This window comes from Glaciihabitans sp. GrIS 2.15 (genome assembly GCF_035984695.1).
GTDB lineage: Bacteria > Actinomycetota > Actinomycetes > Actinomycetales > Microbacteriaceae > Lacisediminihabitans.
This window is the reverse complement of sequence record NZ_JAXCHU010000001.1, coordinates 115,344-340,922: the sequence shown is the minus strand read 5'-3', so window position 1 is coordinate 340,922 and position 225,579 is coordinate 115,344. Positions and strand designations below refer to the sequence as shown.

The 225,579-nt window shown below is 63.9% G+C and carries 219 protein-coding genes, 5 tRNA genes, 2 pseudogenes and 2 riboswitches (2 of these 228 running past the window's edge); of the genes and pseudogenes, 92 read left to right on the top strand and 134 right to left on the bottom strand.

The window, feature by feature from the left end; translation table 11 throughout:
* Both RCH11_RS01655 and RCH11_RS01650 read right to left on the bottom strand, forming a co-directional pair.
* Positions 1-447 carry the 5' portion of a hypothetical protein gene (locus RCH11_RS01655; RefSeq protein ID WP_327055238.1) on the bottom strand. Its footprint begins 39 nt before the window's first position, so the window shows 447 of its 486 coding nt (coding positions 1-447); it begins with the start codon at positions 445-447; the stop codon falls past the left edge of the window.
* Between the two features lie 436 nt (positions 448-883).
* Entirely contained in the window at positions 884-1,390 is a 507-nt protein-coding gene (locus RCH11_RS01650) for a COG4315 family predicted lipoprotein (protein WP_327055237.1), read from the bottom strand.
* Positions 1,391-1,621: 231 nt separating this feature from the next.
* Between RCH11_RS01650 and RCH11_RS01645 the strand changes: the two genes are divergently transcribed.
* The 3 genes from RCH11_RS01645 to RCH11_RS01635 all read left to right on the top strand — a co-directional run bounded on the left by RCH11_RS01645 (position 1,622) and on the right by RCH11_RS01635 (position 3,115).
* Entirely contained in the window at positions 1,622-1,810 is a 189-nt protein-coding gene (locus tag RCH11_RS01645; RefSeq protein ID WP_327055236.1) for a hypothetical protein, read from the top strand.
* 67 nt (positions 1,811-1,877) lie between these two features.
* Positions 1,878-2,384, top strand: coding sequence for a sigma-70 family RNA polymerase sigma factor (locus RCH11_RS01640; RefSeq protein ID WP_327055235.1), 507 nt, complete (start codon positions 1,878-1,880; stop codon positions 2,382-2,384).
* Positions 2,381-3,115, top strand: a complete 735-nt coding sequence (locus RCH11_RS01635) for an anti-sigma factor family protein (protein ID WP_327055234.1) — start codon at positions 2,381-2,383, stop codon at positions 3,113-3,115. The genes RCH11_RS01640 and RCH11_RS01635 overlap by 4 nt, the downstream gene beginning before the upstream one ends.
* 1,294 nt (positions 3,116-4,409) lie before the next feature.
* Here the strand turns inward: RCH11_RS01635 and RCH11_RS01630 are convergent.
* A complete protein-coding gene (locus RCH11_RS01630; protein ID WP_327055233.1) occupies positions 4,410-4,931 on the bottom strand; it encodes a GNAT family N-acetyltransferase in 522 nt (173 codons plus the stop codon).
* A 224-nt stretch (positions 4,932-5,155) separates the two neighbouring features.
* Complete coding sequence (locus tag RCH11_RS01625) at positions 5,156-5,527, bottom strand: VOC family protein (RefSeq protein ID WP_327055232.1); 372 nt, start codon at positions 5,525-5,527, stop codon at positions 5,156-5,158.
* A 136-nt stretch (positions 5,528-5,663) separates the two neighbouring features.
* Between RCH11_RS01625 and RCH11_RS01620 the strand changes: the two genes are divergently transcribed.
* The 4 genes from RCH11_RS01620 (at position 5,664) to RCH11_RS01605 (ending at position 9,190) form a co-directional block, all read left to right on the top strand.
* The gene (locus RCH11_RS01620) at positions 5,664-6,056 is read left to right on the top strand and encodes a pyridoxamine 5'-phosphate oxidase family protein (RefSeq protein WP_327055231.1); all 393 of its coding nucleotides are present in this window, start codon (positions 5,664-5,666) and stop codon (positions 6,054-6,056) included.
* A gap of 166 nt (positions 6,057-6,222) precedes the next feature.
* A complete protein-coding gene (locus RCH11_RS01615) occupies positions 6,223-6,687 on the top strand; it encodes a GNAT family N-acetyltransferase (protein ID WP_327055230.1) in 465 nt (154 codons plus the stop codon).
* Between the two features lie 243 nt (positions 6,688-6,930).
* Complete coding sequence (locus RCH11_RS01610) at positions 6,931-7,614, top strand: dienelactone hydrolase family protein (protein ID WP_327055229.1); 684 nt, start codon at positions 6,931-6,933, stop codon at positions 7,612-7,614.
* Between the two features lie 277 nt (positions 7,615-7,891).
* Positions 7,892-9,190 (top strand): MinD/ParA family ATP-binding protein, encoded by a 1,299-nt coding sequence (locus RCH11_RS01605; RefSeq protein WP_327055228.1) that lies wholly within the window; start codon positions 7,892-7,894, stop codon positions 9,188-9,190.
* Positions 9,191-9,398: 208 nt separating this feature from the next.
* Here RCH11_RS01605 and RCH11_RS01600 read toward each other — a convergent pair whose 3' ends face one another.
* Genes RCH11_RS01600 through RCH11_RS01590 form a run of 3 tightly spaced genes read right to left on the bottom strand, consistent with a single transcriptional unit; the run spans position 9,399 to position 11,507 of the window.
* A complete protein-coding gene (locus tag RCH11_RS01600; protein WP_327055227.1) occupies positions 9,399-10,133 on the bottom strand; it encodes a glucose 1-dehydrogenase in 735 nt (244 codons plus the stop codon).
* 13 nt (positions 10,134-10,146) lie between these two features.
* On the bottom strand, positions 10,147-10,761 hold the full coding sequence (locus RCH11_RS01595; protein WP_327055226.1) for a TetR/AcrR family transcriptional regulator: 615 nt from the start codon (positions 10,759-10,761) through the stop codon (positions 10,147-10,149).
* On the bottom strand, positions 10,761-11,507 hold the full coding sequence (locus tag RCH11_RS01590; protein WP_327055225.1) for an SDR family oxidoreductase: 747 nt from the start codon (positions 11,505-11,507) through the stop codon (positions 10,761-10,763). Before RCH11_RS01590 ends, RCH11_RS01595 begins: the two co-directional genes overlap by 1 nt.
* A gap of 113 nt (positions 11,508-11,620) precedes the next feature.
* On the opposite strand from RCH11_RS01590, the gene RCH11_RS01585 reads away from it, so the two are divergent.
* On the top strand, positions 11,621-12,688 hold the full coding sequence (locus RCH11_RS01585) for an NADP-dependent oxidoreductase (RefSeq protein WP_327055224.1): 1,068 nt from the start codon (positions 11,621-11,623) through the stop codon (positions 12,686-12,688).
* Positions 12,689-12,809: 121 nt separating this feature from the next.
* Here the strand turns inward: RCH11_RS01585 and RCH11_RS01580 are convergent, their stop codons facing one another.
* Positions 12,810-12,935: a hypothetical protein gene (locus RCH11_RS01580; RefSeq protein WP_327055223.1), complete on the bottom strand. Its 126-nt coding sequence runs from the start codon at positions 12,933-12,935 to the stop codon at positions 12,810-12,812.
* Positions 12,936-13,445: 510 nt separating this feature from the next.
* Here RCH11_RS01580 and RCH11_RS01575 point away from each other — a divergent pair.
* The gene (locus RCH11_RS01575; RefSeq protein WP_327055222.1) at positions 13,446-14,204 is read left to right on the top strand and encodes a putative protein N(5)-glutamine methyltransferase; all 759 of its coding nucleotides are present in this window, start codon (positions 13,446-13,448) and stop codon (positions 14,202-14,204) included.
* Here the strand turns inward: RCH11_RS01575 and RCH11_RS01570 are convergent.
* Complete coding sequence (locus RCH11_RS01570) at positions 14,171-15,004, bottom strand: alpha/beta fold hydrolase (RefSeq protein WP_327055221.1); 834 nt, start codon at positions 15,002-15,004, stop codon at positions 14,171-14,173. The two genes, RCH11_RS01575 and RCH11_RS01570, sit on opposite strands and share 34 nt — an antisense overlap.
* Positions 15,005-15,040: 36 nt before the next feature.
* The gene (locus RCH11_RS01565; protein ID WP_327055220.1) at positions 15,041-16,516 is read right to left on the bottom strand and encodes a flavin-containing monooxygenase; all 1,476 of its coding nucleotides are present in this window, start codon (positions 16,514-16,516) and stop codon (positions 15,041-15,043) included.
* A 148-nt stretch (positions 16,517-16,664) separates the two neighbouring features.
* On the opposite strand from RCH11_RS01565, the gene RCH11_RS01560 reads away from it, so the two are divergent.
* Positions 16,665-17,933, top strand: a complete 1,269-nt coding sequence (locus RCH11_RS01560) for an LCP family protein (protein ID WP_327055219.1) — start codon at positions 16,665-16,667, stop codon at positions 17,931-17,933.
* Positions 17,934-17,949: 16 nt separating this feature from the next.
* On the opposite strand, the gene RCH11_RS01555 is transcribed toward RCH11_RS01560, so the two are convergent.
* From RCH11_RS01555 to RCH11_RS01545, 3 genes are read right to left on the bottom strand one after another with little or no spacing between them, the layout of a single operon-like run.
* Positions 17,950-18,858, bottom strand: coding sequence for a 2-deoxy-5-keto-D-gluconate 6-phosphate aldolase domain-containing protein (locus tag RCH11_RS01555; protein ID WP_327055218.1), 909 nt, complete (start codon positions 18,856-18,858; stop codon positions 17,950-17,952).
* 37 nt (positions 18,859-18,895) lie between these two features.
* Positions 18,896-19,423, bottom strand: a complete 528-nt coding sequence (locus RCH11_RS01550; protein WP_327055217.1) for a universal stress protein — start codon at positions 19,421-19,423, stop codon at positions 18,896-18,898.
* Positions 19,416-21,344, bottom strand: coding sequence for a heavy metal translocating P-type ATPase (locus RCH11_RS01545; protein ID WP_327055216.1), 1,929 nt, complete (start codon positions 21,342-21,344; stop codon positions 19,416-19,418). Before RCH11_RS01545 ends, RCH11_RS01550 begins: the two co-directional genes overlap by 8 nt.
* 167 nt (positions 21,345-21,511) lie before the next feature.
* On the opposite strand from RCH11_RS01545, the gene RCH11_RS01540 reads away from it, so the two are divergent.
* On the top strand, positions 21,512-22,933 hold the full coding sequence (locus RCH11_RS01540; protein WP_327055215.1) for a GAF domain-containing serine/threonine-protein kinase: 1,422 nt from the start codon (positions 21,512-21,514) through the stop codon (positions 22,931-22,933).
* 64 nt (positions 22,934-22,997) lie between these two features.
* On the opposite strand, the gene RCH11_RS01535 is transcribed toward RCH11_RS01540, so the two are convergent.
* From RCH11_RS01535 to RCH11_RS01515, 6 genes and pseudogenes are all read right to left on the bottom strand, one after another.
* Complete coding sequence (locus tag RCH11_RS01535; RefSeq protein WP_327055214.1) at positions 22,998-23,291, bottom strand: metal-sensitive transcriptional regulator; 294 nt, start codon at positions 23,289-23,291, stop codon at positions 22,998-23,000.
* Positions 23,288-24,958, bottom strand: coding sequence for an FAD-dependent oxidoreductase (locus RCH11_RS01530; protein WP_327055392.1), 1,671 nt, complete (start codon positions 24,956-24,958; stop codon positions 23,288-23,290). The genes RCH11_RS01535 and RCH11_RS01530 overlap by 4 nt, the downstream gene beginning before the upstream one ends.
* Positions 24,959-25,254: 296 nt before the next feature.
* Positions 25,255-26,358, bottom strand: a complete 1,104-nt coding sequence (locus RCH11_RS01525; protein WP_327055213.1) for a Zn-dependent alcohol dehydrogenase — start codon at positions 26,356-26,358, stop codon at positions 25,255-25,257.
* Positions 26,359-26,605: 247 nt separating this feature from the next.
* Positions 26,606-26,989, bottom strand: coding sequence for an acyltransferase family protein (locus RCH11_RS01520; protein ID WP_327055391.1), 384 nt, complete (start codon positions 26,987-26,989; stop codon positions 26,606-26,608).
* 49 nt (positions 26,990-27,038) lie between these two features.
* Positions 27,039-27,809 (bottom strand): annotated as a pseudogene (locus RCH11_RS18120) (acyltransferase family protein); the annotation flags it as partial.
* Positions 27,810-28,678: 869 nt separating this feature from the next.
* Positions 28,679-29,719, bottom strand: a complete 1,041-nt coding sequence (locus tag RCH11_RS01515; protein WP_327055390.1) for an ROK family protein — start codon at positions 29,717-29,719, stop codon at positions 28,679-28,681.
* Between the two features lie 458 nt (positions 29,720-30,177).
* Here RCH11_RS01515 and RCH11_RS01510 point away from each other — a divergent pair, with 458 nt between their 5' ends.
* A complete protein-coding gene (locus tag RCH11_RS01510) occupies positions 30,178-32,964 on the top strand; it encodes a glycoside hydrolase family 3 protein (protein WP_327055212.1) in 2,787 nt (928 codons plus the stop codon).
* A 1,118-nt stretch (positions 32,965-34,082) separates the two neighbouring features.
* Positions 34,083-35,036, top strand: coding sequence for a prolipoprotein diacylglyceryl transferase (gene lgt / locus RCH11_RS01505; protein WP_327055211.1), 954 nt, complete (start codon positions 34,083-34,085; stop codon positions 35,034-35,036).
* 3 nt (positions 35,037-35,039) lie between these two features.
* Here lgt and RCH11_RS01500 read toward each other — a convergent pair whose 3' ends face one another.
* Positions 35,040-36,287, bottom strand: coding sequence for a chloride channel protein (locus RCH11_RS01500; protein ID WP_327055389.1), 1,248 nt, complete (start codon positions 36,285-36,287; stop codon positions 35,040-35,042).
* 163 nt (positions 36,288-36,450) lie between these two features.
* Here RCH11_RS01500 and RCH11_RS01495 point away from each other — a divergent pair, with 163 nt between their 5' ends.
* Positions 36,451-36,735: a hypothetical protein gene (locus RCH11_RS01495; RefSeq protein WP_327055210.1), complete on the top strand. Its 285-nt coding sequence runs from the start codon at positions 36,451-36,453 to the stop codon at positions 36,733-36,735.
* 379 nt (positions 36,736-37,114) lie between these two features.
* Here RCH11_RS01495 and RCH11_RS01490 read toward each other — a convergent pair whose 3' ends face one another.
* A complete protein-coding gene (locus RCH11_RS01490) occupies positions 37,115-38,950 on the bottom strand; it encodes a transglycosylase domain-containing protein (protein ID WP_327055209.1) in 1,836 nt (611 codons plus the stop codon).
* 1,012 nt (positions 38,951-39,962) lie between these two features.
* On the opposite strand from RCH11_RS01490, the gene RCH11_RS01485 reads away from it, so the two are divergent.
* Positions 39,963-40,526: a hypothetical protein gene (locus RCH11_RS01485; RefSeq protein WP_327055208.1), complete on the top strand. Its 564-nt coding sequence runs from the start codon at positions 39,963-39,965 to the stop codon at positions 40,524-40,526.
* Between the two features lie 36 nt (positions 40,527-40,562).
* Positions 40,563-40,727: a DUF3761 domain-containing protein gene (locus tag RCH11_RS01480; RefSeq protein ID WP_327055207.1), complete on the top strand. Its 165-nt coding sequence runs from the start codon at positions 40,563-40,565 to the stop codon at positions 40,725-40,727.
* On the opposite strand, the gene RCH11_RS01475 is transcribed toward RCH11_RS01480, so the two are convergent.
* Complete coding sequence (locus RCH11_RS01475; protein ID WP_327055206.1) at positions 40,724-40,867, bottom strand: hypothetical protein; 144 nt, start codon at positions 40,865-40,867, stop codon at positions 40,724-40,726. The genes RCH11_RS01480 and RCH11_RS01475 overlap by 4 nt on opposite strands.
* A gap of 78 nt (positions 40,868-40,945) precedes the next feature.
* Between RCH11_RS01475 and RCH11_RS18115 the strand changes: the two genes are divergently transcribed.
* The 7 genes from RCH11_RS18115 to RCH11_RS01455 all read left to right on the top strand — a co-directional run bounded on the left by RCH11_RS18115 (position 40,946) and on the right by RCH11_RS01455 (position 43,709).
* Positions 40,946-41,242 carry an ATP-binding cassette domain-containing protein gene (locus tag RCH11_RS18115; protein WP_442788983.1) on the top strand — a complete coding sequence of 99 codons (297 nt, stop codon included), beginning with the start codon at positions 40,946-40,948 and terminating at the stop codon, positions 41,240-41,242.
* Complete coding sequence (locus RCH11_RS18110; protein ID WP_442788982.1) at positions 41,242-41,394, top strand: hypothetical protein; 153 nt, start codon at positions 41,242-41,244, stop codon at positions 41,392-41,394. The genes RCH11_RS18115 and RCH11_RS18110 overlap by 1 nt, the downstream gene beginning before the upstream one ends.
* Before the next feature lie 5 nt (positions 41,395-41,399).
* Positions 41,400-41,606: an AAA family ATPase gene (locus RCH11_RS18105; RefSeq protein ID WP_442788988.1), complete on the top strand. Its 207-nt coding sequence runs from the start codon at positions 41,400-41,402 to the stop codon at positions 41,604-41,606.
* 22 nt (positions 41,607-41,628) lie between these two features.
* On the top strand, positions 41,629-41,886 hold the full coding sequence (locus tag RCH11_RS18100) for an ATP-binding protein DrrA1-3 family domain-containing protein (RefSeq protein WP_442788981.1): 258 nt from the start codon (positions 41,629-41,631) through the stop codon (positions 41,884-41,886).
* A gap of 2 nt (positions 41,887-41,888) precedes the next feature.
* Complete coding sequence (locus RCH11_RS01465) at positions 41,889-42,338, top strand: hypothetical protein (protein WP_327055205.1); 450 nt, start codon at positions 41,889-41,891, stop codon at positions 42,336-42,338.
* 5 nt (positions 42,339-42,343) lie between these two features.
* Positions 42,344-43,108 carry an ABC transporter permease gene (locus tag RCH11_RS01460; protein ID WP_327055204.1) on the top strand — a complete coding sequence of 255 codons (765 nt, stop codon included), beginning with the start codon at positions 42,344-42,346 and terminating at the stop codon, positions 43,106-43,108.
* 205 nt (positions 43,109-43,313) lie between these two features.
* Positions 43,314-43,709, top strand: a complete 396-nt coding sequence (locus RCH11_RS01455) for a hypothetical protein (protein WP_327055203.1) — start codon at positions 43,314-43,316, stop codon at positions 43,707-43,709.
* A gap of 184 nt (positions 43,710-43,893) precedes the next feature.
* Here RCH11_RS01455 and RCH11_RS01450 read toward each other — a convergent pair whose 3' ends face one another.
* The 16 genes from RCH11_RS01450 to RCH11_RS01375 form a co-directional block, all read right to left on the bottom strand.
* A complete protein-coding gene (locus RCH11_RS01450; protein WP_327055202.1) occupies positions 43,894-44,772 on the bottom strand; it encodes a slipin family protein in 879 nt (292 codons plus the stop codon).
* 847 nt (positions 44,773-45,619) lie between these two features.
* Positions 45,620-46,390, bottom strand: coding sequence for a dienelactone hydrolase family protein (locus RCH11_RS01445; protein WP_327055201.1), 771 nt, complete (start codon positions 46,388-46,390; stop codon positions 45,620-45,622).
* A gap of 459 nt (positions 46,391-46,849) precedes the next feature.
* Positions 46,850-47,116, bottom strand: coding sequence for a hypothetical protein (locus RCH11_RS01440; protein ID WP_327055200.1), 267 nt, complete (start codon positions 47,114-47,116; stop codon positions 46,850-46,852).
* A gap of 1,247 nt (positions 47,117-48,363) precedes the next feature.
* Positions 48,364-48,437: transfer RNA gene (locus RCH11_RS01435), tRNA-Ala, on the bottom strand.
* 69 nt (positions 48,438-48,506) lie between these two features.
* Positions 48,507-49,490, bottom strand: a complete 984-nt coding sequence (locus tag RCH11_RS01430; RefSeq protein ID WP_327055199.1) for a hypothetical protein — start codon at positions 49,488-49,490, stop codon at positions 48,507-48,509.
* 18 nt (positions 49,491-49,508) lie between these two features.
* The gene (rsfS, locus tag RCH11_RS01425) at positions 49,509-49,886 is read right to left on the bottom strand and encodes a ribosome silencing factor (RefSeq protein WP_327055198.1); all 378 of its coding nucleotides are present in this window, start codon (positions 49,884-49,886) and stop codon (positions 49,509-49,511) included.
* 45 nt (positions 49,887-49,931) lie between these two features.
* On the bottom strand, positions 49,932-51,872 hold the full coding sequence (locus tag RCH11_RS01420; protein WP_327055197.1) for a hypothetical protein: 1,941 nt from the start codon (positions 51,870-51,872) through the stop codon (positions 49,932-49,934).
* Positions 51,869-52,471 carry a nicotinate-nucleotide adenylyltransferase gene (gene nadD, locus RCH11_RS01415; protein WP_327055388.1) on the bottom strand — a complete coding sequence of 201 codons (603 nt, stop codon included), beginning with the start codon at positions 52,469-52,471 and terminating at the stop codon, positions 51,869-51,871. The genes RCH11_RS01420 and nadD overlap by 4 nt, the downstream gene beginning before the upstream one ends.
* Before the next feature lie 13 nt (positions 52,472-52,484).
* Positions 52,485-52,685: a hypothetical protein gene (locus RCH11_RS01410; RefSeq protein ID WP_327055196.1), complete on the bottom strand. Its 201-nt coding sequence runs from the start codon at positions 52,683-52,685 to the stop codon at positions 52,485-52,487.
* A gap of 58 nt (positions 52,686-52,743) precedes the next feature.
* Entirely contained in the window at positions 52,744-54,009 is a 1,266-nt protein-coding gene (locus tag RCH11_RS01405) for a glutamate-5-semialdehyde dehydrogenase (RefSeq protein ID WP_327055195.1), read from the bottom strand.
* A gap of 152 nt (positions 54,010-54,161) precedes the next feature.
* On the bottom strand, positions 54,162-54,407 hold the full coding sequence (locus tag RCH11_RS01400; protein ID WP_327055194.1) for a hypothetical protein: 246 nt from the start codon (positions 54,405-54,407) through the stop codon (positions 54,162-54,164).
* Between the two features lie 134 nt (positions 54,408-54,541).
* A complete protein-coding gene (gene proB / locus RCH11_RS01395) occupies positions 54,542-55,333 on the bottom strand; it encodes a glutamate 5-kinase (protein ID WP_327055193.1) in 792 nt (263 codons plus the stop codon).
* Positions 55,326-56,897: a GTPase ObgE gene (obgE, locus tag RCH11_RS01390; protein WP_327055192.1), complete on the bottom strand. Its 1,572-nt coding sequence runs from the start codon at positions 56,895-56,897 to the stop codon at positions 55,326-55,328. Before obgE ends, proB begins: the two co-directional genes overlap by 8 nt.
* 130 nt (positions 56,898-57,027) lie before the next feature.
* Entirely contained in the window at positions 57,028-57,282 is a 255-nt protein-coding gene (rpmA, locus tag RCH11_RS01385; RefSeq protein ID WP_196827501.1) for a 50S ribosomal protein L27, read from the bottom strand.
* 15 nt (positions 57,283-57,297) lie between these two features.
* On the bottom strand, positions 57,298-57,606 hold the full coding sequence (gene rplU / locus RCH11_RS01380; RefSeq protein WP_185200925.1) for a 50S ribosomal protein L21: 309 nt from the start codon (positions 57,604-57,606) through the stop codon (positions 57,298-57,300).
* 143 nt (positions 57,607-57,749) lie between these two features.
* Positions 57,750-58,313: a hypothetical protein gene (locus tag RCH11_RS01375; RefSeq protein ID WP_327055191.1), complete on the bottom strand. Its 564-nt coding sequence runs from the start codon at positions 58,311-58,313 to the stop codon at positions 57,750-57,752.
* A 30-nt stretch (positions 58,314-58,343) separates the two neighbouring features.
* On the opposite strand from RCH11_RS01375, the gene RCH11_RS01370 reads away from it, so the two are divergent.
* Entirely contained in the window at positions 58,344-58,613 is a 270-nt protein-coding gene (locus RCH11_RS01370) for a DUF4031 domain-containing protein (RefSeq protein WP_327055190.1), read from the top strand.
* A gap of 186 nt (positions 58,614-58,799) precedes the next feature.
* Here the strand turns inward: RCH11_RS01370 and RCH11_RS01365 are convergent, their stop codons facing one another.
* The 4 genes from RCH11_RS01365 to RCH11_RS01350 form a co-directional block, all read right to left on the bottom strand.
* Complete coding sequence (locus RCH11_RS01365; RefSeq protein WP_327055189.1) at positions 58,800-60,224, bottom strand: Ig-like domain-containing protein; 1,425 nt, start codon at positions 60,222-60,224, stop codon at positions 58,800-58,802.
* Entirely contained in the window at positions 60,205-60,963 is a 759-nt protein-coding gene (locus RCH11_RS01360; protein WP_327055188.1) for a TIGR03943 family putative permease subunit, read from the bottom strand. The genes RCH11_RS01365 and RCH11_RS01360 overlap by 20 nt, the downstream gene beginning before the upstream one ends.
* Positions 60,956-61,939 carry a permease gene (locus tag RCH11_RS01355; protein ID WP_442788987.1) on the bottom strand — a complete coding sequence of 328 codons (984 nt, stop codon included), beginning with the start codon at positions 61,937-61,939 and terminating at the stop codon, positions 60,956-60,958. Before RCH11_RS01355 ends, RCH11_RS01360 begins: the two co-directional genes overlap by 8 nt.
* An 87-nt stretch (positions 61,940-62,026) precedes the next feature.
* Positions 62,027-64,708 carry an Rne/Rng family ribonuclease gene (locus RCH11_RS01350; RefSeq protein WP_327055186.1) on the bottom strand — a complete coding sequence of 894 codons (2,682 nt, stop codon included), beginning with the start codon at positions 64,706-64,708 and terminating at the stop codon, positions 62,027-62,029.
* Positions 64,709-65,127: 419 nt separating this feature from the next.
* Between RCH11_RS01350 and RCH11_RS01345 the strand changes: the two genes are divergently transcribed.
* Positions 65,128-66,111, top strand: coding sequence for a vitamin K epoxide reductase family protein (locus RCH11_RS01345; protein WP_327055185.1), 984 nt, complete (start codon positions 65,128-65,130; stop codon positions 66,109-66,111).
* Positions 66,112-66,184: 73 nt separating this feature from the next.
* Positions 66,185-67,102, top strand: coding sequence for a DsbA family protein (locus tag RCH11_RS01340; RefSeq protein WP_327055184.1), 918 nt, complete (start codon positions 66,185-66,187; stop codon positions 67,100-67,102).
* 55 nt (positions 67,103-67,157) lie between these two features.
* Here the strand turns inward: RCH11_RS01340 and ndk are convergent, their stop codons facing one another.
* Genes ndk through ileS form a run of 4 tightly spaced genes read right to left on the bottom strand, consistent with a single transcriptional unit; the run spans position 67,158 to position 72,714 of the window.
* Complete coding sequence (gene ndk / locus RCH11_RS01335) at positions 67,158-67,574, bottom strand: nucleoside-diphosphate kinase (protein ID WP_327055183.1); 417 nt, start codon at positions 67,572-67,574, stop codon at positions 67,158-67,160.
* 7 nt (positions 67,575-67,581) lie between these two features.
* A complete protein-coding gene (locus RCH11_RS01330; protein WP_327055182.1) occupies positions 67,582-68,013 on the bottom strand; it encodes a DUF4233 domain-containing protein in 432 nt (143 codons plus the stop codon).
* A complete protein-coding gene (locus RCH11_RS01325; RefSeq protein ID WP_327055181.1) occupies positions 68,010-69,422 on the bottom strand; it encodes a bifunctional folylpolyglutamate synthase/dihydrofolate synthase in 1,413 nt (470 codons plus the stop codon). The genes RCH11_RS01330 and RCH11_RS01325 overlap by 4 nt, the downstream gene beginning before the upstream one ends.
* A complete protein-coding gene (gene ileS / locus RCH11_RS01320) occupies positions 69,415-72,714 on the bottom strand; it encodes an isoleucine--tRNA ligase (RefSeq protein ID WP_327055180.1) in 3,300 nt (1,099 codons plus the stop codon). Before ileS ends, RCH11_RS01325 begins: the two co-directional genes overlap by 8 nt.
* A 248-nt stretch (positions 72,715-72,962) precedes the next feature.
* On the opposite strand from ileS, the gene RCH11_RS01315 reads away from it, so the two are divergent.
* Complete coding sequence (locus tag RCH11_RS01315; RefSeq protein WP_327055179.1) at positions 72,963-73,913, top strand: cation diffusion facilitator family transporter; 951 nt, start codon at positions 72,963-72,965, stop codon at positions 73,911-73,913.
* 164 nt (positions 73,914-74,077) lie between these two features.
* Here the strand turns inward: RCH11_RS01315 and RCH11_RS01310 are convergent, their stop codons facing one another.
* Both RCH11_RS01310 and RCH11_RS01305 read right to left on the bottom strand, forming a co-directional pair.
* Positions 74,078-74,353: a DUF5652 family protein gene (locus tag RCH11_RS01310; RefSeq protein ID WP_327055178.1), complete on the bottom strand. Its 276-nt coding sequence runs from the start codon at positions 74,351-74,353 to the stop codon at positions 74,078-74,080.
* 95 nt (positions 74,354-74,448) lie between these two features.
* Complete coding sequence (locus RCH11_RS01305) at positions 74,449-75,072, bottom strand: TetR/AcrR family transcriptional regulator (protein ID WP_327055177.1); 624 nt, start codon at positions 75,070-75,072, stop codon at positions 74,449-74,451.
* A 65-nt stretch (positions 75,073-75,137) separates the two neighbouring features.
* On the opposite strand from RCH11_RS01305, the gene RCH11_RS01300 reads away from it, so the two are divergent.
* The 9 genes from RCH11_RS01300 (at position 75,138) to RCH11_RS01260 (ending at position 88,686) form a co-directional block, all read left to right on the top strand.
* Positions 75,138-76,766, top strand: a complete 1,629-nt coding sequence (locus RCH11_RS01300; RefSeq protein WP_327055176.1) for an ABC transporter substrate-binding protein — start codon at positions 75,138-75,140, stop codon at positions 76,764-76,766.
* Positions 76,751-77,725, top strand: a complete 975-nt coding sequence (locus RCH11_RS01295) for an ABC transporter permease (RefSeq protein WP_327055175.1) — start codon at positions 76,751-76,753, stop codon at positions 77,723-77,725. Before RCH11_RS01300 ends, RCH11_RS01295 begins: the two co-directional genes overlap by 16 nt.
* Positions 77,722-78,519 (top strand): ABC transporter permease, encoded by a 798-nt coding sequence (locus RCH11_RS01290; protein ID WP_442788980.1) that lies wholly within the window; start codon positions 77,722-77,724, stop codon positions 78,517-78,519. Before RCH11_RS01295 ends, RCH11_RS01290 begins: the two co-directional genes overlap by 4 nt.
* Positions 78,516-80,093, top strand: a complete 1,578-nt coding sequence (locus RCH11_RS01285) for an ABC transporter ATP-binding protein (protein ID WP_327055173.1) — start codon at positions 78,516-78,518, stop codon at positions 80,091-80,093. Before RCH11_RS01290 ends, RCH11_RS01285 begins: the two co-directional genes overlap by 4 nt.
* Positions 80,094-80,106: 13 nt before the next feature.
* Entirely contained in the window at positions 80,107-81,795 is a 1,689-nt protein-coding gene (locus tag RCH11_RS01280; protein WP_327055172.1) for a glycoside hydrolase family 13 protein, read from the top strand.
* Positions 81,796-81,971: 176 nt separating this feature from the next.
* A complete protein-coding gene (locus tag RCH11_RS01275) occupies positions 81,972-82,913 on the top strand; it encodes a DNA-methyltransferase (protein WP_327055171.1) in 942 nt (313 codons plus the stop codon).
* A 786-nt stretch (positions 82,914-83,699) separates the two neighbouring features.
* Positions 83,700-86,333, top strand: coding sequence for a valine--tRNA ligase (gene valS, locus RCH11_RS01270; protein WP_327055170.1), 2,634 nt, complete (start codon positions 83,700-83,702; stop codon positions 86,331-86,333).
* Positions 86,334-86,335: 2 nt separating this feature from the next.
* On the top strand, positions 86,336-86,563 hold the full coding sequence (locus RCH11_RS01265; protein WP_327055169.1) for a hypothetical protein: 228 nt from the start codon (positions 86,336-86,338) through the stop codon (positions 86,561-86,563).
* An 83-nt stretch (positions 86,564-86,646) separates the two neighbouring features.
* Entirely contained in the window at positions 86,647-88,686 is a 2,040-nt protein-coding gene (locus RCH11_RS01260; RefSeq protein ID WP_327055168.1) for a M3 family metallopeptidase, read from the top strand.
* Positions 88,687-88,904: 218 nt separating this feature from the next.
* Here RCH11_RS01260 and RCH11_RS01255 read toward each other — a convergent pair whose 3' ends face one another.
* Together RCH11_RS01255 and clpX are read right to left on the bottom strand one after the other, a co-directional pair.
* Complete coding sequence (locus RCH11_RS01255) at positions 88,905-90,011, bottom strand: benzoate/H(+) symporter BenE family transporter (RefSeq protein ID WP_327055387.1); 1,107 nt, start codon at positions 90,009-90,011, stop codon at positions 88,905-88,907.
* 477 nt (positions 90,012-90,488) lie between these two features.
* Positions 90,489-91,766: an ATP-dependent Clp protease ATP-binding subunit ClpX gene (gene clpX / locus RCH11_RS01250; protein ID WP_327055167.1), complete on the bottom strand. Its 1,278-nt coding sequence runs from the start codon at positions 91,764-91,766 to the stop codon at positions 90,489-90,491.
* A gap of 237 nt (positions 91,767-92,003) precedes the next feature.
* Between clpX and RCH11_RS01245 the strand changes: the two genes are divergently transcribed.
* The 3 genes from RCH11_RS01245 (at position 92,004) to RCH11_RS01235 (ending at position 94,065) form a co-directional block, all read left to right on the top strand.
* Positions 92,004-92,621 carry a hypothetical protein gene (locus tag RCH11_RS01245; protein ID WP_327055166.1) on the top strand — a complete coding sequence of 206 codons (618 nt, stop codon included), beginning with the start codon at positions 92,004-92,006 and terminating at the stop codon, positions 92,619-92,621.
* 121 nt (positions 92,622-92,742) lie between these two features.
* A complete protein-coding gene (locus tag RCH11_RS01240; RefSeq protein WP_327055165.1) occupies positions 92,743-93,435 on the top strand; it encodes a YcnI family copper-binding membrane protein in 693 nt (230 codons plus the stop codon).
* A 3-nt stretch (positions 93,436-93,438) separates the two neighbouring features.
* Positions 93,439-94,065, top strand: a complete 627-nt coding sequence (locus RCH11_RS01235) for a copper resistance CopC family protein (RefSeq protein ID WP_327055164.1) — start codon at positions 93,439-93,441, stop codon at positions 94,063-94,065.
* Between the two features lie 66 nt (positions 94,066-94,131).
* Here the strand turns inward: RCH11_RS01235 and RCH11_RS01230 are convergent, their stop codons facing one another.
* From RCH11_RS01230 to RCH11_RS01195, 8 genes are all read right to left on the bottom strand, one after another.
* Complete coding sequence (locus RCH11_RS01230; protein WP_327055386.1) at positions 94,132-94,779, bottom strand: ATP-dependent Clp protease proteolytic subunit; 648 nt, start codon at positions 94,777-94,779, stop codon at positions 94,132-94,134.
* Positions 94,780-94,824: 45 nt separating this feature from the next.
* Positions 94,825-95,424, bottom strand: a complete 600-nt coding sequence (locus RCH11_RS01225) for an ATP-dependent Clp protease proteolytic subunit (protein ID WP_327055163.1) — start codon at positions 95,422-95,424, stop codon at positions 94,825-94,827.
* Positions 95,425-95,673: 249 nt separating this feature from the next.
* A complete protein-coding gene (locus tag RCH11_RS01220; protein WP_327055162.1) occupies positions 95,674-96,534 on the bottom strand; it encodes a MurR/RpiR family transcriptional regulator in 861 nt (286 codons plus the stop codon).
* On the bottom strand, positions 96,518-97,339 hold the full coding sequence (gene phnE, locus RCH11_RS01215) for a phosphonate ABC transporter, permease protein PhnE (protein ID WP_327055161.1): 822 nt from the start codon (positions 97,337-97,339) through the stop codon (positions 96,518-96,520). Before phnE (RCH11_RS01215) ends, RCH11_RS01220 begins: the two co-directional genes overlap by 17 nt.
* Complete coding sequence (phnE, locus tag RCH11_RS01210) at positions 97,336-98,130, bottom strand: phosphonate ABC transporter, permease protein PhnE (RefSeq protein ID WP_327055160.1); 795 nt, start codon at positions 98,128-98,130, stop codon at positions 97,336-97,338. The genes phnE (RCH11_RS01215) and phnE (RCH11_RS01210) overlap by 4 nt, the downstream gene beginning before the upstream one ends.
* Positions 98,127-98,909 carry a phosphonate ABC transporter ATP-binding protein gene (gene phnC, locus RCH11_RS01205; RefSeq protein ID WP_442788979.1) on the bottom strand — a complete coding sequence of 261 codons (783 nt, stop codon included), beginning with the start codon at positions 98,907-98,909 and terminating at the stop codon, positions 98,127-98,129. Before phnC ends, phnE (RCH11_RS01210) begins: the two co-directional genes overlap by 4 nt.
* Positions 98,910-98,911: 2 nt before the next feature.
* Positions 98,912-99,898 carry a phosphate/phosphite/phosphonate ABC transporter substrate-binding protein gene (locus RCH11_RS01200; RefSeq protein ID WP_327055158.1) on the bottom strand — a complete coding sequence of 329 codons (987 nt, stop codon included), beginning with the start codon at positions 99,896-99,898 and terminating at the stop codon, positions 98,912-98,914.
* The gene (locus RCH11_RS01195) at positions 99,895-100,668 is read right to left on the bottom strand and encodes an HAD family hydrolase (protein ID WP_327055157.1); all 774 of its coding nucleotides are present in this window, start codon (positions 100,666-100,668) and stop codon (positions 99,895-99,897) included. The genes RCH11_RS01200 and RCH11_RS01195 overlap by 4 nt, the downstream gene beginning before the upstream one ends.
* Before the next feature lie 110 nt (positions 100,669-100,778).
* Between RCH11_RS01195 and RCH11_RS01190 the strand changes: the two genes are divergently transcribed.
* Positions 100,779-101,420 carry an amino acid deaminase gene (locus RCH11_RS01190; RefSeq protein WP_327055156.1) on the top strand — a complete coding sequence of 214 codons (642 nt, stop codon included), beginning with the start codon at positions 100,779-100,781 and terminating at the stop codon, positions 101,418-101,420.
* Here the strand turns inward: RCH11_RS01190 and RCH11_RS01185 are convergent.
* From RCH11_RS01185 to RCH11_RS01175, 3 genes are all read right to left on the bottom strand, one after another.
* A complete protein-coding gene (locus RCH11_RS01185) occupies positions 101,354-102,268 on the bottom strand; it encodes a hypothetical protein (RefSeq protein WP_327055155.1) in 915 nt (304 codons plus the stop codon). The two genes, RCH11_RS01190 and RCH11_RS01185, sit on opposite strands and share 67 nt — an antisense overlap.
* 65 nt (positions 102,269-102,333) lie before the next feature.
* Entirely contained in the window at positions 102,334-103,749 is a 1,416-nt protein-coding gene (gene tig / locus RCH11_RS01180) for a trigger factor (RefSeq protein WP_327055154.1), read from the bottom strand.
* A 56-nt stretch (positions 103,750-103,805) separates the two neighbouring features.
* A tRNA-Pro gene (locus tag RCH11_RS01175) sits at positions 103,806-103,879 on the bottom strand.
* 159 nt (positions 103,880-104,038) lie between these two features.
* Here RCH11_RS01175 and RCH11_RS01170 point away from each other — a divergent pair.
* Positions 104,039-104,109, top strand: a tRNA-Gly gene (locus RCH11_RS01170).
* A gap of 16 nt (positions 104,110-104,125) precedes the next feature.
* Entirely contained in the window at positions 104,126-104,986 is an 861-nt protein-coding gene (locus RCH11_RS01165; protein WP_327055153.1) for an aminoglycoside phosphotransferase family protein, read from the top strand.
* An 83-nt stretch (positions 104,987-105,069) separates the two neighbouring features.
* On the opposite strand, the gene RCH11_RS01160 is transcribed toward RCH11_RS01165, so the two are convergent.
* The gene (locus RCH11_RS01160; RefSeq protein WP_327055152.1) at positions 105,070-106,533 is read right to left on the bottom strand and encodes an HNH endonuclease signature motif containing protein; all 1,464 of its coding nucleotides are present in this window, start codon (positions 106,531-106,533) and stop codon (positions 105,070-105,072) included.
* A 623-nt stretch (positions 106,534-107,156) separates the two neighbouring features.
* Between RCH11_RS01160 and RCH11_RS01155 the strand changes: the two genes are divergently transcribed.
* The 4 genes from RCH11_RS01155 (at position 107,157) to RCH11_RS01140 (ending at position 112,917) form a co-directional block, all read left to right on the top strand.
* Positions 107,157-107,609, top strand: a complete 453-nt coding sequence (locus tag RCH11_RS01155) for a hypothetical protein (RefSeq protein ID WP_327055151.1) — start codon at positions 107,157-107,159, stop codon at positions 107,607-107,609.
* 279 nt (positions 107,610-107,888) lie between these two features.
* Positions 107,889-109,538, top strand: coding sequence for an amidohydrolase (locus tag RCH11_RS01150; protein WP_327055150.1), 1,650 nt, complete (start codon positions 107,889-107,891; stop codon positions 109,536-109,538).
* A 40-nt stretch (positions 109,539-109,578) separates the two neighbouring features.
* Positions 109,579-110,985: an APC family permease gene (locus tag RCH11_RS01145; RefSeq protein WP_327055149.1), complete on the top strand. Its 1,407-nt coding sequence runs from the start codon at positions 109,579-109,581 to the stop codon at positions 110,983-110,985.
* Positions 110,986-111,123: 138 nt separating this feature from the next.
* A complete protein-coding gene (locus RCH11_RS01140; RefSeq protein WP_327055148.1) occupies positions 111,124-112,917 on the top strand; it encodes a DEAD/DEAH box helicase in 1,794 nt (597 codons plus the stop codon).
* Positions 112,918-113,240: 323 nt separating this feature from the next.
* Here RCH11_RS01140 and RCH11_RS01135 read toward each other — a convergent pair whose 3' ends face one another.
* From RCH11_RS01135 to RCH11_RS01125, 3 genes are all read right to left on the bottom strand, one after another.
* A complete protein-coding gene (locus RCH11_RS01135; protein WP_327055147.1) occupies positions 113,241-113,882 on the bottom strand; it encodes a DedA family protein in 642 nt (213 codons plus the stop codon).
* Positions 113,883-113,899: 17 nt separating this feature from the next.
* On the bottom strand, positions 113,900-114,418 hold the full coding sequence (locus RCH11_RS01130) for a glycosyltransferase (protein ID WP_327055385.1): 519 nt from the start codon (positions 114,416-114,418) through the stop codon (positions 113,900-113,902).
* Between the two features lie 663 nt (positions 114,419-115,081).
* The gene (locus RCH11_RS01125; RefSeq protein ID WP_327055146.1) at positions 115,082-115,288 is read right to left on the bottom strand and encodes a hypothetical protein; all 207 of its coding nucleotides are present in this window, start codon (positions 115,286-115,288) and stop codon (positions 115,082-115,084) included.
* Between the two features lie 148 nt (positions 115,289-115,436).
* Here RCH11_RS01125 and RCH11_RS01120 point away from each other — a divergent pair, with 148 nt between their 5' ends.
* On the top strand, positions 115,437-116,099 hold the full coding sequence (locus tag RCH11_RS01120; RefSeq protein ID WP_327055145.1) for a DedA family protein: 663 nt from the start codon (positions 115,437-115,439) through the stop codon (positions 116,097-116,099).
* A gap of 39 nt (positions 116,100-116,138) precedes the next feature.
* Here RCH11_RS01120 and RCH11_RS01115 read toward each other — a convergent pair whose 3' ends face one another.
* Entirely contained in the window at positions 116,139-118,667 is a 2,529-nt protein-coding gene (locus tag RCH11_RS01115; protein ID WP_327055144.1) for a glycosyltransferase, read from the bottom strand.
* 287 nt (positions 118,668-118,954) lie between these two features.
* Here RCH11_RS01115 and RCH11_RS01110 point away from each other — a divergent pair, with 287 nt between their 5' ends.
* Positions 118,955-120,535: a glycosyltransferase family 39 protein gene (locus RCH11_RS01110; RefSeq protein ID WP_327055143.1), complete on the top strand. Its 1,581-nt coding sequence runs from the start codon at positions 118,955-118,957 to the stop codon at positions 120,533-120,535.
* Here the strand turns inward: RCH11_RS01110 and RCH11_RS01105 are convergent.
* The 6 genes from RCH11_RS01105 to RCH11_RS01080 form a co-directional block, all read right to left on the bottom strand.
* Entirely contained in the window at positions 120,522-122,987 is a 2,466-nt protein-coding gene (locus tag RCH11_RS01105) for a CDP-glycerol glycerophosphotransferase family protein (protein ID WP_327055384.1), read from the bottom strand. The two genes, RCH11_RS01110 and RCH11_RS01105, sit on opposite strands and share 14 nt — an antisense overlap.
* 5 nt (positions 122,988-122,992) lie before the next feature.
* Complete coding sequence (locus tag RCH11_RS01100; RefSeq protein ID WP_327055142.1) at positions 122,993-123,589, bottom strand: cation transporter; 597 nt, start codon at positions 123,587-123,589, stop codon at positions 122,993-122,995.
* Positions 123,576-124,397, bottom strand: a complete 822-nt coding sequence (gene heR, locus RCH11_RS01095) for a heliorhodopsin HeR (RefSeq protein WP_327055141.1) — start codon at positions 124,395-124,397, stop codon at positions 123,576-123,578. Before heR ends, RCH11_RS01100 begins: the two co-directional genes overlap by 14 nt.
* Positions 124,398-124,497: 100 nt before the next feature.
* Positions 124,498-125,364 carry an ABC transporter permease gene (locus tag RCH11_RS01090; RefSeq protein ID WP_327055140.1) on the bottom strand — a complete coding sequence of 289 codons (867 nt, stop codon included), beginning with the start codon at positions 125,362-125,364 and terminating at the stop codon, positions 124,498-124,500.
* Positions 125,351-126,313: an ABC transporter ATP-binding protein gene (locus RCH11_RS01085; RefSeq protein WP_327055139.1), complete on the bottom strand. Its 963-nt coding sequence runs from the start codon at positions 126,311-126,313 to the stop codon at positions 125,351-125,353. The genes RCH11_RS01090 and RCH11_RS01085 overlap by 14 nt, the downstream gene beginning before the upstream one ends.
* Positions 126,310-127,488: a LolA family protein gene (locus RCH11_RS01080; protein WP_327055138.1), complete on the bottom strand. Its 1,179-nt coding sequence runs from the start codon at positions 127,486-127,488 to the stop codon at positions 126,310-126,312. Before RCH11_RS01080 ends, RCH11_RS01085 begins: the two co-directional genes overlap by 4 nt.
* A 278-nt stretch (positions 127,489-127,766) precedes the next feature.
* Here RCH11_RS01080 and RCH11_RS01075 point away from each other — a divergent pair, with 278 nt between their 5' ends.
* Positions 127,767-128,312: a MarR family winged helix-turn-helix transcriptional regulator gene (locus RCH11_RS01075; RefSeq protein ID WP_327055137.1), complete on the top strand. Its 546-nt coding sequence runs from the start codon at positions 127,767-127,769 to the stop codon at positions 128,310-128,312.
* On the opposite strand, the gene RCH11_RS01070 is transcribed toward RCH11_RS01075, so the two are convergent.
* From RCH11_RS01070 to RCH11_RS01040, 7 genes are all read right to left on the bottom strand, one after another.
* Positions 128,283-129,080, bottom strand: a complete 798-nt coding sequence (locus tag RCH11_RS01070) for an enoyl-CoA hydratase/isomerase family protein (RefSeq protein ID WP_327055136.1) — start codon at positions 129,078-129,080, stop codon at positions 128,283-128,285. The genes RCH11_RS01075 and RCH11_RS01070 overlap by 30 nt on opposite strands.
* Before the next feature lie 2 nt (positions 129,081-129,082).
* On the bottom strand, positions 129,083-130,333 hold the full coding sequence (locus tag RCH11_RS01065) for a CaiB/BaiF CoA transferase family protein (protein ID WP_327055135.1): 1,251 nt from the start codon (positions 130,331-130,333) through the stop codon (positions 129,083-129,085).
* Positions 130,330-131,838: an aldehyde dehydrogenase family protein gene (locus RCH11_RS01060; protein WP_327055134.1), complete on the bottom strand. Its 1,509-nt coding sequence runs from the start codon at positions 131,836-131,838 to the stop codon at positions 130,330-130,332. The genes RCH11_RS01065 and RCH11_RS01060 overlap by 4 nt, the downstream gene beginning before the upstream one ends.
* A 62-nt stretch (positions 131,839-131,900) precedes the next feature.
* Positions 131,901-132,677, bottom strand: a complete 777-nt coding sequence (locus RCH11_RS01055; protein WP_327055133.1) for an enoyl-CoA hydratase — start codon at positions 132,675-132,677, stop codon at positions 131,901-131,903.
* Complete coding sequence (mmsB, locus tag RCH11_RS01050) at positions 132,674-133,573, bottom strand: 3-hydroxyisobutyrate dehydrogenase (RefSeq protein ID WP_327055132.1); 900 nt, start codon at positions 133,571-133,573, stop codon at positions 132,674-132,676. The genes RCH11_RS01055 and mmsB overlap by 4 nt, the downstream gene beginning before the upstream one ends.
* Positions 133,570-134,688, bottom strand: a complete 1,119-nt coding sequence (locus RCH11_RS01045; protein WP_327055131.1) for an enoyl-CoA hydratase/isomerase family protein — start codon at positions 134,686-134,688, stop codon at positions 133,570-133,572. Before RCH11_RS01045 ends, mmsB begins: the two co-directional genes overlap by 4 nt.
* Positions 134,688-135,824, bottom strand: coding sequence for an acyl-CoA dehydrogenase family protein (locus RCH11_RS01040; protein WP_327055130.1), 1,137 nt, complete (start codon positions 135,822-135,824; stop codon positions 134,688-134,690). Before RCH11_RS01040 ends, RCH11_RS01045 begins: the two co-directional genes overlap by 1 nt.
* Before the next feature lie 184 nt (positions 135,825-136,008).
* Here RCH11_RS01040 and RCH11_RS01035 point away from each other — a divergent pair, with 184 nt between their 5' ends.
* The 3 genes from RCH11_RS01035 to RCH11_RS01025 are packed head-to-tail and all read left to right on the top strand — an operon-like array spanning position 136,009 to position 138,720.
* The gene (locus RCH11_RS01035; RefSeq protein ID WP_442788986.1) at positions 136,009-136,803 is read left to right on the top strand and encodes an electron transfer flavoprotein subunit beta/FixA family protein; all 795 of its coding nucleotides are present in this window, start codon (positions 136,009-136,011) and stop codon (positions 136,801-136,803) included.
* 30 nt (positions 136,804-136,833) lie between these two features.
* Positions 136,834-137,805: an electron transfer flavoprotein subunit alpha/FixB family protein gene (locus tag RCH11_RS01030; protein ID WP_327055128.1), complete on the top strand. Its 972-nt coding sequence runs from the start codon at positions 136,834-136,836 to the stop codon at positions 137,803-137,805.
* The gene (locus RCH11_RS01025) at positions 137,806-138,720 is read left to right on the top strand and encodes a cytochrome b/b6 domain-containing protein (protein WP_327055127.1); all 915 of its coding nucleotides are present in this window, start codon (positions 137,806-137,808) and stop codon (positions 138,718-138,720) included. It begins immediately after the preceding gene.
* A gap of 54 nt (positions 138,721-138,774) precedes the next feature.
* On the opposite strand, the gene RCH11_RS01020 is transcribed toward RCH11_RS01025, so the two are convergent.
* Positions 138,775-139,428: a pentapeptide repeat-containing protein gene (locus RCH11_RS01020; protein WP_327055126.1), complete on the bottom strand. Its 654-nt coding sequence runs from the start codon at positions 139,426-139,428 to the stop codon at positions 138,775-138,777.
* Positions 139,429-139,548: 120 nt separating this feature from the next.
* On the opposite strand from RCH11_RS01020, the gene RCH11_RS01015 reads away from it, so the two are divergent.
* Positions 139,549-143,514 carry an SCO7613 C-terminal domain-containing membrane protein gene (locus RCH11_RS01015; protein WP_327055125.1) on the top strand — a complete coding sequence of 1,322 codons (3,966 nt, stop codon included), beginning with the start codon at positions 139,549-139,551 and terminating at the stop codon, positions 143,512-143,514.
* Between the two features lie 143 nt (positions 143,515-143,657).
* Entirely contained in the window at positions 143,658-143,837 is a 180-nt protein-coding gene (locus RCH11_RS01010) for a DUF2510 domain-containing protein (RefSeq protein WP_327055124.1), read from the top strand.
* 26 nt (positions 143,838-143,863) lie between these two features.
* Here RCH11_RS01010 and RCH11_RS01005 read toward each other — a convergent pair whose 3' ends face one another.
* From RCH11_RS01005 to RCH11_RS00960, 10 genes are all read right to left on the bottom strand, one after another.
* Complete coding sequence (locus RCH11_RS01005) at positions 143,864-144,355, bottom strand: hypothetical protein (protein ID WP_327055123.1); 492 nt, start codon at positions 144,353-144,355, stop codon at positions 143,864-143,866.
* 130 nt (positions 144,356-144,485) lie between these two features.
* A complete protein-coding gene (locus RCH11_RS01000; protein WP_327055122.1) occupies positions 144,486-145,952 on the bottom strand; it encodes an amidohydrolase in 1,467 nt (488 codons plus the stop codon).
* Positions 145,949-146,167: a hypothetical protein gene (locus tag RCH11_RS00995; RefSeq protein ID WP_327055121.1), complete on the bottom strand. Its 219-nt coding sequence runs from the start codon at positions 146,165-146,167 to the stop codon at positions 145,949-145,951. Before RCH11_RS00995 ends, RCH11_RS01000 begins: the two co-directional genes overlap by 4 nt.
* A 266-nt stretch (positions 146,168-146,433) precedes the next feature.
* Complete coding sequence (locus tag RCH11_RS00990) at positions 146,434-146,838, bottom strand: VOC family protein (protein ID WP_327055120.1); 405 nt, start codon at positions 146,836-146,838, stop codon at positions 146,434-146,436.
* Between the two features lie 19 nt (positions 146,839-146,857).
* Positions 146,858-147,835 carry an Fpg/Nei family DNA glycosylase gene (locus tag RCH11_RS00985; protein WP_327055119.1) on the bottom strand — a complete coding sequence of 326 codons (978 nt, stop codon included), beginning with the start codon at positions 147,833-147,835 and terminating at the stop codon, positions 146,858-146,860.
* A 2-nt stretch (positions 147,836-147,837) separates the two neighbouring features.
* The gene (locus tag RCH11_RS00980) at positions 147,838-148,323 is read right to left on the bottom strand and encodes a ribose-5-phosphate isomerase (protein ID WP_327055118.1); all 486 of its coding nucleotides are present in this window, start codon (positions 148,321-148,323) and stop codon (positions 147,838-147,840) included.
* Positions 148,324-148,348: 25 nt separating this feature from the next.
* Positions 148,349-148,720, bottom strand: coding sequence for a cupin domain-containing protein (locus tag RCH11_RS00975; RefSeq protein ID WP_327055117.1), 372 nt, complete (start codon positions 148,718-148,720; stop codon positions 148,349-148,351).
* A complete protein-coding gene (locus RCH11_RS00970; protein WP_327055116.1) occupies positions 148,717-149,298 on the bottom strand; it encodes a hypothetical protein in 582 nt (193 codons plus the stop codon). The genes RCH11_RS00975 and RCH11_RS00970 overlap by 4 nt, the downstream gene beginning before the upstream one ends.
* 62 nt (positions 149,299-149,360) lie before the next feature.
* Complete coding sequence (locus tag RCH11_RS00965) at positions 149,361-150,785, bottom strand: NAD(P)/FAD-dependent oxidoreductase (RefSeq protein WP_327055115.1); 1,425 nt, start codon at positions 150,783-150,785, stop codon at positions 149,361-149,363.
* Between the two features lie 127 nt (positions 150,786-150,912).
* Entirely contained in the window at positions 150,913-151,536 is a 624-nt protein-coding gene (locus tag RCH11_RS00960; protein ID WP_327055114.1) for a mycothiol-dependent nitroreductase Rv2466c family protein, read from the bottom strand.
* A gap of 124 nt (positions 151,537-151,660) precedes the next feature.
* Between RCH11_RS00960 and RCH11_RS00955 the strand changes: the two genes are divergently transcribed.
* From RCH11_RS00955 to RCH11_RS00925, 7 genes are all read left to right on the top strand, one after another.
* Positions 151,661-152,317 carry a hypothetical protein gene (locus RCH11_RS00955; protein WP_327055113.1) on the top strand — a complete coding sequence of 219 codons (657 nt, stop codon included), beginning with the start codon at positions 151,661-151,663 and terminating at the stop codon, positions 152,315-152,317.
* A gap of 55 nt (positions 152,318-152,372) precedes the next feature.
* The gene (gene pepN / locus RCH11_RS00950; RefSeq protein WP_327055112.1) at positions 152,373-154,910 is read left to right on the top strand and encodes an aminopeptidase N; all 2,538 of its coding nucleotides are present in this window, start codon (positions 152,373-152,375) and stop codon (positions 154,908-154,910) included.
* A 162-nt stretch (positions 154,911-155,072) separates the two neighbouring features.
* Positions 155,073-155,987, top strand: coding sequence for an ABC transporter ATP-binding protein (locus RCH11_RS00945; RefSeq protein ID WP_327055111.1), 915 nt, complete (start codon positions 155,073-155,075; stop codon positions 155,985-155,987).
* Complete coding sequence (locus RCH11_RS00940; protein WP_327055110.1) at positions 155,984-156,823, top strand: ABC transporter permease subunit; 840 nt, start codon at positions 155,984-155,986, stop codon at positions 156,821-156,823. The genes RCH11_RS00945 and RCH11_RS00940 overlap by 4 nt, the downstream gene beginning before the upstream one ends.
* 47 nt (positions 156,824-156,870) lie before the next feature.
* The gene (locus RCH11_RS00935) at positions 156,871-157,884 is read left to right on the top strand and encodes a mechanosensitive ion channel family protein (protein WP_442788978.1); all 1,014 of its coding nucleotides are present in this window, start codon (positions 156,871-156,873) and stop codon (positions 157,882-157,884) included.
* 44 nt (positions 157,885-157,928) lie between these two features.
* Entirely contained in the window at positions 157,929-158,333 is a 405-nt protein-coding gene (locus RCH11_RS00930; protein WP_327055382.1) for a globin, read from the top strand.
* Positions 158,334-158,477: 144 nt separating this feature from the next.
* Positions 158,478-159,575 (top strand): fatty acid desaturase family protein, encoded by a 1,098-nt coding sequence (locus RCH11_RS00925; protein ID WP_327055109.1) that lies wholly within the window; start codon positions 158,478-158,480, stop codon positions 159,573-159,575.
* 79 nt (positions 159,576-159,654) lie between these two features.
* Here RCH11_RS00925 and RCH11_RS00920 read toward each other — a convergent pair whose 3' ends face one another.
* A complete protein-coding gene (locus RCH11_RS00920; protein WP_327055108.1) occupies positions 159,655-160,464 on the bottom strand; it encodes an HpcH/HpaI aldolase/citrate lyase family protein in 810 nt (269 codons plus the stop codon).
* Entirely contained in the window at positions 160,461-160,961 is a 501-nt protein-coding gene (locus RCH11_RS00915; protein WP_327055107.1) for a MaoC family dehydratase, read from the bottom strand. Before RCH11_RS00915 ends, RCH11_RS00920 begins: the two co-directional genes overlap by 4 nt.
* Before the next feature lie 197 nt (positions 160,962-161,158).
* On the opposite strand from RCH11_RS00915, the gene RCH11_RS00910 reads away from it, so the two are divergent.
* Together RCH11_RS00910 and RCH11_RS00905 are read left to right on the top strand one after the other, a co-directional pair.
* Complete coding sequence (locus RCH11_RS00910; RefSeq protein WP_327055106.1) at positions 161,159-161,746, top strand: TetR/AcrR family transcriptional regulator; 588 nt, start codon at positions 161,159-161,161, stop codon at positions 161,744-161,746.
* Between the two features lie 298 nt (positions 161,747-162,044).
* Positions 162,045-163,703 (top strand): FAD-binding dehydrogenase, encoded by a 1,659-nt coding sequence (locus RCH11_RS00905; protein WP_327055105.1) that lies wholly within the window; start codon positions 162,045-162,047, stop codon positions 163,701-163,703.
* A 161-nt stretch (positions 163,704-163,864) separates the two neighbouring features.
* Here the strand turns inward: RCH11_RS00905 and RCH11_RS00900 are convergent, their stop codons facing one another.
* The gene (locus RCH11_RS00900; protein ID WP_327055104.1) at positions 163,865-164,542 is read right to left on the bottom strand and encodes a hypothetical protein; all 678 of its coding nucleotides are present in this window, start codon (positions 164,540-164,542) and stop codon (positions 163,865-163,867) included.
* A gap of 69 nt (positions 164,543-164,611) precedes the next feature.
* Here RCH11_RS00900 and RCH11_RS00895 point away from each other — a divergent pair, with 69 nt between their 5' ends.
* Complete coding sequence (locus RCH11_RS00895; RefSeq protein ID WP_327055103.1) at positions 164,612-165,484, top strand: acyl-CoA thioesterase; 873 nt, start codon at positions 164,612-164,614, stop codon at positions 165,482-165,484.
* A 732-nt stretch (positions 165,485-166,216) separates the two neighbouring features.
* Here the strand turns inward: RCH11_RS00895 and RCH11_RS00890 are convergent.
* Positions 166,217-166,735 carry a hypothetical protein gene (locus RCH11_RS00890; protein ID WP_327055102.1) on the bottom strand — a complete coding sequence of 173 codons (519 nt, stop codon included), beginning with the start codon at positions 166,733-166,735 and terminating at the stop codon, positions 166,217-166,219.
* A gap of 412 nt (positions 166,736-167,147) precedes the next feature.
* Here RCH11_RS00890 and RCH11_RS00885 point away from each other — a divergent pair, with 412 nt between their 5' ends.
* Entirely contained in the window at positions 167,148-167,600 is a 453-nt protein-coding gene (locus RCH11_RS00885; protein ID WP_327055101.1) for a QcrA and Rieske domain-containing protein, read from the top strand.
* Positions 167,600-168,106, top strand: a complete 507-nt coding sequence (locus RCH11_RS00880; RefSeq protein WP_327055100.1) for a hypothetical protein — start codon at positions 167,600-167,602, stop codon at positions 168,104-168,106. Before RCH11_RS00885 ends, RCH11_RS00880 begins: the two co-directional genes overlap by 1 nt.
* A 37-nt stretch (positions 168,107-168,143) precedes the next feature.
* Here the strand turns inward: RCH11_RS00880 and RCH11_RS00875 are convergent, their stop codons facing one another.
* The 6 genes from RCH11_RS00875 to RCH11_RS00850 form a co-directional block, all read right to left on the bottom strand.
* On the bottom strand, positions 168,144-168,623 hold the full coding sequence (locus RCH11_RS00875) for an acyl-CoA thioesterase (protein WP_327055099.1): 480 nt from the start codon (positions 168,621-168,623) through the stop codon (positions 168,144-168,146).
* Between the two features lie 5 nt (positions 168,624-168,628).
* Positions 168,629-170,311, bottom strand: a complete 1,683-nt coding sequence (ettA, locus tag RCH11_RS00870) for an energy-dependent translational throttle protein EttA (RefSeq protein ID WP_327055098.1) — start codon at positions 170,309-170,311, stop codon at positions 168,629-168,631.
* 49 nt (positions 170,312-170,360) lie between these two features.
* The gene (locus RCH11_RS00865; RefSeq protein ID WP_327055097.1) at positions 170,361-170,852 is read right to left on the bottom strand and encodes a DUF6993 domain-containing protein; all 492 of its coding nucleotides are present in this window, start codon (positions 170,850-170,852) and stop codon (positions 170,361-170,363) included.
* Positions 170,853-171,263: 411 nt separating this feature from the next.
* Positions 171,264-171,821 carry a single-stranded DNA-binding protein gene (locus RCH11_RS00860; RefSeq protein WP_327055096.1) on the bottom strand — a complete coding sequence of 186 codons (558 nt, stop codon included), beginning with the start codon at positions 171,819-171,821 and terminating at the stop codon, positions 171,264-171,266.
* 67 nt (positions 171,822-171,888) lie between these two features.
* On the bottom strand, positions 171,889-172,149 hold the full coding sequence (locus RCH11_RS00855; protein ID WP_327055095.1) for a hypothetical protein: 261 nt from the start codon (positions 172,147-172,149) through the stop codon (positions 171,889-171,891).
* A gap of 88 nt (positions 172,150-172,237) precedes the next feature.
* On the bottom strand, positions 172,238-172,468 hold the full coding sequence (locus RCH11_RS00850; protein WP_327055094.1) for a methyltransferase: 231 nt from the start codon (positions 172,466-172,468) through the stop codon (positions 172,238-172,240).
* Between the two features lie 137 nt (positions 172,469-172,605).
* On the opposite strand from RCH11_RS00850, the gene RCH11_RS00845 reads away from it, so the two are divergent.
* Positions 172,606-173,658 (top strand): LLM class F420-dependent oxidoreductase, encoded by a 1,053-nt coding sequence (locus RCH11_RS00845; protein WP_327055093.1) that lies wholly within the window; start codon positions 172,606-172,608, stop codon positions 173,656-173,658.
* Positions 173,659-173,793: 135 nt separating this feature from the next.
* On the opposite strand, the gene msrA is transcribed toward RCH11_RS00845, so the two are convergent.
* Positions 173,794-174,321 carry a peptide-methionine (S)-S-oxide reductase MsrA gene (msrA, locus tag RCH11_RS00840; RefSeq protein ID WP_327055092.1) on the bottom strand — a complete coding sequence of 176 codons (528 nt, stop codon included), beginning with the start codon at positions 174,319-174,321 and terminating at the stop codon, positions 173,794-173,796.
* Positions 174,322-174,430: 109 nt separating this feature from the next.
* Here msrA and mgrA point away from each other — a divergent pair, with 109 nt between their 5' ends.
* From mgrA to RCH11_RS00825, 3 genes are all read left to right on the top strand, one after another.
* Positions 174,431-175,438 carry an L-glyceraldehyde 3-phosphate reductase gene (mgrA, locus tag RCH11_RS00835; protein ID WP_327055091.1) on the top strand — a complete coding sequence of 336 codons (1,008 nt, stop codon included), beginning with the start codon at positions 174,431-174,433 and terminating at the stop codon, positions 175,436-175,438.
* A 75-nt stretch (positions 175,439-175,513) separates the two neighbouring features.
* Positions 175,514-175,759, top strand: a complete 246-nt coding sequence (locus RCH11_RS00830) for a hypothetical protein (protein WP_327055090.1) — start codon at positions 175,514-175,516, stop codon at positions 175,757-175,759.
* Positions 175,760-175,866: 107 nt separating this feature from the next.
* A complete protein-coding gene (locus RCH11_RS00825; RefSeq protein ID WP_327055089.1) occupies positions 175,867-177,036 on the top strand; it encodes a hypothetical protein in 1,170 nt (389 codons plus the stop codon).
* Positions 177,037-177,128: 92 nt separating this feature from the next.
* Here the strand turns inward: RCH11_RS00825 and RCH11_RS00820 are convergent.
* Positions 177,129-177,200, bottom strand: a tRNA-Arg gene (locus RCH11_RS00820).
* A gap of 356 nt (positions 177,201-177,556) precedes the next feature.
* On the opposite strand from RCH11_RS00820, the gene RCH11_RS00815 reads away from it, so the two are divergent.
* Positions 177,557-179,983, top strand: a complete 2,427-nt coding sequence (locus RCH11_RS00815; protein ID WP_327055088.1) for an HAD-IC family P-type ATPase — start codon at positions 177,557-177,559, stop codon at positions 179,981-179,983.
* On the opposite strand, the gene RCH11_RS00810 is transcribed toward RCH11_RS00815, so the two are convergent.
* A complete protein-coding gene (locus tag RCH11_RS00810) occupies positions 179,958-182,072 on the bottom strand; it encodes an MMPL family transporter (RefSeq protein WP_327055087.1) in 2,115 nt (704 codons plus the stop codon). The two genes, RCH11_RS00815 and RCH11_RS00810, sit on opposite strands and share 26 nt — an antisense overlap.
* 62 nt (positions 182,073-182,134) lie before the next feature.
* On the opposite strand from RCH11_RS00810, the gene RCH11_RS00805 reads away from it, so the two are divergent.
* Positions 182,135-182,602 (top strand): MarR family winged helix-turn-helix transcriptional regulator, encoded by a 468-nt coding sequence (locus tag RCH11_RS00805; protein ID WP_327055086.1) that lies wholly within the window; start codon positions 182,135-182,137, stop codon positions 182,600-182,602.
* A 15-nt stretch (positions 182,603-182,617) separates the two neighbouring features.
* On the opposite strand, the gene RCH11_RS00800 is transcribed toward RCH11_RS00805, so the two are convergent.
* From RCH11_RS00800 to RCH11_RS00790, 3 genes are read right to left on the bottom strand one after another with little or no spacing between them, the layout of a single operon-like run.
* Positions 182,618-182,878, bottom strand: coding sequence for a thioredoxin family protein (locus RCH11_RS00800; protein WP_327055085.1), 261 nt, complete (start codon positions 182,876-182,878; stop codon positions 182,618-182,620).
* 18 nt (positions 182,879-182,896) lie between these two features.
* The gene (locus RCH11_RS00795) at positions 182,897-183,175 is read right to left on the bottom strand and encodes an oligoribonuclease (RefSeq protein WP_327055084.1); all 279 of its coding nucleotides are present in this window, start codon (positions 183,173-183,175) and stop codon (positions 182,897-182,899) included.
* 32 nt (positions 183,176-183,207) lie between these two features.
* Positions 183,208-183,420 (bottom strand): SCO4848 family membrane protein, encoded by a 213-nt coding sequence (locus RCH11_RS00790; protein WP_327055083.1) that lies wholly within the window; start codon positions 183,418-183,420, stop codon positions 183,208-183,210.
* A 177-nt stretch (positions 183,421-183,597) separates the two neighbouring features.
* On the opposite strand from RCH11_RS00790, the gene RCH11_RS00785 reads away from it, so the two are divergent.
* From RCH11_RS00785 to RCH11_RS00755, 7 genes are all read left to right on the top strand, one after another.
* Complete coding sequence (locus RCH11_RS00785; protein ID WP_327055082.1) at positions 183,598-184,035, top strand: MarR family winged helix-turn-helix transcriptional regulator; 438 nt, start codon at positions 183,598-183,600, stop codon at positions 184,033-184,035.
* Between the two features lies 1 nt (position 184,036).
* Positions 184,037-185,284, top strand: coding sequence for an MFS transporter (locus RCH11_RS00780; RefSeq protein WP_327055081.1), 1,248 nt, complete (start codon positions 184,037-184,039; stop codon positions 185,282-185,284).
* 70 nt (positions 185,285-185,354) lie between these two features.
* Positions 185,355-186,011, top strand: a complete 657-nt coding sequence (gene orn / locus RCH11_RS00775; protein WP_327055080.1) for an oligoribonuclease — start codon at positions 185,355-185,357, stop codon at positions 186,009-186,011.
* Positions 186,012-186,061: 50 nt separating this feature from the next.
* Positions 186,062-186,134 (top strand) — tRNA-His (locus RCH11_RS00770).
* Positions 186,135-186,227: 93 nt separating this feature from the next.
* Entirely contained in the window at positions 186,228-186,512 is a 285-nt protein-coding gene (gene clpS / locus RCH11_RS00765) for an ATP-dependent Clp protease adapter ClpS (protein ID WP_327055079.1), read from the top strand.
* Positions 186,509-186,988 (top strand): DUF2017 domain-containing protein, encoded by a 480-nt coding sequence (locus RCH11_RS00760; protein ID WP_327055078.1) that lies wholly within the window; start codon positions 186,509-186,511, stop codon positions 186,986-186,988. The genes clpS and RCH11_RS00760 overlap by 4 nt, the downstream gene beginning before the upstream one ends.
* Positions 186,988-187,338, top strand: coding sequence for a metallopeptidase family protein (locus RCH11_RS00755; RefSeq protein ID WP_327055077.1), 351 nt, complete (start codon positions 186,988-186,990; stop codon positions 187,336-187,338). Before RCH11_RS00760 ends, RCH11_RS00755 begins: the two co-directional genes overlap by 1 nt.
* Before the next feature lie 4 nt (positions 187,339-187,342).
* Here RCH11_RS00755 and RCH11_RS00750 read toward each other — a convergent pair whose 3' ends face one another.
* Genes RCH11_RS00750 through RCH11_RS00740 form a run of 3 tightly spaced genes read right to left on the bottom strand, consistent with a single transcriptional unit; the run spans position 187,343 to position 190,691 of the window.
* Positions 187,343-188,263: an acetamidase/formamidase family protein gene (locus RCH11_RS00750; RefSeq protein ID WP_327055076.1), complete on the bottom strand. Its 921-nt coding sequence runs from the start codon at positions 188,261-188,263 to the stop codon at positions 187,343-187,345.
* 3 nt (positions 188,264-188,266) lie between these two features.
* Positions 188,267-189,706, bottom strand: coding sequence for an APC family permease (locus tag RCH11_RS00745; RefSeq protein WP_327055075.1), 1,440 nt, complete (start codon positions 189,704-189,706; stop codon positions 188,267-188,269).
* Positions 189,707-189,761: 55 nt separating this feature from the next.
* On the bottom strand, positions 189,762-190,691 hold the full coding sequence (locus RCH11_RS00740) for a proline iminopeptidase-family hydrolase (protein ID WP_327055074.1): 930 nt from the start codon (positions 190,689-190,691) through the stop codon (positions 189,762-189,764).
* 186 nt (positions 190,692-190,877) lie between these two features.
* Between RCH11_RS00740 and RCH11_RS00735 the strand changes: the two genes are divergently transcribed.
* Positions 190,878-191,624, top strand: coding sequence for a FadR/GntR family transcriptional regulator (locus tag RCH11_RS00735; RefSeq protein ID WP_327055073.1), 747 nt, complete (start codon positions 190,878-190,880; stop codon positions 191,622-191,624).
* Positions 191,625-191,786: 162 nt separating this feature from the next.
* On the opposite strand, the gene RCH11_RS00730 is transcribed toward RCH11_RS00735, so the two are convergent.
* The 5 genes from RCH11_RS00730 to RCH11_RS00710 are packed head-to-tail and all read right to left on the bottom strand — an operon-like array spanning position 191,787 to position 196,095.
* Complete coding sequence (locus RCH11_RS00730) at positions 191,787-192,650, bottom strand: sulfurtransferase (RefSeq protein WP_327055072.1); 864 nt, start codon at positions 192,648-192,650, stop codon at positions 191,787-191,789.
* Between the two features lie 2 nt (positions 192,651-192,652).
* Positions 192,653-193,204, bottom strand: a complete 552-nt coding sequence (locus RCH11_RS00725) for an ATP-binding protein (protein WP_327055071.1) — start codon at positions 193,202-193,204, stop codon at positions 192,653-192,655.
* Positions 193,191-193,985, bottom strand: a complete 795-nt coding sequence (locus tag RCH11_RS00720; RefSeq protein WP_327055070.1) for an energy-coupling factor transporter transmembrane component T family protein — start codon at positions 193,983-193,985, stop codon at positions 193,191-193,193. Before RCH11_RS00720 ends, RCH11_RS00725 begins: the two co-directional genes overlap by 14 nt.
* Positions 193,985-195,466 carry an ABC transporter ATP-binding protein gene (locus tag RCH11_RS00715; protein WP_327055069.1) on the bottom strand — a complete coding sequence of 494 codons (1,482 nt, stop codon included), beginning with the start codon at positions 195,464-195,466 and terminating at the stop codon, positions 193,985-193,987. Before RCH11_RS00715 ends, RCH11_RS00720 begins: the two co-directional genes overlap by 1 nt.
* Before the next feature lie 8 nt (positions 195,467-195,474).
* Positions 195,475-196,095 carry an ECF transporter S component gene (locus RCH11_RS00710; RefSeq protein ID WP_327055068.1) on the bottom strand — a complete coding sequence of 207 codons (621 nt, stop codon included), beginning with the start codon at positions 196,093-196,095 and terminating at the stop codon, positions 195,475-195,477.
* Between the two features lie 59 nt (positions 196,096-196,154).
* Positions 196,155-196,266: riboswitch (TPP riboswitch) on the bottom strand.
* 407 nt (positions 196,267-196,673) lie between these two features.
* On the opposite strand from RCH11_RS00710, the gene glgX reads away from it, so the two are divergent.
* The 4 genes from glgX to RCH11_RS00690 all read left to right on the top strand — a co-directional run bounded on the left by glgX (position 196,674) and on the right by RCH11_RS00690 (position 203,503).
* Positions 196,674-198,872: a glycogen debranching protein GlgX gene (gene glgX / locus RCH11_RS00705; protein ID WP_327055067.1), complete on the top strand. Its 2,199-nt coding sequence runs from the start codon at positions 196,674-196,676 to the stop codon at positions 198,870-198,872.
* Positions 198,872-201,214, top strand: a complete 2,343-nt coding sequence (gene treY / locus RCH11_RS00700; RefSeq protein WP_327055066.1) for a malto-oligosyltrehalose synthase — start codon at positions 198,872-198,874, stop codon at positions 201,212-201,214. The genes glgX and treY overlap by 1 nt, the downstream gene beginning before the upstream one ends.
* Before the next feature lie 7 nt (positions 201,215-201,221).
* Positions 201,222-202,970, top strand: coding sequence for a malto-oligosyltrehalose trehalohydrolase (gene treZ, locus RCH11_RS00695; RefSeq protein ID WP_327055065.1), 1,749 nt, complete (start codon positions 201,222-201,224; stop codon positions 202,968-202,970).
* A 236-nt stretch (positions 202,971-203,206) separates the two neighbouring features.
* Positions 203,207-203,503 carry a hypothetical protein gene (locus tag RCH11_RS00690; protein ID WP_327055064.1) on the top strand — a complete coding sequence of 99 codons (297 nt, stop codon included), beginning with the start codon at positions 203,207-203,209 and terminating at the stop codon, positions 203,501-203,503.
* 43 nt (positions 203,504-203,546) lie between these two features.
* Here RCH11_RS00690 and RCH11_RS00685 read toward each other — a convergent pair whose 3' ends face one another.
* A complete protein-coding gene (locus RCH11_RS00685; RefSeq protein ID WP_327055063.1) occupies positions 203,547-203,855 on the bottom strand; it encodes a hypothetical protein in 309 nt (102 codons plus the stop codon).
* Between the two features lie 974 nt (positions 203,856-204,829).
* Here RCH11_RS00685 and RCH11_RS00680 point away from each other — a divergent pair.
* Positions 204,830-205,195, top strand: a complete 366-nt coding sequence (locus RCH11_RS00680) for a hypothetical protein (protein WP_327055062.1) — start codon at positions 204,830-204,832, stop codon at positions 205,193-205,195.
* A gap of 379 nt (positions 205,196-205,574) precedes the next feature.
* Positions 205,575-205,639, top strand: a riboswitch (guanidine-III (ykkC-III) riboswitch).
* Positions 205,640-205,651: 12 nt separating this feature from the next.
* Positions 205,652-205,974, top strand: a pseudogene (locus RCH11_RS00675) (DMT family transporter).
* Positions 205,975-206,035: 61 nt separating this feature from the next.
* Here RCH11_RS00675 and dinB read toward each other — a convergent pair.
* The 4 genes from dinB to RCH11_RS00655 all read right to left on the bottom strand — a co-directional run bounded on the left by dinB (position 206,036) and on the right by RCH11_RS00655 (position 209,879).
* Positions 206,036-207,301 carry a DNA polymerase IV gene (gene dinB, locus RCH11_RS00670; protein ID WP_327055061.1) on the bottom strand — a complete coding sequence of 422 codons (1,266 nt, stop codon included), beginning with the start codon at positions 207,299-207,301 and terminating at the stop codon, positions 206,036-206,038.
* Positions 207,302-207,358: 57 nt separating this feature from the next.
* Positions 207,359-208,252 (bottom strand): oxygenase MpaB family protein, encoded by an 894-nt coding sequence (locus RCH11_RS00665; protein ID WP_327055060.1) that lies wholly within the window; start codon positions 208,250-208,252, stop codon positions 207,359-207,361.
* An 85-nt stretch (positions 208,253-208,337) separates the two neighbouring features.
* Positions 208,338-209,012 carry a M23 family metallopeptidase gene (locus RCH11_RS00660; protein ID WP_327055059.1) on the bottom strand — a complete coding sequence of 225 codons (675 nt, stop codon included), beginning with the start codon at positions 209,010-209,012 and terminating at the stop codon, positions 208,338-208,340.
* Between the two features lie 336 nt (positions 209,013-209,348).
* The gene (locus RCH11_RS00655) at positions 209,349-209,879 is read right to left on the bottom strand and encodes a DUF1697 domain-containing protein (RefSeq protein WP_327055058.1); all 531 of its coding nucleotides are present in this window, start codon (positions 209,877-209,879) and stop codon (positions 209,349-209,351) included.
* 126 nt (positions 209,880-210,005) lie between these two features.
* On the opposite strand from RCH11_RS00655, the gene RCH11_RS00650 reads away from it, so the two are divergent.
* Positions 210,006-210,566 (top strand): YceI family protein, encoded by a 561-nt coding sequence (locus RCH11_RS00650; protein WP_327055057.1) that lies wholly within the window; start codon positions 210,006-210,008, stop codon positions 210,564-210,566.
* Positions 210,567-211,029: 463 nt separating this feature from the next.
* Here RCH11_RS00650 and RCH11_RS00645 read toward each other — a convergent pair whose 3' ends face one another.
* Complete coding sequence (locus RCH11_RS00645; protein WP_327055056.1) at positions 211,030-211,968, bottom strand: cation diffusion facilitator family transporter; 939 nt, start codon at positions 211,966-211,968, stop codon at positions 211,030-211,032.
* Positions 211,969-212,011: 43 nt separating this feature from the next.
* Positions 212,012-212,524, bottom strand: a complete 513-nt coding sequence (locus RCH11_RS00640) for a PaaI family thioesterase (protein ID WP_327055055.1) — start codon at positions 212,522-212,524, stop codon at positions 212,012-212,014.
* A gap of 86 nt (positions 212,525-212,610) precedes the next feature.
* Between RCH11_RS00640 and RCH11_RS00635 the strand changes: the two genes are divergently transcribed.
* Positions 212,611-213,198, top strand: coding sequence for a TIGR03086 family metal-binding protein (locus RCH11_RS00635; protein WP_327055054.1), 588 nt, complete (start codon positions 212,611-212,613; stop codon positions 213,196-213,198).
* On the opposite strand, the gene RCH11_RS00630 is transcribed toward RCH11_RS00635, so the two are convergent.
* Together RCH11_RS00630 and RCH11_RS00625 are read right to left on the bottom strand one after the other, a co-directional pair.
* The gene (locus RCH11_RS00630; RefSeq protein WP_327055053.1) at positions 213,195-214,172 is read right to left on the bottom strand and encodes an aldo/keto reductase; all 978 of its coding nucleotides are present in this window, start codon (positions 214,170-214,172) and stop codon (positions 213,195-213,197) included. The two genes, RCH11_RS00635 and RCH11_RS00630, sit on opposite strands and share 4 nt — an antisense overlap.
* Positions 214,173-214,261: 89 nt before the next feature.
* Positions 214,262-215,446 carry an MFS transporter gene (locus RCH11_RS00625; protein ID WP_327055052.1) on the bottom strand — a complete coding sequence of 395 codons (1,185 nt, stop codon included), beginning with the start codon at positions 215,444-215,446 and terminating at the stop codon, positions 214,262-214,264.
* 105 nt (positions 215,447-215,551) lie between these two features.
* Here RCH11_RS00625 and RCH11_RS00620 point away from each other — a divergent pair, with 105 nt between their 5' ends.
* A complete protein-coding gene (locus RCH11_RS00620) occupies positions 215,552-216,028 on the top strand; it encodes a Dps family protein (RefSeq protein ID WP_327055051.1) in 477 nt (158 codons plus the stop codon).
* A 6-nt stretch (positions 216,029-216,034) separates the two neighbouring features.
* Here the strand turns inward: RCH11_RS00620 and RCH11_RS00615 are convergent, their stop codons facing one another.
* Positions 216,035-216,535, bottom strand: coding sequence for a GNAT family N-acetyltransferase (locus RCH11_RS00615; RefSeq protein WP_327055050.1), 501 nt, complete (start codon positions 216,533-216,535; stop codon positions 216,035-216,037).
* A 24-nt stretch (positions 216,536-216,559) separates the two neighbouring features.
* Positions 216,560-216,742 (bottom strand): PspC domain-containing protein, encoded by a 183-nt coding sequence (locus RCH11_RS00610; protein ID WP_327055049.1) that lies wholly within the window; start codon positions 216,740-216,742, stop codon positions 216,560-216,562.
* 81 nt (positions 216,743-216,823) lie between these two features.
* Between RCH11_RS00610 and RCH11_RS00605 the strand changes: the two genes are divergently transcribed.
* A complete protein-coding gene (locus RCH11_RS00605) occupies positions 216,824-217,453 on the top strand; it encodes a DUF1345 domain-containing protein (protein WP_327055048.1) in 630 nt (209 codons plus the stop codon).
* Between the two features lie 2 nt (positions 217,454-217,455).
* On the opposite strand, the gene RCH11_RS00600 is transcribed toward RCH11_RS00605, so the two are convergent.
* From RCH11_RS00600 to RCH11_RS00570, 7 genes are all read right to left on the bottom strand, one after another.
* Positions 217,456-218,289, bottom strand: a complete 834-nt coding sequence (locus RCH11_RS00600) for a DUF3097 domain-containing protein (protein ID WP_327055047.1) — start codon at positions 218,287-218,289, stop codon at positions 217,456-217,458.
* Entirely contained in the window at positions 218,286-218,558 is a 273-nt protein-coding gene (locus RCH11_RS00595) for a hypothetical protein (RefSeq protein WP_327055046.1), read from the bottom strand. Before RCH11_RS00595 ends, RCH11_RS00600 begins: the two co-directional genes overlap by 4 nt.
* 13 nt (positions 218,559-218,571) lie before the next feature.
* A complete protein-coding gene (locus RCH11_RS00590) occupies positions 218,572-218,745 on the bottom strand; it encodes a hypothetical protein (protein WP_327055045.1) in 174 nt (57 codons plus the stop codon).
* A gap of 104 nt (positions 218,746-218,849) precedes the next feature.
* A complete protein-coding gene (locus RCH11_RS00585; RefSeq protein WP_327055044.1) occupies positions 218,850-219,683 on the bottom strand; it encodes an SDR family oxidoreductase in 834 nt (277 codons plus the stop codon).
* A 57-nt stretch (positions 219,684-219,740) separates the two neighbouring features.
* Entirely contained in the window at positions 219,741-219,893 is a 153-nt protein-coding gene (locus tag RCH11_RS00580) for a hypothetical protein (RefSeq protein ID WP_327055043.1), read from the bottom strand.
* 91 nt (positions 219,894-219,984) lie between these two features.
* Positions 219,985-220,365, bottom strand: a complete 381-nt coding sequence (locus RCH11_RS00575) for a VOC family protein (protein WP_327055042.1) — start codon at positions 220,363-220,365, stop codon at positions 219,985-219,987.
* 426 nt (positions 220,366-220,791) lie between these two features.
* Positions 220,792-222,318, bottom strand: coding sequence for a DUF7059 domain-containing protein (locus tag RCH11_RS00570; RefSeq protein WP_327055041.1), 1,527 nt, complete (start codon positions 222,316-222,318; stop codon positions 220,792-220,794).
* A 559-nt stretch (positions 222,319-222,877) separates the two neighbouring features.
* On the opposite strand from RCH11_RS00570, the gene RCH11_RS00560 reads away from it, so the two are divergent.
* Both RCH11_RS00560 and RCH11_RS00555 read left to right on the top strand, forming a co-directional pair.
* Complete coding sequence (locus RCH11_RS00560; RefSeq protein ID WP_327055040.1) at positions 222,878-223,372, top strand: FBP domain-containing protein; 495 nt, start codon at positions 222,878-222,880, stop codon at positions 223,370-223,372.
* Positions 223,373-223,756: 384 nt separating this feature from the next.
* Positions 223,757-223,963 carry a VOC family protein gene (locus tag RCH11_RS00555; protein ID WP_327055039.1) on the top strand — a complete coding sequence of 69 codons (207 nt, stop codon included), beginning with the start codon at positions 223,757-223,759 and terminating at the stop codon, positions 223,961-223,963.
* 245 nt (positions 223,964-224,208) lie between these two features.
* Here RCH11_RS00555 and RCH11_RS00550 read toward each other — a convergent pair whose 3' ends face one another.
* A complete protein-coding gene (locus tag RCH11_RS00550) occupies positions 224,209-224,586 on the bottom strand; it encodes a DUF3054 domain-containing protein (protein ID WP_327055038.1) in 378 nt (125 codons plus the stop codon).
* A 90-nt stretch (positions 224,587-224,676) separates the two neighbouring features.
* Positions 224,677-225,579, bottom strand: the 3' portion of a protein-coding gene (locus RCH11_RS00545; RefSeq protein WP_327055037.1) for an APC family permease. 840 nt of this gene lie beyond the right edge of the window; only the last 903 of its 1,743 coding nucleotides appear in the window; its start codon lies off the right edge, out of view — the gene reads right to left on this strand; it ends in the stop codon at positions 224,677-224,679.

Sequence of the window (225,579 nt, the reverse complement as noted above, 5' to 3'; positions counted from 1 at the left end):
GAAGGTCTTGAAGGTAAGCGTGCTGCCGTCGCTGCTGCTCGGCAGCAACTTAGGGTAGGCGGAGGCGCTGGTGCTGTTGTTCGCGTTGTAGACATAAACGCTGTCGGCGGTGGTATTCGTGGTGATGGTGACCAGCTTGTTCTGGGCTGTGCCGAAGGTCGTGTTCCCGTCAGCGTTTGGGGTGGGGTAGACCAGCTTCTGGAAGCCGCTGTACGGAACAACCTGTCCGCGGATTTTTTCACTGCCAGCCGGGCTGTTGGCATAGTTCCCGAACACGCTGGTGCAGCCGGTGAAGTTGACATTGCATTCTTGGATACCAAAGGTCTTCACAGCGGTTCCAGTGAGTGGGGTGACATCCTGCCCGTTCGGCCAGTTACCGAGCACGATCAGTCGATCGGTGGCGACTGCACCCGGTGCGAAGGTCGCGGTGATTCCGAATCCAGTCACGGATCCGCCCTCGGGAGTGATGACGACGCTTTGGTACGCGGTAGCTGCGGCCGGGGGGGGGGGGGGGGCAGCGGCAAACGAGGTGGCCGGGGTCAGTGCTATGGCAGCCAAAACAGCAGCAGAAACAGCGAGGACGGCACTTTTACGACGGAAGGAAATAATTAATCTTCTCTCAAGTTACTGGTTAGGGGAGATAGCGAACTTGCTTCTTGATAACGGAGCTGAGCTGCAAACGGTTCAATCCAGGTCGTAATTCGTTAGTAGGTGTCTTATATGTTGGGCTGGCGCTGGTTGGCTGGGACGATGCAGGTCCTTCTGGGCGGGCGTGACTCATCAGCCCTTTGGCCCTCGCAAGGTGTCCTCCCCGTGACCTATCCGCTCAGTCGGCAGTCCCGAACACCACCAGGTACCCGGTTGGCATCCGGTTGATGGCTACTTACTTGGGGTTTGGGGTTGTGATTTTCTCACCGGCCGGAGACAGAACGTGCCAGATGTTGAGGACACCTTGACCGTTCGTGTCGCCAGGCTTGGTGTCTTTGGAGAAGGCGTAAATCGGCAGTCCGTTGATGGTGATCTGCTTGCCACCGTTGACTCCGGTGATTGTGGCGACCGTTCCAGTTATTCCCATGACCGTCGGGGACGCTGAGGTGGTGGTGATGGCGGGCCACAGGGTTGCGCAGGGGCCAGTGCAAGCGCTCACGCCGGAGTTAGCGGTGTCTTTGTCCCACGCGTAAGCGGTCATGCCTTTGCCATCGACGATGATTTGTCCCAGCTTTCCACTGGCGGTCGCCGCATCAGGGTTCATCACGGGCGCCTTCGACGCCGACATCGATGGCGACGCTGATGCAGCGGTGGTGGGTGCGCCGGTGGTGCTGGAACAGCCGGCTAAGGCGACAACCGCCAGTGCGGATCCTGCCAGAGTGAGGAGGAGTTTGGTATTCATGATGGGTTCCTTCTGTGTGAATTGCAGTGTCTGAATTGCAGTCTGTGGTGCAGCTGCGGGATTGAGAGATTTGCTCTCCCCCTGAACAACGGGCCACATCCAACCTTCGTTCACGCGTTCAGCAAATTTTCAGCAGACCAGTTCGGATTCGGGGCGGCTGAACGAAATGGGTGAGTGTTCATGTCGGCGGTATTGAGTCGACTGAACCGGGCTGAGCTCATGCTGCACGGCGTGACCGAGACCGTCACTGTCACGGAATTTGTCATGCTGAATCCGGTTCTGACCGGTCGTGGAGGTCAGGTGACGGGGAGCATCCCCATCACATCGAGCGACTGTGGTGGGCCTGCGCCGGGCGTGGGATTCGTTACCGTCGAAAGTGCTGGTTCTATCGAATTTCTTCTGAATCTGACTCAAGAGTGAACGATTAAACTCAGCACTTCGTTGTACGAGAGAGAGAAAGAGTACGACGGAGAGAGGGAGGTGGTCTGTGACATCCGATCAGAGCGAACTTTTGCATGCATTGCACGATGTGCAGGGGCCGGCGTTGTTTCGTTACGTCCTGCGAATCACCGGTGACCACTCCTTCGCGGAAGATGTCGTGCAGGAGTCGTTGCTGCGGGCGTGGAGGAACCGCGCGATTCTTGAGCAGAGCGACGAAGCGGCTCGCGCGTGGCTTTTCACCGTTGCCCGGAACCTCGTGATCGACGATCGACGCAGCGCCCGCCACAACCGCGAGATCATCACTGATGCGCCTCCTGATGTTCCGAGTCCGGACAAGACAGAGTCGGTGCTTGATACCTGGCTGTTGTCTGACGCGCTCCTGACACTCTCACTCCAACACCGCGCCGTGGTCGTGAGCGCGTACTACCTGGGTCACACAGTGGCTCACATTGCACAACAGCAGGGCATCCCCGAGGGGACCGTCAAGTCACGACTTCACTATGCGCTGCGCGCGCTGCGTCTCGCCCTGCAAGAAAGAGGGATCACCCAATGAACGACAGTCCAGACGAATTCCGTGACTGGGATGCCGCGTATGTACTCGGCGCGCTGAGCGCCGAAGACCGGCGCGAGTATGAGCAACACCTCACCAACTGCCCCGCCTGCACCAGCGCGGTCGCCGAACTGGCAGGTATGCCTGGACTTCTTCGAAAGCTCCGCCCAGAAGACGCCGAAGCCCTCATGACCGTCCCCGACGACGGGCACCTGCGTGGGCAGCAACACGAACCCGGTCTCGTGCACAGGCTCGCTACAACCGCCAACAAACGACGTCGACGTGTTCGCGCTGCCGCCCTCGCCCTCATGGCCGGTGTCGCTGCCACACTCGCATTTGGTGGCATCTTTATTGGTGCCTCACTACCACCCTCTGCACATGTTGCCCGACTACCGGCGACCAGCGCACCAACGGGGACGGCTGTGATGATGACTCCGGTGCAGCCGGGAACCATGTCTGCGATCTTGACGGTCTCCTCCAAGGCGTGGGGTACCCGTTTCGATTGGACCTGCGACTACGTGAATATCGACGGAAAAATGAATGCTGCGAAGTCATACTCCATGGTGATGACCAATACATCAGGTGTCGAGACGGTAATTGCAACCTGGAGCGCAACCCAAAAGCCTCGTGCGACCGAACTGGCAACATCGTCGAGCACAGCAACATCGAAGATTCGCCGTATCGAAATCCGCGTAGTGGAAACGAACACCCCCCTGGTAGGAGTGAACCTGTAAGGACTACGAAGACGCGAGTTCGGCCGGGGTGGCCACCACGCACAACGACTCAAGCTCGGAGCGGGCCCCGTTCGGTGCGAACCCTCGAGGATTGGGTGGGATCACCCTCGACGGCGAAGTGATCGCGATCAAATTCCTCGATGTTGAGGGTAGACACAACGATGTCGACGGCACAGCGGACGAGGACGACTTTTCGGTCGTCGCTTAAGAATGGCGCAGGCGTCGGATGGCAACTCTGCGAGTTTGACTGCCAACACCCGGGTCAGCCAAACGGTAGATGAGCAGATGCTCTCATTAGCGTCACCCGCACCGTAGCGGTTCCCAAGTGACACAAGATCGATACTCTCGGAACGAGTCGGTCCGCCCACCGGCAGGGGATGATCTGACGGTGATCTGTCTGAGTTCGCGCGAAGCAATGAGGGCAAGGTAGACGACGCTCGCGACCCCACCAACGGCAAATAGACCGACGCCCAAGTTCGCATCGAATTGGTTCGAGGACCCAAGGGAAATCAAGCCCGAGATGACCCCGACCACAGCGATTACAGGGGGGAGAACGCGTGCCTGGCCGGTTTTCATGACCAAAGCTTATGACTCAGGATCATGCGGGTCTGATCACTGCGAAGGGTGGGTCATCGGCAAACGAGCACGCGCGATAGTTGTTGCGGAGCGGGTCGCGCATGCGGAACACAGACGATCGCCGTTACCGCTTCACGGCCGGGGTCGCGTGTTCGGGCGCGCAAATCTCGGAGCTTCTTCAGGCCGATGACCGAGGCGACAGGTTTGATGAAGATGATCTCGCCGAATCGATACTCTCGTGCCGGCGCGAGTGGCTGTGCCAGCTCCGGACGCAGCTTCCACAGGGACGCGCGGCCTTTCTCGGCATGCAGCGAGCCATTAGCTCGGCTTCGGCGATTTCCCCGGATACGCACCCTCCACATAGACCGAGAATGCTCTCCCTGCTCGAAGGATCTTGGGAACGGATTGCCTCGCGGACACGGTAGCGATTGATGTAGTTCGCTCGGGTGCCGCGGTTCTGGTACCCGAGCACCACCGTTGCCTCACGCCCGCCGAGGCACGGAGATAATCCCATACGTCGCGTTGTCGATCTCCAATAAACGCCTTCAGCCCAGAGAAGGATTCCGGCAAGGCCGCCAAGTGGGACCACTAGCCGCAGAACTTTACTCGGCAGCATGACCTCACTGTACGGACTACCCAGTGCCACGGACCATCACGCGACCACCGTTCCCCGCCAAACCACTGGCTCGTGCGCAGATAGCGGTCCAGCTGGCGAAAACTATCTGATGGCAATCCAGTAGCGTCGCAGCGGCCCTTCTGGGTCTTCGATGCTCTCAGGTACGCCGCCGTTGCGTTGGATTGTCGTGGCTGATGCTCCGTTGTCTGCCTCACAGACGAGAAGCACGCGATCGATGCAGAGCTCCTGAGCAATGTCGAGGATCTGGCTCAGCGCCCACGTCGCAAGACCTCGACCGCGGGCGGACGGGCGGATACCGTAACCGATGTGTCCAGCTTTTTGAATGAGTTGGCGATCCCCGGTTCTCAGCGCGATGCCTCCGACCACAGCGTCTTGGTCGACGATCCAACGATAGATGCAGCGGTATCCCGTCTCATGGTGCGTTGCGGTAGAACCGGATTCGGAAAGGAGACGTGTTACCCATGTTGAGAAGCCAGCAGGAGAGGTCACAACGTCGGATGGGAGGAGGCCGAAGCCGTCTTCGTGTAAGCCGGGGCCCCATTCGAGGTGAGCATCGAGCCACGCGGAGTACAAAGCGGTGGTTGGCTCGATCAACGTGGGCATCAGGTTTTCCTTAGGCCATACTGCCATCTCTTCCTCCGCCAAGCCGCGAGCTTTCCTCCGCTATACCGAGAGCGCATCGCACGGTCCCTTCCCCAGTGATACCGCGTCGGCACAGTCGATGGTTGGGTCATGCTTGCGGTCCGCTACCGGTAGGCATGGCGCTTTTTACGGAACGAGCCTGACCTGCTGCACGCTCCAGGTCACCGCTCGTCTAATGTGAGCGGTCAATTCGACAGGGGCGCAGCCCAGCCGGGGCGCTTGATGAGGCAGAACGGGTGTCCGGCGGGATCGGCGAACACGTCCTCGCCGTCGAGCTTTCTGGCGCCGAGCGCAAGGATACGCGCCGTCGCCACGGCGACGCTCTCCACCATGATGTCGAGGTGCATCTGTTGCGGGATGGCCGGGTTTGGCCAGGTGGGTGGGCGATGGTTGGGGGCGAGTTGAAATGCCAGTCCGGATGTCGTGTCATTCTCGGCGACCACGACGAAGTCTTCGCTGTCATAGGTGACGGGCTGGCCCAACAGTTCCGAATAGAACCGGCCGAGAGATCGAGGATCTGGACAATCGAGGATGAGGTGGTGAATTCGCCCGAACATGCTCCTATGGTCTCGCTTGTGGCGGAATGCCGCCAGGCCTTCTCACATCAGCGACGATGACGAGGGTCCCGAAGGCCGTTCCTATCCGACCTGGTGCTGTTCGTGTTCTCTCCGCACAGTGTGAAAGGCTCACCGGGTGACGACCCTGCTATCTGAAGCGGCCACCCGATCTTTGGAAGAGCGACTTATTGCGTGGTTCACCACCCTTCGATCTGACGGCTCTCCACACACCACACCTGCATGGTTCATCTTCGACGAGAACTTTATATGGATCGCGTCCGGCCAACGGAACCGAAAGGTTGCCAATATCTTGGTGGATCCTCGCGTGAGCATCGCGATTGACGGATCCGCCTCCAGCCCGTTGGTCGCCCAGGGCCGCGCCGCGATTATCAGCATGGCCAACGTGCCGCAGATGGTACTCGACGGTTTAGCGCGCAAGTACAACGGCTGGGACCCTCGTGACAACTCGATCGATGGAGAAAGGGTGCTTCTCAAAATATCAATCGATCGGTGGCTGCTCGCAGCGTGAGCACGCCGCTGACGGTTCCACTGAGACACAGCATCGGCAGTCTCGGTCCTTGAGCTCGTCGATCCTAGATCTACTGCGGTGGAGGTCCGCCGTGTGGTCAGGATCGAGATGCAGAGGGTTCTCGCGCGGAGTCGCCGAAGTCCGAGGGATGTGTTCGACTACTGCAATGGCGCGACACGACGATGGCGGATGGGTGTTCGCGAGAGCCCGTCCCGTGGACAGCGGTGCTATGCGTCAGCTCGCTCGCCGCGCCTACGAGATTTACGTTGATCGCGTCGGGCAAGAACCTGCTCCGATGGCCTCCGACTACGAGACGATCGCGGCCTCGGGCCGGGCTCTGCTCGTGTGGCACGAGAGGAACCTCGTGGGGATGCTTGTGACTCGTCTCGAAGAGAACACGCTTCTGGTCGAGAACATCGTGGTCAGCCCTGATGTGCAAGGTTCAGGCCTCGGGACGGCGTTGCTTGTGAAAGCCGAGCGCATTGCACACAGCGCCGAAAAAGCAGCGGTGCGGTTGTACACCAATGAGGCAATGGTGGAAAACTTGGCCTTTGAATTGAATGGCTTCAGATTCGTCGTGCGTGAGGTTCCTCGATCGGTTGGGCGGGTGGCGTCAATGTCATCGAAATAACTGATGCGATGATCGCAACATGGCACTCAACGATGGTTGGAACGTTGGTGCGTTGCTCGGCCTCGACGAGCCGCGTCTGCTCAGAGCAGTAGCCTTCGAACGCCACACAGCCTGAACCCGATTGGCGGGGTGGGCCTGGAATCAGTCACTCTGGCCGCCAGTGACGGCGATGAGATCCCATGCCTCTTCCTCACGCCTCCGACACCGACACCGACACCGACACCGAAACCCTGGCACCGTGCGGTGAGCGCCGTTCATCAGCATGCCGGCCGATTCGACCTGGGCAAAAGCGAGCTCGCGGGCCTTCGCGGTGATCCCTCGATGGCGTTCGGATTGCGGTTGGCGCAATCCGGTTTCCCGACGCTCATCCCGGATTTGGTTGGATTCGAGGAGCGGCAGCGACCCGGTGATGATCCGGCCTCGGCCGAAAAGTTCGATGCCTTTATCCGAATCGCCGAGGGCTCGAGTCTCCAGGCCAAGCACACGAGCGACGTAGCCGTGGCCACGTCCTGGCTTGCCGAGAATGAAGACATCTCCGGGCCGATCGGGATCATGGGCCACTCGCTCGGCGGCCAGATCACCCTGTTCAATCTGGCATTCGACAATCGTCTGAAGGCAGGAGTAATCAACTGCGGGATCGGGACGCTCACGTCCATCAGGGAACGGCGCATCCCTCACAACCCGGCATGGTTCGTCCCTGGTCTGATCGAGCGAGGAGACGTGCAATCCATCGCCGCCAACATCACCGATCCACAGGTCTTGGTGGTTGCGGGTACCGTCGATCCGTGGTTCCCGGCATCTGGCGTCCGTGAGGTTGTAGACGCCTTCCCGCCAGGCGCCTGTGACTTCCGCGAGGAGCGCACGGCCCACGAACTGTCCGAGAGGACTCTTTCCGCAGCGGTTATCTGGCTCCAACGAAACCTCTAGCGCCCCAAGGGGTTCCCACGTGACACGGCGTCGGCACGCTCGGCGAAGAGCTGGACTGGCCGAGGATCTGTCGCATTGATCATCCCTTGTCTGGTGCTTTCTTGGCGAGGGCTTAGCAGCCACAGGACAGTTGCGCTCGGACACGCGGCTGGAGGTCGCAGTTCGGTATTGACCCGATTGAGCCCCCAGGGAACGAAAATGGGCCTGAAGTAGAATGCACTTTTGAGAATACAAGCGCGTCACCGACGTCGGGGCGCGAGAGGATTGCGAGATTGAAGTGACCCTTGAAATCCCCGCCCTGCCACGTATCACTGCTCGTTTCAACGGTGACTACACTGGCGAGCTGAGCATCGACGACGTCAGCGAGTCATTCGCCGCCGAGAGCGACGAGCAACTGCGCGAAGTGATCCTCTCCCGAGTCAGCAGGGTCGCCGTTGAACTGGGCCGGCCTGTGAAGGTAACCACCACGGACAATGAGGGCGCATGGTCACTGGTGGTGCATCCCAGTGGCGAGATCGGTGGGGAGGAGCGTGTCCCCGATGAGCCGGCGATCGAGGAAAAGCCCCTCGCTTCGCTGATCTCACTGCCGTCGCATCCGGCAACCATGCCGACTCCGTCGATGCAGATCGAGGCCGAGCCCGAACCTGCACCCCTGGCCGGCCGCAGGTCGTTCCTCACGGAAGAGCGCAGAAAGGCCGATCGCGCCAAGAAGGGCTGGCGAGGGGTCATCGCCATGACCGGGCTGCCCATCACCGCGTCCACCAAGGAGCGCATAGAACGCGACGAGGCTCACACCGTCAGCCAGCACTGGCCCGGACCGCGGACAATCGCTATCGTGAACGGCAAGGGCGGCGCGAACAAGACACCGACCACCGCGATTCTGGCAGCGGTATTCGCGCGCAATGGCGGCTCCGGGGTGCTCGCCTGGGACAACAACGAGACGCGAGGGACGCTGGGCTGGCGAACAGAGCAGGGGCTGCACGACGCCACTGTCCAGACGCTGCTGCCGAACACGGAGCATCTGCTCTCCCCCGCCGCCCAGTCATCCGACCTGTCGCACTTCGTTCACCACCAGACGGGCGACAAGTACGATGTGCTCCGCTCGAATCCCACAATGCTTGCGACCCAGCAGCGAATCTCCTCGGACGACTTTGACAACTTGCATTCGATAGCGGCGAAGTACTTCCGCTTGATCTTCATTGATAGTGGCAACGACGAGTCGGCTGAACGCTGGCTGCGGATGATCGACCACACCGACCAGCTGGTGATCGCGACCACTGCTCTCGGCGAGCACGCGGAAGCTGGTGCGCTACTCCTCGAAGCGCTGTCGCAGCGCGACCAGGCATCCGCCCGCCTGGCATCCCAAGCGGTCGTCATCGTCTCGCAATCCGAGAAGACGGGTTCCGCCGCCGACGCACGAAAGGTCGCGGACGGCTTTGAGTCGTTGGCGCGGCAGGCCGTATCGGTGCCGTTCGATCCGGCGATTCACGGTGGGCGACTCGAGTACACCGCTCTCTCCTCGGCCTCACGGCGCGCGTGGCTTCACGCCGCTGCGGTCGTTGCGAAAGGGTTATGAACGTCAGAAACGTCTACCGATAATGCCAGCCATACCCCGGAGGGCGTGCCCGGTCCGCAGCCTCGACGTTTCGCGAAACATGTATTCATCGTGGAGCGCGCTAGGCAAGTACCCAACGGCATTCCGCCGTCACGCTGCTGACCCCACGGAACCGGCCATGACGACCATCGGCAGCCGACAGCGATAACCGACAGCGACAGCCGGCCGCTCAGGAGTGCGGAATCGCCGCGGTCATTCCACCGTCGACCACGAACTCGGCTCCCGTCGAATAGGCCGACTCCTCGCTGGCGAGGAACACGACAAGCGAGGAGACCTCCTCGGGCTGCGCCGGGCGTCCGAGGGGCACCTGCTGGCTCGCGAAATCGAGTTGTTCGGTCATTGGGGTCACGATGAAGCCCGGATGCACGGAGTTGACCCGCACGTTGTGACGCCCCAGCTCCACCGCCACGGACTTTGTGAGGCCACGCACCGCGAACTTGGAGGCGACGTAGCCGTGCAGTCCCGCGCTACCGCGCAGCCCCTCGACCGAGGAGATGTTGATGATCGACCCGTGCTTCGCCGCCTTCATCACCGGAACGACAGCCTTCATTCCGAGGAAGGTGCCGGTGAGGTTTACCGCGAGCACAGCGTTCCACATCTCGAGGGTGTACTTGTCAATGGCGGCCATGTTGCCGATTCCAGCGTTATTCACAAGAACGTCGACAGTGCCGAAAGCCTCGACAGTGGCGACGACGACATCCTGCCACTCGCTCTCCGATGTCACATCGAGGTGCTCGTAACGCACGGCCTCGCCGAGCTCAGCGGCGAGGGCGTGCCCCTCATCGTCCAGCACGTCGGCGATCACGACGCGTGCGCCTTCCCGCACGAAAGCTCGAGCGTGAGCTGCCCCCATTCCCCGGGCACCACCGGTGATGATCGCGACGGTGTTCTCAAGTCGTGCCATGATGACTCCTTCGTCAGGGTGTTGACAGTGCCGATTTCGACAGAACAGGTGCCGTCGAGATACCGGCGAGAAACAGGTCGGTGAGCTGGGCTGCGATGAGACTGCCGTCTTCCGGTCCATCCGCCGAATACCACTGCGGCAGGTAATGCAGGTCGCTGAAGAAGTTGGCCACCAAAACCGCTCGGGGGATATCGATGCGATAGCTGCCTTCGCGCTGGCCAGCCTCCACCAGCGCCGCGAACTGGTCGTTGTAAACACGACGACGGTGCTTCACCTCGAGTTGTTTCTCGACCGGCAACAGGTGTGCGGAGTGGAAAAACACGGTGCCCTCATCGATAAATTCGATCGAGGTCTCGATCACGTCGATGCACGCCGCCCGCAGCTTCTGCGCCGTCGAATCGCCGGTTGCGACAATCGCCGCCAAATGCTCGCCCTGCAGCGTGAGCAGATGCTCGTAGATGCCGAACAGCAGGTCGTCCTTTGAGCGAAAATAGTGGTACATCGCGCCCTTGGTGACTCCGGCCGCCTCGACGATCTGCTGCACAGAGGTGTTGGTGAAGCCGTGGCGGGCAAACAGGTCGACGGCCGCGGTGCGCACGGCATCCTTGACGCTCGTGATCGGCGACATCAGGTCACCGGACGGATGGATCCGCCCCCGTCGATCACGATGGTCTGGCCGGTGATCCAGGCCGCATCCGCGGAGAGCAGAAAGGCGACGACACCGGAGACGTCCTCCGGCACTCCCAAGCGGGCCAGCGGATAGATCGCGGCGGCCTCTGCCTCACGTCCGTTGTAGAGCGCCTCGGCGAACCGGGTCTTGATCACGGCGGGAGCCACCGCATTGACCCGGATATCCGGCGCCAACTCGAAGGCGAGTTGCGTCGTGAGCGAGATCAGGGCGGCCTTCGACACACCGTAAAATCCGATGCCCGGCGCCGCGGAGATCCCCGCAATCGAAGCGATGTTCACGATCGAGCCGTTGCGGGCGCCGATGCCTGCGGCCACGGCATCCCGAGACCAGTCGAGGGCCGCCATCACGTTGATCTCGAGGATCTTCGCCATGGCGGAGTGCTCGGTCGCCAGCGTCGGTCCGAAACTGGGGTTCACTCCCGCATTGCTCACGAAATGGTCGAGGAGCCCGAATTCACGGCCGACGAGGTCGAAGACCTCCGCCCGGTGGTCTGCGTCGTCGGCTTTGCCCGCGACCCAGAGGGCGGATGCGCCGAGTTCTGCCGCCGCCTCCCGCAGGGCATCCTCGCGGCGCGCGGTGATGAGCACGCGGGCGCCCTCGTCCACGAGCCGCTTGGCGATGGCGAACCCGATGCCGCGGCTCGCTCCGGTGATGAGGGCAGTGCGACCGTCGAAGCGATTCACGGGGGTCCTAACGGGGAATGCGGCGCAAACCGACTGTTCGGTATGCCCACCCTAGCGCTGTTGGGTACGCTGAAGGAGCCGACGACAATCGTCGGCTATCGACGGAGACGCTCATGACCCCCCTTGCTTCCAGCCGCCAATGGCATCTCGCAAATCGGCCAACTGGCGAACCGACCAGCAGCGATGTGCGATTCGTCACCGTTGACCTTGTGCCTCTCGCTGAAAACGAAGTGCGGGTACAGAACCTCTTCATCTCGGTCGACCCGTATATGCGCGGGCGCATGAACGACGTGAAGTCCTATGTACCGCCCTTCGCGCTCGACCAAGTGATGGACGCGGATGCCGTGGGCCGGGTGATCGAGTCCCGGTCCCCCGATCTCGCGGTGGGACAGCTTGTGCAGCACTTCCAGGGCTGGCGGGATGTCGCGCAGGGCGACGCGAGTCGGTTCACCGCGCGCGAGGAAGTGCCGGGCGTCACGCCATCCGTCTATCTGAGTGCGCTCGGCCTCACCGCGCTCACGGCCTGGGTGGGTCTTCTCGTGATCGCCGAGATGAAGCCGGGCGACACGGTCTTCGTGTCGGGAGCAGCCGGGGCGGTCGGATCCGCGGTGGGTCAGATCGCACGGCTTCGCGGTGCGGCCCGGGTGATCGGAAGCGCGGGCACCGACGAGAAGGTCGCGCTGCTCACCAGCCGCTACGGCTTCGACGCGGCCTTCAACTACAAGAACGGCACGGTGTCGCGGATGCTGCGCGAGGCCGCTCCCGACGGAATCGACGTGTACTTCGACAACGTGGGCGGCGACCATCTCGAAGCAGCCATCTTCGCGTTCAACGATGGCGGCCGCGCCGCGATCTGCGGAGCCATCAGCGCCTACAACTCCGAGCGCGCTGAGCCCGGCCCGCGCAATCTCGCCATGCTGATCTCTAAGGGCCTCACCCTGAAGGGCTTCACGATCCCGAGCTACCAGCAGTATGCTCCGGAGTTCTTTCGCGAGATCACCCCTTTGGTCACCTCGGGGGCATTCGTATTCGATGAGACAGTGATCGACGGTGTCGAGAACGCTTTCGACGCCTGGCAACGGCTCATGCACGGAGGCAACATCGGCAAGATGCTCGTGCGCGTCACCGAGGACAGATCTGCCGCTCATACTGAACGGGCAGGCAGTCCTGCGCGTTCCTGAGCAATTCTCGCGGCACCCGAGGTGAGAAACACACCCCTGTCGAGTATGGCCCTCATTTCGCGCCCCGACGGGTTGATCCGAGACAGGTCGATCCGAGACGGGTCGATCTGAGACTGGTCGATCAGATCGCGGTCGCAGTCGCGGTCCCAGTCCGGATCGCCCAGATGACAACAGCATTCGCGACCAGCGGTGCGGCAACCGGAAGAATTGTCGCCGTGAGGAGTCCGATGCCCACCGCAACAGCCATGCTGCTCCCCACCATGGCAATCAAACGGACCGCCCGGCGGAGGAAGCCGTGAGGGGTGCACTGAGAGCCAATGTTGGCGTTCAGAACCGTGCACCACGACGACGAGTCACCGCGATACCGCCGGCTAGAGCAACGCGATACCGCCGGCTAGAGCAACAGGAATTGCGGCAAGTGACCTTGCGGCAAGACCGAGGTTCATTGCCTGGGTGCCATCGAGAACAATCGTGCTCCAGAAGCTCCCGGTGAGAGTGAACGAGACGCACAGTCAACCGACCGATCCGCTCACGATGGCCAGACCCGCGATTCTCCGGCGAATCATGCGTGTCAGTTGGAGCGGTGTCCCTAAGGGCCTGACGGCCGTCGGGCATGAGTTCGGAACACCGCCTTGCCCGGCCGTCCATAACGTCTGCACTCGACAGGTGTAAGAGACCGGAGTGCTCGAGACGATCCAGCTCCGTAAACAGCTTCGTGACGCGCGACGACCGAAAACACGATAAGTACGATGAGGGGATGCTGGCTTCCGTGATCGCCGAGCTCCGCGCAGCGGGCTGCGTCTTCGCCGAAGAGGAGGCTGCACTCCTGATCGAAGCGGCATCGTCCCCGGCCGATTTACGGCAGTTGGTCGAGCGGCGGGTCTCCGGCATTCCGCTCGAGCACCTCCTCGGCTGGGTGAAGTTCAGCGGCCTGCGCATCTCCGTGGATGCCGGAGTGTTCGTTCCACGCCAGCGGACCGCCTTCCTGGTGGAGTGGGCCGTGGCGATGGCAGCTCCGGATGCTGTCGTGCTCGACCTCTGCTGCGGAGCTGGCGCGATCGGGGCGGCCATCGCCTCCCGGCTGCCGGGTATCGACCTGTACGCCGCCGATATCGACCCGGCGGCGGTTGCCAGTGCCCGCCGAAACCTCCGCCCCTCCCGTGTTTTCGAGGGTGACCTGTTTGATCCGTTGCCTCCCGCGCTCCGGGGCCGCATCGACATCCTGGTCGCCAATACCCCCTATGTGCCGACGGATGCCTTGGCCCTCATGCCCCCGGAGGCGCGGCTCTACGAGGCGCGGGTCGCGCTCGACGGCGGGTTAGACGGCCTTGACGTGCAGCGGAGCGTGGCGGAAGCCGCGCCGCACTGGCTTGCCCGCGGTGGGCACCTGTTCGTGGAGTCGAGCGAGGAGCAGGCCGCGCTGACCGCACAAGTCTTCGAAGCGAACGGGCTCATCCCTGAGATCGCGCAGTCTGGCGAGTTCTACTCCACCGTGGTGATCGGCACACTGCCCTGATCCGGTGAGGTATCGACCGACGCAAGGAACGGGATGACTGCCGCCAGCACCTCATCGGCTGGCCGAAGCGTATTACCGTGACCCCGGCCCGCCAAGGCCCGGAAGCTGGCGTGTGGCATGAGGGTGGCTGCTCGCTCGGAGTCGAGGTAGCGGGCGTGGTCCCGGGTGCCGGCGAGGAGAAGGGTCGGCGTTTCGAGCTGCGTGAGCCGGGCATCCGCTATCCCCGGTTCGAGCTCAACCTGGCGGAAGTACGCACGCAGGGCCAGTGGATCGTTGGCGAGGAAGGCCGCCGCTGTCTGCGGATCGATTGGGGTGCCGGAGTGCCTGGCCCAGCCCTCGAGAAACCCCGGCATGCCATTCGTACTAAGGGAGGCGTCGTAGTCGGGAAAAAACACTTCGGAGACGCTTCCACCGGGAGCCCGGTAGGTGCCTCCCGCTGAAATGAACGAGAGCATCCGTTCGGGCCGGGTGTCGGCGAGAGAGAATCCCGCGCGCGCTCCGAAGGAATAGCCGAAGACATGGGCGGCCGAAGCCTCCACGGCATCGAGCACGGCGAGAATGTCCGCGAGCACGAGCGGCATGCGATAGGCCGACTGCTCGTGCGGCTTGCCGCTTCGACCGTGTCCACGCAGGTCGAGTGAGATCACGCGGTAGTGATCCTGCAGTGCGGCGAGATAGCCGAATCCACGCCAGATCGATCGCGAAAGGGCCGATCCGTGTACCAGCAGGAGCGGGGGGCCTTCGCCACGTTCGTCAAATGAGATTCGTGTGCCGTCGATCGGATTCACGGTTTCGCTCACGGTTCCATCATCTCCCGCGACACTGTTCTGGGGCGTTCAGCCCTCCGCCGGGGCCGACGCGGGTTCGAGGAGGTACTCTTTCGCGTCGAAGCGGCGCACGGACCGGCGAAATAGCGCCGCGCGATGCGGCCACAGCGTGGTGTTACGGCCACCAGTGTCGAGATAGTAGCTCGAGCATCCGCCACTCACCCACACCGATTCCGCGAGATCGGCCTGCACCCGTTGGTTGTATCGGCGTTGCGCCTCAGCGGTCGGAACCACGAATGCAGCGCCACTCGCCGACATCGCATCGAGGGCCTTGAGCACGTAGTCGACCTGAGCTTCGATGATGTAGATGATGCTGTTGTGGCCGAGGGCCGAGTTCGGTCCGACGAGCAGGAACAGGTTCGGAAACCCGGCCACGGTCGTGCCATGCAGCGCCTCCATGTGGGGAGCCCACGCCTCGGAGAGGGTGACTCCGCCGACTCCGCGCACGAGCCGGGCAATCGGAGGCTCGGTCGCGTTGAACCCGGTACCGCCGATGAGCACATCGAATTCCCGCCGAGCGCCCCCGGCGGTGACGACCTCGCGACCATCGATCGAAGTGATGGACTCGGTGACGAGCTCGACGTTCGATCTGGTCACCGCTCGGTAGAAGTCGCTCGAGATGAGGATGCGCTTACAGCCGATGCGATAGTCGGGCGTGAGCTTGGCGCGTAACTGCGGGTCGGCCACCTGGCGTCGAAGGTACCCACGCGCGAAGGACTGCATCAGGCCTCCGATCGCCCTGCTTCGAAATCCCGCAAACCGGGTTTCGGCGAGCCGAAAGCTCCAGGCGCGGGAGGCACGCTGCAGCACCGGGAACCGCTGGAACAGTCGGACCCGCCGCTCCGTGGTTGGCGCATCCCCTCGCGGCACGATCCACGCGGGAGTCCGCTGGAACACGGTGAGCGAACCGACTGTCTTCTGCAGCTCAGGTACGAACTGGATCGCGGATGCCCCGGTGCCGATCACCGCGACGCGAAGGCCGGCGAGGTCGAGGTCATGGCGCCACCGGGAGGAATGAAACCGCACTCCCTCGAACTGCTCGAGGCCCGGAATCTGCGGCCAGACCGGATCGATGAGAGGACCAGCTGCGGAGACGAGCACCGAGGCGGTCAACTCCCCCGTGCTGGTGTGCAGCCGCCAGAACGCGGCGACAGCGTCCCAGGTCGCCTCCAGCAGCTCGGTGTCGAAGCGAATGCGGGGCCGGATGCCGAACCTGTCCGCGGTGGAGCGAAGATAGTCGAGGATCTCGGCTTGCCTGCCGTAGCGGTGTTTCCAGTCGTGCCTTGGCGCGAAAGAGAACGAATACAGGTCGCTGCGGATGTCGCAGGCGGCTCCCGGATAGGTGTTGTCGCGCCAGGTGCCCCCCACTTCGCTTCCACGCTCGACGATCACGAAGTCGTCGATCCCGTGACGCGCAAGCTGGATCGCCATACCGAGTCCGGCGAATCCCGAGCCGATTATCGCGACCCTCACATGAGTTGGCATGGGTCGAACTCCTCTGTGACGGTGGAGGGAGAATGCCACCACTTTACGCTCGGGATTAAGGACGGCCAGCCCTGCTCAGCGTCTGTTGAGGCGAGTTGGGTTATATTTCTTAGGATGTCACGCGTGCTGCGTGCGAAGGAAAGGTCTCATGGGTCGTCGAAGTTCAGGGTCAGGCGATCCGTCCTCGCGTTCCGTTGCGCCAATCCGCCACGGCCGACTCCACTCCTCGCATCCGGTGGCGGCGATCGCCAAGGTGCTCGCTGCTGCGGTTGCCGTCGTCGCGGTGAGCAGCGCTGCCGTAGGGGCCTTCGCCGTCTACGACGCGGTCTCGGCCAGCGGGCCGGGCATTCATCTCGCTCACCTGGCCGGAGCCCCCAGCGTGAAGGCCGCGCCGGCGGTTGGCCCGATCGATGGCGAGGTCAATCTGCTTTTGGCTGGCTCCGACACTCGCACGGCGCAAGTTGGTTACCAGACCAAGGCCGAGCTCGCCGGAAGCTCGGGCGCCGGCAATAACGACGTCACGATGCTTCTGCACGTTTCCGCCGACCATTCGAGCGCCACCGTGGTGAGCTTTCCCCGCGACCTTGTCTCGATCCCGCTCTGCGGCAAGGGCATCTCGTCGGCAATGTTCAATTCGACTCTCGCCCGCGGCCTCTCGTGCACGGTGCAGACGGTCGAGAAAATGACCGGCCTGTCGATCCCCTACGCCGCCATCATCACTTTCAATGGTGTCACTGGCATGTCAAACGCTGTGGGGGGCGTAACGGTGTGTCTGGCGACCCCGGTCAAGGATGACTACACCGACCCGCAACTCAATCTCCCCGCGGGCCAGCAGACCCTCGTGGGTGACACCGCGCTCTCATTCCTGCGCAGCCGCCACGGTGTGGGCGACGGAAGCGACCTCGGCAGAATCAGTAACCAGCAAGTTTTCCTCTCCGCCCTGACCCGCAAAATCACCGGCGAAGGTGTCCTTGGTAACCCGATCACACTCTACAAACTCGCGAATTCCGCGCTGTCGAATATGCATTTTTCGGACACCCTCAACCCAACCACCCTGGTCTCGATTGCTCTTGCGCTCAAGGGAATCGACCTTCACAAGATCGTGTTCCTGCAGTACCCCACCGTCGCCGACACGGCCGACCCCAACCGGGTTGTACCCTCGACAGGTCCGGCTGCGGCGCTCGTCGCCGCGCTTAAGGCCGACCAACCAATCTCGCTCACCGGCAAGCTCGGTCGCGCCGCGGTAGCCGATCCAACCGTCGCGTCCCCGGCCCCGGCACCAGCGGCCCCTGCACCAACGGCCTCAGGATCTGCCGCGCCATCGGTTGCCGCCACACCGGCTCCGACCTCGATCGCGCTTCCGTCCGCGATCACCGGCCAGAGCGCCGATCAGAATACCTGCACATCGAATAAGTAGCGCCCACCGTCGCGTGTCAGCGCTCCCAGGTCTGCACGAAGTGCGTGTAGCTCGCAGCGACACGTCGCACCAGTTCCTCATCGCTCGCCGTTCCGGCGAGGTGATCGGTGAGCGGCTTCTCCCAGATGCTGCGCCCGATCGCGAAGCCGCGAAAGCCATCGACAGCGGATGCCACCTCTAGCCAATGGTCCAGCCGCTGCTGTGTCGAATCCCGCCCAAGCACAATGCAACTCACCTTCGACCGTCCGCCGCGCTGGGCCGCGGACACAATGGTGCGAGCATCCTGCTCCGTCTCGAGACCCTCGACCTTCCAGATGTCGGGTTCTATTCCCTCGTCCTGCATTTCCTCGATGACCTGCGCCGTGAGCCCGGCACGCAATTCGGTGTCATAGCGCAGCGCATCGGATCCCACTGATTCGAGCTGGGACGGCGTGGCCGGCACCAAGAGCTCGACCAGGAACTTGCGCCCCGATGCCCGAATGGCATTCGACACCGTGACAAGTCGATCGAACTGCAGCAGCCGATTGAAGGACCCGTTCGGGTTGTCGCGCACAAGCACCTTCACCTGGTCGGGGCCAAATGCCTCGACATGACGCATCCACTCCCCGTCACCGAAAGTGCCGTATTCGAGCAGAAACAGCGGCTCACCACTGCGTTCGATCGGCATCGCAAGGTCGATACCAGCCTCCCGTGCCCGCACCGCGACGTCGGCACCGTAACGCTCGTCCACAAGCACAGCCACCCGGGAGATATCCACCCCGCCCTCGATGGCCCGAAGCAAGCCGTCGAATACGAGCCCCTTATGGGCGGAGACACGGGCAATCTGCTCCCCGGTCGGGTCGCCGTCGATTCCGTAGAGATCTCGAAGAAGGGAGTCACGATGATCCATCGCGAGGATAAACAGGTCGGAGTTCGAAGTCACCATCCTGACGGTACTCTGCTCCGCATCCGGTTTCGCTTCGCTACGGGTGATCTGCGTGCGGGTGATCCGCGTGCGGGTGATCTTTGGGGGTGGGTACGACCAGAACCGGGCAGGTAGCGAGCTGCACGCACTGACTACTGACCGATCCGAGAAGAAGGCCAGCGAACCCCCCGAGCCCGCGCGGTCCAACCACGAGCATGAGCGCAGGGGCAGCGAGCTGGGTGAGCAGCTGCGCCGGCTGAGCAAGGGCGGCACGATGGTGAAGGGCGACCTCAGGATGCCGCGAGCCGATCTCCGCCGTGTCGGCAATAAGCATCTTTCGCACCGTTTCGGTGACCTCGTCAAACGAGGAGACATAGCCATGGTTGTAGAGCGCACCGTGCGGGGCGGTATCGATGCTCCACGATCGCACCACCACGATGTCGACCCCGAGCTTCCCGGCGAAGTCAAAGGCGACTGCGAGAGCGGTATCGGAATCACCGGATCCGTCATGGCCGACGACGATACTGCCCTCCGGCACCGTGAACACCGGTGATGTGGTGGTGACAGCGGTGGTTGTGTCATTCATGGGTGAATTCCTTTGCGGGTGTGGGGATGAGGGCGGTGGTTCCGGGCACGTCAATGCGCTCGTGCGGACGAATCGCCCGGAGCGCATTCAGAATGGTCGCAAGGTCCACAATCTCCTGGATTCCCGCACCGAGAGTGGCGGGAATCACGCCGAACGTGGCGATGAGCATGAGACCGATGCTGAGCGCGATTCCCAGCCAGATGCTCTGCAGCGCGATCCGCACGGTGTCCTTCCCGATGCGGATTGCGAGAGCGACGAGGGAGATATCATCGAGCAGGATGACGGCACCGGCAGACTCGCTCGCGGCGGTCGCTCCGCGCGCGCCCATCGCGACGCCGACATCCGCTGCGGCCAGCACAGGAGCGTCGTTGACGCCGTCCCCGACCATGAGCACCGGCCGTGCGCTGATCGCCCTCACCGCGTCGACTTTGTCACCGGGCAGGCAGTCGGCGATGAAGCGCGAGATACCCACCGTCGACGCGACGTGCGACGCGGTTGCGCGAGCGTCGCCGGTGAGCATCACGGTCTCACGCACTCCGAGTGCGCCGAGTTGCGCGATCGTCGCCCGCGCATTCTCGCGCACCGGGTCGCTCGCGACGATCGTACCGGCGAAGCGGTAGTCGATTACCACGTAGATCGCCAGCTCACCCGAATTCAGCACAACGGCTTCGATACCCGGAGCCACCCCGGCCGCGAATGCGAGAGTTCCGATTGCAATGTGATGGCCATCGACGATCGCCGTGACACCCTGCGCCGCTACTTCTGTGGCCGCCTCCGTCGCGAGGAGTGAAAGGCCACGATCCTCGGCAGCCTGAACGAGGGAGGCAGCGAGCACGTGGGAGGAGAATCGCTCTGCGGACGCCACCCGAGCGAGAAGCCCGGCTTCCTCCCAGGGCTCGCAGGGCACTATCCGGGTGATGGTCGGTGCACCGACGGTGAGGGTGCCTGTCTTATCGAAGACGGCCGTGCGCACCCGAGCGAGCGTTTCGAGTACCCCGCCGCCCTTCACGATAATTCCGCGATGGGCTGCCCGGCTCATTCCCCCCAGAAAAGCGACCGGCGCGGCCAGCACGAGTGGGCACGGCGTGGCGAGCACGAGTACCTCGGCGAAACGAACCGGGTCTCCGGAGACGATCCACGCCACCGCAGCGATCAGCAACGAGACAACTGTGAAGGGGATTGCATAACGGTCGGCGAGGCGCACCACCGGGGCACGATTGCTCGAAGCCGACTCCACCAGCGCCACGATGGCCTGGAACTGGCTGTCCTTGGCCAGCGCCGAGGCCGAGATGGTGCTGGTCGTGACACCGTTGACGGATCCGCTGAGCACCGTTTCTCCGGCGAGTCTCGTCACCGGCATACTCTCGCCGGTGAGGGATGATTCGTCGAAAGCCGCACTCGCCGAAACCAGGCGCCCGTCGACCGGCACGACCTCCCCCGACCGCACGAGGATCGTGTCTCCGATGAGCACTTCCGCTGCGGCGATGTCTTCAATCTGATCGGAGCCCGGATGCGTGCGGTGGGCAACCTGCGGCTCGCGCGCGAGCAGCGCGTCCAGTTCGCGCCGCGCCCGACCCTGGGCAAAGTCCTCGAGGGCCTTACCCCCCGAGACCATGAGCACAATAATGATGCTTGCGAAGAACTCGCCGACCAGCACCGTCGAGACGATTGCCACAATGGCAAGGACGTCGATTCCGAAGATCTTCTTGCGCAGTTGGTTGATCATCTGCAGCGCTTCGATCGCCGCCACGAGGATCGCGAACACGCTGAACAACCAACGCGTGACCTCCCCGGCACCCACGAGCCAGAAGATCATTCCGACCAGACCCACGACAACGGTGGTCGTGACGATCGGGTAGCGGCGGCCAAACGTGAGAGCGCCTCGAAGGAGATTTACCAGTCGGTTCGACTCGCGGTGCATCGCCGGTCCTCTCGTCGTATTCCAGCTTCGAGCCCGTAGGAGACCGTGAGAGGGTCAAAGGTCCTGCACACTCAGTACCCACCGAAATCCTCCTTCCTGTCAACCCCTTCGCACAAACTGTCGCGGGCAGGCCGGCGTAAATACACTGAGCGGAGAGAGAGGGTGTCATGAGCGGTCCAGCATCAGAAAACATGGCCGGCCGGCTGCTCGGGGAGCGTTATCGCATCGAAACCGCCATCGGATTCGGCGGAATGGCGACGGTGTACCGAGCGACGGACGAAGCACTCGGGCGCGCCGTCGCCGTGAAGCTCTTCGATTCGATTTCCCACGATCCCGCCCGGCAGGAGAGCGAACTCGCCGTACTGGCGAGCCTCGACCATCACGGCGTCGTCAACCTCTACGACGCGGGTGTCGATCGCGATGATTTCGGGCGCAGCCGACGTTACCTCGTGATGGCTCTCGTCACCGGGCAGAACCTCCACGAGCGCATCCTGGTCTCTCCCATCGCTTCGCGCCACATCGCCGAGATCGGGTACGACATGGCGGAGGCCCTTGAATATATCCACGCACGAAACGTGCTTCATCGCGATATCAAGCCGGCCAACATCCTTCTGGTGGACTACGGCAGCGATGCACCGCGCGCACGGGCTAAACTCACCGACTTCGGCATCGCGTTATCTGACGACATCGAGCGGATGACGGCCGAGGGCGTGACCACCGGAACCGCCGCATACCTCAGCCCCGAGCAGGTTGCCGGTGCGCCGCTCACCCCCTCCAGCGACGTCTATTCACTCGGCCTCGTGCTTCTGCAGAGCTTCACGCGCGCGATTGAATTTCCGGGCTCGATGGTGGAGTCGGCGATGGCGCGACTGTCGCGTGGCCCGGTGATCCCGGATTTTCTGCCGCCGCATTGGCACGCCCTGCTCTCGGCAATGACCGCGCGCGACCCCGAGCAACGGCCGGTCGGCCTGGAACTCGTGTCGATGCTCCAGCAGGTGGTAATCGCCGACAGCGCCCGCCAGGAGGACACCGAAGCCGACACTTTCTACCCTTCTGACCCCGACCCCTCGAGCGATCGCTCCGCGATCCTCGACACGATCCCGGATGAGGCCCTTCACCGCGTCACGGCGATGGCGGCCCGCCTGTTCTCCGCGCCGATATCGATAGTGAGCGTCGTCGACCACGACCGCACGTGGTTCCGATCGCACTATGGCCCGGAAGTCGGGCAGATCGCACGCGAAGTCGACCTCAGGACGGCGACAATTCCGCGCGCCGAGCCGGTGATCATCGAAGACGGCCAGACCGACCCGCGCTCGCAGGACAACCATCTGTTCACCGGGCCGCTCGGCCTACGGTTCTACGTTGGAGTGCCATTAAAACGAAACGACGGACAGACGATCGGTACTCTCTCGGTGCTTGACTTCACCCCGCGCACGACAACGGCGACCGAGGTCGCAAATCTTCAGGACCTCGCCGCCCTCGTGGTTGCCCAATTGGAGGCGCGTCACGAAGGCTTACGCACGGTGGAGATGGCCGACCCGAGGCCGGCCTTCCCGCCACAGTCGGACCTGCTGCCGTCGGGCGCTTGATTCCGGGCCCCCGAAGTTTGGCCTGACTCATCCATCCCGGTCTGGTGGGGTTTGGGCCGCGCACTCACGCGAGCGTGAGGAAAAGTTTCTCCAGCTCGTCCACGGTCAGCGTGTTCTCACCGTCGTCACCGCTGATGCACTGGCGCATCGCGCTCGACACGATGGTGAACCCCGCTCGGTCGAGCGCGCTGGAGACTGCGGCGAGTTGGGTGACGACCTCCGTGCAGCTTCCTCCGCCCTCGACGGCGGCGATCACCGCAGCGAGCTGGCCCTGGGCGCGCTTCAGCCGGTTGAGGATTTTCTTCTGCTCCGTGGCGCGGCCGGCCGAAGCGTCGGGTGTTTGCACGGTGTCCGTCATGGCGTGATTCTTTCGTGTTGGAGGGCGGATTCGGTGGCGGTGCGGCCATCAGCCCAAGTGAGGTAGCCGCCGTCGAGGTTCCGCACGACGAACCCGTACTGGTTGAGTAGCCGCGCGGCAGTGTGACCGCGCTGACCGACCTTGCAGTGCACAACCAGGGGGCTGTCCGGCAGTTCGTCCAGCCGCATCCGCAGTTCGTCCAGCGGAATGTTGAGGGCACCCGGGATGCTTTCCACTGCGAATTCCGCGGCGGACCGCACATCGACCAGGGTCTCGCCGCGCTCCACCGCGGCGTCGAGTTCGTGCCACTGCACACTCGTCACGCTCCCGTGAGCGAGGTTGTCGGCCACGTACCCGAGCTGGTTGATCGGGTCCTTCGCCGAACCGTACTGTGGCGCATATGCGAGCTCAAGGCGGCTAAGGCCGGATGCCGTGATCCCACCGGCCATGGCGGTTGCAAGTATGTCGATGCGCTTGTCCACACCGGCTCCCCCGATAATCTGCGCGCCGAGAATGGCATCGGTGGCAGGGTCGACGAGCAGCTTGATATGCATCTGGTCCGCACCCGGATAGTAGGTTGCGTGCGAATCCGGGTGGGTGTGGATGACACGTGCCGGTCGCCCTGCGGCGACGAGGCGATGCTCGCTCCAACCGAGCATCCCGATGGTGAGGTCGAACAGGCCGACGATCGAGGTCCCCAGGGACGGTGCTGCGTCCGTCGGCACGCCCGCGATCGTATCCGCGGCCGCGCGCCCGTGTCGATTAGCGAGCCCCGCCATCGCCACGAGCGTGCCACGACCATCCACGGCATCGGTCTTTTCGGTTCCATCCCCGACCGCGAAGACATGCTCGTCGCTCGTCCGCTGGTGCGCGTCAACCCAGATACCGCCACTCTCTCCAATGCGGAGACCCGCATCCCGTGCCAACGAGGTGTCGGGATACACCCCGCTGGCAGAAATCACGAGGTCGGCGGTCAGTGTGGTTCCATCGCTGAGTGTGAGGAGGCCATCGCTCTCGGAGAGCACCGTCGTCGAGAGGCGCACATCCACTTCCGCAGCCTTCAGACGCTGCAAGACCAGGGCGGCCATCTCCGGATCGAGCGGAGACATGACCCGGCTGTTCCGCTGCACGAGCACCACCGACAGTCCCCGGTGCACGAGGTTCTCCACGGCCTCGAGCCCGATGAATCCTGCACCGATCACGACTGCGGTCCCCGTCACGAGATCCGACCGCGCATCGAGGGTCGCGGTGATGTGGTCAACGTCGTCGATCGTGCGCAGAGTGAATGTCGGGATGCTGTCATCCACCCGCCCAAGGGCGGTCATCGCGCCTCCGGCGAGCACAAGGTTGTCGTACCGTTCCGCGCGCCGAACGCCGGTGTGCACGTCCCGCACCGTCACGATCCGGGAAGTGCGGTCGATAGTCACCACCTCCTGCCCCGTATGCACTTCGATACGGAACCGCGCGGCGAGCGACTGCGGCGTTTGCAGTAAGAGAGCGGAACGATCAGCGATGATTCCTCCGACGAAATATGGCAGCCCGCAGTTCGCGAATGAGACGTAGTCGCCGCGCTCGAAGACCACAATCTCGGCGTGCTCATCGAGGCGACGCAGACGGGTGGCCGCCGACATCCCCCCGGCCACGCCGCCGACGATGACCGTGCGCATCGGTGTCATAGAAACCATTGCGCCCTCTATCGCTTGAACAGACGAGAGAGGAAGGATGCCGGTGCCGGTTCTGTCGCGTGACCGGGGCAGCGGTCGGCAGCAGGTACCTTCTTCATGACCTGGTCGACGTGCTCTCCACATCCCGCCCAGGTGGTCTTTCCGCAGGTCTTGCAGGTTACTGCTCTTCACATCGGGTTCTCCTCTGGCTCATTTGGCGCTGAGACAAGTATACCCCCCAGGGTATCAAGATCGACCTAGTACAACTCGTCGGCACATGTACCGGCGCCCTCCGCACCTCAGATCGAGGGGACGAGCAGATGGCGAAGAGCGTGTCCCGCGGCGAGATCCACGAGGGCTGCTGGTGCTTCCGACAACGGCCGGCGCGCAGAGACCAGGGAGTCGAGATCGAGGTCGCCGCTCAGATAGAGGTCGACGAGCCAGGGGATGTCTCTCTGAGGAACGACGGATCCGTAGTTGGAGCCGAGGATGCGCTGGTCGGCCTCGGCGAGAGCTAATGGGTCGAATCGCGCGTGCTGGCCGGTGGGTGGTAAGCCGACGATCACCGCGGACCCTCCGAGGCCGAGCGCGGCGATCGCCTGCTCCGTAGTGGAGATCTTGCCGATGGCGTCGAACACATAGTCGAGACCTTCCGGAACCATTTCCGTCAGCGCGGCCACGGCATCCGTGCTGCTGCTGTCGATCGCGTCGGTGGCCCCGAGGCGAAGGGCGAGTTCGAGCTTCTCCGGCATGATGTCGACCGCGATAATCCGGGACACCCCGGCCAGACGAGCACCCTGCACGCAGGAGAGTCCGACCCCGCCGCACCCGATGACCGCGACGGTGGAGCCCGGTTGTACGTTCGCGGTTTTCGTGACGGCGCCGACGCCGGTAGCGACAGCGCAGCCGACCAGGGCGAGCACGTCGAGCGGGGCATCCATCCGTACCCGGATCGCCCCGGACACTGGCACCACCACGCGCTCGGCAAAGGATGAGACGCCGAGGTAGTGATGAAGCGTGCGACCGTCCTTCGAGAGCCTGCTGGTGCCATCGTGCAGCACACCGAGGGGCGCCACCACCGAGGCGACCAGAGAGCACTGTGCTGGTCGGCCGGCCAGGCAGTAGCGGCAGGTGCCGCAACTTGGCACCCAGGAAAGCACGACATGGTCGCCAATGCTCAGGTCGGTTACCCCGGGGCCGAGAGCGCTGACGATTCCCGACCCTTCGTGGCCGAGCACCACAGGAGTCGCGATGTCCCAGTCGCCCGAGACGACATGTAGGTCGGAATGGCACACTCCTGCCGCTGTGATGGTCACTTCCACTTCGCTGGACTGCGGCTTTGCGAGTTCGACGTCGGTGAAGATGGGATCCGATCCGGGTGCCTCGAACAGGATCGCCTTCATCGACGGGTTCCGAGGCGATGTGGGGCAGATCGGGTGGCGGATGACAGGATGGCAGCGCGGGGCATACGGGACTCAGCTTTCGACATCGGCGGTGGGTTCTGCACCACTGAACTTCGTTGCAGAGTGCCAGACAGAACAGATCTCGTCAACAGTCGGTTCGAAATGATTGAAGAAGCCCGGATGCCCGCCCGCGTCGTGCTGACGCCCGCTCTTCGCGACTGATCCGCAAGGCGGACCGACCCGGTGACTATCCCGCCCGGCGGGCATCAAGGCGTCTTGACACCGAGCCGCTGATGTGCGGCGCCAATCGTTGGGACGGACCCTCGATCACCCGATTGAATCCCCAGGCCGCAAGCACGGCCAGCGGAACCGTGATCAGCGCCACGAGCCACCAGCGATCGTCCCCAAACATGAAGGTGAGGGTGGCAAGGAGAGGCATATGGATGAGATAGAGGCTGAACGAGACTCTGCCGAGCCACTGGGGTGCCCTGGCCTCCAGCGCGGCACGCACAGGGGGCACACCGATGGCGGCCAGCACCACACCGGCGGCACCGAGCACCGAGAGCTGGGCCAGAAGCGCACCCGCGACGGAGCCAGCCGGTACCGGTGGTCGCAGGAGCCATTGGCAGATAAGCAGCAGAAGCGCGCCCCCCAGCCAGTGCCACGCCCCACAGGGTGGAACGCCGTCTGAGCAGGCGGCGCCTCATCCACTCCCGAATCGCTTCCAACCGCACCGCCATCAAAGTGCCGATGAAAAATACCGGAAGGTACCGGAGCCCATCGATACCGCTAAGAACGCCGATCGTGCTGAGGGCGACAGCCGCGGTGAGGGCGATCACCCAGTACCGGGCGGTCACGACAGCCAGTGCCAAAAAGAGGGGAAGCAGAACGGAGAACAGCAGCTCCCACCGCAACGACCAGAGCACATTGTTCAGGTCGTAGGAGAAGCGGATGAGACTGGCCTCTGTGAGAAAAGTGCTCCAGTTCGTCGATGTCGCCTGGGAAGTGTCCATCCACGTCCCTTGGCCCACCGTTGAATCATCTCGCGGGATCAGCCAGATGAGTAGCGTTCCAATGACGATTGACACCCACACCGGCAAATAGAGTCTCGCCAGCCGGCCACTCAGGAAACCTGACCACGAAAAGCTGCCGGGTTTCAACGCCGGCAGGGCGACCACCAGCCCGCTCAAGACGAAGAACACGAGCACCGCTTCCGATCCGGCTGTCATGAGTTTAAGCGGTGTTTGCGACATGAACCATAACGGGCTACCGACTCCGGACCCTCCCTGCCGGCGCAACACTGACTCCGCTACGAGGAAGAGATGGTAGAGCACTACGACTATCGCAGCCACTCCTCTCAGTCCATCTAGAGCGGTGAGACGGGTCCCGGGTCCCCCGGCTTTTGTATGGGCGTTGACTGACGTGCGCTCGGCCGTGAGGGAAGAACTCATCCAACGAAGGCTCGGAAGTATTTCTGTGCATCGCGTCTACATCCGGCGTAGTTTTTCTCTACACCGGAGTGCAGGCACACAAACGCCCACGCAATCTCAATGATTACGGGGGCTGTTCGTGCATCCAAGATGCATTCTCGGCTCGTCTAGGTCAGTCTCGCCGGGCCTGAACTGTCGAATAAGTGTCCACTGATCGATCAATGCGCAAGTATTCGAATGGCTAACGGGGCGAACTCCAGCACCCTCCAAATCCGTCTTGGCGATCGAGGCGCGGGCCGGACAGTTAAGGCACCTCTGCGTCGTCTTGGCGCCATCCGGTTGGTCGCCGAAGGGGTGGCGTACCCTCACGTCAAACGATCAGTGCGACACCGCGTTTACGAAGCACTCGATAGATCACGGATCCGTTCAGCTGGTCTGTGCCCATCGAGTGTCTTTCGCGGTCGCGAGCTGAGCTGCTGAGCTGCCGCGCTGCCGCGCTGCGATGAGCTTACTTGCTCGCAGAAGAACACATCCATGCTGCTGGCGACTCGGAATGCGTCGTGTTCGGCCATCTTGGTTCCGTGATCCCAGATGGGCGAACCGCGGAGGTGTGCCGGAAGCGTACTGATCGTTTTGATGAGACTATCGCGAACCGTTTGGCAGTGCGGTCGTTCTGGACGTGCACGAGCAAGATGTCGTGGCTGCTGCGCTCCACCAGCGTCCCGATGGCGGATTGGCTGAGGGTTCCTGTGATGAGGTCGCCGCGATGGAGGCCACCGGGGCGCGCGGGCTGACCTGGGAGACTGAATGGCGATCGTCCGTGCCGACCTTCATCTACCTTTCGGTGCGAGTACAGCGGCAACGACCTGCAGCGTCGGCGTATCCGGCGGTCAAAACGTTGCACGGGCGGCGAGACAAAGCGCCCCAACGAGTTCGGCCCGGCTTCCGTGTTCTGCCGCTGCAACGGTCATTCCTTGAGCTGCTGCAGGTTGCGCATACTGATCGATACCCAGTCTGATGCCGGTGAGGAGCGCAGGATTGGCCGTTCCGAGTGCGCCGCCGACCACTAACAGACTGGGGTTGAGCAGGTTGCACAGCGACGACAAGGCTTGACCAACAGTGCGACCGGCGTCGCTGAAGATGCGATCCGTGATTTCGTCTGCAAAGGGGAGGCTGTCGATTCGGTCGATGGTGACGCCTTCGTGACTGTGGGCTAGCTGCGCGACGACTCTGTCGACTGAAACCACTGCCTCAAGACACCCTCGGCTACCGCAGCGACACAGCTCTGCGTTGTTTTCGAGACGATTGTGCCCTATCTCACCAGCTAATCCTGCTGAGCCTTTGTAGATTCGGCCTCCCAGAATGAGTGCCGCTCCGATGCCGTCGGAAATTTTCACGTAAAGAACGTCATCATGCCCGGCTGCCACACCGCGACGATGTTCCCCGATCGCGCCGAGGACAGCATCATTTTCGACCAGCACGCCGTGCCCCAAGCGCCGCTCCAGCTCCGCAGCCGGATCAAGCCCGACCCAGCCCGATAAAATAGTGGGGGATCGGACCACTCCGCGTTGCGCGTCCACGGGGCCAGGGATACCCGCCACAATCGTGACAAGATCGCCGACTTCGTATTTTGTACACAACCCGTCGAGAAGGTCGCAGGCCGCATTCATTGCCTCCTGCGCGTTCAAGTCGACGTTCAGCAACGTCATCGCGCTCGCAATCTCCGCGCCAGAACCATCAGCCAGGGCCACGGAAATGTGCTTGTGGCCAAAATCGATGCCCGCTACCCATCCCGACAATGGAGTCGGGCGCAGACGTAGAGCCGGTCGACCGCTCCCCGATCCCTTGCCTCGAAGGAGAGGGTCGACCTCCACCACACGGCCCTCGCGTAAAAGCCTTCGCACCAGGAACGTGACACCGCTTGGCGACATCGACGCCGATGAGGCCAGTTCTGAACGAGAAAGTCCCTCAGGGGCACGCCGAATACGGTCGTAAAGGTCTTCAAGGGCCCTCTCTCGCGGGGCGACAGCTCTGACATCGATCACCATGTCAGCATAAGCAGTATGTCGGAGCCAATATATTTTTTTTTGCGATGAATGGCCAAAAAAAAGTACAAAATGCAGTCTTTCAGGCATTGACTGACAGGAAGTTTCGAGGTTGACTTGCGTCAACTTCGGTGTCCGCAACTCTTCCGCGCATAGCAGTAGAGACGCCGAGGATGCTTGCTTCCGGGTCGAAGATGACTCTGAAGAGTTGGATCAATCCGGTAATGGTGTCAGAGAGGACAACCGTGAATCAGATCAGCAATCAAGGGCGACGTGACAGAAGGGTCGCAAAGACCGCGCTGTCCATGTGCGCAGGGGGTGTCGGAATTGCACTCGTGTTGAGCATGACCTCGGGAACACTGGCGGCGGCCGCCGCACAGCCAACCCCGGCGCCCACCCCCCGGGTCTCACCGGCTACCGCCTCGGACGCCCCATTCACGAAGACCGTCAAATATCTTCTTTCCCAGATGACCCCGGGCGAAGAGGTTACCGTTATCGAGCACGGCATCGATCCAGATAAACACGGCCAAGCTGGCTACCTGGCCGGGGTTCCTCGACTTGGCATCCCCGCAATCCGGCACGCTGACGCCTTGGGCATCAACGTGTACGCCGACGGAACAGCGTTCCCGACCCGACTTGGTCTCGCCTCTTCCTTCGACCGCAATGCGTACAACGTGCTCGGTGAAGAGGTCGGAAAACAAGGGAGGGCTCTGGGCGTAGATCTCGTTTACGGTCCCCAGGTCGATATGGCGCGCTACCCTTCCTGGTCAAGGAATTTGACGACGAATGGTGAAGACGCGTATGTCTCCTCTCAGTTCTCCGCGGCCGAGATCAACGGCATTCAGAGCACCGGTCTCATGTCACAGGTCAAACACGTGTCGTTCTACAACGGCCAAGATCGAGACACACCGTCGCTGATCGGATCACAGGCGGCCCACGAAATCTATCTCGCACCAGCGCAGTCCGCGATCCAGCAGGGCGGCGTCAGCTCAGTAATGTGCTCCTACGCGATCTTCCAGATTGTCGGCGAGCAAAGCGCATCACAGTACGCCTGCTCGAACTCCAATCTCCTCACTAACATCGTCAAAAACCAGTTCCAACTCAAGGGTTTCATCACGTCTGACTACACCGCCAGCAAGGCTACGTCGGACGTTTTGGCTGGGATGGACAATGAGTTCGCCTCTAGCAACCTGTCGGCGTCCACGCTGGTCCCGCTCATCGACTTGACTTCATCATCCTTCAGTGCCCCTTATGCCGCTGCGACGGCCAATGCGGTCGCGCGCATGCTGTACGAGTACGAGCGCTTCGGCCTGCTTGACAACAGCAAGATTCCCGCTGCCTCCGAGTCTGGAGTACCACAGCACGGTGACGTCACATCCACCTACAACGGCACGAGCGTTGACAAGCAGAGTGGCGATAATGTCGCTCTGGCGCTAGCCGAGGAAAGCGGTGTTCTCCTGAAGAATGACAGGGATGCGCTTCCCCTATCAACGAACAAAACAGTGGCGGTCGTCGGCCCCACCTCGACGCTCCTACCCGCAAGCCCGGGCGGCGAACGAGCTCGCGGCTTTGGCGATCAGGTCCAATACAGCCCGCTCATGGCCATCACGGCGCAGGTGGGTTCGGCGAACGTCACATCCGCACCGGGCGTGGATTGGATCGGGGAGACCGTCCCCACCGCCAACCTGAGAGTGTCGAAGGACATAAACGCCCTGCCCGGCCTCACCCGCACGAGCACCGACGGCTCCACGACCGTGGATAGCACCATTGACGGCCAGCAGACGACCCTTGCCAAGGGCGGCCAGTACACCTGGACCGGTTACCTGAACGTCACCACAGCCGACACCTATGGGCTGCTTCTCCAGCGGCCATACGGTATCGACACAGGCAACAAGTCGGCGTACAACGGCGGCATCCAGCAGGAGGCCAGCCGCAATGCTCCGCCGGAGCCGCTCAGCCTCAGCGTTGATGATGCTGCGCAGACGATCGTGAACCCCGGAGGGAACATCCTTCAGAACGCATTCCCTGGCGGGGTGCGAGCGTCCAATGGCCAGTATCTCGGCAAGCAGAACCTGGGCGTGAGCCTGGAACTGTCGGTCGGACCGCACAAGATCAGCTTCACCTACAAACCGACCATGACAACAGCCACGGCACCAACGGTCCGCTTCGCCTGGGCCCCCCTGGCACAGAACACAGCCGAAGCGGTCGCGGCGGCGAAGGCGAACGATGAGACTGTCATTTTCGTGGATGATTCCACCCCAGGGATCACTCAGGGTGCCGGACCGAACTCGTCTACGTCGGCCGCCCTTCGGATCCTCAACGCGACGCAGGTAGACCTCATCAACACCGTGAGTGCCGCAGCCCATGCGGCCGGCCACAAAGCCGTTGTCGTCCTCAACTCCGGAACCGCTGTAGCGATGCTGCCCTGGGTCAACAACGTCGATTCCGTCCTCGAGATGTGGTACCCGGGCGAACGGGGCGGCGAGGCAACCTCCAACCTGCTCTACGGTCTGGTGAACCCATCCGGCAAACTCCCGATGACGTTCCCCAAGAACGACGAAGCCACGCCCTTTTCCGGCAATCTCGAGCGCACCACAGGAACGCAGACCGGAACGGAGACCACACCGTCAATCAAATGGACAGACGGAGTCGATGTGGGCTACCGCTGGTACACCGACCCGAGCGCGAACGTAAATGGCTATAAGCCGCTTTACCCGTTCGGTTTCGGGCTCTCCTACACGACGTTTCGGTACTCTGGTCTTCACGTGAAGAACGCGAAGGACGGCGGGCTTGACATCAGATTCACCGTCAAGAACACGGGCAAGAAAGACGGCGCAGACTCACCTCAGGTGTACATCGGAGCTTCCCCCGATCTTGCCGTACCGACTTATGACGCCAATGGCATCGTGACTGGCGGATTCCAACAGTCCGCACAGAAGTTGGTGCAGTTCGATCACATCCAACTGGCCGCCGGTCAGTCGGAGACGCAAACCCTCCACGTCGACCGGCAGCAGGTATCCGCCTGGGACACAGTCGGTCAGAAGTGGGTAATTGGATCGGGTGACCGAACGATCAGCCTTGGCGCCTCATCCGAAGAACTTGTTTTATCTGTCACCCGGAAAGTACGGTAATCCGTATTTGCTCCCTCGGTGGGGCGGCGGGAGGACAAGGGCTCGTATTCGACAACGTCTTACTGATCCCCGCGTAACCCTATGGCTGGGCGGCCAACGCAAAGGTCGCCCAGCCGGATCACTACCTTGGGTCGCAAGCCCTTTACAGTTGGCACGCCTGATCGGCACTTTCCTCGCCGTCAACACGACGGATCCCGCCGCTATCTCGGCCACGGAGCCCCTACCCACTCTCAATCCGCCGGCGCCAACCAACCCAAGAAGGCGACCACACACCTCCAAAACCTCAGCGCCCAACAAACCGAAGGATCAGACCGACTCAGAGACACCACCCACCGGGACGTCACCCGAGCGGTTCGCCTGGTGTTGGATGCGAATACCGATCACGCAGTGCAGTTGGTCTGGTTGGGGCGAGAGCGCCACGAGTAACGGCGAAAAAACGTGATCTTGAAAAACACGTCGGCTTGCCTATCGCGGCGAAGTTCGGCCGCCCTGGTAGCCCGACCCGTTTGTCAACACTCGAACGTAGCAAGCGCAAGCTGTTGTGGTGAGGACTACAGAAGTTGGTCCGTCACGAAGCAATCGCCTCGAACCGACCCGCCAAGGTCACGCTGGGCGCCACCGACCCCACCATCTGCAGCTTCGAACTGCGCCAGGGCAAATGCCGCCGTTGTGGTTGTGGGGCCTTCGGCTGTTACACCAAACTTGGATGCACTCCAGCACGGCGGTCCGTGCCGTGAAGTCTTTAGAGAAGCTTGGCAGTGCGCGGAACGCCGCTGTCGAACTCGGACCAGACACCGCCATCCACGCGGTCGTGCAGGGACCCGCCGTTCGGTCGCACGCCGGGACGGCACCTTTTCCGATGAGCTTAACGACACCATCCTCGACCCGTGCGTGATCATCCTGGTCTGCCAGAACAGCCTCCGCTCGATGAGCCCGGCCTCGTCGGATCTGCGCGCGCACGTTCAATCTGTCCCCCGCCGCGCAAAACCATAATCGGTTGGCGAGGCTTACGTGCGTGTCTTGTCAGCAACTTGTCAGGTCGGCTACCTGGGGAAGTGGGCGATGATGGAGCCGGGGAGTAGGGGAGACAGAGCTCTGCATTTTTTGAAAGGCGACCGATGATTGTGCTGACGAGTATCCCCAGCCCCCCGTCCGAGTGGTCCCAGTTCCACCTGGGTCCACTGACGATTCACACCTATGCCATTTGCATTCTGACCGGGATCATCGCGGCCGTGATCATCACCCAGCGGCGCCTGTCGCGCCGCGGCGCGCCGAACGGCGTGGTGCTCGACATCATCCTCTGGGCTGTACCGATCGGTATCGTTGGCGCCCGGTTCTATCACGTGTTCACCCACGTCGGAGATTACTTCTTCTCGGGCGCCAATCTCTGGAATGTCTTCGCGATTTGGGACGGCGGCAACGCCCTCTACGGCTCACTGCTCGGCGGTGCCATCGGCGCCTACATCGGCTGCCGTCGACACGGTATCCGGTTCTGGTCCTTCGCCGACGCACTCGCCCCGGCGATGCTCGTCGCACAGTCCCTCGGTCGGTTCGGGAACTACTTCAACCACGAACTCTTCGGATTACCGACCACCCTTCCTTGGGGCCTGCAGATCGAAGCCACCAACGCCAAGTTCCCGCCCGGACTTGCCGCTGGCACTCTGTTCCACCCGCTGTTCCTGTACGAGATCATCTGGAACCTGATCGGTGTCGCCATCATCCTGCTCCTGGAGCGCAAGCTGCATCTGCGCTGGGGTCGGTCCTTTGCCGTGTATCTCATCTGGTACGGGCTCGGCCGCAGTTGGCTTGAGGCGATCCGCATCGACCCGACGAGCGACGGCTTCCTCGGCATCCCCGCCAACGTGTGGGCATCATTCGTCGCGATCGCCCTCGGCATCACCCTCTTCGTCGTCCAGACCCGACGGCACCCCGAGGACGAGCTCTCGGTCTTGCGGGACGGATGGGTGCCCCGGGAGCATCGAGGTGCGCCGCCTGCCGGGAACACTGGACTGAGCGCGGCCGTGGGTTCGAGCGCAGCCGAGGAAACGGTGCAGCCCGCGCCTCGGCGCTGAGGTTCAGGCGACTCCTGTGACCCGCCACCGCGTCAGCAGGTAGCTCACTGTCACCGCCCCGGCCACACACAGCATCGTCGGCACCAATAGTGCGGGTCCCTGGTTCGTGAACTCAACTACGAGCACGATCGCCGTGAACGGGGCGCGCATGGTCGATGCGAGAAACGCCGCTGCCGCGACAAAGGCGAATGCCGCCACCGGTCCCCCCGGCCAGGCCAGCTCCCACACGCCGCCGAGGGCCGCGCCCAAGCACGCTCCGATCGCCAGAGACGGTGTCAGCGTGCCGCCCGCTGCGCCACTGCCGATCGTGGCTGTGGTGGTGAGGACCTTTATCACGGCAAGAACGGCAATCATACCGATCGGCATCAGTGCCGAAAAGGCAGTCTGTCCCAATGCTCTTCCGTTGCCCAGAACGGCCGGGAATGGAATAGCGATCAGCCCGACTGCGGTGAAGACGAGGGGCATCACGACGACGATCCTCCACGATCGTGGCCGAATGCCTTCCATGAGTCTCACGAGGCGAACGAAACCGAGTGCGGTGAACCCGAACACCGGGCTGGCCAGCACGGCCCAGACGAACAGTGACGGGGACAGGTCGAAGCGCGGCATTGTGTACAGCGGTGTCGAGGCAACGTCGATCCGAGCCACGATGGTTGCAATGGCTGCGGTGGCCAGGGCGGGAAGGGCCGTGGCGAAGCTGATCTCCGCCAGCAGTATTTCGACCGCAAAGAGCGCACCCCCGAGGGGAACGTTGTACACCGCGGCGAGGCCCGCACCGGCCCCGCAAGCGACCAGGATCCGCCGCTCGCGGGACGTGACCCCGGCCTTGTCGCTCAGCCATCCGGCGATTGCCGCTCCCAGCTCCCGCGGGGCCACCTCTCGACCGATGGATGCGCCGAGGCCCACGATGATCACCTGAAGCCCGGTATTGATAACCGTCGACAGCGGAGGCATCCGCCGGCCGGCGATGCTCTGCTCGACCGGCACGATCGGGGCGCCCCAGCGGCGTAGTGCCCACCACCCCACGCCCCCGATGACGCCCGCAATGGCGAGCACTGCGACCCTCCGCTGGGGTGGCGCCTGGCTAATGCCGTCGAGAAACGTGCCGACCGAATAGCCGTAGGCGAGGTGCTCGATGCCGTGGAGCGCGGCACTCACGACCAAGCCACCAATCCCCGCTCCGATCCCCACCAACGCCGTCACGACGACCATCCGAATCAACCACGAGGGGGCCGGTTGGGGCGGGAGCATCACCTACCGAGCATAGCCACCGGCGATCGATGGGTCCGCGGGATCACGAACGGGTTCCAGACGGCGAGCAGGAGGGTGCACTCCCCCAAGTCGATAACCGCGACGGCCACCAGGATCGTGCCGGCAACTCGACAGGCGACCACAATGGTTCGCCAGGCGCGCTGTGGCGGGTGTGGAACGCGAGGGCCATCGCGATCCACGCGACGAATACGACGTGACCGCTCGGCAACGACGCATCCGGTGGCGTGGGGAAGAAGGAGTGGGCAAGCGCAGCGGCGGGTGGACGCGGGCGATTAACCAGCATTTTCGCAGCGTCGCTGCGCAGTCAGTACGGGCGGCCACGACCCCGAAGGTCAGTGCCGAGCGCCCGTTGCGGGCCGCCACCCAGGTGATCAACGCGACCACGACGGTGAGACCGATCTCCCCGGGACGGGGGCAGAGTTTGTAGATGACGAGCGTGACATCCGTAGCCGCAATCGGGTGAACCAGGCTCAGCGCACGATCAACACTCAGAGCTAAGGCGGTGACCGCGCATGACTTGGAGAGGAACAGTCCGAACAAACGCACGGTGAGCAGTGGGATTGTCCCACCTGCAACGGTCCGCCGCAGTTGCCTCAGCGGTTGCCTTGGGCCCGGCACGGTTCGGGAATGCGAGGTCTGCCCGGCGGGGGACGATTCTGTTATCAATCTTACACGGTTCCTGCTCGAGGATCGCTGGGTCGCACGGCCCGAAGCCTTGGAGCGTCTAGCGGATGCCGCCGAGCGGCCCTTTCTCGCGAGTGTGCCGCGGCTCGGTGTTTGCCGATGATTATGAGCGCCGGAATTTTTCAGCCGGTGAGGAGGGACTGGTCTGGCACCGGAAATTCTGTTTCCCGGTAGAGCGGGTCCCTATCGAGCGATTTCATCGTCGTTTTGAAGATGTTGAACTTGGTGTTGTAGCCGTTTGTTCCGGCGAGCGTGATCTTGCGAAGGTTCTGATGTCCCTGGGTGTTTCCCACCCAGACGGCGAGGGACACTTTCGTTGTCGTCGCGATGAGCCAGTTCTGATCCGCTACGTCCGTGGTGCCGGTCTTGCCCACGAGCGGAACACCATCGTGGGGGTTACCGGCGGTTCCGGTACCCCGTTGCATGACGGTGGCCAGCGTGTAGGCAACAGCGTTGTCCATGCGCGGCGTGAGGGCGCGAGTACAGTGCGGCCTCTGGCCGGCAAGAGAGGCTCCGACCGGGTCGACGATCCGGTCGACGATGACTGGCGCACAGTATGTTCCCCCGGAGCCGATGGTCGCAATCGCGCCGGCCATCGTGAGAGGCGCAATTTCGTTCACTCCGAGGACGGAAGAGGGTGTCACGACAAGGGGGCTTCCATCGGCGCGGTGGACACCCATTGACTGGGCGACGTCTCGAATGTTGCAGAGGTCCAGTTGCTGGGCCATGGTCACGAAGGCGGCGTTGACCGAGTTCTGTGTTGCCGTGATGACGCTCATCGGTCCGCCCTCACCCGTGGCGTCGTTCTTCGGCGAGTACGCCCCAACAAACGGTGCAGAACAGGAGGCTTTGAAGCTCGACTGCGGAAATGTCCGGGATGTTCCGTTGACGACCTTGTTCAGGCTATGCCCATTCTGCAACCAGTCGGCGAGAGTGAAGATCTTGTAGGTGGATCCGGTTTGGGATCCCGAGGATCCGCCGAGGCTCCGATCCGTGTTGAATTTGATCGCCGTTGTCGTTGGACCGCCGTCGGGCCCTGAGTTGTCGAACGCCTTGTTCTGCGTCATGACCAAGATGCGGCCGGTGCCGGGCTGGATGGAGACAGCCGAAGCGCCCAACGCAAAGCGTGATTCGCTCGCGGGCGCATCGGCCCGGACCGCGGCTCGCGCCACATCCTGCTGGGCCAGGTCGATGCTGGTGCAGATCTGGTAACCGCCTCGCGCCCATCGGCGCGTGCGGTCGGCGGCAGACGTTCCGAGCGAACTGAGGGTGGGAACGAGTCGCTGAAGGTAGTCACAGGCCCACTTGGCATCCGACGCGTAGAGGCATCCGCTGTTCACTGTGCTGAGTTTGACTTTTGCCGCAATCGGCGTCGAGAGCGCAACAGCGAGCTGTGCTTTGGAGATGAACTTCTGGCTGTACATGTCCTTGAGGATCTGGTTACGGCGCACCTTGTTGGCTGCGTAGTCCTTCGAAGTTGCCAGATTCTGGTAGGACGGCTGCTGCACGATGCCAATCAAACTCGCCGCCTGAGCGATCGTGACTTGACTTGCGTCCACGCTGAAGTATTGACGCGACGCCGCCTGCACACCGTAGGTGTTGCCTCCAAACCCGGTGATGTTCAAATAACCCAGCAGGATCTCCTGCTTGCTGTACTTTTTATCGAGCCCAATCGCTAGCTTCATCTCTCTGACTTTGCGAGAAAGGGTGTCGGCAATAGCCGCCTGATAGTCGACCTTCCGAAGGGTCGCGTTCGAGATCTGCAATGACTGCTGCACAAGAATGTTCTTGACGAGTTGCATATCGAGAGTGGAGCTTCCGCTGGTTATCGCGCCGTGCACCACGTTGCCGATCGCCGCTCGAGCGACGGACGGCACATCGACTCCGCCGTGCTGATAGAGGCGTCGATCCTCACCAGCGACCGCGGCGTCTTTCGAGTAAGGCGAAACGCCCCCCACGCAACGTCCTCTCGGTTCTGGTCGTAGATTGTCGCGATCAACGATGGCGACCCACCACGTGTTGCGTAAATCGTGTTCGCTTGCGAGAGTTTGCCCAACTGGATATAGGACGGCAGGTCGTTGAAAAAGCTAAACCCTGTCTTAGCAACATTGCTCGTCACGCCCAGGACAGGGATCACCATCATCACGATGAGAACGGCCGCGAAGACGCTGAACAAGGTCATTCCGGCGAGTCCTGAGGGGACATCGGATGCGGATGGTTTGTGGGGATTCACCTTCACCACCGGTTCGCAATAATCCGGTTGCAGGAGCGGCTGGGTCGCACGGATTTGGGTAACCCCTGTATGGTTCTCGAGCAGATCAAACTATTTCCCGTGGATGTATCCTCCATCGTGGAATCTGAAAGTCGACGCGGCTCGCATTGATAGCCAACCCCGAGAGGGTACTGCCGGTTCAGGTGCCTCCGACGCGCTGCTGTGTTGCTGCAAAGTGGGCGCTACCGAGAATCTGGCATCAGACAATTCCGAGGGGCCAAACACGTCAGCCTTGCGGGGACCGATCGAGCGATACTCACTCAGCCGGATGGTCGAAAGCTTTCGGCCGCGCCACGCGATGTCCACAGCGGGGTAGGTCTGGTCTCTCCATTAATTGCTCTTCCGCCACACCGTCTCAGCGTGCACGACCTGCACGCCACTGAAATGGCGGCTGCCGGAAACACAACGACGCGAAGGCTCTAGTAGTCGAGCTGATGGTGCTTGAACGTGGTAAGGCTACGAAGACGCCGACGTTTGGGTGCGATCGAAGTGGTTGAAGTGACACACTCCGTCCTCCGATAGGGGAACGGCAATCGGTCGAGGCACGGTAGGGAGCTTGCCACGTCGGACGGGGTGAGGCATGCTTCGATTGGGCAGCTGCAAAACAGGGATCGAGGCGAATGTTGAACGGTTGGCGTGGTGCCATCGGTCTGTGTGTCGCAGTGACCCTGACTTTGACCGGGTGCTCCACAGGCGCGGTGACTGCGACCGATGCGAGTTCGACGACGACGCCCATTGCAGCACCCGGCACCTTATCGACTATGGCGTCCGGCTCCTCTTCGCCGGCCCCAAGCGCGAAAGAGGTCGGGGTTGGGGCTGAAATCGTCGACCCGTTGTCGGGTGCAGTATTGCCGAACCCAGTTCGAACACCCGGTGCCACGAACACGAATGTCACGCAGGCTGATATCGACTCGACGATTTGTGTGAAGGGGTGGACGGCAACGATCAGGCCGCCCGCCACCTATACGACTGGGTTGAAGAAACAGCAGCTGGCCACCGGGTACTCGCGCGGCGGCGACACGGCGACGGGCGACTATGAAGAGGACCACCTCATTAGCCTGGAACTGGGCGGGTCTCCGACGTCGCCATTGAACTTATGGCCGGAGCCTTATAGCTCTCCTGATGGGGCGCGGGTGAAAGATCAGCTCGAGAACAAGTTGCGCGCACTTGTATGCGCGGGAACTATTCAGCTGGCCACCGCACAAAGCGCGATCGCCACCAACTGGTGGATTGCTTACGAAACCTATATCGTCGGGCAATAGCCACCAGCTGTCGTACCGGCTGCACCGGCCGCGCCTATGCCCGCCCCAACTTCTGCTCCCGCACCGGCGCCTGCAGCGCCTGCTGCGCCTGCGGTCCCGGGTGGTGCGACCGCGATGTGCAACGACGGCACCTACTCATTCGCCACCCACCATCAAGGGGCATGCTCCCAGCATGGCGGGGTGACCGTCTTTTACACCTAACGTCCGGTCGGGTTGCTCAAGTTTTCCAGCAGCCCGGTGAGGTGATCGATTTTCCGATTCATTTCCGCCAGCTCGGCCCGCATCGGCTCTTCGTTTAGCTCGGCTTCAACGGCGGCGCGTTGTCCAACCTGCTCGATCAAGCAAGAGGAGGGTTGTTCTCGGACTAATGAGCTTTGTTGTCGCGGTCTGAGAGATGGTCAGGTCGGTGAGTTGGGTACATGGATCGCACCCACTCGGAACCCCTCGTCCACATCGATAGTTTCCGAAAGGATTTCGGTGCCACGACCGTTATCCGGGATCTGTCCTTCGACATCCACCAGGGGGAAACGTTCGGCTTCCTGGGTTCGAACGGATCGGGGAAGACAACCACGATCCGGGCGTTGCTCGGGATTTACATTCCCCCGCTGGGACCCTCCACATCGGTGGGAGACCGTTCTCCCCCGAAAACGGTGATCGCCTTGGCTACCTGCCCGAAGAACGCGGACTGTACAAGAAAGAGTCCGTCATCGACGTGATGACCTACTTCGGCCGGCTGAAGGGCCTCGGCAAACGAGACGCCACAGCCTGGTCGTTGGACTTTTTGGACCCGGTGGCGTTGGGCAGCAAGGCGAAGCTCCGCCTCGACAAACTTTCTGGTGGGGAGCAGCAGAAGATCCAACTGGGGTGACGATCATGAACAACCCGGAGTTGTTGATTTTGGATGAGCCGACGAAGGGGTTCGACCCGGTAAATCGACGGTTACTGATGGAAATCATCGACGACCAGAAAAAGCACGGCGCCACCGTGCTGATGGTCACCCATCAGATGGAAGAAGTCGAACGCCTCTGCGACCGGGTGATCCTGCTCAAAGACGGTCGGGCTGAAAGACGGTCGGGCTGAAGCGTATGGGACGATCCCTGAGGTGCAAAACAAGTACGGCGGGACGATGATCCGGATGACCTACAGCGGAACTATCCCTACTTCCCCGCACTACGACATCACCACTCAGGAGCGGAACTACGCCGAACTGACCGTTGCCGACAACGCCGACGAAGCAGTGATTCTGAAGGATTTGGTCGACGCCGGGGTGTTGGTTCGCAACTTCGCCACCAGCAAACTCAGCCTGGATGACATTTTCGTTCAGGTCTACGGCGACGAGAACGAACTGGTGGGAGTCTGATCATGGTCCAACACAACCTCAGCACCGTCATCAGCTTCGAAGTTGTCCGTACTCTCACCAAGCGCAGGTTTTGGATCTCGACCCTGATCGTCCCCATCATTGGGGCGATCGTTATCGTGCTGGTGGTGTTGTCCAATACGTCCACCGATAACAGCGTCACCGCGCAGAAGGACGCGAAACTGACCTTCACCTACAGTGATATGTCCGGGTTGGTGAACCCGTCGATCGCATCTGGCTTCGGTGGGACGGTGGCGAGCGATCAGGCGGCGGCGATTGCTGCGGTGAAGGCCGGAACCCTCGATGCGTACTTCGTCTATTCGACTGACCCGACCAAACAACACACCAAGGTTTATGGCACCGACGAAGGGATTTTCAAAATGGGAAGTACTCCGCTCTCGCCACCCAACTGTTGGTCGCCAGCGCCCAGGGGAAGATTGGGGACCCGACCCTGACCACCTTGGTTCAAGGCAGGCTCCCGGTCGATGCAACCACCTATAAGAACGGAAAAATATCCGGAGACATCGGCGGGGTCATCCCTCCCCTGTTGTTCCTCGTCGTCTTCTACCTGGTGATCTTGTTGCTGGGAAACCAGATGCTGAACTCCACCTTGGAGGAAAAGGAGAACAGGGTCACGGAAATGATCCTTACCACCTTGAACCCGACCACCTTGATTGTCGGGAAGGTGATCGCCCTCTTTATCATCGGCGTCGTACAAATGCTGACCTTCGCCGTGCCCGTGATCATTGGATACCTGTTCTTCCGCACCCAGCTGAACCTGCCCTCGTTGGACCTGGCTTCCCTGAACATTAACCCGGGACAGATGATCGTCGGTGCGCTGCTTCTCATTGGGGGCTTCACCCTGTTCACCGGCACCCTTGTGGCCGTTGGGGCGATCATGCCGACAGCGAAAGAGGCTGGCCAGATCTTCGGCATCATGATGGCCCTGATCTTCGTCCCGTTCTACGCCGTCACCCTCGTCGTCTCCGACCCGCACTTCTTCATCGTGAAACTGTTCACCTACTTCCCCTACTCAGCCCCGGTCACGGCGATGCTCCGCAACGGGTTCGGGTCCCTCAGCCCACTGGAATCAACCATCGTCATCGTCGAACTCTTCGGCCTCGGGATCATCGTCCTCCGCATAGCGGTCCAACTATTCCGCTACGGATCGATCGAGTACTCAAAAAAAGTGTCACTGAAGACGGTCTTCGCCCGGCAACGCTGACCTGAACTGCCTGTCTACCTGCCTGCCTGATGGACAGGCGCTGCCATGCGCGGGACTATCTCCTAGTGTCTCGCGGCTGATCAGTTTCTTTCTTGGCTATCTGATGATGAGCGTCCCGGTCGTGCCGGAGAATCAAAATATGTGTTGGTATTCGCCTCGCGCAGGTTCCCGCTTGCGAGCAGTGAAAGCGCTCCACCCGACGGAGATGGCTTACAGCGTCACCGTACCCATGCCAACTTCGGCAACGATGAAGGGTGTTGGGTTACCCGTCTACTGGGTACTCGCCTTCAACGGATTCTTCGCAACGCTCGCCACCGATGGCGCTGACATCGTCCTCTACCGTGGAGGTTCATCTCCTTATTGCTATGTGCGCATAGAGAAAGTGTCACGCGTGGAAGCGGAACTTCTCGACAATGGAAACGGGTATTTTATCCCCGCCGTGGTCGTTACGAGTAGTTTCTTTCCGGACCAGCCGCTGGGATTCTTCACCAAGGATGCAGAAAAACACCTACCACCACTGACAACTGTCAGAACTATCGCCGAGGAAATTCGACGGAAGCTCGACCTTGATCAAGCGCAGTTAATCGATTCACTGGAGTAAGGATCGAAATCATCCTTATCCATTGAGAATCTCGCCACCCTGTCTCCTGTAGGACATTACGCTGATTATCTTCTGGGCTGTATCGACCGCGCACGGCACGGCTGCGCGAAGCTGTGGTCCTCTCGGGGTGCTGCTAGCGTGACAGCCGTGCCGATCGCAATTGCCTAGAGTTCGACTATCGTGTTCACCTTTCGGGGACCACTCCAGTCTCGGGTGGTATCTGTTTCTCGGGTGGTATCTGTTTCTCGTGTGGCGGGGGTGGCGGCGCGACCTTTGCGGCGATTTCGGCTGCTGTGTTGGTTTCCCGGGCGAGGAACGCGCCCAACTCGCTGATGGTGGACATCAGCGGGGCGGGGAAGACAACAGTGGTGTTCTTATCGACACCTAACTCGATCAGGGTTTGTAGGTTGCGCAACTGGAGAGCGAGGGGGTGTGCCATCATCGTGTCGGAGGCATCCCCGAGCGCGGCAGCGGCAAGAGACTCGCCCTCCGCTGCGATGATCTTCGCCCGTTTTTCCCGCTCGGCTTCGGCCTGTTTGGCCATCGCCCGTTTCATGGTTTCCGGGAGTTGGATGTCCTTCAGCTCAACCAGGGTGACTTCTACCCCCCAGTCGATAGTGGTGACATCCAGGATCTTACGAATATCGGCGTTGATGACGTCGGTTTCGGCGAGGATCTCGTCCAGGGTGTGCTTGCCTACAACTTTGCGGAGGGTAGTTTGTGCGATCTGGTCGATCGCTGAGTACACGTTTTCGATCGCAACCACTGACTTGACCGCGTCGACGACCCGGAAGTAGGCGACTGCGGAGATATTGACGCTGACGTTGTCCTTCGTGATGATGCCCTGCGACTGGATCGGCATAGTGATGATCCGCATCGTGACCTTAATCAGGCGATCTGCGAATGGAATGATGACCGCAAGACCCGGTTTCTTCGTTCCGATAAACCGGCCGAACCTCAACTGCACACCCATCTCGTACTGGGTCACGATACGTAAAGCCAGCGGCGCCACGATGAGGGCGACCACCACCACCACTATGACGATGACGAGGAGCGCGCTCATGATTCCCGGGCCGCCTCAGGGACCGCCGGAACGGTACAGAGCCCGCTGATATCGATCGGCTGGGTGACCGGCAGGTCACCCGATGCGGTCGCCTCTACGGTCCGGACGGGCGGGGCTCCGTGGCTTAGGGGCGTGGTGGCGGATTTCATCGGTGCTCCTGGGTGGTTCGGGAATAGGCGGCTGCCGTGGGCTGGAGCAACACGTAAAGCTAAGCGACTACGCGCAGGTGTCACAGGGTCTTTGGTCCTATCGGGGCCGCATTGGAACTCCTTGAAGGTGGGCACGTATGCCCTCCAAATCGCACGCCGTGCACGGGTGGCCACACTCAACTGCGCAATCGATCGGGAGCGCTGACGCTTTGGTTGACCCATTGATGGGACGACCACCGGACGCGATTTCGAGCCCTCGCGAAAGCACTCCCAAGAGCACTTTTCGACCGATTCGACCGCCCGTAAGCGGACGGCGGGTTCAGCCGGACGCCTACGGACACTCCCCCGCGACGACCGAGGTCCGTGTCGCGCGACTGTCCGCAAGTTTGGAATGGTCTGCATCACGGCTTTCCCATCAGCTGTCGCGAATGGAGAGGAGGAGACAGATCACCCGAGACACCGAAGGTCCCGGTCACGTGGTTGAGATCGCTCTCATACCTCGGGGCCAGGAGCTTGTCCTGTCTGCCCTTCACGTTTACGCCCGCGCGGTCGGACGTTCCTTCCTGACGGCGTTGGCCGCGGGCAGCGAAAAGCTCTTCTTGAGCTGGTAGCCCGTACCGACTGAGGCTGACACCAGGCGGTGCAAAGCGTGCACCGTCCAACTTTCATCGGAGAGTGCACGTCGTTATCTTGCTGGTTTAGGCGAAGATCTCTTCGAAGAAGTTTTCCATGGCCTGCCAGGAGCGGCGGTTGGCGGTCTCCTGGAACTGGGCACCCATCTCGGGAAAGTTGGTGTCCGGCACAGCGAAGGCATGCATGGCGCCGCTGTAGTTGACGACCTGCCAGTCCGCGACGCCGGCGTTTCGCAGCTCGTCCTCGAACGTGTCGACAGCCTGGCTTGGAACGACGGGGTCTTCTGCTCCCGTCAACACGAGGACGGAAGCGGTGACACTGCCAGGCTCAGCCGGCTTGCTCGTCCCCAGGCCGCCGTGGAACGCGACGACCCCCTTCACGTCAGCTCCCGCACGGGCAGCCTCCAGCGCCCCGGAACCACCAAAGCAATAACCCATGACGGCGATCCGGGAGGGGTCAACCCCGGGGTGGGCACGGAGCGCTTCAAGATTCGCGAGAACCCGTGCGCGGAACAGGTCGACGTCACCGTAGTACTTGCCAGCCAAGGCAGCAGCTTCGTCGTTGGAGGCCGGGCGGGTATCAGCACCGTACACGTCGCCGGCGAGGGCAACATAGCCGAGGCGGGCCAGCATTTGCGCGCGCACCTTCGCGTGGTCCACAAGGCCGAACCAGTCGTGCAGAACGAGCACGCCGGGACGTTTTTCGTCTGACTCGGCGGGGGCGGCGAAGAAGCCTTCGAGTTCGGTATCGCCAGCGTCGTAGCGGAAAGTGTTGGTGCTGACCGGAGAGTCGGACTCTGGTACCGAGTCGAGAAGCTCTTGAAGGGCGGAAGTCAAAGAGGATTCGTTAGTCACGTTTTGTGATGGTACTCCATCCAAACTCGCCCGGACTGAACGCTTGACGGACGCCAAGATTTGTTCGCGAAGGCAAAGCTGCAAGGCGGTGTGGTGAGACACAACGATACTCAACCACTCCCCCACAAATGCAAAGTCGGCCAGGCCCGGCTGTGTCTGACAACTATGTGTTCCAAATGTTGCCTGATCTCGCCTTACCCAAAGACAGCTGAGAGAATGCCACCGGAGTCTCAATCGGTCTCGAACAGCGTCTGGCCGAACAACACAAGAGCACCCTCGGCACAAATTTCACCACCAAGGCGACGCGGCTGCACGCTGAAAAACGCCATTGTTTCGCGAGGATACGGCCCGGGTATGTGGAAACCGACTTCGTCTCCAGTACGCACCGTACCGCCTGTCGGAGCTGACCTGGGATGGGGTCGTTGAAATCTGAGGCGTCGGTTAGGCCTGCTCTGGAATTTTAAGTTTTCGCGCATGACGCTCGGTTTGGTCGTCATTGGACTCGTCGAATTCCGCCAGTGCTTCCTCCTCTTCTGCGGTCATTTCGTGTCTGAGCAGCGCATCGTCTGGGTCGACGGTGCGGTCGGGTTCGATGTAGTAACTTTCGGTGATCGCGGTCGAGCCGTGGCCGAAGAAACCCACGCCGGCGGCGGCGCCAGCCCCGCGAGCGATGACAGTTGCCCCGGTGCGCCGGTACCAGCGCAACATGATTGCTCGACCCTCAAGTCCGGCTAGATACAGGAAGGCCCGGAAGGCGCGGCGCACGTTGTAGGACTGAACGGGCCACCGTCGCGGTTCGCAAAGATCGTCCGCTCCGCGTCGTCCGAACCGACCATCGCCAGGCGGGCACGGAGGACGGCCGCGGCGAACTCGGGTACGGCGATTCGACAGACCGAATGCTCGGTCTTGGGATGATTCTGCCGGACAGCACCGTGCCTGGTGCGCAACGCCACCGTCCCACGCACCGCGATGACCATCCCTTTCTGCACATCCACGGTGTCGCACGGACGCCGGGCGAGCACCTCGCCGATGCGCAGTGTGGTTCCCAGGAGTACCTCGATGATGGCGCTGACCCGGCCGTCGGGCCTTGTGCCCTGACGTCCTCGCCCGTGCGCCAGCTCGCAGCCGCCGCCGGAAGGCGGGGATCTGCTCCAGCATCAGCGCCTGCGGCGAGCCCTTCGGCTTCTCCAACGGAGAGGTCCCGTCGACCGGATTCCGCGGGATCGCGTCGTACCGCAGAGCGAAGCCGAACAGCAGATTCAGCAAGGTCCGGGAACGCTTCGCCCGCGAACATGACACAGCTTCGGACTTGAGGAACCACTCAACTCGTCCGGTCGTGATCTCTCCCAGCGTGAAGTGCTCGAACGCCGGCATGATGTCCAGGCGGAGGTTGTCACGGTATCTCACCTTTGTGCCCTCGACGAGGTCCTGCCTCTCCAGGTCAGCAAGCCAGAGCGCGAGAAGGTCGCAAAACGAGCTCGTCAGCGCGAGCATGCCCCGGCTGCCGTACCCCGGTTGAGCAGGCGCTCCTTGAGACGCGCCTGGGCGGCCGACCGGGAAGGCCCCGATGACCGTGAGCGGGCGCCCGGCATTCACCGTCCGCTTCCCTCCGGTCGTCGCACGTCATCCTCTTCGAGGCGCCGCAGCCACGCGTCGACTTCCGACGCCGGGAACTTCAGCTAGCGGCCGATACGGAAACCATGCGGGCCGCGGCCATGACTTCGCAGGTCGTAGTTGGTTTGGGCGCTTACGCCGAGCCGAGCCGCCAGCTCAGACAGGGACAGATTCGACTCAAAGTCGGTGGGACAAACGGTTTCGTCGTTCGTGCTCGAAGGTGCGCCGGCGGAATCACAAAATCTCGAGTACGGTGCCGAGAACTGTCGAATAAATGTCGAACGGCCATCCCAAATCCTCTGATTGAGGTTTCGGAATGGCCGTCTGAACAGGACTTTCTGTGGATCCAAGGGGATTCGAACCCCTGACCCCCTGCATGCCATGCAGGTGCGCTACCGGGCTGCGCCATGGACCCATGCTGACTCCCCTAGAATTTCCGAGAAGGCAACTAGGTCAGATTACTACAGATCCGAGAGCTCCGTCGTCAGCCTTCGATCGAAAGCGCTCCCTGGGCGAGGCGGCAGCGGAGGGCGAGCATGGCGCCGATGGCGGCCCGCAGCTCCTGCAGGTGGTGCTTCGCAAGAAACGGCTGGCTGGACTCCCCGAGGTCTCCCGCTGTCGCGCTCGTTCCCACGGTCTCGACGGCCAGCCCGTGATCGAACCCCAGGATGCTCACCGCCACAGCCGACTGGTACGGCACGTAGATCGGCGTCGTCACCTGTAGCACGGACCGTTCGGCCGAAGTGCGGCGCTCTCCGGCCCAAAATCGATAGGTATCAGCAGAATTCGCACGACGATGAAATGGATCCGATGAGGGCGCCGCCAGCACGCTCACCTGTGGCAGTTTCTCCCGATACCAACTGAGCTGTCGCCACGATGATTGTGGCGTGTCACCCGCCCCGTCGAAGACTTCCGGTTCACCGAGCGGGCCGAATGTCTGTTCCAGGCCGAACAGCATCGCGCCGAATTCATCGTCGGCGAGCACTCCGAGCGCCTGGGCGAGGCTCACCTCCTCCTCCGAGAAGGGGCGGAATCCGCCGAGGAACAGGATGTGGTTGCACTCGAGTCCCCCTTCCAGCAGTTCGGCCACAAACCGTGGTTTCACGATGCCGGCACGGACCATCCCGCCGGTCATCATCACCGTGTCGTAGCGGCCCCCGGTGGGCGTCTCCCGGCCCGCCAGCCCGAGATCCTTGGCCCGCTCAAACACGACATCGATTTGGATTGATGTCAGGTCCACTCGAGTGATCGAATCACGCTCCCCGCCCTGGCGAAAATCCCAGCGGGCCGCGGCGAAATCATCCAGCCACTTCAGCCGATCTTCGCCATCCTGCCCGGACAACGACTGACCGAAGACGGCGACCACTGCCGCGAGGGCAGATGACCCTGACCAGGCATCGATCATCTCGAGCACCCGCCGGGCATCTCCCCGCAATGCGCTCCAGGATGGCAGCGCGAGGGCGGACATCCGAATATCGAACTGTGGCTATTCGGCGGACTCGCGCACCGGAAGATCGATCGGGACTACCGGACAGTCCTTCCAGAGTCGCTCGAGCGAGTAGTACATGCGGTCTTCCTCGTGGAAGACGTGCACGACGAGGTCTCCGAAGTCAAGAAGTATCCATCGGCCTTCGGCGCGTCCTTCGCGGCGGAGCGGCTTCGAACCGTGCTCGATCAACCTATCTTCGATCTCACTGGCGATTGCGACGACGTTTCGCTCGTTGCGTCCGGTGGCGAGAAGAAAGATATCGGTGAGCGGAAGCGGCCCGGAGACATCGAGCGCGACGAGATCCTCGGCTTGCTTGGAGTCCGCGGCGGCCGCAGCGATCTGGAGGAGTTCGCGGGCATGCTCGGTCGCAGTCACAGGTTCCTTTGGGGTGGGGATACAAAAAACGAAGAGGTCACAGTGTTAGAAGATCTTGAAGATCAACCCTGCGACGAGAAGCACGACCACGCCGACGGCCATAACCGCGGCGGAGACGATGAGAATGAGCGGAAGGCGACTCGCCTTGCGTGGCTTCATCGAGTTGATGACGTCGCCGGAGGCAGTGTTGGTGCTGACGGCACGAATCGCACGCACCGGTGCCGACTCGGGGTCAGCGTCCTCGCGGTCGTCCGCCTCGAGCAACGCGTCGACGTCGGAGTGGTCGTAGCGAGCGGGATGAACGCCCGTCGATCCCATGCTGCTCGGCAGGTTGATCGAGCCAGTGATGAGGATCTCACCGGTACCGCTGAGCGGACCCATGATGTTCTCCCCGGTCGGCATAGACGGAAGAACGAGAGCACTCGTGGTGATCGCGCCGCTTGTGGCCCCGACATCGCGGGCGAAGCTGTTTTCCTGCACCTGCTCGTCGTCGTCGATGAGCGCCTGGGTGGACCAATGGCCGATGGGCGGCACGTAAACGCCTTCGGCGGCGGCGGCAGCAGTGGCCGAATCTGCGGTGTTGGCTGCGGGAGCGTCTGGTGCGCCGAGGAAGGCATCGAATGTCGTCGGCCTGGCATCGGCGCGTTCCGGTTCGACCGTCGTCTCGATGGGATCGCCGCTCGGAAACAGCAGGTCCTCGAAGGCCGACGCCTTTGCGGGGTGCGATTGGAGTTCGGCAACGACAACGTCGCGCTCCTCGACCGAGTCGACCGCAAGTACCGGAGTGCTGACGAATTCGATCAGTGACGACTCGACCGGTGCCGATACAGCGGCGGGAGGTGCCGACACGTCAACGATCTCGGTGATGTCGGCCTGGGCAGCTTCCGACACCGGTACCGGGCGAGCCGGTGCAGTGGATCTCGGAGCGTCCGGGATTCCCGTGGCAATCGCGCCGGTGAATGTCGCGCGCACCGGTGGTTCGATGAGCGTTGGCGGCTCGATAGGCTTCGGCGGTTCGCTTAGCGTCGGTCGCTCGGTGACGGGTTGTGGGCCCGGGTTGGGCGCCTGAGGCGCCTGAGTCTCCTCCTGCACGGCGCGCGATTCCTCGCGCTCAAGGTCCGGATCCACCGTGGCGCGACTGGCGCGATCGCGGAAGCGTGGGCGCACGACGGCAGGCGCTTCCTCGACCGGCACTTCCTCGACCGGCACTTCCTCGACCGGCGCTTCCTCGACGGGCGCATCCTCGACGGGCACTTCTTCGACCGGTGCCTCCTCCACAGGAGCGGCCTGGGGCTGTGCCGGGGCGAATGCTGAGGCCGCTTGCTCGGCTTCGTCATTCTCGCTCGGGGTCGTGACGAACCCGCCGATACCGAGTTCACGCATCTGTCGACGGGTGAGAAGCGGTGCGGGCGCAGACGCCTCATCCGAGAGCGCCTGCGGCGCAACCTCTAGCGCCGGGGCGGTGATTGGCTGAGGGAGCGAGACGACAACGGGAGGTGCCCAGTTGAGCGGCGGGCCCACCGGACGGAATGCGGATCTGTCGGTCTCCGAGGGGCTGAAATCGCGGGTGCGGAAGTCTGGCTGGTTTTTCGCAGGCTCGGCCGGCTTCGGCAGATCCGAGTCTCCAGGAGCACCGGTGATCGCGTGACCACGGAACGAAGCACCGTCATAGCTCGGCACCTGCGGCCGGGCCTGCGTGATGTGAGCGAGCGATTCTGGCTCGGTCTCGACTCCGCGCTCGTTGCTCGCAGGCTGCTGAACGCGGCGTCCCCGGCCAGTGGCCCCTTCGGGACGGTTCTCCGGCGCTTCCTGGCTCGAAGTAACGCGACGTGCCTCAGCTTCCCAGCCCTGGCGGGCGATGCCAGTGAAAGTGGTGTCTTCTGGCGCGTTCTGTTCAGGGGTCGATGGAACGGCGACATCCTCGTCGCGTTCGGTTTGCCGAACTTGCCGCCGACTCACGGGCGGCTCGTCGTGCCATGCTGTCATGTCAGACTCCGATACAAGTGGTGTTTGGAGATGTACTGAACGACACCGTCGGGGACCAAGTACCACACCGGGTATCCCCGGCTTACCCGGCTGCGACAATCGGTGGAGGAGATTGCGAGCGCGGGCACTTCTAGCAAGCTTACGTCGGACTCGGGTAAACCGGAAATAGTAAGCGAGTGGCCCGGTCGTGTCACTGCGACGAAGTGAGCGAGCGACCACAGCTCGGCCACGTCTTTCCAGTCGAGAATCTGTGTGATTGCATCCGCACCGGAGATGAAGTAGAGCTCGGCATCCGGCCTCTCCGCGTGCAGGTCGCGCAGCGTGTCGATCGTGTAGGTGGGTCCCTGGCGGTCGATGTCCACACGGCTCACCGTGAAGTTAGGATTGGCCGCGGTCGCGATCACGGTCATCAGGTAGCGATTCTCTTGTGAAGCAGCTGCTGTCTTTTGATAGGGAATACCCGTTGGCACGAACACCACCTCGTCGAGTCCGAATGATTGTGCGACCTCGCTCGCCGCAACGAGGTGCCCGTGGTGAATGGGGTCGAACGTGCCCCCCATCACCCCGATTTTCGGGCGCCTTGCCACGCTTTCCACCATCACGTCGTCGGCGCTAGTGATTGGTCGCGTGCCCACTTGCCGACGAGCCGCCGGTCTTCTGGCTGTGACGGTTGGCAACATCGCGGAAGCTCCAGACGACGAAACCGAGAGCGACGAAGACGACAGCTGCGATGATCGGGAAGACCCAGGACGGGAAGAACAGGGCGATCTTCGCCTCTTCAGCCGCCAGAACAATTGTGCTTAGCACTGACATCCACCAATCATGTTTGTGCGTTATTTCCGCGAAGGCCAGCCTACCGGCCCGTAGATGCCTATTCCCTGACCTGGCCCGCGCCACGCACCATCCATTTGGTACTTGTGAGTTCGCTGAGCCCCATCGGGCCACGCGCGTGCAGCTTCTGGGTGGAGATCCCCACCTCTGCACCGAAGCCGAACTCTCCGCCATCGGTGAATCTCGTCGATGAATTCACCATGACTACGGCCGAGTCCACCTCGGCGAGAAAACGTTCGGTGTTGGCGAGGTCATTGGTGATGATCGACTCAGTATGGTGCGTCGAGTAGCGACGGATGTGACCGATCGCCTCGTCGAGCGAGCCGACGATTTTAACCGCGAGGTCGAGCGACATATATTCGGTTCGCCAGTCCTCCTCGGTCGCCGCGACCGCATCCGCGAAGATCGCGCGCGTGCGCTCATCCGCATGGATAGTGACTCCGGATGCCCGGAGTGCACCGAGCACGGAGGGCAACAGCCGTTCCGCCGCAGCCTCGTGCACGAGCAGCGTTTCCAGGGCGTTGCACACGCTCGGGCGCTGCACCTTGGAGTTGTGCACGATGTCGATCGCCCACGCCTCATCCGCCGACTCGTCGAGGAACACGTGCACGATACCGGCGCCGGTCTCGATCACGGGGACCGTCGACTCCGCAACGACAGTGCTGATGAGGTCTGCGCTGCCCCGCGGAATGAGCACATCCACCTGTCCGCGCGCCTGCATGAGCTGCCGCGCACCGTCACGACCGAATTCGTCGATCGTTTGGACGGCATCGGCCGGCAGTCCGACGCTTGAAAGCGCATCCCGGATGACCGCAACGAGCGCCCGATTCGTGTTTTCGGCGGCACTCCCCCCACGTAATACGACTGCGTTGCCGCTTTTGAGCGCAAGACTCGCGAGGTCGACTGTCACGTTGGGCCGCGCCTCATAGATCACCCCGACGACGCCGAATGGCACTCGCACCTCGCTGAGTCGAAGGCCGTTGGGTAAGGTCTGGCCACGCACGTTTTGGCCGACCGGGTCGACGAGGGTGGCGACCAGTCGGACCGCGTCGGCCAGCACACCGAGACGCGTCTCGTCCAGGCGAAGACGGTCTTGCATCCCGGCGCTCAGCCCATTACCGCGACCGTTGGCGAGGTCGAGGTCATTGGCTGGAATGATCCGCTGGGCGTGCGCGACGATAGCCACAGCGATCGCGTGCAGTCCGCGGTTCTTGAGAGCCGTGTTCGCGGTGGCGAGCAGTCGTGATGCCACGCGTGCCGCATCCAGTTTCTCGGTGAGGGAGCGTGCGACGACTGTTTCAGGCATGACGCAAGTTTAGTTGCGCACCTATCGGAGCCTCACGAGTCACGTTTCGGATGGACTCGCTGGCTACTCGTAAGGACAACTACGGATCGAATCGCGTCTCGGAAACAGGCGATGCCGCCGTGACGTCTCCGTCGCCGATCGGCGCGCGGCCCTCACTCCTCGTTCTTGAGGGCGAGTCCAATTGCAAAAAACGTTGCAGCCCAGTGACCAATGAAGATACCCCAACGGTCGGACTGCGCCTTGTCGTCGCTCTTCTTCAGGCGAGAGACCTGCCAGGTCATCAACGAGAGACCGATCGATACGAAGCCAAGAACGTAGGCATGATTGCTGCGGAGACCGAGGTTGTGCGCCTCCCTGATCGGATCGTAGGCAACCCGTGCGATTGTCTTTTTGGCCATGGTGGGTCCTTTCAAGGATTCAGCGAACGTACTTGAATGTATCGTTCCCGCGTATCGGGCCGGAATGCCCCTCATCGATAGAGTTCCCAGCTTGACAGAGTGGCACACTGCCGTGAGAGGGCGCTCGAGGGGCGTTATACGGTTGCCGCGGCGAAAAAGGTGCCGAGTTCGGCTCCCACGAGGGCAGCAGCCACGTCGCGCGTCGACGCGAGCAGCACCGGTGTTCCCGATGCCGCCGCAAGCTTCGCTGCAGCCACCTTCGTGCCCGCGCCACCGGTTCCGACCCCCGCCGAACCGATATCGCCGAACTCGACGCCCGCGAGGTCGTCCTCAAATGGCACGTCCGCAATGCGGCGAGCGCCCGGCTTTTCCGGCGGACGCGTGTAGAGGGAGTCGATATCGGAGAGCAACACGAGCAGGTCGGCCCGCACCAGCTGGGATACGAGGGCCGCGAGCCGGTCGTTGTCACCGAACCGGATCTCATGGGTCGCCACCGTGTCGTTCTCATTGACTATTGGCAGGATACGCAGGTCGAGCAGGCGCTCCATGGCGCGTTGGGCATTACCGCGATGGGTCGGATTCTCGAGGTCCCCGGCGGTGAGCAGCACCTGCGCAGCGACGATCTGGAAGCGATCGAGGCTGTCCTGGTAACGATAGATCAGCACGTTTTGACCGACCGCGGCGGCCGCCTGCTGAGTTGCGAGGTCAGTGGGGCGGGCATCCAGCTTGAGATACGGCATCCCGGTGGCGATGGCTCCCGAAGAGACGAGGATCACCTCGGTGCCTCGCGAATGCGCCGCAGCGAGAGCATCGACGAGCGGCGCGATCTGGCCGGCGTTCGCTCCACTGATCGAGGAGGAACCGACCTTGACGACAATGCGGTGCGCGGACGGGATGCCGCTGCGCGAGAGAACCGGGCTAGACATCCGCCGGAGAATCCTTCGACTCGGCCTCAGCATCCTCGGTTTCGACGCCGTCCTTTCGAGCGATCGCAAAGCCTTCGTCATCGTTCCACATGCCAGCCTCGCGCTCGCGGATGAGTTCGGCGCGCGCTTCGGCCTTGCCATCCATGCGGTCGAGGTATTCCTGGCGACGCGTCTTAGAGGTCGGTCGATCGTTCTGCACGAGCCGCGGGTCGGTGCCGCGCGGGGCGGTCAACAGCTCTGCCGTCGACGTGAGCGTCGGCTCCCAGTCGAACGTGACCGGACCAATCATCACGGTCGAGCCGGCCACGGCGCCAGCCTTGAATAGCTCATTCTCGACACCAGACTTCGCGAGGCGGTCGGCAAGGAATCCGATGGCCTCTTCATTGTTGAAGTCGGTCTGGGCAACCCAGCGCTCAGGCTTACCGCCAACGACGCGGTAGATATTGCCTCCGGAACCGCCCTCCACCTTGACGGTGAAGCCGGCGTCGCCGGTGGCACGGGGGCGCAGCACGATCCGCTGCTTCACCGGGACCGCTGCCTTCTTGGCGCGTTCCGCATCCACCAGCTCTCCCAGGGCGAAGGAGAGTTCGCGCAGCCCCTCACGACTCACAGCAGAGATCTCGAAGACACGGTATCCGCGAGCCTCGAGTTCGGGGCGCACGAGGTCGGCGAGTTCGCGGCCCTCTGGAACATCGACTTTGTTCAGTGAAATGAGCTGGGGGCGGTCGAGGAGCGGAAGCTGGCCCTCTGGCACCGGATAGGCGGCAAGTTCACTGAGGATCACGTCAAGGTCGCTGATCGGGTCACGGCCGGGCTCGAGAGTGGCGCAGTCGAGCACGTGGAGCAATGCGGAGCAGCGCTCGACATGGCGCAGGAACTCCAGTCCGAGGCCCTTGCCTTCGCTCGCGCCCTCGATGAGGCCGGGCACGTCGGCAACGGTATAGCGGGAGTCGCCGGACTCCACGACACCGAGGTTCGGATGCAGCGTGGTGAACGGGTAGTCCGCAATCTTCGGCTTGGCCGCAGAGATCGCAGCGACGAGGCTGGACTTGCCTGCCGAGGGAAACCCGACCAGCGCGACATCCGCCACCACCTTGAGCTCAAGGAAGACATCGCCCTCCCAACCGGGGATGCCGAGAAGGGCGAAACCCGGAGCCTTGCGCTTGGTGGACGCGAGCGCGGCATTGCCGAGGCCACCCTGCCCACCGGGAGCCACGACGTAGCGCATTCCCGGCTCGGTGAAGTCGATGAGCTCGTTGCCCTCGGCATCCTTGACGACGGTTCCGAGCGGAACCGCGAGTTCGATCTCCGCGCCGTCGGATCCGCTGCGGTTGTCTCCCATGCCCTGGCCGCCCTTTTCGGACTTGCGGTGGGGGGCGCGGTGGAAGCCGAGCAGCGTCGTGACACCCATCTCGCTCACCAGCACGATATCGCCACCATCACCACCGTTACCGCCATCGGGTCCGGCGAGTGGCTTGAATTTCTCCCGCTTCACCGAGACGCAGCCGTCGCCACCGTCACCGGCACTGAGGTGGAGTGTTACCTGGTCAACGAAGGTAGCCACAACGCATCCCTTCGTGAAGTGAATTACCGCTTAAAAAGTAAGAGCGAGCCGAAGCCCGCTCGAACCATGAGAGGAGCCGACCGTCGAATAAGCCGATGGTCGAATTGGCCGCTCCGCGACCGTCCCGAAACTAGGCCGCGACCACGATGTTGATGACCTTGCGGCCACCTTTTGCACCGAACTCGACCGCACCAGCAGCGAGAGCGAACAGGGTGTCATCGCCACCACGGCCGACGTTGACGCCGGGGTGGAAATGCGTGCCGCGCTGGCGGACGATAATCTCGCCAGCGCTGACTACCTGGCCGCCGAAGCGCTTTACGCCAAGGCGCTGCGCGTTCGAGTCGCGACCGTTACGGGTGGAGCTTGCGCCCTTTTTGTGTGCCATGAGAAGTCGGTCCCTCTACTTGATGCTGGTGATCTTGATGCGGGTGAGTTCCTGGCGGTGGCCCTGGCGCTTCTTGTACCCGGTCTTGTTCTTGAACTTCTGGATGACGATCTTTGGCCCACGAAGGTCACCGACGACCTCTGCGGTCACCTTCACCTTCGCGAGAGCCGACGCGTCATGTGTGATGGTGTCGCCGTCGACCAGCAACACTGGCACGAGCTCGACGTTGCCGTCTTTGTCGGCCTTGATGCGGTCGAGAACGACAATACTGCCGACCTCGATCTTTTCCTGCCGACCACCGGCGCGCACAACTGCGTAAACCACTAGGGAACCCTCACTCTATGAACTGTTGCCGATGATTTCGGCAGAAGTCTTGGTGTGCATTCGGTTGCGGGCTTAGCCCAGCACACACCGAAGATCAACAATAGTCGATGATCGCGGCCGGGGTCAAACCCTGACGGACGCGTTCACGCCGTGTCGACGATGCCCACAATCTCGAACTCGGACGGATGCCGCTCGAGCCACATCCGCAGCAAGACTCCCACGAGGATCACGAGCGGCGCGACGGTCACAAGCTGCCCCCCGGCGATGACCGCCGAGAAGCCGAGCGCCCGCAGGAACTGGTCCCCCGCATCCGCCGTGAGTCGGATCTGACCCATCAGACCATTTGTCACTAGAGAGATTCCGGTGGTAACGAGGTTAACCAGAAAGACCAGGGCGCTTCCCACGGCCGCTGCGAGCGCTGCGCGGGTGACCACGTGAGCGATGTGCAGGTCGGGCCCGATCGGAGCGATGAACCAGAAGCTGAGTACCACGCCGAAAGTAAGCGGAACGGCGATGGAGGCGAATTGAGCGGCGTAACCGGCCCACCATTGCCACGCAGGCACCCCACTGGTGCCGAGGAACGAGAGTTGCCCAATCACGGCATTCAACACATTCTGAACGAGGTTGACGGCGAGCACAACGAGCCCGGAAGCCAGTGCCACGAGAAAGCCGCGCTGGCGCACGACGCGATGAGCGAGGGTGGTCATCTGCCAATCCTTCCTGTTTAGAATCGGCCAATGACCGTCCTGATCGACAAGCCTAGGTGGCCAGCGCACGGGATGCTCTGGTCCCACCTGGTGAGTGACAGCTCTCTGACGGAGTTGCACGACTTCGCCGGTCGGATGGGCATCCCTCGTCGAGGTTTCGACCTCGACCACTACGACGTGCCCGAGACCAGGTACGACGAGATGGTGGCTGCCGGGGCGGAACCGGTGAGCATCCGGCAACTCGTGGAACGACTGCGCGAGAGCGGACTGCGAGTCTCCCAGCGCGACCGTCGGCGGTAGCTGCATCCCCCGCCGCGAACGTCGGCGGGACGCACGCCGTCACCCGGCGTACGAACTCGTCGCGGCGGGGAAAACTCCTCCCGGCGGGAGGCGTAACTCCCGCCACGAGGCAAAGTGGACTCCGCGAGACGGCGTATCCCCCGCCACGAGCGGACTACGGCAGTGGGAACTGCAGCAGAAGTAGCACTACCAGCTCTCGTCAGAACCCTCGACGCTGCGCACAACTGCGCCACTGGCGATATCGATGAAGACGGTTCTGATGGAGGTGGATTGCGCATCGACCTGGTAGCCGTCCGAAACACTGTTTGCGTAGTCCGGAATGACATTCACCGCGACGAACTGGCCGTTCGGCGAGATGCTGAAGCCCTCGATGCTGCCTGCGTCGTCCTTCGTCTGGTACAGAACCCGGGCAGTTGTGCCACTCTCGAAGACGAGGTAGCTCTGGAACTTGCCGCCCGTGGCCGAATCGAACACGGCTACCTGCTGTACCCGGGCCATATCCTTTCCCAGCAGCACGACATCGCCTCCGTAGGTGGATGCCCCGGCGATCGGTAGCGAGGGGATGCGGGTCTTTGTGCCGTCGGCCAGCGAATAGGCGATCTTGCCGAAGACGTCGCTCACCACGATCGTTTTTCCATCGGGCGAGCTCCGTCCGAGCTCCGTGTACTGTCCGAGGGGCACCGGGGGTGCGGATTTCGAGGCATCGATCAGAAGCACGGTCTGGTCCTCGCCCTGGGCGATGATGCTCGTGCTGCCGCCGAGGAAGCCCCAGCCGAGCGCCTTGAGCGGCGTACCGGCGAGGTCGGGCACGGGAGCCACGGTGTGGGCGCCGCTGAGGTCGATGCGCATCAGTACGGAATTGAACTCGCGGGCGGCGGCCGGTCCCGCGCTGGTGAAAACGAAGCCGAGGAGACCGGCATTCGATTCGCCCTGGAGTTCGTCGATGGTGCCGACGCCCGGCAGCGGGATTTGTTCGACCAGTTTGCTGGAGAGCCCCACCAGCGAGAGGGAGCTGGTGCCGTCATCGGCGAGAGTTGTGACGGCGATCGCCTGCGCGAAGACCACGAATTGTTGGATACGAGGTGCCGAGTAGACGACGGTGCGCTCGTTGCCGCTCAGCCCGGTGCGAATGATCGAATCATCCTGCCCTGCCCCCGTGGCCGGGTCGGCCCGGTCGAGGTAGTAGATCTCTGCGGGGGCAGTGGTGAACGTGTAGTCGAAGGTTGATACCCGCGGCTGGAAGGCGTTGGCGACATCGGAGACCCGAACCGAGTATTTCGTGCCGTACCGGAGGCGGTCCGTGAATTGCACGGCGATGACGGCGCCGGAAGTGCTCACCGTGAACGTCACCGCTGGATTCACCGACACGTGCTTCTTGGCGACCGTGCGGATGCTCTGGTTGGCGAACAGCCGTAGCTGCTGGCCGCCCTGCACGACCACACGACCGGCATCGACGCTGCCGCTGGATAGCTTGGGACCCTGCAGGTAGTTGAGCCCGGCGAATCCTGCGACGAAGAGCACGAGGGCGACCACCGTGATCGCGAGGGCGCGACGGAACGGACGGGCCGCCTCCGCCGCCGCATCCGTATCGTCAGTAGAGGTATGGCTCACTCGGTTGATCCACTTTCGTCGTCGCGGTGGGTACCAGGGCGATGGACTGCTGGCTCTTCGTGCTGGGATTACTCTCGAACGACCCGCTCACCTTCACCCAGTGGTCGGCCGCGAAACGGTTCTGCCAGTTGGGGAGAAAGACCGGCACGCCCACCGGTTGGGCGTCGACCGCGCAGCAGGTGATCACGAAACGGGAGACGTAAAAGACGTTCTGCGGGTCATCCGCGTCCTTGGTGATGAATCCCACGACATTCGCTGCCTTGTCGCGGTAGAAGCTCGCGTCGGTCGTCTGGCGCAACAGCGACGACCAGTCGAGCACAGTGAAACGCGCGAACGCACCAGCGGGAGCGGATGCCGCGGAGTCCACCGTCTTCGTGCCAGAGCCCACCTGGGTGCTGTTAATCACGCGCTGGTCTGCGGTGGCGGTGGTGAGGGTCGCGGGAGGGACGATGACGAGTGCGATCGCCACCACCAGGGTGAGCACCGTGCCAGCGACAGTGATCGCCCTGCGGTAGCCGCGCGGAGTGGGTTCCCCGTGCTCCTGATCGTGCTCGCGATCCGGCGATCGCCCGAAGCTCGCCACCACCAGCACAAGCCCGAGAACGGTCATGATCACAGTGAAGACGATGTACCGCGGGTGGATGTACAGAATGAGTTGGTTGGTGACAGCGAGCCAGACAGTCGAGACGAGGGCGGCGACGCACAGGGCGATGCCCTGCCACCGGGTGAACCTAGGCAAGATAATTCACGACCAATCCGATCAGGGCGCTGAGCAACCCGACGATCACGGTGAGCTGCACCAATACCTTCGCGCGGAACGTGGTGCGCATGAGGGTGAGCATCTTGATATCGATGATTGGCCCGAAGACGAGGAATACGGCTATCGAACCGGGCATGAAGGTACTGGCGAAGGGCAGGATGAAGAACGAGTCGACATTGGAGCAGACGGAGATCACAAACGCGAGCGCCATCATCGCGAGGATCGACCAGAGCGGGTTGCTTCCGAGGCTCAGCAGCACCGATCGAGGCACGGCCACCTGAACGAGACCGGCGATGAGCGAGCCGATGAACAGTGCCGGCATGATGACACCGCTCTCGCGGGTGAAGAGCTCAACGCTCTTCTGCCAGCGGGTCTGGTCGTGTTCGTGCGGGTCGGGCAGGCGGCATTCAGCGGCAAAGCGGTCGGTGAGCAGACTGTCCTGGTCGGGGTGCTTCGAGAAGAGCCATCCGATCACGTTGGCGATGACGAAGCCCCCCACGAGGCGGGCTGCAAAGATCCAGCTGTCGAAGCCGAAGGCCTGCCCGGTGGTGAGGATCGTGATCGGGTTGACGATCGGGGCCGCGAGCAGGAAAGTCATCGACTCCGAGACCGTGAAGCCCTTGACAATGAGACCGCGGGCGAGCGGCACGTTGCCGCACTCGCACACCGGGAGGAATATGCCGAGAAACGAGATCATCGCCCGCCGGAGAAACTCGTTGCGCGGCAGAATGCGCATGATCCAGCGGTCGGGAACCCAGACCTGCACCAGGATCGACAGCACGATGCCGAGGATCACGAACGGCAGTGACTCCGTGATCACGCTGATCGACAGCGTAAGAAGATCCTGAACCCGGTTGGGCAGCGACCAGGGGCCGAGGGCAGGCGTGAGCGCTCGCACGACGAAGACAGCGGCGATGCCCGAAAGCCCAACGAGGAGGCCAACGATGGTGGGCATCCGGATGCTGCTTCGCTTGCGCTCTGCTACCCCGATGCCCACCCGCGGAATCTTACGGCGTGACGGTGAAGTCGGCACCCCGGCACGCTACGTGTTGCTCGAACCCTCGGACGACTCGGAGGTACGCACAGTGCCGGCGCTGGACGCACGGCGAGAGACGCGCGAGCGCCCCTGCCCCGGCTGCTTCGGTTCGGGAAGCGCGTCGAGCACCGAGTCGAGGATCTGCTCAGCGTCGTGGGTGGAGATCCGTCGCGGGCTGCGCGAGTTTTTCTTCACCGGGATATCGAGGATCTCCACTGCGGCCTCTTCCGCGATTTCTCCTGTGCTGGTTGTCGCCGATTCGACCTTCGGCGCTTCGACTGCGACCCCTGGTTCTGTGGTTTCCCCGGTCGGGACAGCGGATGCCTCGGCTACGGGACGCTCTTCGACCGGCGCATGCGCGATGGTCGACGCCGCGATCTGGGCGAGCGCGTTCTTCACGTCGTCAGTGATGGCGTGGGTTCCGCCGTTGGGCTTTTGCCCAGCGAACGACCCGTTGTTCACCGCGCCGTTCGAGCGCCCGGAGTCGTTACCGTTGCCGTTGCCACCCTTGCCGCGACCGCGACGCGGGGTCTCCGGCTGGGCCGACTGGCGATGTCGGATGACCGGGTCGTGGTGGATGATGATGCCGCGACCGGCGCAGAATTCGCAGGGTTCACTGAACGACTCGATCAGGCCGAGGCCAAGTTTCTTGCGAGTCATCTGCACCAGGCCGAGCGAGGTGACCTCGGCGACCTGGTGCTTGGTGCGGTCACGGCTGAGGCATTCCACCAGGCGACGAAGCACGAGATCACGGTTTGACTCGAGCACCATGTCGATGAAGTCGACCACGATGATTCCCCCGATGTCACGCAGGCGCAACTGGCGCACGATCTCTTCCGCCGACTCGAGGTTGTTCTTCGTGACGGTCTCTTCGAGGTTCCCACCAGAGCCGACGAACTTGCCGGTGTTGACGTCGACGACCGTCATCGCTTCGGTGCGGTCGATGACAAGCGAACCACCCGAGGGCAACCAGACCTTGCGGTCGAGCGCCTTCTCGATCTGCTCGGTGATGCGGTATTGGTCGAACGAGTCGACGGTGCCCTCGTAGGTCTGCAGCCGATCGACGAGATCGGGGGCCACCTGCGAGAGGTAGGTCGTTATCGTCAATTCGGCATCCGCACCCTCGATGACTAGCTCGTGGAAGTCCTCGTTGAAGACATCTCGCACGATCTTGACCAGAAGGTCCGGCTCACTGTGCAGCAGCGCAGGAGCCTGGACACTCTCGAGAGTGGCGCTGATCGCGGCCCATTGTGCGGTGAGGCGATTGACGTCCAGCGTGAGCTGTTCGTCAGTTGCGCCCTCGGCCGCTGTGCGCACGATCACGCCGACGTTCTCTGGCAGTACCTCTTTGAGTATCTTCTTGAGACGCGCGCGCTCGGTGTCGGGCAGCTTGCGGCTGATTCCGTTCATCGACCCGTTGGGAACGTACACCAGGTAGCGTCCCGGAAGGCTGACCTGGCTGGTGAGACGGGCGCCCTTATGGCCGACTGGATCCTTCGTCACCTGCACGAGCACCTTGTCACCGGGCTTGAGGGCGAGTTCGATGCGACGGGCCTGGCTCTTACCGTCGGCGGAGTTCTCCGCTGCGGCCTCCCAGTCCACTTCCCCCGAGTAGAGCACCGCGTTGCGGCCGCGTCCGATGTCGACGAACGCCGCCTCCATGCTCGGCAGCACATTCTGCACGCGACCGAGGTAGACATTGCCGATCAGGCTGGCGTCCGCTGCCTTGGCGACATAGTGCTCAACAAGCACCCCGTCTTCGAGCACGCCGATCTGGATACGGTCGAATTTGGAGCGCACCACCATCTTGCGGTCAACGCTCTCGCGGCGGGCGAGAAACTCGGCCTCGGTGATCACCGGGCGGCGGCGGCCCGCGTCACGACCGTCGCGGCGCCGCTGCTTCTTCGCCTCAAGACGGGTAGAGCCGCGCACCTTCGTCGGCTCATTGCTCAGCTCGGGCGCGGGGCGTGGAGCGCGCACCTTGACGACCGTGTTGGTCGGGTTGGAGTTGGCGGCGTTCGGGATGCCAGAGTCGCGGTCTTCGTCACCGGCGCGTCGGCGTGACCGGCGACGGAGTGTCGTCTGCTCGCCGTCGTCATCCCGGCGGTCGCGGTCGCTGTCTTCGGTGCGATCGCTGTTGCGCGTGTTTCGCGAGTTGCGCGGGGGGCGGCTGTCGCGGGGCTCGTCGTCGAAATCGTCGTCGCGCGCTCCCGATCGCGGGGGAAGCACGGGAAGATCCGGCGCTTGGAAGAGCAGCGAAGTGGTCGGGCGCGCGAGGGGCGCCTTCTTCGGCGCGGTCGCTGGGGCTTCGACCGCGGGCTTCTCGTCGACAGCCGCGGTGACGGGCTTTGCGGCCTCGAGCTCTCCGGCGTCTGGTTTGGCGGCGTCTGGTTTGGCGGCGTCTGGTTTGGACGAGGCGCGGCGGCCGGAAGCGCGCTTCGCGGGTGCGTCGGCCATCACCGGCGCGGCATCCGTGGTCAGCTGCTCAGCTTTCGACGGCTCGGCCTTCGCTTCGGACGTGGTCGGCTGTGCAGACATCGTCGGTTCCAGCGCAACGGGCTGCGGGAGGACTGCCGGTTCCGGAGCCGCGATAACCTTCGATGCCCGACGCGAGCCGAAGAGACGCGAACGCTTCTTCGGTTCGTTCTGCGCCGAACCGTCATTGTTGTGTGTAGTTTTCTCCACCATCGCTGGTGCACTCCTAGCCCGGAACAGGAAGCCGCGCGGCCCGTCGGGTGCTCTCTCGTCGCGGTTTTCGACTCTGGCAATTCTGGCTTCGGTCGATGTGCCGCTAATTCTTCGCTTGGAAACCGGCTCCGGCCCCCGGTCGCTGTGACACGCTGGGGCTGGCTCTGGTTTCGTTCGCTTGTCTTGGTGATTCTGTTCGGAACTCGCTATCCGACACGCTCGCGATGGACGATGATCCTTGTCAGATCGAAGCCGATTCAGCGCGGCCCGGTTGTTGTATGCGGCAACCCTCAGGTTTCATCACACAGTGCCCGGTAAGCATTCTTTGGCGTCACATCGAGCGCGGCTCGCATGACTAAGACAAATTATCGCATGCCTTGCCAGTAACGCTGCATTTGGCCCATGCAATAATCCTCAGGGTGACCACGACACCACCGACTTTCCTTTTGCGGCGTGGCATTCCCACCCTCACTGTGGTGGGCGCGTTCGGTGTGGTTGTGTCGTTCGCGAGCACAGTAGCCGCGTTCGCGGGTATCGAGTCGGCGAGTGGCATCCCGAAGCTGATCGGAGCCGACATCGAGCTCGGCTATCCGTCGTCGGTATTCTCGATGGCGCTCTTCGTCATCGCCCTCACGATCGGTGTCGCCCAGCTCGCGGGAGCCGTGATCTCCCCTGCGTGGTGGCGAGCACTGGCGACTATCTTTGCGGTTGGAGTGGTCTTCCAGGTCTGGGCCACTTACCTCGCCTTCACCTGGCTGCTCGCGGCGCAACTCGTGCTCATGGCGGTCGTTTTCGCCCTCACTGTTCCCCGGCTTCGTCGAGACGGGCGTCCGCTCGAGCTCGGAATCTTCCTGGCGGTGGCGTCCGTTGCCGGATTCTTTGCGGCGTTCCGGCTCACCATCGACAAGGTGGGAACCTTCACGACCCCGAACATCGCTCCCTCCTGCAACATCAGCGTTCTCGTGCAGTGCGGCACGAATCTCAAGTCGTGGCAGGGCTCGCTATTCGGCTTTCCGAATCCACTGCTTGGCGTGGGCGGATGGATGGCACTCCTCGTGATCGCAACGCTCATCATCAGCGGAGTTTCGTTCGCGCGGTGGTTCTGGATCGCGATCAACGTGGGAGTGACGCTCGCTCTCGCGTTCGTAATCTGGCTTGTCTACACCAGCATCTTCGAGCTGCACACCCTCTGCCCCTGGTGCATGGCAACATGGTCGGTCGTGATCCCCAGCTTCTGGTTGGTCACCTTCTACAACCTTAAAACCGGGCATATTCCGGTGCCGGCATCGATCCGCCGGATCGCTGCGGCGGCATACTCGTATGTACCCCTGATCACGCTGCTGAGCTACGTCATCGTGGCAATCATCGCCCAGTTGCGACTCGACTTGATCAATCACCTGTAGTCGCTCACACGGCCAACGCACAGCCGTGACATCGAGGACTTGTAGCTTTGTTCTGTAATTTCCCCTCATACCCTTGTCTAATACACAGAATGTTGGTCACACGCACATGGTTCCCACCGGCAACACGAATTCGGCCCCGGGCAAAAAGGATCGTCGGGAGGCTGCTCGCGAGACCGCCCGCAGCGAACGCGAGGCCGAGAAGAAACGCCAGCGCCGCAACCGAATCTTCCTGCAGGGCGGGATCGGCATTGCGGTGCTCGCGATCGTCGCCATCGTCGTGGTCGTTGTCGTCGGGGTGAACCGCGGCTCCGGCGGCGGCTCGGGACCCCGCAACATGGCCAGCGCAGGCATCTTGTTTACCGGGAAATCCGGGGCGATCACCCCCACGAAGACGACCGCGGCACCGGCCAGCGGCACACTGACCCCGACCAAGGCGGACGCCGCCGCCAAGGTGGCACACATCGTCACCTACGTGGATTGGGCCTGCCCCGCCTGTAAGAGCTTCGAAGCGTCCTACGCCAGCAACATCGCCCGCCTTGTCGCCAGTGGAGGAGCGACACTCGAGGTGCACACGATCGCCATCCTCGACCAGAACTATGCCGGAAGTCGCTACTCGAGTCGGGCGGCCAACGTCGCCGCGTGTGTCGCAAATTACGATCCGGCCAAATTCCTGGACGCCCAGACCGCCTTCTATTCCAACCAGCCCGCGGAGGGGTCCACCGGCCTCTCGAACTCGGCGATGAAGAAGCTGCTCTCGGATGCCGGGATCACGGATACGAAAATCAACTCCTGTATCGATAATGAGACCTACAAGAGCTGGGTCGCGAACGTGTCCCGCGCGACCTCGACCGACAAATCCCTCGTCAGCCCTGCCTCGGGCTCCTTCGGTACTCCGACCGTTTACGTCAATGGCAAGCGCTGGAACAACTCGACCGACTTCCCGACTTTCGTGGGCCAGGCCACCGGCCTCGCAGGCTCAACGACCCCATAGCGCGCCAGAAAGTCCTGTCTGTTCCCGTGAACTCGCGAGGGGCGGACGCCAGGAGTCAGTCGAACCAGAGGGCCAGTTCACGTGCAGCGGACTCTGGGGAGTCTGATCCATGCACGAGGTTTTGCTGCACGCGCAGCCCCCAGTCGCGGCCGAGGTCCCCGCGAATGGTGCCGGGTGCCGCAGTGGTCGGATCGGTGGTACCGGCGAGGGAACGGAATCCCTCGATCACACGCTCACCGGTGACCCGAAAGGCCACAATCGCCCCGCTTTCCATGAACTCGACAAGGGGCTCGTAAAACGGCTTGCCCAAGTGCTCCTCGTAGTGTTTTGCGAGCAATTCGCGGCTCGCCTGCACAAGCTTGACGTCGACGAGCTGATACCCCTTCGCTTCGATGCGGCGCAGAATCTCGCCGGTAAGGTTGCGGGACACGCCGTCAGGCTTGACCAGGACGAGTGTTTCTTCGGTGCTCATCGGGCTCCTAATTGTTGGGTGACGCGGGCTGGTCGGTGGGGAATGTGGGATTGTCGCGCAGGTATGTCGCCTTCTGGCGGTCGAGACGCCGACCGGTGATGAAGCAGTAAATCCAAATAACGGCGAAGATCGCGCCGATGAAGTACATCAGGGGAAGCAAAATGCCGATGGCGATTAGCGCGGCCTGAAGCACCCAGCCCAGCCAGACCCCCGCCGCACTCCCGGCGAGTCGACCCGCAACGATCAGCAGGACGACAAGCAGAGCTCCCCCGCCGAACACCGCTCCGGGCGGGAGCACCTTGAGGCCGTAGGCCACCATCACCACGAAGAAGACGAGCACAGCCTCAAGCAGCAGGGCAATCGAGAGCAGCGATTCGGAGGCCGAGCGCAGGCGCCGCACCCGCGTGCGGCGTCGGTGCGTACCATCCGTCTCGGTCATCGCTTCCATCCTTCTGCCGCCGCGAGCACCAGGGCGTCGCCGATGAGGGTGATTGAACCGGTGATGACGACTCCGCGGCGGGGTGCTTTCGCGGCCCAGGCCCGCGCGGCCGCGATCGCTTCGCTTGGTGTGTCGTAGTCGTCCACGGAGCTATCGGGGGCAACCTCGCGCACGATTTCCGCGAGGTCGTCCACGGCAATGGCGCGCTCTGAGCTCGAGGCGGTGACAAGCATGACCTCGGCCACCGGCGCGAGGGCCGCGACAATACCGCTGGCATCCTTGTCCTCGAGTACGCCGAGCACGATGGCGACCTCGTCGAAGGTGAAGTAGCTACCGAGTGCCGCCGCGAGCGACTGAGCTCCATCGGGATTGTGCGCGGCATCAATGATCACCGTTGGCTCGATACCGATGACCTGCAGGCGCCCGGGTGACGTCGCCGTCGTAATGCCTTCGGTCAGCACGTCACCCACCAGCATCTGCTTGCCTCCCCCCAGGAACGACTCGACGGCGGCGATAGCGACCGTCGCATTTTGCGCCTGGTGATCACCGAAGAGCGGAAGGAAGAGGTCGGTGTAGGTTCCGGCGAGTCCGCGGACCGAGATGACCTGGCCGCCCACCGCGACGGTGTTTGAGAGCAACTCGAAGGCGGTGCCCTGCACCGCGAGGCTCGCCTCCATCAGGTCGCTGGCACGCACGAGCTCGGCGAGGGCGGTCACCGGCTGGGTCGCGGTCACGACCGCCGCAGTTGGCTTGATGATGCCGGCCTTCGTGGCAGCGATGAGCGCGACGGTATTGCCGAGGCGCGCGGTGTGGTCGAGCGAGATCGGAGTGAACACCGCGACCTGGCCGTCGCCCACATTTGTGGAGTCCCATTCGCCACCGAGACCGACTTCGATCACCGCGACATCCACCGGGGCGTCGGCGAAGCTCGCATAGGCGAGAGCGGTGAAGGCCTCGAAGAAGGCCAGGGGGGCATCGCCTGCCGCACGGAGTTCGGCATCCACCATGTCGAGGTACGGCTTGATGTCGCGGTAGTTGGCGACAAACGCCTCGTTCGTGATCGGCTCGCCATCGATGAGGATGCGTTCATTCACCCGCACGAGATGCGGGCTGGAGAAGAGCCCGGTGCGCAGCCCGTAGGCGCGCAGGATGCTCTCGGTGATGCGGCTGGTCGAGGTCTTGCCATTCGTACCGGTGACATGGATGATCGGGTACGAGCGCTGCGGATCGCCAAGCAGCTCGACCACGCGCCTGGTCGCCGCGAGGCGCGGTTGCGGATGCCCCTCGCCGATGCGCGCGAGCAGCTCCTGGTAGACGCGGTCGGCATCCTTCTGGAAAAGCGCGTCGTCGCCAAGCTCGGGATCGTTGCTGCCCGGATCGGTATTGTCGGGAGTGGGGTTCTTAGACATCGATTGCTGCTCCATGGATCGTTACTTCGACGAGCACGTCGCCGCTGTTCGCATATTGTCCGGCCCGGATGAGCGAGCGGAATGCGCCGGCGCGCCCGTGCTGCGCAGCGTACGCCTCCACACCCCCGTCGGTCTCGACAACGGTGATCGCCAGCGCGAGGGTCTCCTCGGCGATGGTGTTCTCGAAAGGCTCGACTCCGGCCCGCTCCGACGAGGACTCGAAGTAGAGCCTGAGGTCGATACGGTCACTCACCTGGAAGCCGGCTGCCTTCCGCGTGTCCTGCACCCCGCGGATGAGGTCGCGGGCGAGGCCCTCCGCCTCGAGTTCCCAGGTTGTCTCGGTGTCGAGCAGCACGAAGCCGCCGCCGGGCAGAAAGGTGATCGCCTGCGCGTCATCCGCCGCCTGCAGCTGCAGCTCGAACTCTGCGGAGAGAAGCTCGATGCCGCCGACCACGACGGTGTCGCCGCTCGGAGCCCAGTCGCCTGCCCTGGCCGCCTGAATCACCTGCTGCACCTGCTTGCCGATGCGCGGCCCGGCCGCGCGGGAGTTCACCGTGAGTTTCCGCTGGATGCCGAACTCGATGAGGCTCTCTTCGGCGAGTTCCCGCACGACGACGGCCTTCACATTCAGTTCGTCGCGCAGGATGTCGGCGAAGACTCGCAGGTCGGCCGAGTTCTCAGCGACGACGATCAGCTCCGCGAGGGGAAGTCTCACGCGCAATCCCGTAGCCTTACGTAGGCCAAGCCCCGACGACGCAATCTCGCGAACGCGGTCCATCGTGGCGACGAGTGCGTCATCCTCGGGGAACATCGCGGCATCCGGCCAGTCGGTGAGATGAACGCTGCGACCGCCGGTGAGTCCCTTCCAGATTTTCTCCGCCACGAGCGGAAGAAGCGGTGCCGCGAGCCTGGTGATGGTCTCGAGCACCGTGTAGAGCGTGTCGAAGGCGTCGGCACTGTCGCCGCTCCAGAAGCGGCCGCGACTGCGACGCACGTACCAGTTGGTGAGAACGTCGCCAAAATCGCGGAGCGCGTTCGCGGCGAGCGGGCTGTCCAGGTTGTCAAGGTGCAGGGTGACATCGCCGATGACCTGGCGGGTCTTCGCGAGCAGGTAGCGGTCGAGCACGTCGGTCGAGTCGATGCGAAGCGTGGCGGTGTGCTCGGCAGCGTTGGCGTAGAGCGTGAAGAAGTAGTAGCTGTTCCAGAGCGGCAGCATGAGCTGGCGCACTCCCTCGCGGATGCCCTCCTCGGTCACCACCAGGTTGCCCCCGCGGATCACCGACGACGACATCAGGTACCAGCGCATCGCATCCGCGCCGTCCCGATCGAAGACCTCCGAGACATCCGGATAGTTGCGGAGCGACTTTGACATCTTCTGCCCGTCGCTGCCGAGCACGATGCCGTGACTGATCACGTTGCGAAAGGCGGGTCGGTCGAACAGCGCGGTCGACAGCACATGCAGCATGTAGAACCAGCCGCGCGTCTGCCCGATGTACTCGACGATGAAGTCCGCAGGGTTGTGCTGCTCGAAAACTTGCGCGTTCTCGAAAGGGTAGTGAACCTGCGCGAACGGCATCGACCCGGAGTCGAACCACACATCGAGCACGTCTTCGATCCGACGCATCGTGGACCGGCCGGTGGGATCGTCCGGGTTTGGTCGCGTCAGTTCGTCGATGAACGGTCGGTGCAAGTCCGTCGGGCGCACCCCAAAGTCGGCCTCGAGCTCGTCGAGCGATCCGTAGACATCGACACGCGGATACTCCGGGTCGTCGCTCTTCCAGATCGGGATCGGTGATCCCCAGTAGCGGTTGCGCGAGATAGACCAGTCCCTGGCGTTGGAAAGCCACTTGCCAAACTGGCCGTCTTTCACGTTCTCGGGCACCCAGTTGATCTGCTCGTTGAGCTCACCCATGCGGTCGCGAAACTTGGTGACGCTGACGAACCAGCTCGACACGGCCTTGTAGATGAGCGGATTCTTGCAGCGCCAGCAGTGCGGGTAGCTGTGCTCGTAGCTCGCCACGCGCAGCAGACGGCCGTCGGCGCGCAGCTTCTGCACGAGCGGCTTATTGGCGTCGAAGACCTGAAGCCCCGCGACATCCGCGATCTGGGGGAGGAATTTGCCCCCATCATCGACGGAGATGATCACCGGGATGCCGGCCGCGGCACAGGTGACCTGGTCGTCTTCACCGTAGGCGGGCGCCTGGTGCACGATGCCGGTGCCCTCACCGGTGGCAACGTAGTCGGCCACGAGGACCTGCCACGCATTCTCGGTACCCCAGGTTTCGGTGTCGGCGTAATAGTCCCAAAGCCGCGCGTAGGTGATTCCCCCGAGCTCGGCTCCGAGCAGGGTGCGGCTGATCGCCTGGACGGCGGCCTCGGCCGAGCCGTAGCCGAGGTCCTTCGGGTAGTTCGCGACAGTGTCTGCTGCGAGCAGGAACTCGGCCACACCATCCGCCGAACCATCGGAGGCCCCGAGCGGTCCGCTCGGAACGACGGCGTACACGATTGTCGGCCCAACGGCCAGTGCGAGGTTGGTCGGCAACGTCCACGGCGTGGTCGTCCAGGCGAGCGCCTTGACCCCGGTCAGCCCGAGGGTTTCCGCCTTCGGTCCGTCGAGGGGGAACGTGACGGTCACGGACTGGTCCTGCCGCATGCGGTAGACGTCATCATCCATACGCAACTCGTGGTTGGACAGTGGAGTCTCGTCATGCCAGCAATACGGGAGCACGCGGAAACCCTCGTAGGCGAGGCCCTTATCGTGGAGCTGCTTGAAGGCCCAGATCACCGACTCCATGAAGGTGATATCGAGGGTCTTGTAGTCGTTCTCGAAGTCAACCCAGCGAGCCTGGCGGGTGACGTAGTCCTCCCACTCATGGGTGTATTCGAGCACCGACTCACGCGCCTTCTCGTTGAAGGTGGCGATACCCATCTCTTCGATCTGGTGCTTCTCGGTAATGCCGAGCTGGCGCATGGCTTCGAGCTCGGCCGGGAGCCCGTGGGTGTCCCAGCCGAATCGCCGGTTCACGAGCTTGCCTCGCATGGTTTGGTAACGCGGAAACAGGTCTTTGGCATAGCCGGTGAGCAGGTGCCCGTAGTGCGGGAGGCCATTGGCGAAGGGCGGGCCGTCATAGAAGACCCACTCCGGGCAGCCCTCGCGCTGGTCGATGGAGGCCTGGAAGGTGTCGTCCCTTTTCCAGAAGGCGAGGATGCCGTTCTCGATCGCCGGGAAGTCCGGGGACGCGCTCAGCGCGTCATCATCAGAGTTCGTCGCATCGGTCAATGGGTAGGTCATGTCTCTCCAGGTCGCACGTTCAACTGGACGAGGACGCGATCCCAGAATTTGATTTCGGATCGCGCGGTACCACCCCGCTTGCCACCCTCTGCAGGGCGACCGCTTGTTCGTTGGCGATGACGGGCCAGACCCGTTCGGTTCTACCCGGCAGCCGTCCGTGGACGACCGCCGCTCTTCCGAAGACTCCCCGGTGATGGCCGGATCGGTGTCGTTGACACCAATTCTACGTGACGTGCCAGACTGAATCGATGACCGCACCTGCGCCCATCTCAGCTGTAGGCCGATCGCTCACCGTCCTGATTGCGCTCAGCGCCAACCTGGTCATCGCGATTGCGAAAACCATCGCGGCGCTGATCACCGGATCCGCGTCGATGGTCGCCGAGTCCGCGCACTCCTGGGCCGATTTCGCCAACGAGATATTCCTGCTGATCGCCGATCGTCGGTCAATGAAGCCGCGTGACGACGGACATCCGCTCGGGTATGGCCGTGAGGCCTACGTCTGGTCCATGTTCGCAGCCTTCGGAATCTTCACTGCCGGTGCGGTGGTTTCGATCTGGCACGGGATCCAGCAACTCCTCGCGCCGGAAGATGTCACGGACTTCGGCATCGCCTACATCGTGCTCGCGGTGGCCGTCGTGCTCGAGGGCGTCTCCTTCACGCAAGCTTTCCGCCAGGCCAGGGCCGGCGGCAAGAGGCGCGGCACCAGTGCGGGACACTTCGCCCTCACGAGCTCGAACGCCACACTGAGAGCCGTGTTCGCTGAGGATGCAGCTGCCCTCATCGGTCTCGTGATCGCCTTCCTCGGAATCTTTCTCCACCAGCTCACCGGCCAGGCGGCCTTCGACTCCGCCGGATCAATTTTCATCGGTCTACTGCTCGGCATCATTGCGATCGTATTGATCGACCGTAACCGGCGGTTCCTCGTTGGCGAGGTCCCGGATACCCGACTACGCAACGACGTTCTTGACCGTTTGCTCGGCCGCCCCGAGATCGAACGGGTGACCTATTTGCACCTCGAGTTTGTGGGGCCGGGTAAGGTCTTCCTTGTGGCCTCTGTCGATATCGTCGGTGACGATACCGAGACCCACGTGGCCTACTCCCTGCGTCGCATCGAGGAGGCCCTGCGTGACGACGAGCACATCGAAGAAGCCCTGTTGTCGCTGTCGACCCCCGACGAGCCGTCACTGGTGGCGGTCTAATGGCCGCCGCCCGGGTGTTCAACAGCAGAGAACCGCGGATTCCTGCGAAAAACTGATGTTGAGCGGATGCTGAGCTCAAAATCTGCTGTCGAACACGCCACATTTCACCGGGGCTGCTGCGGCTGTAACTCTCCCGCGCATCGGCGCCCGTCGGGGCGGAGAGGTCAGTCCTCGACGCTGTGGGTCTGCTGCGGGTAGTCCTCATCCCGGCGGGCATCCTCCACCGCCAACTTGCGCGTGCGACTCACTCGGAAAATGTAGAGCGCGTCGAGCAGTCCCGCGGTGTTGCTGAGCAGCAGCGCGATGAACCACGGCTTGCTGTCATCCTTCGCCGCATGCCAGAGCGAGGCGCCCTTCCAGGCGAGAGTCCAGGCCGCCAGCACCGAGATCAGCGCGATCTGGGCGGGCTCGGGTCGCTTATGTTCCATCCACTGTGCCATGGCAGCAATTCTGCGCCCGTAATCCGCGCCGGTACAGGGTCAAACGTCCCGCCCGCCTCGTCTCAGCCCCGCTACCCCTGCAACGCGACGTCACTCTAAACCGACGTCGTGCCCAGTGCGAACTCAAGCCCATTCGAGACCACGTCGAAGGCCTCTGACATGTACTCGGCGAGGGGCCGGCGGCCGATCCCGTCCCGCGCCCACACCGTCCAGGCGGCCGAGATCGCGCCGGAGAGCGCGTTGGCCGCGCTGAGCACGAGGAGATCGTTCGGGGAACGCAGAAGGTGCCCAGCAAGGAAGTCGGCGATCAGGTCGGAGCGCCGTGCGAGCCGCGCGAGACCGGACACCCTGGTCTCCTCCGCGGTGCCCATCACATCGTCCTGGGTCAGTGCGAGTGGCACGCGGTCTACTCCGATGTCCGAGACAACGCGGATGGTCGCCGCACGAATCTCTTCGAGCGCCGGGCGACCCCGCGGTACCGCCTGCAGCTCGCGTGAAAGACGATCGATCGCGGCATCCAGCTCCACCCACAGCACGTCGCTCTTTGCATCGAAATAATTGAAGAAAGTGTTGCGACTCACCCCGGCGCGCTGCGTGATGTGCTCGATCGTGGTGAGCGCGTAGGTGTTCTCCAGAAACAGCTCAGCGGCGGCATCCTCAATGACGGCACGAGACGACGCGCGCGGGCGGCCGACGGCATTCTGCGAGGCTGGAATCATCTATTCCTCCGGACGGGCGTAATATTGTACTGAGTCCAACAATAGAGCCGAAAGAGTCTTCCGTCGTGAAACGTGTCGTCGCCCCCTTCTTCATTCTGGCAGTCGCACTGGTCGCGGCCGGCTGCAGCGCCACAACCGCGCCGACGAACACGAAACCGGTCTCGGGCGGAACCCTGGTCTACGCCACCGGCGACGCCGAGCCGACCTGTCTCGACCCTCACGTCGGCGGCAATTACCCGCAGGCCCTCGCTGCCACCCAGTACCTGGAATCCCTCGTCTCCAAAAACACACGGGGCGAGATCATCCCGTGGCTTGCAACCAAGTGGACCGAATCCGCCAATGGACTCCAGTGGGACTTCACGCTCAAAAAGAACGTGAAGTTCACCGACGGCACCGCCCTCACCCCCGAGGCAATCGCGGCGAATGTGGCTCACGTGCAAAATCCATCCACCGCATCCTCTACCGGCTACCTCGCCATGCAGAAAGTCACCGGCGTCACCGCGGTGGGAGCGGATGTCGCGCGCTTCACCCTCTCGACGCCCGACAGCGCCCTCCTCGACTCGCTCTCCCAGCCCTGGCTGGCGATCGAATCCGCCACCGCGCTGAAGCGAAGCCAGGCAGTGAACTGCGAGTCACCGGTGGGCACCGGACCGTTCGTCGTGAAGAAGTGGACCCACCAGCAGTCGGTCAGCCTGGTGCGCAACGATGCCTACAGCTCTCCCCCGGCGGATGCCGCTCACTCGGGCCGCGCCTACCTCAAGGCGATCGAGTGGCGCTTTTTGCCCGACTCGGCCTCGCGCTACGCCGCGCTGCAGGCCGGAACCGTCGACGTGATCGACAACGTGCAGCCCGACACTCTGGTCGCCGCAAAAAAGTCACAGGACCTGGTGGCCATCGATGCGCCTCGCCCCGGGGCATCCAATCGCATCGAGCTGAACTCGAGCATCGCACCCTTTGACGATGCGAAGGTGCGCGAAGCGTTCATCCGCTCGGCAAACGTGAACGACGCCGTCACCAACCTGTTCTTCGGCACGGCGAAGCGCTCATATTCCGCGCTGTCGAGCGTGGAGAAGTCCGGTGTTTCCGAACCCTCCCTGTTCGTTTATAACCAGAAAGCGGCGGCGACGTTGCTCGATGAGGCGGGGTGGTCCGCCAAGAATGCCGATGGGCACCGCACCAAAGACGGCAAAGTGCTTGAGATCTCTTTTCCGGTGAGTACCAATCAGTCGATCCCTGCCGAGCAGTCGCTGTTCGAGCAGCTCCAGGCCACCTCGAAGGAGGCCGGTTTCAAGGTCGACCTGAAGCCCCTCGACCTGTCGAGCTGGTACGGCGCCCTCGGCAGGAACCAATACAACCTGGTGAGCGCCCCGTACACGAAGGTGGGACCGGATGTGCTGCGCATCCTGTTCGACTCGGCCGGAACAAAGCCCGCCCCGAGCGGTTACTTCGCCAACCACTCCCAGGTGAAAGACCCGGCGCTCGACGCGCTGTTGGAAAAGGCCGCGTCGACCTCGGATGCCACCGAACGACTGTCCTTCTACAGGCGCGCCCAGGAGATCGTGTTGAAGGGCTTCTACATCCTGCCCCTCTACGACCAACAGAATCACTACCTGCACCGCTCCGTCGTGAAGGGCTTGCGGGCGATGCCGACGGTGTCGACGCCCACGATGTATGACTCGTGGCTCTCCCAGTAGGCGCGATACCGAGGTCCGACGCACGTCGCAACTGGGCCCCCTGGCTATTGCTCCGGCTCGGAGGGGTGATTTTCGTGCTCTGGGCGGTGGCAACGGTCACCTTCTTCGCGATCCGACTGATCCCCGGGGATCCCGCCGAGGCGATTCTCGGCGGTCCCGGCTCCCAAGCGAGCGCTGCGGCGCTCGCCAAGGCGCGTGCTGACTACGGTCTCGACCAGCCGCTGTTCGTGCAGTACCTTCAGTACCTTGGCCGGATGCTGCGGGGGGATCTCGGCGATTCTTACGCGCTCAAACAGCCCGTGATCGCCGTCGTCGGCGAGAATCTCGGCGGCACTCTCCTGCTCGCGCTGGTCTCATTGCTGGTCGCGGCGGCGATCGCGCTCGGGCTGGCAGCGTGGTCCGCACAGGGTGGGCGGGCGGCATCCGGAATCAGCTGGGTACTGGAGGTGGTGGCGGCGGCAGTGCCGCACTTCTGGCTGGCGATCAGCCTCATCCTGCTGTTCTCCACGACCCTCGGCTGGCTTCCCCCGGTGAGTGTGCCCGGCCCGCTCGGGCTCGTGCTGCCGGTGCTCACTCTCGCTCTCCCCCTGTCCGGCTTCCTCGCCCAGGTGATGCGGGAATCGATTCTCGATGCGATGGCTTCGCCTTTCGTACTCGCGGCAGAGGCTCGCGGGGAAAGCTCGGGCGGCGTGTTCTGGCGCCACACGCTGCGGCATGCCGCGATTCCTGCCATCGGGCTGGCCGGTTGGGCCTTCGGTTCGCTCATCAGCGGGGCCGTCGTGGTCGAGACGATCTTCGCCCGGCCGGGCCTCGGCCGCAGCCTGCTCTCGGCAGTGCAGCAACGGGATGTTCCGCTCGTACTCGGCGTCGTGCTCGTCGTCGCGCTCGGCTACATGCTGGTCACGACGCTCACCGACCTCGGCGACCGCCTGGTGGATCCTCGGCTGCGTGCAGAATGAGACAGGTGTGGCTCTGGATCGGAGGCGCGGCACTTCTCTTCCTGGTTTGTGCTGCCCTTGCGCCCGGGGTGCTCGCGCCGGGTGACCCGTTGGCGATTAATCCAGCGCAGAGTTTTCGCGGGCCCTCCCTATCGCACCTTTTCGGAACCGACGAATCGGGCCGGGATATCTACATCCGCATCATCCACGGCACCGGTGCTTCCCTGCTCATCGGAGTCTCGGCCACGGCGATCGGGGTGGGTCTCGCGCTGGTCTTCGGACTGCTCGCGGGACTCGGGCCACGCTGGCTGGACTTTGGCACCACCCGGTTCCTCGAGGTGCTGTTCGCATTCCCCGGGCTGCTCCTCGCGCTGCTGTTCATCGTCGTCTACGGACCGGGGGTCGTGACCTCGACGATTGCCGTGGGGCTCGCCACCGCGCCGGGCTATGCCCGAATCATCCGCAGCCGAGTGTTGGTGGTGCGGCGCGCGCCGTACCTCGAAGCGGCGACAGTGCTCGGGCGCGGCCGCTGGTTTCGCCTGTGGCGACACCTGCTACCGAACGTGGCCGGATCGCTCTTCGTGCTGGTGACCCTCGGAATCGGCCAGTCGATCGTCTGGGCATCCTCCCTCAGCTACCTCGGACTGGGAGCCGTGCCACCGGCTGCCGAATGGGGCGCGATGCTCTCGGCCGGACGCACCTACCTCACGTCCTTCTGGTGGATGACATTCTTCCCCGGGCTGTTCATCATGATGAGCGCGGTGGCGACCACGCTGGTCGGCCGGGGGCTGCAGGAACGGAGCCGTCTCTCGTGACCGCCCTCATGAGTGTGCGCGACCTCGCCGTGAGATTCGGCAGGACCCCGGTCGTCTCCGGTGTCTCTTTCGATATCGAGGCCGGGCAGTGCGTCGCGATCGTGGGCGAATCCGGGTCGGGTAAGAGCGTCACCGCTCGAGCGCTGCTCGGTCTCACCGGTGGCAGCGTCACCGCGACACAGCTGCGATTCGATAGCACCAACATCGCGGATGCCTCCCCGCGCCAGCTTCAGCGCCTCCGCGGACGGGACATCGGCTTCATCTCGCAGGGAGCGCTCGTCGCCCTGGATCCCCTGCGGCCGGTCGGCCGCGAGATCGCCGACTCGCTGCGCCTTCATAGCTCTCTCACCGCGGCACAGCGGCAGTCTCGGGTGCTCGAACTTCTTGCGGAGGTGGGGATTCCGAATCCGATTCTGCGGGCATCCCAGCGGCCCAATGAGCTGTCTGGTGGGCTTCGTCAACGTGCTGTCATCGCGTCGGCTATAGCGCTGCGGCCCCGCCTTCTCGTCGCCGACGAGCCGACCACGGCCCTCGACACCACCGTGCAGTCCGGCATCCTCGACCTGCTCGAACGGCTGAGAGATGACGGCGCCGCGATTGTGCTGATCAGTCACGATCTGGCGGTGGTGAGCCGGCTTGCCTCCCATCTGATGGTGATGAAGACGGGTCACGTGGTGGAGAGCGGCCCGACCGAACGGCTGCTCTCGGATCCGCAGCATCCGTACACCCGCAGCCTGATCGCGGCGGTGCCGACCGGACGGCCGCGCTTCTCACGGCTGACGAATACCCCGGCGGGAGAGCCCGCTCCGGTCGCGACCGCGCCGTTTACGCAGGCGCCGTTCACACACGAGGAGGTGCTCGCCGCCAGTAGCTTGTCCCGGCGGTTCGGATCTATCCTGGCCGTCGACGATGTGAGCTTCTCTCTGCGGCGCGGACGCACGCTTGGAATCGTGGGGGAATCCGGATCGGGCAAGACCACCCTCGCCCGACTCGTACTCGCCCTCGAACGGCCCGACTCGGGACGCGTCTCCCTTCTGGGCGAACCGTGGACCGGTGTGCCAGAGTCCGCTCGACGAGCACGTCGCCCGCGCATCGGAGCGATTTACCAGGATGCCCTCAGCTCCTTCGATCCGCGCTGGACGGTCGGGCGGATTCTCACGGATGCGCTGGACAGCGCAGCCGGCGTGCCCGAGCTTCTGGCCTCGGTCGGGCTCTCCCCCGAGCTCGCCGGTCGACATCCGCGGCACCTCTCCGGCGGCCAGCAGCAGCGCGTCGCGATCGCGCGCGCCATTGCGCCCCGCCCCGACATCCTGGTCTGCGACGAACCGGTGTCGAGTCTTGATGTGTCTGTGCAGGCGCAGGTGCTCGACCTCCTCGACGAGCTACAACGCTCCCGCGGACTCAGCTACCTCTTCATCACCCACGACCTCGGCGTCGTGCGCCATATGAGCGACGAGGTGCTGGTGATGCGGCACGGACGGATAGTGGAATCGGGTGTGACCGAGTCGGTTTTCACGACACCAGAGCAGCAGTACACGAGGGAGTTGATTGCCTCCGCACCCCGTTTGCCGTGAAAGACTCGATCGAATGAGCATCGAAATCAGCCCAGCCTGGTGGACCTCTGCCGTCGTCTATCAGATCTATCCGCGCAGCTTCGCCGACTCGACCGGCACCGGTATCGGCGATTTGGGCGGCATCCGCGTCAAGCTCGACTACCTGCAGCAACTCGGTGTTGATGTCGTGTGGCTCTCGCCCATCTATCGCTCGCCGCAGGCCGATAACGGCTACGACATCAGCGATTACCAGGACATCGACCCGCTATTCGGATCCCTCGAGGAGTTCGATCTGCTGCTCGCCGAGGCGCACGCCCGCGGCATCAAGATCGTGATGGACCTCGTGGTGAACCACACGAGCGACGAGCACGCCTGGTTCAAGGAGTCCCGGTCTTCGCTCGCCAATCCGAAGCGCGACTGGTACATCTGGCGCGACGGCGACGGCGATGGCGTCGATGGCCGCGAGCCCAACCCCTGGCGCAGCATGTTCGGCGGCCCGGCCTGGCAGCTCGACGCGGCGACCGGCCAGTACTACCTTCATCTCTTTGCGGCAAAGCAGCCCGATCTTAATTGGGAGAACCCCGAGGTGCGGGTCGCCGTCTACGCGATGATGAACTGGTGGCTGGATCGGGGCGTCGACGGTTTCCGCATGGACGTGATCAACTTCATCGCGAAGGTGCAGTCCGACCTCGTGGGTGACAGTCCGGGCTTCGTGATGGGCGACCAGGTTCATGACTACCTGCAAGAGATGAACCGCGCGGTCTTCGCCGGGCGCGACGCAGACCTCATCACGGTGGGCGAGACGCCCGGAGCAACGGTGGATGACGCCATCCGCTTCACGAGCTCCGACCGGCTCGAGCTCGACATGGTGTTCCAGTTCGAGCACGTTGGCCTCGACCACGGCCCGCGCACCAAATTCGACAACGTGCCGCTGAAGCTCGTGGACCTCAAGCGTTCGCTCGGACGCTGGCAGTCCGGACTCGCCGACGCGGGCTGGAACAGCCTCTATTTCAGCAACCACGACCAGCCACGCTCTGTCTCTCGCTTCGGTGATGACGCCGAATTCCGGTATGAGTCCGCGACCATGCTCGCCGCCATCCTGCACCTGCACCGCGGCACGCCCTACGTCTACCAGGGTGACGAGATCGGCATGACGAACGCCGGCTTCACCACCATTGGCCAGTACCAGGACATCGAGTCGCTGAACTACTACGACGAAGAGGTGGCTGCCGGAGCATCCCCCGCTGCCGTTTTGGCGTCTCTCGCATTTCGCAGCCGCGACAACGCCCGCACACCGGTGCAGTGGGATGCGACTTCCCTGGCCGGCTTCACCACCGGCACGCCCTGGCTCGAGATCACGCCGAATCACAGCACCATCAATGTGGCAGCGGATCGTGCTGCCGGGTCCCGTTCGATCTTCGAGTTCTATCGGCGACTCATCACCCTGCGACACGAGTCGTCAGTGGTGTCACTCGGCGACTTCGAGATGCTCGAGCCGGAGCATCCGACCCTCTACGCCTTCACGCGTACCCTCGGCGAGGAGACGCTGCTCGTGGTGGGCAACTTCTCTGCTGTGTCGTTGGAACTACCGCCGGCTATCGCGGGCGAGCTGGTCATCGGCAACCTGGTCATCGGCAACCTGGTCATCGGCAATTATGGCGAGGTGCCGGATGTCGCGGGCGCGTTGCGGGCGTGGGAGGTTCGCGTGGTTCGGCGGGGGTGACATTCGCGGCCTGGCGAGTTTTGCTGCGGGTACAGAGTGAGGGTGCGCACGTGGAGCAGGCGGACGACTATTGTTGCCGGGACAACTTCCTCAGGCACCCACACGGATGGATCGCAATGGGACGGCGCACCTCCATTGGTTCGTAGGTTCTGTGGCCAGCCGGTAGCTTTTTATGCATGACCTCCGCTGATCTTCTCGATAACTCACGCTCACTCTGGAGCTCGGAGGGCGAAAACCTCGTGGTGGAAGGGGACAACCTCGAATTTATCCGCACGCTACCGGCCAACAGTTTTCGCCTGATCTACATTGATCCTCCCTTTAACACCGGGAAGATTCAGACAAGGCAGACGATGAAGAACGTTCGATCGGCCACTGGAACACGCGTCGGATTCAAGGGCCAGACGTACGAAACGATTAAGAGCGTTGCGTTCGGGTACAACGACTCGTTCGCGGACTACTGGGAGTTCCTAGAGCCGCGTCTCGAAGAAGCATGGCGGCTGCTCGCTGATGATGGAACGCTTTATCTGCACCTCGATTATCGCGAAGTCCACTATGCAAAGGTGCTTCTGGACGCGCTTTTTGGGCGTGCCTCGTTTCTCAATGAGATCATTTGGGCTTATGACTACGGCGCTCGTTCCAAAAATAAGTGGCCAGCAAAACACGACAACATCTTGGTCTACGTAAAGAACCCGCTGACCTACTACTTCAACAGTGCTGAGGTGGACAGGGAGCCCTATATGGCTCCGGGGCTGGTAACGCCCGAGAAAGTTGCGCTGGGGAAACTCCCAACAGATACCTGGTGGCACACCATTGTTTCGCCGAATTCACGAGAGAAAACCGGCTATCCCACGCAAAAGCCACTGGGCGTTCTTCGTCGAATCATCCAGGCAAGCAGCGCACCGGGAGATTGGGTCATGGACTTTTTCGCTGGGAGCGGCACCACGGGAGCGGCCGCTTTGGAGCTCGGTCGAAAGTTCGTGTTGGTCGATCAGAACCGCGAGGCCATCGATGTCATGCGAAAGCGCTTCGCCAGTGGGCGAGTTGGCGAAGAAATACAATTCGTGGAGATACCGCGGACCAAATCCAGCGACTCACCGTCACCAACAATGTTGCTCTGAAAAACGCTATCGGTGATCCCGATGTTCAGACTTTAGTGGAAATCCCAGTCACCTTGGCTCCCGGCTATGCGCGTGCTGCGAATGATCCCGGGGTAGGGAGCCCCATCGAATGGATGCTGAAAGTTCCGTCGCGGACCAAGGGTGCTATCGGTAAGCCCTCGTTGCGGGATGGGCTCCGACGAAGGGTTTCAATTCAGTCAGATCGCCGAACAGCGATGCGGACCGGGTCTTTAGCGGGCATCGAATCGAAATCAAAATGTCGAGTCTTTGATCACGTGGCGGGTGTAATTTTCCGCACATCCGCATTCAGGACTCCGACTGGTTCCTCGGTATCGGCATTCCGTTGAGGCGAAACTCTTCGATCTGCCTGTCCGGACATCCGAGGTTGCCCGGGTGGATCTGTTCGGGATACTTCGTCAATTGGCCGATCATCTCTGCAATTCGAGAAGTGGTGACGGGAGCAGAATCTTCCTCCCACCCTTCCGATGGGTTATCCGGAAATATCGCACTGTCGCCGTCGCGAAGATCGGAACGGGTTCGTGTGCGCGCACCCGAGCACTGGCAGCGAGCGCCACCATCGCAAGCCGCACGGTTCAACAGCGTCACCTTTCCCGAACCGGTGAAATATGGATGTCGACCGCTCGTTTCGACGAAACTCTGCTGTTGAGCGAGACGCCGGCACCCACGCAGATTCGTGTACGAAGGCCGCCTGTAGAATTAGCGCACCCTCACATTCAGGCACCTCTTCATCGACTCGGTGCCGCCTATATCGAACCGGAGAACGCCATGGCTGCTGCCGACAGTGCTGTTCAGACACTTATTTCTCAGGCGCTCACTTCTCAGATACCTGACAAGCCCGCCCTTGAAGGCCTAGAAGCCAAATGGGATGCCGCATGGGAGTCCGCTGGCACGCACCGGTTCGACCGGGCCAACGCCACAAAAGACAATGTCTTCTCTATCGATACCCCGCCGCCCACGGCATCCGGAAGCCTGCATATCGGGCACGTCTTCAGCTACACGCACATGGACCTCATCGCGCGCTACCAGCGTATGCAGGGCAAGAATCTCTTCTACCCGATGGGCTGGGACGACAACGGCCTTCCCACTGAACGCCGCGTGCAGAACTACTACGGAGTGCGCTGCGACCCAACGCTGCCCTACGATCCCGACTTCACCCCGCCGCTCGAAGGCGGAGACAACGCGTCATCCAAAGCCGCGGACCAACTACCCATCTCGCGTCGCAATTTCATCGAATTGTGCGAGAAGCTCACCGCCGAGGATGAGACGCAGTTCGAGGATGTCTGGCGCAAGCTCGGTCTCAGCGTCGACTGGACGCAGAGCTACCGCACCATCGGCGATGAAGCCCAGACCGCTGCCCAGCGCGCATTCCTGCGCAATCTGGCCCGCGGCGAGGCGTACCAGGCGGATGCCCCGACCCTGTGGGACGTAACGTTCCGCACCGCCGTGGCCCAGGCCGAACTCGAAGACAAGGAGCAGCCGGCGGCGTATCACCGCCTCGCGTTCCACGCCGCACCGACCGCGGAAAACGCAAGCGGAGATGTCTTCATCGAGACCACCCGGCCCGAACTGTTAGCGGCCTGCGTTGCACTGGTGGCGCATCCGGATGACGAGCGGTACCAGCACCTGTTCGGCACCACCGTCACGACTCCCCTGTTCGGCGTCGAGGTACCCGTGCGCGCGCACCACCTCGCCCAGAAAGACAAGGGTTCGGGCATCGCGATGGTGTGCACCTTTGGCGACGTGACCGACGTCGTCTGGTGGCGCGAGCTCGACCTGCCGAACCGCACGATTATCGGCCGCGATGGACGCATCGTGGCGGATGCGCCCGAGGCGATCACCGGCGACGGTCCGCTCGCGGCCTACGCCGAGCTGGCGGGCAAAACAGTCTTCAGCGCGAAGGCGAAGACCGTGGAGCTGCTCAAGGCCAGTGGCGAGATGATCGGCGACCCGAAGCCGATGATGCACGCGGTCAAGTTCTTCGAGAAGGGCGACAAGCCGCTCGAGATCGTATCGACCCGCCAGTGGTACATCCGCAACGGCGCCCGCGACGAGGCACTGCGCGACACCATGCTCGAGCGAGGCCGCGAGGTCAACTTCGCCCCCGACTTCATGCGCGTGCGCTACGACAACTGGGTCAACGGTCTCACCGGTGACTGGCTCATCTCTCGCCAGCGATTCTTCGGCGTGCCCATCCCGGTCTGGTACGAACTGGATGCGGAGGGCGAAAAGGGCGCGGTCATCGTGCCCAGCGAGGATGCACTTCCGGTGGATCCGGCATCCGCTCCCGCCCCCGGATTCGACGAGAGCCAGCGAGGAATGCCCGGCGGTTTTATCGGCGAAGTCGACATCATGGACACCTGGGCCACCTCCTCGCTCACCCCGCAGATTGCGGGTGGCTGGGAGCGGGATCCGGAGCTCTTCGACCTCGTGTTCCCCTATTCGCTTCGCTCACAGGGCCAGGACATCATTCGTACCTGGCTGTTTTCCACGATGCTGCGTGCCCAACTCGAAAACGGCAGCGTACCGTGGAAGAACGCTGGCATCTCCGGCTTTATCGTGGACCCCGACCGCAAGAAGATGTCGAAGTCCAAGGGCAACGTGGTTACCCCTGCTGGCATGCTCGACGAGCACGGATCGGATGCCGTGCGCTACTGGGCGGCCTCGAGCCGTCTGGGCACCGACGCGGCTTTCGACCCGCAGAATCCCAAGCAGATCAAGATCGGTCGACGCCTCGCGATCAAGGTACTGAACGCCGCCAAGTTCGTCTACGGGTTTCCCTTGCCAGCAGAGGAGCTGGCCGACACCGTCACCAATCCCCTCGACGTCGACATGCTCGCCGAGCTATCGACCGTCGTAGCGACGGCGACGGCAGCCTTCGACTCCTTCGATCACGCGAAAGCGCTCGAGGTCACCGAGAAGTTCTTCTGGACCTTCTGCGACGACTACCTCGAGCTCGTGAAGGAACGGGTCTACTCGACCGATTCGCCAGAAGGCCAGGCCTCAGCCGTCACGGCGCTGCGCACGGCACTCGAGGTGATGCTGCGCCTGTTCGCGCCATTCATCCCCTTCGCGACCGAAGAGGTGTGGTCCTGGACCCACGACGGATCGGTGCACATCACGGAATGGCCCACCGGCCCGACCGATGCCCGGCCCACCGGTCTGCTGGCTCTCGTCGGTGAGGCGCTCATCGGCATCCGCCGCGCGAAGACCGACGCAAAGGCGTCGCAGAAGGCGGATGTCACGTCGGCATCCATTAGCGGTCCAGCCCAACTGCGGCTCGCTCTCGACGACCTTCGCGATGTGGGTCGTATCGCCACCATCGACTTCAACGAGGCACCCGAGATCGCGGTGGGCAAAGTCGTACTGGCCGATGTCGTCGCACCACCGATGGAGGGTTGATCATGCAGATGGGAACACGCTGGGCCGTTGGCGCCGAGACTCCCGCCCGCTTACCGCAGCTTGTCGTTGACGCCGTAAAGTCGATCGAAGCCGAGCTCGAAGGGATCGATACGAGCCTGCTGCGGTGGACGCTCACCTGGCTCGAGGGTAACCCCGTGGTTGAGCTCGACGATGGCACGGTCATCCGCTATTCGGGTGGCGAAGTCTTCGTGGTCGCGGCGACAGAGTGACGCTGATCTAGCGCGCCAGCGTTCTAATGGCGCGCACAGCGGCGCCTGAGGGCGCGCGCACGGCAGGCCCCTAGGCTGAAGGGATGGTTGAACAGAATCCTTTTTTTACCCCAAGTCCACTCCCCTACGGTCTCCCTCCTTTCGCGGAAATCAGGGATGACCACTATCGCCCCGGCTTCGACCACGGATTCGCGGAGCAGCTTGCGGAGATCGCCCGAATCACCGGCGAAAGTGGCCCGCCCACCTTCGAGAACACTCTGATCGCGCTCGAGAAGTCCGGCCAGACCCTTGAGCGGGTAGCCACTGTGTTCTTCAACAAGAGTTCGGCGGACAGCACCGACTTCACCAACGAACTCGAAGAAGAGATGGCTCCCCTGTTGGCCGCACACTCCGACGCGATCAAACTCGATGCAGAGCTCTACCGGCGCATCACAACCATTCGCGACCAACTCGGCGAGCTCGACCTCGACGCTGAGTCCCGCTACTTGGTCGAGCGCTACTACTCGGAGTTCACGCTCGCCGGCGCCGGACTCGACGAAGTCGAGAAGACGAAGCTGCGGGAGTTCAACCAGAAGCTGTCCACCCTGACCACCCGCTTCGAGAAGAACCTCCTCGCCGATACCAACGAGCTGGCCGTGGTGATCGACGATGTCGCCGACCTCGATGGTCTCGAAACCAATGAGATCTCCGCAGCCGCGGAAGCCGCAAAAGATCGTGGTCTTGCGGGCAAGTATCTCGTGACCCTGGTGCTGCCGACCGGTCATCCATATCTCGACGCCCTCACTAACCCTGCCGTCCGGGCCCGGATCATGGATGCCTCGCGAGCCCGCGGCAGCCACGGCGGAGCCAATGACAATCGCGAGCTGGTGCTCGAGATCACCCGTCTTCGTGCCAAGCGAGCTCGCCTTCTCGGCTTCAGCAATCATGCGGCATACGTGACCGCCGACGAGACGGCGAAGACCCCCGAAGCGGTAGCCGCGATGCTCGGCAGGCTCGCCCCGGTGGCGGCGCGCAACGCACGAAGCGAGCAGGATGACCTGCAATTGCAGGTCACTGACGGTGCGCCGATCACCGCCTCCGACTGGGCGTTCTATGCCGAAAAGGTGCGCATCGCCAAGTACGACGTCGATACCGCGCAGATGCGCCCATACTTCGAGGCGGAACGGGTTTTGCAGGACGGGGTGTTTTTCGCCGCGACCCAGGTCTACGGGGTCACTTTCACCGAGCGGGAAGACCTTCAGGCGTATCACCCGGATGCCCGCGTCTTCGAGGTGCGCAACGACGACGGATCCCCGGTGGGTCTCTACGTGCTCGACCTCTACACTCGCGACTCGAAGCGCGGCGGGGCGTGGATGAATCCCCTCATCTCGCAGAACTCGCTGCTCAACCAGCCCGTGACCGTCGTGAATAACCTCAACGTGCCGAAACCGGCCGCGGGCGAACCCACCCTGCTTACCTACGATGAAGTGAACACCTTCTTTCACGAATTCGGACACGCCCTGCACGGGCTGTTCGCACGTGTCACCTACCCGAAGTTCGCAGGAACAAACGTGTTCCGCGACTTCGTGGATTTTCCGAGCCAGGTGAATGAGATGTGGATGCTCTGGCCGGAGATCCTCGCAAACTATGCCGTGCATTACCAGACCGGTGAGCCGATGCCCGCGGCTTTCGTGGAGAAGATTCAGGCGTCATCCGCCTTCAATGAGGGCTTCAAGACCAGCGAGTATCTCGCCGCTGCGATGCTCGACCAGGCCTGGCATCGACTCTCGGCGGATGACACCGTTGACGACGTGGCCGAGTTCGAAGCCGAGGCTCTCGCGGCGGTCGGACTCGACAATCCAGCCGTACCGACGCGATATTCGAGCGCCTACTTCGCCCACACCTTCTCTGGCGGATACGACGCGGGCTACTACTCCTACATCTGGAGCGAGGTACTGGATGCCGACACCGTCGACTGGTTCACCGAGAACGGCGGCCTCACGCGCGAGAACGGTGACCGCTTCCGCGACCGGCTGCTCGGCGTGGGCGGGTCGAAGGATCCGCTCGAGGCGTACCGCGACTTCCGCGGCCGGGATGCCGTGATCGAGCCGCTGCTCAAGCGCAGGGGGTTGCTCGGCGCCTGAGGTCAAAACCGCCTGCGCTTCGCTGCGGGATGAGGTGTTCCCGCGGCCTCCGCGCCCGTGGGTGACACTCGCGCCCGCCCCGCTGCGAGATGGGGTGTTCCCGCGGCCTCCGCGCCCATGGGTGACACTCGCGCCCGCACGTTTGCGCGCGCGTGTCACCCATGGGCGCGGAGGCACTCAGGGGCGCGTATGCCACCTGCGGGTGACACGCGCGGCACTCAGGGGCGCGGCGCTCTTGCGCGGCGGTCACCCCAGCTGAGCCACAACATGACGACACCCCCGACCAGCAGCCCCCAGAAGGCCGACCCCACGCCCCCGACGACGATTCCGGATGCCGTCACGAGAAACGTGAGGATCGCAGCGAATCGATGCGCGGCATCCTCCACCGCAGCAACCACGGCACCGACGAGCGCGCTGAGTAACGCGAGTCCCGCCACCGCCTCGATGAGCAGGGGTGGTGAGGCAGTGACGAATGCCGTCGCGACACCGGCAAGGAGTCCAAGCGCGATATAAGTGCCCCCCGCCGCGACGGGTGCGATCCAGCGTCGGGATCGATCCGGGGATGCCTCGGGGCCGGCTGTGAGCGCCTGCGTGAGTGCCGCGAAGTTGACGGTGATCCCGCCGAACATCGCGCCGACGCCGGATAGCACTCCCGACGAAACGAGCGCCGAACGCACCGGAGCGCGATAGCCGAAGTTGTTCAGAATGGCGGCACCGGGGATGTTCTGCCCGGCCATCGTGACGATGAACAGGGGAATCGCGAGGCTCACGACCACGAGAGGATCGAAGACCGGCTCCACGAATACGAGTTGCGGGGCGAGGTGCGCACCGGCGAGCCATCCCGACCCCGCGGTGACAGCGAGCAGCACACCGGCGAGAACGATGGCTGCGGGTACCGCCCACCGCGGTGCCAGCTTGAACAACACCAACCAGACCAGGATGACGGGGATCGCCAGCACCGGGATTGCGACCGCCGCCTTCACCGGAGCGAGGCACAACGGAAGCAGGATGCCGGCCAGCATCGCATTCGAGACCGGTCGAGGAATGCGCGCGATGAGCCGCTCAAGCGCCGGCCACAGCCCGACGAGCAGAATGAGTGCTGCGGCGACGATGAACGCCGCCACTGCCTCGGCGAACCTCCCGGTCACTCCCGCCGTCGCAACGAGGAGCGCGGCCCCCGGCGTACTCCAGGCAAACTTCACCGGCACCCGGTACACGGCGCTCACAACGATGGAAAGCAGGCCCTGCACGACGCAGATCACGAGCAGGCCGGATGCCGACTGTGACTCTGTCGCTCCGACGGCGGCGAGCCCCGCGAGTACGATCGCGAACGAGCTCGAGAACCCGGTGATGGCGGCGACGATTCCCGCGATGATCGGCTGGACTATGGGCTATCGGGCTCTCTCGTGACGGGCTGGTGCCCTCATCATAGGGGCGCGGACATCCCGAATCTCGGGCCAATCCCGCACGCGTGGCCCGCTCCGCAGCATCCGCTCCGTATCCCGTCGCAAATGCAGGACACGCTGTTACCAGAGTGGCAGGAGCGCCTCACTAGCCTCACCAGTAACGCATGATCCTGCATTTCGCACGCCCAGGATCACAGAAAGCCCCGCAGCCCCGCAGCCCCGCAGCCGCGCAACCGCGCAACGCCACAGCCTCGCAACGCCGCAGCCGCACAGCGTCGCAGCCTCGCAACGCCGCAGCCTCGCGACCGCGCAGCGCCGCAGAGGGCCGCCCCGAGTCACCGAACGCCGCTGAATGTCAAGGAAGCCGCAAACTTGCGATCACGCGACGCGATCGGGTCAGGCGGACTTCTCCTGGCGCGCTGGCTTGTGATTCACGATCGTCGGCAGGGCGTTCTCGAGCACAGCGGCCTTGGTGACGATCACCCGGGCAATCTCTTCGTTCGAAGGCACGTCGAACATGATCGGACCGAGCACTTCCTCCATGATTGAGCGGAGGCCACGGGCTCCGGTCTGGCGCAGGACGGCGAGATCCGCAATCGCTTCGAGCGCGTCGTCTTCGAAGTCGAGGATCACGCCGTCGAGGTCGAACATGCGCTGGTATTGCCGCACCAGCGCATTTTTCGGCTTGGTGAGGATCTCCATGAGAGCCACCTGGTCAAGAGGCGTAACGGTCGCGACGACGGGAAGGCGGCCGATGAACTCGGGGATAAGACCGAATTTGTGCAGGTCTTCCGGCAGCACCTCACCGAAGAGGTTCACATCGTCGCCCTTGCTGTGCAGTGGGGCTCCGAAGCCGATGCCTTTCTTACCGGCACGCTGGGAGATGATCTCCTCGAGTCCCGCGAACGCGCCGGCCACGATGAAGAGCACGTTGGTGGTGTCGACCTGAATGAACTCCTGGTGCGGATGCTTGCGGCCCCCCTGCGGCGGAACGGAGGCGACCGTGCCCTCGAGGATCTTGAGCAGAGCCTGCTGCACACCCTCACCCGAGACATCCCGGGTGATGGACGGGTTCTCGGCCTTGCGGGCGATCTTGTCGATCTCGTCGATGTAGATAATGCCGGTCTCGGCGCGCTTCACATCGTAGTCCGCGGCCTGGATCAGCTTGAGGAGGATGTTCTCCACGTCTTCCCCGACGTAGCCGGCCTCGGTGAGGGCCGTGGCATCCGCCACCGCGAAGGGCACATTGAGTCGCTTAGCCAGCGTCTGGGCGAGGTAGGTCTTGCCACAACCGGTGGGACCGATGAGCAGGATGTTCGATTTGGCGATCTCCACGTCGTCGATAACGGCATCTGCCGAACTGATCGTGTTGCGCGCACGGATGCGCTTGTAGTGGTTGTAGACCGCGACCGAGAGCGCCTTCTTTGCGGCCTCTTGACCGATCACGTACTCCTCGAGGAAGTTGAAGATCTCGCGAGGCTTCGGTAGCTCGAACTCGCTCGACGACTCCTCGCCGGCTTCGGCCAGGCGTTCCTCGATGATCTCGTTGCACAGCTCGACGCATTCGTCGCAAATGTAGACACCGGGACCGGCGATCAGTTGTTGCACCTGCTTCTGGCTCTTGCCACAGAAGGAACATTTGAGCAGATCAGCACTCTCACCTATACGAGCCATGCTCGGCCTCCTCCTGGTCTCGGCCTGTGCCACGCCCCGCTGTATGGGACCGCAGCCCTCTAATCATCGGGTTGTCTGACACGACCGTGGGTCAGATACAGAGCCTAACGCGAGTAGACGACACTGTTTGCACCATGACCCAAATCGCCCTCGGCGAGCCGCGAGCGTGTGGCACCCAGCGGCACCGATCTAGACTTCGAGAGTAGGTGCAGCACTCGAGACGCCGGAGGAGAGGGCATGACCACGAGGTGGGCGCGATTCGCCCGTGGGTGGATCGCCGCGATCGTGTCTCTCTTCGTCGCCTCGTGCTCGCACGCCAGTGCCGGAGGCGTCCTGCCAGCCACCGCAGGGCTCGCGCTCTGCCTCGCCTTCTCAGGCGCGGTCTGTGTGCTGCTCGCCGGAAAAACTCTGTCCCTGACTCGACTATCAATCGCCGTTTCGGTGAGCCAATTGCTCTTTCACGGTCTTTTCAGCCTGTTAGCGGATGCCCCGATGGGCGTCACCACGCTGGCCGGAGCTGGCATGCACCACGGGGGCGACACGCTGCTTCTGCGGCTCGCCCCCGTGACATCCACGGTGCCCCCGATGACCGCGGATGCTCGCATGTGGGCCGGGCATGCGGTCGGCGCGGTCGTCACCATCGCTGCCTTGAGCTTGGCGGAGCGCGCCTTCTGGGGGCTCGTGCGTGTCGCTCGGCTGAGCATCTCGCGCCTGCTCGGTGCCGTTCTTCCGGTCGACACTCCGATGCTTTCCCGACCACGCCACACGGATCGCGCCGTCGTGGCCACGCCGGGGGCGCTCGTATTCTCGATCCATCGGCACCGGGGACCACCCGCCTTTGCCGCTGCTCCCTGACTTTCCGACAGGCTATTTTTTCGACACGGCAAGCCTGCTCGGCCACCATTTTGAAAACCCGCTCCGAAGATCCCGTGAGCTCAGCTCCGGTGCGTTCGGGCTTCACGAACCAAGGAATGACATGAAGAAGAAAACTCTCATCACCGCTTCGATCGCCGCCGGTGCGCTGCTCGCCATCGCTGCACCGCTGGCCGCAAGCGCGCACGTGGAGGTCACCCCGAACACCGCCGCGGCGGGAAGCTCTGCGGACATCATGTTCCGGGTGCCCAACGAATCGGCGACGGCCACCACCACAAAAGTCGAGGTCGACATTCCGGCCGCGACGCCGTTCGCAACTGTTCGTTACGTGGCCGTGCCCGGCTGGGACGTCGAACTGGTCACCGAGACCCTTTCCCCACCGATCACCGTCGACAAGACCACACTCACCGAGGCGGTGACCAGGGTGATCTGGACATCCCAGCCGGGCTCGGAGATCACGGACAACGAGATCCGCCAGTTCACTCTCTCGGTTGGCGGCGTGCCTGACACCGGAAAGATCGAACTCAACGCCATCCAGAGCTACAGCGACGGGTCAGTTGTCACCTGGTCCGGGACCGGCGAGGGTGCCGCACACCCCTCCCCCGTGCTGTACGTAAACGACGCGCCTGTCGCCGAGCACGATGCGCATGCGGCGTCTACTGCGACCACTGATGCCACCGGAGCTGAGGCATCCAGCGACACTCTCGCCCGCCTGTTCGGCATCGGTGGACTCGTCGTCGGCACGGTGGGCGTCGTTCTCTCCATCGTGACGCTCCGCCGCACAGTGACGGGCTAACCGATGACGCCTCGTTTCCGGCTTCCCCTGGTGATTTTTGTCGCGCTCGCAGCGACTCTCGGAGCGACCGTGCCCATGTGGGGTGCTGTCGGCCCGGCACAGGCGCACAACTACCTCGTGTCGTCCACCCCGAAGGCTGGTGAAACCCTCACCGCTCTGCCGAAGGACTTCGTGATCACTACCAACGGTGCCCTGCTGAATATCGGCGGCAACGCTGCGGGATTTGGTCTGCAGGTCACCGACAGTTCCGGCAAGTACTTCGGTGATGGCTGCGTGAAGGTCGAAGGGTCGGCGGTGTCGACCGCCGCCGCTCTCGGAGCAGTCGGCGCCTACACCGTGACGTGGCAGGCCATCTCGACCGATGGCCACACGATATCGGACAGCTACGGATTCACGTGGCAACCACCGGCCGGCTTCACGCCGTCTGCGGGCGGCACGAAGGTGCCCGACTGCAACGGCACAGCCGCGGTCAATGAACGCCCCACCCCCGAGTCGGGCACGACCGGAGCCCAGACAGTTGGCACCGCCACGCTGAGCACGGTGTTGTGGATCGGCGGGGCATTCCTCGCGGTCGCTGCTGCCGTCATCCTCACCCTCGTCTTCGCCGGACGGCGGAAGAAGACGCCCTGACCCCAGCGAGCAGAACACGAAAGGCCCGGATTTCTCCGGGCCCTTCGTGTTGCTACGGGGTGATGATTACTTGGTGATCGCCGGGATGTTCTTGCGCGAGGTGAGCACCTGGTCGACGAGCCCGTAGGCCAGAGCCTCTTCACCGCTCAGGATGTTGTCGCGGTCGATGTCCTTGTTGACCTGCTCCATCGTGCGGTTCGAGTGACGCGAGAGCGTCTCCTCAAGCCAGGAGCGCATCCGCAGGATCTCTCGCGCCTGAATCTCGATGTCCGAAGCCTGGCCGCGCCCAGAGTCACCGGTCGACGGCTGGTGGATCAGGATGCGTGCGTTCGGCAGGGCGAGGCGCTTACCGGGCGTTCCGGCCGCGAGGATGACCGCGGCGGCGGATGCTGCCTGGCCGAGTACCACGGTCTGGATCTGCGGGCGCACGTACTGCATCGTGTCGTAGATCGCCGTCATCGCGGTGAACGAACCACCGGGTGAGTTGATGTACATCACAATGTCACGGTCCGGGTCCTGGCTCTCGAGCACGAGAAGCTGGGCCATCACGTCATCCGCCGAGGCATCGTCGATCTGCACACCGAGGAAGATGATTCGGTCCTCGAACAGTTTCGCGTACGGGTCTTGACGCTTGTAGCCGTAGGCCGTGCGCTCCTCGAAGGTCGGGAGGATGTAGCGGGCCTCGGCCATTGGGCCAGCGAGGCCCTGTGGCATGTTGTGTGATTCCAGGTTGTTTGATTGCACTGTGTCTGCCTGTCTTTACTTCTTGGTAACGGACTCGTCGGTGCCGCCGCCGCCGATGACCTCGGAGGCGAATTCCCGAAGGTGGTCGACGAAGCCGTACTCGAGGGCCTGCTGCGCGGTGAACCAGTTATCCCGGTCCCCGTCGATGATGATCTGCTCGGGGGTCTTGCCCGTCTGCTCGGCGGTGAGTTCCGCCATCCGCTTCTTCATGTCGAGAATGAGCATGGCCTGGGTCTGGATGTCGGCAGAGGTGCCGCCAAACCCACCGGACGGCTGGTGCAAGAGCACTCGCGCGTTCGGGGTGATGTATCGCTTGCCCTTGGTACCCGACGAGAGCAGGAACTGCCCCATCGAGGCCGCCATGCCGATGCCGACGGTCACGATGTCGTTCGGAACGAACTTCATCGTGTCGTAGATCGCCATGCCGGCGGTGATCGATCCACCGGGTGAGTTGATGTAGAGGAAGATATCGCGCTTCGGGTCTTCTGCTGCGAGCAGCAGGATCTTTGCGCAGATCTCGTTGGCGTTGTCGTCACGCACCTCTGACCCAAGCCAGATGATGCGGTCCTTGAGGAGTTGGTCGAAAATGCTCGAGACCAATGCCGGTTGGGCCATTGTTGCGCTCCGTTTCAGTTTGTCGCTGGTGTCGAATCTATCGGAGCCGCAGCGGCGAAACTGCCGTGTTCGCCGTGGGCAGAGCGCCAGAGTGGATGCTCACGTCGCTCCTCTCCCAAAACGCAGGACATTCGCCATAAAAGTGGCCGATCTGCGGCGGGAGGGGATGTTTCGTGGCGAATCTCCTGCGTTTTCGGGGGTTGGCGGGACAGCGGGGTATGCGGCAGGGGCAGCGAGGCGAAATGCGGCTCAGTCGCTGAGGTTGTCGCTGAGGATCGAGAGCACCGTCGAGCGTGCCGAGCGGGCGTGGTCGCCGAGTCGGGTCGCGATGACCTCGACGAGCGACTCGAGGAGGATCACGTGAGGCACGCGCGAGGTGTGTTCGAGCTCGTGCCGGAATGACCCGCTCGCCGGGGCTACCACGAGGGCGACATCCGCAAGAGATCCGAGCGGGGACGTGGCAAAGGAAGTGATGACGACAAGCTGTGCGCCGGTGAGCTTTACCGCGCGTGCGGCCTTGAGACTCGACTCGTTGGCGCCGCTCCCGCTCAGGATGATCGCGGCATCCGCCGGAGAAAGTTGCCGGGCGGCGATCTGCTGGCCGATCGGGTCGGCTACGAACTCCGTGGGGCGCCCGATCGCGGTGAGCCGCATGGAGAGGTCGGAAGCCAGCGGCGACGAGAGCCCGTTGGCCAAGGCGAGCAACCGAGTGGCCGACAGCAGCGTGACGACCGCGGCTTCGACGTCCGCTTCGCTCAGCACGCTCGCGATCTGGGGAAGGGATGCTGCGAGCGCAGCGATCTCCGCACGAATGGTGCCGAGGGCGGATTCGCCGAAGTCCTCGGTCGGGTGGCCAGACTGGGCGAGCTCGCGGGTAAGCGCGACCCGGAGCTGCGGAAAGCCGCGGTAGCCGAGCGTCTGGCAGGTGCGGATCACGGTGGAGCGAGCGACACCGGTGCGGTCCGCGAGATCTTGGGCGGTCATCTCGACCACACCGTCGAGATCACCGATGATGTGGTCCACCACCCGACGCTCGCTGGGCTGCAGCGAATTCACCACCGTCGCGATGCGCGTGGTCACCGCGGCGTCGTCATTACCGGTCCAACTCACGAACGGTGGCTCCCTCGGTGATTCGGCGGCGGATGGCACCGGACACGGCGTCGATGCTCATCGTAACGACCACGACCACGATGAGCAGCACCCCGACCACCGGCCAGAGGCGATATTGCGTATAGCTCGTGAGCATGTCACCGATTCCGCCGACTCCGATGAGGCCGAGGACCGCGGATGCCCGCACATTGATCTCGAAGCGATACAGCCAGAAGGAGATGAATTCCGGTGTGACGCTCGGCCAGACTCCCCAGCGGATCACTTCGATGCCAGAGCCGCCGGCCGCGCGTACCGCCTCGATCGGCCCGGGATCCACACCCTCGATCGACTCATAGCCCCACTTGCCGAGCGTACCGATGCTGGTGACTGTGAGCGCGAGAGCACCGGTGAGTGGCGTGAGTCCGGTGACCGAGAGGATCACGATCGCGATGATGATCTCTGGCACCGCCCGGATCACCCCAAACAGCACGCGAAGTCCCCAACGCACCGGGGCCGGCGCGAAGCCGCGCGCCGAGAGCAAACTGAGCGGCAGGGCGATGATCAGGCCGAACACCGTTCCGACCCAGGCCATCTCGACCGACCGCCAGGTCTGCAGCAATGCCTCCGGAAGCTTCGTCCAGTCCGGTACCGAGAACATCAGCCAGAGATAGCGCAGGATCTCGGCCGGAAGGCTGCCGAGGCGCGCCCAGTTGATATTGATCGACCAAAAGGCGGCCACCACGATCAGAGTGACGATGATTCCGACCGCCACCCGTCCCCTGCGCGATGGGCGTGGCGGCAGCGTAAACAGCGAGGGGACGCTCATACCAGCCGCCTCCGAATCGCGTCGCTCGTAGTATCGATCACGATCACGACGACAAGGATCTCGAGGATGATCAGCGACAGCTGGTCATAGCGATAGAAGGTGCGCACGGCGTCGATGAGTAGTCCGAGCCCGCCCGCGCCGACGAGGCCGAGCACCGTCGAAGCCCGCACGTTGAGTTCGAGAACGTACAGCGTCTGGTTCACGAAGGCGGGCAGGGCATCCGCCGTCGCGATAACGCGGTTGATCTGGAACTGGGTGCCGCCCGCTGCCCGACCGGCCTCCAGCGGGCCCGCGTCGTTGGCTTCGATGTTCTCCGACACCATCTTGACGATGATGCCGATATTGAAGAGCAGCAGCGCGACGATGCCAGGCAACGCCCCGACACCAACCATCGCCACCAGGACCGAGGCGTAGAGCAGGTCGGGTATCGACCGCACGATGTTCAGCAGGGTACGCACGATCCCGCGAGTCCAGCGGTTCGGGTTGGTGAGCCGGGCGGCCCACAGGCTCAGCGGAAGCGAAACGAGGGATGCGACGAAGGTGGCGATGACCGCCATCTCGAGTGTCTCGAGCAGGGGCGGGATCGTGCGAGGGAAGAACGACCAGTCGGGCTGAACCAGCGCGAATATCTTGGAGGCGCCGTTCTGCCAGTTGCGCACGATCGCGTCGAAGCTGAATGAGATGCCGACCTGGGGGCTGAGAGTAATCGCGGTGATTACGAGGATTACCCCGATGGCGACCAAGGGCTTCCACCGTCCGCGCGGGCGTGGGGGCAGATCGAGCGCGCTCATGTGCCGAGTACATCCCGGTTCTCGATCGAGCGACCGTAGATATTCTCGAAAACCGCGTCAGAGGCATCCGCCACCGCACCGTCGTAGACCACTTGCCCGGCCCGCAGCCCGATGAGTCTGGTGCCGTACTGGCGGGCGAGATCCACCAGGTGCAGGTTGGTGATCACCGTGATGCCGAGGTCCCGGTTGATGCGCCGCAGGTCGCTCATCACCCCGTGGGCCGTCGGCGGGTCAAGGCTCGCAACGGGTTCGTCGGCGAGCACGAGGCGCGGTTGTTGCGAGAGCGCCCTGGCGATCGCGACCCGCTGCTGCTGGCCACCGGAGAGCGTAGAGGCCCGATCCCACACCTTGCCGAGGATGCCAACCCGCTCGAGCGCCTCGTACGCGATCTGCCTGTCTTCGGCCCGATACGCGCCGAGGAACGTACGCCAGGTCGGAGTGTGCGCGAGCCGCCCCACGAGAACGTTGTTGAGCACACTCGCCCGCGTGGCCAGGTTGAAGCCCTGGAAGATCATGCCGATGTCACCGCGCAAGGCCCGCAACTCCCGTGCGCGCAGGGACTCGAGGTGTCGCCCACCCACCTCGAGGGTTCCCGAACTGATCGGCACCAGTCCGTTGATCGTGCGGATGAGACTGCTCTTGCCCGATCCCGAGAGCCCGACGACCGACACCATCTCCCCCGCCTGGATGTCGAGGGAGATGCCGTCGAGTGCCACGACGCCGTTCGGGTACCGCACCGTGACATCCCGCGCGTGGATGGAGAACGGCACGGCACCCATGATTACTGCAGTCCGAGCTTGGCGGCGGCGTCCGCGACCACGGTGAGGGTCTTGGGGTTCGCCGGTGCGAGCTTGGTGATCGAGTAAATCGAGGTGAGCACTTTCGATCCTTCCGGGGTGGCCGAGTAATCTTTGAGCGCCGCGGTGATCCTGTCCTGCAGCTTCGGCGAGAGGTCCTTGGTGAGCGCTACTCCATCGTTGGGGATCTCGTCGGTGAGCGCGAAGACCACCACTTTCTTTCCCACGTCGGGCTTATCACGCTTCACGATGTCCCGCGCGTCCCAGAAGCTGAAACCGACCTCGGCGTCGCCGTTGTAGACGGCGAGTACCGAAGCGTCATTCGCGGTGACCGGGATCTTCTCGATGTCGGTGTCGGTGTTGAGCCCCGCATTCTTCAGCGCGAGGATCGGGTAGATGTAGCCAGCCGGGGATCCCGGGCCGAGAACGGCGACTTTTGCCCCTCTGACCTTCTTGATGGAGGAGAGTCCTGCCGGCCCGGTGAGGGCATCGGTCCCGTTGCAGAACAGCTTGCCGTCACGCTCGACCGGTTTGCCCGTGCAGTACTTGTCGGGGTTGTTGGTCATGAACTGGGCGGGATAAGTGATGTTGCCATTGCGCTCGGTCTGCAGCACGACGGATGCGCCGTACCGGTCGCTCGCCTGCCACAACTGTAGGGAGGGTAGGAACCCGATCTGCGCCTGGCCGGCACCCATCGCCTCGACCGCGGCCTGGTAGTCCTTCGACACCACCCCGGTCACGGGCATCTTCAGCGCCTTGGTGAGCATGTCGGTAAGGGGCTTCGCGGTGTCGACGAGACCGGCCTGGTCCTGGGACGGCACGAGCGCGAGGGTGAGCGAGGTCGGATCCTTGGCCGCGCTCGTGTTGGTGGTGGAGCCGGCCGGGGCCGAGCATCCCGAGAGGGTGACCGCGGTGACTGCAACTGCAGCCAGTGCGACCGTTGAGCGGAGGAGTGCCGTTCTGGAGATCACTTTTCTACCTTCGTTTCGAGAGTGGACGATGCGGTGGAGGTGGTGCGGTGTGGCGGTTCGAGCCAGGCGGAGAGCAGGGGATAGAGCTCTTCGAGGGAGACGGCGCGCAGAGTCGGGGTCGCCCCGGCATCCGCTCGAGGCCCGACCAGGGCGGTCGTGGCCCCGCGACGGTAGGCGGGATCGAGGTCGTTGGTCCAGACATCCCCGATGCTCACGAGCGCCTCCGCGGGATCCGCGACCGTCGAGTCGGCGAGCAGCTCGTCGAGGATCGAGTCGAGTCCGGCGGGCTTGCCCACCGCGGTGCGCACCGCGTCGAACGCGCCCTCGAGGCCGAGGGAGTCGAGCGCCTCCGCGATGCGTGTCTCCGGGGCGTTCGTGGCCAGGACCAGCAGAGCATTCTTTCGCGCCCCCGCCAGAAAGCCAGCGAGCCCGAAAGGGGCGATGACGGGGGCGGCGGCGCTGGCGAGCTCGGCTCGGCTGGAGGCGTAGGCGGCCGAGTGGGCGGCATCCGTCACGGCGAACGATTCCGACAGCAGGCGCACCAGGTCGTACCCGTCGAGCGGGTCGAGGTCGCCGGGCAGAACACCGGCGAGGCCGGCCTCGATGTCGGCGAGAAACGATGCGCGTTCGCCCCGCTCGAGTCCGGCCGCGACGAAGCGAGCGTAGGAGCGCACGGGTCCATCCCCGAGCGACACTGTGCCGTCGAAGTCGAACACCATCACCTTCCCGTGCTGTGCCACGTCGGTCTCCCCGTTTCCGCGACCCCTCATGGACGCACTGTCCACAGTATGACTATTACAGCGACGAAACGACCCTTGGCAGGTGAACAGCGTGCAAATCATCGGTGACCGCTGCGTATGCCCATCCGTACGATAGTGAGGTGCCGCCTGAGACGATCGATGACCACGTGAGGGCGGATGCCGTATCGGGAGCCTTCGACGACTGGGGGCTGTCGACGGTGATCGACGAGAATATCGACACCCCGGTGATCCCCCGCGACGAGTTCGAACGCCTCCACGCGCTCGCCGGACTGAATGCCGTCTGGCCGATCGCCAACGCCGGTCTGCTCCACGTCTACGGGTACCTGCTCTCGACGGTGCCGACGCCCTACGGCCTCAAACGTGACCGGTGGCTGAACGGTGCGCTCGCCCTCACCCTCGGCCTGCCACGCGAGGCATTTCTCCCGATCGGTACCGGAACGCTGCTCTCCCGGGTGACTGCCGCAGTGCTCCCCCGCCTCATCGAACCCCCGAAGGATGCCCTGCTGGTGCTCGACCAGGAGTCCATCGAGGGCGCGACGGAGGTTCGCACTGTGCTGGTGGGTATACCGGAGTCCGCCGCCGTGCTTTACGGCGTGCGCGAAGGCGGGCGGATGCGGGTGATCACGGCGTTCCCGCTGGTGGCGGTATCCGCATCCTTCCGACAGTCGCTCGTGGACCAGCCGCCGAGGCTGCGCTACAACGCGGCGACGTCCACGCTGTCGCCGCGGTCGCCTCTCGCTGCGAGCTTGCGCACCCAATAACCGAGGAAGGCGGCACCCGCCTCGTCGTGGATCGCGTCGCCCTCCACGATCACGCGATACGGCCGCTCGAGAATACCGTCGGCGGGCCGCACGTCCACGTGCGCCACGTCGTAGCCCGCTCCGTGCAGGTGGTCGGCCATGAGATAGTCGCTTCGAGAATCACCGATCGACCGCCAGAGGGTCGGCAGGGTTCCGAGCCTGGCGAAATAATCGAGAGCACGCGCGGCACCCCGGTCTTTATCGAGTAGTACTGACTCGATGTCGGTCGAGATGATGGTGGGATCGAGTCGGAACGGCACGTTGCCTGCAGCATCCGGAGCCGATCGGGTTCCCAGCTTCACCCCAAGCCCGGCGGCAGCGATAAGGGCGAAGGCGGCATCGTTGAACCAGGACTGTGCATGCTGGTACGTCTCGGCAGTGACGTCGGTGCGCTGTTCGACCGAGATCATCGCGCGCTTTGTCTCGTCGAAGAACATCGTGTCGGAGAATCCATCGGCCACGAGCGATCGCACCGCGTCGACAATCGAGGCCGGCAACGCGACGCTTTCTTCGACAGTCACCTCTCCCATTCCTGCGCTCGTAATCGGCGCCCAGGATGCGCCCTTCTCGAACACGCCGAACATCCGTGCGCCCGGTGTTGCCAGGGCAGCCGCGAGTCCGACCTGGAGCAGGGGCGCGATCACCTGGTCGCGGATGAACGTGTCCGAGCGCCCCGTGACGAAGGCGATCGGCACACCCGCCGAGGTGAGAGCCACGAGGTCGTCGAGGATGCTGGGGATGCGGATGCTGCGGCTCACCGGGCTCGCGAGAGGGCCGTCCACGTCGAAGAGCAGACCGAGATTGAGCATGCTAATTACCCCCGTGTTCGACGGTGATGCGAGCGCCGTCGAACGCGGCGGATAAAAAAGTCAAACTACTTGTGATCGTGACCGTAGTGTTCGTTGTTCGCAGAACGTCCGTGTTCGTCGTTCGCGCCGCCGTGGCTGTGCCCGTCATGCCCGGCTTCGGTTCCAGCGCTCGCCTCGACGAAATCGCCGTCCTCGGCCGAGCCGGTAACGGGAGCGGTGAATTCGGTCATGTCGACCTCGACGCCATTGGAGTCGACGACCTTGGCCTTCGAGAGCACGATTGCCAGCGCCTTACCGCGGGCGACCTCACCGATCATTCCGGGAATCTGGCCGTTGGAGTCGAGAACCTTGATGAACTCGCCCGGCTCCATGTTGTACTGGGCCGCGCCCTGAATCAGGTACTGGGTGAGCTCGTCCTGGCTGACCTTGACCTCTTCGGCCTCGGCAATCGTGTCGAGCAGAATTTGGCTGCGGAAGGTCTTCTCGCTCGATTCGGTGACCTCGGCGCGGTGTTCGTCATCCTCGAGGCGGTTCTCGTTTTCGAGGTGACGCTGCACCTCGTCGAGCACGAGCTGCGGGGGAACCGGAATCTCGACGCTTTCGAGCAGCTTATCGACCACCTGGTCGCGTGCCTGGGTGCCCTGGCCGAAGACCTTCGAGCGGCTCACCTGCGCCTTGATGTCGTCTGTGAGCTCGCCAATCGTGTCGAACTGGCTGGCGATCTGGGCGAAATCATCGTCTGCGGTCGGAAGCTCGCGCTCCTTCACGGCGAGGAGCTTGACGGTGATCTCTGCGGATTCGCCCTCGTTGTCACCGCCGAGAAGCTTGGACTCGAAGACCGTCGTCTCGCCGGCGCTGAGGCCGTCGAGGGCCTCGTCGATGCCGTCAATGAGGTCGCCGGAGCCGACCTCGTACGAAATTGCGTTAGCGGTGTCGACCTCGTTGCCGGCGATGGTGGCGACGAGATCGATCTGGGCGAAATCACCGGTGGCAGCGGGCCGGTCGACCGTAATCAGAGTGCCGAAACGCGAAAGCAGGTTGTGCAACTCGGTCTCGACCTCGTCATCCGTCACCTCGATCGCGTCGACGGTCAGGACGATGCCCTCAAGGCTTGGCACGGTGAACTCGGGACGCACGTCCACTTCGACGGTCACCTCGAGGTCGCCGGAAAAGTCCTTCGTGCTGGGGAGGCCAGTGACATCCGCCTCGGGGCGACCAAGCGGACGGATCTTCTGCTCTTCGATGGCCTGGCGGTAGAACTTGTCGAGGCCGTCGCTCACCGCATGGTTGAGTACCTCGTCGCGGCCGACTCGCTGGTCGATGATGGGCGGCGGAACCTTGCCCTTGCGAAAGCCCGGGATGTTGACCGACTCCGCGATGTGGGTATACGCGTGATCAATGCTGGGCTTGAGCTCGTCGGGAGTGACTGAAATGCTCAGCTTCACTCGTGTCGGGCTCAACTTCTCGACCGTGGTCTTCACGTTGGTTCTCCTGCTTGCTCTCTAGGGCGTGCAATGTGTGGGTTGTGCGGTTTCTGTCGGGATGACAGGAGTCGAACCTGCGACATCTCGGCCCCAAACCGAGCACTCTACCAAGCTGAGCTACATCCCGATGGGCCCGTCTGGCCCGATGACCCGGCGACGCAACGCTGCTAAGCGCCGGAAAATAGGCCTCGGCAAGCCTATCGCACCGTTTCTTCGCGCTGGTTCTCGCATCCCCCCTCATGTAATAAGGTTAAAACCGCGCAATCGGCCTAGGCCGGAAGCCACTGGGGATGTAGCTCAATGGTAGAGCCTCAGTTTTCCAAACTGATGGCGCGGGTTCGATTCCCGTCATCCCCTCCCCATGATCACCCGGATGCATGCAGACGAGGTCCCTGTAGACGAGCAACTCGTCCGCCGTCTGGTACGGGACCAGTTTCCGAACTGGGCCAGCCTGCCAGTGTCGCTCGCCGCGACGGGAACCGTCAACGCAATGTACCGGCTCGGCGATTCGATGGTGGTGCGACTGCCATTCGTGCCGGACTCGACCGGAATCGGCTTCGAGGCCGAGTGGCTGCCGAAAATCGCGCGGGAACTGGATGTCGCGATCCCGTCCGTGCTCGGAATCGGCGAGCCGACATCCGCGTATCCCCTGCCCTGGCTGGTACTCAATTGGCTTGAGGGCGACATGGTGGTGCCCGGTGAGCTCGAGAATGCCGACGAGCTGGCATTCGATCTCGCCGTCTTCATCACCGACATGCGGCGTCTCGAGCCCATCGGCGCTCCCGCCGGATACCGTTGCGGTCCCCTCCATCCGCTCGACAGCGAGGTCAGGAAATGTCTGTCTCAGGTCGGCGATCTCGTCCGTGTCCCCGAGCTTCTCCTGCTCTGGCAACGTGCCTTGGACGCCCCATCGTGGGCTGGCGCTCCCGTATGGGCTCATTGTGATCTGCTCTCCGGCAACGTGCTGACGTTGGAAGGACGGCTCAGCGGCATCCTCGACTTCGCGGCCGCGGGAGTCGGTGATCCGGCCTGCGATCTCATGGCGGGCTGGAGCATGCTCCCGGCAGCTTCTCGAGAAATCTTTCGCGAACTACTGGGCATTGATGACCACGAATGGGATCGCGGCCGAGGATGGGCACTGTCCCAGGCCGCGATTGCCCTGCCGTACTACCGGAACACGTTCCCTGCAATGGCGGCGACATCACTACACATACTGGGTGAGCTCGGAGGCTGAGGCCGGGCCTTTTGCTGCCGGGCTGGTGGCGCGATGGCTACGCTCGATCTCGATCTGCACGTGGTTTGGTCTGCTCGGTTCGGTCAGGGTGCCGCGGCGATGCGGGTTGCTGGTTCGGTGATGTATCGGTGTCTGGTGGGGGAGGTCCATTCGAGGTCGCCGTCGCCGAGGTGTTCGACCGTCCACCGGGTGTGGTGTTTCTGGTCGTGGTGTTTCGGGCAGAGGTGGGCAAGATTGTCGTGGTTCGAGGGCCCGTGATACTGCCAATCTTTCGTATGGTCCAGGTCGCAACGCCGGGCCGGGGCACCACATCCGGGCGCCCGGCAGGTTTCGTCCCGCATCCGTAGCCAGGCCCGCAGGTCCGGTGGGATCGTGTACCGATCACGGCCGAGGGACAGCACCGCGCCGGTCTCGGGGTGGGTGAGAATTCTCACGAAACCGGGGGCATCGGCGGCAAGGTTCCGGGCGGTATCGAGGTCGATCGGACCGTAACCCTCCAGGACCGCCGGCTCCGTGCCGTGGCCGAGGAGGGTGAGCACTGGCACGGTGATCAGCACACGAGCACGGATGCCCCGCCCAAGACCCCGCCGGGAGGAGTGCGCGGCACCGGCTGCAGTACCGGAGTTAGCATCCGACGCGGCATCCGACGCGGCATCCGACGCAGCATCGGGTGCAGCATCGGGTCCAGTATCGGTTTGGCCGTCGATGAGCAGGTCGCAGAAGACATCGGCCCGCAACTGGGTGAGGGTGCGCCCCTCGTCCGGGCCTTGGAGGTCGGCTGCGATATCTGTCATGCGGGTGTAGATGGCGTGGGCGTTGACCGCGGGAAGGTACGCGGTGAGCCAGGCCATGCCATCCCGGGTCGGATCCAACCTCAGCTCACGCTTGTCCCGGCAGTTGCTGTGCCGCACCTCGATGGACTCCGGATGGGTGCGCTCCCGCACCATGCGAGCCCGGTATTCGAACCGGCTCACGGTGAGTTTCAGAGCGAACGGGAGCGCGGACTCCTCGAAGGCCCGGCGGGACTCGGCGGGAAGGGAGTTGGCGTGGTCGATCATCACTTGCGCGTGGCGGTAACTGATCTGTCCCTCGGTGAGGGCCGTCATGGTCGCGGGTAACTCCCGCAGCAGCGACCGGCTCTCTTCGATGAGAGTCTCGGTGCTGCGCTCCGGCAGGCGCAGAGCCGCAGCAAGCTCGCTCACCAAAGACCGCCGGGCCACATGGGAGGCAGACCACCGGCGAACCAGGGACGTGTCCGCAGCCATCAGGGAGGCGGTGGCCTCACTCCAACTGCGTGCCTGGTCGATCAGCGCGGCCCGCGTGGCTGCGGCCCGCGCGATCACCCGATCGGCCTCGACCACATCGTCGATCAACTCGCCCATCGTGTCGAGAAAACTGGCCGCTAGAGCAGCAGGGAGTGCAACAGACGCTGGGAGTGCAACAGCAGCTGGGAGTGCAACAGAAGCTGGGAGCACCGAGGACGCGTTCAGCAGCAGGGAACCCGGCCCGCGATCCAGCCCGGAGACGGTCGTCGCGGTGGTTTCCATAACCGAATCCCACACCACACCACCGACATTCCGCGCCGATTCAGCCGGGAACCAGAGAACACGTGAGCAGGATTGCTCATACGAAACTGGGAAGGAGAAGAACGGGCAAGGGACGGCGAATCCCGATACCCTCGCGCGGCGACCCACCCGGTCCGAACCGGCTCGATATCGTCCCGTGCGGCACCCGTTGCCCGACCTCGCACGCGAAATAATCGAGATGTTCACGGTCGGCGACGGCATCATAGATCTCCCCACCGGGGCCCTCCAGAGACCGCCAAGAATTTCCAGCTGCTGCGCAAGTCGATCGAAACGTTGGTGGTTACCGGGCAATTCGATGCCGGTGGCCGCATGCTCGCGTTCCCACCATCCAGCACCCAGGCCAAGTTCCACACGTCCGCCGCTCATCGGATCGTCGATGTCTCCCGCGCCAGCCCAATCCCACCGAAGAACCGCCGCCAGACGGGTGGTGATGCGCGAGCATTCGGCGGAAATACTCGACCAGGGTGACGTCGAAACCCTGCATTCGAACTTCTGCCCCTTCAAAAATGGGCGGTTCGAGAGTTTCATCAAGATAACGCAGGCGGGAAAGGACCGTAGCTGCACGAAGCGGGAGGTCGGCGGGAATGAGCGTAAACAATGGGCCGGATGACGCGCATCGACGTCCCTCCGGTGTATCCGATGAGACCGTCGAAGCCCTGGGGAAGTTGTCAGAGGCGTTTGAAGTCGTCGAACACGCTCGAGGGCTCTTGTACGGCTTCCATCGGCTGACGGGAAGAGCGGACCTGGCACTGGGAGAAGCTGCCCGGCTGATGAGAGTGGCGGGGCACCACACCATCGCCGACGAACTCGAACAGAAAATCGTCGGGCGGAATGTCATCGACGGACGATGGACCTTCCAAATCGTTGAGGATTACGACGAAAACTATTACGCCCCCCTCAGAGATGCCGAAAACGATGCCCGACAGGACCTCGTGGGCGGGAGGCGCCACCTTTATGAGGCCGAGATGAAGGAAGACCGCCGCACACACGGTGCGCCTCACCACGAAGCACAACCGCCGGAGTTGTGGACGGAGTAGTGCCAAGCGGCTTGGGCGAACGTGAGCCCACCACCCGCACACCCCCATTCGACAGCACCGCAGGCGCTCAGTATCACGCCAGTGAAGAAACGCCGACAATACGCCCATTTACGAGCACCTGCCGATGTCACAATCGTGAAACTCGAGCTGCCGGACTGTGAGTAACAATTGCGGAAAACGAGGCTATGAGCGGGCAGTCGTGTTGGGCAAACAATGCTCGCTTGACTGATTAGACTCTGGGCACCCGTATGGCTTCACGAAGTTAAAGGACACAACGACGTGCACGATTCTTCGACCCTTCACTCGATACTCATCCGAGGCGGAGCAATCTGGAGCGGCATCGACGGAGACTGTGACCACAGCGCGGTCGCGATCGTTGACGGGGTGATCACAGCCTTCGATCACGATGCTCTCGAGTGGGCGACCACCACCAGCCCAGAGGTCGTCGATCTCGCCGGCGGTTTTCTGATGCCCGCCTTCGGCGAGGGCCACGCGCATCCGCTATTTGGTGCTTTGGAATCGGACGGTCCCCAGGTTCGGCGCTGCACCACCGTCGCCGAAATCGTGGCTGAGGTGGGACGCTGGGCGGCGGAACATCCCGACGTTGAATGGATCATCGGGGCTTCCTACGACAGCAGCCTCGCCCCCGACGGCCTTTTCGATGCGCGGTGGCTCGACGAGGCTGTCGCCGATCGTCCGGTGATGCTGCGGTCGTGGGATTACCACACCGTCTGGTGCAATTCGCGTGCGCTGCACCTCGCCGGGGTCACCGCGTCATCCCCCGAACCCGAGCTTGGCGAGATTCCGCGCCGTGCGGATGGTGAACCTCTCGGCACCATGCGCGAGTGGGGAGCCGTCGATCTCATCGCTGCGGTGGTGCCGCAGCTTCCGCTCGATGCCCGCGTTGTCGCGCTTCATCGTGCGACCACGTACTACGCCAGTCTCGGGTTCACCTGGATTCAGGATGCCTGGGTCGAACCGGACGACATCGATGTCTATGTCGCTGCGGCGGCGGGCGGTCTGCTCTCAACCCGCTGCAACCTGGCACTGCGCGCGGACCCATTGCGCTGGCCACAGCAACTCCCGGAGCTGCTCGCCGCGCGCGAGCGCATCGTGCGGCTGAAACATCCACTGCTCACCGCAGACACCATCAAGTTCTTCGCCGACGGTGTAGTCGAGAATGCCACAGCAGATCTGCTCGAGCCGTACCACAGCGACCCTCACCATCACGGGATGGCTGTCTGGCAGCCTGCTGCGCTCTCTGCCGCGGTCCAGGCAGTGGATGCCGCCGGCTTCCAGGTGCACATTCACACGATCGGAGACGCGGCCGTGCGATCGGCGCTCAACGCGATCGACAACGCACGGGCACGCAACGGCGAGCGGGACCGCAGACCGGTGCTCACGCATGTGCAACTCGTAGACCCGGCAGACATCCCCCGGTTTGCCGAGCTCGGAGTCATCGTCAACGCTCAACCGCTCTGGGCCCAACTCGACGACCTCATGACCGTATTGACGGTTCCCCGGCTTGGCGATGAGCGCTCAGACCGCCAGTACCCGCTCGCGACCCTCCGCGACACCGGAGCAACGCTGTCGTTCGGCTCGGACTGGCCGTGTTCTTCGCCGCGACCCTTTGAGGGCATCCGCGTTGCGACAACGCGCCAGACCATCGAGGATCTGCCGGTCGACGGATGGACCCCGGCGGAGAAGCTCACCCTGACCCAGGCGCTCTCGGCCTACACCGCCGGCGTCGCTGCCCAGGCATTTGCCGATCTCGCCGAGCGGCCCTGGGGAACTCTCCGCGTGGGGCATAGCGCCGATCTCGCGTTTCTCGATCGAGACCCGCGAGCGGCGGCATCCGCTGTTGCGCTCACCGAAATCGCGGTGGTACGCACCTGGCTGGCCGGCCGCGAGACGTTCGCGACCCCCTGACTTTTCCCTGTCATCGATACCCATACCCAGCAAGGAAACAATGATGTCCAGTCCTTTATCCGGAACCGCCAATGTGCCGCCTGCACGCTCGAGTGACCATGTTCACAGCGCGCAGGGAACCACCCTCCGACGGGTGCTCGGGCTTCCGTCCCTCGTCTTTTTCGGGCTCGTCTACATGGTTCCACTGACCGTTTTCACCACCTACGGCGTGGTTTCGGCCAATACTGGTGGCCGAACCTCGCTGGCCTACATTGTCACCCTCGCGGCGATGATCTTCACCGCGCTCTCCTATGCCGCGATGGTGAAGGTGTACCCCGTTGCCGGTTCCGCCTATGCCTACGCGAGCAAGAGCTTCGGCCCGAGCATTGGATTCCTCGCCGGCTTGGCTCTCCTGCTCGACTACGTCCTGTTGCCACTGGTGAACTATCTCGTTATCGGGATCTACCTGAACATCCTGTTCCCGGTCGTGCCAGCCTGGGTCTTCGTGGTGGCTTGCATTCTGCTGGTGACGGTGCTGAACATCGTCGGAATCGCCTCGGTGGCCAGAGCAAGCAACATCATCGTGCTGGTTCAATTCATCTTCATCGCCGTGTTCGTCGCGATCGCCGTTGCCTTCATCTTCTCCGGGAGCCACAGCATCGACCTGGCCGCCCCGTTCGTGGGTGACGGAGGGAAGAACGTCACGTTCCCCGCGCTGATGACCGGCGCCGCGGTGCTCTGCCTCTCCTTTCTTGGGTTTGATGCCATTTCCACCCTGGCCGAAGAGGCCAAAAACCCGAAGCGAGACATTCCGCGGGCGATTATCATCGCTACGGTCGGGGCCGGCCTGCTGTTTTTGGTGCTTGCCTTCATCAGCCAACTCGTGTTCCCCGGTACGGCATTCAAGGACCCGGTATCCGCCGCGAGTGAGGTCATGGCCAAGGCTGGCGGCGATTTCCTCAATATCTTCTTCATTGCCGCCTATGTCGCCGGTGCGACCGGGTCGGCAATCGCCTCCCAGGCATCCGTTTCGCGAATCATGTACAGCATGGGGCGAGACGGCATTCTACCCAGGCGCATCTTCGGCACGCTCTCGGCTCGGTTCAAGACGCCGGTGATTTCGATTCTGGTGATCTCGGTAATCTCGATTATTGGGGTGAATGCCAACGTCGACCTGCTGTTCTCGGTGGTGAGCTTTGGCGCTCTTGCCGCATTCTCGGTGGTCAACCTGTCGGTCATCAAGCGCTACCTCTGGGATGAGAAGCGCCGCAGTGGCCGGGACGTGTTGCTCTACGGCGTGCTTCCCGGGGTGGGTTTCCTCCTGACTATCTGGATCTGGACCAGCCTCACGGCGAGTGCCTTCACGATTGGGCTGATCTGGCTTGGCGCCGGGTTCGTCTATCTCCTCTTCATGACGAAGGGCTTCCGGAAGAAGGCGCCAGAGGTCGAGTTCTCGGACTCGCTGTAACGAGCGGCTTCGCCCCGGACGAAATGCTGGCACGGGAGATTCCCCGGGCAGCAATTTGTCGTTATGGCCTGTTCGCTCCGAATCCGGTCAGTACTTGCGCGGGCGTTGACCTCGCCGGGGAACGATTACCTTTGAACCATGACGCCTCCTGACACCACCATGCCAAGCGAGGCAGACGCTGCCCCCGCCACCCTGACTTTTTCCGAACTCGGACTCACCGACGCTGTACTCAAGGCGCTCAAGGATGTCGGTTACGAGACCCCCTCGGCCATCCAGGCCGCGACCATCCCTCCTCTGCTGACCGGTCGGGATGTCGTGGGCCTCGCCCAGACCGGTACCGGGAAGACCGCCGCGTTCGCGCTCCCGATTCTCTCGCGCCTGGATCTGGCCCAGAAGAACCCGCAGGCGCTCGTGCTCGCGCCGACGAGGGAGCTCGCACTACAGGTCTGTGAGGCGTTCGAGCAATATGCCTCCGGTATGCGCGGGGTGCACGTGCTTCCCGTTTACGGCGGCCAGGCCTACGGCGTGCAGCTCTCTGCGCTGCGACGCGGCGTCCACATCGTCGTCGGCACCCCCGGGCGCATCATGGACCACCTCGCCAAGGGCACTCTCGACCTGTCCGAGCTCAAGTATTTGGTGCTCGACGAGGCAGACGAGATGCTCAAGATGGGCTTCGCCGAGGATGTCGAGACAATTCTCGCTGACACCCCGGACGACAAGCAGGTCGCATTGTTCTCGGCAACGATGCCTCCACAGATCCGACGCATCTCAAAAAAGTATCTTCATGATCCGGCCGAGATCACGGTGGAGAACAAGACCACGACCTCGGCGAACACAACGCAGCGCTACCTGATGGTGTCCTATCCGCAGAAGGTCGATGCCCTCACCCGCATCCTCGAAGTCGAGAACTTCGAAGGCATGATCGTGTTCGTGCGCACCAAGAACGAGACGGAGACCCTCGCCGAAAAACTGCGAGCTCGCGGGTACTCCGCTGCCGCGATCAGCGGCGACGTCGCCCAAGCCCAGCGCGAACGCACCGTGAACCAACTGAAGTCGGGCAAGCTCGACATCCTGGTGGCAACGGATGTCGCGGCCCGCGGCCTCGACGTCGAGCGCATCAGCCACGTAATCAACTACGACATCCCCATCGACACCGAGTCATATGTGCATCGCATCGGCCGCACCGGACGGGCAGGCCGCAGCGGTGCCGCGATCAGCTTCGTCACGCCCCGCGAGCGTCGCCTCCTTGACGCGATCGAACGGGCGACCCGCCAGCCGCTGACCCAGATGCAGCTTCCGAGCGTCGAAGACGTCAACGTCACTCGGCTGGCTCGCTTTGACGACGCGATCACCGAGGCACTCGGACAGGGTGACCGCGTTGCGGGTTTCCGCGACATCATCAGCCACTACATCGAGCACCACGATGTGCCAGAAGTGGATGTCGCGGCCGCGCTCGCGATTGTTGCCCAGGGCGAGACACCCCTGTTGCTCTCCCCCGAGCGACAGCGTCACGACCGTGCCGAACGTGCCGACTGGGGCGACCGCCCCGAACGCACCGACCGACCGGAACGAGCCGACCGCACCGAACGGCGTGCACGCCCCAACGCGGGCCCGATGTCGACCTATCGCATCGAGGTCGGCAAGCGCCACAAAGTGGAGCCCCGCCAGATCGTGGGCGCGATCGCGAATGAGGGGGGCTTGAGCCGCGAAGACTTCGGGCATATCAAAATCCTGCCCGACTTCTCGCTTGTCGACCTGCCGGCGAACCTGCCGGGTAACGTGCTTGAGAAACTGAAGGGCACTCGCATCAGTGGCAAGCTCATCGAGATCCGGCCGGATCGCGGCGGGGCACGAAAAGACGGAGCCCGAACGGAGGGTGCCCGAATTGACCACGGCGCCGATCGACCGCCGCGCAAGTCTTACCGGGACTAACACCTCGCCCCGCACCGAGCCGCCCACCCGTACCATTGGTGCGCACCGGTGAGGATGAACCGTTGATTGCTTCGCTGCGTCACGATACGTGACCTTCCCGTTCCGCTGAACCGTGTGGACGACAGCGAAGCCACTCTGCTGTCTGTCGAAAAAGTCACTGTCAGGCAATCAACCCGACTGGTTGCTGGATCGCCTGGACGATAGCTGGTCAGCGGCATGAAAGGATTCGCCTGGTTATCATCCAAGCGCCAGACAGGCCCACCCTGACTACTCTTCGTCACGCTCGTTCTGGGCGTCACGGTTTTGGCGAGGCGGGCGGCCCCCTACGGTATTGGGTCGCCAGGTTTCGGGGCTGATTGATCAGCACGACGCGCTCCACGCCGTCGAGTTGCACGGCCTACAAGCTCGACAATCGTCCCTATGACGATGACCGTCGCGATGGCCACGACGACCGCGATCAGGGGATTGCTCCGAAAGAGCGATCCGGCAAAAACTGCCACTATCACGTGATAGCTCGTGTAGGCCGCTGAGGCGAGGAGGGCGATCGGCAAATACCGAACGAACGGGAGCCGTGAGGAGCCAGCCGTCATCGTCACCGCAACGCGAGCCACCGGTACGAACTTCGCGGAGACGAGAAAGAGAACTGGCCTGCGCAGGAGCCCCCGTTCGGCCCACCGAAACATCGCGACGAGTCGCGGCCGCCTCATCCATGCCCACCGCATCGTACCGAGTCGCTTTCCGTTCGCGTAAGCGACAGCGTCTCCGGCGGTGCTCGCAATAATCGCGACCGCCAGCACCAGCCACACAGGGGGTCCGTGGCCCGCAGCGGACAGGGATGCCAGTGTGACCACCGCGGTCTCCCCGGGGACGAAAGGGAAAAAGCCATCAACAATGAGAAGAGCAGCGAGAAGTACATAGGCCAAGGGGGATGCGGCAATTCCGATGAGCACATCGACCAGATTCATTGAGACACCCACGAACCCTAGAGCTGAGCGGCAGGACGGCCAGGATCAGCCGGGGAGAGGAGGCCGCCGATCACGGGGAAGCCTGAAAGACGCCCGAATCTCAGCGCCGGGAGGAAAGACGCGCGGCGCACAGCAAAGAAGCCGGTCATCGGATCAGACCACGAACCCAACTTGAGCGGGAACGTAGCCCACGCGAGCACCTCCGCTCCCAACGATGCAATCGCGCCGGCCGACCCATCGAGGCCAGCCGATGAACCACCTTGAGCGTGTCGGGAGGCGATAACAACATCTGCCCCGGTGGACTTGCCCGCAGTCACGAGGACGGGCATCATCTCCGGCGGATGTTGCAGGTCCCGATCCATCACGATGACCCCATCCTCCGTACCTTTCCGAATCCCCGCAACGACCGCTCCGAATAGTTCACCAGCGGGCTTCTTCCGGTGGACCGGGTACACATCCGCGCGGGAGTCGACCTGAGCGATTGCCCGAGCGATCGCCCGTGGGGTGTCATCCGTCGAGTCATCAACACAGACGATGTCGTCTCGAACCGGGTCTCCGCTGCAACTATTCGCGTGACGAGTTCCGGGATATTCGCTGCCCCAGTGGATGTGGGCACAATCATGGAAATGTCCATCTCGAACCTTCCCTTCGAAAACCGGCGCGTCGCCTCCCCCAGTTTATGACGCGGGATGGCCTCTCAGACGGGACCGAAAAAGGCAGGCTGGACTGCCAGAACCGTCACGCAGTGCGCACCAGGGAGAAAGCGTGACGACGAGAAAACCGACCTGAGAGTTGATGACCTTCTCGAGGGTGGTGTGCACAGTGGGTATCGGTCTGAACTCCCCGTGGAAATTTCGGTGCAGAGTGCGCCGTGGTGAACCGCAATAATTCGTGAAATTCGCCTCGGGACCGGTCAGAAAGAGCAGCAACAGGCGAGCGCAATACAGGAGGCTCCGGTTGACGCTCAGGAAATCGGAAGAGGTCTCGCCCATGGTGGGCGACCCAATTCACGGCGCTGCATCGCCGGCGCTCTGCGTCTATTGGTGGTGATGGCCCCAATAGCTCGGCCGATGACGAAGGTGTCGCCCCGCTGTAACCGGAGCAGTGCTCACCGGTCCGGTTACCCAGCGCGGGAATCGCGATCACCCCGACGAACAGCACGCCAGAGGCGAGGCAGCCGAGGTGCAGTGTCCGGCCTGTCAGATCCCCGGCCGCGTTTCCGAGGGCACAGAGCGGGTTACCGCAAATGGGAGAACCACGGCGATGGTGACGACGACGACGACACCAACGCGAACAGCGACGGCAGGTTCGATCGAACGGACCACAAAGTCCGAGGCGGGCTCACCCATTCCCGTCGTCAGCGCCTTGACGATCCAGAACATGGCCGTGACCTGTGGCACCTTCACTGCAGAAACCGGCGCGAAACTTCGCAATCACACTAGCGGGGGGCTTGTCTTCACGCCGCGAAGCATGTCGTTCAAGAACTAAGAAAGACCTGAGAATCGAACGGCTTCGACGTTTATCGAAATTCCGCTTGCGCAGACTTGGAGCACCATGATTCCTCTTCACATCCCCGCGGGGCTCCTCGATCCTCAGTCTCTCATCTCGGGTGCCGGCGCCTGGGGCCTGGTGATCGTGTGCGCTGCGGTGTTCGCCGAAACTGGCTTACTCGTGGGGTTCTTTCTTCCCGGCGACACCCTCTTATTCTTCACCGGCGTGCTCACCCTTGGCGGCACCATCCGGCAACCGCTCTGGCTGGTCATCCTCCTCGTAGGCATTTCTGCGGCGCTTGGCGACCAACTCGGCTACACGATCGGGCGAAGGTCGGGGCCCGCTGTCTTCGAGCGCCGCGAGTCCGGGCTATTCAGCCGAAAGAGCGTTAGTCGCACGCAGGGTTTCTTCAATCGATTCGGACCGGTCGCGGTAACGATCGCCCGATTCGTACCTGTCGTGCGCACAATCGCTCCTGTCGCTGCCGGTGTCGGACGCATGCCACGTCGGCTTTTCACCGTATTTAACCTCGCAGGAGCCGCACTCTGGTCCGGATTGATAATCCTTCTCGGATTCGGGCTTGCTCATGTGCCGGGAGTGACCGACTTTGTCTCGCAGTACATCGACATCGTCTTGATCGTAATTGTGGTCGTTTCCGTCGTGCCGATCGTCGTGCGAGAGATCATCGTGCGCAAACGGGCTGTGCCATCGCACGATGCCGAATGACCAACCGGTTTAGGGTCGCTTCGCAGTCGGCCGCCACTGTCAGATCGACCGCTTATCTCGCACACGCTGCGTGCCGGTGACCGCGTAGAACTCGACCACAGCGGCTCGGTTGTAGGCAACCCCGTCCAGGAACGAGGGCCGCACCTCTTCCCGAAGGAATGCACGCATCCCTTCCGCGAGCCCCTTATCGCTCTGCGGCACAATCCGAATCGCCGAATCGGGGAGCGCATCGTGAACGGAGTCGAACTCTACCGAAACGATGGGCATACCGGCGAGCGCGGCTTCGAGGAGCACCATCGGTTGACCCTCGTAGTTACTGGAGAGCACAAAACAGTCGGACGCTGCGAGCACAGGGAAGGGATTCGGGAAGGGACCAACGACGAACGCGACGAGTGACAGGCCAAGTGTGTCGATCAACGCCTGAAGTTCGCCGCGAAGAGGGCCATGGCCGATGATCATCAATCGGACCACAGGGTGTTCTCGATAGACCTCGGCGAAGGCGCGGATGAGTCGAGCCTGGTTTTTCTCCGGAGAGAACCGTCCGACAGTTGTGAACCACACCGAGTCCACCCGCTGCAGTTCGTCGATCCAGCGGCGGTCATCCTGCTCCGGTGTCTCGTCTTCGTTGTGATAGTTCACGACCGACGATAACGGGCTCGCGAGTCCGTTTCGCACATGCGATTCGTCCACAAGGTTGCGGGCGAAGACGAAACATTCCTGGCGGAGTCCGTATGGCGGGCCGAGCGCTTCACGGTTGATCCGGGCGAGGCTCGCCGACACGGAAACCAACGAATCGAAATCCCGATACAGGCTGAATACCGCGGGAAGGGAGCGCTTCATCCGGCGGCGACTTCCGACGAACCGGCTCTTCTCCAGTGCCAGGTCATTGTGCAGCCAAATGGAGCGAAACCCGCCAGGGGAATGAAGAAGAAGCGATGCCCAGAAAGCGGTGTATCCACTGAATTCAACGACTGACTCGAATTTCGAGTCGCCGAAACAGCGCGCCCACTCGCTGCGCCACATCCGTTGCTCGTTCATCGTCTCTGGCCGTCTCCGGAGCGCGGGGTAACGCTCTTGAAGTCGACGAAACACATGCGTGAATTTGCTGCCATTCATACCACCGACCCGAAGAAACTGTCGCACCTCGACTGGTATCCGCTGTTGGTTTGACAGTTGCTGGGCGCGACGAGGACGGTTGAAAACGACGGAGACGTCATAGAAGCTGTGATCGATCGCGCCGAGCAGGTTGAGCGCTGAGTTCGTGATGCCATTGGAGCGCATTCCGCCCAAGCTCAGCAGCATCGAGGTTCGGAAATCCTCCGCAAGGGACTTCGTTCGAGCGTTCAGGGTGAGACCGCGGAAGACGAGGTCGACGATCCGGCGTGCGGCGACACCATCGTCATACGGCGCGAAGCGCTCCTTCCAGGCCGAGGCCACGGCGCGATAGCTCTCGTCGCCGTCGGCAGAGCTCAGCGAGCGGATCGCATCGCCCGCCTCGGAAACTGTGTGAGCGACCGGCCCGGGGAGCTCGTCGAGGGGAAAATACAGGCCCCGGGATGCGGAGTAGTCCATGTCATCCGGAGTGAAGAAGACCAGGGGTCGGTCGAGTGGCAGAAAGTCGAAGAAGATCGACGAATAGTCGGTCACCAGGATGTCGGTGAGACCGAGCATCACATTGGTCGGCATATCGTTCGAGACTAAAATCTTGCTCAACTCGGGTCGGTCAGCCGCGAATCGGTGCACAACCTGATGCGTTTTGAGCAGTACACGGTAACCCTCACCGACTTCTTTCTGGAGCGCCTGTGCCTGCGCGAAGAGATCACCGGCATCGTCCGCGGGGGAGCTGAAATCAGTGCCCTTCCAGGTGGGCGCGAACAGGATGACGGTGCGGTTGCCGAGGTCGATTCCGTCGTCCGCCAGTCGCGACCGCGCCTCAGCCGCCTCCCGCTCGTTGAGAAACTGCCGGTCGACCCGGGGGTACCCCTCTTCGATCACCAGTCCGCGAAACACACCGCGCAGTTTGTACGCCTTCTCGTACATTTGCTCTGTCATGAAGGAGTTCTGGGAGAGCAGAAAGTCTGCGGCGACGAAGTTGCGCAGTGTGTTCGCGGAGTCGAGGGCTCCGTTCGGCATGTCGTAGCCCATTCGCTTCAGCGGAGTGCCGTGCCAGGTATTGAGGTAGATCTGGCCGGACCGCTTGCTGAACTCGGCCGGAAATGTCGCATTGTTAACCAGGTATTTGCTGGTCGCCAGGGCGCGAAAGTATGCAAGGGATCGTCGCCTCACAAAGCGCACTCGAGGATTTTCGGCGAACTCCTGCTGCACCTCCGTATGCTCGGACAGACTGTTCAGCGCCCAGATGTGGCGCAACTCAGCCAGGTCAGACGATCGAAGAACTTCGCGGAAGATTGCCTCGGGGTTACACAACACGCCATTACCGGCGAAGGATTCGTAGAGTACTGTGCGCCGGCGAAGTTTTCCCCGACGGGCGAAGGCCTGGAGTTCGGCGCGGCCAGCGACTCCGACTTGCCTGAACAGCTTCACCACACGACGGAACACTCGTTTCATCGCGTTTTCTCCCTCACACCAGCCATACAAACGATTATCTCAGGGTGATTCGCAACCCTCGAACGCTTCTAAGCTTTAACCAGGACCATCCCCGACACGGCAGGCATCCGCCTTGGAGGTATCTGGGAAAGCGCCTCTACCGGTGGGCAAGGGGTGATTATTTAGTCGAGGGAGGCCGACCATGTCGAGGCTACTTGCTGGAAGTATCGGCGGCCTGTTCATCGCTGTGGCCCGCGTGAGGGGCGTCGTTGCGGAGTAACCGGGCGGGGGCGCAGACTCCCCCGAAAGTGACAGTGAATCACGACGAAAGCGACCCCGTGTCTGGGCAGCCTGCGCTCAACGCCCGCGGACCGTACGCAGTCGTCGGATTTGCGTGCCGACACCTTTCCGTCTCGTCTCTGGTGACGCTACTCCTCGGCGTATTGGCCACCGCGGTCTCCGCGGCCGGATCGTGGATTCCGTCGCTGTGGGGCGACGAAGCGGCAAGCGTGCTTTCGGCACAGCGATCACTTCCCTCACTCTTTCGGATGCTTGGCAGTGTGGACGCGGTGCACGGCACCTATTACCTGTTCCTGCATTTCTGGGTGCAGGCTTTCGGGGCATCCCCGTTTTCCGTACGGTTTCCGAGTGCGATCGCCGTCGGGGTCGCGGTGGCGGGGATCGTCGTGCTCGGCTCCCGTCTCGCAGGAAACCGCGTGGGCGTCATCTCGGGAATCGTGGCCGTGTTCCTGCCCCGAATCACTGACATGGGAGAAGAGGCTCGCGGTTACGCGATGTGCACGGCCGGCGTCGTCTGGCTCACCGTCCTTTTGGTGCAGATCGTCAGTCTCGAGCGGCCGAAAAGACGGCTGTGGCTTGTCTACTGCATCGGGCTTGCCGCCTGCGGTTATCTCTTCCTGTTCAGCCTGCTGATCGTGGTCGCGCATGCGGTGATCGTGCTCGGCACCCGGCAGCGAGCCGTCCTGAGGTCATGGGTACGAGCCACCCTCGGAAGCGTTGTGCTTGCCGGTGCGGTGATCGGATTCGGTATTCACGAAGGTGGCCAGATCGCGTTTTTGGCGACCCGCGACAATACGAACATCCACACTCTCCTGGTGACCCAGTGGTTTGGTAACGACCTGATGGCCCTTGTCGCCTGGACTCTCATCATCACGGCGATCGCCGTCTGGGCAATCGGCGTCTATCGCACGCACCGAGACCCTGGCGAGCCCAGCGCACTCCGAGATTCCCGCGCCAGGAGGCCGGCCCTGGTACCGCTGGCCGCGACCTGGCTCCTCGGCCCTCCCGCCATCCTTCTCGCGGTCAACTCCGTGCACGCGGTCTATTCCTCCCGCTACCTGTCGTTTGCCGCCCCGGCCGCGGCGCTCCTGATCGGATGGCTCCTTGCCCGGGTCCGTCCGCAGATCGTGGCGATCCCCCTGCTCGCGCTTGTCGTGGCATCCTCGTCGATCAGCTATCTGGCCCAGCGCACACCCTTTGCCAAGAACAACAGCGATTGGTCGCAGATCGCTGACACCATCAAGGCCAACTCCGAACCCGGCGAGGGAATCCTGTTCGACGAGGGCACTCGACCGTCCCGCGCCCCTCGACTGGCCTTGCGCACCTATCCGTCTGCCTTCACCGGGCTGATGGATGTCGCCCTGAAGGCTCCGTGGTACGACACGACCAACTGGCATGACTCCGTCTATCCCTCGCCCGCCATCGCGGCGCGAATCGGCTCGATGAAGACGCTGTGGTTGGTCGAGTATCGACTGCCTGGTACTCAGGCCGGTACCTATGACCGATCCATCCTGTCGTCGTTGGGGTTCGTCATCGTTGCCGAGTACCCCCAGCACAGCAGTGTGGTGCTCAAGCTCACGCGTCGGTGACCGCCCCGACCGCCCGATAGAACTCGCTGAGCGAGACTTCGTCGCGTGCGGCCCAGTCGAGTGAGGATGCACCGAGCTCGCCTTCGAGAAACTCGACCATACCGTCAGCGACGGCTCGATCATCCGCCGCGACTTCGAGCACGCCGCTCGACGGCTTTCGGCCGTCGTCTCCGCCGGCAACGGTGACAATCGGAAGCCCGAGAACGCGAGCCTCCAGGACCACCCGGGGATCTCGGGTGTACCCGGTGAAGACGAAACAGTGCGAATGCCGGAGAAGCGAGAAGGGATTTGCGCGATAGCCGGCGAGCCAGACGGCCCCGGAGAGCCCGAGAGCGACGACCTCCGACGCCAGGCTCGGGGCCAACGGACCATTGCCGATCACCAGGAGTCGCGACTCCGGGGCGACAGCGTGAACCAGGGCGAACGCGCGCAAAAGTCGGGACGGGTCGTTCTCGACCGACAGGCGACCGAGGGAGGCGAAGATCCTGACGTCTCCCGCTGAGCCGGTTTCGGCCAGCCAGGCCGGTGTTGGCGAGTCGGACACCGGCGAGTTCGATGTGGGCGAGAGGTCATCACCGAAGGGGATTGGCAGTGCGGCATCCGCCAAAATCCGCCTGCCTCCGATGAGGGATGCCGCCGAACACACCCGCTGTGAGCTCCCACGCACCGCCGGCGAGTGCGAGACCAGGTGATCGTAGGCGTCATACAGGGGGCGGATCTTCGCGAGCTCGTCTGCGCGGTAGGCCAGGTCACTTCGCAGCCAGATCGAGCGTTCGGAACCGGGGCTCCGCAGCATCAGTGACGCCCAGAACGAGCTGGTGCCAGCAAAGTCCAGTGCGAAGTCGAAGGTGGTCAAGCCGAAGCATCGGTCCCATTCATCCCTCCAGAGTCCCGTCTCGACAGCCGAACGCGCCACCGATCCCTGGCCAGCGAATCGGGTCGAGCGTAGTCGGGCAAGCGACAGTTTCGAACCGTTCATCCCACCGACCCTGGCGAACTGGCGTACCCGCGGACTCAGTAGTCGCTGCTGGTCCCGCGCCGATCGCGCGCGCGTCGGCGGGAAGACGATCGAGACATCAAATCGACTGTGGTCGATGCGGTCGAGGAGGGCGAGCAGTGCGGAAGTCACCGCGTTCGGTCTCATTCCGCCGGCGTGGATGAGCATCGTGCGGCGCCCGTCATGGGCGATCGGCGTGACCGCATAGCCGGCGGTGTTTCCGCGAAACACGATGTCGACGATCCGTTGCGTCGCGTGTCCGTCGTCCCGCGCGACGAACTTCGCCTGCATTGCCCGGTAATTCGCGGCGACGCGGCTATCGACGCCCGCCCGATCGAACTCGTTCACCGCGTCAGCGAGCTTCTCCACCGTTTCGACCACCGGGCCCGGCCATTCGGCCGGCGCAATGTACAGGCCCCGATACCCGGCATAGTCGGCGAGGTCCGGAGTGAGGAAGAAGATGGGGCGGCCCGTGGCGAGGAAGTCGAAGAAGATACTCGAATAGTCGGTGACCAGCACATCGGTGATACCGAGGATGACATTCGAGGGGATCTCATTCGGGATCAGCCGCCCCGCTAGACCGGGAATATTCGAGACGAAGCGATGGACCACCTGGTGCGTCTTCAACAGCACCACGTACTTCGTCGTATCGATCAGGGATTCGAGGAGCTCGATCCGGGCGACCAGTTCGCTGATGTCGTCCTCCGGGAGGGAGAACGAAGTTCCCTTCCACGTGGGCGCGTAAAGAATGACCCGCCTGTCGCCGATTGCGACACTCCCGTTCATCAGTCTCGCGCGGGTAGCAGCGACGCCCGTCTCATCCAGCAACTGGCGGTCGACTCGCGGATAGCCCTCCTCAATGACCAGGCCCCGGTAGATCTGGCCCAACAGGTGGGCCTTCTCATACAGGTGCTCGGTCATGAAGGGGCTCGTCGAAAGCAGGAAGTCCGCCGAGAGAAAGTTGCGGATCACATTGGTGACGCGGGTCGCCGAGGCGTCGATGTCGTATCCCATGCGCTTGAGCGGGGTGCCATGCCAGGTGTTCAAGTACTTCTGGCCCGACCGCTTGCCGAACTCGGGCGGAAACGTGGCGTTGTTGACCAGAAAGCCGGCAATGGCGAGCGCCCGGAAGTAGGCGAAGGATCCGGGTCGCACGAACCGCACTGAGCGCGACCTTGCGAATTCGCGCACGGCGGCCGGATTCTCCCGCTTGCTCGCCAGGACCCAGACGTGGGTGAATCCAGCGAACTCCGGTTCGTCGAGCAGCGCCCGGAAGATCGCCTCCGGATTACAGAGCATGCCATTACCGGCGAAGGACTCGTACAGCACCATCCTGGGGCGAACGGCCCGGCGTCGCCAGAACGCGTAGACCTCCGTCTTCACGGCCTGGAGCACACGTTGAGTCAGGTTGGCACTGCGACGCCGGACGGCGGAGAATCCTGGCACCGCCGACATCCTGATCACCTATTCACTATAAAGATCTGCCGAGCCTCCCGCGCAGCGTAGAAGACGATCAGGTAGCCCGCCAGCGCGTCCGCCCACCACCATCCGAGGTAAGCATCGACCAGCACGGCCACGAGCACCGCGACAGCCAGCATCCCGTCGATGAAAGTCACCCGCGCTTCCATCGCCAGCACCGGATTGCCGAGCCCACGGCCGGTGCGATGTTTTCCCCCCGCCAGCGCGAACATCACCAGAGCCGTGAGGGCCGTCCAGGCGATTGCCCCGACGCCGGGGTGAGCGTGATGCTGGGTGACCAGGGCAACGCTCGACTGCACGAACAGGTAAAGGGCGAGGGCCACAAAAGCCACACCGATCAAGCGGAGAGCACGATGCTGGCGCTCTGCGCCGGACCCCGACAATTCCCAGATCACGACGACGCTCGCTCCGATCTCGATCAGGCTGTCCAGCCCGAATCCGGCGAGTGCGACGGATGACGCGCTCAGGGCAAGCACAGCGAGAACGCCGACCCCCACGACGTTCCAGCCCAGGGTGGCGAACTCCAGGATGAACCCTCGACGGCGAAGGGTGCCGACGCGATCCTCAGAGGCGGACATTGCCCACCCCGAGCACGCCGAACGCTACCAGCCAAACGAAAACCGATGTGCTCGCGAGGCTGAGCAGGATGTGGGCGCGTTCTCCGGCCAGCGCTGACGGTAGCGAATCACTTCGTCGCTGATCTCGACGTCGCTGATCTCGCCAATGACTGACGAAGAATGCGAACGCAAAGGCAAGCATCGTCAGGGTGATGACACGGACGAGAGCGGAGGGTGGTTGCCCGAGCACGAGTGCAGACACCTGGTGGAATGCGATCACTCCCCACGGCACGATGCCGATCGCCGCGCCGAACCAGAGCGGAAGCATCCGCTCGCTCGCCGACCGGACAGCTCGCTCCTGGAGCACACTGAACAGCGTCATTCCGCTGGTGATTGCGTAGCTGAGCACGAGAGCTCCGATATCGCTGATGCCGTTCAACTGGGCGACGAGGAAGAGGGTGATCGACGAGCTGAAGACAAATTCGATCCACCGGGCTGTATGCCGGTTGGAGAACACGCCTGAGGAATAGTGCGGGAAGACGGTCGCTATCACAACGACCAGGCGCGAAACCGCCACCAGCAGGGCGAGCACGGCCACGCCAGCTCCGATGTCGACCGCGAAGAGCACGATGCGCTCCCGGCCGTCGGGCAACCCGAGGGTGATCGGCAGGACCACGCGCGAGCGAGCCGTGGCGAGAATGATCCCGAGCACGACCGCCTGCACGAGAAGCAGCATGCCGGCGAGGCCGGACAGGCGGCGGAGGCCGGCGCCCGTTACATCCTCCCCATCACCGAGGACAGGCGCAATCAACGCCCCGTCATCCGCCATTGATCTGATGGTGCGCATTCGAGCAGCACCGCGCTAGGGGCGGGTTGACAGGCCGTTCGAACATGACGCTATTTTAGTTCGCCTGCGGCGGCCGAAATCCCTACGACTGGATGTTCTTGGTCGCGAATCGGCTGTAGGCGAGGGCGCCGAAGATCACTATGTAGCAGAGCTGCACCACCGCATTCGTACCGAAGGAGGTCCAGTCGAGCGGTTGCCGCAGAAGATCGGCGAACCCTAGCCAGTAGTGGCTGAACAGCCAGGGATGAAGCCAGGCGAGTTGGGGAAGGATGTCGAGAATCTGGGCGACGACGGATACCACGACGGTCGCGGCCATCGCTCCGACCGGCACGTCGGTGAGCGTCGAGATGAACAGGCCGATTGCGGAGAGTCCCAGCAGGGAGAGCGACACGTAGGCGGCGACCAGGAGGGATCGAAGGAGAGCCTCCGGCACGCTGATCACATCGCCCGACAGCAGTGTTACCGGGCCGACCGGGAAGAGAGCCGCGCCGATGAGAAGCCCGGCCACCGTGAGAATCAGAGCCGCAGCGAGGCAGAACGCGGCTGCGCCCGCGTATTTGACCAGCAGCAGTCGCACACGACCGGCTGGCGCGACGAGCAGGTAACGAAGGGTGCCCTGGCCCGCCTCGCCCGCAATGGTGTCCCCGGCCACCACGCCGATGGTGAGCGGCAGAAAGAGGGGGATCGCCACGACCATGCTGGTGAAGCCGACGAACAGCCCGTTTTGGGTCACGCGGGAGAGGAAGGGTGGGCCCTCCCCCGCAGCAAGGGTGCTGGTCGACAGGCGCACCGCGATGGCGAGCAGTATCGGGATCAGCGCGACGGCTGCCAGCATCGCCCAGGTGCGCCTTCGCCGGAAGAGCACGGACAGTTCCGACCACAGCAGATCCCAGCCCGCGGTGCGACGATCTGGGATTACTTCGATACGAGCGTTCTCACTGGACGACATCGAAACCTTCTCCGGTCAGGGCGACGAACCGTTCTTCGAGGCTGGGTTCCTCCACCGAGAATGCACGGATCCGCACCCCGGCCGACTGAAGGGCGGAGGCGATTGTTTCCGGTTCCGTCGCCTGGTCACGCACAGGGGCAAGCACCCAAGTCGCGGTGCCGTCCACGTGCGACCGCTCGGCCACGAGGCCGAGGTGGCGCAGCGTCTCAACCGCCGAATCCGCATCCGGGGTCAGCACCCGAACGCGGGCAGTGTCGACTCCGCGGAGCTCGGCGAGGGTGCCCTGCGCGACGATGTTACCGGCACTCATCACCGCGGCGTGGGTGCACATCTGGGCCACCTCACTGAGAAGGTGACTCGACACGAACACCGTGGTGCCCTCCGCGGCCAGCGCCCCGACAAGGCTGCGCACCTCGCGGGTTCCCTGGGGATCGAGTCCATTGGTCGGCTCATCGAGAACGAGGAGCTCGCGCGGCCGCAAAAGGGCGTTCGCGATGCCAAGGCGCTGCTTCATTCCGAGCGAGTAGGCGTGCACCTTCTTCTGCGCGGCATTACTCAGCCCCACTCGCTCCAAGGCGGAGTCGATCCGCGCGGAACGGCTGCGGGAGGAGGCATAGCGATCGGCGGAGTCGTAACGTCGTAGGTTGTCGATCCCGGAAAGGTATGGATAAAACGCGGGGCCCTCAACCAGCGCCCCCACACGCGGAAGTACCGTGTGCAGCCTGTCGGGCATGCGCTCCCCCAGCACCCGAACGGTGCCGCTCGTCGGCTGCACCAGCCCGAGAAACATGCGTATGCTCGTGGTCTTGCCCGATCCGTTTGGGCCGAGGAATCCGAAGACGGATCCGCCCGGGACCGCAAGATCAATTGAGTTGACAGCCGTCTGCTGGCCGAATCGTTTGGTTAGTCCCTCGCTCACGATCGCGAAATCGGCAGCCGGGACCGTCACTTGCCGGCGGCGGCTTGGAGCTGAGCCAGGGGTACCGAACCGACAAACATCCGGCCGTCCGTGGCGATGAAGACGTTGACAAGGGAGGTCGAGAGGGCGCGGCCGCCCGACACCTTGGTCGCGATCTGGGCCAGGAGAGCGTTGTCAGAAATCTCTTTCGGAACGGATGTCGCGGCAAACTCCGCGATCGAACCCCAACCCGTGCCCGTGACGGTGGGGATGTCGGCGACCATCGAGCTCAAAGTTTTCTTTTCGCCCGAAGCTGTGTCCTGTGGCAATTTTTGTTCGACCACGGTGGCGCCGACCGGTGGGGTGAAGGTGAAGACGTTGGCATCGGGAGTCGAGAATTCCACATCGCTGAAGCCAACCTGTACCGCTGGGCTCTTTTGACCCTTCGCCAGGACCGTGACCTCGAGCGGGAGGCCTGTCTGAGAATCAACATCGATCGTCACCGACGCGACCAGAGTGCTCGACGATTTCGGCGTGAGAACCAGCGAGTATGCGCTTCGACTGGCAACGGTGCGGTTAGTGCCGACGGAGACCTTGGTGCTCGGGTCCGCACGATCGAGCAACTCTCTCGCCAATTCGGACGGGTTGGAGACGTCGACACCGACGGCGGCATTGATGCCGCTGAGTTTTGACTTCACCGAGGTGGAGAGATCAGCCGGGACTGCTGCGTGGGTGGCGGTGTTGGTTTGAAAATCGTAGGCCCAGACGTCTGTTCCATTGCTGACCAGGTTGCGCTCGGCCAGCTTGTCTTCGAGCTGGATTCGCACCTTTTGAGGATCACCGGCCACCTTCGAACTGTCGACGAACACTCGCGCGGTGTGCGATCCACTCACGAGTCCGAGCGCAGTGGTGAGGGCGCTACTCGATGCGCCTTTCGGCACAAAGTCCTCCATACCCTTTGGTACGGATGCTGACATCGAATCGATCATTGACTGTGACATACCGCTGCTCAGGCTCAGCGCCGGAAGGCCGAGGTCGGAGGTCGACTGCACCGTGCCGGAGAAGTCAGTGCCTGCGCTGTTCGCGATCATCAGCAGCACCTGCTTCGCCGACCGGTCGGGCAGGGGGCTGGCTGCTCCCGCCTGCAGCGGAAGCACGATGACGCCCGCGACGACGACGACGGGAACGACGATGGCTGGCAGCCATTTGACGATATTGCGAGGCACGGTCGACAACCTTTTTCTCAGAGTAAAAACCTTGCGTGGTACAGCCCCTAAGCTAAGCGGCGGAACTGACAATTGGCCGTGGCTGAGTGGATGCTGAGCCGGCTGCCGAACACCGGATCACGGAAGATCATGCGGCTTACCGTGCTGCAGCGAACCCTGGTGCGGCTCAGCCTGATCTGGGCGATGCGATCCCGCTCAGACCGGGCATGCCCTCACCCCGCGATATGCTCCCCTACGAGAATGAAGGCCTAACGCAACGCGAGGGAACGGCGGCAGAGATGAGGGCACCCGATCCCCTGCGCCGTGATCCGATCGCCGAGGCGAAGCGACAGTGGGATGAACGGGGCTGGACGGATGCCTCGGAGGGCATGGCTGCGGTCACCTCCATCATGCGCACCCAACAAATTCTGCTCTCCCGCATCGACGGGGTGCTCAAGAGATTCGACCTCACCTTCGCCCGATTCGAGCTTCTCGCCCTCCTGAGTTTCGCCCGCTCCGGGACCCTGCCTATGGTCAAGGCAAGCGCCCGCCTCCAGGTGCATCCGACCAGCGTCACCAACGCGGTGGATCGTCTCGAGCGCGCGGGTCTCGTGCGCCGGGTCGCTCACCCCACCGATGGACGCGGCACGCTGGTTGAGATCACTCCTGAGGGGCGAGTACGAGCGCTCGCTGCGACACGGGAACTCAACTCCGTAGTGTTTTCACAGCCCGGCTTCAGCGCGACGGAACTCGTCGAACTCAACGGCATGCTCGGGAGATTCCGCCGCGACGCCGGTGACTTCGGTGACGACTCGTCAGACGACCGGTCGTCTCACGAAGCCTGAACCCGTCCAGCTGAATGACGGCGTTTCGTGCGCGAGAAATGCTGCGGCCCCGATCTCTGCGTCGTCACTTGCCGCCGCCTCGCCCTGCCAGGCATCGCCGATCGCGGCGGCATCCTCTCCCGCCGCGAACGCGTGGACCAGCTGCTTCATCGCCTGGATCGAAAGCTGGGAGCGGCTGGCGAGCATCCCGGCGAACGAATCGACAGCTGCCCACAGCCCAGGCGCGGGATGCACCTGCGAGAGCATCCCGAGCGAGACGGCCTGCCCGCTGCTGATGAGCTCGCCACTGAACAGCAGGTATTTCGCGGTCGCCGGACCGACGATACTCACCAGGCGCTGGATGCCGGACAGTGGGTAGATGATGCCGATGCGCGCGGGCGTGATGCCAAATGTCGCGCGGTCGGACGCGATGCGGACGTCACAGGCGGCCGCGATCTGCCAGCCTCCCCCGACGCAGAAGCCGTCGATTGCCGCGACGGTGGGTTTGGTGAATTCGGCGAGCGCGTTCTCGGCCACGGTCACGAGTCCGCCGTCCGGCATGCCCGGCGCGTGGAGGATGCGTGCGAGATCGCGGATGTCCGCACCAGAGGAGAAGTCTGCGCCGGCGCCGCGCACCACCAAGACCTTCACACTCGGATCGGAGGCGAGCTCGGAGAGCGCCTCGGGCAGCCGGTGCCACATCTTCGCGGTCACGGAGTTTCGCTTTCCGACGTTCTCGATCGTGAGAGTCGCGATTGTGCCTCTCGTCTCGACTGCGATGCCCGCCACGATCAGCCCTCAGACACGGCGACGATCCCGGCCGCCACCAGTCCGGCAACCTGGTGCTCGCTGAGTCCAAGTTCGGAGAGCACAGCCCGGGTATCCTCCCCGAGTGACGGTGGGGCCTTGCGGATGCGCGGCGCAACCCCGTCGAGGGAGATCGGCCCCCGAAGCAGTGGCAGGTCCGTGCCATCGGTACGCGTGACGTGCTTGACCATGTCAAGGTGTTGCACCTGCGGGTCGGCAAATGCCTGGGCATAGTTGTAGATGGGCCCGGCGGGGATGCGCGCCCGCCTCAGGGCTTCGACCCATTCGATGCCCGACCGGGCGGCAAGGGCCACTTCGAGCCTTGCCGCGAGAGCCGGCCGATGAGCGGTGCGGGACTTTCCGGTCGCGAAATCCGGCTCGTCGGCGAGCGCCGGGTCTCCGACGAGAGCGCACAGGTCGCGCCAGTGCTTGTCGTTCCCGACCGCGATGATGATCGGGATGTCCGCGGTCTCGAAGACCCCGTAGGGTGCGAGCACGGGATGGTTGTTGCCCTGCGGCGTGGGGATCTCCCCCAGGCTGAGGTAACGCTGCCCCTGGAATACCGAGATGGCCAAGGCTGCCTCGAGCAGCGATGTCGAGACCGAGAGACCATGCCCGGTGCGCTCCCGTCCCACGAGTGCCGCAGCGATTCCGACCGCGGTGAAAACACCGGCGAAGATATCGATGATGGGGATGCCCACCCGATACATCGTGTCTGCGTCCTCGCCCGTGACCGACATGACACCCGACATCCCCTGCGCCACCTGGTCGAGGCCGGCCGTCTGGCTGAGCGGACCGGTGCTGCCGAATCCGCTCACGGAGGCGACGATCAAAGCGGGCTTTTCGGCGCGAAGCTCATCGGGATCCAGCCCGATGTCCGTCATCACCCCCGGGCGGAAGTTCTCGACGACAACGTCGGCGGCGAGCGCCAGTCGTCGAAGTAATGCCCGGCCCTCCGGAGCGTAGAAGTCGAGCGCGATCGACGACTTACCGCGATTGACGGAGTCGAAGTACAGGCTGTGGTCGTTTTCAAACGGGGGCCAGCCGCGGGTCGAGTCGCCGCCTTTCACGCTCTCCACCTTGGTGATGGTCGCGCCGAGGTCGGCGAGCAGCGCCGTCGCGTAGGGGCCGGCGAGCGCGCGCGTGAGGTCGAGGACGACGATGCCGTTCAGCGGGGCGGGTTCCGCCGTCCCGGCCTCCTCCGTCCCAGCATCCCCCGTCACGGCCTCGGTCATGAGCGCAGCTTGATGTTGATCTGCTTGGTCTGGGTGAAGCCGGCGAGCATGCCTTCGAGCGATACCTCTCGACCGATCCCGCTCTGCTTGTAGCCACCGTAGGACTGGCCGACCACCTGGCCACCGCCCTGATTCACCTGGATCCAGCCGGCGTCGACCCGGTGGGCTGTGTTGAGCGCCGCGTCGAGGTCGTGGCTCCACACGAAGGCGGCCAGCCCGTAATTGGAGTCATTGGCCATCTGCACCACTTCGTCCACCTCTCGCCACGGAATGGCGACGAGTACCGGCCCGAAGATCTCCTCCTGCGCGAGACGGAAGTCGTTGCGCGCGCCCGCGAAGACAGTAGGCAGGTGATAAAACCCCTCCGTGAGCGCGCCCTCAGTCGGCGCGGAACCACCGAGAGCGACGGTCATGGCAGGGTTTGAGCGGCCGTCCGCCAGATAGTCGTCGATCGAAGCGTGCTGTTTGCCGTTGATGATCGCTCCCATATCGGAGCTCTCGTCGAGCGGATCACCGACCCTCAGCGCGCCGAGTCGGCCGACCAGGCGATCGAGCACCTCGTCGTAGATGTCCGCGTGCAGGAAGAGGCGCGATCCAGCCGTGCAGCTCTGTCCCTGGCGAGTGAAGCGCGAAGCGAGAAGCAATCCGTCGATGAGGTCGTCGTCGACGGCATCCGGAAAGACGATCGAGGGGTTCTTGCCGCCGAGTTCGAGCGAGACGTGGGCCAGACGTTCTCCCGCCTGGCGGCCGACGCCGCGGCCCACCTCGGTGGAGCCGGTGAAGGAGACCTTGTCGACTCCAGGATGCGTCGCGAGCGCGGATCCGATGAGGCTTCCGCGACCGGTCAGCGCGTTGACTACGCCAGCGGGGAGGTGCCGGTTGCACACCTCCGCGAGCAGCAGGATGGTCAGCGGGGCGTCATCCGCGGCCTTGAGGATCACGGTGTTTCCCGCGGCGAGCGCGGCCGGCACTTTGAAGCCGGCGATCATGAGAGGCGAGTTCCACGGCAGGATGCAGGCGACCACGCCAAGCGGCTCAAGTCGGGTGTACTGCAGCTGGTTGTCGCCGGCCGGCAGGGTCGTCCCTTTGACTTCTCCGGCGATGCCAGAGAAATATCGGAACAGTGCGACGAGGGTCGTCACCTCCGGGCGAGCCTGGGTGCGCAGCGCGTTACCGGTGTCAAGGGCCGTCAGGCGAGCGAAGTGTTCCGCCCGTGCCTCGATCTCGTCGGCGATGCGGGCGAGAGCGCGCGCCCGTTCGGTGAAGTGTCGTGCCCGCCAGTCGGGGAACGCTGCCCTGGCCGCAGCCACCGCCCGGTCGACATCCTCCACCCCCGCCGCCGGAACCCGGCAGATCACGCTGCCGCGATGGGCAGGGTTGGCAACCTCGCGCCACTCCTCGGTGGTCGAGTGCACCTTCTGCCCTCCGATCCACATGGGTTGGTCGGGTCCGCGAGTCGTCGAGTAGGTGTCTACGGCGCCATCGAGGAGTGTGGTGTCAGTCATGCGGTGGTTCCTATCGGATCGAGAAGTCTGGCGGATCGAGAAGTCTGGCGAATCGAGAAGCTCTATCGGTTCGTGAAAGTCGGGGCGCGCTTCTCGATGAAGGCGCGCATCCCCTCCTTTTGGTCGTCGATGGCGAATATGGAGTGGAAGACCCGGCGCTCGAAACGGAGGCCGGCATCCAGCGTCGTCTCGAAGGCCGCGTTCACCGCCTCCTTGGCGAGCATTGCGACCGGGAGGGACATCCCGGCGATCGTGGTCGCGGTGGCGAGGGCGTTCTCGAGCAGGTCGTCGGCTGCCACGACCCTGGCGACGAGACCGGCGCGTTCGGCTTCGCCCGCGTCGATCGTGCGCCCCGTCAGGATCAGTTCCATGGCCTTGGCCTTGCCGACCGCGCGGGTGAGTCGTTGGGAGCCACCAATGCCGGGGATCACTCCCAGCTTGATCTCCGGCTGGCCAAACTTCGCGGTGTCGGCGGCGATGATGAAATCGCACAGCATGGCGAGCTCGCACCCGCCGCCGAGGGCGTGACCGGAGACCGCGGCGATGAGCGGGGTGCGCACCGCGGCGAGCCGATCCCAGCCAGAGAACCAGTCGGCGAGGTACATATCCATGTAGGTCTGGGTGGACATCTCCTTGATGTCCGCCCCGGCGGCGAAAGCACGAGCCGATCCGGTGAGCACGATCGCTCCGATGCCGGTATCGGCATCGAGCTCGGTCGCGGCCGTCACCACGTCGGTCATCAGGGCCAGGTTCAGCGCGTTGAGCGCCTCTGGCCGGTTGAGCGTGATGAGCCCGACGCGTCCCCGCCGTTCGAGCAGGATGTTCTGGTAGTCGGTCATGCCGCCGCGCCTCCCGAATTATTGCGGATGGTATTAATAATGGCCGAGAAGTCGAGACCGGCCCCGCCCTCATCCGCGAACCGTCGATAGATGGATGCCGCGAGGGGCCCGAGCTCGGCGGCGGTACCGGTCGCCTCGAGGGCTCCGAGCGCGAGCCCGAGGTCTTTTGCCATGAGGGCGCCAGCGAAGCCGGGCTGGTAGTCGCGATTGGCCGGGCTCGCGGGCACCGGTCCCGGCACCGGGCAGTTGGTGGTGAGTGCCCAGCACTGGCCGGATGCCGTGGATGCGACATCGAAGAGCGCCTGGTTCGACAGGCCGAGCTTCTCCCCGAGCACGAATGCCTCACTCACGGCGATCATCGAGATACCGAGGATCAGGTTGTTGCAGATCTTCGCGGCCTGGCCGGCTCCCGAGTCGCCGCAGTGCACGATCCGGCCGCCCATCACGGAAAGGATCGGCTCGGCGACGGCGAAGTCCGCCTCGTCGGCGCCGACCATGAAGGTGAGAGTGCCGGCGGTCGCCCCTCCGACACCACCCGAGACCGGGGCATCCATTCCCCGATGCCCGGCAGTAACGGCAAGGGAGCGCGCGGTGCGGGCGTCGTCGACGTCGATCGTGGAGGAATCGATGAACAGGGTGCCGGGAGTCGCTGCGGCCAACAGTCCTTCTCTGAAGGCATCGATCACGTGCTTTCCGCTGGGAAACATGGTGATCACAATCTCGACGTCCGTGACAGCCCCGACAGCCTCAGCCGCGATGATCACCCCGCTGTCCCTGGCGTGGTCGAGGGCAGCGGGCACTGGGTCGAACCCGACGACGGTGTGGCCAGCCTTCACAAGATTGGCGGCCATCGGTGCGCCCATGTTGCCGAGCCCGAGGAAAGCGATTCTGGTCATTCGATTCTCCTGTCCCTGGCGCCTGCCATCGGTGACAGGCGGAGTTCACGATCTCCGAGGCTCTCGAAATAGGCCTCGATGTCTGGCCGCCGCACGTCACCGAGGGTAGGAGGCGACCAGCGCGGGGCGCGATCCTTGTCGATCACCTGCGCCCGCACTCCCTCCACGAGCTCGGTCCCCTGCGTGAACCGCAGAGACAAGCGGAATTCCTGGTCGAGCACCTCTTCGAGGGTGTCGAGTGCCCGCGCCCGGCGAAGGGACTCGAGGGCGACACTCACCGCTGTCGGCGACTTGGTGAGGATGGACAGCGCAGCACGCTGTGCGTCAGCATGCGGCGAGGATTCGAGACGCGCGACGATCTCCCGTGCGTCGTTCGAGGCATAGCATTCGTCGATCCATTGCCTCTGTTGCAGGAGGACGGATGCGGGAGGGGCGGTTGCCACTTCCGCAATTGCATCCGCCGCCGAACGAGTCTCGAGCGCGACGGCCAGGTCGGCGAGCCGGTCGCTTGTCACGAAGTGATCGGCCAGGCCGAGAGCGATTGCATCGGCGCCGGTGACCGATCCCGCGGTGAGGGCGAGGTGAGTGCCGAGTTCGCCGGGAGCGCGGGACAGCAGAAAGGTTCCGCCGACATCCGGCACGAACCCGATACCGGTCTCGGGCATCCCGAGCCTGGTTCGTTCGGTCACGACGCGAAAGGACCCGTGCGCGGACACCCCGACCCCACCACCGAGAACAACGCCGTCCATGAAGGCGACGTAGGGCTTCGAATAGCGGGCGATGTGTGCATTGAGCGCGTATTCATCCGCCCAGAATGACGCGGATGCCGCGCCGCCGACCTTCTCATCGGTGCCGATGGCATCGGTGTAAATCGCGATGATGTCCCCCCCGGCACAGAGGCCGCGGTCACCGGCGCCGGAGATGAGCACGGTCGCTACGGAGTCGTCGGACTCCCACTTCTCGAGAGCGGCCGCGATCGTGATCACCATCGAGTGGGTGAGGGCATTGATGGACTTCGGGCGGTTGAGCACGAGGTGGCCGAGATGACCGCGTCGATACACCAGCACGTCGCCGCTCTCGCCCATCGGGCTCTCGACCATCGGACTCTCGACCATCAGGCTTCCGCCAGGCTTCGGCCGATGATGAGTCGCATGATCTCGTTGGTCCCTTCGAGAATCTGGTGCACGCGCAGGTCTCGGACGATGCGTTCCAGTCCATACTCCGTTAGATAGCCGTAGCCGCCGTGCAACTGGATGGCCGCATTCGCGACAGTGAAGCCCGCATCGGTCGCAACGCGCTTCGCCATCGCGCACAGGCGCACCAGGTCGGCATCGCCCCGGTCGAGGGCATCGGCGGCACGGGCGAGCAGGGTACGGGCGGTCTCGAGCTCGGTGTCCATGTCGGCGAGTTGAAAGAGCAGTGCCTGCTGGTTGATCAGCGGGCCGCCAAAGGCAGTGCGCTGCTTGAGATAGGAAACGGTCTTGTCGAGCGCGGACTGGCCACCGCCGAGCGAGCAGGCTCCCATGTTGATCCGTCCGCCGTTCAGCCCGCTCATCGCGATACCGAAACCGTCACCCTCCGCTCCGAGCAGGTTGTCGGCCGGTACCCGAACCCCGTCGAAGACGACCTGGCGCGTCGGTTGCGCATGCCAGCCCATTTTCTTCTCGAGCGGCCCGAAGCTGAGCCCGGGCGTGCCCGTTGGCACGACGATGGCACTGATGCCGTGGCTCCCGGTATCGGCGGTGCGTGCCATCACGATGTAAAAAGCTGAAGAACCGGCGCCCGAGATGAACTGCTTTACGCCGTCGATGACGTAGTCGTCGCCCACTCGCACAGCCCGCGTGCTCAGTGCCGCAGCATCCGATCCCGCTCCGGGTTCGGTCAGGCAATAACTGCCGAGGGCCTCCATGGTTGAGAGCTGCGGCACCCATTCGGCACGCTGGGTGTCGTCGCCGAAACTGTCGATCATCCAGGTGACCATGTTGTGGATCGAGATGTAGGCGGCGATTGTCGTGTCGCCCTTGGCCAGTTCCTCGAAGATGAGCACGGAGTCGGCGCGGGTCAGACCCGACCCACCGAACTGCTCACGGGCGTAGATACCGCCCATGCCGAGCTCACCGGCCTGGCGCAATACCTCCACTGGAAAGTAGTGCGTCTCGTCCCATTCCGCCGCATGGGGAGCGAGCGATTCGGTCGCGAATTGGCGCACCATCTGCACAATCGCCTTCTGGTCTTCGGATACTCCGTACATCGGCCGCCTTTGCCCTTGCTCATCCTGATCCTTAACGCCAGTGTTCTTTGCAGGTCCTGTGCGTCATAATGAATTTACTAGGACATCCAAGTAATCGCCAGTAAATTACCGGTGCGTACAGGCCGATGCCCACTTCGGCCAGTCCCGATGACCAAAGATTTCGATGAGGAAACCGGAGAGCGTGATGAAGATCGCAGTGCTCGTGAAAGAGGTACCCGACACCTGGGGCGATCGGCGCATCGACCCCTCGACGAAGCGGGTGGATCGCGGCGGTGACGTCGTGATCGACGAGATCAATGAGAAGGCTGTCGAAGCCGCGCTCCTCGTCAAGGAGGCCAACTCGGGGAGCGACGTGACCGTCGTGACCATGGGGCCAGCGAGCGCACTTGATGCGATCCGCAAGTCGCTGGCGATGGGGGCCGACCGAGGCATCCACATCATCGACAACGGGCTCACTGGATCGGATGTTGTGCAAACTTCCGCGGCGCTCGCCGCAGCCCTCGACGGCCGCGGCTTCGACCTTGTGATCACCGGTAACGAATCGACGGACGGTCGAAGCGCCGCAGTGCCGGCGATGCTTGCCGAGCGGCTCGGGCTGGCCCAGCTCACCTTCTTGCGCACCCTCACCGTGTCTGCGGACGGTGGCTCGGGTGGCACAGTCACCGGCGAACGTGTCACCACGGAGGGACACGTCGAACTTCGTGCCTCCCTTCCCGCCCTCGTATCCGTTACCGAACAGATTGCCGAAGCGCGCTATCCGAACTTCAAGGGCATCATGTCTGCCAAGAAGAAGCCGGTCGAGGTACTCGCACTGGCCGATCTTCCCCTCGCAGCCGGCGACACCGGTGCTGACAACTCCTGGTCGGTCGTCGTGGAGGTCACGGCTCGCCCCCCGCGCTCCGGCGGCACCATCATCAAGGACGACGGCACCGCGGGAACACAGGTTGCCGAGTTCCTCGCGGCATCAAAACTGATTTAGCACACACTCTGGTTGAGGAAGAAGGCACACATGACACAGGTACTTGTTCTGGTCGAACTCGCGGATGGCGCGCTCGACAGCAGCACTTCGGAACTGCTTGCGGCCGCCGCCCAGCTCGGTTCTCCCGCCGCAGTGATCGTCGTTGAGCCGGGAGCAGCAGCCGGGCTCGCCGCCGAACTGGGCGCACTCGGCGCCGGTACCGTCTTCGTCGCGTCGCGGGAGGGGGCTGGTTCCCAGCTTGTCACCCCGCAGGTCGCGGCTCTGAAGGCCGCTGTCGCGGCGTCCGGAGACGTCTCCGCCGTCATTGTGAGCAACTCCACCGATGGCCGCGAAGCAGGCGCTCGACTGGCGATCCGGATCGACGCCGCGTACCAGAGCGACGCCGTCGGGATTGCCTCCGTAAACGGCGGGGTCGTCGTCACCCAACAGGCATTCGGCGGCTCCTATGCCGTCACCGCTGGAACCGGCCGCGGTATCCCCGTCATCTCCCTTCGCCCGCATTCGATCGAGGGAGTGGCACCGGCCGCAGCCGGAACCGTCCATGAGATCGATATCTCGGGTGATACCACCGCGACCACGGAGATCACCGCCCGCCATGAGCAGGCGCAGGCCTCTGAGCGTCCCACCCTTCAGACCGCCGACATCGTGGTCTCCGGCGGTCGCGGACTCGGGTCGAAAGAGAAGTTCGAGCTCGTCGAGCAACTCGCCGACTCCCTGGGAGCGGCGGTCGGGGCATCCCGCGCCGCGGTCGACGCCGGATATTGCGACCACAATATGCAGGTCGGGCAGACCGGGGTGACGGTGTCGCCAAACCTCTACATCGCCCTCGGCATCTCCGGCGCGATCCAGCACCGGGCAGGAATGCAGAGCGCCAAGACGATCATCGCGATCAACAAAGACGCGGACTCGCCCATCTTTGAAGTCGCCGACTTCGGAGTGGTCGGAGACCTCTTCACGGTGGTGCCGCAGCTCATCGACGCCGTCAACGCCCGGAGGGGTTGAGTGGGCGCGTTTCGCGAAAGCCGCTGGTTCCGGCTCGTCTGGATCGTGCCGGCCATTCTCGTTGCGCTGTTCCTCCTTGTTCTGGCCGCGCGCGGCATCCGTGCTCTTCCGGCGGTGCAGTCGTTCATGCGCGACTTCCCCGGAGAGTCGAAGCTGCCCGAGGGAGCCCCGATCGGCTTCCCGGCCTGGCTCGGTTGGCAGCACTTCCTCAATTCGTTCTTCATCCTCTTTATCATTCGCACCGGATGGCAGGTGCGCACCACCAAACGGCCACCGGCCTACTGGACCCGCACCAACACCGGTCTGCTTCGAACGAAAAATCCGCCGGTGAGAATCGGGCTTCATCTCTGGCTGCACCTCAGCCTTGATACGCTCTGGATTCTCAACGGGGTGATCTTCTTCGTGCTCATCTTCGCCACCGGGCAGTGGGTTCGCATCGTGCCGATTCACTGGGACATCTTCCCGAACGCTGTATCGGTTGGAATCCAATACGCCTCGTTCAACTGGCCGACCGAGAACGGCTGGGTCAACTACAACGCGCTTCAGACGCTCTCCTACTTTGTCATCACCTTCATCGCGGCGCCCCTTGCGCTGATCACGGGAATCCGGATGGCCCCGGGTCTCGCCGACCGGTTCAAGCGGTTCGACCGGGTATTTCCGCTTCCGGTGGCCCGTGCCATCCACTACCCGGTGATGCTCTTCTTCGCCGCGTTCATCGCCGTGCATGTGACTCTGGTTCTGGTCACCGGAGCCCTCCGCAACCTCAATCACATGTACGCCTCGCGGGACGACTACACCTGGTGGGGCGCGGGTATCTTCGCGATCTCGCTCATCGTCATGGCGGCGGCCTGGGTCGCCGTCCGCCCCGCGATCCTCAGTTCGCTCGCCGGACTCACCGGTTCCGTTCGACGCTGACCTGGCGGGAGGCGCCGTGCGGGCGGGAGCACTTATTCGCTGTGAATGCTGCGCTCAATCGACCACTACGCCGAGGTGGGTTGCGAACAGTGGTGCGAAGAGCGAAAGCTGGTACTCGTCAATCGTCACGCCGCGAAGACCCTCCAGCCCGGTGACGGTGCGAAGAAAAGTTGACCGGATATCGACGTCCGCCAGAGCTGCGCGGGTGACATCGAGGGTCTCAAGTCGGCAATTGCGCAGTTCGATGCGAGTACCGCGACAGCCGCCCAGATCAAGATCGGTGATCGTGCAGTCCTCGATCAGGAGATCGGTGATCTTCGAGGCGCGGAGATTGAGGTAATCGATCTTGCCGCCGCGCACGTAGACAGACGCTAGATCCGCTTCGAACAGTTCGGCCGAACCCCACCGCGGATTTTCGATGAGTACCTCCCGCCAGTGTGTTCGCGCGGCCAACAGGGACGGGGCGAAGGAGTCAGTGATCCGGCTCTCGGAGAACCGTGCGCCCCGCAGCTGCGCGTCGTCGAGGGTGACCGACGAGAAGTCACACTCCGTGAATGACGTGCCGGTGAGGTCATATCCGGTGAGATCGGAGTCGCGGTAGTGCTCACGGTCCCGCTCATCACGGTCGATGAGAAGCCGCCCGTCGATCGCGTCAAGAGCGGGAAGCGATAACGGTGAGATCCGGGGCGGCCTGGCGGGAGCAGTCACGGCGTCCACTCTTGCATGTCAGTGCGTCTCGACGGCTATCCACCGGCTGGCGTGGTAGTCGAGACGCGAATCCACATACCGGTAGCCTGAGCGCACAACCGTTCGAGGGGGAACCGGAACATGGCCGAACCAGGCTCTAAAGCGCTCGGCGCGACACCTCTGGAGAAGGGGATCATCGTCGAGGGTGCCAGCCCGTCAGTGCTGGACTATCGCAGGTTTGCCGGGCTGGCGCTGTTCCCTCGATCGTTCTCAGATCTCGGCAGTACCACCCAGTGCCCCGCCTGCCAGACCGCGCTGGTCACCACGACCTGCCGGGCCTGCGACCTCGACCTCACCCACCCCTCTGCCAGTGAGATCGTGACCCTCTCTCGGGATGCCGCGACACTGCTCGATCGACGGCTCGCGGTGATCGGCAAAATCCGCTGGGATACGGCGCAGGCGCGCTCCGCGGCCGCTATGGCCGCCGAGGAGCAGGATGCCGCCGCGGCCGAAGAGACCCGCACGCACACCATCGACGCGCCGATGCCGCTCCCCCGAATTGCCAGCAACGCTGGCACCAGCCCGACCCATTCCGCTCCCCCAGAAGTGCCAGCCGAGAGCGCAACCACCGTCGCGCCTTCTCCCCGCCGCTCGAGCGTGCAGGTGATCCTGCTCATCGTGGGAATTTCGCTGCTTTCGGTCGCCGCGGTCTTCTTCCTCGTGTACGCCTTCATCAACTTCGGTATCCTCGGTCGCTCGCTCATCATCGCCGCGGTCACGGTAGCCTCATTCGTGATCGCGTCGAGCCTGCGACGTCGCTCCCTCACCGCTACCGCCGAGGGGATCGCGGTGCTCGCCGTCGTGCTCGTCTATCTGGATGCGTTCGCGATCCGCGCCAATGATTTCTTCGGCAGCGGAGGCACCGACGGTTCGGCGTTCTGGGGGGCGGCGCTCGTTGTCACCGCGGCCGTCTTCCTCGCCTGGTATCGATTGTCCGGCCTTCGTACGGCCCACATCGTCGGCTTCGCCGCGATCGTGCCCGGCATCGCCCTCCTGGTTGGAGGCCTGAGCCAGGCTGCGGATGACGGCAGCCGACTGTTCATCGCCTTCGCCTCGGCGACGCTGGCCGGGGTCGTCCACCACTGGACCCGCCGCCCGGCGACGGCGACGCATCCGGCCCGTGAAGGTCGGCCCGAGCGCCTCATCGTGCGTGGGCTCACCGGGATTGCCCTGTTCGGCGCTCTCGCCACGGCATCGGCTGTCGCGCCGAGCCAGCCGATGGCGTCGAGCCCGGCATTCTTCGCCGTCGCCGGCCTTGCCGCGCTGCACGCCTGGCTGATCGGGCGTTCCTCACCGGAAGAACCCATGCTCTCCGCGGCAGTTTTTGCCGGTACCGGTGGTCTGGCCGCGGCAGTCTCCGTGGCATCGGGGGCTCTCCGCCTCGGCGACCCCGCCGTCACCGTCATCGCTGCGCCAGTCGCAGCAGCCGTCATCACCCTCGGGCTCGAACTGCTCTGGCACCGGTCGAGTGGCACAACCGGTGCGGCATCATCCCATCGGCGGAGCGCGTTTGTCGCCACGATCGCGGCGGCAACGGTCGCGGGTATCGCCCTGTTATTTCCCCTCGCCGTCGCCGCAGGGACCACAGCGACCGCAGTCTTCCGAGCCGTCTCCTCCTCGTGGGCTCTCGCCCCTCAGGACGAACTGGTGCATCGTGCCGCTATCGCTGATTTGGCCGTTGCCGCATTGGCGCTCTGCTGCCTGCTTGCCGCGGCCGCGTGGTCGATTGGCGGAACACTGAAGCGGCGCGTTTCGACTCTCGTCTGGTTCGGTGCGGCCGTGCTTGTCGTGGCCGTGCCATTACTCACCGGCCTCACCGCGGTGCTTGCGGGGTGGCTTATTCTCGCCGCAGCCGCGCTCGGCTCGCTTCTCTGGTCACACCGCCGCCACTTCGGCCCACCGCTCCGTTCTCCTCTTCTGGTGCTCCTCGCCACCTCGGGCACCCTCGGCTACCTCGTCGGGTGGGGTAGCACCGGCACGTGGTGGATCGGATCGATCGTGGTTGTCGCCGTACTGTTGACCGGTCGACTCCTTCCGGCAAGCCCCCTCGGCCGGGCGACTGCGTTGGGAGCGGCTGCCCTCGTCGTACTCATCGGTGCCGCAGCCGCTGCGCGCCAACTGGCACTCCCGGCTCTCCCCGATCCCACGCCAGACGCCGACAATGCCTTCCGTGCCGTCAGCATCATCGCCATCGTGCTGCTCGTGCTGTCCGGCTTCCGAGTGCACGCCCGCCTCTCGTCGCTCGATCGCCGTGTCATCTTCTGGATCGGCGGCGCGGCGGCCGCGTCGTCTTTCGTCATCCTGTCCCTGTCGGTCGGGGGACTCTCTGCACGCGAGCGGGTCTCGCTGCTTCTGCCGGAGCCCGGCACGAGCCTCGCCGTGAACACTGCCCTCCTCGCGGCGCTGCTGATCGTGGTGATGCGGCCAGTCGCCTCTCGACTCCGCTGGGAGAGCGTCGCCGCATCCGTCGCTCTCGCCCCCACCCTCACGTTGGTCGTGGACTCGTTTGCCCGGGTGATCGACCTCCCCGAGCTCGCGCGTTCCGTCGGGTCGATCTCCGCAGCCCTCCTCGCTGCCGTCGGTGTGCTCGTCGCCGCTGTCCTGCGGCGCCGTGCGCCGACCCCCGCCGCCGGCGAACCGCACCGGGGCATTCTGGGCAGCGATCGTCGGCCGCGGGAACTCGGAATACTGATCGTCGCCGTGCCCAGCGTCGTCATCGGGGTGGACCGGCACGACTCGGTGACCTGGCTCGTGCTGGTGTTCGCAGCGCTCGTCACGCTCATGCTGGCGACGAGTCCCGATGGGCTGGTCGGCTCCACCTCTCCGAGACGGCACCTCGGCTGGGGTGCCTTGGCCCTTGCAACGGCGGGTCTCTGGTGGCGGCTCGGCGATTCGAGGGTCCAGGACCTCGAGCCCTACGTGCTGCCGCTGACCGGCGTGCTGCTGCTCGTCGCGCTGTTCCTCTGGCGGGCGAACCGGTCGGCGGCGGCCTCGGCGCCGGATCTCGTCACGCCGGTGATCACGCTGGTTGCTCTTCTGGTGGCGATTCTGCCTCTCAGCGCGGTCGCTGCCAGCGGGCCACTCCTCCGTGCCGTTGTTGTCGCTGTGGTCTCGGCTGCTCTTGCGATAGCGGGCAGCTCCCCCGTCGGAACATCCCGGTCACGCCCGTATCTCGACGCGGTCGCGCTCACCGGTGCGCTCGGCATCCTCACGGTCGTCGTTGGTCGGTGCGCATTTCTCCGCTCGCAATCCGGCACCCCCGACATCCGTCTCGACGCCTGGTTAGCCACGGGGCTCCTCGTGCTGATCATCGCTGCGTTCGGGCAGGCGAGGACCGCGTCGCGATACATCAAGGACACCGCCTGGCGGACGATCGCGAGCCAGGTGCTCGGGGTGCTCGGCCTTGCGATCGTGCTCGGGTTTGAGCTCACGGCGTTTGAGGACACCGCGCTCGGCTCGCTGCGTGCGATCGCAGTGATCCTACTCTTCTGCGCGCTTCACGTGATCACTTTTCTGATCGAACGCGCGCCCTTCACGCGAGCCATCGGCTGGATAGCAATCGTCGGCGCGGGAATCGCCGTCATCGGAGCGCTCCTCACCGGGGCGATCCACCCGGTCGAGCTCGGCACCATCCCCGTCGCCGGTGCGCTCGTCGTCACCGGTGCCCTAACCCTGTCGCGAACGCCGACCGCCCGCACCTGGCCCTGGCTCGCACCGGGCGTGGCGGTGCTACTGGTTCCTTCGCTGATCGCGACGGCGGATCATCCTCCGCTGTGGCGGCTGGTGGGGCTTGGCGTCGTCGGCGTGACGATCATCATCGTGAGTGCCGTGCTGCGGCTCCAGGCGCCCTTCTTGCTCGCTGTGATCGTGGTGTTGATCCATGCGATCGTCACCTTCGCGCCGCAGATCCGGGCGATCTACGAGTCGGTGGAATGGTGGCTCTGGTTCGTGCCGGTGGGAATCGCCGTCGTGGTCTTCGCGGCACGATTCGAGAAGAGTGTGTTGCGGATGCACAGTGTCGCGATGCGCATCCGTGCGCTGCGCTGAGGGCTCTGAATGTCACCCGACGCGAGGATTCACCACGACCCCCATTCGGGGGTCTGTCCTGTCCCCTCTAAGGGGGACTATTGTGGGGCCACCGCACCCGAACAGCCCTTTGCGGTAGGGCAAATTTCCACAGGAGCTTCCCGATGCCCTCAGTGAACGACCACTCCCCCGTGCCCGCCGGTTGGTACCGCGATCCGCTCGGCCTTCCGCAGCTGCGCTGGTGGAACGGCCTCAGCTGGACCAATCGAATCGAAGAACACCGTCCAGAGATTCAGCTGGCGACTCCCGAGCCCATCGACTCACGCCTGGTCGGCGCGCGCTAGACCGGGCTCAACTGTGGCATGGCTGATCAGAGCGCTGCAGCCGGGCCAGAACCGCGAGAATACGGCGGTGGTCGTTGCGCGCATCGTCGAGACCTAATTTCTCGAAAACTCGATGTGACGTTCTTCCCCACTGCTCCCGCACCAACGACCAGCGCGGTGGCAATCGCCGCATTCGTGCGACCTTCCGCCATGTGCGTCACAGCTTCACGCTCCCTGGGCGTGAGCGAGCCGGGCGGGTCGTGTCGGCGCCTGAGTGACTGTGCAACGACTTCGGGGTCGGGCACCGTTCCGCCCGATGCGATCCGTTCGATCGCTTCTTCAAGTTCTGCAAGCGACGCGATTCGATCCTTCAACAGATCGCTGATACCGCCGTTGCCCGATGACAGCAGTTCCCTGGCGCACGAGATCTCCACACACTGAGAGAGCAACAGGATGCCGAGATTTGTCATCAATTCGCGAGCCCGATGGCGCCGCACGGAATCGTCGACGACAAGCACTCGAAGTGGGGATCTGGTCACGCCAGCACCCTCAGGCGCGGCACGCCGTGGAGTCAGCCCACCGATGCGTCGAACCTCAGCATGCGTGTGGCAACTCCACCGCGTGCCAAGGACCGATGGATCCTCGTCGCGCGCGGAGCGCGGCAGAGCGCTACTCCAGCACGCTATGGGTGAATCGCCCCGCAATCAACGTCGCTGATACCGGCATTGTGCGCAACGCCGCGGGAGTGGCAGAGAGCGGGTCGATCTCCACGACGCACAGGTCCGCGACATCACCCCTCGCTACGCGGCGCCGGCCGTGGGCGGATGCAGCGATCGCCTCGGCCGTGCTGATCGCCTGTTCGGGATGCCACGCGGTCAGCCCGTCTCGCGCGCGGCCGACCGCGGCCGCGATCGTGATCCACGGGTCGAGCGGCGCGACCGGAGCATCCGAACCGAGCACTAGCGTCGCACCGGCATCGATCAGGCTGCGCAGCGGGAACGCGCGCGCAGTGCGGCCGGCCCAGTAGCGGTCAGCGACATCACGGTCATCCATCGCCTGCTCGGGCTGCAGGCTCGCGGTCACCCCGAGGGCGGCGAAGCGGGGCAGATCGGTGTCACGCACAAGCTGGGCGTGCTCGATTCGTCCGCGGCATCCGGCCGCTTCGAAGCAATCGAGGGCGATGCGGTTGGCGTCGTCCCCGATCGCATGCACTGCGGGCAGGATTCCCGCGGCGGACACCCGCCGCAGCATCGGTACGAGGACGTCCGGTGACACGGTGAGCATGCCGTGCGAGTGCGGATGCCCCTCAAGGCCCGGGTATTCGTCCACGCAGTAGGCGGTTCGGGTGTTCAGTGATCCATCGATGAGGATCTTGAATGGACCGACCGCCAGAAGGCCACCAGTATCGGCGATGACCGCCCCCGTTTGATGACCGGCAGCGATCGCGGTATCGAGGTGCTCGGTGTAGATGCCGGCGGCGACCCGCAGGGAGTCGCATCCGACCGCTATCCGCCGGGTCCAAACGGTGAGGTTGTCGGCCATCTCAAAGTCGACGACTCCGACGACCCCTCGGGCCGCCGCCGTCACCGCCGCCTCGGCCACCCATCCGTCGAGCACTCTGTCGGGCACGTCATGCAACGAATCGGTGACACGAAAGGCATCGTTTTCGCGGAGGACTCCGGTCGGGTGGAGCGCGAAGCCGTAACGATCGAGTGCCGCGGTGTTGAGCCAGCAGCAGTGCAGGTCGCCACTGATGAGCACCGTCGGAAGGGCTCCCATGGCCGCATCGAGCACTGCGGCGGTCGGGGGATCCGGCCACAGACCGTCACGAAAGCCGAACCCCACGAGCGGAAGCCCGGGCGCAGCTGGTCGCACCACGGCCGCGGCCGCCATGATTGCCGCGGCTTCGGCGGCGGAACCGGCCGCCGACACGTCGACCCGGCGGTGAGCGAGGGCGTGCTGGCTGAGATGCACGTGGTCGTCCCAGAGCCCGGGGACGACGTGCCTGCCTTCGAGGTCGATCGAGCGAGGCGCGGTGAGCCCGACGCCGATCTGTTGAATTGTGCCATTCTCGATCAGCAGGTCGATCGGCTCTCCCCCGTCGATACGACCGTTGCGGAGCGCCAGTGTCGTCATGGGGCGACCGAATTTGCGCGTCGTATCTCTGTGGCGAAAGCTTCGCTCGAATATGCTCCCTCGCCCTCGAGGTGCCGCACGATGAGCTCGACGACGGCGGGCTCCCTGTTCTGGCTCAACTTGAGCCTGGCCTCGGATCGGGTGACGCGCAGCCGGAGGCCGACGGTGCCGGTGGCGAGGTATCGGGCGGCTGGCGCGTCGATCTGCAGCGTCATCGGCTGCGGCATCCACTTCTCGAAATGGTCGCCGAGCCCCTCGAGTACGGAGAAGCTCTCCTCGTCTGACAGTAGTTCAGGGGTGCGGGGAGCGCACCGATCAGGTGTTTCCCGATGGGCACTAAATCGTTATTGTGCCGCTTCCCCGGTTGCTGCACCGGCTCATCGGGGCGCCGAATATGATTCGCGATTCTGCAGCTCCCATCGAGGTCGTCGGTCACGAAGTGCGGGGTGTATCTCATTCGACCATTGTGCTGCTGCCGGTCTCAGACGCCGGCCGGCCGCGCGCTCACATAAAACTCGAGGGCGATGTTGTCGGGATCCTTGACGCTCAGCGCAGTGCCGTAATCGGTGTCGACGATCTCGCTGTGGGCGATTCCGACAGCATCGAGGTGCTCCGCCCACTCGACGATCGCCTCCCGATCGACGCAGGCGAATCCCACGTGATCGAGACCAAGCCGGGTCGGATCGAACGGCCCGGAGGGCTGAGTCTCGTGCTGGGTGAGACCGACGGTGAGTCCGGGTATCGGCCGAAAGATGCGTCGTACGAAAGATTCGCCGGTGAGGGTGGCCACCGACGCGCTCCCCCACAGTGTCTCGTAGAACGGCACGCTCACCTCGAGGTCGCTGACGGTGAGAGCAATGTGATGGATGCTGGAGAACACGGGCATTTCGGTGTCTTTCTCTGAATCAGGCCTGGTCGATCGGGCACCAGTAGAGCTTTCGCCCACCGAGCTCCTCTAGCACAATGTTGGTTCCGCAGACCCGGCAGGGTAGGCCGGCGCGGTGATAGGCCCAGTGTCGATCCTTGCGGTGGGAGAGTGCCTTGCGATGGGCGGCGGGAGTCAGCCCGTCCATGGTGAGCATCTGGCCGGTCCTCACGCCGATGGCGAGAAGGGAGCACCAGTCGCGCCACAGGGCGCGCAGGGCCTCCTCCGGCACGAGTTTGCCTGGCGTGTGAGGGTTGAGTCTCGCGCGAAAGAGCAACTCGGCGCGATAGACGTTGCCGATGCCGCTGACGACCGACTGGTCCATCAGCAGCAGTCCGATCGGCGTCGGTTTCTTGCGGATGACGCTCACGAAACGTTCCTCGCCGAGCGCCTGGTCGTCCACCAGCGGATCAGGACCGAGCTTCGCGACCGAAGCGTCCACCTGCTCGGGGGTCTGCACCTCGCAGGCTGTGGGGCCGCGCAGGTCAGCAACGGTGTCACGGGTGAGCAGTCGCACGCGAACGGCGCCGACGGGCGCGGCTGGGAAGCTGAACTCCGTGTCCCTGAGCTCTTCCTGCTCCGACATTCGTAGCCGGCGCCGTCGGGGGGCACCGATGCTCGACAGGGAGTCCTCGGCGGCATCCTGATCAAGGATCGTGCCACGCTCTGCAGTCTGCCCCGGGCGTCCCCTCGCAGAGGTGAGGGAGGCATCCGCCGTGAAGTCGCCAGCGAAATCCCAGGCTCCGTAGAGACCGAGATGCACCCGAAGCCACAGGTGATTGTCGAATTCGAGGAACATCTGTTTGCCGACGGCGCAGGCATCGATCATCGTGTGCCCGTCGAGGAGGGTCGCCCCCTCGGCGAAACGGCCCTGCGGAGACGAGACGGCCGTCTGTTTTCCCACGAAATGACGGGCGAATTGGCGAGCGATGCGGTGGACGGAATGGCCCTCTGGCACGGTTAGTCGATCTCGCGGCTGGCGATCAGCCCGGTTGCTTCGTACTCTGCGAGCTGCGCGATGCGGCGGGCGTGACGCTCTTCGCCCGAGAACGGCTCCGCGATAAAGGTGTCGATGAAGAGCTTCGCCTCCTCGACGCTGTGCTGCCGTGCGCCGATCGCGATGAGATTCGCATCGTTGTGCTGGCGGGCAAGCAGGGCCGTGGACACGTTCCAGACCAGTGCCGCACGGGCACCGAGTACCTTGTTGGCGGCCATCTGCTCGCCGTTGCCTGAGCCTCCGAAGACGACTCCGAGGGCCTGAATCCCGGCGTTCTGGTCCGCGACGGTGCCGCGTGCCGCGTTGATGCAGAAGCTCGGGTAGTCGTCCACCGCGTCATAGACCGTCGGGCCATGATCCACGACCTCGTGACCAGCGGTGCGCAGGTGCTGTTGGAGATCCTCGCTGAATTCGAGCCCGGCGTGGTCGGTGGCGATGTGGATGCGCATGCTCTCCAATTTAGGCGATACGAATCTAGGCGATATGCATCTCGGCGATTTGCGTCTCGGCTAGGTAGACCTTGCGAATCGTCTCGGTCACTGTCCACACCGTGTGCTCGCCAGCGGCCAGGCGCGCCACCGATCCCGGGGACAGATTCATCACCCGATCATCGGCGCCGAAAGTGACCGTGGCGCGTCCGGCGATCACGACGAAAACCTCGTCACTCTCGACATCCCGCATCGCACCGACGGTCATCTCCCACACCCCGACCTCGAGCTCGCCGAAAGTCGTCACCGTGGTGGAGCCCGTAGTCGGAGTTCCATCGACCACCTGGTCGGCTTCGACCGGCTCGTGCAGGATGGTCAGGTCGAGCGCAGCGATCGCGGTAGAGGCTTGGGGCGTCACGGAACCCAGTATCCGACCCGCGCGAGCAGTCGCGTTTCGGCGTCCGCGTCCGCGGGAACCTTGTTCTCTGGCGGAAAGGCGCCCATCGCCCGAAAGCTGTCGATCTGCGGGCCGAGGATCTCCCAGAGGCCATCGACGAGCGGATCCGGAAGCGAGTAATCGAGGCCGATGAACTTCGCGATCGACCAAGCCTGAAAAGCGCGGAACGTGCTGGTGTGCACGAGGTAGTCGCCGATCGAGAAGTCGCCGTAGCTCAGATGCACGACGCGGTCGAGGTCGAGATCAGCGGCGACAGCCTCGGTAGCCGCATCGTTGATGTCGTCGTAGTTTCCGATCGGATCGTCGCCGAGAAGGTCGCCGTCGTGGCAGGCACCGACCTCCTCCGCGGCGCGGCCGGCGAGCACATCCGGCACCCAGGCCTCGTCGAACGCGTGATAGGCGAGAATGTCGCGAAGGGCCGGGTCGGGCTTGCGCGACCAGTCCGCCGGAACGGCAAGGGACAGCTGGTCGAGGTCGACCATGTCGATGACTTCTCGTAGGGCGGCATCAGACATGAGGAAGAGGTCCTGTTGGTTCATGTCCATACGCTACTGCGGAGCGCCGACAGTCAGCGGCTCAGTCAGCGGCGACAGTCAGCGGCTCAGGAATCGAAGCCAAGCCCCGCCGCATCCAGCGTCTTCAGGAGCAGGTTGCGACGCCCGTCGTTATGGTCGGCCCGGTCGAGCGCCCACTTGGTGGCCTGTACCCCGGCGAAGGTCGCCGGCTCTGGCGGAAAGGGCAGCGGCGTCGAGCGAACCATCTCGAGCTCGGTGCGCTCAGTTGGCTCACCCGAGAGATGGTCGAGCATCACGTTGGCGGCGAACCGGCTCGCGCCGACCCCAAGCCCGGTGAAGCCGGCGGCGTAGGCGACCCGGCCCCGGCGAGCGAGTCCGAAGAACGCACAGAACCGGGTGCTGGTGTCGATGACACCGGCCCAGCGATGGCTGAACTTCACGCCTTCGAGTTGCGGGAAGGTCGTGAAGAAGTGGCTCGCGAGCCTCTGAAAAGACTGCGGCCGGTCATCGTACGACGGACGGATGCGTCCGCCGTAGTGATAGATCGCGTCGTAGCCACCCCACAGGATGCGGTTGTCGGCGCTGAGGCGATAGTAGTGAAACTGGTTGGCCAGGTCGGCGACGCCCTGCCGACCTTCCCAGCCGATGGCGGCGAGTTGGGCATCCGTCAATGGCTCTGTCATGAGCACGTAGTCATAGACCGGCACGGTGTGAAGGCGGTAACGCTTGAGCAGGGAAGGGAACACGTTGGTGGCAAGGGCAACCTTCTCGGCGCTGACGAAGCCACCATCGGTGGTGAGAGTCACCGCACCCGTCGGCAGCTCGCTGTCGATGCCCGTCACCGGTGAGTTCTCGCGGATATCGACGCCGGCCTCGATACACGCCCGCGCGAGTTCTGCGGCAAGCTTCGCCGGGTGGATGAGGGCCGTCGCGTGCTTGCTCCACAAGCCGCCCTGGTAGGTGGGCGAATTGACCAGAGCACGGATGCCCTCGGCGTCGTAATACAACTCGCCTTCGCCGTCGTGGGCGGCGCCGAGTTCAGGCAGCTGGTAACGCTCGGTCGCCACCGCGAGTGATCCGGTGCGCTCGAAGTCGCAGTCCAGCCCGAGCCGGTCGACGGTCGCCGCTATCTCGTCGAGGTTTTCCGCACCGAGCCGGTCGAGCTGTTCGAGCTCCCGGGGAAAGCGGGCGAGCCCGTTGGCCTCGCCATGGGTGAGGGATGCCTCGCAGAATCCGCCGTTGCGCCCGGACGCCGCCCAGCCGATCGTCTTCGCCTCGAGCACGATCACTCGCGTGCCGGGATCACGCTCGATCGCCTGCAGCGCCGTCCAGAGCCCGGTGTAGCCGGCTCCCACTACTGCGAGGTCGTAGTGCGCGGTACCGGAGTGCCGTGGGTGGCGTAGTTGAGGGCCGATGTCGTCGAGCCAGAACGGCGCGAGCCGGGCATCCGCCAGGGCCTCGGTAATGATGCGGGCGTCGGGTGCGGAGCGTTCGAAAACCGTGCTGGCCATAGGGCAACACTACGGTTGCCGCCTCCTCCGCGCCCGCGAGTGACACGCGCGCCCGCACCTTCGGGCGCGCGTGTCACTCGCGGGCGCGGAGATGAGTGCGGATACACCAACACGGAGTGCAGGGCTGCTAGTCGAAGATGGGCCCCCGGGTGCGGGACCGCTTGAGTTCGAAGAAGCCGTCATAACTCGCCAGCGCGACCACACCGTCCCAGAGAGCAGCCGCCTGTTCGCCTTTCGGTGCGGGCGAGATGACCGGGCCGAAGAAGGCGTAGTCGCCGATCGCGATCACCGGGGTGCCGACATCCTGCCCGACTCGCTCGATTCCGTCGAAGTGCGACGCGCGCATCTGCGGGTCGTATTCGTCAGAGTCCGCGAAGGCCGCGAGTGAAACGGGGAGTCCGACCTCGGCGAGAGACTCGGCGATGATCGCATCGACGTCCGCGCGCTCACCGGGATGAATGCGCGTACCGAGCGCGTCGTACAGCGGTTTCACCGAGGTCTGGCCGTGCATTTCAGCGACTGCCGCGACCAGGCGCGTGTATCGGAGCGCCCGCGGGAGGAATTCGCGGTAGGCCTCCGAAAGATCCGTTGCATTCTCGTTGAGCACGGCGAGGCTCATCACGTGCCAGCTCACCTCGAGATCGCGCAGCGCGGCCACTTGGTCGAGCCAGCGGCTGGTCATCCAAGCCCACGGACAGGAGGGGTCGAACCAGAAGTCGACGGCGATCGGAGTCACGCGGGTTTCGGTCATGTTTCGGGTAACCGAGTAATGAGTGAGGGTATTCCAATCTGGGTCTGGATTCACCGGCCGGTAGGGCGCACACTGAAACGACAGGGCGCGCCGACACGGAGTGCGCCGGTCGTCGGAGGCCCTTATGCGCACAACACCAGTCCTGCTTCCTATCCTGTCTCGGGGCAAGCACCGCACGCCGCGGCGCGGTGCCTGCTTCATGGAGTATGCGTCGTATCTCGCGGGGGAGAAATGGAGCGACCATCCCTCCTGCACTGATCCGTCGCTCGCCTCCCTGGCCCGGATGGTGAACGACTGCACCTCGGATGCTGCGCGGGGCCACCTGGTCACGATGATCCCGTCCGTCATCGGCCTGACCGGCGATGGCACGATCACCGCCATCCGTCTGGCGGTTCGTGCTGCGAGCGCCGCCCTGCCAATCGCGAGCGAGGGACGCCAGCGAGCTCTCGCCGCAGGCCTGCTTCGCTGCGACGAATTGCTCGCTGGCTGGGGCGAGAGCGGATCAAGCAGCAGTCGCGCACTGATCCGTAGCGCGCTCGAAGACACGCCCGGCGCGAGTTCTTGGGCCGGCGAGTTTCTGCAGTCAATGGGCTCGGTCTCCGTCGGTACGATTCCCTTCATGAGCGAGGCGATCATCCGCACCGCAGTCGTGGGCATCGCGGATGCCTGCGTGCAGGACTCGAACCAGCGGCTCCGCGAACTGCTCGCCCTCGCTATCGCGGACTGCACCGCCGAGAGCTCACTAGTGCCGTCGATCCGAGAACTCCAGCCGACGCCCTGACCGGTCCAACTAGACTCTTTTTTTGGACACGATCCATTGAGCGAAGGAGCCGCAGTTGCCTGGAGAGAACCTCACCCGCGTCGAAGCCCAGGAGCGCAAGTCGCTCGTTTCGGTTGACCATTACGATGTGACCCTCGACCTGACAACCGGGCCGGAGATCTTCCGCAGCACAACGGTCGTCACATTCGACGCGACACCGGGATCGTCCACCTTTATCGACGCACTCACGCGCACGGTTCATTCCGTGACGCTCAATGCAGCGGAGCTCGATGTCGCCGCGGTGAATGATGGCATCCGTATCCAGCTGGACGGCCTTGCGGCACACAACGTACTCACCGTCGTTGCCGACGCCGAGTACACCAACACCGGAGAAGGCCTGCACCGCTTCGTCGACCCGGTCGACAACGAGGTCTACCTATACACGCAGTTTGAGGTTCCGGATTCCCGCCGGGTATTCGCGGTGTTCGAGCAACCCGACCTCAAGGCCACGTTCGGATTCACGGTCACCGCCCCCGCGGCATGGCAGCTGATCAGTAACTCGCCCACTCCGGATCCCGTGATTACCGGCGAGTCCGCTACCTGGGCGTTCGAGCCAACCCCGATCCTGTCCTCCTATGTGACCGCGCTCGTAGCCGGCCCGTACGCGGTCGTGCGGTCGGCGCTGACCAGCCGTAGCGGCCGTGTCATCCCGCTTGGACTGTTCTCCCGCAAGTCACTCAGCCAGTACCTCGACGCGGAATACATCTTCGAGAAGACTCGCCAGGGTTTCGCGTACTACGAGGAGAAGTTCCAGTACCCCTATCCCTTCGCAAAGTACGACCAGCTGTTCGTGCCGGAGTTCAACGCGGGCGCGATGGAGAACGCTGGCGCTGTGACGTTCACCGAGTCGTATGTGTTCCGGTCAAAAGTGACCGACGCGATCAAAGAGCGCCGCGTCGTGACGATCCTGCACGAACTCGCCCACATGTGGTTCGGCGACCTCGTGACCATGAAATGGTGGAACGACCTCTGGCTAAACGAGTCATTCGCCGAGTGGGCCTCCACGATAGCCACCGCAGAAGCTACGGAATGGACCGAAGCCTGGACCACGTTCCAGGCGATGGAGAAGAGCTGGGCCTACCGCCAGGACCAGCTGCCGTCGACCCATCCCGTAGTCGCGACCATCGATGATCTCGAGGCCGTGCAGGTGAACTTCGACGGCATCACCTACGCCAAGGGCGGATCGGTGCTGAAGCAACTCGTGGCGTGGGTGGGAATCGACGCCTTTTTCGCCGGCGTCGCCGCCTATTTTGCAAAGCACGAATACGGTAACACCGAGCTCAGCGACCTGCTTGCCGAGCTTCAGGTCACAAGCGGCCGAGACCTCAGCGGATGGTCAGCGCTCTGGCTCGAAACAGCTGGTGTCAATACCCTGACACCCGAGATCGAAACGAGTGCAACGGGTGTCATCACCGCGTTCGCCATCGTGCAGACGGCCGCAACCGACTACCCGACCATCCGCCCGCACCGCCTAGCGGTCGGCCTGTATGACCTGTTCGACGGCGCGCTCGTGCGCACCCACCAGGTGGAGCTCGACGTGGATGGCGTGCGCACCGAGGTCGCTGAGCTCGTCGGCACGACCAAGCCAGCGCTGGTGCTGCTCAACGACGATGACCTCGCCTACGCGAAGATCCGTCTTGACCCCGACTCGCTCGCCGTGGCGATCGATCACCTCGCGCACATCGAGAACCCGCTTGCTCGCGCAATCGTTTGGGGCGCGGCGTGGGATGCTACCCGCGACGGCGAAAGCCCCGCGAGCGACTACGTGCGCCTGGTGCTCGGCAACATCGCGAGCGAGACCGAGTCCACCACCATCCGCACCACACTCGGCCAGCTTGGCCTAGCAGCGAAGCAGTACGTGGCCCCCGAGCACCGCACCGAGACACTCACGCACATCGGCGACAGCCTCTGGACGCTCGCGACGGGGGCCGCCCCCGGCTCGGACGCCCAGTTCCAGTTCGTCAAGTTCTTCGCGGCCTACGCGTCGACGACCGAGCATGCGGCGGCGCTCACCGGACTTCGTGACGGCTCGGCCCCGCTTGAGGGGCTGGAGATCGACACCGACCTCGGCTGGGAAATCCTGGAGGGACTCGTGCTCACCGGCGTGGTCGGCCAGCCCGAGATCGACGCCGCCCTCGCGGCCGACAACACTTCCAACGGCCAACAGGCGGCGGCGCGGGTATCGGCCTCCATCCCCACCGCCGAGGGCAAGCGCAGAGCATTTGATTCGCTCGTGGACAGCGATGCCCTGCCGAACTCGATCGTGCACAACGTGACCGTCGGCTACCTGCACGTGAACGACCCGAGCGTTCTCGAGTCCCTGGTCGCGCCATATTTCGCGGCCCTTGGCGACATCTGGGCTACCCGGTCGTACAAGATCGCGGAGTACATCATCCTCGGCCTGTACCCCTCGCCACTGGCATCCGAAGCGCTCGTCACCGCGACGAAGTCCTGGCTCGCTGCCAACCCCGACATCCCGGCACTTCGCCGTCTCGTCACCGAGAATCTTGCGGGAGTCGAGCGCGCACTGGCCGTGCAATCGAAAGACGCTTAGCCGCGCACGACAATCCGAATGAGTGTGGTCATTCCGGGCGGATACGCCGTCCCGGAATGACCATTGCGGCGATGACTCATGGGCGCGCACCGGAATATCCCCCGGACGGATGATTCCCTCGAGGGATGCCATCGCTAGGCTCGAATACATGAGGATGATTTTGTGATCGAAGCGACCGGCCTGACCAAACACTATGGCGCGAAGACCGCCGTCGACAGCGTGACCTTCTCAGTGAAACCGGGAATGGTAACCGGCTTCCTCGGTCCGAATGGGGCGGGAAAGTCGACGACGATGCGGCTCGTGGTCGCGCTCGACCGACCGTCGAGTGGGGCGGTGACGGTCAACGGCAAGCGGTACGCCGACCTCAAAGCACCGCTGCGCGAAGTCGGTGTGCTGCTCGACGCCAAAGCGGTTCACACCGGTCGCTCGGCGATCAACCACCTGCGGGCACTTGCTGCCACCCACAGCATCGGCCGAGCCCGCGTCGATGAGGTGATCGGACTCACCGGCCTCGATTCCGTGGCCCGAAAGCGCGTCGGCGGCTTCTCGCTTGGAATGGGGCAGCGGCTCGGAATCGCCGCAGCCCTTCTCGGGGACCCGGCCACGCTGATCCTCGATGAGCCGGTCAACGGGCTCGACCCCGAGGGTGTGATCTGGGTGCGTAATCTCACGCGCTTTCTCGCCTCAGAGGGCCGCACGATCTTTCTCTCCTCACACCTGATGAGCGAAATGGCGCAGACCGCCGATCACATCATCGTGCTCGGGCGCGGTCGGATCATTGCGGATGCACCGGTCCGCGACATCGTGGCTCTCGCGACCGGTAACGCCGTGCAGGTTCGCACACCGGATGCCGAGCGATTCGCCGCGCTGCTCGCCGCCCCGGACGTCGTAGTTGCCCATGACCAGCCCCACCTTCTGCAGGTGACGGGACTGACCGCGCCGCAGATCGGTGAGCTCGCAGCGCGCAACGGTGTGGTGCTTCACGAGCTCGCTCCGCAGGCCGGTTCACTCGAAGACGCCTACCTCGCCCTGACCAAGGACGAAGTCGAATATCACGCCGGAGGGATTGCCCGATGACCACCACGACAACGTACATAGCCCACGGCTCAGGGCTCAGCTTCCGGGGGCTGCTGCTCTCGGAGTGGATCAAGCTCACCTCGCTGCGCTCCACGGTGTGGTGCTACGGCATCATCCTGATCATTAACCTCGGGCTCGCCTTCCTGCTGTCCTCCGTGGTCCCGGCCCCGAAAGACGGGACGCCAGTCCTCAATCAGGCATTCTGGGCGCAGTTCGCAACGATCGGAACCGCTTTCAGCCAGCTCGTCATCGCTGTGCTCGGTGCTCTCGTCATCACCGGCGAGTACGGCACTGGCATGATCCGCTCCACTTTTGCGGCGGTTCCGAAGCGGTTGCCAGCGCTGCTCGCCAAGGCCGTCGTGTTCGGTGTTTCGACCTTCGTCATTTCCCTCGTCACACTTGCAGGTAGCGCTCTGATCGCTGCTCCGCTCCTGAATGCCAAGGGCATGAATCTCGATTTTGGAGACGGTAGGGTGTGGCTCGCTGTCCTCGGCGCCGCCGGTTTCATGACGCTGGTCGGCCTGATGGCGCTCTTCCTCGGCACCATCATCCGCAACAGCGCAGGCGGGATCTCCGCGGCGATCGGCCTGCTCTTCGTCGCGCCGATCATCATGCAGATCTTCGTCAGCATCACCCGGTCGCCGTGGGCTCAGAACATCCTCGAGTTTCTTCCCAGCACCGCGGGACAGCGGATGTCGACCTACGCGATCGGCTCGCTCCCTCAGATCAAGGACGTCGTCATTCTCGACGCTGGCCTGGGCTTACTCGTGCTCGCGGCCTGGGTGTCGCTCTTCGGGATCATCGCGGGCGTGCTCCTCAAGCGTCGAGACGTGTAGACGCCCCCGACGGGAGCGCACAAACGCCCGCGGTAAACTCGGGCACCATGATGACTGCGGTAGCGATCGATGGATGGACCGCCTTCTGGGCGGCCGTCAGCCATATCTACGAGATGACATTCGTGCAGGTGATCCTGATCATCGTTGTCGCCGTCGCGTTGCGCATCGCACTGCGAATCGTGATCGATCGGGTGGTCAATCGCATTGTGACCGGGGTGAAGAAGCGCCAGCACGTGCAGGACACCCAGGCCCTGATTACGTCTCCGCTCAGCGCCGTGCGGGTCGTGCAGCGCACCCGCACCCTTGGCAGCGTTCTGAATAACATCGTGGCCGTTGTGCTGGTGATCGTGGCCGGGCTCTCGATCATCACCACCATCAACCCGACCATTCTTGGCTCGTTCGCGTTGATCACCGCAGCGCTCGGTGCCGGCCTCGGTTTCGGTGCCCAGAACATCGTAAAAGACGTGCTCAACGGTCTTTTCATGGTCGCGGAGGACCAGCTCGGGGTCGGCGACGTCGTTGACCTGGGGCCCGCCACCGGTGTCGTCGAGGCGGTCGGCATCCGCATCACGCAGATCCGCGACGTGAACGGCACCGTCTGGTTCGTGCGCAACGGCGAGATCATCCGGGTCGGCAACATGTCGCAGGGCTGGTCGCGAGTCATCATCGACCTCGCCGTTCCCTACGACGCGGATGTCGCAGCGGTTCAGGAGCGGATGCTCACGATCGGCACGGAGATGGCCGCCGACCCCAAGTGGCGCAGCCGCATCCTCGAGAAGCCCGAGATCTGGGGCATCGAGTCGATTTCCGCCGAGGCGATTGTGATACGCCTGGTCATGAAGACCAGGGCGGGCGTGAAGGATGACGTGGCACGGGATCTGCGGGCACGGCTCAAGTCGGGTCTCGATGCGATGGGCATCAGGCTCCCGGCCCTCAACAGCATCGTGCTGAGCGGCTTCGAGGGAGCGGAGAGCATCAAGGGAGCACGTCCCCCACGCACGGAGCCAAACCCGATTGCCACGACCGCGGATCCGAAACCACCGAGAAAGTCACGGCTGTGAGCGGCGAGCTCCCCGGCGGACAGGTGAACCCGGTGACGCTCCGCGTGAGTGAGCACGGCGAGGCCGCCCTCGGCAGCTTCTACGAGAAGATCGGCGGGCGTCCCACGTTTGAGCGGCTCGTGCGGGCGTTCTACGACGGCATCCGCACCGATGAGGTGCTGCTGCCGATGTACCCGGAGCAGCCGGATCTTGAGGGGGCAATCCAGCGGCTCACGGGCTTTCTTGAGCAATATTGGGGCGGCCCTGGCACCTATTCGGAGCAGCGCGGCCACCCTCGGCTGCGCGCGCGCCACCTGCCGTTCTCAGTGAATCCGGATGCCCGCGACCGTTGGCTGCTCCACATGCGTGCCGCGGTCGACAGCCTCGAACTCTCCGCACTCGACGATGCAACGCTCTGGGACTACCTCGACCGGGCCGCGCACGCGATGGTGAACACCTTCGACGCCTAACGACGCGATCCTGAGATTGCTCTGCGAGTAGGCCCGGAGCATCCCGTCCGAACGGCTCTCGGCACCGAAGAACCACATACCGTGAGGGCAGGTTGCCTGCGCCCCGGTCACCCACTCCACCGGTTCTTTACAGCAAGGCTACTCATGTCCATCATCACGCCTCCCGTCGTCACTTTCACCAAGACGAAACCACGAGGCGACCGGTCGAACCCCACGACCGAATACTCGGCACTCCTCCGCACCGTTCGCGATGCTGGCCTGCTTCGACGCAGCCACGGCTTCTACTACGGCATGTTCGCCGCGTTGCTCGGCGTACTCGGCGCAACGGTCGCTGGAATGGTGCTGCTCGGAGATTCCTGGTTCCAACTGCTTCTCGCCGCCGTTCTCGGGGTGATCTTTACCCAATTCGCCTTCCTCGCCCATGAGGCATCCCACCGCCAGGTCTTCGAGTCGGGCCGGGCCAACGACCTTGCCGGCCGCACAATTGCGAACCTCTTCGTGGGGATCAGCTATTCCTGGTGGATGACGAAGCACAGTCGGCACCACGCGAACCCGAACGTCACCGGTAAAGACCCGGACATCGAGCGGGACTTCGTCTCGTTCGTGCCGGAGGATGCGGCCAAGGCGAGTGGCCTCTATGCCTGGTTCACCAAGCGGCAGGGCTACCTGTTCTTCCCGATCCTCATTTTCGAAGGTCTTAACCTGCACATCGCGGGATTCCGCACCGTGTTCGGACGGGCAAAGGTTGATCGGCGCTGGCTCGAGATCGCGATGCTTGTACCCCGAATCGTGCTCTATGTGGTCGCGATCTTCCTCCTGATGTCTCCCGGCCTGGCGTGCGCGTTCATCGGTGTGCAGCTCGCCGTCTTCGGCGTCTACATGGGCGCCTCATTTGCCCCGAACCACAAGGGGATGCCCGTGCTCCCGCACGACTCGAAGGTCGACTTCCTGCGACGCCAGGTGCTGACGTCGCGAAACATCCGCGGCAATTGGATGATGGACACCTTCATGGGCGGACTCAACCATCAGGTCGAGCACCACCTTTTCCCCAACATGCCCCGGCCGCACCTGAAGAAGGCACGAGAGATCGCCCGCGAGTATTGCGACGCGCACGGGATCGTGTACACGGAGACCTCCCTGCGAGCGTCGTACGCGATCGTGGTGCGCTACCTCAATCGGGTTGGTCTGTCAGCCGGCGGCGATCCCTTCGATTGCCCGGCAGCCGGCTCCTTCGGCCGCTGACTTCAGGCGGCGACCGTGCTGCGGTTTGTCAGCCCTGCGGCCGGATGAATTGGCGCACGGCTGACCATTTGCTGCATGGTCAACCGCGTTCCGCCCGCCGCAGGATCGAGCGCGCGTGCCGGAGCACTGGCTCGTCCACCATTCGCCCCTCGAAGCGGAACACCCCGCGCTCCCCCTCCGCGGCCGCGAGCAGCGCGGTCGCGAAGGCAACCTCCTCCTGCGTCGGGCGATAGGCATCCCGGATCACCCCCACCTGAGTCGGGTGAATGCATGCGGTCGCCGCAAATCCGCTGGCCCGGGCATCCCTCGCCTCGAGCGCGAGTCCGTTGAGGTCGGGGATGTTGAGATACACCGAATCGATCGCGGCTTTCCCCGCCGCACCCGCCGCGAGAAGCATGCTCGAGCGGGCATACGATGCGATCGCGCGATAGCTGCCGTCTTCCTGCCGGCTCGAGGTGCCGCCGAGGGACGCGACCAGGTCCTCGGCCCCCCACATCACCGCGACCACTGACGACTCGGCTGCGATCGATGCCACTTCTGCGATTCCTGCCGCCGTCTCGCAGAGTGCGATCACGTCCCATCCGTCGAGGAGGGAAACCTGCTCGGCGCTTTCGGTCTTCGCGAGCATGACCCGGCGATAGTCGGTGCGCGCGAGCGCCGCGAGATCGTCGGCGAAGCATCCCGAGTGCACCGCGTTCACGCGCACGATCGTGGAGGCCGGGTCGAGACGGCTGGCGATCAGCGCTTCGCGGGCAGCGGCTTTCTCGTGCGGCGCTACGGCATCCTCGAGATCGAGGATGACGGCATCCGCTCGCTCCGCTGCTTTAGCGAAGCGATCGGGACGGTCTGCGGGGCAGAACAACAGGGCCGGGCCGAGGTCGAATCTCACCGATCGGCCTTCTCGCACCAGACGAGCGTCGAGCGCAGAGCGGTCGCGACGATCACGTCATCTTGGTTGCGGCCGACGTGACGAAGCACCACAATTCCCTGGCCGGGTCGCGATAGCGATAGCCGCATCTCTTCGACGATGCTCGACGAGTAAAGGGTGTCGCCGAGGAAGAGCGGCGCCGGGAAGGTGATCTCGCTGAACCCGAGACTCGCCACCAGCGTTCCCTGGGTGAGTTGTGCGACGGAGCTTCCCACCAGGGTCGAGAGTGTGAACATCGAGTTGACGAGCCGCTGTCCGAACGGCTGGGTGGCGGCGAACGCCGCGTCGAGATGCAGCGCCTGTGTGTTCATCGTGAGGGTCGTGAATAACACGTTGTCCGCCTCAGTGACGGTGCGGCCCGGCCGATGAAGATAGCGCACACCGACTTCGAACTCCTCGAACCAGAGACCGCGCTGCAGGATGTCCCGCTGCATCCCGTCCATCTTTACGCCGTCCATCAGTCCGAGAATCCCTGGTTCCACAAATCCACCATGAGCTGCACTTGGTCGCCCGTTCGCCGTCGGTCGTCCGTGAGGTAACAATCCATAATGTCTCCGTCGACGGCTCGGTGAATGATCGCTCACCCATTGACGTTAGTCACGGCTAACTGGATTGTCTACAGTAGGGTGTGAATCGACACGATCGGAGGGGTCGGATGTCACTAGCCATCGATCCTCGAGAGACTCCACGGGCACGCGCCAAGGCCGACCGCCGCCGGGCACTGCTCGATGCCGCGGCCCGTCTCTTCGCCGAACGCGGCTTCGACCGGGTCTCCATGGAAGATCTCGGCTCCGCCGCCGGCGTCAGCGGACCGGCCGTTTACCGGCATTTCCCGGGCAAGCAGTCCGTGCTTGCGGCCCTTCTCATCGACGTGAGCCAAGGACTCTTCGACGGGGGTGCACGCGTGATCGACGAAGCAGAGGACGCCCCGGCCACCCTCCGCGCCCTCATCTCCTTCCACGTCGCCTTCGCCCTCGCAAACGCCGATGTCATCCGCGTGCAGGATCGCGACCTGGAGAGTCTCGGCTTCCCCGATCAGCACCGGGTGCGCACCCTGCAACGCAGCTATGTCAGCCTCTGGGTCAGCGTGCTCGCGCGACTCGACCCCGGTGCCGAGGCCGCTGGGCTGCACGTGAAGGCGCACGCCACCTTCGGGCTGATCAACTCGACGCCGCACACCGGTCATTCCGCAGCTACCGGCCAAATTCTTGAAGCGATGGCCTGGGCGGGGCTCCGCCCATAAGCGCGGCGCCGGCCTCGGCAATTCCTTCCATCGGGCTCGGGGGCATCGTCGTCGCGACAGTCGCCACCGGGGTGGACTACTCGGCGGTCAGCACGGCGAGCGCCAGCATCCACTCGGGGTCGTCGCCACGCCCGCGACTTTCCCAGGGTTCATACGCCCCCGGTGATCGAGTGGCGTGGGCGAGCCGTTCTCCACCTCTGGGTGGACGCGGTCACCTCCGCCTGGGAGCTGCACACTTCGTGATGCCCCACACGGGGTAGCGTGACATCACCGCCTACCGTGACGAAGGAGCCACCGGATGCTCGACTCGACCGCCACTGACGTGCTGATCGTGGGAGCCGGACTCGCCGGGCTCGTGGCTGCTGCCGAGCTCGTGGATGCCGGCAAGAAGGTCACGATCCTCGAGCAGGAGCCGAAGGCGAGCTTCGGAGGCCAGGCCTGGTGGTCCTTCGGCGGTATCTTCCTGATCGATTCTCCCGAGCAACGACGCCTTGGCGTGCACGACTCGGTCGAGCTCGCGCGTCAAGACTGGTTCGCTTCGGCCGGATTTGACCGCGACGAAGACGCCTGGCCGAAGAAGTGGGCCGAGGCCTACCTCGACTTCGCCGCCGGAGAGAAACGATCCTGGCTGCACGACCAGGGCGTGCGATTCTTCCCCGTGGTCGGCTGGGCGGAGCGCGGGGGCTACACCGCCCTCGAGCACGGCAATTCCGTGCCCCGATTCCATATCGCCTGGGGCACCGGCCCCGGAGTGCTCGCTCCGTTCGTGCGCCGGGTACGCCGGGGAGTCGAGAGCGGCCTCGTGACACTGAAGTTCCGTCACCGGGTCGACGAGCTCATCGTCCAGGGCGGCGCTGTCGTTGGCGCGCGCGGCGCCATCCTTGCCCCGGATGCCGCGGAGCGCGGCGCCCCCTCCAGCCGCGAGATCACCGGTGAATTCGAGCTCCACGCCAGCGCCGTGATCGTGACAAGCGGCGGTATCGGCGGCAATCACGACCTCGTGCGCGAGCAGTGGCCAGCCCGCCTGGGAACGCCGCCGAAGTCGATGCTCTCGGGGGTACCGGCCCACGTCGACGGCCGCATGCTCGGCATCAGCGAGCAGGCCGGCGCGCACCTCATCAACGGCGACCGCATGTGGCATTACGTCGAGGGCATCGAAAACTACGCGCCCGTGTGGGCGCGGCACGGCATCCGCATCCTTCCCGGACCATCGTCAATCTGGCTGGATGCCACGGGCCGCCGTCTGCCGGTGCCACTGTTTCCCGGGTTTGACACCCTCGGCACGCTGGAGCACATCGTCGCGACCGGGTATGACCACAGCTGGTTCGTGCTCACGCAGAAGATCATCGAGAAGGAGTTCGCCCTCTCCGGCAGCGAGCAGAACCCCGACCTGACGAACAAGGACTATCGCCTGCTCGCAAAGCGACTTCAGCCCGGGGCACCGGGTCCGGTGAAGGCGTTCACACAGAAGGGCGCCGACTTCGTGGTGGCGAATACCCTCGATGAGCTGCTCGCGGGCATGCAGAAGCTGAGTCCGGACATCCCGATCGACACCGCTCGGGTGCGTCAGGAGATCGAGGGTCGCGACCGTGAGCTCGCCAACGACTTCTCGAAGGATGCCCAGGTCAATGCCATTCGGCAGGCACGCCGGTATCGCGGCGACAAGCTCATCCGCGTGGCGAGGCCCCACCGCATCCTGGACCCGAAGGCGGGGCCGCTGATCGCCGTGAAACTGCACATCCTCACCCGAAAGAGCCTCGGCGGCATTGAAACTGATCTTCAGGGCCGCGCCCTTTCAGCGACCGGCAAGCCGATCCCCGGCCTGTACGCGGCCGGAGAGGTGAGCGGATTCGGCGGTGGGGGCATGCACGGCTACCGGTCGCTTGAGGGTACTTTCCTCGGCGGGTGCCTCTTCTCGGGGCGGGTCGCCGGGCGCGCTGTGGCGCAGTTGGTTTGATCGGCAGAGAATTGGTGCAGGACAGATTTCAACGACCGGATCATCGCCGAGTTCCGCACGAACACAGCGCGAGTTTCGCCGCGCCAGCCGAGCGGGCAGAGGTGGTCGAGGTGGTCGAGGTACGAGATTGACCCCTCGCGGAGACGCAACGGGGTAACGGACTAGCGCTGCAGGCTCCACGCGCGGCGCTTCACCAACACGTGACCGCGCTCGGAGGTCAGGCGTGTCCACGGTCCGGTCTCATAGATGCGCACCGGATCAGTGCCACCGAAGAATCCGAGTGAGAGCCCGGCAAAGGCGGCTCCGGCGGGCACGTATTCGAGCCCGGAAATCGGATGCCCCCACACCTCCGAGCGTACGCGCTGAACAATCTGCTCGCCGGTACCGGTCGGTACCGCGGCGGCCACCTCATCGATGCCCGCCTTCGCCACCGATTCGAGCATGGATGCCTCCACCGACTCGAGCTCCTTCCAGCCGCCCCGTGGCGGCGAGATCGCGGCCCAGGTGACGGTGTTGACCTGCATCGGCAAGCTCACGGAGACCGCAGCGGCGGCGTCAACAACCTCGCCCTGCAGCCGATTGAGGCGCTCGAGCAACGAACGCACCGGCACCACAACGTCGAAGGTGTCGACATCGGTCAGGGCGAAGGTACGCAGCCCGAGCACTGTCGCGCTCTCGTCCAACAGGCCAGCCGGCACGAGCACTGCAACATAGACCGCGAGCACCCCTGAACCAGAAATCAGGCGCACAGAACCGTCCTCCACACGCTGGGCGCGGCTGAGAAAGACCTGCAGGTCGCCAAGGGAGTGGGAGTCAACAAGGGAAAATGTCTGGCTCATCTGGTCTCTAAACTATAGGAGCTCCGGGGTTCTCGCTGCCCCATGACCGCCGGACCCCGGGAGAACACCATGACCGACCCGCTCATTGACCTCCTATCGGCACTCGATCTCACGGATACTCATGCCCGCACGAGTGAGGAGATCTTCATCGGCACCAGCCAGTGGTCGGCTCTTGGCCGGGTATTCGGCGGGCAGGTGCTCGCGCAGTCACTCGTCGCCGCCCAGCGCACCATCGCGGAAGAACGTGTCATTCACTCACTGCACGGTTATTTTCTGCGGCCAGGCAATATCGACCTGCCGATCACCTTCTCGGTCGATCGCATCCACGACGGGCGATCGTTCTCCACCCGGCGCATCCAGGCCTACCAATCGGGCCTGCCGATCCTGTCGATGATCGCGTCGTTCCAGGACTCCGACGACGGCCTCGAACACCAGGTCGAGATGCCGACCGGCCTGCCACAGCCAGAGGATCTGCCCACCGCCGCCGAGGTGCTTGCGGACGTCGGGCATCCGATCGCTAAGCAGTGGGCGATCGGCCGTCCGTTCGACATGCGTCATGTGCCCTCCCCGGTGTTCCTTAGTGTGGACGGACCGCGTGTCGCCCATCAGGCCGTGTGGCTGAAGGCAACTGGGCGGCTGCCGGATGACCCCAACCTGCATCGGGCCGCTCTCGCCTACGCGAGCGACTATTCGATTCTCGAGCCGATATTCCGCCGTCATGGCGTGGCCTGGTCTACGCCCGGGCTCAAGGCGGCGAGCCTCGACCACGCGATGTGGTTCCACCGCTTCGGCCGGGTGGACGAGTGGATGCTCTATGCGCAAGAGTCCCCGAACGCCACCGGCGGTCGTGGTCTCTCGCTTGGGCGCATCTTCAGCCGCGACGGCGCACTGCTCGCGAGCGTGGCCCAGGAGGGCATGGTCCGGCTGCCCCGGCGGGACTAGGACGGCAGTCCCCGGTCCCGCAGTCCCCGGTCCCGGCCCCGTCCCCCGTTCCAGTTCCCGGTCCTGGCCCCGGCCCCGTCCCCGTCCCCGTCCCCGTCCCCGTCCCCGTCCCCGTCCCCGTCCCCGTCGAGCATGCTCGTGGTTCACGTCGTGGCGGGGGATACGACCGCTCGCGGAGGCGCAAACGCATCCCGGCGGGATTTATAACTCCCTCCACGAGGGCGCACCGCCGCCGCGACGTCGCTGGACGGCAGTGCGAGGCGCCCTCGTGAGCAGGTCAGCCCCCGGAGAGGATGTCCCCCGTTCCCGTTCCCGTTCCCGTTCCCGTTCCCGTTCCCGTTCTGGATGTTCCCGTTTCCTGTCGTGGCGGGGGATACGACCGCTCGCGGAGGCGCGAACGCATCCCGGCGGGATTTATAACTCCCTCCACGAGGGCGCACCGCCGCCGCGACGTCGCTGGACGGCAGTGCGAGGCGCCTTCGTGAGCAGGTCAGCCCCCGGAGAGGATGTTCCCGTCCCCCGTTCCCGTTCTGGATGTTCCCGTTTCCCGTCGTGGCGGGGGATACGACCGCTCGCGGAGGCGCGAACGCGTCCCGGCGGGAGTTACAACTCCCTCCACGAGGGCATATCACCACCGCGACGTCGTTGGGCCAGCACCTTGAGCCAGCACCTTAAGCCAGCACCTTAAGCCAGCACCGGGAGCCAGCACCGGGAGCGCGCCTCGGGAACTCGTCAGTCCCCGGCGAGGATGTCGGTGCGCTCCGCGAGATAGGACTCGAGACTGGCGAGCCCCTGGTCTCCCTCGCCGGCAACCCAGCGCACCATCACGGTGCCATCCCGCAGCGACAACGGTCCGGTCTCGGCACGGAGGCTCACGGCATCGAGGGCAATCTCGATGACATCGAAATTCACAGTGTCGCCGAGCGCAAAACCGCCGCGCGTCGCGGCCACGCGCAGTCCCCGCCGGTAAAGCGCCTCAGAATTCATGTACACGGTCTCGTAGGTCAGCTCGATCGCCCGGGTGATTCCTCCGGTGGCGAAGAGCCGGCCGTCCCGGTCGAGAAGCAGCACCCCGAGGCGCCAGGCCCGGCCGAGGGCATCCATCACGGCCGGACGCGGGATGAGCGCGATGCGGCGGGCGGGACGCAGACTCGCGATCGCCTCGTCCCCGATCCCCATCGACTCCAGCCGCTCGATCGTGCGGGAGAGCATCGCACGGAGATCGGTGGTGATCGCACCCGGATCGGTCATGCTTCAGTATGCCTCGCTGACGCTGGGCCGGTGGCGATCGGGGCGAGCGGCCCAGGCATTGCCGCGCCGAGATACGTGCCTGTCCGCCGACGAGAGCACATCGACAGAAAGGATGTCATCGACCGTGAGACACATCGACAGAATGGATGTCCGCGACCGCGGAACTCATCGTGCCCGTGGGTTCGACGGTGCTGTCCGGCGGCGCGATCCGTCTGGTAAATTCCCTCGACCAGCGCGGGCATCCGATTCCAGCCAGGTATGAACGCTACGTTGATGCCGTCCCGCCCGCAGGCGACAGTCACCGCCCTCTCGGTTTATTCCCAGCGGAATTGAACCGATTCGGCACCGAGTTCGTATCTCCAGGTGACAGGCTCTTCACGTCGCACGCCACTCATTTCCGGAGGAACAGTCCATGACCGCACCAACTTCTCTCACCCGCCGCGCGCTGCTCAGCGCCGGCAGTGCCACCGTCGTCGGAGCGGGAGCACTCGCGCTTGCCGCCTGCAGCTCACCCGCACCGAGTGGCTCCGGTAGCGGATCCGGCTCGACAGCGGCTTCCCCAAAGATTGCCGCGGGAACCGAGGTTGTGAAGGTGGCTGATATCCCGGTCGGCGGCACCAAGGCCGCGAAGATCGGAGAGCTTCCTGTGCTCCTCTCCCAGCCGACCGCTGGCACTGTCATGTGCTTCAGCGCGGTCTGTACCCATCAGGGCTGCACCGTGGGGGCCGCCGCCAAAGACTTCGACTGCTCCTGCCACGGCTCCAAGTTCAACGCCGAGACCGGTGCCGTGCTCAACGGGCCGGCCGTGACGGGACTCACCGCCATCAAGGTCACCGTCACGGGGGATGCGGTCGTGACTGCCTGATGGACTATGAGTTCAACGGGCTTCCGCTGCATGTGCTGCTCGTGCATTTCGTGGTCGTCGTCGTGCCAGTGGCAGCGCTCTGTACGCTGCTTGCCGCGGCATGGCCCGCTGCCCGGCGGCGACTCGGGATCGTGACGCCGATCATCGCCCTCGGCGCGCTGATCTCGGTGCCGATCACCACCCAGGCCGGGGAATGGCTGCAGGCCAGGGTCGGTCACACCGAGCTCGTCGCGGCCCACGCGGCACTCGGCACGACCCTGCTGCCGTGGGCCGTTGCCACCTTCCTCGTCGCCGCACTGCAGTGGTTCTGGTTTCGCTTCGTCAACGCTCCGGATGCCAGATTCGCCTCCCGCGTACCCGGCAGGACCGCGCGCCGCATCATCACCATCGCACTGGCGGTGGTTGTCGTCGTTCTCGCCATCGGATCTGTTGCCACGGTCGTACAGATCGGCGAATCGGGCGTGCGTGCGATCTGGACCGGGTCCTTCACGCAGAACCCGAAATAGGCCAGAACCCGAAATAGGCCAGAACCCGAAAACGGCCTCAGCGCCGGGTGAAGACCAGAGCCTCTTCCACATACGGCTTCCACGCCAAACGCTCCCCCGTGCTCAGTCGGCGTGGTTTCATCGTTTGCGAGTCGCACAGCACCACCCGCGTCGTGGCCCGCGCGAACAGCTCGTCCGGCTCGATGCCGACCGGAGAGCGGATCTCGTAACAGACATCGATGTCTGCACCGCCGAGGCGTCCGATCCACACCTCGATGTCGAGCGGTGTGCGGCGATAATCGATCGGTACGAGGTACTCGATCTCGGTGCGCGCGATGATGCTCAGGGTCGCCGAGCCGAGCCGGGCATCCAGCACCGCACTCGGCGCGCTCGCCGGGCGTTCCGCCTCGTCGTCAGGCATCCACAGCGCTTGAATACGGGCCTCCTCGAGCAGGCGCAGAATCTCGACGTTGTTGACATGCCCGTACGCATCGAGGTCACCCCAGCGCAGCACTGTCGGAATGTGCAGCCGCGCCATGAGCGTCAGTCCCGGGTGAGTTTGCGGTACGCCGAGCGGTTCGGCTTCGCGGCATCCGGTCCAAGGCGTTCGATCTTGTTTTCCTCGTAGGATTCGAAGTTGCCCTCGAACCAGTGCCAGTGACCCGGGCTCGCGTCGGTGCCCTCGTAAGCCAGGATGTGGGTGGCGATGCGGTCGAGGAACCACCGATCGTGAGTGATGACCACCGCGCAGCCGGGAAACTCAAGCAGCGCGTTCTCGAGGCTGCCGAGGGTTTCGACGTCCAGGTCGTTGGTTGGTTCGTCGAGCAGGAGCAGGTTGCCGCCCTGCTTGAGAGTGAGCGCGAGGTTGAGGCGGTTTCGCTCTCCACCGGAGAGTATGCCGGCCTTCTTCTGCTGGTCCGGACCCTTGAAACCGAACTGCGAGACGTAGCCGCGGGAGGGAATCTCGGTCTTGCCCACCTGGATGTAGTCCTGTCCGTCGGACACGACCTCCCACAGGGTCTTCGTCGGGTCGATTCCGCCACGATCCTGGTCGACGTAGGAGATGTCGACGGTCTCACCGATCTTCAGGTCGCCGCCGTCGAGAGGCTCAAGACCGGTGATCGTCTTGAACAGAGTGGTCTTGCCGACGCCATTCGGGCCGATGACGCCCACGATTCCGTTGCGTGGCAGCGTGAAGCTCAGGCCATCGATGAGCACGCGGCCATCGAAGCCCTTTTCGAGCTTCTTGGCGTCGATCACCTGGGCGCCGAGACGCGGGCCCACCGGGATCACGAGTTCTTCGAAGTCGAGCTTGCGCGTCTTCTCCGCTTCGTTCGCCATCTCCTCGTAGCGCGCGAGACGGGCCTTCGACTTGACCTGGCGACCCTTGGCGTTGCTGCGCACCCACTCCAGCTCACTCGACAGCCGCTTCGCGAGCTTGGCATCTTTTTTGCCCTGCACTTCGAGGCGGGCACCCTTCTTCTCGAGGTAGGTCGAGTAGTTGCCCTCGTACGGGTAAAGGTGGCCTCGGTCGACTTCGGCGATCCACTCGGCCACGTGGTCGAGGAAGTACCTATCGTGAGTCACGGCGAGAACGGCACCGTGATACTGGGCGAGGTGCTGCTCGAGCCAGAGGACACTCTCGGCGTCGAGGTGGTTGGTCGGTTCGTCGAGAAGCAGGAGATCCGGCTTCTGAAGCAGCAGCTTGGTGAGCGCGACACGGCGCTTCTCTCCGCCCGAGAGGTTCGAGACGCTGGCATCCCCGGGTGGCGTGCGTAGAGCATCCATCGCCTGCTCGAGTTGGGAGTCGAGGTCCCACGCGTCAGCGGCATCGATGGCCTCCTGCAGCACGCCCATCTCCGCGAGCAGCGAATCGAAGTCGGCATCCGGGTCCGCCATCGCGGCGGAGACCTCGTTGAAACGGTCGACCTTCGCCTTGATCGGGCCGACGCCCTCCTGCACATTCTCGAGCACGGTCTTGGTCTCGTCGAGCTCCGGCTCCTGCATCAGGATGCCGACGCTGTAGCCCGGGCTCAGGCGCGCTTCGCCATTGCTCGGAGTGTCGAGGCCGGCCATGATCTTGAGGATCGTGGATTTGCCCGCGCCGTTCGGCCCGACCACGCCGATCTTGGCGCCGGGAAAGAACGACATCGTGACATCGTCGAGGATGAGCTTGTCGCCGACCGCTTTGCGGGCGCGGACCATCGAGTAAATGAATTCGGCCATGGCGCAAGTTTAGTTGGGTCGATCGACCCCTACATTTACCGGCAGGCTCCTACCAATCGATGGCACGGGTCTTGCCGATCAGGCAGAGACCACTCTTCAACGCCGGTTCGACCGCACTGCTGTAGCCGCCCGCGCCGTGCTGGCCGAGCAGGCAGGAGTCACGGATCTTCACCGAGAAGAGAATCGAGTCGACTCCCCCGTCGATCGAAGTTGTGTCCGGGGTCAGCTGCATCGACGCCTTGTCGAAGCCGGCGGCGACCAGCGAGTCGAGTATCGCGCGGCCGTTCGCTGATTGATTCGCGACGAAAAGCCTCGTGTTCGCGGCATCGAACCACGCCTTGTTCGCCGCCGCAGAGCTGCCGGGCCGAAAGCTCGCTGCGGGAGCCGGGATCGTCGCATCCTTCGGGGAGGCGGTTGGCGACGGAGCCAAGGAAGCCGAGGACCTGGTTATGGTGTCGGGCGCAGTGGGCACACAACCCGCCAGCGGGACTGCACACACGAGCGTCATGAGAACGAGGAGATGCCGACGAGTGGTTGCCATCTCGTCGACCTCCCCGAGTCGTTCGTGCGGGACCAATCGCCCACCGCGATTCTAATTCGGAAGGTGCAACATCTCTCGCCTGCCAGTGCAGTACTGCTCATTTTCCGGTGCATGACACGCGTAAGGGCCGGTATTCCGCGACAACCGAGCTGCTTCTTCGCGCGGATCCTGTCGCCCGCGGGGACATCATCAATCATGGAACCGAGGGAGCAGGGTCGACCGGTCAGTTGCCGACCGGTCAGTTGCCGACCGGTCAGTTGCCGACCGGTCAGTTGCCCACCGGTCAGTTACGGACGAGGCGCAAGTCCCTCGCGGCCAGTTGCTCGCCTCCGTGTTGCTCGCCGCCGTGTTGCCGCTCACCAACGAGCAACTAACAGCGGCTGACCGAGGCGGCCTGCAGTGGCCCAGCTCCTAGAACGGTACGGCCGCGCCGTCCGCTGCAGCGCCGACGAGTTCATCGTCTCCGGCCGAAGGTGAATCATCGGGGCCATCCGGCGCGCCGGGTGTTGCGGTCGGCCAGCCGTCGCCAGCGGAGGTGGCGGCTGTCACTGCGGACGACTCGGGGGCGGCGGCATCCGCCTCTGCCCGCGTAGACGCGTCGATCGCCGCGCTCGACATGCTGCGGGTAAACGACGCAGTACCCCAAGTGAGGTCGTGGCCGATGGAGTCCGCATCGATCTCGATTGACGTGCCGACCTTATCTCCAGCGGTCCAGTCCCGGATGCGCAGGCGGCCGGTTACGATCACCCGCTCGCCCTTCCTGATCGAGCTGTTGGTGTTCATCGCGAGCTGCCGGAACGAGGTGACGGTGTACCAGTTGGTGCCGTTGTCGACCCACAGGTTGCGAGAGCGGTCGAAACGACGTTGGGTAGAGGCCAGCCTGAAGCTGGTGACGGGAAGCCCTTCGCCGGTGACGAAGTGATTCGGGACGGTGGCCACAAAGCCGGTGAGTGTGATGGTGTCGGTCATGTGGCCAGTGTGAGACCCGTCCAAGACTCCCGCACTTGGCGGCACCGAAACCGGGGAGAACCGCCCTTCACACGTAGGTGTGGAGGAGTTGCCATTCGCCCCGGGAAGCGTCATAGAGCACGTCGAACATGCGAGTGTCCCCGCTGTCGGACGTACCCTGGAAGCGCCAGCCGAGCGGCATCGAACCCGGATGGGTGATCGCCGCATAGTCGACATCCAGCGGTGTCGGCGTGTCGGTGACTCGATAGCGACTGCTCGCCCAGACGAACCGCTCTGGTATGCCCCTGGCTCCGGTCCAGACGGTCACGGTCGCGCCAACAAGGGTCATTTTTCCCACCTCCGACATTCGAACGTTTGTTCGATAGTCGACTGTAGACGCCATAGTCACGACACGCCAAACGTAGCGGCCTGATCGGTCAGTGCTCGCGAAACTCCGGCCACTCCGAGCCCGGCAGCAGTGCAGCGTAGAGCGCGCTTTGCGCGACATCCAGGGTCGGATAGACACCGCGATAGCCGTCATCCGTCAGAAGCTTGAAGGTGAAGCCGCCCTCGACGCTGTGCACGGAGCCGAGCGCTCCAGCCGGCCCCATCGCCACCCAGCGGTGACCCGTCAGGCGGTGTTCATTAGAAACGTGGGAATCAGACATTGACTGCATTGTGTTGCTCATCATTGAGCTCCTTTGTTCGTACCTGCCGAATCATGCTGGCAGCAATAGCCTAAGTCCGTACACCGCCATCGACACGAGCTGGTACCGATAATCTGATGAACTCCGGGAGAACACTGATGCCGTCCACTACGCGCCTCGGAGTCGTATTCGACTATGCCGACGACTTCACCACCAACGCTGCAGAGGTCACCGAATTTGAGCGGGTTGGGGTGGACCTCGTCTCGGTGGCGGAAGCCTATTCCTTTGATGCGGTGAGCCAGCTCGGCTATCTCGCCGCGATCACCACGACAATGACTCTCGCGTCGGGCATCCTGCCGATCTTCTCGCGCACGCCGACGCTCCTCGCGATGACGGCGGCGGGGCTCGATTCGGTCTCCCGCGGCCGGTTCGAACTCGGTATTGGATCATCCGGAGCACAGGTGATCGAGGGATTCCACGGCGTGCCGTTCAACGCACCGCTCGGCCGCATCCGGGAGAACGTGGAGATCTGCCGCGCGATCTGGCGACGTGAACGCCTGGAGTTCACGGGCGTGCACTACACGATCCCACTACCCGCCGACCAGGGCCGCGGCCTCGGCAAGCCGCTCAAGATCATCAATCAGCCGGTGCGCGACACCATCCCGATCTCGATCGCCGCTCTCACCCCGAAGGCCGTGGCGCAGGCCGCCGAAATCGCGGATGGCTGGCTGCCGCTGTTCTATCTGCCGGAGAAGGCGGATGCTGCATGGGGCGCGTCCCTCGCCGCGGGCGGAGCGAGGCGCTCCCCCGATCTTGGAGCGCTCGACGTGATTGCGCAGGTGCCGTTTTACCTCGGGGATCACGCGGACCAGGCTGCCGAGGTATACCGGCAGAACGTGGCGCTCTACGTCGGCGGCATGGGGGCGCGCGGGGCAAATTTCTACAACGATCTCGCCGTGGGATACGGATTTGCCGATGAAGCGGCGCTGGTGCAGGAGTTATATCTCACCGGGCGCAAGGATGAGGCGACCGCTGCCGTGCCGGACCAACTCGTGCGGGGCACAGCCCTCATCGGCACCGAAGCCGAGGTACGCGGCCGCGTGGACGCTCTGCTCGCTTCCGGTGTCACCACGATTTCGGTGAAGCCCCTGGCACGGTCACGCGCGGATCGCGTCGAACAACTTGAGGCTCTCCGCGCCATCCTGAGCTAGCAACACGGCGGCGAGCACCCACTCCCCTGCCGAAAACGCAGGAGATTCACCACCAGGAAGGCACTTTGGGCAACGTACGCGTGCTTCCGATGGCGAATCTCCTGCGTTTTGAGTACAGCCAGGCGCGGGGACGGATTAGGAGGCGAGCACGTACTCCGCGAAGGACTTGCGGATCTTGTTCACCTTGGGCACAGCGACCGCCATGCAGTAGCCCTGGCCCGGGTTCTTCGCGAAGAAGTCCTGGTGATATCCCTCAGCCTCGTACCAGATGCCGAGCGGCGAGATCTCGGTGACGAGCCCGCCGTCCCAGTACTCGGATGCGCGGTCGCGGGCCGTCTCGAACTGCGCTTTCTGCGCGTCATCCGCATAGAACATGGCGGAGCGGTATTGCGAACCGACGTCATTGCCCTGGCGGTTGAGCTGGCGCGGGTCGTGCAGGGAAAAGAAGACGTCGAGTATCACATCGACGGGGATGATCTCGGGGTCGAAGGTGACCGCGACGGCCTCCGCGTGGCCCGTTCTCCCGGTGCAGACGGCGTCGTAGTCGGGGTTCTTGGTGTCGCCTCCGGTGTAGCCCGATACGACATCGCTCACACCACGAAGGGTGCGGTAGACCGCGTCGAGACACCAGAAGCAACCGCCGGCGAGAACGAATGTGTTCATTCGAGGAGCCTACTTTCCGCTTGTGGGGGTGGCAGTTACGCTGCCTCTCTACACAACACCATCGCCCTCGGCGCAATTCCGCGTTCACAGCCGCCTTTAGGGTTAGAGCATGACCTATGTCTCGAATGCAGACCGCTACCAGACCATCGATTACAACCGTGTCGGCCGCAGCGGCCTGAAGCTCCCCGCCGTCTCGCTCGGCCTGTGGAACAACTTCGGGTTCGACCGCCCGATCGAGACCCAGCGAGCTATCCTTCGCCGTGCTTTCGACCTCGGTGTCACTCACTTCGACCTGGCGAACAACTACGGTCCGCCTGCGGGAAGCGCCGAGACCAACTTCGGGCGCATCTTCGCGGATGATTTCCGCCCGTACCGCGACGAGCTCATCATCTCCACGAAGGCGGGCTACGACATGTGGGACGGCCCGTACGGCGAATGGGGATCGCGCAAGTACATGCTGTCGTCGCTCGATCAGAGTCTCGGCCGAATGGGCTTGGACTATGTCGACATCTTCTACTCCCACCGCCCGGACCCGGAGACTCCCATTGAGGAGACCATGGGCGCGCTCGCAACCGCCGTAACCTCTGGCCGCGCCCTGTACGCCGGAATCTCGAACTACAGCACCGAGCAGACTGTGGCGGCGCATCAGGCTCTCGCCGAGTACAAGATCCCGCTGCTCATCCACCAGCCGCGCTTCAACATGTTCGACCGCCACATCGAGACCGAAGGCCTCCTTCCGGTGCTTGAGGAGATCGGAATGGGCAGCATCGTCTTTTCTCCGCTCGCCCAGGGCATGCTCACGGACCGCTACCTGAAGGGCATCCCAGCGGATTCCCGTGCCGCCGAGGGCCGCTGGATCAACTCCGACAACATCAGCGAGACCTATCTCGAGCGCGCCAATGCCCTCAACGAAATCGCGAAAGGCCGCGACCAGAGTCTCGCGCAGCTCGCGCTGACCTGGGTGCTGCGCCATCCGCAGGTCACTTCGGCCTTGATCGGGGCATCGAGTGTCGCGCAGCTAGAAAACAACGTTGCCGCTCTCGAGAGCGCACCACTCACCGAAGCGGAGATCGCCGCGATCGAGCCCCTTGCTGTGGATGGCACTACCGACCGATAAGCGGCGCGGATGTCGGTGGCCAGACCTACCGTGACACCACACAGACAACCGGGCCGGCTGAATCAAGGAATCCGCATGACCACTCTTGCTTTCACTAGCACCCAGGCCGTCGCTCGTCCCGGACTCCATCTTGTGCAGTTGCACGACGAGCTGTGGAGGGTGACGCGACCGTCCGGCGACGTGCTTGGCTACGTTGAGCTGTTTCGGGTGCGCGCGGGTCTTCGATTCCGCGCGAAAAGATTCATTGCGCGCCAGCGCCGATTCGTTGAGATGGGCGAATTCTGGAGCATGGATGACGCGATCGATTGTTTCGGCTTCTGAGGCGGGCTCCCGGCCGGTATACCGGCCGATGCCCGGGGCCGAAAGCAGTTGGAGACTCGCCACAGGCGGTCGCTGAAACTCGCCAAGACCCGGGTTAAAGTTCGGGCATGCAATGGTGGACCGACTTTCTCGACTGGCTCAACTCCGACAACGGCTGGCGCATCATCTCGACGGCGGTTATCCCCTTCGTGGCGATCGTCGTCGCGGGTATCGTCGCCGCCGCGATCGGGCGCGCTTCGGCGCGCAAGGTGATCGAACTGAGCGAGCGTGAGGTGCGCGCATCCGCCGTCACCGCCCTCATCAGCGCTGCCCGCAAGGCGGCCGTCTGGAACACACTGCCGGCACCGGAGCAGCAGCACATAGACCATCTCATTGGAGACGCCGAAATTCGCCTGCGCCTGCTTCCGATCGCGGGTACCGGTCTCGCTGCGGACTGGGCCAGCCACGAGATCGCAGGAATGAAGCGTAACGCCATCTCCTACAGCTTCCAGGCCGAGCAGTCCCTTCTCGTTTTCCGCGATCGACTGATCGAGTGGCAGGGTCGCCCGAGCCGGGCCAAGAAGCTCTTCAAGAACGACATCGACTCCTGGGCATACGAGTCTTCGGCGAGTGAGCAGGAGCTCGTTCACCAGCAACAGAAGTGGGCTGCCCAACAGGTGACGGAGACCGGTCCGATCCCCACGGTGACGACCACCCCGTTGACCCGCCCCCGGGCGCTTGCGCCGATCGATGCGCCGCTCACCGAGACAACTTCGGCCGTTGCTGCCGCCGGCCTCGCTGCCAGCCTCGCGTCCGCCGCGGCCCCCGCCGCCGAGACTGTTGCGCTGGAGATGGGCCCTCCGGGGGCCACTGCCGCCGCACGCGTCGAACCGAGCTCGCCTGAGGCCACCGGGCCCGTCGGCGACGGGCCTCATCCCCTGGTCGAGCCAGCCGACACCTCATCACACGACGTGTCGGAGGCATCAATCTTCGCTGCCAACCCGCCGCCGAAAGTGGTCGAGCCCGAGAAGGTCGAACCGGAGAAGGTCGAACCCGAACACGCAGAACCAGTTCACGCAGAACCTGTTCACGCAGAACCTGACACCGAGCCGCAGTCGTCAGAATCCGAGATCATCGAGGGTGAGATTGTCCAGTCGGAGACGCACCAGGAGCCGCGGTCAGAAGGTTCAGCTCCCGAAAATCACGACCACGATGATCATCACGGTCACGACAACCACGACAACCACGACAACCACGACGAACACGACGAACACCGACACGATGAGTGGCGCGGCTGACCCGAACCGGGCACCGTGTAAAACGCTGATTCGAAAGGTGCGATATCGCTCAGTCGCTGGGGACTGGCGCGCAAATCCCCCGGCTGGCAGAGTCCCCCCGGAGGGATTCGAACCCCCGGCCAAGTGGGTAGAAACCACACGCTCTTCCGCTGAGCTACGGGGGGAGGACGGTCCCCAGAGTACTACGCGGCTCGCACTGCCTGTGCTGCAGCACCACGCACCAGTTCTCGCCTGACCCTTGCCCGACAGGTCTGAGGCCGCGTCCGCAGTGCTGCAGTCTTCCTAGCCATAATTCTGCTCCTGACGGCCGCAGATCGCTAGTGCCGACAGCGAATCAGGGGCGATCGATGACGAGCCGAGCGAGAAGCCGACTGTCGACTACCGCCTGTCGACTACCGCCTGTCGACTACCGCCTGTCGACTAGATTGAGGCGATCATTCCCTCACCGCAGTTACCGTCGGGCACGGACCCGGTGCCCACTCCCGGCTACTCTGCGCTCCCTGCTCTGAATGATGCAGAATTGGCCGTTCGCGGACTGGATCAGAACGAGGTGGCGGCTCGAGTTCGTGCCGGCTTCACCAACGTCAGTTCTCGCGGATCGAGCCGGAGCTTCTGGCATATCCTTCGGGCCAACCTGTTCACCCTGTTCAATGCTGTCGTAGGGGCCAGCACTGTCGTGCTTCTCCTGTTCGGCGATTGGCAGGACGGCCTGTTCGGACTCACGGCCCTGGCGAACGTGTTGATCGGAGTGCTGCAGGAATTCCGCGCTAAGCGCCTGCTCGATTCGCTCGCCCTTCTCAGCGCGACCCCGGCGCGAGTCATGCGAGATGGAATGACCACGCAGATCCCCACCGATCAGGTTGTCATCGACGATCTGCTCGTGCTCCGCGTCGGAGACCAGGTTCCTGCCGACGCCATCATCGTGAGCGACGTCGACCTCGAAATCGATGAGTCGCTGCTGACCGGGGAGACGGACCCGGTCGGCAAAGCAGTGCGGACCAGCGTGCTTTCCGGATCAGCCGTGGCCGCCGGGCACGGAACCGCCCGGGTGAAGCAGGTCGGGGCCGATTCCTATTCGAGCCGCCTCACTGCCGAGGCGAAACGCTTCTCCCTGGTCAATTCCGAACTGCGCAACGCTGCCAATCGCATCGTGCGGTGGGTCAGTTGGGGGCTCGCTCCCCTGATTATTCTGGTCCTCAATGCGCAGATGCAGGCCGCGGGCGGATGGGATGCGATGCTCCAGTCCGGTCGTTGGCGGGAGGTTTTGATCGGCACGGTGGCGAGCGCGGCGAGCGTGATCCCGCAGGGTCTCATTCTCATGATCAGCATCTCATTCGCACTGGCTGCGGCGAAGTTGGCGCGATCAGAAGTGCTCGTGCAGGAGATCGCAGCCATCGAAATTCTCGCTCGGGTAGACACGATCTGTTTTGATAAGACGGGCACCCTCACCGACGGCGCCATTGCGTTCGATGCCGTGCACAGCGTCTGCGATTCGCCCCCGCCAGGCTGGGAGGCGGTGCTGGGCTGCTTCGGTGCTGATGACGACGCGAACGCCACCGCACGCTGCCTGCGGGATGCCTTCTCCGCGGGCGCCCTGAAACCGAGTTCTTCCGTGCCCTTTTCGTCGGACCGAAAGTGGAGTGCCCTGAGCATCCCCCAGGGGCCCACTATCGGAACCTGGGTTTTCGGCGCACCGGAAATTGTTCTCGCGGGTGGCAAAGCACATCCCGTCCTGGAGAAGGAACTCGCCCGCTTGATCCGACTCGGGCCACGGACGCTCGTCCTCGCTCACAGCGATGAGGAGCTGACGGAGACCGAGGTATCCGCTCACCGGTTGACTGGGCTGCTTCAGCCGATTGCGCTCGTCACCTTCGCCGAGAAGATCAGGCCTGATGCGGCCGACACCGTCGCCTATTTTCGCGAGCAGGGCGTTTCGTTGCGGGTGATCTCCGGCGACAACCCGCAGACCGCCGCCACGATCGCCCGGCAAGTGGGCCTGGTCTTCGACGGCGCGGGCTACGACGCTCGTGAACTGCCCACTGACCTCGACGAAATGGGCCAAATTCTCGAGACGCATTCGGTTTTCGGGCGGGTGACCCCCATTCAAAAACGGCAACTGGTGCGCGCACTGCAGCAGCGCGGGCATGTGGTGGCGATGACGGGCGACGGTGTCAATGATGCCCTCGCCGTCAAGGCCGCGGACATCGGAATCGCTATGGGCTCGGGCGCCGCAGCCACAAAGTCTGTGGCTCGGATGGTACTGCTCGACGGGCAGTTCTCTCGGCTGCCGAAGGTGGTTGCCGAGGGCAGACGTGTGATCGTCAACATCGAGCGAGTGTCGAAGCTGTTTCTCACAAAGTCGGTCTACGCGATTCTCCTGTCGGTTGCGGTCGGAGTGCTGCTCTGGAAATTTCCTTTTCTACCGCGTCAGTTCGCCCCGACCGACGGTCTCACCATCGGTATTCCGGCGCTGTTCCTCGCCCTGGCCGTCGAGCAGCGACCCTATCGACCAGGCTTTCTTCGCCGATCGCTGAGATTCTCGATCCCCGCGGGAGTGGTGACCGCGATGGTGCTCGTTGGGGTGCTCGCCTATGCCCGACTTTCGGGAACGTACCCGGCACGCGAGAGTGCGACGGCGGCCGCGATCGCACTATCGATTCTCGGATTCTGGGTACTCCTCGTCACGTCTCGCCCGGTGACACGCGGGAGAGTTCTCCTGCTGTTCACCCTGATCATCGTGCTGGCGGGGTGTTTCGTTGTGCCAGTGGTCCGGGACTTCCTCGACTTCGCGCTCCCCTCCGGACAGCTGGTTACTGTCACATTCGGAGTCGCAGCGATCGGATGCATCGCCATCGAGATCATTTTCCGCCGGGTATCCCGACAGCGCGGGATTGACGGCCAGATCAGTATCGACGACCAGATCAGTGCCGTGCCGCCTCGACCATAGACTCCGACGCGCTGTCGGAGTCCCGCGCGATCGTGTGTTTGTGGGCGAGGCGGTGAGAGGGCCACCAGAAGAAGTCCTTCGTGATGAACACCATCGCCGGCACCAGCACCGTGCGAATCACCAGGGTATCGAAGAGCACTCCGATGCACACGATCACGCCGATCTGCGTGAGCGCGACCACGGGCAGCACGCCGAGCACAGCAAACACGGCTGCCAGCAGGATGCCGGCACTAGTGATTACCGCGCCCGTCGAGGATAGGGCGCGGATCATGCCCTCTGATGTGCCGTGCAGCCTCCGTTCCTCTCGTGCTCGAGTGGTGAGGAAGATGTTGTAGTCCACTCCAAGTGCCACGAGGAACAGGAAAGCAAACAGGATCACATTGGTGTTGAAGGCGGGAAATCCGAGCAGGTGGGTGAAAATCCAGTTGCCAGCCCCCAGGCTCGCGAAGAAGGTCGCCAGCACGCTCGCGATCAGCAGAACGGGCGCGATGAGTGAGCGGAGAAGAATCGCGAGGATGGCGAATACGATCGCAAGGATGATCGGGATGATGAGGTCCTGGTCGTGCTGCGAGAGGGTACGGGTATCGAGGGCAGTGGCATCCCGACCCCCCACGATCGTCGTGCCGACGGCTCCGGATTTGTCGGCATAGGCCGAGCGCAACGTCGTGATCGTCGTGAATGCCGCGTCGCTGCCGGGAGCGTCGGTGAGCGAGACGGTGAGCTGGGCAAGACCGTTGGCGCTCTCCCCCTGGGTGACGGAGTCGACGCCCCTGGTGCTCTGCGCAATCGTCGTGGCGTCTGCCGCGGCATCCTTCGGAGTGAGCACTGTGGTCTGGCTGGTGAGCCCCGCCGAGAAGGACCGGTCAACGATCTTCTGGGCCACCACAGACTCGGGGTTGCCGAGCAGTTGTTCCGTCTGGGAGAGACCGACGGAGAAGCCGGACAGCCCGAGGGTCAGCACCCCGACGCTGGCCACGGAGAGCACGGTGATGAGTACCGGGCGCCGGGAGACTCCGCGTCCGAGACGAGCCCAGAAGCCGTCCTTGGCTACAGCGGATGCCTCGTGCACACGCGGCACGAAGGGCCAGAAGAGTCCCCGACCGCACACGACGAGCGCTGCCGGCAGCACGATGAGGGCGAAGAGTATGGCCACGACCACTCCGATCGCGCAGGCGAAGCCGAGGGCTCGGTTGCCGGCCAACTGCGCGAAGAGCAGGGTGATGAGGCTGAGCGCGACCGTTCCACCGCTCGCGGCGATCGCTGGTCCCGCGCTCTTCACCGCGGTGAGCATCGCGAGGGAGCGGTCCTCGACCTTCTGCAATTCCTCTCGATAGCGCGCGACGAGCAGCAGTGCATAGTTCGTGCCGGCCCCGAAGACCAGCACCGAGAGGATGCCGCTGACCGAGGCATCCAGGGTGATTCCGAAGGGTTTGGCGAGGGCCGAGACCACTGCACCGGCGAGACCATCCGCCGTACCGACAACCACGAGCGGCACAATCCAGAGCACCGGGCTGCGATAGGTGATGATCAGCAGAACGGCGACGACAATCACCGTGACGAGCAGAAGCTTGAAGTCGGCGCCAGCGAAGGCGTTGCTGATGTCGGCCTGGAATCCGACGCCGCCGGTGAGGTAACTGTGGAGTCCAGAGGGCAGGTTCTTCGCCGCGGCCGCGCGAAGGGAGTCGGCGGTGCCCGCAACGTTTTTATCGACGGCCTTCGTGCCAAGGGGCACCACAGAGAGGGCGGCGGTGCCGTCGTCGCTGAACTTCGGCGCCGTGGCGCGAGACGCGGTCGACAGCTCGCCGAGGGCAGTGGCCCGTTCGGTGATGGCGGTGCGGTCGGCGGTGGTGAGCTTCGCGTCGCCCCGACTCCAGACGAGGATCGCCGCCGTCTGCTCCGCCGAGGGGAACTTGGCGAGCGCAGCATCCACCTGTGCGGCCTGGCTCGAGGTGGGCAGTCCGGTGCTTGGGAAGTCGTTGCCGGCGCTTTTCGGCAGGAGGGAGAACAGCAGACCGACCGCCACGATGGTGCCGACGAGCACGATCCACGCCGTTCGCCGACCGCTGATGAATCTCCAGATCGCCGTCACAATTCCTCCAATTGATTTGATTGCTAGATTCTTTAGCTATCTAATCGTCTAGCATGTATCTTATGGACGAATTGCGCAAGTCGGGACCGCTCCCCGATACGGGCGGCATCGGTGAGCAACTGCGCGAGATCTCAACTCTCTCCAACCTGTTCCAGAAGCATGTCGGCAGGTCGCTTTCGGTGAACGACACCGACCTGTCCGCAATGGAACATCTTATGAAGGAGGGGCCGCTCAGCCCGAGCGATCTGGCGCGACACCTCGACATCTCCACCGCCGCTACGACAGTGGTGGTCGATCGCCTCGCCGCGCTCGGTCACGTTCATCGCGAACCGCACGCACACGATCGACGTAAAGTTGTGGTCGTGCCGAGCCCGGCCTCCGCGCAGGCCGCGTTTGAGACGCTCATCCCCATGCTCGCGGGCATCTCGGGAGTCGCCTCACGCCTCTCGGAAAGCGATCGTGAGACCGTGGAGCGGTTCCTCGCCGATGTGATCACCGTCTACAGCGCGGCCATCCCGGCTCGCGACTGAATCGAGCGGCTCGCCTCAGATCGCTCTCGCCAGGGCCACCAGCACCTGGTCGAGGCTCGGAGCACCCTCTGCGCGGAACACTTCCGCGCCCTTGTCGTCGAGCACGATCACGGTCGGAGTCGAGCGGATGCCGGCCCGCTCGGCTTCGTCGGCGTGGGCCGCGACATCCAGGTCCGCGATCTTCAATGCAGGAACGAGCTTCGACGCCTGATCGAGCACGGCGCGCGTCTGGATGCACGGATCACAGAACGCCGAGGAGAAGAAGAGGAGCTGCACGACGCCGACGGGGTTCGGCTACTGGCGATCGCCCCGGTCTTCCGGATCGTCGAACGGCTCGCTGTCCTTCGCGTCGTAGGCGTAGTTCACGTGATACTTGCCGCCCACCTCGGTAAAGTCGACGAGGTTGTAATCGGTAAGAGTCTCTTTGCCACCGACCGCGGTGAGCACGGTGATCTCGGTGTCGAACCCGCCGTCCGTAGAGATGCGGGTATCGATCTGCCCATCATTGGGGCCGCCCTGGTAGATGGCGATGTATTCGTCGCCGTGAGCGAGGGTCGGGTGCGCGTCAGTCATGCTCCATTACTACCACGACCGGGCGGGCAACCTCAGAAGAACGAGACAATCGCGACAATCGCCGATGCCGCGGCAATCAGGTACGCGATGCCCACGATCACGCGATGGACGGTGAGAAATCGGGTGGCCGCGCCCGCGGCATCCCGTGCCCGGCTGTCAGCGGCGACCCGTCGATAGAAGGTGGGCCAGACGACCACGGTGAAGGCGGCATTGACGAGAAGCAGGATGGCGAGGGCGAAGGTCACGTGCTCCAGCCTACGTTTGGGATGCGGTGTGCTCGAGAAGCTTCTCGGGTGAACGCCTGAGTGTCCGGCCTGTGCAAATACCTGGCCTGCGCACACGCCTGACCTGCGCAAATCGCGAATTTTTAGCGTTTTGCCTAATCATAGCTAAACTATATAGTTTTACTATATGATTGTGGTATGCCAAAAACAGAGCGCCCCCTCGTCGAGAAACTTATCGTCGAAGCCAATCGCCTCACCCGTGTCGCCGCGCAGGCTACGGGAAGCACCACACCAGCCGCAGTGTGGCGAACCCTTTCGATTCTCGCGAGCGATGGCTCATATCGCATCGGAGACCTCGCCAAGGCCAGCCGAGTGACGCAGCCGACCATGACGAAACTCATCCAGAACCTCGCCGAAGATGAACTCATCTACCGGATCGCGGATGTCGCGGACTCCCGTGCCTGGCTGATTGCGATCACCGACACGGGCACGAAGGCCCTCGATACCTGGCGTACGGAACTCGGCGAGGCACTTCAGCCGATGTTCTCGGACCTGAACGCCGACGAGATAGACATCCTCGAGCGTGCCGTCGCCATCCTCGAGTCTCGAACCAATACCCCTCGGAAAGTGGCCTGAGGTGGCAAACAAAAAATCCGCCGGAGCGAGCATCCTGAAGCAGCCAACGGAGGTCTGGGCGGTCGCGTTCGCCTGCGTCGTCGCATTCATGGGCATCGGCCTTGTCGATCCGATCCTGCCCGCCATCGCCCACGAGCTCTCCGCAACCGCGGCCCAGACCGAACTGCTCTTCACGAGCTACCTGCTGATCACCGGGGTGATGATGTTTGTCACCAGCTGGATCTCGAGCCGTATCGGCGCCAAGAAAACGCTGATGATCGGCCTGGCCTTCATCGTCGTTTTTGCGCTGCTTGCCGCGCTCAGCGGCAGTGTCGAGTCGGTCATCGGATTCCGCGCTGGCTGGGGTCTCGGCAACGCGCTGTTCATCTCGACGGCGCTCGCGACCATAGTGGGAGCCGCGAGCGGCGGCACGTCATCGGCGATCATCCTCTATGAAGCGGCTCTCGGTCTCGGCATCGCCGTCGGACCACTGCTCGGCGGCCTTCTCGGCAGTGTGAGTTGGCGCGGGCCGTTCTTCGGAACCGCGGCCCTGATGGCGATCGCCTTCGTGGCGATCGTGGTGCTGCTCGACGCGGATGACAGGTCGACGCGAGTCGCGACGAAATTCTCGGCGCCGTTCCGAGCGCTTGGCAACCCCGCGCTGGCGATCCTCGCGGCGGCGGCACTGTTTTACAACATCGGGTTCTTCACCCTGCTGGCTTGGACCCCGTTCGCCCTCGATCTGCCGAAGGAGAGCGCGGCCATCCAGCTCGGCCTCATCTTCTTCGGTTGGGGACTCTGCGTGGCGGTCGCATCCGTCTGGATAGCTCCCCTACTGACGGCTCGATTCCCCCGCACGACGGTACTGGTCATCGTGCTACCGCTACTCACCCTCGACCTCGTCGCCGCTGGCGTCTTCGCGAGCAGCCGGCTCGGGCTGATTATCTGCGTAATCCTGGGCGGCCTGCTGCTCGGCATCCTCAACACGGTGCTGACCGAATCCGTGATGGAGGCGACCGAGTTGCCGCGCTCGGTAGCGTCATCCGCCTATTCGGGTGTTCGTTTCCTCGGGGGCGCCGCCGCTCCCCCGCTCGCCGCCCAACTCGCGCTCTGGTTTACCCCGTCCGTGCCGTACTACGTCGCCGGCGGATCGGTGCTCATTGCCGCAATCCTCGTCCTCTCCGGCGTCCGCTTCCTCGGCCGGGTGAACAACGGTCCTGAGCCGCTCCTCGAAGAGGCCGAATCCATCGGCGTCGGCGAACTCGCCTAAACCCCTTGCACCGCCGGTGCCGGCCCGGCCTCGAGCCGTCGGCATCGGTGCCCAGCGATAGAATTCACGAATGCCAGCAAACATCGACCGCCTCGTCTGGATCGACTGCGAAATGACGGGGCTCGATGTCAGCATCGACGAGCTCGTCGAGGTCGCGGTCGTCATCACCGACTTCGATCTCAATCTCATCGACCCGGGCTTTGACATCGTGATCAAGCCCGACCAGGCCGCGTGGGACAACATGGGCGAATTCGTACGGGATATGCACACGAAGTCCGGTCTCATCGAGGCGATCCCCGACGGCGTGAGCCTGGCCGACGCCGAATTCGCGGTGATCGAGTACATTTTGCGGTTCATCCCCGCGGAGCAGCATGCCCCCTTGGCCGGAAACACGATCGGCACCGACCGTACCTTCCTGGCCAAATACATGCCGCGCGTCGACAACCACCTGCATTACCGCAACGTGGATGTCTCGTCGATTAAAGAGCTCTCGCGACGCTGGTTTCCGCGCGTGTACTTCAACGCGCCAGCCAAGAACGGCGGGCATCGGGCCCTTGCAGACATCCTGGAGTCGATCCGCGAACTGGACTATTACCGCTCAGCGGTGTTCGTTGCGGAACCCGGACCGACCACCGAGGACGTGCAGGCGATCTCCGCCTCCGTGGTCGAGAAGTTCCTGCCGCACCTCTCCCCGACACGGGCGGCTGAAATCCCTCCGCGACTGTAATAAGATTGCGGAGTTGTGTCGGTCGTGAATAATCGTGGGCGGCACGCATGGTGGTCGTAGCTCAGTTGGTAGAGCGCTGGCTTGTGGAGCCGGATGTCGCGGGTTCGAGCCCCGTCGGTCACCCAGGGAACTGCAGTAACTGCAGCCGAAGAATGGCCTCGTGCTCATGCGGGGCCATTTTTCATCGGTGCCATTCTTCAGATGCGAGGTTGAGCCATGAGTGATGTTCTCGAGCAAACGGAGCTCATCGAGTCGACGGTGCTCGATTCTCCCTGGGTGACCATCGTCTGGAACGACCCGGTCAACCTCATGAACTACGTGTCGTGGGTGTTCCGGAGCTACTTCGGGTTCTCGAGAGCAGAGGCAAACGTGCGGATGCTGCAGGTGCATCACGACGGACGTGCCGTGGTTGCCACCGGCAGCCGCGAGGAGATGGAGCGGCACGTGGAGGCAATGCACGACTTCGGCCTGTGGGCCACTCTGGCCAAGGCCGGCGAATGAAGGCCTTCCGACGCTCCCGGCACCAGTTCGTCGCGGTCTTCGATCCGGACGAGGCCGGCACCCTGTCGATTCTCGCATCCCAGGTCATTGCCCTGCTCGACGATCGCGGCTCCCACGATTCAGACCCCGCGCTGCTGCGATTGCTCCCCGATGCCTATCCGGATGACGCAGAAGCCTCCGCGGAGTTCCGCCGCTTCACCGCCGATGACCTCGCGTCTCGCAAGGCGTCCAACGCCCGCCGGATCGTCGCCGACCTCGCAACAGCCGCCGGAGCGAGCTCGGCCACGACGGTGAAGGTGGACGCGCAGGCGGCAGAGGCTTGGCTGCGGTCGCTGACCGACATCCGCCTGACGATCGCGGCGCGACTGGGTATCGAGACCGATGACGATCTCGGGTCGGGAGACTCGGCGCTCGTCGACCTCTACGACTGGCTCGGCTTCGTGCAGGGTTCGCTCGTCGATTGCCTCGATCGCTGATGCACTCGCTGGACGCAGCGGAGTTCGAGAAGCTGGTGGTCGACGAGCTCGATCTCCTGCCCGACGAGATGGTCGACGGGCTCGAGAATGTGGTTTTTGTCACCGAGGACCGCCCCGAAGACGGCTCACTCGACCTTCTCGGCCTCTACGACGGCGTCGACCTCACCCGTCGAGGCAACTATGGTTTCGGGGAACTGCCGGACCGCATCATCCTGTACCGAGAGCCGCTGCTCGCTGTCGCCACCGATCTTGGGGATCTGAAGGACCAGATCCACGTGACCCTCGTGCACGAGATCGCCCACTTCTACGGAATCGACGACGACGAGCTGCACGACCTTGGCTGGGGCTGACGCCTCAGAGCACGCTCTTCGGAAGTCGGTGCAGCGTTACCGCGCCGACGGCGTCGAACGGATGCAGCGGATCCGGCGCCATTGCGCCCGTTGGCCCGCCAAGCCGGGAGTGACCCACCGCGCTCAGGACGGCATAGGCGTCGCCCCGTTCCCAGTGTTGATCATCGACGAGAAAGCCGAAGAGGTCCTCATACCCGCGACGGATGCTCTCCTGCACCGGCTCCCCGAGGCCGACGAAGATCCATTCGTCCGCGGTCTCGATGCGCGGTGCACGAAGCGCCATTCCGGTTACCAGCTCGATGCTGACCACCGCGATGCCCTCGGCTTCGATCGCCACGAACGACGATTCCCCCTCCGCCATGATGGCGTGAATATCGCCGATTGACAGCAGGCCACCCTCGGTCATCACCGGAAGGTAGACGATCGAACCGGGGCGCACCTCCGTGACGTCCATGTTTCCACCCTGCGGGTAGGAGGGCATGAGGGTGGAGTTCGAGCCCTGTGCCGGCGCCGTGCCGATACATCCGATCATGGGAAGCGGCGTAAACACGTGACGGTCGGTCACGTGAATCCCTTCGGCGTCGATCGGTACCTTCCGGGTGAATATCTCCTCGCCCATCACATGCTGCAGGGCCCCGGACCCCGGGATGCTGACCGACCAGCCGTAGTCTTTGAGCCGAATCTCATGAATGGTGACCTTGAGCGCGTCCCCGGGTTTCGCGCCCTCGACCCATACAGGTCCGGTCACCGGGTTGATTTGCGCCGTCAAACGGGACATGTCGTGGTGCTCATGGAGTTCCGCGTAGACGGCATCGCTCGTCTCGAAACCGATTCGCTCCCCCGTACCCGGTGTGATGCGCAGCGCGGGTGATGCGGATGCCGAGAAGCCCGGTTGACCGTGACTCTTATCGAGAAAGTGCTCCATGGTCTACAGCTCGCCCCGCTCGCCCATGGCGGGCACAGCCTCTTCGGCTTCTTCGCCGAGAGTAGGCGTCGTGCGGCCCGACCAGCGGTAGTACAGGTACACCCCCAGGCCGACGACCAGCCAGACGATTCCGCCGATTTTTGCGGCGTCATTGGCGTTCAACAACACATAGCCGATGATGAGAAATCCGACGACGGGCACGACGAGGTGCAGGAGGTAGTTCTTCGACTTCTTGCGCACGATGTAGTGCACGATCACCGAGACGTGCAGCAGCATGAATCCGAACAGGGCGCCGAAGTTCACGAGGGACGAAATCAGATCGATCTGCCCGACGAAGAACAGCACCAGGATGGCGGACAGCACCGAGACGGTGAGGATCGCGGCCTGCGGGACCTGGCGGCTGTTGATCGTGCTGAGGAATTTCGGTAGTTGGCGGTCCCGACTCATCGAGTACAGCAAGCGCGAAGTCGCCGCCTGCGCCGCCATGGCGTTGGCGACTCCGACGGCAAGCACGTTGACCACGAAGAATGCCGTGGCCCAGCCGCTGTTGGACGCGGCCCTCACGAGATCGAAGAAGGCATTGCCCACCTCGTTGTCGGGGAAAGAGGTGCGCCCGGCAGCGAGGGCACTCGCCAACCAGGTCTCAAGCACGAAGAAGAAGGCCACGATGAACAGGGCGATAATCATGGCCTTGCCGGCCGAATTGCGGCGGCCGGTTGATTCCTCAGCGAGAGTGGAAATTCCGTCGAAGCCGAGAAAACTGAGCACGGCAATCGAGAGGGCTGAGGCGATGAGCGGGCCGGTGACCTTGCTCGAGTCCCAGACGGAAGCGGTACTGAATTCGGCGCCGGGGATGGTGCCGTTGTTGAGGGCGATGACCGCGATGATCACGAAGATCACGATGAACACGACCTCGATGGCCAGAAAGATTCGGTTGAGTATCTTGAGCGACGAGATTCCGAGGAGGTTCACGACGGTATTGATGGCCACGAAGATGAGCGCCCAGATCCAGCGTGCGGATCCGGGGAAGATACCGATCATCGACTCGGCTGCGAAGACGTAGAGCAGAGTCGGCACCAGCAGGTAATCGAGCAGAATTGCCCAGCCCGCGAAGAATCCGAAGGTTGGGTTGATGCCGCGTCCCACATAGGAGAAAACGGATCCGGCGAGCGGGATGGACTTGGCCATCTGGGCGTAGGCGAGGGCGGTGAAGATCATGGCCACGAGACCGATGATGTAGACCAGCGGCACCATCCCGGCGGATGCGTTGTAGACAGTGCCGAAGATAGCCCAGGGCGCGATTGGCACCATGAAGATGAGGCCGTAGATGAGGAGGTCCGTCGTGGAGACGGATCGTTTGAGTTCCTGCTTGTAGCCATAGGACTCGAGCTTCTCCTGCGAGCTGAGCTCGGCAGAGCCCGGGGAATCACTGCGGATAGTCATGACGGACTCTCTTTCTGGAAAGGGGGCAGGACAGGGAACTTCGGATGAGGTGGCGTTACTGCTCGTTCTGGTCCAGGTCGTTCTGGTCCAGGTCGTTCTGGTCCAAAAAGTGGGCGATGATCGCCCGGAACTGTTCGGGCTGTTCGAGATGGGTGCAATGGCTCGCCCCCGCGAAGACATGCGCGACAGCGCCGGGGATGAGGTCGAGGAATGGCTGCCGGGTGGCGGGTGTGGCCTCGTCGAATTCGCCGGCCACCACAAGGGTCGGCACCGCGACGGCGGGCAGTCGGTCGATGACGCTCCACTCGCGCAGTGTGCCGATCACGTGAAATTCGTTCGGCCCATTCATCGTGTGATAAACCGTCGGCTCCGCTTCCATCTGGTTCTCGCTGTCGACGAGATCCTGGGGAGTCGGAGCGACCCGGCAGACGTGCCGCGCGTAGAAGACCTTCGTCGCCTCCAGGTATTCCGGGTCCGTTAGCGTGTCATCCGCCTCGTGACGATCGAGTGCGTCCTGCACCTTCGCGGGCAGTCGTGACCGCAGTTCGGCGGCGCCCTCGACCCAGAGCTGCATTGAGGCCGGCGAATTGCAGATGGCGAGGCTCTGCAGTTGGGGAACCTGTCGCACCGCGATCTCCGCACCGAGCATCCCGCCCCAGGACTGCCCAAGCACGTGCACCCTGTCGAAGCCGAGGTGGCGCACGAGGTTTTCAAACTCGTCAACGAAGAGCTGAGGAGTCCAGAATTCCGCCGGGGCGTCGGGCAAATGGGTACTCAGGCCGCAGCCAAGCTGGTCGTAGTGGATGACTGTGCGCCCCGTCTCGGCGAGCCCAGCAATATTCCGGACGTAGTTATGCGCCATGCCCGGCCCACCGTGCAGCACAACAAGAGGAATGGCACCCGGTCGAGCCTCATCCGGAGTGGTTACCTGAACCCAGGTCTCCCATTCTCGAAACGGAATGGACTGGGTAGATACCGTCGCCATTGAGGAACTCCTTGCGAAAAATAAAGAAGCAGAGGTGATGTCGGGGCTGATGCGAGAAAGCTGTGCCCAGTGTGCACGCGTAATGGTCTCGGGAAAAGACCATTCAGGAGGAGTTAATGATTTCGTAACACAAGGCACCGCGACCGGTACATCGAGAGTCGGTCGGATCGGCGATACGGTGGGGTTGTGGGAGTCGAAATAGCAGGTGCACTTCAGCGGCCACTCGCGACCCCCTCCCGGGTTGACGAGATCACCGACCGGTTGGTCACAGCCATTGCCATCGGCGAATACCTCCCGGGGTCGCGGCTGCCTTCCGAACGAACCCTCGCCGATTCCCTCCGGGTGGGTCGAATGACCGTGCGGGCAGCTCTCGCCCGTCTGGTTGACCGTGGATTGCTCGAAACCCAGCGCGGACGAGAGGGCGGATCCTTCGTGCGCGAACAGTGGCCCGCATCCTCAAGCGCCTCGGTGCACCGAATACTGACGGCGCGCTGGGAGTCTCTCCGCGACACCAGCGACGCACTGTCTCGCCTCTACGGCGTGATTTCAGGTGCTGCGGCGGAGAACCGCAGCGATGCGGATGTCGTGCTGCTGCGCGAACGGCTCGAGGCGTTCCGCCGGGCTGACTCCGGCATGCCGTCCCAGAGAGCGGACGAACTCCTGCACCTTGCCATCATCGATGCCGCGGGAAACGTCACGCTCCGGGACGTTGTGTTCGAACTCGAATCTCGTATCAGCATCAGCGCTCCGGCTCATCTCTGGGGCTCCCCCGGTGGCATGAGGGCGATGGAGATGCGCGCGCTCGCCGACCACATCAACCTCGTAGAGGCGATTTCGTCCGGTCACGCGGAGCAGGCAAGCGTCATTGGCCGCGAGCACGCCAAGATCGACCTCGAACTGCTCGAGTCGGCCCTGAAACAGTCCGGCCCCTGACCCCCTCTCCCCATCTCCATCCCCCTCGTCCTTTTTTCGAAAACGCAGGAGATTCGCCACGAAACGGCCAGATTCGCGCCGGATGGGGTCGGATCGAGGCGAATCTCCTGCGTTTTGGGTGAGTCGGGGGGCGGGGCGGTCGCCAGCGGGGAGCGAAACGGGTCAGCCGAGCTCGAGCGGCAGCGATTCCTCGGCCGACCACTCCTCAAGCGAGCCGTCGTAAATGCGCACGGCGGTCACGCCGAGCTCGACAAGCGTGAGGGCGTTGGCGGATGCCGAGATGCCTCCGCCGCAATAGAGCAGCACCTCCTCGGCGCCGGTGACCCCCTCCGCGGCGTAGGCCGCACGCAGGAACTCGTCGTCCCTCACCGTGCCGTCGGAGTCGAACAACTCGCGCGAGGAGACATTGACGCTGCCGGGGATGCGGCCACGACGGGCGTATCGGGAGGGGGCAGCGCCGGTGAAGCTGCCAGCGGGTAGTCCGCAGACCAGTGGGCGGGCATCCGATTCGGAGCGTTTTAGCAGCTCGTCTTTCGTGATCCAGGCATCGTGTTCCACCGAAACCGTCCAGGGTGCGACCGGGATAGCCGCGGGCTCATCGCCGATTGATACCGGCGAGCCGGCCGCGATCCAGGTCGAAAGTCCACCGTCGAGCACCCGCACATCGACGCCGATCCAGCGGAGCAGATACCAGAGCCTGGCCGCAAACAGTCCACCGGTGGTGTCGTAGACCACCACGGTATCCGTTTCTCCGATGCCGATTCGAGCGAGCTCATCCGCAATCGCCTGGGGCGTGGGATGGGTGTAGTGCAATGCTGCGGTGCCATCGGAGAACTGAGTCGGTACGTCAACATGTTGAGATCCGGGAATGTGCGCTGCCAGCCAGCGCGGGCGACCCGAGTCACGGCGGTAGTCCCCGTCGAACTTCGCGGGGTGAAGCACGCAACTGGCATCGAGCACAATCGGGGCGGCGGCTGCGGAAAGGAGGGAAGCAAGTTCGGTGACGGTGATGAAAGGGGAGCTCATACTCACGACGCTAGCCCGTCGATCAGCCCGGTGACATCGTCATCGGTCAGAATCAAGTCGGCGATCTCCCACGGTCGCTCACGCTCACCGAACGCCCGCTCCTGGCCCGCCCAGCGATCCCAGTGTGGAGCGTAGGCCTCGCCGTCCCTGGCGAGGGCGCGCTGCTTGCGGGTCGGCGCATCGAGCTCGACCCAGACGCCAAAGGTCGCGCGCGCGCGATTGGCCCGGCTGAGGCATCCGGAGCCCTCAATGACGAGCGGGAGCGAGGGGTCGATCTCGTGCCATTCCGCGGTGGTCTTAGTCGTCCAGTCCCAGCGTCTCCACCCCGGACTCACCGGGGAAAGCACGTCGTCGCTCACCGCCGCGCTCGCGGATTCGAGCCCGTCCCATCCCGGATAGAAGTCGTCGAGCCGCACCAGCTGGGCGGCGAGAGCCGGCGCGAGAGCTGCCGCGAGGGTGGTCTTGCCCGAGCCAGAGCCGCCGTCGATGAGTACGACCGGGCGGGATGCGAGGCCGAGGCGCGCGAGCAGGTCGAGCGCGTCAGGCCCCGGCAAGGAAGTTCCAGTGACCGGTGAGCACGGAGGTACCGACCGCCGCGAGTGCGACCGCGAACGACATGGCAACGAGCATCCACTCCTTGCCACCGAAGCGGGACTCCCGCGCCCAGCTTCGCGGTATCGACGAGCCGAAGCCGCGGGCTTCCATCGCGGTCGCCAGCTTGCTACCGCGGCGGATCGACAGCACGAGGAGCGCAAAGGCTTGCCCGGCGAAGCGGCGCAGGCGTCCGCTGTCGGCGATTCCCCTGGCTCGACGGGCGAGTTCGAGCGACTTCCAGTCCTCCGCGAACAGTCCGACGAGGCGAAGGCCGCCGAGTGCGCCGAGCACGAACCGGGAGGGCAACCGCAACACCTGGGCGAGCCCGTCGGCGAGATCGGTCGGATCGACAGTCACGAACAGCACGACAGCGGGAAGCCCGATCGCGAGAACCCGCAGCAGCGTGGCGACGGACAGCTCGATCGATCCGTCGGTGACGTTCACCAACAGGAACCGCCAGTGGCTCACCCCGGATGCGCGGCCGTAGAGCAGGATCGTGGCGGCCGCGAAGACCGCCGCGATCGCCACCGGCAGGGTTCGACGCACGAACCGACGCGGGCCAAGCCCGGAGAAGAAGAACAAAGCTGCCTCACCGGCGAGGGCGACAGACGCCGACACCCAGTCGATGGAGAGCACCAGCGCGATGCCGATCACGGCGGTCGCCGCAAGCTTGGCCACCGGGTTGATGCGGTAGATCGCCCGGGTTCCGGCGGTTGGCGTGAGAATATCGGCGGTCGCCATCACGCAACCCTCGATTCGAGGGTATGGCCGGTCTGCGACATCCGCAGTTCGATGTCGGCGAGGGCGTCGACGAGGTGAGCGTCGTGAGTAACCGTAATCACGCTGCTGCCCTCGTCGAGAAGCTCGGCGAGGAATGCCACGAGTTCGGCCCAGGTGCGGGAGTCCTGCCCGAAGGTCGGTTCATCCAACACCAGGAGCGGGGGGCGGGTGACCAGCACCGTCGCGACGGAGAGCCGACGCTTCTCTCCGCCCGAAAGGGTGAAGGGATTCGCCTCGGTGAGGTGGCCGAGTCGAAGGCGCTCGAGCAGCGGATCGATGCGGCGGGTCGTCTCAACGCTGGACAGCTTGGTCGCGCGCGCCCCGATCGCGAGTTCACCGGCGACGGTGCCGCTCACAAACTGGTGCTCCGGATCCTGGAAGACACTCCCGATGCGGGTGACAAGCTCGCGCGACTTCCAGCGGAGGGGATCGGCACCGAGCCCACGGGACAGCCCAGTGGCCACCACCCGCCCGTCGATCGCCGGTAACAGCCCACCGAGCGTGAGTCCGAGCGTGGTCTTTCCCACCCCGTTCGGCCCGGTGAGGGCGATGCACTCCCCCGCCCGCGCGACCAGGTCGATGTTGGATTGAAGGGCTGTCGAGCGGCCGATGGCGAGGGCCTCGGTGTGCAGCAGCGCTCCGCCCGGCCGGTGCACCCGGGACGGATGCTGCGGAGGATGCCCTGGAACCCAGACTCCCGAGGCGGCGAGGGCCGCGCCCTCGCGGCGCAGCACGTCATCCGGCGCACCGTCCGCCAGAACTCCGCCGCCGGGAGCGAGCACGATGACCCGATCAACCAGGGGCCACCACACGTCGACACGGTGTTCGACCACCACCAGCGTGCTGCCCGCGGCGTCGAGAACCCGCGCAACCGCATCCCGCACCTCGATCACGCCGTCCGGATCGAGGTTGGCGGTCGGTTCGTCGAGGAGCAGCAGGCCAGGCTGCATGGCGAGCACACCGGCGAGGGCGAGTCGTTGCTTCTGCCCACCGGAGAGTCCGCTGGTGGGGTGCCGAAGAGGGAGGTCAAGTCCGACCGCGCTCAGCGACTGCGTGACGCGCCGCCAGGTCTCCTCACGCGGGACGCCCATGTTCTCGCATCCGAAGGCCACATCGTCGCCGACGCGGGCGAGCACGACCTGCGAATCCGGATCCTGAAGCACGAGACCGACCTGGCCGCGAGCGCGAGCGGCATCCGTGTCTCCGACACGAACTCGCCCCTCCGATTCACCCTCCTCGTCACCGCCGAGAACACCGGCGAGAGCGTGCACAAGCGTGGACTTGCCTGCTCCGGATGCCCCGAGCAACAGCACCCGTTCGCCCGGCGCGATGCGCAGGTCGAGCCCGCGCAGCGCCCAGTCCGAGCGGCCGGCATGACGCCATCCCCATCCCCGCGCGTCGACGGAGAGCGGCGTCGCGCGGGTGAGGGGGATGGATGTCATTGGCCCGGTCAGCGCGCGCTGAGCCGTCCGGAGGCGAAGCGGCTGAGAGCGCCGGTGCGGGCGAGCCCTCGAACGATGAACCATGATCCGAGCCCGGCAATGACCGCGCCGGAGAGGATGCCCGAGACGGTATAGATCGCCTGAAAGGCGGGTCCGGAAGCCAGGTAGTACCCCACGATGTCATTGACGGCCATGGCGAGGCCGGCCGTGGCACCGGCGAGCATTGCGACCACGACGTTCCAGCGGTGGTAGAGGAAAAGTAGAAAGATGAGCTCCGCCCCGAGGCCCTGCACCAGCCCGGCCTCGATGGTCAGGAATCCACCCCACTGTGCGCCGAGGAGCGCAGAAACGATGGCGGCCACGAGCTCGGTGAAGAGTGCAGCACCCGGCTTACGGATGACGAGACCTCCGAGCACGCCGGCGAAGAGCCAGATGCCGTACAACAGTGCCTGCGACCCGGGAAGCAGCGCTTCGAGCGGGGCGGTCACCGGCGCGTAGACCTGGTTCCAGGCAAAGAACACGAGTGCACTGGCGACGCCGAGCACGCTCGCGACCACGATATCCACCACCCGCCAGCGCGCATCGATACGGCGAACGGTCGGTCGGAAGGATGTTGCGGTTGCGTGCATCGTCGTGCCCCTGTCGGTAGTGAGGGCACGGGTGTGGATCGCCGCGGTTGCGACGAGCCCGGAGAGAATATTTGCCTCCCTGCGCTGGCATGATCCAGATCAGGTTCGACGGTCGGAGCTTGGAGAAGCTCCCTCTCAGCCCGGCATCACCGGACTCCCGTGTTCATTTCCATCATACCGCACCTGTACTTTCGGGAGCGTGGCCTCGACCGCCAGAAAATTGCCGGAGTCGTGAAGAAGGCCTGCGGGTATGAAGCCAGGCGCAACGACTGACGCGGGAGGTGCGGTGCCCCTTCGTGCGGCCAAACCGCAATCGACTTGGTAGACGTTGCGACTTCAGCGCTGATTTACCCGCAACAACTACCAAGTCGATTGGGTACGGGCGGAAAAAGAGGATGGGAACGCGGGAACAGTGGTGGTGCGACGCCGGTTGGCACACTGGACGCACTGGATTCAGCCTGAGTGCGATCAACCTTCTTGCCGACTTGTCAAGGCTCCCTCTCGGTTCGACCTTCTTCGCACCCGCACGATACGGTAAAAAGGCCCAAGAACCAGCCTGACCGAATCGAGATAACACCATGGAAACCTGGCCAGGATCCGCCTACCCGCTCGGTGCCACTTTCGACGGCAGTGGCACCAACTTCGCACTCTTCAGTGAGATCGCCGAGAAGATCGAGCTGTGCCTCTTCGATGACAACGCCGTCGAGACCCGGGTCGAACTGCTCGAGATCGATGCCTACGTCTGGCACGCCTACCTTCCGCAGGTGCAGCCCGGGCAGCGCTACGGCTACCGCGTCTACGGCGAATACGACCCGGAGTCCGGCAAGCGCTGCAACCCCAACAAGCTGCTCCTCGACCCCTACGCCAAAGCCACCAGCGGTGACTTCGACTGGGACCCGTGCCTCTTCGCCTACAACTTCGGCGACCCGCTCTCGCGCAACGACGAAGACTCGGCCAGTCACACGATGATGGGCATCGTCATCAACCCCTTCTTCGACTGGGCCGGCGATCGTCACCCGCGAGTGCCCTATAACGACACCGTGATCTACGAGGCCCACGTTAAGGGACTCACGCAACTCCATCCCGACGTCCCGGTCGAGCAGCGCGGCACCTACTCCGGACTCTCGCATCCGGCCGTGATCGAGCACCTGCAGAAGCTCGGCGTCACCACCCTCGAGCTCATGCCGGTTCACCAGTTCGTGCAGGATTCGACCCTGCTCGACAAGGGCCTCCGCAATTACTGGGGCTACAACACCATCGGCTTCTTTGCGCCAGAGAGCACTTACTCCTCCACCGGGGATCGCGGACAGCAGGTGCAGGAGTTCAAGGGCATGGTGCGCTCGATGCACGACGCCGGTATCGAAGTCGTGCTCGATGTGGTCTACAACCACACGGCGGAGGGCAACCACCTCGGCCCGACCATCTCCTTCAAGGGGATCGACAACGGGGCCTACTACCGCTTGGTCGACAACGACGAGCAGTTCTACATGGACTACACCGGCACCGGCAACTCATTCAACGTGCGCCACCCGCACTCCCTGCAGCTCATCATGGACAGCCTGCGCTATTGGGTCACCGAGATGCACGTGGATGGATTCCGATTCGATCTCGCCTCCACCCTCGCCCGGGAGTTCTACGACGTCGACAAGCTCTCCACCTTCTTCGAGCTCGTGCAGCAGGACCCGATCGTCTCGCAGGTGAAGCTCATCGCCGAGCCCTGGGACGTAGGCCCCGGCGGCTACCAGGTGGGCAACTTCCCGCCGCAGTGGACCGAGTGGAACGGCAAGTACCGCGACACCGTGCGCGACTTCTGGCGCGGTGAGCCGTCCACTCTCGGAGAGTTTGCATCGCGTCTCACCGGATCCGCCGACCTCTATGAGGGTGACGGGCGCCGCCCCGTGGCATCCATCAACTTCGTCACCGCGCACGACGGCTTCACCCTGGCCGACCTCGTGTCGTACAACGAGAAGCACAACGACGCGAACGGCGAGGAGAACAAAGACGGGGAGTCGGAGAACCGGTCCTGGAACTCCGGGGTGGAGGGCCCGACGGATGACCCGGCCGTGCTCGGCCTGCGCGCCCGACAGCAGCGCAACTTCCTCGCCACACTGCTGCTCTCGCAGGGGGTGCCCATGATCCTGCATGGTGACGAACTCGGACGAACGCAGCGGGGCAACAACAACACCTACGCGCAGGACTCCGAGATCTCTTGGGTGCACTGGGATGCGGCGGATGCTCCGCTCACCGAGTTCGTGGCCGCCCTCACCCGGCTGCGCAAAGACCACCCCACATTCCGCCGCAAGAGCTTCTTCGACGGCCGCCCGGTGAAGCGAGGAGCGGGCGAACCGCTCGCGGACATCGTCTGGCTGACTCCCGGTGGCGAGGAGATGGAGCCGGGGAACTGGGACTCCGGCTTCGGCCGAGCCATCGGCGTATTCCTCAACGGCAACGGCATTCAGGGCCGCGACTTGCGCGGCCAGCGCATCACCGACCTCAACTTCGCCATCTTTTTCAACGCTGGTGACGATCCGGTGGACTTCACCCTGCCCTCCGAGGAGTTTTCCGGTTCGTGGGAGATCGTGATCGACACCTCTGGCGAACTGGCCGATACCGAGCCCCGCAAGGCGACAGATGTGCTTCAAGTCGTGGCGAAGTCCCTCGTTGTGCTGCGCGCCTGGGTCGCCCCGGAGGTAGAGATCGACCATTCGGTGGCGGCTTCCTTGAGCGCCCAGGCCGGTACGCAGGCGGCCGCTCCGCGCATTCCCGAGGTACGCTGATGCGAGTTCCGGCCTCGACCTACCGGCTGCAGATTCGCGAGTCCTTCGACCTGAACACCGCGGCGCGCATCGCCGGTTATGTGCACGATCTCGGGGCCGACTGGCTCTACCTCTCTCCCATCCTCAAGGCGGAGGAGGGATCTGACCACGGCTACGACGTTGTCGATCATTCGCTCGTCGACCCGGCCCGCGGTGGTCGGGAGGGATTGGATGCCGCCTCCGCCGCCGCCAGAGCGCTCGGGCTCGGCGTGCTCGTGGACATCGTGCCGAACCATGTGGGGGTGGCCACTCCGAAGCAGAGCGTCTGGTGGTGGGATCTGCTCACGCACGGGCGCCAGTCTCGCTACGCGGAGGCATTCGACGTCGACTGGGAGTTCGGCGGCGGCCGGGTGCGCATCCCCGTGCTTGGCGACGAGCCAGACCCCGAGTTGCAGATCATCGACGGACAGCTCGCATATTACGACAATCGCTTCCCGATCGCACCGGGCACGGCAGACGACGGGGCCTCGGCGGGCGAGGTGCACTCCCGCCAGAACTACGAGCTGATGAACTGGCGCCGGGCGGATGCCGAACTCAATTACCGCAGGTTCTTCGCGGTGAACACGCTGGCCGGCATCCGTGTCGAAACGCCCTGGGTGTTCGAGGAGTCGCACGCGGAGATTATCCGCTGGATCACCGCGGGCCTCGCTGACGGCCTTCGGGTTGACCACCCCGACGGGCTCGCCGACCCGGCCGGGTACCTCGATGCCCTCGCGGCGGCCACCGGCGGCGCTTACGTGCTCGTGGAAAAGATCCTCGAGGGAGGCGAACAGCTGCCTACCTCGTGGGCCACGTCGGGAACGACGGGCTACGACGCCCTCGCGGATGTCGACCGGATTCTGGTGGACCCGGCCGGCCGAATGGCGCTCGACGCGCTTGACTCTGCCCTGCGCGACTCGACCGAGCCGGTCTCCTGGACCCGCCTCATCCACGGTACGAAGCGAGCCATTGCCGATGGCATCCTTCGCTCGGAGGTGTTGCGGCTCGAACGCGAGCTTGACCACGCTGAACCTCACGCGACTGGGCCTCACGAAACTGGGCCCCACGCGACCGGGCCTCACGAACAAACGGCAGATGCCCTGGCCGAGCTCCTTGCCTGCTTTCCGGTCTATCGCTCCTACCTTCCCCTCGGCATCGAGCATCTTCTCGAAGCGGTGAGGCTGGCGAAGGACTATCGTCCGGAGCTCGCGCAGCGCATCGACGAACTGCTTCCGGCACTGAGTGATCCGAGCCATCCGGCCGCGATCCGCTTCCAACAGACCTCTGGCATGGTGATGGCGAAGGGCGTGGAGGACACCGCGTTCTATCGCTATACCAGGCTCGGGTCGCTCACCGAAGTGGGTGCGGATCCCTCGGAGTTCTCCATCGGTATCGACGAATTTCACCGCCGCCAGCAGGTGCGCCAGGCGAGCTTCCCGTTGTCCCTCACCACTGCCTCCACCCACGACACCAAGCGCGGCGAAGACGTGCGAGCTCGTATCACGGTGCTCGCCGAGATTCCGACGGAGTGGGCGGCTGCGCTTGGCGAGCTGCGGGATGCGGTGCCGCTCGGCGACGGTCCGCTCGAGTTGCTGCTCTGGGAGGCGATCGTCGGCGCCTGGCCGGCCAGCCGAGAGCGGTTGCACGCCTATACCGAGAAGGCGGCCCGCGAGGCCGGAAACTCCACCGGGTGGACCGCACCGAGCGAAGAATTCGAACTGAGGATGCACGCGCTCGTCGACTCCGCCTTCGACGACCCGCACGTGGTCGGTATCCTCGAGCGCGTGCTCGACGCCGTGCGCCAGCCAGGCTGGTCGAATTCGCTCTCGGCCAAGGTCATCCAGCTCACCGCCCCGGGGGTTCCGGATGTCTACCAGGGCAGCGAGCTGTGGGAGACCTCCCTCGTCGACCCCGACAACCGCCGCCCGATCGACTTCGACGAACGACGGCTCTATCTCGCAGCTATCGACGCCGGAGCCCACCCGCCGATCGACGAGTCGGGCGCTGCGAAGCTGCTCGTGACCTCCCGTGCGCTTCGGCTGCGTCGGGACCGGCCCGAGCTGTTCAGCCGGTACGCCGCGATCGAAGCCTATGGATTTGCGGCGAAGCACGTCGTGGCCTTCGACCGCGGAGCGGCACTCACCCTTGCCACGCGCCTGCCGGTTGGACTTGCCCGATCGGGCGGCTGGGGGGACACCACTGTGATCGTCGCCGGGCGTCCTGTCACCGATGTCTTCACCGGTCGCACATTCGAGGGTGGCACCCTGCTGCTTTCCGAGGTGCTAGAGCGATACCCTGTAGCACTGCTGATCCCGAACGAGTAGGCGACCGATGACGACCACTGACGCACTCACCTTCGACATCTGGGCCCCTGCGGCCTCGAGACTCACGCTACTGCTCGATGGCGAGCGTCACGAGATGACGGCGACCAGCGGCGGCTGGTGGACGGCTCCGGAGGGCATCTCCGGCACCGACTACGGCTACCTCGTGAATGGAAACGAGACACCGCTGCCCGATCCGCGCAGTAGGCGCCAGCCCGAGTCTGTTCATGGACTCTCTCGCACCTTCACCAGCGAATTCGAGTGGACCGACAGCGCCTGGACCGGCCGCCAGCTGGCCGGCGCCGTGATCTACGAGCTGCACCTCGGCACCTTCACCCCGGAGGGAACGCTCGACTCGGCGATCGACAAGCTCGACCACCTCGTCTCCATCGGGGTCGACTTCGTGGAACTGCTGCCGGTCAACGGGTTCAACGGCGACCACAACTGGGGCTACGACGGGGTGCTCTGGTACACCGTCGATGAGACCTACGGCGGGCCCGCCGCCTACGAACGGTTCGTGGATGCCGCGCACGCGCGCGGTCTCGGCGTGATCCAGGACGTGGTCTACAACCACCTCGGCCCGAGTGGAAACTACCTTCCGCGCTTCGGTCCATACCTGCACGCCGAGGGTTCCAACACCTGGGGTTCCTCGGTCAACCTCGACGAGCCAGCCGTGCGGTCGTACGTGATCGACAACGCGCTGATGTGGCTGCGCGATTTCCACGTCGACGGCCTGCGCCTCGATGCCGTGCACGCTCTCGTGGATAACTCGCCGAAGCACATCCTGCAGGAGCTCTCCGAGCGCACCGACAGCCTCTCGGCCTTCCTCGGACGCCCACTCACCCTCATCGCAGAGTCCGACCTCAACGATCCGAAACTCATCACGCCGCGCGAAGGCGGCAGCGGAGGCTACGGCCTCCAGGCCCAGTGGAGTGACGACTTCCACCATGCCCTGCACGTGGCCCTCACCGGCGAAACCAGCGGCTACTACGCCGACTTCGCTCACCTGGATTCACTCGCCAAGGTGGTCACCCGCGGCTTCTTCCACGACGGCACCTACTCGTCGTTTCGCAAGCGTGACCACGGGCATCCGATCGACACCGAGCACATGCCGTCCTGGCGCCTCGTCGTCGCCAACCAGAATCACGACCAGATCGGCAATCGCGCCGTGGGAGACCGGCTTTCGGCCAAGCTCGACCACGGCCAGCTCGCGATTGCCGCAGTGCTCACTCTCGCCGGTCCGTTCACTCCGATGCTCTTCATGGGCGAGGAGTGGGGCGCCAGCACACCCTGGCAGTTCTTCACCTCGCATCCCGAGCCCGAACTCGGCAGGGCGACCGCCGAAGGCCGCATCGCCGAGTTCGCGAAAATGGGCTGGGATCCGACAGTGGTGCCCGACCCGCAGGATCCCGAGACCTTCCAGCGCTCCAAGCTGAACTGGGATGAGGCGGCGGAAGCCGGCCACTCCGGCCTGCTCGCCCTCTATCGGTCGCTCGCGGCCCTGCGCCGGGACCGCCCCGACCTCACCGACCCGCGGATGTCACGGATCTCGGCTGACTTCGACGACGACGCGAAATGGTTCGCGCTGCATCGCAGGGATTCGACCGGCGGAGGCACCAGCATCATCGTGAACTTCGCCGACTTTCCGGTGGCTCTGCCCTACGGTGGCACGGTGCTGCTGGCGACGACGGATACCGTGGCGGCGTCATCCACGGAGATCCTGCTCGGCGCGCGCGCGGCGGCGGTTCTCGCACTCTGAGGCGTGCCGCGGCCCAGCAATTGTGAAACCCGGTGGCGCCGATGTCGCCCCACCGCTTTCGCTTCCACACCCGTCACGCGCAGTCAGGGCTTAGGCGATCCATCCTGGGTTGCCGGCAGTGTATGTCTCCGACATATCCGCCCGCGGCGACTCGGTGTGCAACCGGGAACGCGTGCGCGCCCAGTGCCTGCTCGATCCACTCCCTGCAGCGACCTGATGAAGCGTACGCTGACGCCATGGATGAGAAGACTGGCGTCGACGAGCGTCGTGCAGGGGAAAAATTCGTCCGTTTCATCGACTGGCTGAACCATAAATTGATCCCGGTGATTGGTCCACCGGATCTGGGACCCTACGATGCGGTTCTGGAAAAAGTGGGTGAAGCGATATGCCCGGTGTGCGGCACAGCGATGACCGAACACCGCATCGATCATTCGGCCGCAAACACGGTTCTCAACTGCCCGGCGCCCCACATTCCAGCACCGGTTAACGATCAACCGATCAACGAGTTGGGAATGCCGAAGCGAGGCAAGTGACGCCGACGCGATGGCCCTATTCACAAGGTGATGGTCTCGACCGTCACTGTATCCATTCTGGCAAGCAGCGAAGTGCGAGCAGTTGACAGCTACCGTCTGCGGCCATGCTCACGTCTGCCTCGACAAAGGTTCCAGAAATCGGGCCGAGATGGGTGACCTGATTATGTGCGACGAGTCTCACCGTTCCGGTCCCATCGTCGATCGTGAAGCCGATGCCGGTGATGGGGCCGGCGACATGTGTCGTGCGACCCTGGATTGTTCCGGACGCTTCGCCTCGTGATGCGGCCGAGCGCAATTCAACGATTGTCGTCGTCGCACCGAGCGGCAACAGGGCGCCCGATGATGTGCCCAACGAACGAAGCCAGGGCTCCGGCGTTCCTTCATCGAACACCGTGAGGTGGGTTCCCGGTGGCGGATTCGGGAACGTGAAGGATCCGGGACTGCGCTCCAACCGGTAGTTGCCGCCAGACCGCAGGCTACCGAGAAGCTGTTCCCTGCGCTGCGAAAGCGATACGGAGGGGTCGACACCGGATCATTGAGCGACCCGATCATCGATTCAAGGGAATCGTGCATGCGACACAGCCAGACATTGTGTGTGTCGCCGCTCCACACTGCCGGATCAGTCTCGCAGCCCGGTGCATCAAGGGTCGCGAAGTAGTACCCCGGGCCATCAGTGAATTGCAGCCAGGCCGGTGGACGTTCCAGCGCGTGACGCTGGAATTCTCGATCCTGGATAATCTCCGCGGCCGACAACATACGCTTGACGCCGAAAACAGACAGGGCGCTCCCGTCGTGCCATCGGTACAACTGCTCGATGTCCTCTCCCAGGTCCATTGGAGCGATCACGGTCCGAAGTGCCGTGATTCCCTCATCGTTCAACCCAGAACCCATCGACGGGACTGCCTCGGGTACGACCTCGGCAACCACAGCATCGAAACGGACCAGTTCCTGGTGAAACGTCATGTTCCTAGCCTTCCCGAGTTGACGGTTCACTGCCACAACGCGTGGCGCCCCCATTTAGGGGTAGCGAACCCGAGACGAAAGGACGTATCCCGAGTGAGTACGGGTAGTCAAGTGCTCAGTCGTCGATCGGGCCGGATACTGTGGCGGCGTCATCCACGGAGATCCTGCTCGGCGCGCGCGCGGCAGCGATTCTCGCGAGCTGAGGTGGGCTGAGGCGAGTGGCAGGAACTGTGCCGACATCGCCTCGACCACGCTCGCTCCCGGAATGGACAGACGTCGCTCTGATCCCCGTCGCCCCATGTCTGTAACCCGATCATCCTGGTGGCGCACCGAGACCTAACCCTCGGCCTCTACCCTTGGGTCATGATTCCTGAGAGCTGGCGTGAGCACCGCCGTGACGACGATAACGAATTGCTCGGCTACATCGACGAACTCGATGGCCGGTTCCAGGCACGAACTCTTTTCGGATTTCCGTTGGGCAAAGCGGGCGACGAGACGAACGCCGAACACCTGCTCGACTCGCTGGGGCTGAGCTATCTTGCCGAGCGGTGGCTGCTCACGATCGACGGTCGCGACGAGCCGATCACGGTACAAATCGCTGAAACAAACCCCGCAGTAGTGACCGTGACGAGTGCCGACTACGGGTACGCGGGTGACTACGGCACCCCGTTCACGCTCGCCGTGCCTGCCTTGCCGTGTCAGCTGAGACCGGAACGGCCGATTGCCTGAAATCCGGGAACACGGGGGTCGATTTTCAGGTAGCTGACCATAATTTTGCGCAATTCACCGGTGTAGCGCTCTGCGGGGCCTGCGGCATCCGCCATTTCGGGGATTGAAAAAGCAAGCGACGACGCCAGATGGTGGATTATGGTCGGCCTAATCGGTGCCGTACTGCAAGATTTTCGAGCTCCTTATGGAGCGGCTGGACAGCAGGCCGTGATGGATTTACTACGGGATCAGTCGATGGTGTGCCAAACCGCACATTGGTCCTCTGCCCCACACCGTGTCCGAATAGTGCGAATACCCGGTGTCGGCGCACAGCGATCTGCTGGAGTAAGGGGTGAGCCGACCCGAGGACACCGGCAGATCCTCTCTTGCCTACACTGGAAACAGGTTGCAGAACGCGGCCCCGGACGACGGTTCAGTACCCGGAATGCGACAAGACTGGCCGAGGAGTGAACGGCCGTGTCATGGATCATCCTTATTGCCTCCGGGTTCTCGAAGCAGTCTGGGCTACGGCGCTCGGAAAATCGGAAGGCTTCACCAAGCTCTGGCCAAGCATCATCTTTGGCGGCGCGCTGGCTTTCAGCATGGCTGGCCTTGCCTTGGCCATGCGCGAAATCCCGGTCGGAACGGCCTATGCCGTCTGGGTGGCAATCGGCGCCGCTCTCACTGTGACATGGTCGATGCTCAGTGGGGACACCAGCGTGTCCTGGGTGAAGATCGTGTTACTTCTCGGGATCATCGGCTGTGTCATCGGGCTCAAGCTCGTCGACGGTAGCCACTGAACCAGGTCGCCATCGGTATCCGCGACCGTCTTTCATCCGCAGCGCAACGCCGAAAGCAAGGTTACGCTGGCGGCTCGTAGTCGATCCGATGCGCGTTCTGCGCGTCACCCCGCGGAGCATCGACCTTCAGTAGTGACGCCGGCCGAAGCATCCCTCGACCAAAGCGTGCGGTCACTGCGTCGATCGTGTCCTCGGCCTCGCGCCAGCTCTCATCCGCATCCCAGAGGCCGAGCTGCTGGCCATCACCCTCCGTGAGCTGCTCCATACGCACGCCGATGAGCCGCACTGGATTGTGACGTCCGAGTGCTTCGTAAATACCGCGCACCTCCTCAAAGATGCGGCGCCCGACATCGGTCGACTCGGCAAGAGTTCGGGACCGGGTGATAGTGGTGAAGTCGTCGTATCGCAGTTTGAGCACTACGGTGCGTCCCACCCACCCTGCCGTGCGCAGCCGCACCGCCACCGCGTTGGCCTGGCGGAGAAGCTCGAGGCGTAGCTTGTCGGCGTCGATCGTGTCGACCTCGAAGGTCACCTCGTGCCCGACGCTCTTCTCTACGGATGCGGTAGTCACCGACCGCGGATCGCGCCCGTTGGCGAGGTCGTGCAGTTTTTGGCCGGTCGCTTCGCCCACCGCGCGTTGCAGGGCGGAGAGCGGAGACCGAGCGATGTCGCCGATGGTGCGCAGTCCACGCCGGGTCAGCGCCTCCTCGGTGACCGCGCCGACGCCCCAAAGCGCCCCGACGGGAAGGGGATGCAGAAAGCTGAGCGTCTGATCGGCGGGCACCACGAGCAGGCCGTCGGGTTTTGCCCGGCCCGAGGCGAGCTTCGCGACAAACTTGGTGGATGCCGCCCCCACCGAACAGCTCAGTCGCGTCTCCTCGTGCACTCGCCGTCGAATCAGCGTCGCAACCTCCGCGGGAGACCCGAGCAATCCCTTCGCACCGGACACGTCGAGAAACGCCTCGTCGATGCCGAGGCGTTCAACAAGGGGGGTTACGTCATCGAAGATCTCCATGACCTGTTTCGAGAAGTACCGATATTTCTCGAAATGCGGCTCGAGCACGATTGCCTTCGGGCAGAGCCGGAGGGCCTGCGAAAGCGGGATAGCCGAGCGCACACCGTACTTGCGAGCCGGATAGTTCGCCGCTGTCACCACCGAGCGCAGAGATTTTCCGGCGACGACGACGGGAAGGTGGGCGAGTTCCGGCCGATCGAGAAGCTCGACGGACGCAAAAAACGCGTCGAGGTCCACATGCAGGATCGTGGCGGTGCTGCTGTCAACCGAATCTGCACTGACCTGGCGGTCGCGCCCGTCCTGCCTGCTCATCGGGTCTTCCTCATCTCAAGAAAGAATCTACCCGTGGCAGGCGACAACCAAAGATCGTCAGTGCAGACCGAGACGGGCCAGGCGTTTGCGGGCGGCATCCTCACTGGTGGAGCTGCGGCCGAGCAACTTCCCGACCAGTACGAGGATGAGGCGCGTGGCCGTGATCGCCGGCCACCACGCACGCCGAAGTCCGAGCATTCTGCGGTATTCGACCGGGATGGATGCGACCGCCCCGGCGAAGAGGATTTTGTAGGCCGGGAGCATGCCCTTTGGCAGGCCGGGATGGCGAATGAATCGCACGGCTTCGGCGACTCGCTCATCACTCTTGAGAATGCCCGATGTGCGAAACGCGTCGAGCTGCGCGTGGAGCTCGGCTTCAGATGCCGGCGGATCCAGCACACCGACGAGTTCCCCGGCCTTCTTCCACTCGCGCACGTACTGATCGGGACCGCCCGGAATCGGGGACCCCCAGACCAGGTGACTGCCGAGGAAAGCATCGGTGAACACCACGTGCACCCAGGACAGCAGCTCCGGATCTCCGGCCGCATAGGTACGTTCGACGCCCTGTGCATCGAGATAAGTTCCCGTCACCCGGTCGTGAAAGCGCCCAACACGGTTGGATTCGCGAACCGCCATCGTGGTGTCAGAGAAGGTGACACTGATGAGCCACTGGATGGTTCCAGAGAGCCGACCGAGTGGATCTTCCTTATACCGCGACCAGTCGTGAACCCCCGCCATCGCCCCCGGGTGCAGGGTTTGCATGAGGAGCGCTCGGATGCCTGCCACGAGGGTTGCCATGCCGCCGTGCACAGCCCAGGCCGCGGAGCCTGCGCCGAAAAATCCAGCGTCGTCTCCCTCTTCGATCTGGCTGACCCAGTCCGGCCGGCCGCTCGCATTTCCGGTAAATGCCGAAAGCACTCTTGACCGGAACGGAGCGGCGATGTTGGACACGACTGCACGCTATCCAAGGAGTCTGAGAACGACGCTCAGCCAGCCGGCCAGAGGGAAGCGGTCGCCGTCGATGTCGATTTACCAGCTAGCCCAAACGCGAGTGCATCCAGGCGGAGGGGTCGACCGGCACAGTGCCGCCGACCCGGATCTCGAAGTGGAGGTGGGCGCCGGTACTCACGCCGGTACTGCCAACGAGACCGATCGGCTCCCCCGCGAAGACAGTGTCACCGACGTGCAACGGCATCGACCCGGCCTGCAGGTGGCCGTACGCACTGGTGACGGTCTGGCCGTCAATCACATGCTGGATCGCCACATGGATGCCGAGGGCCGTCCACCCGGGATTATTGGTCTCCACGACGACTCCCGATGCAATTGCGTGCACCGGTGCTCCAAAGCCTGGGTCGAAGTCGACACCTTCGTGATGGGACGAGCAACCCGAACACGGCGATACTCGCGGTCCGAAGCCGTCGCTGATGGGGCTCGACGGATCCACCGGCCACCGGAGCGGCGGCGGAACAGTAACCCCGTAGGCATCCCGGGCCACGGCTGCGGTCGGAGGGAGATCCCCCACGATCAGACTTTGCGGGGAGAGCGTCCGCACCAGCGGAGTCGCCGTCGCGGCGGCGTAGGCCGGCACCCCGAAGCCCAGCGCGATCACTGTGGCGAAGGATATTGCTGCCGCGGCGAGGCCCCCGCGCACGGTCTTCCCGGCTCGCACCTGACGCCGGTGGAGCACGGAGCGGCCGGTGATGGCCGTCAATTCTGGACGGTATTCGGCCGGAACGGCCGTTAATCCGCGAATTCGGGCGCGCGTAGTGGGATTCACTGACACTCTCGGCACCTGAGAATCTCCGGTTATCCGCGGCGGCATAATCGCTGCGACGAAAACGCCCAAGCGGGCGACGACACACGAGACATCGCGCGACGGTGGATGCTTTCCGAAACGGGTGGGAAACCGGGTCTCGACTGATGCCATCACAGGCGAAATGTTCTCACCGTCGGAACACATTGTGGGTCGAAGCCCCCCTGCACGCCGGGTACAAAGCTTCGCGTTCCCTGTGAAGGAGGGGTCGTATGGCTCCTCCCCACGGCGGAATCAGCCGCCGAGAAGAGCCCTCAACTTCTGTGCCGTATTCCAATTCCGAGCCGTTACCGGCGCGTCGAACTGCTTCCAGAATGACCTCCCGACGCGGGTGTGGAGGCTGCCATCCGGCATCCACTGGTACACCGCACCCGGGCCGACGGCCAGCAGTTCGGGAGCAAGGGCGCTCGCATCCGGTAGCTCGAGCGACGCGGGCATCGAGGTCACAAACGTGACGAAGCTCTTCGATCCATCGGTCACCTCGGCGGTGAGCGGATTCGCGTCGAGAATCGTCAAAAACTCCGCAGAATCAAGCAGCAGCACGCTCGAGTGAACTCCGGTGGCGGCGAGAACCACCGCTTCCATGTGCGCCGAAGTGTCGGCCGACACCACCGCGCGGGACCCGAAGACGACGTTTCCGCTCCGCAGCACGGTGGTGACATCCGTGTATCCCAAGTCGGAGAATGCCGATGCGAGCTCGGCCATGGAAACCGCTTTGGCGCGACCGACATTGATCCCACGGAGCAGCGCGATGTACTGGTGCATGGAATGAGGCTAACGAGGATGCGGCGGCCCCCCGGATGAGGCGGGAAAGAAAACAGTTCGCAAAAGTTTCATGACTTGTTCCCATAGTCAGGAATATCACCCAGGTTCATACGCTTGCATAGGTTTATGACAACTACTTCTGACATCCACCCCGCTTACGTCGCCGGCACCTGGGCGCTCGACCCCACCCACTCCGAGGTCACTTTCTCGGTGAAGCACCTCGCCATCAGCAAGGTCCGCGGCATCTTCGAGCGCTTCACCGCGTCCATTGTGACCGCCGAGGACCCGTCCAAGTCGACGGTCGAGGCCAGCATCGAGGTCGCCTCGATCAACACGAACCAGAAGGACCGAGACAAGCACCTCCGTACCAACGACTTTTTCAAGGCCGACGAGTTTCCAAACATCACCTTCACCTCCAGCAGCGTCGTGCTGACCGGCGACGACATCACCGTCGTGGGTGACCTCACCCTCCGCGGCGTCACCAAGTCCGTTACCCTCACAGGCGAGTTTGGTGGCACCGTCACCGATGGCTACGGCCAGACGAAAGCGGGCTTCACCGCATCCACCAAAATCAACCGCCACGACTATGGAGTGAGCTGGAACGCCGCCCTCGAGGCTGGCGGACTCACTCTCGGCGACGAGATCAGCATCAACTTCGAGCTGCAGTTCATCCTCGAGACCGCATAGCCTCCCCCGGCAAAAGGAAGGGTCCCCGCCTCGCGGGGGCCCTTCCTCGCGTGGTGCCTCTTGTCCGGTGCCTGGTGCCTGGTGCCTGGTGCCCGGTGCCAGCAAGCCCGTCGCCTGGTGCCAGGTGCCTGGTGCATGGTGCCTGTTGCCTGTTGCCTGGTGCATGGTGCCAGGTGCATGGTGCATGGCGCCTGTTGCCCGGCACCTGGTGCCTGTTGCCTGGCACCTGTTGCCCGGTGCCTGGTGCCTGTTGCCTGTTGCAAATGCAGGACGGGACGTGACAGGAGTGGCGGATGAGCCTCATCAGCAACATCCGTCACAGATGTTCCTGCATTTGCCACCCCGGGAGCGCCGGAGACTGCCACATGGGGAGCGCCGGAGACTGCCACACAAGGAGCGCCGGAGACTGCCACACGGGGAGCGCGGGAGACGGATGTCGCGACGCACACCTGGCCACGGGAGACTAGCGGTGCTGGCCGACCTCGTGGTCCGCGTGCTCCTCCGGCTCCAGCTGGAAGGTGGAGTGCGCCACGTCGAAATGGTCGGCGAGGCATGCACTGAGGGAGTCGAGCAATTCGTCCGTGCGATTCTGGCTGAACACCGCCGGGTCAACCACGACGTGGGCAGAAAACACGTTGGAGCCCGGCGTGATCGACCAGACATGCACGTCGTGCACCGACACCACACCGGGCTTCGAGATCACGTGCTCGCGGATGAGCGCGACATCCGTTCCGCGCGGTGTTCCCTGGCTGAGCACACGGATAACATCACGCAGCAGGCTGAGCGCCCGGGGCACAATCAGAGCGGCGATGGCGAGGGATGCGATCGCATCCGCTCGCTCAAACCCGGTGAGCAGGATTACGATGGCTGCCACAATCACTGCCACCGACCCCACGAGGTCACCGAGCACCTCGAGATAGGCGCCGCGCATATTGATCGAGTCTTTCGCCCCGCCCCGCAACACGAGCAGGCCGGCCGCGTTGGCGACCGCTCCGAGGCTGGCGACGAGGAGCATCAGCGGCGCCTGTACCGCTCCGACCGCAGGATCAAGCAGGCGGGTGACCGCCTCGACGACCACGAAGGCCACCACCACCAGCAGGATGAGCCCATTAGCCAGGGCACCGAAGACCTCGGCGCGACGGTGGCCGAAGGTCTGGGCATCCGTTGCCGGCCGCGCCGCCACACTCAGAGCGACAAGCGCCACCAGGAGTCCGGTGAGGTCCGAGAGCATGTGGCCGGCATCGGCGAAGAGCGCAAGCGACCCGGAGAGAATGCCACCGATCACCTCGATCACGAGCACGACCGTGACGATCCCGATCGTGATCAGCAGGCGCGCCCGATTCGCCCGGCCGGCCTGGGGATCCAGGCCGTGCGAGTGGCTGTGCCCGTGTGCGTCGCTCACCGCACCAGTCTAGAAACAAACGCTGAGCAGGGGCCCGTCGCGATCAGACCGGGAAGACCAGCAGTGTGCTGCTCGCGGTGGCGATGAGTTTTCCCCTCGAGTCATGCACCGTGCCCTCGGCGAAAGCCGCCCGACTTCCCGGTTTCGTGACAATGCCGACGGCGGTCAGCTGGCCGGTGTCGGCCATCACCGGCCGGAGATAGCTGATCTTGATCTCCAGAGACGTGTAGCCCTGGCCTTTCGGCAGGGTGGTCTGCACCGCGCAGCCCAGCACCGAGTCGAGCAGAGTGCAGACGAGTCCGCCGTGTACCGTGCCGATCGGGTTGTAGTGCGACTCGTCCGGATCGCAGGTAAACGTGACCCTGCCCACCTCGGCAGCGACCGGTCGCATCCTCATCAGGTTCACGATGGGAGGTTGAGGCACGCTGCCGGCGACCAGCCCCTGAATGTACTCGAGCCCGGACATCGTCTTCGCCAGGGCGGCGCCCACCAGCGGATCTTCCCAGGTGACGGTTCTCGAACGATCGATGGGGGATGATTCGGCCTCGCTGCGCATCGGATGGTCCTTTCCCCGACCAGCCTAAGACCGCCCTGGCGCCCGTCCTGCGGGAATGCCTACGCCTGCCCAGCGTTGGTACCTGCATGGACTCCCGCGAACAGACCACCCTTCTCGACTGGCTTGCCCTGCAGAAGCAGGCCCACCGTGAATTCGGAGGGCGGCTGAGCGAAGTCACAGACTGGGATGCGCCCACCCCCGACGCCGAATGGAATATTCGCGACCTGGTGACTCACGTGGTTGAGGAGCAGCAGTGGGTGCCCTACCTGCTCGCGGGATCCACCGTCACGGATGCGCAACGCAGGATCCAGCCGCTCGGGGATGACCTTCGCGCCGAGTGGAGGCTGTACTCCCTTGCCGCGACCGCCGCCTGGGACGCCGCCGTCCCAGAGGCACAGGTGAGCCTGTCGTACGACACCGTGCCCGTGATCGACTACCTGCGCGAGCAGGTGAGCGACGTCACCATCCACTCTTGGGATCTCGCGCGCGCCGTGGGTGCCGACGAGACCCTCGATGAGACCCTCGTCGCGGGCGTCTGGACGGTGTTCGAACCGCAGCGAGACACGCTCTCCGCAAGCGGCCTGTTTGCGGTGCCGGTTCCGCTGCCAGAGGATGCGCCGCTACAGTTGCGCCTGCTGGCCCTCACGGGACGCGACGCTCGCCCGGGAGTCTAAAATCCCGCAACAGCGTGCGGGATGTAGTGCTCGGTCAGCAGTGCGAGCTCGTCGTCCGTAAGGTCGAGCTCCGCCGCCGCGACCGCGTCGTCGAGATGCTCGAGCCTGGTGGCTCCGACGATCGGGGAGGATACGGCCGGCTGCTGCACCACCCACGCAAGCGCGACCTGAGCGCGCGGCACACCGCGGGCCTCGGCGACGGATGCCACCGCATTCGCCACCCGGCGGTCGGACTGCTCGGACTGGACGTAGAGGGTTTTTCCGAACTCATCCGTCTCGGACCGTGACGATGACGCATCCCAATCCCGCGTGAGCTTGCCGCGGGCGAGGGGGCTCCACGGCAGCACACCGGCGCCCTGGTCGAGGCAGAACGGATGCATCTCGCGCTCTTCCTCGCGGTTGATGAGGTTGTAGTGATCCTGCATCGACACGAAACGCGTCCAGCCATTCAGGTCGGCCGCGTGCTGAGCCGTGGCGAACTGCCAGGCGAACATCGACGACGCCCCGAGGTATCGGGCTTTGCCAGACGTGACCACGTCGTGCAGTGCTTCCATCGTTTCCTCGATGGGCACGAGGGGATCCCAGCGATGAATCTGGTAAAGGTCGATGTAGTCGGTGCCGAGGCGACGGAGGCTCGCGTCGATCTGCTCCATGATGTGCCCGCGCGACAGCCCTCCACCGTTTGGCCCCTGACGCATCTTTCCGTGCACTTTGGTGGCGATGACGACCTCTTCGCGCGTCGCGTATTCGCCGAGAGCCCGACCCACGATCTCCTCGCTTGAGCCATTCGAATAGACGTTGGCCGTGTCGAATGTGGTGATACCGAGCTCGAGTGCGCGGCGGATGAACGGACGGCTCTGCTCCTCCGGCAGGCTCCACGCATGATTGCCGCGACCCGGGTCGCCGTAGCTCATGCACCCGAGCGTGACCGCCGAGATCTCGAGGCCGCTGTTTCCCAGTCGCGTGTATTCCATTGTTCCAGTCTGCCCCCGCTGAAGCCGGTCATCCGCTTCGTGGCGATGCTGGGCCTCGGAGAGGCAATCTTCCCAGGGTCCCGAGAGGGTCAGGTCGCGACTGGCGCTCGGGATCGTCCCGGCATCCGCAGTGCATAGGCGGATGCTCCGACGAAGAACACTGCTCCAACGGCGAAGGCGACCGGATAGGAGACCGTATCGGCGAGAAAGCCGGCCACAAGCGGTCCGATGATCGCGCCGAAGTCCGAGAACATCGAGAACACCGCGACCGGTCGCCCGCCCGAGGCGCCGGCGACATCCCCGACCGCAGCCGCCGGAGCCGTCCCCATGAAGGCCGCTGCCACCGCGTAGACACAGAGCAGCGCGGTGAGTGCCCAGAAACTCGTGACGAAGGGGATGGCCGCGATGGTGACGGCCGCGACCGCGAACGAGCCGACGATGGCCGGCTTGCGACCGACGGTGTCGATGAAGCGGGCCGCGGGAGCGAGCGCGATGGCCTGGGCGACCGCGGAGAAGGCGAAGGCAACACCGGTCCAGGCACTCGGACCGCGCAGCACCTCGACGATCAAAACGGGTACAAGCGAATTGCGCACTCCGAAGGAGGTCCAGCCCTGGGCGAAGTTCGCGATGCACGCGGCGCGGAATCCACGGTCGCGCAACACCTCGCGAAACGGGATACTCACCGTGGTGCCCGATTCAGTCGGTGGAGCGACCGTCCGTGGCCGAAGGAGCAGGATGCCGACGACACCGGCGACGGCGAGAGTACCGGCGTAGAAGAAGAACGGAGCACTGAGCGAGATCGTGGCAAGCAGTCCGCCGAGTGCCGGGCCCGTCATCCCTCCGATGAGGAAGCCTCCCTGGTAGAAGCCGATGGACCGTGCGCGCATCGCGGTGGACGTCGATCCGATCAACAGCGTCATCGCCGACACCGTGAACATCGCCGAACCGATGCCCCCGATGCCCCGCAGGATCAGCAGCTGCGGATAGTTCTGGGCGATACCGACCAGCCCGCTCGAAAGCGCGACGATGCCTATGCCAATCGAGAGGATGGCGCGCTCTCCCGCCCAATCGATCAACCGACCGCAGAAGGGACTCGAGACGAAGCGCAACAGCGCGAACGCGGAGACAACCGCACCGACCTCTGCGTTACCGACACCGAAGCTGCGCACGTAGACGGGCAGCACCGGAACTACGACGCCGAAACCCACCATCACGAAGAAGGCGATGACGCCGAGCACGACAACGTCCCGCGACAGTCGGGGCTTCCGCGACACGCCCGTAGTCACAGTTTGGAGACCTGGGCGAGCGGATGCATTCCCCCAGCGTATTGCGATGAACGGCGGGTTGAACCCACGGCTGCCGCGTGTACCGTCCCGTATATGAAAGCAAATAAGCAACTCTCCGACAATCTGCAGGCCGTGCTCGTTGATCTCATCGAGCTCCACATCCAAACCAAGCAGGCACACTGGAACGTCGTTGGCATCAACTTCCGCGACACCCATCTCATCCTTGACGAGGTTACTGACGCGGCCCGCGAGCTCTCCGATGAGGTGGCGGAAAGGATGCGCGCGCTGCACGCCCTGCCCGACGGTCGCTCTGAGACGGTGACTGCCACCTCCACACTGTCCAAATTTCCCGAGGACCAGATCGACACGGCCGAAGTCGTCAGTCTGATCACCGCTCGACTCGATGCCGCCGCCGCGACGTGTCGCCGGGTGCACGACGAGGTCGACGAGGCCGACCCCACTACCGCCGACCTCCTGCACAAGGTCATCGAGACGCTCGAGCAGTACGCCTGGATGGTGAGCGCGGAGAGCCTCAAGCCGCGCAAACGAAACGCGACAACGGGGCTCTAAGCGGGCTCAGACCGCGGTGGCGAGCAGGGCGACGGTGACGGATCCATTCTTCGTCTCCTGCTCGCCGACGCGGGTAAAACCCAGACGAGCGTGGAAGGCGAGCGACTCCGGATTGGGTGGATTGAGGTTGACCTCGCAGGTCACCTCCCGAAGCCCTCCGGTTCGAGCAAGATCGAACACAGCCTCGTAAAGCGCTCGCCCAATCCCGGCGCCTCGCCGCTCTGCATCGATAACGATGCGGTCCACGTATAGGAAGTCCGAACTTCGGGCGTCAAAAAAACGATAGTTTTCGCTGGCGTAATCCGCCCCGGAGTGCATTCCGATCACGAAGCCAACCAGAGTGTCGTGATCCCGCACTGCGAGAGTGAATCCGGCGGCTCCGAGAAGCGCCGCCATCTCGGTTGCGGAGGTGATCGGTACCGCTGGCGAGGCGGCGTCGTTCAGCTCGACAAGGCGCGGTACGTCAGCGAGGGTGAGAGCGTCGAAGCTCGATAGGGGCGAAGTCACTCTCCCAGTCTGCCGTGCCGGCGGCTATTTTTCTGCGGGTACGAAGATCCACAGGGCGATGTAGATCAGGAACTGTGGCCCCGGCAGCAGGCAGGACAGGATGAACACGAGTCGCACCACATTCGCGCTCCAGCCGTAGCGATTCGCTATCGCCGCACACACTCCCGCGACAACGCGGCCAGATTTCGGTCTTTGTAGCACAGCCATGAGCCCATCCTGCCCGCTATTCCCGAGCGACGCGATGTGGTTATCCCGCGCAACCGAGAATGTGGGTGATCTAATCGGTTCATGCACCGCCATCACACCACCATCCGCTTTATCCTGATGCTCGTCATCGGCATCATCGCAACCCTCGTCACCGGCAGCCTCGGCGCATGGACCTATGCCCCTACCGTCGGGTGGTGCTTCGCCGCGCTGCTCTACTCGTCGACAGTGTGGCTGGGGATCGCCAAACTCGACGCGACTCAGACACAGAAACAAGCGATCGTAGAGGAGCCCGCCCGGGCAACCGCAGACCTGCTGGTGGTACTACTGAGCGTCGCGAGCCTGTTCTCGGTGGCCTTCGTGCTCGTGCAGGCCTCGCAGGCGCATGGGCTCGCAAAGGGGCTTCTCGCCACCCTCGCCCTGGTGAGCGTGGCGCTGTCGTGGATCCTACTTCACACGCTCTACACGCTGCGTTATGCCAGCCAGTACTACACGGCCGACAAGGGCATCGACTTCAACCAGGATGCACCCCCGCGGTACGCCGACTTCGCCTATGTGTCCTTCACCCTCGGCATGACGTACCAGGTATCGGACACCAACATCACCAACCACACGATCAGATCGACGGTGCTTCGACACACCCTGCTCTCGTTCGTGTTCGGATCGGTGATCCTTGCCACCACCATCAATCTCGTGGCTGGCCTCTCCCACTGAGCTCAGCCGGTCACAAAGTCGATCAGCTGCTCCACCCGACCGAGGACCACCGGCTCGAGATCGGCATAGGTGCGCACCTGGCCCAGGATGCGCCGCCAGGCTCGGGCAATATCCGCCTGGTCCTCGTGCGGCCAGCCGAGCGCCGCACAGATACCATGCTTCCACTCGACCGAGCGAGGGATCTCGGGCCAGACCTCGAGGCCCAACCGCGCCGGCTTGACCGCCTGCCAGACGTCGACGAACGGATGCCCCACCACGAGCACGTGAGCGCCGAAGGGACTGCGCGCCACGGCATCCGCGATGCGACTCTCTTTGGAGCCGGCAACGAGGTGGTCGACCAGCACCCCGATCCGGCGGCCGGGACCCGGAGCGAACTCGCGCACGATGGCGTCAAGGTCGTCGACGCCATCGAGGTATTCCACGACAACGCCCTCGACCCGCAGGTCGGCGCCCCAGACTTTCTCGACCAATTCCGCGTCGTGCCGGCCCTCCACGAAGATACGACTCGGCAGGGCGACCCGCGCCTTCTGGTCGGCAACCGCAAAGGAGCCGGAAGCGGTACGCGCGCTGCCCTTCGAAACGACCACCGGCGCGGTAAGCGTAACTGGCTCACCCTCGAGGAGATATCCCCCGCCGAGCGGGAAGAGGCGCACCCCGCCGCGGAAGTCCTCGAGATGCACCAGCTTGTTTTCGACGCGCAGCACGGCGCCGCAGAAGCCGGTGTCCGCCCACTCAATCACGAGATCCCTCTCGGCGGCGACCTGACGGACGGTCTTTCGCTTCGCCCCGCGCCAATCCCCGGCGAGGGCATCCTCACCGTAGTCGCCAAAGGTCATTCCGAGTCCCTCACCGGTGGCGCGAGTTCGAGGAACCTCTCGTGCACCTGGGCGGAGGGAAACGGGCCATCGCCGTCGGAGTTGGACTGCGGCTCGTCGAATTCCACCCACCACATCCGTCCGCCGCCGCCGCGACCCCAGACCCCCGCGAGGGCAGATCCACCGGAGCGCACGATCACTCCACTCGGTTCATCCGGCCATAGCGAGGACTCACCGGCGGTGGCAGCACGAACGAAGACCTGCGCGCCAACGCCAAAGTCGTCGGACATGGTGCGTACCGACCTATCCGTCGACGCGCTTGAGCACGTGGAACGGAATCGCGAGCGAGAGAGCGACACTCGCAATCCCACTGAAGAAGAGGATGCCGTGGGGAGCGTCCGGCTCGAAGGCGTACCCCATCAGAACGATACCGAGCAGGAAGAGGCCGAGCGAAATGACAAAAGCGATGATTTTCACGAAGGGTCCTCCTGGGGAATCGACGGCGGTCTGCCCAGTCTACGGATCCGCCGCGGTGCTGCCTTTTCGCCGCGGGTCGGGTGATCAGGAAGGATCGGCGCGGCCTACTTCGCCGGACCCTGCGCCTCGATCGACACGTCGTTCCATTCCTCCCAGACCGCGATTCGGCTCGCATAGTCCGCCTTGGCGGTACCGAGCGGCGATTCGCCGAAAAAGATACGAAGTGGTGGCCGGTCTGCGTCGACGACTTTGAGGATGGCGCCGCGGGTGGCGACGGGATCGCCCGGGGCCGCGAAACGCTGCTTGCGCGCAGCATCCACGGCCTCGTGCAACTCGGCGTAGTCCGCGAGCGGCTCGGAGCGCTTGGACGAGGATCCGCTCCAGTCGGTCGAGAATCCACCGGGCTCGACCAGGGTCACGAAGATGCCGAAGCCCGCGACCTCTTGGGCGAGTGACTGCGAGAAGCCCTCAAGTGCCCACTTCGAGGCGTGGTAAATGCCGACCAGCGGGAAGGCGCTGATTCCGCCGATCGACGACACCTGGATAATGTGCCCGCTGCGCTGCGCCCTCAGGAAAGGAAGCGCCGCCTGGGTGACCCAGAGCGCGCCAAAGAGGTTGGTCTCCATCTGGGCACGGGCCTCGTCCTCCGTGATTTCTTCGACGAATCCGAAATGACCGAATCCGGCATTGTTGATCACAACGTCGAGGCGTCCGAAATGCTCGTGCGCCTGAGCGACGGCCGCAGTCGCCGCCTCCTTGTCGGTGACGTCGAGCGAGATCGGCAGGATGGCATCGCCGTACTGCTCCACCAACTCGGCCAGGCTGTCAGTGTTGCGCGCCGTCGCGGCGACCCGGTCGCCGCGGTCAAGAGCCGCAATGGCCCACTCGCGGCCGAAACCGCGCGACGTACCGGTGATGAACCAAACTTTTTCAGACATGTTTCCTCCAGAGTTGCGGATGCGAGGGACAACAGTTGCCCACCGCGGTGGTATTCCCTATTCGTTCGTGTTGGTCGCGCCTACCTTCGAGAGCGGCTCCGCCACATCCTCCAAGGACTGACGCTCCGCGTTGGTTCCGAAGATCATTGCGACGACTACCTGTCCGACGAGGTAGACCGAGCCGGCCACGCCAACCTGCACGGCGCTCATGTGCAGGTCTTTGGCGAATCCTGCCGAGGCGACAATTTGAATTTCGAGCCCGTCCAGGATCCAGGCGACAGAGAGCCCGACAGCAGGAGGGCTACCGCGAGCTGAGCACCGAAAGCACGTTTCCCGCGGGGTCGAGGAACCACGCGATATCCGGTCCGTTGCCGCGCATTATGCCTTTAATGACGCTCGGCATCACATCGTCCGGATAGATCTTGGTCGTCACCCCGCGGGCGTTGAGGTCGTCCACCGCAGACTCAACATCGTCCACCGGGAAGTTGAGGATGGTGAAACTCGCCGGGGTGTGATGGGGCTTCCCATAGATGAGGATCATCGCTCCGCTGGCGAGCTGGAGCTCGAGGAATCCCATCTCGTTTGTCGTGACGGGCAGCCCGAGGGTCTCGCCATAGAAGGTGCGGGCCCCATCGATGTCGTCGACGGAGAAGCCGCTGAACGCGCCAGTGCTGGTAAACATGGAGTCCTCCTCGGACAATTGGGCGTGACCTGCGCTGTCAACACTGGCACGTCAACTGCGGCCGCGGCCAGCCTTTTGATGCTGCGAGTGGCGGTTTCATGATCGTGACTCTGCCGGGAGATCAGTTGGAGAGCCTGGCGCGAATGTTCGGGTCAGGCCAGCGCAAACCGGAAAGTCGCAGACATCGGCTGTGGGCCCGGGCGGGTATCTGCTTCTCGCCTTCCAAACCGGCGACGAACCCCGCCATATCAGTCACGTGTACGGCCATGACGTGGACCTCGACGCCTTCCGGCTGAATCCCGACCGCATCACGGAGATGTTGGAGAACGCCGGGCTGACGGCGCACAGTCAGCTCGTTCGCATGCCCGACGAATCGGAGAAAACACCGCAGGCTTTTCTTCTCGCGCGAAAACACCTGTCCCGGGGTCAGCTGAGCGGCCTCAGAAACCCTGTCGTCACGAGTTCGCGGATGCTCGGCAACAGGTCCGTCGACAGTGCGGCCGTATCCACCTCGAGCAGTTGCGCGATAGCGGCGATGATGGCCCGCACGCTGAGTTCCCCATCGCAGGCGCCGACGAGGGCCGCGAGCCCGGTGCTGAGGCGCACCGAGCGCCCAAATCCACCGCCCTGCCGCAGGGTCATCACCGTTGGGTCTGCTGCACCCGGCCAGTAGTGCCGCTCCTCCGTAACATCCGGAGCCAGCTCGAGCCGCTCCCGTCCTAGCTCCTCGTCGGTGCGGGCAGACTGCCAGTCCGATGCCGCAAGGGTTTCGGCGATGTGCACGCCGAGGCCTCCCCCGGCGGTGCCGTTGAGAGCGCCATCCAGCCGCTCCAGTCGTCGGAGGCCCTGGGAACTCGCCCTCAGCGTGAGGTAGCCGAATCCCACCGACGTCACGCCGCGTTGCTCGAAGTCGTCGAGCCAGGCCCCGTACAGCCGGTCGAATTCGGGGCCGGGGCGAGTGCCGCCATCGCGGATCCAGGTCTCTGAGTAAAGCGCGGCGTCCTGCACCTCACGTTCCACCACCCAGGCGTCGAGGCCGGTGGAGGCGACCCAGTCGCGGACGCGGTCGAGACCGTTGGCACCGTTGGCACCGTTGGCACCGTCACGATACTCCCAATTGCCGAGCAGCTGCGCGATCCCGCCCGGCTCAAGGTGCTCGGCCAACCCGGCAATCACCGACGCGACCAGGGCGTCGCCCACCATGCCTCCGTCCCGGTATTCGTAGGACGGAACGCCCTCGGCCCGGGGCGTGATCACGAAGGGCGGGTTCGACACGATGTGCCCGAACCGCTCCCCCACCACGGGCTCGAACAGGCTACCGAGCCGAAATTCGATGTTGCGGATGCCGTTCAGCTCCGCGTTGAGCGCCGCGATCTCGAGAGCGCGGGGCGATATGTCGGTGGCGACCACCCGGGTGGCATGACGGGCGGCATGGAGGGCCTGGATGCCGCAGCCGGTACCGAGGTCGAGGGCTGAATCGACCGGCGTGCCGACCATGAGTCCGCTGAGCGTGAGCGAGGCACCGCCAACGCCCAGCACGTGGTCTTCGCGCAGGGCGCCGCCGACGGTGAGCTCACCGAGGTCGCTCGCGATCCACCAGCTGCCCACCCCGTGGGCATCGACGAAGCTGTAGGGGCGCAGGTCGAGCGCTGCGCGGAGTCCGTCGCGGTCCAGCGAGACGAGCCCGAGTTGGATCGCGCCGTCGATGCCCAGCGCGGGGAGGGCCGCGGCAAGCTGCTCGGCCGAAACCGGCATGCCGAGCACAAAGAGACGGGCGAGTACGCCTGCCGGGGTCTCGGCGGCCGGCCCGGCCAGCGCACGAACTGCCGGCACCCGCTGCCCGCGGTGGAGGGCCGCATCCGCCCGCTCTCCCCACAGTCCGGTGAGGGTGTCGACGCTGAAGCGAGCGTTGAGGAGGTCGGAGCGGAGCTGGGCGATCGATTCGAGGTGCACTCCGCAAGTCAACTGCATGCGAGTTGATTGTGCGTCCCGGCGGAGTGCCAGTGAAACTATGACGCATTTCGGGTACACCCTCATGACCGAACAGAGCATGCCGACGCAGCTGGTGAACCACACCGTGCCGGCGGAACAGCTTGGCTGTGATTTCGAGGCGTCGAGCGATCACTATTCGCCGTGGCTCACCTCCCAGGGCCACGCGCCCGCTGTTGGAAAAGCTGCGAGCGTGACGATCAGGATGCACCGATACGGTGAAACCCGCAGGGTTTCGCCCTGCCAGACTCAGGAGTTCCCATGGCCCAGACGACCGCGATCCTTTACACCATCCTGATCACCATTACCGTGTTCGGTGGTGTGGGCGTGATCACGGCGCTTATCGCCATGTCGAAGTCTTCCTATCATGAATAGGGAAAGCACTGGCGCTCTCCTCGAGTAGTGCACGTGTGTCCCTCACACCTTCGCAAAACAGGGTTCCCTTGGGTCAACGCCTCACCGCAGCCGATTACGCTGGAATGGTTATGCAGTGCGTCAACGATTCCGTGCCCGCGAGGAGGCCATGAAACCGCTCACCGAATCCGACATCCGTCGAAGTATAGTCAACGCATCGAAAGGTGAGATCCAGCGGATGCCGCTGCCCGGCCTGCACGAAGTGCTCTGGGATGAGCGGGAATACCTCGGCTGGCGTGACCACGGTGCACCACTGCGCGGCTATCTTGTGCATTGGGTGGATGACCGCCCGGTCGGCATCGTTCTTCGGGCGTCCGGCGCAAGCATGAGGCCGGGCATCTCGGCGATGTGCTCCCTCTGCCGCACTCCGCAGCCCTCCGACCAGGTTGCGCTCTTTTCGGCGGCGCGGGCCGGGCAGTCCGGTCGTGACGGCAATACCGTAGGAACCTACATCTGCGCCGACCTCGCCTGTTCGATGATAATCCGCATCATTCCCCCCGCGTCGCCGATGCAGCCTGACCCCGCCGAGGTCGTGGCGAAGCGGGCCGATGGGCTTCTCGCCCGGGTACAGAATTTCACCGCTGACATCATGAAGACGGCCTGATCCGGCGGTTACGGATCGCCCGATCAAAACGACGAAGGCCCGGAACTCGCTCTCGTTGTCGAGCGATGTCCCGGGCCTCCGGTCGAACTCAGCCGTTGGGCTTGTTCGCTGCTTTGGTCTTCTTGTCGGCGCGCTTCTCCTTGAGGGACTTGGACGCCACGGTCTTCGAGGTTGACTTTTTCGGTGACTTGTCGGCCATTATGAGCTCCCTCGGATCGGGAGCCCGGATGGCTCCCTGTCTGCCTTGAGAATACGCCGTCTGGACTGGCGTCGCACCTGTGCCGCCACGGTCGGTGGTATTGCGCTCGGGCGCAGGGTGCACGACCTTGGAGGGCACTGCCGCAGAATCACCCCAACCGGCGAACGAACAGAGGAGGACCCCTCGTGCCTATCCCTACCGATATCGCGCTCGGCACCCCTGTCTGGCTCGACCTGCAGAGTTCCGACATCGCCCGCTCGATCGAGTTCTACACGGGTGTCTTCGGTTGGACAAACGAGCAGGCGGGCCCCGAGTACAACGGCTACGTCAACTTCTCGAAGAACGGCCCTCGCTATCACCGCGAACGGCGGGCACGTCTTCTTCACCCATGAGCTGCATGCCACGGACTAGGAACGCGCGCTCACGTTCCACCGCGACGCATTCGGCTGGACCGTCACGGTGATGAGCGACTCGGAAGATTTCCGCATGTCGACATTCAGTGTCGGTGGTGATCCACTCGGCGGCACCCAGCTCGACGGGTCACCTACTCGCCGTTCGGGGGGTGAGCCGCTTAGCCGACTCGACCGGGGCTCTGCTCACGATCATTCAGGTGATGTAGCCGAAGTCGGATTTCGTGTCAGGCTCGGCGTGCTCTCCGGCGAATCACGAACTGCGCGATCCCCCGCCAGCCGAGCAGAAAGATCGCGAGCACCACGGTCGTGACGATCACGAAGCCGAGTTGAACCCCCTGTCCACTCACCCCGCGTAAGAGCATTCCGACGATCACCGTCGCGGCCCAGATCGTGAGCCCGGTCCAGCGCAGCGAGAACGGCGTGCGCCACGCCCGTGCGCCGATCCACCCGATCGCGAGCCCTGCGAGGAAGGGCCAGAGGGTCACCAGAGCGCCAAGCGGGCCCTCGTTATGGCTCGCCCTGCCGATCAGCACGAAGGTGGCGACGAGCACCACATCAACGATGGCCGCCAGAAGAGCGGATGCCACGGGGTTTTGTTTCACCAGTCGACCCTACGACACCTCCGAGTGGGCAATTTCGGCTCACAATTTCGGGTTTGGGATCCGTTTTCGCCCACTCGGCGACCTGTGGCGCTATTTTTCCGCGGGCGGCAGAGGGGGCGCGGAGGGGGCGCCGGGCAGCTCCTCGCCGGTGACCGCATCCATCACCGACTGTCCTGGTGGAAGATTCGAGAGGTCGGGCGCGATGAGTTCGGGCATCCGTCCGGAGTCCGGCAGTCCGAAGGTGGGAACGCGTCCCTCGCCAGGGGAGAGCACGAAGTCGTCGGAGCGACGCGGAAGCGTTTTGCCCTGGAAGAACTCCGGCTGGCGAAGGAACCAGAGGAACATGAGCACCGCGCCGATCAACAGCCCGAGTACGCCAACCACTGCGGTCGCTCCGATACCGAAGATCGTCACGTTGTGACCCTTGTTGTCCTGGATCCACTCCGGAAGCGCGAACTGCTGCAGCCCGTAGACGAAGACGAGGAGCAGGATGGCTCCGCCCACGAACGGGAAGAGGCCTCGCATGATGAAGTGGCGAAACGACGAGGTCAGCGTCTTTCGATAGAACCAGACGCAGGCGAATCCCGTGAGTCCGTAGTAGAACGCGATCATCAGTCCGATGGATCCGACGAGCGCCCGAAGCAGGGTATCGGCCCCGATCAGGGTGAATAGCAGGTAGAACGCCGCCGAGACGATCCCCATGCCGATCGTCGACCAGGTCGGCGTGAGGTACTTCGGGTGGATGCGCGCGAACTTCGCCGGGATCGCCTTGTAGACAGCCATGGAGAGCGCGGTGCGCGCCGTCGGCAGGATCGTCGTCTGCGTGGACGCGGATGCCGAGGTAAGGATGGATGCGGCGAGCAGCAGGAGCAGGATGTGTCCGATCACGCTGTTTCCGAACAGCTGCGGTCCGATAGCGGAGAAGACGTCGCTCGCGTTGTTGGGATTTCCGAGGCCGACGCCCTTCGTGCCGATACCAGCGAAGGCGACGAC

What these genes read in the sequence shown, in the direction of transcription:
- RCH11_RS01650 (WP_327055237.1), bottom strand. Translation starts at nt 1,390, where the DNA reads ATGAATACCAAACTCCTCCTCACTCTGGCAGGATCCGCACTGGCGGTT.
- RCH11_RS01635 (WP_327055234.1), top strand. Translation starts at nt 2,381, where the DNA reads ATGAACGACAGTCCAGACGAATTCCGTGACTGGGATGCCGCGTATGTA.
- RCH11_RS01630 (WP_327055233.1), bottom strand. Translation starts at nt 4,931, where the DNA reads ATGCCCACGTTGATCGAGCCAACCACCGCTTTGTACTCCGCGTGGCTC.
- RCH11_RS01625 (WP_327055232.1), bottom strand. Translation starts at nt 5,527, where the DNA reads ATGTTCGGGCGAATTCACCACCTCATCCTCGATTGTCCAGATCCTCGA.
- RCH11_RS01615 (WP_327055230.1), top strand. Translation starts at nt 6,223, where the DNA reads ATGGCGCGACACGACGATGGCGGATGGGTGTTCGCGAGAGCCCGTCCC.
- RCH11_RS01600 (WP_327055227.1), bottom strand. Translation starts at nt 10,133, where the DNA reads ATGGCACGACTTGAGAACACCGTCGCGATCATCACCGGTGGTGCCCGG.
- RCH11_RS01595 (WP_327055226.1), bottom strand. Translation starts at nt 10,761, where the DNA reads ATGTCGCCGATCACGAGCGTCAAGGATGCCGTGCGCACCGCGGCCGTC.
- RCH11_RS01585 (WP_327055224.1), top strand. Translation starts at nt 11,621, where the DNA reads ATGACCCCCCTTGCTTCCAGCCGCCAATGGCATCTCGCAAATCGGCCA.
- RCH11_RS01580 (WP_327055223.1), bottom strand. Translation starts at nt 12,935, where the DNA reads ATGGCTGTTGCGGTGGGCATCGGACTCCTCACGGCGACAATTCTTCCG.
- RCH11_RS01575 (WP_327055222.1), top strand. Translation starts at nt 13,446, where the DNA reads ATGCTGGCTTCCGTGATCGCCGAGCTCCGCGCAGCGGGCTGCGTCTTC.
- RCH11_RS01565 (WP_327055220.1), bottom strand. Translation starts at nt 16,516, where the DNA reads ATGCCAACTCATGTGAGGGTCGCGATAATCGGCTCGGGATTCGCCGGA.
- RCH11_RS01560 (WP_327055219.1), top strand. Translation starts at nt 16,665, where the DNA reads ATGGGTCGTCGAAGTTCAGGGTCAGGCGATCCGTCCTCGCGTTCCGTT.
- RCH11_RS01555 (WP_327055218.1), bottom strand. Translation starts at nt 18,858, where the DNA reads ATGGTGACTTCGAACTCCGACCTGTTTATCCTCGCGATGGATCATCGT.
- RCH11_RS01550 (WP_327055217.1), bottom strand. Translation starts at nt 19,423, where the DNA reads ATGAATGACACAACCACCGCTGTCACCACCACATCACCGGTGTTCACG.
- RCH11_RS01545 (WP_327055216.1), bottom strand. Translation starts at nt 21,344, where the DNA reads ATGCACCGCGAGTCGAACCGACTGGTAAATCTCCTTCGAGGCGCTCTC.
- RCH11_RS01540 (WP_327055215.1), top strand. Translation starts at nt 21,512, where the DNA reads ATGAGCGGTCCAGCATCAGAAAACATGGCCGGCCGGCTGCTCGGGGAG.
- RCH11_RS01535 (WP_327055214.1), bottom strand. Translation starts at nt 23,291, where the DNA reads ATGACGGACACCGTGCAAACACCCGACGCTTCGGCCGGCCGCGCCACG.
- RCH11_RS01530 (WP_327055392.1), bottom strand. Translation starts at nt 24,958, where the DNA reads ATGCGCACGGTCATCGTCGGCGGCGTGGCCGGGGGGATGTCGGCGGCC.
- RCH11_RS01525 (WP_327055213.1), bottom strand. Translation starts at nt 26,358, where the DNA reads ATGAAGGCGATCCTGTTCGAGGCACCCGGATCGGATCCCATCTTCACC.
- RCH11_RS01515 (WP_327055390.1), bottom strand. Translation starts at nt 29,719, where the DNA reads ATGTCGCCAAGCGGTGTCACGTTCCTGGTGCGAAGGCTTTTACGCGAG.
- RCH11_RS01510 (WP_327055212.1), top strand. Translation starts at nt 30,178, where the DNA reads ATGACCTCGGGAACACTGGCGGCGGCCGCCGCACAGCCAACCCCGGCG.
- lgt (WP_327055211.1), top strand. Translation starts at nt 34,083, where the DNA reads ATGATTGTGCTGACGAGTATCCCCAGCCCCCCGTCCGAGTGGTCCCAG.
- RCH11_RS01500 (WP_327055389.1), bottom strand. Translation starts at nt 36,287, where the DNA reads ATGCTCCCGCCCCAACCGGCCCCCTCGTGGTTGATTCGGATGGTCGTC.
- RCH11_RS01480 (WP_327055207.1), top strand. Translation starts at nt 40,563, where the DNA reads ATGCCCGCCCCAACTTCTGCTCCCGCACCGGCGCCTGCAGCGCCTGCT.
- RCH11_RS18115 (WP_442788983.1), top strand. Translation starts at nt 40,946, where the DNA reads ATGGATCGCACCCACTCGGAACCCCTCGTCCACATCGATAGTTTCCGA.
- RCH11_RS18110 (WP_442788982.1), top strand. Translation starts at nt 41,242, where the DNA reads ATGACCTACTTCGGCCGGCTGAAGGGCCTCGGCAAACGAGACGCCACA.
- RCH11_RS18105 (WP_442788988.1), top strand. Translation starts at nt 41,400, where the DNA reads ATGAACAACCCGGAGTTGTTGATTTTGGATGAGCCGACGAAGGGGTTC.
- RCH11_RS01465 (WP_327055205.1), top strand. Translation starts at nt 41,889, where the DNA reads ATGGTCCAACACAACCTCAGCACCGTCATCAGCTTCGAAGTTGTCCGT.
- RCH11_RS01455 (WP_327055203.1), top strand. Translation starts at nt 43,314, where the DNA reads ATGGCTTACAGCGTCACCGTACCCATGCCAACTTCGGCAACGATGAAG.
- RCH11_RS01450 (WP_327055202.1), bottom strand. Translation starts at nt 44,772, where the DNA reads ATGAGCGCGCTCCTCGTCATCGTCATAGTGGTGGTGGTGGTCGCCCTC.
- RCH11_RS01440 (WP_327055200.1), bottom strand. Translation starts at nt 47,116, where the DNA reads ATGTTGCGCTGGTACCGGCGCACCGGGGCAACTGTCATCGCTCGCGGG.
- RCH11_RS01430 (WP_327055199.1), bottom strand. Translation starts at nt 49,490, where the DNA reads ATGTCCGCCCTCGCGCTGCCATCCTGGAGCGCATTGCGGGGAGATGCC.
- RCH11_RS01420 (WP_327055197.1), bottom strand. Translation starts at nt 51,872, where the DNA reads ATGACAGCATGGCACGACGAGCCGCCCGTGAGTCGGCGGCAAGTTCGG.
- nadD (WP_327055388.1), bottom strand. Translation starts at nt 52,471, where the DNA reads ATGGTGGAAAGCGTGGCAAGGCGCCCGAAAATCGGGGTGATGGGGGGC.
- RCH11_RS01410 (WP_327055196.1), bottom strand. Translation starts at nt 52,685, where the DNA reads ATGTCAGTGCTAAGCACAATTGTTCTGGCGGCTGAAGAGGCGAAGATC.
- RCH11_RS01405 (WP_327055195.1), bottom strand. Translation starts at nt 54,009, where the DNA reads ATGCCTGAAACAGTCGTCGCACGCTCCCTCACCGAGAAACTGGATGCG.
- RCH11_RS01400 (WP_327055194.1), bottom strand. Translation starts at nt 54,407, where the DNA reads ATGGCCAAAAAGACAATCGCACGGGTTGCCTACGATCCGATCAGGGAG.
- proB (WP_327055193.1), bottom strand. Translation starts at nt 55,333, where the DNA reads ATGTCTAGCCCGGTTCTCTCGCGCAGCGGCATCCCGTCCGCGCACCGC.
- rpmA (WP_196827501.1), bottom strand. Translation starts at nt 57,282, where the DNA reads ATGGCACACAAAAAGGGCGCAAGCTCCACCCGTAACGGTCGCGACTCG.
- RCH11_RS01375 (WP_327055191.1), bottom strand. Translation starts at nt 58,313, where the DNA reads ATGACCACCCTCGCTCATCGCGTCGTGCGCCAGCGCGGCTTTCTCGTG.
- RCH11_RS01370 (WP_327055190.1), top strand. Translation starts at nt 58,344, where the DNA reads ATGACCGTCCTGATCGACAAGCCTAGGTGGCCAGCGCACGGGATGCTC.
- RCH11_RS01355 (WP_442788987.1), bottom strand. Translation starts at nt 61,939, where the DNA reads ATGCCCACCATCGTTGGCCTCCTCGTTGGGCTTTCGGGCATCGCCGCT.
- RCH11_RS01350 (WP_327055186.1), bottom strand. Translation starts at nt 64,708, where the DNA reads ATGGTGGAGAAAACTACACACAACAATGACGGTTCGGCGCAGAACGAA.
- ndk (WP_327055183.1), bottom strand. Translation starts at nt 67,574, where the DNA reads ATGAGCACCGAAGAAACACTCGTCCTGGTCAAGCCTGACGGCGTGTCC.
- RCH11_RS01330 (WP_327055182.1), bottom strand. Translation starts at nt 68,013, where the DNA reads ATGACCGAGACGGATGGTACGCACCGACGCCGCACGCGGGTGCGGCGC.
- RCH11_RS01325 (WP_327055181.1), bottom strand. Translation starts at nt 69,422, where the DNA reads ATGTCTAAGAACCCCACTCCCGACAATACCGATCCGGGCAGCAACGAT.
- ileS (WP_327055180.1), bottom strand. Translation starts at nt 72,714, where the DNA reads ATGACCTACCCATTGACCGATGCGACGAACTCTGATGATGACGCGCTG.
- RCH11_RS01315 (WP_327055179.1), top strand. Translation starts at nt 72,963, where the DNA reads ATGACCGCACCTGCGCCCATCTCAGCTGTAGGCCGATCGCTCACCGTC.
- RCH11_RS01310 (WP_327055178.1), bottom strand. Translation starts at nt 74,353, where the DNA reads ATGGCACAGTGGATGGAACATAAGCGACCCGAGCCCGCCCAGATCGCG.
- RCH11_RS01305 (WP_327055177.1), bottom strand. Translation starts at nt 75,072, where the DNA reads ATGATTCCAGCCTCGCAGAATGCCGTCGGCCGCCCGCGCGCGTCGTCT.
- RCH11_RS01290 (WP_442788980.1), top strand. Translation starts at nt 77,722, where the DNA reads ATGAGACAGGTGTGGCTCTGGATCGGAGGCGCGGCACTTCTCTTCCTG.
- RCH11_RS01280 (WP_327055172.1), top strand. Translation starts at nt 80,107, where the DNA reads ATGAGCATCGAAATCAGCCCAGCCTGGTGGACCTCTGCCGTCGTCTAT.
- RCH11_RS01275 (WP_327055171.1), top strand. Translation starts at nt 81,972, where the DNA reads ATGACCTCCGCTGATCTTCTCGATAACTCACGCTCACTCTGGAGCTCG.
- valS (WP_327055170.1), top strand. Translation starts at nt 83,700, where the DNA reads ATGGCTGCTGCCGACAGTGCTGTTCAGACACTTATTTCTCAGGCGCTC.
- RCH11_RS01265 (WP_327055169.1), top strand. Translation starts at nt 86,336, where the DNA reads ATGCAGATGGGAACACGCTGGGCCGTTGGCGCCGAGACTCCCGCCCGC.
- RCH11_RS01260 (WP_327055168.1), top strand. Translation starts at nt 86,647, where the DNA reads ATGGTTGAACAGAATCCTTTTTTTACCCCAAGTCCACTCCCCTACGGT.
- clpX (WP_327055167.1), bottom strand. Translation starts at nt 91,766, where the DNA reads ATGGCTCGTATAGGTGAGAGTGCTGATCTGCTCAAATGTTCCTTCTGT.
- RCH11_RS01245 (WP_327055166.1), top strand. Translation starts at nt 92,004, where the DNA reads ATGACCACGAGGTGGGCGCGATTCGCCCGTGGGTGGATCGCCGCGATC.
- RCH11_RS01240 (WP_327055165.1), top strand. Translation starts at nt 92,743, where the DNA reads ATGAAGAAGAAAACTCTCATCACCGCTTCGATCGCCGCCGGTGCGCTG.
- RCH11_RS01235 (WP_327055164.1), top strand. Translation starts at nt 93,439, where the DNA reads ATGACGCCTCGTTTCCGGCTTCCCCTGGTGATTTTTGTCGCGCTCGCA.
- RCH11_RS01230 (WP_327055386.1), bottom strand. Translation starts at nt 94,779, where the DNA reads ATGCCACAGGGCCTCGCTGGCCCAATGGCCGAGGCCCGCTACATCCTC.
- RCH11_RS01225 (WP_327055163.1), bottom strand. Translation starts at nt 95,424, where the DNA reads ATGGCCCAACCGGCATTGGTCTCGAGCATTTTCGACCAACTCCTCAAG.
- phnE (WP_327055161.1), bottom strand. Translation starts at nt 97,339, where the DNA reads ATGAGCGTCCCCTCGCTGTTTACGCTGCCGCCACGCCCATCGCGCAGG.
- phnE (WP_327055160.1), bottom strand. Translation starts at nt 98,130, where the DNA reads ATGAGCGCGCTCGATCTGCCCCCACGCCCGCGCGGACGGTGGAAGCCC.
- phnC (WP_442788979.1), bottom strand. Translation starts at nt 98,909, where the DNA reads ATGGGTGCCGTGCCGTTCTCCATCCACGCGCGGGATGTCACGGTGCGG.
- RCH11_RS01195 (WP_327055157.1), bottom strand. Translation starts at nt 100,668, where the DNA reads ATGAGGGGTCGCGGAAACGGGGAGACCGACGTGGCACAGCACGGGAAG.
- RCH11_RS01185 (WP_327055155.1), bottom strand. Translation starts at nt 102,268, where the DNA reads ATGCTCAATCTCGGTCTGCTCTTCGACGTGGACGGCCCTCTCGCGAGC.
- RCH11_RS01165 (WP_327055153.1), top strand. Translation starts at nt 104,126, where the DNA reads ATGCATGCAGACGAGGTCCCTGTAGACGAGCAACTCGTCCGCCGTCTG.
- RCH11_RS01160 (WP_327055152.1), bottom strand. Translation starts at nt 106,533, where the DNA reads ATGGAAACCACCGCGACGACCGTCTCCGGGCTGGATCGCGGGCCGGGT.
- RCH11_RS01155 (WP_327055151.1), top strand. Translation starts at nt 107,157, where the DNA reads ATGAGCGTAAACAATGGGCCGGATGACGCGCATCGACGTCCCTCCGGT.
- RCH11_RS01145 (WP_327055149.1), top strand. Translation starts at nt 109,579, where the DNA reads ATGATGTCCAGTCCTTTATCCGGAACCGCCAATGTGCCGCCTGCACGC.
- RCH11_RS01140 (WP_327055148.1), top strand. Translation starts at nt 111,124, where the DNA reads ATGACGCCTCCTGACACCACCATGCCAAGCGAGGCAGACGCTGCCCCC.
- RCH11_RS01135 (WP_327055147.1), bottom strand. Translation starts at nt 113,882, where the DNA reads ATGAATCTGGTCGATGTGCTCATCGGAATTGCCGCATCCCCCTTGGCC.
- RCH11_RS01120 (WP_327055145.1), top strand. Translation starts at nt 115,437, where the DNA reads ATGATTCCTCTTCACATCCCCGCGGGGCTCCTCGATCCTCAGTCTCTC.
- RCH11_RS01115 (WP_327055144.1), bottom strand. Translation starts at nt 118,667, where the DNA reads ATGAAACGAGTGTTCCGTCGTGTGGTGAAGCTGTTCAGGCAAGTCGGA.
- RCH11_RS01105 (WP_327055384.1), bottom strand. Translation starts at nt 122,987, where the DNA reads ATGTCGGCGGTGCCAGGATTCTCCGCCGTCCGGCGTCGCAGTGCCAAC.
- RCH11_RS01100 (WP_327055142.1), bottom strand. Translation starts at nt 123,589, where the DNA reads ATGTCCGCCTCTGAGGATCGCGTCGGCACCCTTCGCCGTCGAGGGTTC.
- heR (WP_327055141.1), bottom strand. Translation starts at nt 124,397, where the DNA reads ATGGCGGATGACGGGGCGTTGATTGCGCCTGTCCTCGGTGATGGGGAG.
- RCH11_RS01090 (WP_327055140.1), bottom strand. Translation starts at nt 125,364, where the DNA reads ATGTCGTCCAGTGAGAACGCTCGTATCGAAGTAATCCCAGATCGTCGC.
- RCH11_RS01075 (WP_327055137.1), top strand. Translation starts at nt 127,767, where the DNA reads ATGAGGGCACCCGATCCCCTGCGCCGTGATCCGATCGCCGAGGCGAAG.
- RCH11_RS01065 (WP_327055135.1), bottom strand. Translation starts at nt 130,333, where the DNA reads ATGACCGAGGCCGTGACGGGGGATGCTGGGACGGAGGAGGCCGGGACG.
- RCH11_RS01060 (WP_327055134.1), bottom strand. Translation starts at nt 131,838, where the DNA reads ATGACTGACACCACACTCCTCGATGGCGCCGTAGACACCTACTCGACG.
- RCH11_RS01055 (WP_327055133.1), bottom strand. Translation starts at nt 132,677, where the DNA reads ATGACCGACTACCAGAACATCCTGCTCGAACGGCGGGGACGCGTCGGG.
- mmsB (WP_327055132.1), bottom strand. Translation starts at nt 133,573, where the DNA reads ATGACCAGAATCGCTTTCCTCGGGCTCGGCAACATGGGCGCACCGATG.
- RCH11_RS01045 (WP_327055131.1), bottom strand. Translation starts at nt 134,688, where the DNA reads ATGGTCGAGAGTCCGATGGTCGAGAGCCCGATGGGCGAGAGCGGCGAC.
- RCH11_RS01040 (WP_327055130.1), bottom strand. Translation starts at nt 135,824, where the DNA reads ATGTACGGAGTATCCGAAGACCAGAAGGCGATTGTGCAGATGGTGCGC.
- RCH11_RS01035 (WP_442788986.1), top strand. Translation starts at nt 136,009, where the DNA reads ATGAAGATCGCAGTGCTCGTGAAAGAGGTACCCGACACCTGGGGCGAT.
- RCH11_RS01030 (WP_327055128.1), top strand. Translation starts at nt 136,834, where the DNA reads ATGACACAGGTACTTGTTCTGGTCGAACTCGCGGATGGCGCGCTCGAC.
- RCH11_RS01015 (WP_327055125.1), top strand. Translation starts at nt 139,549, where the DNA reads ATGGCCGAACCAGGCTCTAAAGCGCTCGGCGCGACACCTCTGGAGAAG.
- RCH11_RS01010 (WP_327055124.1), top strand. Translation starts at nt 143,658, where the DNA reads ATGCCCTCAGTGAACGACCACTCCCCCGTGCCCGCCGGTTGGTACCGC.
- RCH11_RS01000 (WP_327055122.1), bottom strand. Translation starts at nt 145,952, where the DNA reads ATGACGACACTGGCGCTCCGCAACGGTCGTATCGACGGGGGAGAGCCG.
- RCH11_RS00995 (WP_327055121.1), bottom strand. Translation starts at nt 146,167, where the DNA reads ATGACGCTGCAGATCGACGCGCCAGCCGCCCGATACCTCGCCACCGGC.
- RCH11_RS00990 (WP_327055120.1), bottom strand. Translation starts at nt 146,838, where the DNA reads ATGCCCGTGTTCTCCAGCATCCATCACATTGCTCTCACCGTCAGCGAC.
- RCH11_RS00980 (WP_327055118.1), bottom strand. Translation starts at nt 148,323, where the DNA reads ATGCGCATCCACATCGCCACCGACCACGCCGGGCTCGAATTCAGCGAG.
- RCH11_RS00970 (WP_327055116.1), bottom strand. Translation starts at nt 149,298, where the DNA reads ATGAACCAACAGGACCTCTTCCTCATGTCTGATGCCGCCCTACGAGAA.
- RCH11_RS00965 (WP_327055115.1), bottom strand. Translation starts at nt 150,785, where the DNA reads ATGGCCAGCACGGTTTTCGAACGCTCCGCACCCGACGCCCGCATCATT.
- RCH11_RS00960 (WP_327055114.1), bottom strand. Translation starts at nt 151,536, where the DNA reads ATGACCGAAACCCGCGTGACTCCGATCGCCGTCGACTTCTGGTTCGAC.
- RCH11_RS00955 (WP_327055113.1), top strand. Translation starts at nt 151,661, where the DNA reads ATGCGCACAACACCAGTCCTGCTTCCTATCCTGTCTCGGGGCAAGCAC.
- RCH11_RS00940 (WP_327055110.1), top strand. Translation starts at nt 155,984, where the DNA reads ATGACCACCACGACAACGTACATAGCCCACGGCTCAGGGCTCAGCTTC.
- RCH11_RS00935 (WP_442788978.1), top strand. Translation starts at nt 156,871, where the DNA reads ATGATGACTGCGGTAGCGATCGATGGATGGACCGCCTTCTGGGCGGCC.
- RCH11_RS00925 (WP_327055109.1), top strand. Translation starts at nt 158,478, where the DNA reads ATGTCCATCATCACGCCTCCCGTCGTCACTTTCACCAAGACGAAACCA.
- RCH11_RS00915 (WP_327055107.1), bottom strand. Translation starts at nt 160,961, where the DNA reads ATGGACGGCGTAAAGATGGACGGGATGCAGCGGGACATCCTGCAGCGC.
- RCH11_RS00910 (WP_327055106.1), top strand. Translation starts at nt 161,159, where the DNA reads ATGTCACTAGCCATCGATCCTCGAGAGACTCCACGGGCACGCGCCAAG.
- RCH11_RS00905 (WP_327055105.1), top strand. Translation starts at nt 162,045, where the DNA reads ATGCTCGACTCGACCGCCACTGACGTGCTGATCGTGGGAGCCGGACTC.
- RCH11_RS00900 (WP_327055104.1), bottom strand. Translation starts at nt 164,542, where the DNA reads ATGAGCCAGACATTTTCCCTTGTTGACTCCCACTCCCTTGGCGACCTG.
- RCH11_RS00895 (WP_327055103.1), top strand. Translation starts at nt 164,612, where the DNA reads ATGACCGACCCGCTCATTGACCTCCTATCGGCACTCGATCTCACGGAT.
- RCH11_RS00890 (WP_327055102.1), bottom strand. Translation starts at nt 166,735, where the DNA reads ATGACCGATCCGGGTGCGATCACCACCGATCTCCGTGCGATGCTCTCC.
- RCH11_RS00885 (WP_327055101.1), top strand. Translation starts at nt 167,148, where the DNA reads ATGACCGCACCAACTTCTCTCACCCGCCGCGCGCTGCTCAGCGCCGGC.
- RCH11_RS00880 (WP_327055100.1), top strand. Translation starts at nt 167,600, where the DNA reads ATGGACTATGAGTTCAACGGGCTTCCGCTGCATGTGCTGCTCGTGCAT.
- RCH11_RS00875 (WP_327055099.1), bottom strand. Translation starts at nt 168,623, where the DNA reads ATGGCGCGGCTGCACATTCCGACAGTGCTGCGCTGGGGTGACCTCGAT.
- ettA (WP_327055098.1), bottom strand. Translation starts at nt 170,311, where the DNA reads ATGGCCGAATTCATTTACTCGATGGTCCGCGCCCGCAAAGCGGTCGGC.
- RCH11_RS00865 (WP_327055097.1), bottom strand. Translation starts at nt 170,852, where the DNA reads ATGGCAACCACTCGTCGGCATCTCCTCGTTCTCATGACGCTCGTGTGT.
- RCH11_RS00860 (WP_327055096.1), bottom strand. Translation starts at nt 171,821, where the DNA reads ATGACCGACACCATCACACTCACCGGCTTTGTGGCCACCGTCCCGAAT.
- RCH11_RS00855 (WP_327055095.1), bottom strand. Translation starts at nt 172,149, where the DNA reads ATGACCCTTGTTGGCGCGACCGTGACCGTCTGGACCGGAGCCAGGGGC.
- RCH11_RS00850 (WP_327055094.1), bottom strand. Translation starts at nt 172,468, where the DNA reads ATGTCTGATTCCCACGTTTCTAATGAACACCGCCTGACGGGTCACCGC.
- RCH11_RS00845 (WP_327055093.1), top strand. Translation starts at nt 172,606, where the DNA reads ATGCCGTCCACTACGCGCCTCGGAGTCGTATTCGACTATGCCGACGAC.
- msrA (WP_327055092.1), bottom strand. Translation starts at nt 174,321, where the DNA reads ATGAACACATTCGTTCTCGCCGGCGGTTGCTTCTGGTGTCTCGACGCG.
- mgrA (WP_327055091.1), top strand. Translation starts at nt 174,431, where the DNA reads ATGACCTATGTCTCGAATGCAGACCGCTACCAGACCATCGATTACAAC.
- RCH11_RS00830 (WP_327055090.1), top strand. Translation starts at nt 175,514, where the DNA reads ATGACCACTCTTGCTTTCACTAGCACCCAGGCCGTCGCTCGTCCCGGA.
- RCH11_RS00825 (WP_327055089.1), top strand. Translation starts at nt 175,867, where the DNA reads ATGCAATGGTGGACCGACTTTCTCGACTGGCTCAACTCCGACAACGGC.
- RCH11_RS00805 (WP_327055086.1), top strand. Translation starts at nt 182,135, where the DNA reads ATGGACGAATTGCGCAAGTCGGGACCGCTCCCCGATACGGGCGGCATC.
- RCH11_RS00795 (WP_327055084.1), bottom strand. Translation starts at nt 183,175, where the DNA reads ATGACTGACGCGCACCCGACCCTCGCTCACGGCGACGAATACATCGCC.
- RCH11_RS00785 (WP_327055082.1), top strand. Translation starts at nt 183,598, where the DNA reads ATGCCAAAAACAGAGCGCCCCCTCGTCGAGAAACTTATCGTCGAAGCC.
- orn (WP_327055080.1), top strand. Translation starts at nt 185,355, where the DNA reads ATGCCAGCAAACATCGACCGCCTCGTCTGGATCGACTGCGAAATGACG.
- clpS (WP_327055079.1), top strand. Translation starts at nt 186,228, where the DNA reads ATGAGTGATGTTCTCGAGCAAACGGAGCTCATCGAGTCGACGGTGCTC.
- RCH11_RS00760 (WP_327055078.1), top strand. Translation starts at nt 186,509, where the DNA reads ATGAAGGCCTTCCGACGCTCCCGGCACCAGTTCGTCGCGGTCTTCGAT.
- RCH11_RS00755 (WP_327055077.1), top strand. Translation starts at nt 186,988, where the DNA reads ATGCACTCGCTGGACGCAGCGGAGTTCGAGAAGCTGGTGGTCGACGAG.
- RCH11_RS00750 (WP_327055076.1), bottom strand. Translation starts at nt 188,263, where the DNA reads ATGGAGCACTTTCTCGATAAGAGTCACGGTCAACCGGGCTTCTCGGCA.
- RCH11_RS00745 (WP_327055075.1), bottom strand. Translation starts at nt 189,706, where the DNA reads ATGACTATCCGCAGTGATTCCCCGGGCTCTGCCGAGCTCAGCTCGCAG.
- RCH11_RS00740 (WP_327055074.1), bottom strand. Translation starts at nt 190,691, where the DNA reads ATGGCGACGGTATCTACCCAGTCCATTCCGTTTCGAGAATGGGAGACC.
- RCH11_RS00730 (WP_327055072.1), bottom strand. Translation starts at nt 192,650, where the DNA reads ATGAGCTCCCCTTTCATCACCGTCACCGAACTTGCTTCCCTCCTTTCC.
- RCH11_RS00720 (WP_327055070.1), bottom strand. Translation starts at nt 193,985, where the DNA reads ATGGCGACCGCCGATATTCTCACGCCAACCGCCGGAACCCGGGCGATC.
- RCH11_RS00715 (WP_327055069.1), bottom strand. Translation starts at nt 195,466, where the DNA reads ATGACATCCATCCCCCTCACCCGCGCGACGCCGCTCTCCGTCGACGCG.
- RCH11_RS00710 (WP_327055068.1), bottom strand. Translation starts at nt 196,095, where the DNA reads ATGCACGCAACCGCAACATCCTTCCGACCGACCGTTCGCCGTATCGAT.
- glgX (WP_327055067.1), top strand. Translation starts at nt 196,674, where the DNA reads ATGGAAACCTGGCCAGGATCCGCCTACCCGCTCGGTGCCACTTTCGAC.
- treY (WP_327055066.1), top strand. Translation starts at nt 198,872, where the DNA reads ATGCGAGTTCCGGCCTCGACCTACCGGCTGCAGATTCGCGAGTCCTTC.
- treZ (WP_327055065.1), top strand. Translation starts at nt 201,222, where the DNA reads ATGACGACCACTGACGCACTCACCTTCGACATCTGGGCCCCTGCGGCC.
- RCH11_RS00690 (WP_327055064.1), top strand. Translation starts at nt 203,207, where the DNA reads ATGGATGAGAAGACTGGCGTCGACGAGCGTCGTGCAGGGGAAAAATTC.
- RCH11_RS00680 (WP_327055062.1), top strand. Translation starts at nt 204,830, where the DNA reads ATGATTCCTGAGAGCTGGCGTGAGCACCGCCGTGACGACGATAACGAA.
- dinB (WP_327055061.1), bottom strand. Translation starts at nt 207,301, where the DNA reads ATGAGCAGGCAGGACGGGCGCGACCGCCAGGTCAGTGCAGATTCGGTT.
- RCH11_RS00655 (WP_327055058.1), bottom strand. Translation starts at nt 209,879, where the DNA reads ATGCACCAGTACATCGCGCTGCTCCGTGGGATCAATGTCGGTCGCGCC.
- RCH11_RS00650 (WP_327055057.1), top strand. Translation starts at nt 210,006, where the DNA reads ATGACAACTACTTCTGACATCCACCCCGCTTACGTCGCCGGCACCTGG.
- RCH11_RS00640 (WP_327055055.1), bottom strand. Translation starts at nt 212,524, where the DNA reads ATGCGCAGCGAGGCCGAATCATCCCCCATCGATCGTTCGAGAACCGTC.
- RCH11_RS00635 (WP_327055054.1), top strand. Translation starts at nt 212,611, where the DNA reads ATGGACTCCCGCGAACAGACCACCCTTCTCGACTGGCTTGCCCTGCAG.
- RCH11_RS00630 (WP_327055053.1), bottom strand. Translation starts at nt 214,172, where the DNA reads ATGGAATACACGCGACTGGGAAACAGCGGCCTCGAGATCTCGGCGGTC.
- RCH11_RS00620 (WP_327055051.1), top strand. Translation starts at nt 215,552, where the DNA reads ATGAAAGCAAATAAGCAACTCTCCGACAATCTGCAGGCCGTGCTCGTT.
- RCH11_RS00610 (WP_327055049.1), bottom strand. Translation starts at nt 216,742, where the DNA reads ATGGCTGTGCTACAAAGACCGAAATCTGGCCGCGTTGTCGCGGGAGTG.
- RCH11_RS00605 (WP_327055048.1), top strand. Translation starts at nt 216,824, where the DNA reads ATGCACCGCCATCACACCACCATCCGCTTTATCCTGATGCTCGTCATC.
- RCH11_RS00600 (WP_327055047.1), bottom strand. Translation starts at nt 218,289, where the DNA reads ATGACCTTTGGCGACTACGGTGAGGATGCCCTCGCCGGGGATTGGCGC.
- RCH11_RS00595 (WP_327055046.1), bottom strand. Translation starts at nt 218,558, where the DNA reads ATGTCCGACGACTTTGGCGTTGGCGCGCAGGTCTTCGTTCGTGCTGCC.
- RCH11_RS00585 (WP_327055044.1), bottom strand. Translation starts at nt 219,683, where the DNA reads ATGTCTGAAAAAGTTTGGTTCATCACCGGTACGTCGCGCGGTTTCGGC.
- RCH11_RS00580 (WP_327055043.1), bottom strand. Translation starts at nt 219,893, where the DNA reads ATGAGCGCCGTGCAGGTTGGCGTGGCCGGCTCGGTCTACCTCGTCGGA.
- RCH11_RS00575 (WP_327055042.1), bottom strand. Translation starts at nt 220,365, where the DNA reads ATGTTTACCAGCACTGGCGCGTTCAGCGGCTTCTCCGTCGACGACATC.
- RCH11_RS00560 (WP_327055040.1), top strand. Translation starts at nt 222,878, where the DNA reads ATGAAACCGCTCACCGAATCCGACATCCGTCGAAGTATAGTCAACGCA.